General features: G+C 59.0%; 218 protein-coding genes and 10 pseudogenes. 125 read left to right on the forward strand and 103 right to left on the reverse strand.

From position 1 onward, the window contains the following. Positions 1–87 precede the first annotated feature (87 nt). The 4 genes from SPBM01_RS13200 to SPBM01_RS13215 form a co-directional block, all read right to left on the reverse strand. Positions 88–426, reverse strand: coding sequence for a c-type cytochrome (locus SPBM01_RS13200; protein WP_235955075.1), 339 nt, complete (start codon positions 424–426; stop codon positions 88–90). 114 nt (positions 427–540) lie between these two features. Continuing rightward, positions 541–1,062 (reverse strand): GNAT family N-acetyltransferase, encoded by a 522-nt coding sequence (locus SPBM01_RS13205; protein ID WP_169574000.1) that lies wholly within the window; start codon positions 1,060–1,062, stop codon positions 541–543. Further along, a complete protein-coding gene (locus tag SPBM01_RS13210; RefSeq protein WP_169574001.1) occupies positions 1,059–1,547 on the reverse strand; it encodes a response regulator in 489 nt (162 codons plus the stop codon). Before SPBM01_RS13210 ends, SPBM01_RS13205 begins: the two co-directional genes overlap by 4 nt. A gap of 25 nt (positions 1,548–1,572) precedes the next feature. Further along, entirely contained in the window at positions 1,573–2,511 is a 939-nt protein-coding gene (locus tag SPBM01_RS13215) for a lactate/malate family dehydrogenase (protein ID WP_235955076.1), read from the reverse strand. 483 nt (positions 2,512–2,994) lie between these two features. Here SPBM01_RS13215 and SPBM01_RS13220 point away from each other — a divergent pair, with 483 nt between their 5' ends. From SPBM01_RS13220 to SPBM01_RS13230, 3 genes are read left to right on the forward strand one after another with little or no spacing between them, the layout of a single operon-like run. Further along, complete coding sequence (locus tag SPBM01_RS13220; protein ID WP_188062239.1) at positions 2,995–4,065, forward strand: sensor histidine kinase; 1,071 nt, start codon at positions 2,995–2,997, stop codon at positions 4,063–4,065. Further along, positions 4,062–5,117 carry a L,D-transpeptidase gene (locus tag SPBM01_RS13225; protein ID WP_188062240.1) on the forward strand — a complete coding sequence of 352 codons (1,056 nt, stop codon included), beginning with the start codon at positions 4,062–4,064 and terminating at the stop codon, positions 5,115–5,117. The genes SPBM01_RS13220 and SPBM01_RS13225 overlap by 4 nt, the downstream gene beginning before the upstream one ends. After that, positions 5,114–6,460 (forward strand): APC family permease, encoded by a 1,347-nt coding sequence (locus SPBM01_RS13230; protein ID WP_262504159.1) that lies wholly within the window; start codon positions 5,114–5,116, stop codon positions 6,458–6,460. The genes SPBM01_RS13225 and SPBM01_RS13230 overlap by 4 nt, the downstream gene beginning before the upstream one ends. Positions 6,461–6,465: 5 nt before the next feature. On the opposite strand, the gene SPBM01_RS13235 is transcribed toward SPBM01_RS13230, so the two are convergent. Further along, entirely contained in the window at positions 6,466–6,744 is a 279-nt protein-coding gene (locus tag SPBM01_RS13235) for a DUF1971 domain-containing protein (protein ID WP_169574040.1), read from the reverse strand. 137 nt (positions 6,745–6,881) lie between these two features. On the opposite strand from SPBM01_RS13235, the gene SPBM01_RS13240 reads away from it, so the two are divergent. The 3 genes from SPBM01_RS13240 (at position 6,882) to SPBM01_RS13250 (ending at position 12,279) form a co-directional block, all read left to right on the forward strand. After that, positions 6,882–7,853, forward strand: a complete 972-nt coding sequence (locus tag SPBM01_RS13240; RefSeq protein ID WP_188062242.1) for a 1-phosphofructokinase family hexose kinase — start codon at positions 6,882–6,884, stop codon at positions 7,851–7,853. A gap of 923 nt (positions 7,854–8,776) precedes the next feature. Further along, positions 8,777–10,273: an ATPase domain-containing protein gene (locus SPBM01_RS13245; protein ID WP_188062243.1), complete on the forward strand. Its 1,497-nt coding sequence runs from the start codon at positions 8,777–8,779 to the stop codon at positions 10,271–10,273. Beyond that, on the forward strand, positions 10,270–12,279 hold the full coding sequence (locus SPBM01_RS13250; RefSeq protein ID WP_188062244.1) for an ATP-binding protein: 2,010 nt from the start codon (positions 10,270–10,272) through the stop codon (positions 12,277–12,279). Before SPBM01_RS13245 ends, SPBM01_RS13250 begins: the two co-directional genes overlap by 4 nt. 173 nt (positions 12,280–12,452) lie before the next feature. Here SPBM01_RS13250 and SPBM01_RS13255 read toward each other — a convergent pair whose 3' ends face one another. From SPBM01_RS13255 to SPBM01_RS13285, 7 genes are all read right to left on the reverse strand, one after another. After that, complete coding sequence (locus tag SPBM01_RS13255) at positions 12,453–14,117, reverse strand: FAD-dependent oxidoreductase (RefSeq protein WP_188062245.1); 1,665 nt, start codon at positions 14,115–14,117, stop codon at positions 12,453–12,455. Positions 14,118–14,177: 60 nt separating this feature from the next. Further along, positions 14,178–14,639 carry a c-type cytochrome domain-containing protein gene (locus SPBM01_RS13260; protein WP_188062246.1) on the reverse strand — a complete coding sequence of 154 codons (462 nt, stop codon included), beginning with the start codon at positions 14,637–14,639 and terminating at the stop codon, positions 14,178–14,180. A gap of 4 nt (positions 14,640–14,643) precedes the next feature. Next, the gene (locus tag SPBM01_RS13265) at positions 14,644–16,434 is read right to left on the reverse strand and encodes an FAD-dependent oxidoreductase (protein WP_262504160.1); all 1,791 of its coding nucleotides are present in this window, start codon (positions 16,432–16,434) and stop codon (positions 14,644–14,646) included. Between the two features lie 50 nt (positions 16,435–16,484). Further along, positions 16,485–18,746, reverse strand: a complete 2,262-nt coding sequence (locus SPBM01_RS13270) for a TonB-dependent receptor (protein WP_188062247.1) — start codon at positions 18,744–18,746, stop codon at positions 16,485–16,487. A 53-nt stretch (positions 18,747–18,799) separates the two neighbouring features. Continuing rightward, positions 18,800–19,873: an aromatic ring-hydroxylating dioxygenase subunit alpha gene (locus SPBM01_RS13275; RefSeq protein WP_262504161.1), complete on the reverse strand. Its 1,074-nt coding sequence runs from the start codon at positions 19,871–19,873 to the stop codon at positions 18,800–18,802. Positions 19,874–19,977: 104 nt separating this feature from the next. Next, positions 19,978–21,018 carry an SMP-30/gluconolactonase/LRE family protein gene (locus SPBM01_RS13280; protein ID WP_188062248.1) on the reverse strand — a complete coding sequence of 347 codons (1,041 nt, stop codon included), beginning with the start codon at positions 21,016–21,018 and terminating at the stop codon, positions 19,978–19,980. Beyond that, a complete protein-coding gene (locus tag SPBM01_RS13285; RefSeq protein WP_188062249.1) occupies positions 21,015–21,944 on the reverse strand; it encodes a 3-keto-5-aminohexanoate cleavage protein in 930 nt (309 codons plus the stop codon). The genes SPBM01_RS13280 and SPBM01_RS13285 overlap by 4 nt, the downstream gene beginning before the upstream one ends. Before the next feature lie 256 nt (positions 21,945–22,200). Between SPBM01_RS13285 and SPBM01_RS13290 the strand changes: the two genes are divergently transcribed. The 5 genes from SPBM01_RS13290 to SPBM01_RS13310 are packed head-to-tail and all read left to right on the forward strand — an operon-like array spanning position 22,201 to position 27,073. Continuing rightward, positions 22,201–23,184 carry a glyoxalase gene (locus tag SPBM01_RS13290; RefSeq protein WP_188062250.1) on the forward strand — a complete coding sequence of 328 codons (984 nt, stop codon included), beginning with the start codon at positions 22,201–22,203 and terminating at the stop codon, positions 23,182–23,184. Next, a complete protein-coding gene (locus SPBM01_RS13295; RefSeq protein WP_262504162.1) occupies positions 23,174–24,331 on the forward strand; it encodes an alpha/beta hydrolase family protein in 1,158 nt (385 codons plus the stop codon). The genes SPBM01_RS13290 and SPBM01_RS13295 overlap by 11 nt, the downstream gene beginning before the upstream one ends. A 44-nt stretch (positions 24,332–24,375) precedes the next feature. Continuing rightward, positions 24,376–25,185 carry an SDR family oxidoreductase gene (locus SPBM01_RS13300; RefSeq protein ID WP_188062251.1) on the forward strand — a complete coding sequence of 270 codons (810 nt, stop codon included), beginning with the start codon at positions 24,376–24,378 and terminating at the stop codon, positions 25,183–25,185. A 14-nt stretch (positions 25,186–25,199) separates the two neighbouring features. Then, positions 25,200–26,567: an aromatic ring-hydroxylating oxygenase subunit alpha gene (locus SPBM01_RS13305; protein ID WP_188062252.1), complete on the forward strand. Its 1,368-nt coding sequence runs from the start codon at positions 25,200–25,202 to the stop codon at positions 26,565–26,567. Next, positions 26,564–27,073: an aromatic-ring-hydroxylating dioxygenase subunit beta gene (locus SPBM01_RS13310; protein ID WP_188062253.1), complete on the forward strand. Its 510-nt coding sequence runs from the start codon at positions 26,564–26,566 to the stop codon at positions 27,071–27,073. The genes SPBM01_RS13305 and SPBM01_RS13310 overlap by 4 nt, the downstream gene beginning before the upstream one ends. Positions 27,074–27,094: 21 nt before the next feature. On the opposite strand, the gene SPBM01_RS13315 is transcribed toward SPBM01_RS13310, so the two are convergent. Then, positions 27,095–28,021 (reverse strand): LysR family transcriptional regulator, encoded by a 927-nt coding sequence (locus tag SPBM01_RS13315; protein WP_262504163.1) that lies wholly within the window; start codon positions 28,019–28,021, stop codon positions 27,095–27,097. 193 nt (positions 28,022–28,214) lie between these two features. Here SPBM01_RS13315 and SPBM01_RS13320 point away from each other — a divergent pair, with 193 nt between their 5' ends. After that, complete coding sequence (locus tag SPBM01_RS13320; RefSeq protein WP_188062254.1) at positions 28,215–29,099, forward strand: SDR family NAD(P)-dependent oxidoreductase; 885 nt, start codon at positions 28,215–28,217, stop codon at positions 29,097–29,099. 284 nt (positions 29,100–29,383) lie between these two features. On the opposite strand, the gene SPBM01_RS21905 is transcribed toward SPBM01_RS13320, so the two are convergent. The 3 genes from SPBM01_RS21905 to SPBM01_RS13335 form a co-directional block, all read right to left on the reverse strand. Continuing rightward, the gene (locus SPBM01_RS21905) at positions 29,384–30,475 is read right to left on the reverse strand and encodes a hypothetical protein (protein ID WP_262504164.1); all 1,092 of its coding nucleotides are present in this window, start codon (positions 30,473–30,475) and stop codon (positions 29,384–29,386) included. Between the two features lie 93 nt (positions 30,476–30,568). Further along, positions 30,569–31,207, reverse strand: a complete 639-nt coding sequence (locus tag SPBM01_RS13330) for an FMN-binding negative transcriptional regulator (RefSeq protein WP_188062255.1) — start codon at positions 31,205–31,207, stop codon at positions 30,569–30,571. A gap of 11 nt (positions 31,208–31,218) precedes the next feature. After that, on the reverse strand, positions 31,219–31,839 hold the full coding sequence (locus SPBM01_RS13335) for a LysE/ArgO family amino acid transporter (RefSeq protein WP_188062256.1): 621 nt from the start codon (positions 31,837–31,839) through the stop codon (positions 31,219–31,221). Between the two features lie 72 nt (positions 31,840–31,911). Between SPBM01_RS13335 and SPBM01_RS13340 the strand changes: the two genes are divergently transcribed. Further along, on the forward strand, positions 31,912–32,811 hold the full coding sequence (locus SPBM01_RS13340; protein ID WP_188065720.1) for a LysR family transcriptional regulator ArgP: 900 nt from the start codon (positions 31,912–31,914) through the stop codon (positions 32,809–32,811). A 65-nt stretch (positions 32,812–32,876) separates the two neighbouring features. On the opposite strand, the gene SPBM01_RS13345 is transcribed toward SPBM01_RS13340, so the two are convergent. After that, positions 32,877–33,701 carry a transglutaminase-like domain-containing protein gene (locus SPBM01_RS13345; RefSeq protein WP_188062257.1) on the reverse strand — a complete coding sequence of 275 codons (825 nt, stop codon included), beginning with the start codon at positions 33,699–33,701 and terminating at the stop codon, positions 32,877–32,879. Positions 33,702–34,218: 517 nt separating this feature from the next. On the opposite strand from SPBM01_RS13345, the gene SPBM01_RS13350 reads away from it, so the two are divergent. Continuing rightward, a complete protein-coding gene (locus SPBM01_RS13350; protein WP_188062258.1) occupies positions 34,219–35,064 on the forward strand; it encodes an IS5 family transposase in 846 nt (281 codons plus the stop codon). Between the two features lie 28 nt (positions 35,065–35,092). Here SPBM01_RS13350 and SPBM01_RS13355 read toward each other — a convergent pair whose 3' ends face one another. Then, positions 35,093–36,469 carry a transposase gene (locus SPBM01_RS13355; protein ID WP_188062259.1) on the reverse strand — a complete coding sequence of 459 codons (1,377 nt, stop codon included), beginning with the start codon at positions 36,467–36,469 and terminating at the stop codon, positions 35,093–35,095. Between the two features lie 105 nt (positions 36,470–36,574). On the opposite strand from SPBM01_RS13355, the gene SPBM01_RS21910 reads away from it, so the two are divergent. Genes SPBM01_RS21910 through SPBM01_RS13375 form a run of 3 tightly spaced genes read left to right on the forward strand, consistent with a single transcriptional unit; the run spans position 36,575 to position 40,925 of the window. Continuing rightward, positions 36,575–36,859, forward strand: coding sequence for a hypothetical protein (locus SPBM01_RS21910; RefSeq protein WP_188062313.1), 285 nt, complete (start codon positions 36,575–36,577; stop codon positions 36,857–36,859). Next, a complete protein-coding gene (locus SPBM01_RS22095; protein ID WP_410483059.1) occupies positions 36,828–40,598 on the forward strand; it encodes a PAS domain S-box protein in 3,771 nt (1,256 codons plus the stop codon). The genes SPBM01_RS21910 and SPBM01_RS22095 overlap by 32 nt, the downstream gene beginning before the upstream one ends. A gap of 21 nt (positions 40,599–40,619) precedes the next feature. After that, on the forward strand, positions 40,620–40,925 hold the full coding sequence (locus SPBM01_RS13375) for a hypothetical protein (RefSeq protein ID WP_188062260.1): 306 nt from the start codon (positions 40,620–40,622) through the stop codon (positions 40,923–40,925). Between the two features lie 55 nt (positions 40,926–40,980). Here SPBM01_RS13375 and SPBM01_RS13380 read toward each other — a convergent pair whose 3' ends face one another. The 9 genes from SPBM01_RS13380 to SPBM01_RS21920 form a co-directional block, all read right to left on the reverse strand. Then, complete coding sequence (locus SPBM01_RS13380) at positions 40,981–41,832, reverse strand: glycosyltransferase family 2 protein (protein WP_188062261.1); 852 nt, start codon at positions 41,830–41,832, stop codon at positions 40,981–40,983. Next, entirely contained in the window at positions 41,829–42,419 is a 591-nt protein-coding gene (locus tag SPBM01_RS13385; RefSeq protein WP_188062262.1) for an SAM-dependent methyltransferase, read from the reverse strand. The genes SPBM01_RS13380 and SPBM01_RS13385 overlap by 4 nt, the downstream gene beginning before the upstream one ends. Next, positions 42,416–43,096 carry a PIG-L deacetylase family protein gene (locus SPBM01_RS13390; RefSeq protein WP_188062263.1) on the reverse strand — a complete coding sequence of 227 codons (681 nt, stop codon included), beginning with the start codon at positions 43,094–43,096 and terminating at the stop codon, positions 42,416–42,418. Before SPBM01_RS13390 ends, SPBM01_RS13385 begins: the two co-directional genes overlap by 4 nt. Beyond that, a complete protein-coding gene (locus SPBM01_RS13395) occupies positions 43,090–44,205 on the reverse strand; it encodes an acyl-CoA dehydrogenase family protein (RefSeq protein WP_188062264.1) in 1,116 nt (371 codons plus the stop codon). The genes SPBM01_RS13390 and SPBM01_RS13395 overlap by 7 nt, the downstream gene beginning before the upstream one ends. After that, positions 44,202–45,245 carry a glycosyltransferase gene (locus SPBM01_RS13400; protein WP_188062265.1) on the reverse strand — a complete coding sequence of 348 codons (1,044 nt, stop codon included), beginning with the start codon at positions 45,243–45,245 and terminating at the stop codon, positions 44,202–44,204. Before SPBM01_RS13400 ends, SPBM01_RS13395 begins: the two co-directional genes overlap by 4 nt. After that, entirely contained in the window at positions 45,242–46,177 is a 936-nt protein-coding gene (locus tag SPBM01_RS13405; protein WP_188062266.1) for a glycosyltransferase, read from the reverse strand. The genes SPBM01_RS13400 and SPBM01_RS13405 overlap by 4 nt, the downstream gene beginning before the upstream one ends. Continuing rightward, entirely contained in the window at positions 46,170–47,324 is a 1,155-nt protein-coding gene (locus SPBM01_RS13410) for a glycosyltransferase (protein ID WP_188062267.1), read from the reverse strand. Before SPBM01_RS13410 ends, SPBM01_RS13405 begins: the two co-directional genes overlap by 8 nt. Before the next feature lie 76 nt (positions 47,325–47,400). Then, positions 47,401–49,578, reverse strand: coding sequence for a catalase (locus SPBM01_RS13415; protein ID WP_217672944.1), 2,178 nt, complete (start codon positions 49,576–49,578; stop codon positions 47,401–47,403). 220 nt (positions 49,579–49,798) lie between these two features. Further along, on the reverse strand, positions 49,799–50,047 hold the full coding sequence (locus SPBM01_RS21920) for a hypothetical protein (protein ID WP_262504466.1): 249 nt from the start codon (positions 50,045–50,047) through the stop codon (positions 49,799–49,801). Here SPBM01_RS21920 and SPBM01_RS13420 point away from each other — a divergent pair. Then, positions 49,928–50,587: a Crp/Fnr family transcriptional regulator gene (locus SPBM01_RS13420; RefSeq protein ID WP_262504442.1), complete on the forward strand. Its 660-nt coding sequence runs from the start codon at positions 49,928–49,930 to the stop codon at positions 50,585–50,587. The two genes, SPBM01_RS21920 and SPBM01_RS13420, sit on opposite strands and share 120 nt — an antisense overlap. Further along, complete coding sequence (locus tag SPBM01_RS13425; RefSeq protein ID WP_188062269.1) at positions 50,584–50,775, forward strand: hypothetical protein; 192 nt, start codon at positions 50,584–50,586, stop codon at positions 50,773–50,775. Before SPBM01_RS13420 ends, SPBM01_RS13425 begins: the two co-directional genes overlap by 4 nt. A 208-nt stretch (positions 50,776–50,983) precedes the next feature. On the opposite strand, the gene SPBM01_RS13430 is transcribed toward SPBM01_RS13425, so the two are convergent. Then, positions 50,984–51,478, reverse strand: coding sequence for a nucleoside deaminase (locus SPBM01_RS13430; protein WP_119750729.1), 495 nt, complete (start codon positions 51,476–51,478; stop codon positions 50,984–50,986). Positions 51,479–51,939: 461 nt separating this feature from the next. Between SPBM01_RS13430 and SPBM01_RS13435 the strand changes: the two genes are divergently transcribed. From SPBM01_RS13435 to SPBM01_RS21930, 3 genes are all read left to right on the forward strand, one after another. Next, positions 51,940–53,586 carry an FAD/NAD(P)-binding protein gene (locus tag SPBM01_RS13435; RefSeq protein WP_188062270.1) on the forward strand — a complete coding sequence of 549 codons (1,647 nt, stop codon included), beginning with the start codon at positions 51,940–51,942 and terminating at the stop codon, positions 53,584–53,586. After that, a complete protein-coding gene (locus SPBM01_RS21925) occupies positions 53,583–53,708 on the forward strand; it encodes a DUF1543 domain-containing protein (protein ID WP_262504165.1) in 126 nt (41 codons plus the stop codon). The genes SPBM01_RS13435 and SPBM01_RS21925 overlap by 4 nt, the downstream gene beginning before the upstream one ends. A gap of 206 nt (positions 53,709–53,914) precedes the next feature. Beyond that, positions 53,915–54,109, forward strand: coding sequence for a hypothetical protein (locus tag SPBM01_RS21930; protein WP_262504166.1), 195 nt, complete (start codon positions 53,915–53,917; stop codon positions 54,107–54,109). Positions 54,110–54,141: 32 nt separating this feature from the next. On the opposite strand, the gene SPBM01_RS13445 is transcribed toward SPBM01_RS21930, so the two are convergent. Continuing rightward, positions 54,142–54,321 carry a hypothetical protein gene (locus SPBM01_RS13445; RefSeq protein ID WP_188062271.1) on the reverse strand — a complete coding sequence of 60 codons (180 nt, stop codon included), beginning with the start codon at positions 54,319–54,321 and terminating at the stop codon, positions 54,142–54,144. Between the two features lie 248 nt (positions 54,322–54,569). On the opposite strand from SPBM01_RS13445, the gene SPBM01_RS13450 reads away from it, so the two are divergent. The 4 genes from SPBM01_RS13450 to SPBM01_RS13465 all read left to right on the forward strand — a co-directional run bounded on the left by SPBM01_RS13450 (position 54,570) and on the right by SPBM01_RS13465 (position 61,761). After that, positions 54,570–57,404, forward strand: coding sequence for a PAS domain S-box protein (locus tag SPBM01_RS13450; RefSeq protein ID WP_316724042.1), 2,835 nt, complete (start codon positions 54,570–54,572; stop codon positions 57,402–57,404). Positions 57,405–57,517: 113 nt separating this feature from the next. Beyond that, positions 57,518–57,730, forward strand: a complete 213-nt coding sequence (locus tag SPBM01_RS13455; RefSeq protein WP_188062272.1) for a hypothetical protein — start codon at positions 57,518–57,520, stop codon at positions 57,728–57,730. An 88-nt stretch (positions 57,731–57,818) separates the two neighbouring features. Beyond that, the gene (locus tag SPBM01_RS13460) at positions 57,819–60,917 is read left to right on the forward strand and encodes a DEAD/DEAH box helicase (protein WP_188062273.1); all 3,099 of its coding nucleotides are present in this window, start codon (positions 57,819–57,821) and stop codon (positions 60,915–60,917) included. 73 nt (positions 60,918–60,990) lie between these two features. Beyond that, positions 60,991–61,761: an SDR family oxidoreductase gene (locus SPBM01_RS13465; RefSeq protein WP_188062274.1), complete on the forward strand. Its 771-nt coding sequence runs from the start codon at positions 60,991–60,993 to the stop codon at positions 61,759–61,761. A 7-nt stretch (positions 61,762–61,768) separates the two neighbouring features. Here the strand turns inward: SPBM01_RS13465 and SPBM01_RS13470 are convergent, their stop codons facing one another. From SPBM01_RS13470 to SPBM01_RS13485, 4 genes are read right to left on the reverse strand one after another with little or no spacing between them, the layout of a single operon-like run. Next, positions 61,769–62,638, reverse strand: a complete 870-nt coding sequence (locus SPBM01_RS13470; RefSeq protein ID WP_188062275.1) for an inositol monophosphatase family protein — start codon at positions 62,636–62,638, stop codon at positions 61,769–61,771. Beyond that, the gene (locus SPBM01_RS13475) at positions 62,619–63,509 is read right to left on the reverse strand and encodes a diacylglycerol/lipid kinase family protein (RefSeq protein WP_188062276.1); all 891 of its coding nucleotides are present in this window, start codon (positions 63,507–63,509) and stop codon (positions 62,619–62,621) included. Before SPBM01_RS13475 ends, SPBM01_RS13470 begins: the two co-directional genes overlap by 20 nt. A gap of 46 nt (positions 63,510–63,555) precedes the next feature. Beyond that, a complete protein-coding gene (locus tag SPBM01_RS13480) occupies positions 63,556–63,846 on the reverse strand; it encodes a hypothetical protein (protein ID WP_188062277.1) in 291 nt (96 codons plus the stop codon). A 13-nt stretch (positions 63,847–63,859) separates the two neighbouring features. Beyond that, a complete protein-coding gene (locus SPBM01_RS13485; RefSeq protein WP_188062278.1) occupies positions 63,860–64,075 on the reverse strand; it encodes a hypothetical protein in 216 nt (71 codons plus the stop codon). A gap of 162 nt (positions 64,076–64,237) precedes the next feature. Here SPBM01_RS13485 and SPBM01_RS13490 point away from each other — a divergent pair, with 162 nt between their 5' ends. The 5 genes from SPBM01_RS13490 (at position 64,238) to SPBM01_RS22160 (ending at position 67,520) form a co-directional block, all read left to right on the forward strand. Continuing rightward, positions 64,238–64,465, forward strand: coding sequence for a DUF3072 domain-containing protein (locus tag SPBM01_RS13490; RefSeq protein WP_188062279.1), 228 nt, complete (start codon positions 64,238–64,240; stop codon positions 64,463–64,465). Positions 64,466–64,717: 252 nt separating this feature from the next. Next, entirely contained in the window at positions 64,718–65,293 is a 576-nt protein-coding gene (locus SPBM01_RS13495; protein WP_188062280.1) for an SRPBCC family protein, read from the forward strand. Continuing rightward, complete coding sequence (locus SPBM01_RS13500) at positions 65,293–66,483, forward strand: zinc-dependent alcohol dehydrogenase (RefSeq protein ID WP_188062281.1); 1,191 nt, start codon at positions 65,293–65,295, stop codon at positions 66,481–66,483. The genes SPBM01_RS13495 and SPBM01_RS13500 overlap by 1 nt, the downstream gene beginning before the upstream one ends. Before the next feature lie 11 nt (positions 66,484–66,494). Continuing rightward, complete coding sequence (locus tag SPBM01_RS13505) at positions 66,495–67,280, forward strand: SDR family NAD(P)-dependent oxidoreductase (protein ID WP_188062282.1); 786 nt, start codon at positions 66,495–66,497, stop codon at positions 67,278–67,280. Between the two features lie 45 nt (positions 67,281–67,325). After that, positions 67,326–67,520, forward strand: coding sequence for a hypothetical protein (locus SPBM01_RS22160; protein ID WP_410482999.1), 195 nt, complete (start codon positions 67,326–67,328; stop codon positions 67,518–67,520). Between the two features lie 350 nt (positions 67,521–67,870). Here SPBM01_RS22160 and SPBM01_RS13515 read toward each other — a convergent pair whose 3' ends face one another. From SPBM01_RS13515 to SPBM01_RS13535, 5 genes are all read right to left on the reverse strand, one after another. Continuing rightward, a complete protein-coding gene (locus SPBM01_RS13515) occupies positions 67,871–68,236 on the reverse strand; it encodes a MarR family transcriptional regulator (protein WP_188062283.1) in 366 nt (121 codons plus the stop codon). Positions 68,237–68,392: 156 nt separating this feature from the next. Then, positions 68,393–69,055 (reverse strand): RadC family protein, encoded by a 663-nt coding sequence (locus SPBM01_RS13520; RefSeq protein ID WP_188062284.1) that lies wholly within the window; start codon positions 69,053–69,055, stop codon positions 68,393–68,395. Next, complete coding sequence (locus SPBM01_RS13525) at positions 68,965–69,411, reverse strand: hypothetical protein (RefSeq protein WP_262504167.1); 447 nt, start codon at positions 69,409–69,411, stop codon at positions 68,965–68,967. Before SPBM01_RS13525 ends, SPBM01_RS13520 begins: the two co-directional genes overlap by 91 nt. Positions 69,412–69,455: 44 nt before the next feature. Continuing rightward, positions 69,456–69,791 (reverse strand): hypothetical protein, encoded by a 336-nt coding sequence (locus tag SPBM01_RS13530; RefSeq protein ID WP_188062286.1) that lies wholly within the window; start codon positions 69,789–69,791, stop codon positions 69,456–69,458. A gap of 54 nt (positions 69,792–69,845) precedes the next feature. Further along, positions 69,846–70,427, reverse strand: a complete 582-nt coding sequence (locus tag SPBM01_RS13535) for a helix-turn-helix domain-containing protein (protein ID WP_188062287.1) — start codon at positions 70,425–70,427, stop codon at positions 69,846–69,848. A gap of 271 nt (positions 70,428–70,698) precedes the next feature. Here SPBM01_RS13535 and SPBM01_RS13540 point away from each other — a divergent pair, with 271 nt between their 5' ends. The 5 genes from SPBM01_RS13540 to SPBM01_RS13560 all read left to right on the forward strand — a co-directional run bounded on the left by SPBM01_RS13540 (position 70,699) and on the right by SPBM01_RS13560 (position 78,821). Further along, the gene (locus SPBM01_RS13540; RefSeq protein ID WP_086486041.1) at positions 70,699–71,076 is read left to right on the forward strand and encodes a sigma factor-like helix-turn-helix DNA-binding protein; all 378 of its coding nucleotides are present in this window, start codon (positions 70,699–70,701) and stop codon (positions 71,074–71,076) included. Positions 71,077–71,080: 4 nt separating this feature from the next. Then, positions 71,081–72,031: a toprim domain-containing protein gene (locus tag SPBM01_RS13545; protein ID WP_086486396.1), complete on the forward strand. Its 951-nt coding sequence runs from the start codon at positions 71,081–71,083 to the stop codon at positions 72,029–72,031. Next, positions 72,028–74,088: a ParB/RepB/Spo0J family partition protein gene (locus tag SPBM01_RS13550; protein ID WP_188062288.1), complete on the forward strand. Its 2,061-nt coding sequence runs from the start codon at positions 72,028–72,030 to the stop codon at positions 74,086–74,088. Before SPBM01_RS13545 ends, SPBM01_RS13550 begins: the two co-directional genes overlap by 4 nt. A gap of 123 nt (positions 74,089–74,211) precedes the next feature. Continuing rightward, complete coding sequence (locus SPBM01_RS13555; RefSeq protein ID WP_188062289.1) at positions 74,212–78,528, forward strand: strawberry notch-like NTP hydrolase domain-containing protein; 4,317 nt, start codon at positions 74,212–74,214, stop codon at positions 78,526–78,528. A 56-nt stretch (positions 78,529–78,584) separates the two neighbouring features. Then, positions 78,585–78,821, forward strand: a complete 237-nt coding sequence (locus tag SPBM01_RS13560) for a hypothetical protein (protein ID WP_188062290.1) — start codon at positions 78,585–78,587, stop codon at positions 78,819–78,821. Between the two features lie 109 nt (positions 78,822–78,930). On the opposite strand, the gene SPBM01_RS13565 is transcribed toward SPBM01_RS13560, so the two are convergent. Continuing rightward, the gene (locus SPBM01_RS13565; RefSeq protein ID WP_086486037.1) at positions 78,931–79,902 is read right to left on the reverse strand and encodes a MucR family transcriptional regulator; all 972 of its coding nucleotides are present in this window, start codon (positions 79,900–79,902) and stop codon (positions 78,931–78,933) included. Positions 79,903–80,113: 211 nt separating this feature from the next. Between SPBM01_RS13565 and SPBM01_RS13570 the strand changes: the two genes are divergently transcribed. The 5 genes from SPBM01_RS13570 (at position 80,114) to SPBM01_RS13590 (ending at position 84,474) form a co-directional block, all read left to right on the forward strand. Then, on the forward strand, positions 80,114–80,509 hold the full coding sequence (locus SPBM01_RS13570; RefSeq protein WP_188062291.1) for a hypothetical protein: 396 nt from the start codon (positions 80,114–80,116) through the stop codon (positions 80,507–80,509). A 186-nt stretch (positions 80,510–80,695) separates the two neighbouring features. Next, positions 80,696–81,892 carry a DUF932 domain-containing protein gene (locus SPBM01_RS13575; protein WP_086486036.1) on the forward strand — a complete coding sequence of 399 codons (1,197 nt, stop codon included), beginning with the start codon at positions 80,696–80,698 and terminating at the stop codon, positions 81,890–81,892. 101 nt (positions 81,893–81,993) lie between these two features. Next, a complete protein-coding gene (locus SPBM01_RS13580; protein ID WP_086486035.1) occupies positions 81,994–82,206 on the forward strand; it encodes a hypothetical protein in 213 nt (70 codons plus the stop codon). Positions 82,207–82,275: 69 nt separating this feature from the next. Continuing rightward, positions 82,276–82,680 carry a hypothetical protein gene (locus SPBM01_RS13585; RefSeq protein WP_140159609.1) on the forward strand — a complete coding sequence of 135 codons (405 nt, stop codon included), beginning with the start codon at positions 82,276–82,278 and terminating at the stop codon, positions 82,678–82,680. A gap of 213 nt (positions 82,681–82,893) precedes the next feature. Beyond that, positions 82,894–84,474, forward strand: a complete 1,581-nt coding sequence (locus tag SPBM01_RS13590) for an ATP-binding protein (protein ID WP_188062292.1) — start codon at positions 82,894–82,896, stop codon at positions 84,472–84,474. Positions 84,475–84,479: 5 nt separating this feature from the next. Here the strand turns inward: SPBM01_RS13590 and SPBM01_RS13595 are convergent, their stop codons facing one another. Continuing rightward, positions 84,480–84,677 (reverse strand): hypothetical protein, encoded by a 198-nt coding sequence (locus tag SPBM01_RS13595; RefSeq protein WP_176342138.1) that lies wholly within the window; start codon positions 84,675–84,677, stop codon positions 84,480–84,482. A 266-nt stretch (positions 84,678–84,943) separates the two neighbouring features. On the opposite strand from SPBM01_RS13595, the gene SPBM01_RS21935 reads away from it, so the two are divergent. Both SPBM01_RS21935 and SPBM01_RS13605 read left to right on the forward strand, forming a co-directional pair. Continuing rightward, the gene (locus tag SPBM01_RS21935; RefSeq protein WP_262504169.1) at positions 84,944–85,213 is read left to right on the forward strand and encodes a hypothetical protein; all 270 of its coding nucleotides are present in this window, start codon (positions 84,944–84,946) and stop codon (positions 85,211–85,213) included. A 24-nt stretch (positions 85,214–85,237) separates the two neighbouring features. Beyond that, the gene (locus tag SPBM01_RS13605) at positions 85,238–85,444 is read left to right on the forward strand and encodes a hypothetical protein (protein ID WP_188062293.1); all 207 of its coding nucleotides are present in this window, start codon (positions 85,238–85,240) and stop codon (positions 85,442–85,444) included. Positions 85,445–85,461: 17 nt separating this feature from the next. Here SPBM01_RS13605 and SPBM01_RS13610 read toward each other — a convergent pair whose 3' ends face one another. Further along, positions 85,462–86,895 (reverse strand): DUF6880 family protein, encoded by a 1,434-nt coding sequence (locus tag SPBM01_RS13610; RefSeq protein ID WP_188062294.1) that lies wholly within the window; start codon positions 86,893–86,895, stop codon positions 85,462–85,464. Between the two features lie 350 nt (positions 86,896–87,245). Here SPBM01_RS13610 and SPBM01_RS13615 point away from each other — a divergent pair, with 350 nt between their 5' ends. The 6 genes from SPBM01_RS13615 (at position 87,246) to SPBM01_RS13640 (ending at position 91,538) form a co-directional block, all read left to right on the forward strand. Continuing rightward, a complete protein-coding gene (locus SPBM01_RS13615) occupies positions 87,246–87,749 on the forward strand; it encodes a DUF736 domain-containing protein (protein ID WP_188062295.1) in 504 nt (167 codons plus the stop codon). Positions 87,750–87,825: 76 nt separating this feature from the next. Further along, on the forward strand, positions 87,826–88,839 hold the full coding sequence (locus tag SPBM01_RS13620) for a DUF2493 domain-containing protein (RefSeq protein WP_188062296.1): 1,014 nt from the start codon (positions 87,826–87,828) through the stop codon (positions 88,837–88,839). 64 nt (positions 88,840–88,903) lie between these two features. Further along, entirely contained in the window at positions 88,904–89,134 is a 231-nt protein-coding gene (locus SPBM01_RS13625) for a DUF6117 family protein (protein WP_188062297.1), read from the forward strand. A gap of 158 nt (positions 89,135–89,292) precedes the next feature. Next, on the forward strand, positions 89,293–89,781 hold the full coding sequence (locus SPBM01_RS13630) for a DUF6878 family protein (protein WP_188062298.1): 489 nt from the start codon (positions 89,293–89,295) through the stop codon (positions 89,779–89,781). Between the two features lie 11 nt (positions 89,782–89,792). Further along, positions 89,793–90,167 carry a DUF6915 family protein gene (locus SPBM01_RS13635; RefSeq protein ID WP_043150414.1) on the forward strand — a complete coding sequence of 125 codons (375 nt, stop codon included), beginning with the start codon at positions 89,793–89,795 and terminating at the stop codon, positions 90,165–90,167. A 372-nt stretch (positions 90,168–90,539) separates the two neighbouring features. Further along, on the forward strand, positions 90,540–91,538 hold the full coding sequence (locus SPBM01_RS13640) for a DUF2493 domain-containing protein (protein WP_188062299.1): 999 nt from the start codon (positions 90,540–90,542) through the stop codon (positions 91,536–91,538). 79 nt (positions 91,539–91,617) lie between these two features. Here the strand turns inward: SPBM01_RS13640 and SPBM01_RS21940 are convergent, their stop codons facing one another. Further along, positions 91,618–91,989, reverse strand: coding sequence for a hypothetical protein (locus SPBM01_RS21940; RefSeq protein WP_235209620.1), 372 nt, complete (start codon positions 91,987–91,989; stop codon positions 91,618–91,620). 488 nt (positions 91,990–92,477) lie between these two features. Here SPBM01_RS21940 and SPBM01_RS13650 point away from each other — a divergent pair, with 488 nt between their 5' ends. The 7 genes from SPBM01_RS13650 to SPBM01_RS13680 all read left to right on the forward strand — a co-directional run bounded on the left by SPBM01_RS13650 (position 92,478) and on the right by SPBM01_RS13680 (position 101,424). Further along, complete coding sequence (locus SPBM01_RS13650) at positions 92,478–92,780, forward strand: hypothetical protein (RefSeq protein WP_188062300.1); 303 nt, start codon at positions 92,478–92,480, stop codon at positions 92,778–92,780. After that, on the forward strand, positions 92,777–94,810 hold the full coding sequence (locus tag SPBM01_RS13655) for a type IV secretion system DNA-binding domain-containing protein (RefSeq protein ID WP_188062301.1): 2,034 nt from the start codon (positions 92,777–92,779) through the stop codon (positions 94,808–94,810). Before SPBM01_RS13650 ends, SPBM01_RS13655 begins: the two co-directional genes overlap by 4 nt. Beyond that, positions 94,807–97,770, forward strand: coding sequence for a MobF family relaxase (gene mobF, locus SPBM01_RS13660; RefSeq protein ID WP_188062302.1), 2,964 nt, complete (start codon positions 94,807–94,809; stop codon positions 97,768–97,770). Before SPBM01_RS13655 ends, mobF begins: the two co-directional genes overlap by 4 nt. After that, the gene (locus tag SPBM01_RS13665) at positions 97,760–98,371 is read left to right on the forward strand and encodes a lytic transglycosylase domain-containing protein (protein WP_223177699.1); all 612 of its coding nucleotides are present in this window, start codon (positions 97,760–97,762) and stop codon (positions 98,369–98,371) included. Before mobF ends, SPBM01_RS13665 begins: the two co-directional genes overlap by 11 nt. A gap of 61 nt (positions 98,372–98,432) precedes the next feature. Then, on the forward strand, positions 98,433–99,665 hold the full coding sequence (locus tag SPBM01_RS13670; protein ID WP_096064038.1) for a tyrosine-type recombinase/integrase: 1,233 nt from the start codon (positions 98,433–98,435) through the stop codon (positions 99,663–99,665). 272 nt (positions 99,666–99,937) lie between these two features. Beyond that, a complete protein-coding gene (locus SPBM01_RS13675; protein ID WP_096064036.1) occupies positions 99,938–100,375 on the forward strand; it encodes a pseudoazurin in 438 nt (145 codons plus the stop codon). 227 nt (positions 100,376–100,602) lie between these two features. After that, positions 100,603–101,424 carry an IS5 family transposase gene (locus tag SPBM01_RS13680; RefSeq protein WP_188065724.1) on the forward strand — a complete coding sequence of 274 codons (822 nt, stop codon included), beginning with the start codon at positions 100,603–100,605 and terminating at the stop codon, positions 101,422–101,424. A gap of 108 nt (positions 101,425–101,532) precedes the next feature. Here the strand turns inward: SPBM01_RS13680 and SPBM01_RS22165 are convergent, their stop codons facing one another. After that, entirely contained in the window at positions 101,533–101,805 is a 273-nt protein-coding gene (locus SPBM01_RS22165; RefSeq protein ID WP_096064035.1) for an IclR family transcriptional regulator C-terminal domain-containing protein, read from the reverse strand. Positions 101,806–102,164: 359 nt separating this feature from the next. Here SPBM01_RS22165 and SPBM01_RS13690 point away from each other — a divergent pair. Next, positions 102,165–102,569, forward strand: a pseudogene (locus tag SPBM01_RS13690) (IS21 family transposase); the annotation flags it as partial. 27 nt (positions 102,570–102,596) lie between these two features. Here the strand turns inward: SPBM01_RS13690 and SPBM01_RS13695 are convergent. Then, positions 102,597–103,750, reverse strand: a protein-coding gene (locus tag SPBM01_RS13695; protein ID WP_119750804.1) for an IS3 family transposase whose coding sequence is annotated in 2 segments (ribosomal slippage) — positions 102,597–103,492 and positions 103,492–103,750 — 1,155 coding nt in all. Because the reading frame shifts where the segments join, the coding sequence is not laid out codon by codon here. Positions 103,751–104,091: 341 nt separating this feature from the next. Here SPBM01_RS13695 and SPBM01_RS13705 point away from each other — a divergent pair. Next, a complete protein-coding gene (locus SPBM01_RS13705; protein WP_262504170.1) occupies positions 104,092–104,937 on the forward strand; it encodes an IclR family transcriptional regulator in 846 nt (281 codons plus the stop codon). A gap of 258 nt (positions 104,938–105,195) precedes the next feature. Here SPBM01_RS13705 and SPBM01_RS13710 read toward each other — a convergent pair whose 3' ends face one another. From SPBM01_RS13710 to bphC, 15 genes are all read right to left on the reverse strand, one after another. Further along, positions 105,196–106,536 (reverse strand): IS1380 family transposase, encoded by a 1,341-nt coding sequence (locus SPBM01_RS13710; RefSeq protein ID WP_043155119.1) that lies wholly within the window; start codon positions 106,534–106,536, stop codon positions 105,196–105,198. A gap of 439 nt (positions 106,537–106,975) precedes the next feature. Then, positions 106,976–107,341 carry a c-type cytochrome gene (locus tag SPBM01_RS13715; RefSeq protein ID WP_088189955.1) on the reverse strand — a complete coding sequence of 122 codons (366 nt, stop codon included), beginning with the start codon at positions 107,339–107,341 and terminating at the stop codon, positions 106,976–106,978. A gap of 32 nt (positions 107,342–107,373) precedes the next feature. Then, the gene (locus SPBM01_RS13720) at positions 107,374–108,840 is read right to left on the reverse strand and encodes an FAD-dependent oxidoreductase (RefSeq protein WP_169575270.1); all 1,467 of its coding nucleotides are present in this window, start codon (positions 108,838–108,840) and stop codon (positions 107,374–107,376) included. Between the two features lie 10 nt (positions 108,841–108,850). Continuing rightward, on the reverse strand, positions 108,851–109,084 hold the full coding sequence (locus SPBM01_RS22100; protein ID WP_096064129.1) for a non-oxidative hydroxyarylic acid decarboxylases subunit D: 234 nt from the start codon (positions 109,082–109,084) through the stop codon (positions 108,851–108,853). Continuing rightward, positions 109,081–110,535, reverse strand: a complete 1,455-nt coding sequence (locus SPBM01_RS13725) for a non-oxidative hydroxyarylic acid decarboxylases subunit C (protein WP_169575271.1) — start codon at positions 110,533–110,535, stop codon at positions 109,081–109,083. Before SPBM01_RS13725 ends, SPBM01_RS22100 begins: the two co-directional genes overlap by 4 nt. A gap of 24 nt (positions 110,536–110,559) precedes the next feature. Further along, positions 110,560–112,005, reverse strand: a complete 1,446-nt coding sequence (locus SPBM01_RS13730) for an aldehyde dehydrogenase family protein (protein WP_043154269.1) — start codon at positions 112,003–112,005, stop codon at positions 110,560–110,562. A gap of 43 nt (positions 112,006–112,048) precedes the next feature. Further along, positions 112,049–113,608: an FAD-binding oxidoreductase gene (locus tag SPBM01_RS13735; RefSeq protein WP_169575272.1), complete on the reverse strand. Its 1,560-nt coding sequence runs from the start codon at positions 113,606–113,608 to the stop codon at positions 112,049–112,051. After that, positions 113,605–114,177 carry a hypothetical protein gene (locus tag SPBM01_RS13740; RefSeq protein ID WP_235955264.1) on the reverse strand — a complete coding sequence of 191 codons (573 nt, stop codon included), beginning with the start codon at positions 114,175–114,177 and terminating at the stop codon, positions 113,605–113,607. The genes SPBM01_RS13735 and SPBM01_RS13740 overlap by 4 nt, the downstream gene beginning before the upstream one ends. Further along, on the reverse strand, positions 114,174–114,782 hold the full coding sequence (locus SPBM01_RS13745; RefSeq protein WP_206378059.1) for a UbiX family flavin prenyltransferase: 609 nt from the start codon (positions 114,780–114,782) through the stop codon (positions 114,174–114,176). Before SPBM01_RS13745 ends, SPBM01_RS13740 begins: the two co-directional genes overlap by 4 nt. A gap of 146 nt (positions 114,783–114,928) precedes the next feature. Continuing rightward, complete coding sequence (locus SPBM01_RS13750) at positions 114,929–117,373, reverse strand: TonB-dependent receptor (protein WP_235955265.1); 2,445 nt, start codon at positions 117,371–117,373, stop codon at positions 114,929–114,931. 352 nt (positions 117,374–117,725) lie between these two features. Beyond that, a complete protein-coding gene (locus SPBM01_RS13755) occupies positions 117,726–118,313 on the reverse strand; it encodes a 2-hydroxychromene-2-carboxylate isomerase (protein ID WP_169575275.1) in 588 nt (195 codons plus the stop codon). Continuing rightward, positions 118,310–119,572, reverse strand: coding sequence for an aromatic ring-hydroxylating dioxygenase subunit alpha (locus SPBM01_RS13760; RefSeq protein WP_043152416.1), 1,263 nt, complete (start codon positions 119,570–119,572; stop codon positions 118,310–118,312). The genes SPBM01_RS13755 and SPBM01_RS13760 overlap by 4 nt, the downstream gene beginning before the upstream one ends. A 21-nt stretch (positions 119,573–119,593) precedes the next feature. Beyond that, positions 119,594–120,082: an aromatic-ring-hydroxylating dioxygenase subunit beta gene (locus SPBM01_RS13765; RefSeq protein ID WP_169575276.1), complete on the reverse strand. Its 489-nt coding sequence runs from the start codon at positions 120,080–120,082 to the stop codon at positions 119,594–119,596. Position 120,083: 1 nt separating this feature from the next. Next, a complete protein-coding gene (locus tag SPBM01_RS13770; RefSeq protein ID WP_169575277.1) occupies positions 120,084–120,410 on the reverse strand; it encodes a non-heme iron oxygenase ferredoxin subunit in 327 nt (108 codons plus the stop codon). Between the two features lie 53 nt (positions 120,411–120,463). Beyond that, positions 120,464–121,363, reverse strand: a complete 900-nt coding sequence (gene bphC, locus SPBM01_RS13775) for a biphenyl-2,3-diol 1,2-dioxygenase (protein WP_043152420.1) — start codon at positions 121,361–121,363, stop codon at positions 120,464–120,466. Between the two features lie 301 nt (positions 121,364–121,664). Here bphC and SPBM01_RS13780 point away from each other — a divergent pair, with 301 nt between their 5' ends. The 18 genes from SPBM01_RS13780 (at position 121,665) to hcaB (ending at position 137,347) form a co-directional block, all read left to right on the forward strand. Then, on the forward strand, positions 121,665–123,077 hold the full coding sequence (locus tag SPBM01_RS13780) for an SRPBCC family protein (protein WP_043152422.1): 1,413 nt from the start codon (positions 121,665–121,667) through the stop codon (positions 123,075–123,077). After that, on the forward strand, positions 123,074–123,568 hold the full coding sequence (locus SPBM01_RS13785) for an aromatic-ring-hydroxylating dioxygenase subunit beta (RefSeq protein WP_051520062.1): 495 nt from the start codon (positions 123,074–123,076) through the stop codon (positions 123,566–123,568). The genes SPBM01_RS13780 and SPBM01_RS13785 overlap by 4 nt, the downstream gene beginning before the upstream one ends. Continuing rightward, positions 123,552–124,574 (forward strand): PdxA family protein, encoded by a 1,023-nt coding sequence (locus SPBM01_RS13790; protein ID WP_169575278.1) that lies wholly within the window; start codon positions 123,552–123,554, stop codon positions 124,572–124,574. The genes SPBM01_RS13785 and SPBM01_RS13790 overlap by 17 nt, the downstream gene beginning before the upstream one ends. Continuing rightward, entirely contained in the window at positions 124,571–125,851 is a 1,281-nt protein-coding gene (locus tag SPBM01_RS13795; RefSeq protein WP_096063923.1) for an aromatic ring-hydroxylating dioxygenase subunit alpha, read from the forward strand. The genes SPBM01_RS13790 and SPBM01_RS13795 overlap by 4 nt, the downstream gene beginning before the upstream one ends. Then, positions 125,848–126,327: an aromatic-ring-hydroxylating dioxygenase subunit beta gene (locus SPBM01_RS13800; protein WP_169575279.1), complete on the forward strand. Its 480-nt coding sequence runs from the start codon at positions 125,848–125,850 to the stop codon at positions 126,325–126,327. The genes SPBM01_RS13795 and SPBM01_RS13800 overlap by 4 nt, the downstream gene beginning before the upstream one ends. Before the next feature lie 42 nt (positions 126,328–126,369). Beyond that, on the forward strand, positions 126,370–126,975 hold the full coding sequence (gene gstA, locus SPBM01_RS13805) for a glutathione transferase GstA (RefSeq protein WP_043152427.1): 606 nt from the start codon (positions 126,370–126,372) through the stop codon (positions 126,973–126,975). 178 nt (positions 126,976–127,153) lie between these two features. Then, a complete protein-coding gene (locus SPBM01_RS13810) occupies positions 127,154–128,005 on the forward strand; it encodes an alpha/beta fold hydrolase (RefSeq protein ID WP_169575280.1) in 852 nt (283 codons plus the stop codon). Between the two features lie 20 nt (positions 128,006–128,025). Further along, entirely contained in the window at positions 128,026–128,949 is a 924-nt protein-coding gene (locus tag SPBM01_RS13815; protein WP_043152429.1) for a catechol 2,3-dioxygenase, read from the forward strand. A 2-nt stretch (positions 128,950–128,951) separates the two neighbouring features. Beyond that, positions 128,952–129,383 carry a GlcG/HbpS family heme-binding protein gene (locus SPBM01_RS13820; protein ID WP_043152430.1) on the forward strand — a complete coding sequence of 144 codons (432 nt, stop codon included), beginning with the start codon at positions 128,952–128,954 and terminating at the stop codon, positions 129,381–129,383. 39 nt (positions 129,384–129,422) lie between these two features. Then, positions 129,423–130,907, forward strand: coding sequence for a 2-hydroxymuconic semialdehyde dehydrogenase (locus SPBM01_RS13825; RefSeq protein ID WP_096063922.1), 1,485 nt, complete (start codon positions 129,423–129,425; stop codon positions 130,905–130,907). Positions 130,908–130,911: 4 nt separating this feature from the next. Next, entirely contained in the window at positions 130,912–131,724 is an 813-nt protein-coding gene (locus SPBM01_RS13830) for a fumarylacetoacetate hydrolase family protein (RefSeq protein WP_169575281.1), read from the forward strand. A 22-nt stretch (positions 131,725–131,746) separates the two neighbouring features. Next, the gene (locus tag SPBM01_RS13835) at positions 131,747–132,685 is read left to right on the forward strand and encodes an acetaldehyde dehydrogenase (acetylating) (protein WP_169575285.1); all 939 of its coding nucleotides are present in this window, start codon (positions 131,747–131,749) and stop codon (positions 132,683–132,685) included. Next, positions 132,682–133,713: a 4-hydroxy-2-oxovalerate aldolase gene (gene dmpG / locus SPBM01_RS13840; RefSeq protein ID WP_169575282.1), complete on the forward strand. Its 1,032-nt coding sequence runs from the start codon at positions 132,682–132,684 to the stop codon at positions 133,711–133,713. Before SPBM01_RS13835 ends, dmpG begins: the two co-directional genes overlap by 4 nt. 9 nt (positions 133,714–133,722) lie before the next feature. Then, positions 133,723–134,493: a 2-keto-4-pentenoate hydratase gene (locus tag SPBM01_RS13845; RefSeq protein ID WP_043152431.1), complete on the forward strand. Its 771-nt coding sequence runs from the start codon at positions 133,723–133,725 to the stop codon at positions 134,491–134,493. Next, positions 134,494–134,706, forward strand: a complete 213-nt coding sequence (locus SPBM01_RS13850) for a 2-hydroxymuconate tautomerase (protein WP_043152433.1) — start codon at positions 134,494–134,496, stop codon at positions 134,704–134,706. A 1-nt stretch (position 134,707) separates the two neighbouring features. Continuing rightward, positions 134,708–134,989, forward strand: a complete 282-nt coding sequence (locus SPBM01_RS13855; protein ID WP_141249587.1) for a 2Fe-2S iron-sulfur cluster-binding protein — start codon at positions 134,708–134,710, stop codon at positions 134,987–134,989. Positions 134,990–135,007: 18 nt separating this feature from the next. Next, on the forward strand, positions 135,008–136,507 hold the full coding sequence (locus SPBM01_RS13860; protein ID WP_043152435.1) for an aldehyde dehydrogenase family protein: 1,500 nt from the start codon (positions 135,008–135,010) through the stop codon (positions 136,505–136,507). 39 nt (positions 136,508–136,546) lie between these two features. Continuing rightward, a complete protein-coding gene (gene hcaB, locus SPBM01_RS13865; protein ID WP_043152437.1) occupies positions 136,547–137,347 on the forward strand; it encodes a 3-(cis-5,6-dihydroxycyclohexa-1,3-dien-1-yl)propanoate dehydrogenase in 801 nt (266 codons plus the stop codon). 429 nt (positions 137,348–137,776) lie between these two features. On the opposite strand, the gene SPBM01_RS13870 is transcribed toward hcaB, so the two are convergent. From SPBM01_RS13870 to SPBM01_RS13900, 7 genes and pseudogenes are all read right to left on the reverse strand, one after another. Further along, positions 137,777–137,992, reverse strand: coding sequence for a transposase (locus SPBM01_RS13870; RefSeq protein WP_410483000.1), 216 nt, complete (start codon positions 137,990–137,992; stop codon positions 137,777–137,779). A gap of 79 nt (positions 137,993–138,071) precedes the next feature. Next, positions 138,072–138,251 (reverse strand): annotated as a pseudogene (locus SPBM01_RS21945) (transposase); the annotation flags it as partial. A gap of 197 nt (positions 138,252–138,448) precedes the next feature. Then, positions 138,449–139,189 carry an IS21-like element helper ATPase IstB gene (gene istB / locus SPBM01_RS13880; protein WP_119749909.1) on the reverse strand — a complete coding sequence of 247 codons (741 nt, stop codon included), beginning with the start codon at positions 139,187–139,189 and terminating at the stop codon, positions 138,449–138,451. 15 nt (positions 139,190–139,204) lie between these two features. Next, positions 139,205–140,758, reverse strand: coding sequence for an IS21 family transposase (gene istA, locus SPBM01_RS13885; protein ID WP_096064130.1), 1,554 nt, complete (start codon positions 140,756–140,758; stop codon positions 139,205–139,207). Positions 140,759–141,102: 344 nt separating this feature from the next. Beyond that, positions 141,103–141,654, reverse strand: a pseudogene (locus SPBM01_RS13890) (IS630 family transposase); the annotation flags it as partial. 327 nt (positions 141,655–141,981) lie between these two features. Next, positions 141,982–143,181, reverse strand: a complete 1,200-nt coding sequence (locus SPBM01_RS13895) for an IS256 family transposase (RefSeq protein WP_188062306.1) — start codon at positions 143,179–143,181, stop codon at positions 141,982–141,984. Positions 143,182–143,410: 229 nt separating this feature from the next. Then, positions 143,411–144,553: an IS110 family transposase gene (locus SPBM01_RS13900; RefSeq protein ID WP_043155352.1), complete on the reverse strand. Its 1,143-nt coding sequence runs from the start codon at positions 144,551–144,553 to the stop codon at positions 143,411–143,413. Between the two features lie 116 nt (positions 144,554–144,669). Here SPBM01_RS13900 and SPBM01_RS22170 point away from each other — a divergent pair. From SPBM01_RS22170 to SPBM01_RS13915, 3 genes and pseudogenes are all read left to right on the forward strand, one after another. Further along, a pseudogene (locus tag SPBM01_RS22170) lies at positions 144,670–144,942 on the forward strand (DUF4158 domain-containing protein); the annotation flags it as partial. 1,093 nt (positions 144,943–146,035) lie between these two features. Beyond that, positions 146,036–146,275 carry a Tn3 family transposase gene (locus SPBM01_RS22175; RefSeq protein WP_410483060.1) on the forward strand — a complete coding sequence of 80 codons (240 nt, stop codon included), beginning with the start codon at positions 146,036–146,038 and terminating at the stop codon, positions 146,273–146,275. Between the two features lie 328 nt (positions 146,276–146,603). Further along, positions 146,604–147,833 (forward strand): NAD(P)/FAD-dependent oxidoreductase, encoded by a 1,230-nt coding sequence (locus tag SPBM01_RS13915; protein ID WP_019054263.1) that lies wholly within the window; start codon positions 146,604–146,606, stop codon positions 147,831–147,833. Between the two features lie 20 nt (positions 147,834–147,853). Here SPBM01_RS13915 and SPBM01_RS13920 read toward each other — a convergent pair whose 3' ends face one another. Continuing rightward, positions 147,854–148,033 (reverse strand): SDR family oxidoreductase, encoded by a 180-nt coding sequence (locus SPBM01_RS13920; RefSeq protein WP_026149929.1) that lies wholly within the window; start codon positions 148,031–148,033, stop codon positions 147,854–147,856. A 297-nt stretch (positions 148,034–148,330) separates the two neighbouring features. On the opposite strand from SPBM01_RS13920, the pseudogene SPBM01_RS21950 reads away from it, so the two are divergent. Continuing rightward, a pseudogene (locus tag SPBM01_RS21950) lies at positions 148,331–148,480 on the forward strand (IS630 family transposase); the annotation flags it as partial. On the opposite strand, the gene SPBM01_RS13925 reads toward SPBM01_RS21950, so the two are convergent. Further along, the gene (locus SPBM01_RS13925) at positions 148,453–149,043 is read right to left on the reverse strand and encodes an SDR family NAD(P)-dependent oxidoreductase (protein ID WP_081764269.1); all 591 of its coding nucleotides are present in this window, start codon (positions 149,041–149,043) and stop codon (positions 148,453–148,455) included. The pseudogene SPBM01_RS21950 and the gene SPBM01_RS13925 overlap by 28 nt on opposite strands. Positions 149,044–149,223: 180 nt before the next feature. On the opposite strand from SPBM01_RS13925, the gene SPBM01_RS13930 reads away from it, so the two are divergent. Both SPBM01_RS13930 and SPBM01_RS13935 read left to right on the forward strand, forming a co-directional pair. After that, on the forward strand, positions 149,224–150,195 hold the full coding sequence (locus SPBM01_RS13930) for a dihydrodipicolinate synthase family protein (RefSeq protein ID WP_019054261.1): 972 nt from the start codon (positions 149,224–149,226) through the stop codon (positions 150,193–150,195). Positions 150,196–150,316: 121 nt separating this feature from the next. Beyond that, the gene (locus SPBM01_RS13935) at positions 150,317–151,357 is read left to right on the forward strand and encodes an IS110 family transposase (RefSeq protein WP_169575492.1); all 1,041 of its coding nucleotides are present in this window, start codon (positions 150,317–150,319) and stop codon (positions 151,355–151,357) included. Positions 151,358–152,331: 974 nt separating this feature from the next. Here the strand turns inward: SPBM01_RS13935 and SPBM01_RS13940 are convergent. After that, a pseudogene (locus tag SPBM01_RS13940) lies at positions 152,332–152,619 on the reverse strand (integrase core domain-containing protein); the annotation flags it as partial. Between the two features lie 274 nt (positions 152,620–152,893). Beyond that, a complete protein-coding gene (locus tag SPBM01_RS13945) occupies positions 152,894–154,093 on the reverse strand; it encodes an IS110 family transposase (protein WP_223177702.1) in 1,200 nt (399 codons plus the stop codon). On the opposite strand from SPBM01_RS13945, the gene istA (SPBM01_RS13950) reads away from it, so the two are divergent. The 3 genes from istA (SPBM01_RS13950) (at position 154,085) to SPBM01_RS13960 (ending at position 158,189) form a co-directional block, all read left to right on the forward strand. After that, positions 154,085–155,548, forward strand: coding sequence for an IS21 family transposase (gene istA, locus SPBM01_RS13950; protein ID WP_188062307.1), 1,464 nt, complete (start codon positions 154,085–154,087; stop codon positions 155,546–155,548). The two genes, SPBM01_RS13945 and istA (SPBM01_RS13950), sit on opposite strands and share 9 nt — an antisense overlap. Continuing rightward, complete coding sequence (gene istB / locus SPBM01_RS13955; RefSeq protein WP_188062308.1) at positions 155,548–156,357, forward strand: IS21-like element helper ATPase IstB; 810 nt, start codon at positions 155,548–155,550, stop codon at positions 156,355–156,357. Before istA (SPBM01_RS13950) ends, istB (SPBM01_RS13955) begins: the two co-directional genes overlap by 1 nt. A 491-nt stretch (positions 156,358–156,848) precedes the next feature. Next, positions 156,849–158,189, forward strand: a complete 1,341-nt coding sequence (locus tag SPBM01_RS13960; RefSeq protein ID WP_043155119.1) for an IS1380 family transposase — start codon at positions 156,849–156,851, stop codon at positions 158,187–158,189. 228 nt (positions 158,190–158,417) lie between these two features. On the opposite strand, the pseudogene SPBM01_RS13965 reads toward SPBM01_RS13960, so the two are convergent. Next, positions 158,418–159,268, reverse strand: a pseudogene (locus SPBM01_RS13965) (IS3 family transposase); the annotation flags it as partial. A gap of 340 nt (positions 159,269–159,608) precedes the next feature. On the opposite strand from SPBM01_RS13965, the gene SPBM01_RS13970 reads away from it, so the two are divergent. The 6 genes from SPBM01_RS13970 to SPBM01_RS13995 all read left to right on the forward strand — a co-directional run bounded on the left by SPBM01_RS13970 (position 159,609) and on the right by SPBM01_RS13995 (position 166,644). Beyond that, entirely contained in the window at positions 159,609–160,973 is a 1,365-nt protein-coding gene (locus SPBM01_RS13970) for an aromatic ring-hydroxylating oxygenase subunit alpha (protein WP_169575524.1), read from the forward strand. Between the two features lie 40 nt (positions 160,974–161,013). Further along, positions 161,014–161,538, forward strand: coding sequence for an aromatic-ring-hydroxylating dioxygenase subunit beta (locus SPBM01_RS13975; protein ID WP_169575525.1), 525 nt, complete (start codon positions 161,014–161,016; stop codon positions 161,536–161,538). A 35-nt stretch (positions 161,539–161,573) separates the two neighbouring features. Next, positions 161,574–162,671: an NAD(P)-dependent alcohol dehydrogenase gene (locus tag SPBM01_RS13980; RefSeq protein WP_169575526.1), complete on the forward strand. Its 1,098-nt coding sequence runs from the start codon at positions 161,574–161,576 to the stop codon at positions 162,669–162,671. A gap of 306 nt (positions 162,672–162,977) precedes the next feature. Beyond that, entirely contained in the window at positions 162,978–164,396 is a 1,419-nt protein-coding gene (locus SPBM01_RS13985) for an MFS transporter (protein WP_223177703.1), read from the forward strand. A gap of 334 nt (positions 164,397–164,730) precedes the next feature. Beyond that, complete coding sequence (locus SPBM01_RS13990; protein ID WP_043154275.1) at positions 164,731–166,053, forward strand: LLM class flavin-dependent oxidoreductase; 1,323 nt, start codon at positions 164,731–164,733, stop codon at positions 166,051–166,053. A gap of 60 nt (positions 166,054–166,113) precedes the next feature. Beyond that, positions 166,114–166,644: a TIGR02444 family protein gene (locus SPBM01_RS13995; RefSeq protein WP_169575528.1), complete on the forward strand. Its 531-nt coding sequence runs from the start codon at positions 166,114–166,116 to the stop codon at positions 166,642–166,644. Here the strand turns inward: SPBM01_RS13995 and SPBM01_RS14000 are convergent. Then, the gene (locus tag SPBM01_RS14000) at positions 166,628–166,849 is read right to left on the reverse strand and encodes a c-type cytochrome (protein ID WP_235955307.1); all 222 of its coding nucleotides are present in this window, start codon (positions 166,847–166,849) and stop codon (positions 166,628–166,630) included. The two genes, SPBM01_RS13995 and SPBM01_RS14000, sit on opposite strands and share 17 nt — an antisense overlap. A 111-nt stretch (positions 166,850–166,960) precedes the next feature. Here SPBM01_RS14000 and SPBM01_RS14005 point away from each other — a divergent pair. Both SPBM01_RS14005 and SPBM01_RS14010 read left to right on the forward strand, forming a co-directional pair. Next, positions 166,961–168,114, forward strand: a protein-coding gene (locus tag SPBM01_RS14005) for an IS3 family transposase (RefSeq protein WP_119750804.1) whose coding sequence is annotated in 2 segments (ribosomal slippage) — positions 166,961–167,219 and positions 167,219–168,114 — 1,155 coding nt in all. Because the reading frame shifts where the segments join, the coding sequence is not laid out codon by codon here. Next, positions 168,111–168,440: a hypothetical protein gene (locus SPBM01_RS14010; protein WP_235955317.1), complete on the forward strand. Its 330-nt coding sequence runs from the start codon at positions 168,111–168,113 to the stop codon at positions 168,438–168,440. Before SPBM01_RS14005 ends, SPBM01_RS14010 begins: the two co-directional genes overlap by 4 nt. A 71-nt stretch (positions 168,441–168,511) precedes the next feature. Here the strand turns inward: SPBM01_RS14010 and SPBM01_RS14015 are convergent, their stop codons facing one another. The 7 genes from SPBM01_RS14015 to SPBM01_RS14045 all read right to left on the reverse strand — a co-directional run bounded on the left by SPBM01_RS14015 (position 168,512) and on the right by SPBM01_RS14045 (position 175,441). Then, complete coding sequence (locus SPBM01_RS14015) at positions 168,512–169,465, reverse strand: 2Fe-2S iron-sulfur cluster binding domain-containing protein (protein ID WP_262504171.1); 954 nt, start codon at positions 169,463–169,465, stop codon at positions 168,512–168,514. A gap of 212 nt (positions 169,466–169,677) precedes the next feature. Then, positions 169,678–170,388: a fatty acid desaturase gene (locus tag SPBM01_RS14020; protein ID WP_262504172.1), complete on the reverse strand. Its 711-nt coding sequence runs from the start codon at positions 170,386–170,388 to the stop codon at positions 169,678–169,680. 86 nt (positions 170,389–170,474) lie between these two features. Continuing rightward, positions 170,475–171,815 carry an IS1380 family transposase gene (locus SPBM01_RS14025; RefSeq protein ID WP_043155119.1) on the reverse strand — a complete coding sequence of 447 codons (1,341 nt, stop codon included), beginning with the start codon at positions 171,813–171,815 and terminating at the stop codon, positions 170,475–170,477. 69 nt (positions 171,816–171,884) lie between these two features. Beyond that, entirely contained in the window at positions 171,885–172,565 is a 681-nt protein-coding gene (locus SPBM01_RS14030; protein WP_262504173.1) for a hypothetical protein, read from the reverse strand. Next, positions 172,528–173,079 (reverse strand): 3-phenylpropionate/cinnamic acid dioxygenase subunit beta, encoded by a 552-nt coding sequence (locus SPBM01_RS14035; RefSeq protein ID WP_169575573.1) that lies wholly within the window; start codon positions 173,077–173,079, stop codon positions 172,528–172,530. The genes SPBM01_RS14030 and SPBM01_RS14035 overlap by 38 nt, the downstream gene beginning before the upstream one ends. 14 nt (positions 173,080–173,093) lie before the next feature. After that, positions 173,094–173,999, reverse strand: a complete 906-nt coding sequence (locus tag SPBM01_RS14040) for an RHO alpha subunit C-terminal catalytic domain-containing protein (protein ID WP_262504174.1) — start codon at positions 173,997–173,999, stop codon at positions 173,094–173,096. 65 nt (positions 174,000–174,064) lie between these two features. After that, a complete protein-coding gene (locus SPBM01_RS14045; protein ID WP_169575582.1) occupies positions 174,065–175,441 on the reverse strand; it encodes a transposase in 1,377 nt (458 codons plus the stop codon). Positions 175,442–175,546: 105 nt separating this feature from the next. On the opposite strand from SPBM01_RS14045, the gene SPBM01_RS14050 reads away from it, so the two are divergent. Beyond that, positions 175,547–175,831, forward strand: coding sequence for a hypothetical protein (locus tag SPBM01_RS14050; RefSeq protein ID WP_119750773.1), 285 nt, complete (start codon positions 175,547–175,549; stop codon positions 175,829–175,831). Between the two features lie 55 nt (positions 175,832–175,886). On the opposite strand, the gene SPBM01_RS14055 is transcribed toward SPBM01_RS14050, so the two are convergent. The 4 genes from SPBM01_RS14055 to SPBM01_RS14070 all read right to left on the reverse strand — a co-directional run bounded on the left by SPBM01_RS14055 (position 175,887) and on the right by SPBM01_RS14070 (position 179,117). Then, positions 175,887–176,708, reverse strand: a complete 822-nt coding sequence (locus tag SPBM01_RS14055) for an IS5 family transposase (RefSeq protein ID WP_188065724.1) — start codon at positions 176,706–176,708, stop codon at positions 175,887–175,889. An 81-nt stretch (positions 176,709–176,789) separates the two neighbouring features. Next, the gene (locus SPBM01_RS14060; protein ID WP_408021808.1) at positions 176,790–177,224 is read right to left on the reverse strand and encodes an aromatic ring-hydroxylating oxygenase subunit alpha; all 435 of its coding nucleotides are present in this window, start codon (positions 177,222–177,224) and stop codon (positions 176,790–176,792) included. Between the two features lie 26 nt (positions 177,225–177,250). Then, a complete protein-coding gene (locus tag SPBM01_RS14065) occupies positions 177,251–177,778 on the reverse strand; it encodes an aromatic-ring-hydroxylating dioxygenase subunit beta (protein WP_088189920.1) in 528 nt (175 codons plus the stop codon). Beyond that, entirely contained in the window at positions 177,771–179,117 is a 1,347-nt protein-coding gene (locus SPBM01_RS14070) for an aromatic ring-hydroxylating oxygenase subunit alpha (protein WP_088189919.1), read from the reverse strand. Before SPBM01_RS14070 ends, SPBM01_RS14065 begins: the two co-directional genes overlap by 8 nt. Positions 179,118–179,337: 220 nt before the next feature. Between SPBM01_RS14070 and SPBM01_RS14075 the strand changes: the two genes are divergently transcribed. Next, positions 179,338–179,925 (forward strand): XylR N-terminal domain-containing protein, encoded by a 588-nt coding sequence (locus SPBM01_RS14075; protein WP_235955315.1) that lies wholly within the window; start codon positions 179,338–179,340, stop codon positions 179,923–179,925. Positions 179,926–179,969: 44 nt separating this feature from the next. Here the strand turns inward: SPBM01_RS14075 and SPBM01_RS14080 are convergent, their stop codons facing one another. Continuing rightward, a complete protein-coding gene (locus tag SPBM01_RS14080) occupies positions 179,970–181,169 on the reverse strand; it encodes an IS256 family transposase (protein ID WP_188062306.1) in 1,200 nt (399 codons plus the stop codon). 96 nt (positions 181,170–181,265) lie between these two features. Here SPBM01_RS14080 and SPBM01_RS14085 point away from each other — a divergent pair, with 96 nt between their 5' ends. Both SPBM01_RS14085 and SPBM01_RS14090 read left to right on the forward strand, forming a co-directional pair. Further along, positions 181,266–182,414, forward strand: a complete 1,149-nt coding sequence (locus SPBM01_RS14085; protein WP_169575434.1) for a sigma-54 interaction domain-containing protein — start codon at positions 181,266–181,268, stop codon at positions 182,412–182,414. Between the two features lie 105 nt (positions 182,415–182,519). After that, positions 182,520–183,746, forward strand: coding sequence for an NAD(P)/FAD-dependent oxidoreductase (locus tag SPBM01_RS14090; protein WP_088189917.1), 1,227 nt, complete (start codon positions 182,520–182,522; stop codon positions 183,744–183,746). Positions 183,747–183,772: 26 nt separating this feature from the next. Here SPBM01_RS14090 and SPBM01_RS14095 read toward each other — a convergent pair whose 3' ends face one another. Continuing rightward, positions 183,773–184,558 carry a 1,6-dihydroxycyclohexa-2,4-diene-1-carboxylate dehydrogenase gene (locus SPBM01_RS14095; protein ID WP_088189970.1) on the reverse strand — a complete coding sequence of 262 codons (786 nt, stop codon included), beginning with the start codon at positions 184,556–184,558 and terminating at the stop codon, positions 183,773–183,775. 168 nt (positions 184,559–184,726) lie between these two features. Here SPBM01_RS14095 and SPBM01_RS14100 point away from each other — a divergent pair, with 168 nt between their 5' ends. The 16 genes from SPBM01_RS14100 (at position 184,727) to SPBM01_RS14175 (ending at position 201,785) form a co-directional block, all read left to right on the forward strand. Further along, entirely contained in the window at positions 184,727–185,713 is a 987-nt protein-coding gene (locus tag SPBM01_RS14100) for a dihydrodipicolinate synthase family protein (RefSeq protein ID WP_119748729.1), read from the forward strand. A 27-nt stretch (positions 185,714–185,740) separates the two neighbouring features. After that, the gene (locus tag SPBM01_RS14105; RefSeq protein ID WP_096063727.1) at positions 185,741–186,916 is read left to right on the forward strand and encodes an aromatic ring-hydroxylating oxygenase subunit alpha; all 1,176 of its coding nucleotides are present in this window, start codon (positions 185,741–185,743) and stop codon (positions 186,914–186,916) included. Further along, positions 186,913–187,410, forward strand: a complete 498-nt coding sequence (locus SPBM01_RS14110; protein WP_088189915.1) for an aromatic-ring-hydroxylating dioxygenase subunit beta — start codon at positions 186,913–186,915, stop codon at positions 187,408–187,410. Before SPBM01_RS14105 ends, SPBM01_RS14110 begins: the two co-directional genes overlap by 4 nt. Before the next feature lie 165 nt (positions 187,411–187,575). Further along, positions 187,576–188,499 carry a fatty acid desaturase gene (locus SPBM01_RS14115; RefSeq protein WP_088189914.1) on the forward strand — a complete coding sequence of 308 codons (924 nt, stop codon included), beginning with the start codon at positions 187,576–187,578 and terminating at the stop codon, positions 188,497–188,499. Positions 188,500–188,630: 131 nt separating this feature from the next. Next, positions 188,631–189,536 (forward strand): SDR family NAD(P)-dependent oxidoreductase, encoded by a 906-nt coding sequence (locus tag SPBM01_RS14120; RefSeq protein ID WP_088189913.1) that lies wholly within the window; start codon positions 188,631–188,633, stop codon positions 189,534–189,536. Position 189,537: 1 nt separating this feature from the next. After that, positions 189,538–190,383: a MaoC family dehydratase gene (locus tag SPBM01_RS14125; RefSeq protein WP_088189912.1), complete on the forward strand. Its 846-nt coding sequence runs from the start codon at positions 189,538–189,540 to the stop codon at positions 190,381–190,383. Continuing rightward, the gene (locus tag SPBM01_RS14130; protein WP_169575435.1) at positions 190,380–191,849 is read left to right on the forward strand and encodes a hydroxymethylglutaryl-CoA synthase family protein; all 1,470 of its coding nucleotides are present in this window, start codon (positions 190,380–190,382) and stop codon (positions 191,847–191,849) included. The genes SPBM01_RS14125 and SPBM01_RS14130 overlap by 4 nt, the downstream gene beginning before the upstream one ends. Positions 191,850–191,853: 4 nt before the next feature. Beyond that, a complete protein-coding gene (locus SPBM01_RS14135) occupies positions 191,854–193,059 on the forward strand; it encodes an acetyl-CoA acetyltransferase (protein WP_088189910.1) in 1,206 nt (401 codons plus the stop codon). A gap of 52 nt (positions 193,060–193,111) precedes the next feature. Continuing rightward, positions 193,112–194,329: a CoA transferase gene (locus SPBM01_RS14140; protein ID WP_169575436.1), complete on the forward strand. Its 1,218-nt coding sequence runs from the start codon at positions 193,112–193,114 to the stop codon at positions 194,327–194,329. A gap of 1 nt (position 194,330) precedes the next feature. Further along, positions 194,331–195,998 (forward strand): acyl-CoA dehydrogenase family protein, encoded by a 1,668-nt coding sequence (locus SPBM01_RS14145; protein ID WP_169575437.1) that lies wholly within the window; start codon positions 194,331–194,333, stop codon positions 195,996–195,998. Further along, on the forward strand, positions 195,995–197,146 hold the full coding sequence (locus tag SPBM01_RS14150; RefSeq protein WP_096063720.1) for an acyl-CoA dehydrogenase family protein: 1,152 nt from the start codon (positions 195,995–195,997) through the stop codon (positions 197,144–197,146). Before SPBM01_RS14145 ends, SPBM01_RS14150 begins: the two co-directional genes overlap by 4 nt. 16 nt (positions 197,147–197,162) lie before the next feature. Next, the gene (locus tag SPBM01_RS14155) at positions 197,163–198,005 is read left to right on the forward strand and encodes a MaoC family dehydratase N-terminal domain-containing protein (protein WP_096063719.1); all 843 of its coding nucleotides are present in this window, start codon (positions 197,163–197,165) and stop codon (positions 198,003–198,005) included. 28 nt (positions 198,006–198,033) lie between these two features. Beyond that, positions 198,034–199,182: an acyl-CoA dehydrogenase family protein gene (locus SPBM01_RS14160; protein WP_096063729.1), complete on the forward strand. Its 1,149-nt coding sequence runs from the start codon at positions 198,034–198,036 to the stop codon at positions 199,180–199,182. Positions 199,183–199,294: 112 nt separating this feature from the next. Beyond that, positions 199,295–200,122, forward strand: a complete 828-nt coding sequence (locus tag SPBM01_RS14165; RefSeq protein ID WP_088189905.1) for an HpcH/HpaI aldolase/citrate lyase family protein — start codon at positions 199,295–199,297, stop codon at positions 200,120–200,122. Next, positions 200,119–200,721 (forward strand): 2-keto-4-pentenoate hydratase, encoded by a 603-nt coding sequence (locus SPBM01_RS14170; RefSeq protein WP_096063718.1) that lies wholly within the window; start codon positions 200,119–200,121, stop codon positions 200,719–200,721. Before SPBM01_RS14165 ends, SPBM01_RS14170 begins: the two co-directional genes overlap by 4 nt. After that, complete coding sequence (locus tag SPBM01_RS14175; protein ID WP_096063717.1) at positions 200,721–201,785, forward strand: SDR family oxidoreductase; 1,065 nt, start codon at positions 200,721–200,723, stop codon at positions 201,783–201,785. The genes SPBM01_RS14170 and SPBM01_RS14175 overlap by 1 nt, the downstream gene beginning before the upstream one ends. A 219-nt stretch (positions 201,786–202,004) precedes the next feature. Here SPBM01_RS14175 and SPBM01_RS14180 read toward each other — a convergent pair whose 3' ends face one another. Then, the gene (locus SPBM01_RS14180; RefSeq protein WP_206378075.1) at positions 202,005–202,583 is read right to left on the reverse strand and encodes a transposase; all 579 of its coding nucleotides are present in this window, start codon (positions 202,581–202,583) and stop codon (positions 202,005–202,007) included. A gap of 261 nt (positions 202,584–202,844) precedes the next feature. On the opposite strand from SPBM01_RS14180, the gene SPBM01_RS14185 reads away from it, so the two are divergent. Then, positions 202,845–203,174 carry a transposase gene (locus SPBM01_RS14185; RefSeq protein ID WP_169575438.1) on the forward strand — a complete coding sequence of 110 codons (330 nt, stop codon included), beginning with the start codon at positions 202,845–202,847 and terminating at the stop codon, positions 203,172–203,174. A 214-nt stretch (positions 203,175–203,388) separates the two neighbouring features. Here SPBM01_RS14185 and istB (SPBM01_RS14190) read toward each other — a convergent pair whose 3' ends face one another. Beyond that, positions 203,389–204,129, reverse strand: a complete 741-nt coding sequence (gene istB / locus SPBM01_RS14190) for an IS21-like element helper ATPase IstB (RefSeq protein WP_119749909.1) — start codon at positions 204,127–204,129, stop codon at positions 203,389–203,391. Between the two features lie 15 nt (positions 204,130–204,144). Next, entirely contained in the window at positions 204,145–205,698 is a 1,554-nt protein-coding gene (gene istA / locus SPBM01_RS14195) for an IS21 family transposase (RefSeq protein ID WP_096064130.1), read from the reverse strand. A 179-nt stretch (positions 205,699–205,877) separates the two neighbouring features. Here istA (SPBM01_RS14195) and tnpB point away from each other — a divergent pair, with 179 nt between their 5' ends. After that, positions 205,878–206,150: an IS66 family insertion sequence element accessory protein TnpB gene (gene tnpB / locus SPBM01_RS14200; protein ID WP_169575401.1), complete on the forward strand. Its 273-nt coding sequence runs from the start codon at positions 205,878–205,880 to the stop codon at positions 206,148–206,150. A 59-nt stretch (positions 206,151–206,209) separates the two neighbouring features. Then, the gene (locus SPBM01_RS14205; protein ID WP_169575400.1) at positions 206,210–206,380 is read left to right on the forward strand and encodes a hypothetical protein; all 171 of its coding nucleotides are present in this window, start codon (positions 206,210–206,212) and stop codon (positions 206,378–206,380) included. On the opposite strand, the pseudogene SPBM01_RS14210 reads toward SPBM01_RS14205, so the two are convergent. Further along, positions 206,340–206,787 (reverse strand): annotated as a pseudogene (locus SPBM01_RS14210) (IS110 family transposase); the annotation flags it as partial. The gene SPBM01_RS14205 and the pseudogene SPBM01_RS14210 overlap by 41 nt on opposite strands. A gap of 72 nt (positions 206,788–206,859) precedes the next feature. Between SPBM01_RS14210 and SPBM01_RS21955 the strand changes: the two are divergent. After that, positions 206,860–207,009, forward strand: a pseudogene (locus SPBM01_RS21955) (IS630 family transposase); the annotation flags it as partial. Between the two features lie 89 nt (positions 207,010–207,098). Beyond that, positions 207,099–207,344 carry a hypothetical protein gene (locus SPBM01_RS14215; protein WP_235955276.1) on the forward strand — a complete coding sequence of 82 codons (246 nt, stop codon included), beginning with the start codon at positions 207,099–207,101 and terminating at the stop codon, positions 207,342–207,344. Between the two features lie 368 nt (positions 207,345–207,712). Here the strand turns inward: SPBM01_RS14215 and SPBM01_RS14220 are convergent, their stop codons facing one another. The 4 genes from SPBM01_RS14220 to SPBM01_RS14235 form a co-directional block, all read right to left on the reverse strand. Next, positions 207,713–208,558: a fumarylacetoacetate hydrolase family protein gene (locus tag SPBM01_RS14220; protein WP_119748733.1), complete on the reverse strand. Its 846-nt coding sequence runs from the start codon at positions 208,556–208,558 to the stop codon at positions 207,713–207,715. Positions 208,559–208,697: 139 nt separating this feature from the next. After that, positions 208,698–209,135, reverse strand: a complete 438-nt coding sequence (locus tag SPBM01_RS14225) for an EamA family transporter (protein ID WP_188062311.1) — start codon at positions 209,133–209,135, stop codon at positions 208,698–208,700. Between the two features lie 66 nt (positions 209,136–209,201). Beyond that, positions 209,202–209,615, reverse strand: a complete 414-nt coding sequence (locus SPBM01_RS14230; RefSeq protein ID WP_223177704.1) for an EamA family transporter — start codon at positions 209,613–209,615, stop codon at positions 209,202–209,204. A gap of 434 nt (positions 209,616–210,049) precedes the next feature. Continuing rightward, positions 210,050–212,263 (reverse strand): TonB-dependent receptor, encoded by a 2,214-nt coding sequence (locus SPBM01_RS14235; RefSeq protein ID WP_262504175.1) that lies wholly within the window; start codon positions 212,261–212,263, stop codon positions 210,050–210,052. Between the two features lie 349 nt (positions 212,264–212,612). Here SPBM01_RS14235 and SPBM01_RS14240 point away from each other — a divergent pair, with 349 nt between their 5' ends. Together SPBM01_RS14240 and SPBM01_RS14245 are read left to right on the forward strand one after the other, a co-directional pair. Continuing rightward, positions 212,613–213,212, forward strand: a complete 600-nt coding sequence (locus SPBM01_RS14240) for a transposase (RefSeq protein WP_169575404.1) — start codon at positions 212,613–212,615, stop codon at positions 213,210–213,212. After that, the gene (locus SPBM01_RS14245; RefSeq protein WP_169575405.1) at positions 213,202–213,552 is read left to right on the forward strand and encodes a hypothetical protein; all 351 of its coding nucleotides are present in this window, start codon (positions 213,202–213,204) and stop codon (positions 213,550–213,552) included. Before SPBM01_RS14240 ends, SPBM01_RS14245 begins: the two co-directional genes overlap by 11 nt. 198 nt (positions 213,553–213,750) lie before the next feature. On the opposite strand, the gene SPBM01_RS14250 is transcribed toward SPBM01_RS14245, so the two are convergent. The 3 genes from SPBM01_RS14250 to hpaH are packed head-to-tail and all read right to left on the reverse strand — an operon-like array spanning position 213,751 to position 216,536. After that, positions 213,751–214,920, reverse strand: coding sequence for a CaiB/BaiF CoA transferase family protein (locus tag SPBM01_RS14250; protein WP_088190072.1), 1,170 nt, complete (start codon positions 214,918–214,920; stop codon positions 213,751–213,753). Continuing rightward, positions 214,917–215,711, reverse strand: coding sequence for an HpcH/HpaI aldolase family protein (locus tag SPBM01_RS14255; RefSeq protein ID WP_088190073.1), 795 nt, complete (start codon positions 215,709–215,711; stop codon positions 214,917–214,919). Before SPBM01_RS14255 ends, SPBM01_RS14250 begins: the two co-directional genes overlap by 4 nt. A gap of 9 nt (positions 215,712–215,720) precedes the next feature. Further along, positions 215,721–216,536 (reverse strand): 2-oxo-hept-4-ene-1,7-dioate hydratase, encoded by an 816-nt coding sequence (gene hpaH / locus SPBM01_RS14260; protein ID WP_088190081.1) that lies wholly within the window; start codon positions 216,534–216,536, stop codon positions 215,721–215,723. A 149-nt stretch (positions 216,537–216,685) separates the two neighbouring features. On the opposite strand from hpaH, the gene SPBM01_RS14265 reads away from it, so the two are divergent. Then, positions 216,686–217,549 (forward strand): alpha/beta fold hydrolase, encoded by an 864-nt coding sequence (locus SPBM01_RS14265; protein WP_235955277.1) that lies wholly within the window; start codon positions 216,686–216,688, stop codon positions 217,547–217,549. Positions 217,550–217,633: 84 nt separating this feature from the next. Next, positions 217,634–218,179: a TIGR02444 family protein gene (locus tag SPBM01_RS14270; protein ID WP_096063892.1), complete on the forward strand. Its 546-nt coding sequence runs from the start codon at positions 217,634–217,636 to the stop codon at positions 218,177–218,179. 113 nt (positions 218,180–218,292) lie between these two features. On the opposite strand, the gene SPBM01_RS14275 is transcribed toward SPBM01_RS14270, so the two are convergent. The 3 genes from SPBM01_RS14275 to SPBM01_RS14285 form a co-directional block, all read right to left on the reverse strand. Further along, a complete protein-coding gene (locus SPBM01_RS14275; protein ID WP_169575406.1) occupies positions 218,293–218,775 on the reverse strand; it encodes a YybH family protein in 483 nt (160 codons plus the stop codon). A gap of 137 nt (positions 218,776–218,912) precedes the next feature. Then, complete coding sequence (locus tag SPBM01_RS14280) at positions 218,913–219,200, reverse strand: DUF1330 domain-containing protein (RefSeq protein WP_169575407.1); 288 nt, start codon at positions 219,198–219,200, stop codon at positions 218,913–218,915. 202 nt (positions 219,201–219,402) lie between these two features. After that, positions 219,403–220,728 carry an LLM class flavin-dependent oxidoreductase gene (locus tag SPBM01_RS14285; protein ID WP_169575408.1) on the reverse strand — a complete coding sequence of 442 codons (1,326 nt, stop codon included), beginning with the start codon at positions 220,726–220,728 and terminating at the stop codon, positions 219,403–219,405. A 257-nt stretch (positions 220,729–220,985) separates the two neighbouring features. Between SPBM01_RS14285 and SPBM01_RS14290 the strand changes: the two genes are divergently transcribed. Both SPBM01_RS14290 and SPBM01_RS14295 read left to right on the forward strand, forming a co-directional pair. After that, positions 220,986–221,930, forward strand: coding sequence for a DMT family transporter (locus SPBM01_RS14290; RefSeq protein WP_088190076.1), 945 nt, complete (start codon positions 220,986–220,988; stop codon positions 221,928–221,930). 22 nt (positions 221,931–221,952) lie between these two features. Continuing rightward, complete coding sequence (locus SPBM01_RS14295; protein ID WP_088190077.1) at positions 221,953–223,842, forward strand: AMP-binding protein; 1,890 nt, start codon at positions 221,953–221,955, stop codon at positions 223,840–223,842. Positions 223,843–223,940: 98 nt separating this feature from the next. On the opposite strand, the gene SPBM01_RS14300 is transcribed toward SPBM01_RS14295, so the two are convergent. Beyond that, entirely contained in the window at positions 223,941–225,143 is a 1,203-nt protein-coding gene (locus SPBM01_RS14300; RefSeq protein ID WP_088190078.1) for an acyl-CoA dehydrogenase, read from the reverse strand. Between the two features lie 272 nt (positions 225,144–225,415). Here SPBM01_RS14300 and SPBM01_RS22180 point away from each other — a divergent pair. Beyond that, positions 225,416–225,715: pseudogene (locus SPBM01_RS22180) on the forward strand (acyl-CoA thioesterase domain-containing protein); the annotation flags it as partial. Positions 225,716–225,729: 14 nt separating this feature from the next. Here SPBM01_RS22180 and SPBM01_RS22185 read toward each other — a convergent pair. The 3 genes from SPBM01_RS22185 to SPBM01_RS14315 form a co-directional block, all read right to left on the reverse strand. Further along, entirely contained in the window at positions 225,730–226,347 is a 618-nt protein-coding gene (locus SPBM01_RS22185; RefSeq protein WP_328804751.1) for a hypothetical protein, read from the reverse strand. Between the two features lie 159 nt (positions 226,348–226,506). After that, positions 226,507–227,379 (reverse strand): alpha/beta fold hydrolase, encoded by an 873-nt coding sequence (locus tag SPBM01_RS14310; RefSeq protein ID WP_088189883.1) that lies wholly within the window; start codon positions 227,377–227,379, stop codon positions 226,507–226,509. Positions 227,380–227,594: 215 nt separating this feature from the next. Further along, positions 227,595–228,536, reverse strand: coding sequence for an MlaD family protein (locus tag SPBM01_RS14315; RefSeq protein WP_169575410.1), 942 nt, complete (start codon positions 228,534–228,536; stop codon positions 227,595–227,597). Positions 228,537–228,565 lie beyond the last annotated feature (29 nt).

Consider the following 228,565-nt stretch of genomic DNA (forward strand, 5'->3'; position numbering starts at 1 on the left):
AAGCGAACGCGGCTGGGCTGGCAAAACGGATAATTGATCTCTTATACCGCGGCTTCCGGGGTTGGCATGAAAGGGCGGATTAGACCGTTATTCCATCGGCGAAAAACATGCGGCCATTGCAGCCTTGTCGGACGAAGGCTTGGCGCAGGGATTGAGATCCTCCAGATAGCCGACGATTTCGGTTATTTCCTGAGGTGTGAGTTTGAATCGGGGCATATTGCGATGCCCCACCTGTAAGCCCTTCAAGAATGATTCCCGCAGGGCATCGACAGGATAGCGGCGATATAAGGAACGAAATGTCGGCGCGTCGGGGTTGGTGCTGACGCCATCCGGTCCTGTTGCGTGGCAGCCTGAGCATTGCTGGTCGACAAGCTGACGACCTCCATGGGCAGGGGCCGCACCTGCCCAAGCGAGCACCCCGCTCATGAGGCCCAGGCATTGGGTTCGAAATCTCATTCGATGGTGTCCTTGCATGCTATGTCGGTGAGTTTTTGCTGGGCTAGCGGTCCCCGCGGCCGCCGGTCGAACCGCGTCTGCCTATCATCGGCGCCCAAGTGTGCGGCTGACCAACATCAGCGTGGAATCGCCGGGATACTCAGTGGCGATAAAGCCTTGGTCGCATTCGACCTCGATAGCGGCATGGTTGTCCCGACTCTCGATTGCTTCCAGCGTCCGCAACCCGATTGTCTCAGCGTAGCGCGCAATATGGGCCAACAACGCCCAGCCTATGCCTTGGCCCTTATAATCGGCGCGGATTGCAATCGCCACCTCGCCCTGCTCCAAGTCGGCGCCGTAAGCCAGCATTGCAGTCGCAACCATCCGGGACTGGTCCTGTGTGAACACAAGAAAGCTGTCGCTATTGGGTAGTGGGCATTCAAGCATCGTAATCTGCGCCTGGCTCACTTCCCTGATCCCGCTGAGAAATCGAAACCTAAGATCCACGGGGGTGACGTGGGCAAAGAAAGCCTTGATCGTCGGGCCATCACCGACGTGTGCGCGCCGGACATGAAAATGGGCGCCGGATCGGGTCGTGATCGGTGAGACATTTTCCGATTGCGTCATATCGTTTCCTCCGAGATTTGGCGGCTGCCCGTCTTCAGCGAGATGGCGCTGTCCAGCGCCACCGGCTTGGATGTTCGGCGGACGACAGGGGGAATGGCAGCGCGTACTCTGGCTGCGACCGAGGACAGCGCATCGATAAGCTGCGCTGGCCTAAATGGCTTGATCACCAGTTCGCTCATGGGCACGCCATAAGCCATCCATTCAGCCGCGGTCGACGAACTGGTATAGACGATCGGCATAGTGGATGCGTGCAGCCGAGCGCGGCGACCGATATTCCAGCCCGTCGAGCCGCGGCCGAGGCGCACATCTGTGACGACGCAATCAATATGCCCGTCGTCCGTCGCGATGCAGTTGAGGGCTTCCACGCCGTTATTTGCCAGCAGGATGTCAAAGCCTGCATGCTTGAGCATCTCGGCAACCGGTGTCCGCACGGACTTTTCATCCTCTACGTAGAGTAGGAGCTGATGTTTGGGATCGACCGCCATGGAACATTGCCTTTCGAGCGTCGGGTTACTCAGATGTCGTACGGCTTCTCGCTTCGTCGCGGAGCCAGGCTACTTCGTTCGATTGCGGCAGCCCGGCCTCCCGGACCTGAGCCTCCACCACGCCCTGGATCGTTAACGAGGACGATCGGAACGCTGCAGCCTCGTCAGCGTTGAGGAGCGGCGCTAGAACCTGCTCCACACCGTTTGCGCCAATGATGCAGGGCATGCTGATCGCAATTTCGTCAGCACCAGCGATTCCGTGCATGAGGGTCGAAATCGGTAAAACCGCGCGCTCGTTGCGGATTATTGCCTCGCAAATCCGAACGATGGCTGTCGCAATGCCGAAGGAGGTATACCCCTTGCCAGACACGATCGAATAGGCCGATTCACGCACAGCTTTCGCGACAGCGACGGTGTCAAGTATCGGGCGATCGGTCTGAAACTCCTGCAAGGGAATCCCGCCGATACGGACCGCAGAAAAAATCGCCACTTCGCTATCGCCATGCTCGCCCAGCACAACGGCATCCACAGCGGACGCTGCGACATTGAAGTGTGCGGCAAGCATTTGCCGCAGCCGGTTTGAATCGAGCAGCGTGCCGGTCCCGAGGACCTGGCTGGCGGGGAGGCTGCCAGAGTTGAACGCTATGGCTGTCATCACATCGACGGGGTTGGCCGCGATCAGTAAAATGCCATCAAACCCAGCAGCGTCGAGAGCATTGACACAGTCCCTCACGATTTGCGCGCTACGCGCAGCCACGGACAGACGGTTTTCAGCGCCATGGGTCGCCGCGCCTGCGGTGATGACGGCCACCTTCGCGCTCGCAGCGTCGTCATATGTGCCGGCCCAGATACGCGACGGTCTTGCCAAGGCGTTGGCATCCGACAAATCTGCGGCTTCGGCAGACGCCAATGCATGGTTGTCGTCGATGAGCACGATCTCGGGAAAGATGCCCCGGAGCATCATTGCGTAGGCAGCCGTTGCCCCGACATGCCCCGCACCGATTATTACTATCCGGTCCGTCGATTCCCTTAGCGTCATTGGCCGGCACCCGGTGGAACTGCCCGCCATGTCGTTCCGGGCGGCTTGACCATCGCGCAGCCGCACGTGCGGCATCTGCCAACGAACAGTCCGGCTTCCCAGTGCGTGCCCCGCGGATCGACCGAATGACGGCCGACCAATGTGTGGAGGCTCATAGCGGCATTCTGAATCTGGTCATGGCATTGCTCCGCCTTCAGGCGAGAGCGCTACCGTCCCTCGGTCACAGGATGCCTGCATCAGATCGGGTGATGCGCCATATATACCATGGCAAGGTCGGATGACCTAACGACACCTCCAATGAATTAGGCGGACCGCTCAATCAGGTGTAGAAGGATGTCACCACCGGTCCTCCTGGCTCGTCGGTGGCTGAGAGTCTCACGCTCCCGCCCGACGGAGCGAAAATCTCACATGAAACAGTTCGAGAACCTCGAAGACGCCCAGACCCTCGCCCTCGCGATCGTGGATACGATCCCAGAGCCGTTCCTCGTGCTGGACGACAGCTTCTCGGTCATGGCGGCAAGCCGGTCCTTTTATGAATGTTTCAAAGTCGACGCAGCCCAAACTCGCGGGCGATCCCTATTCGCTCTTGGCGACGGACAATGGGACATTCCGGCGCTGCGCCATTTGATAGCAACGATCATTCCGGGACAGCCTGCGATGGAAGGCTTCGAGGTCGAGCACGACTTCCCAGCAATCGGGCGCAAGGTCATGCTGCTGAACGCTCGGACTGTGACCTATGCAGGCAAGGACACCGCCAATATCCTGCTGGCGTTTCAGGATGTGACCCTCCGGCGCCAGATCGAGCAAGAGAAGGCTGCGCTCAATGCGCAGACCGAACATCTCCTCGCCCAGCAGCGCATCTTGTTCCAGGAAATGCAGCATCGGGTCGCCAACAGTCTGCAGATCATCGCCAGCATTCTCACGCTCAAGGCGGGATCCGTGACTTCCGAGGAGACGCGCCATCATCTGGAGGATGCCCGCGAGCGGGTCATGTCTGTGGCCGCAGTGCAGACGCACCTCAATGCATCCGAAGGTATCGACCGCATCGAAGTGGGTGCCTATTTGGTGAAACTCGGCAGCGGCCTTTCGGCATCCATGATTGGTGAGGGAAGACCGATTGTGCTCGATGTCGTCACAGACGAAAGCATCATTGCCTCGGCCGATGCCATCAGCCTGGGGTTGATCGTCACAGAGCTCGTCATCAATGCGATCAAATATGCCTTTCCGACTCCCCGACCCGACGCCCGCATTTTAGTTCAGTATGAAGTGCAAGGCAGTGACTGGTCACTGACGGTTTCGGATAATGGCGTAGGCAAGACCAGTGATGTGCCGCCAAGCAAAGGCGGCCTGGGCACTGCCATCGTCAAGGCCCTCGCAAAGCAGCTCGACGCTCGGATAAGCAGCACATCGACCCCTGCTGGGCTATCGGTCGCGATCACCCGCGCGACGTTTGTTGCACGCCTTCCGCAAGCGGCATGATCGCGCTGGCAGGTCGTCTTCCCAGCAATCATGCATACTTTGCAGCAGGCGTCGGCCACTACCGCCGCAAAGCTATAATATGGGCGCTCGGAGCATTCCTCATCAGCTCGGCCTATGCCGCAGCGAACGCTCAGGCGCCTATCCCCGTTGACGGACCGATTGAGCATCTAAAGGCCGGAGAATATATCTGGGCGCCCGAGATTGCGCCGGATGGACCGGTCACCATCATCGTCAGCCTCCAAACCCAGCGCGCCTACGCTTACCGGAACGGGGTGCCGATTGGCGTATCGACCGTGTCGACGGGCAAAGCAGGCTACGACACGCCAACCGGAATATTCACGATCCTGCAGAAGGAGGTCGATCACAAATCGAACCTCTATGCCAACGCTCCCATGCCGTTCATGCAGCGCCTGACCTGGACGGGCATAGCGATGCACGCGGGCAACCTGCCCGGCTATCCTGCCTCCCACGGCTGCGTCAGGTTGCCACTCGCGTTTGCCAAGCTGCTGTTTGAGGTCACCAAGCTAGGTCTCACCGTGGTCATCACCAATGATCCGCTGGCACCGGAGGTGGTCGGGACCCCGCCAATTCTCACGCCGCCGGGCGCAGAGCAAACTCCTGCACGAACGGCCTACCGCTGGCAGCCCGAGCGTTCCCCCACCGGGCCGCTATCGATCGTAGTTAGTGGCCGCGATCGCCGCATCGTCGTAATGCGGCGCGGCGTCGAGATTGGCTCGAGTGGCATTGACATAGACGGGGCGGTTGTCACGACTGAAGCCTTCACCTTCGCAGGCCTCGATGGGACACGCCTTCGCTGGCTGCGCCTTCCTTTGCCCGGGCAGGCCAATGAGACGAGCGAAATGACTGTTTCCGAGAGGGCGCGGGGGCATATGCCCGAAGCCTTTCGGCTCCTTCTTGCCGGGGCACTCGTTCCCGGTTCCACTTTGCTTGTAACACGCGAGTCCCTTCGCAGTGGGGGCACTGGCAAGGAGCTCACGCTGTTCACAGCTGAGGGCTCTGGCACCGGGACTACTAGCGATCCCAAGAAGTGACTGAGCTTAGGCGTACCATCGGTGGCGGACAGCTTCTGCTCTATGGTTTAGGCTCCATGCTGGGCACAGGCATCTATGGTCTCATCGGCAAGGCGGCCGGGACCATGGGTAGCGCCGTGTGGATGGCATTCCTCGTCGCCATGGTCGCCGCTCTGCTTACCGGCATCAGCTATGCGTCGATTGCATCGCGCTACCCCAAAGCCGGGGGTGCTGCTTATGCGACGCAGCGCGCATACGGTGCGCCATGGCTGAGCTACCTGGTCGGACTGACCGTCCTTAGTTCTGGCCTCGCCTCAATCGCGACCCAGGCCAAGGTCGTGGCAGAGAACTTGAATACGCTCGTCGGGTTCGACTTCGGGTTCACCGTTTTATCCAGCCCGACAGAGATAGTGCTGATCGGCGTCGTGTTCCTCCTGCTTTTAGACGGGATCGTGTTTCGGGGCATCACGACATCGGTCTGGGTGAACACAGCTTTCACGGTGGTTTCCGCACTCGGGTTGTTGCTTGTCATCGCGGTGGGCGCCCGTTTCTGGGGCCAGGCCGATCTTTTCGAAGTCCCTAAAATACCTGGGAATGCTCATGGCGATCTCACGCTCGGGCTGCTCCTACAGGGATCGATCCTGACGTTCTTCTCATTCCTTGGGTTCGAAGACATGCTCAACGTCGCGGAAGAGGTAGAGCGTCCCGAGCGCAACATGCCGATCGGCATCATTGGCGCGATGCTCACCGCATCGGTGATATACATGGCTGTCGCGATCACAGCGGTCTCCGTCGTGCCGTGGGCTGAACTTGCCAGCGCGCCGGGCCCGCTAAAACTCGTTGTTGAACGAGCCGCTCCTTGGTTTCCAGCAGTTGGATTCACCGTCATCACGATTGCGGCCGTTTCGAACACGGCCCTGGTGAACTACGTGATGGGCTCGCGGCTGCTCTACGGAATGGCTCAGCAGGGACTGATCCCGGCCGTTCTGGGCACGGTCCATATCACGCGCCGCACGCCGCACATCGCCATCGGGGCGCTGCTGGTCGTCGTTGTCGCGATGCAGTTCGTTGGGGACATAGCTCAGTTGGCAAGCGCCACGGTGCTGCTGCTGCTAGTCGTGTTCGCGTTGGTCAACGCTGCGCTGATCGTCCTCAAGCTGAGGGAAGGCGATATCCCTGGCTGCTTCAATGCGCCAATCGTCGTTCCGGTGCTAGGCGTCCTGATCTGCCTCGCGATGATAGCAGCGCGGATAGTGCAGGCCGACTGGTATGGGCCAGCACTGACCCTCGCTCTCCTGGTCGCGATCATGGTCCTCTATTTCGTCACGGCGAAGGCCAAGACGCCAAGCGCGGCGACGACATGAAGATATCATCCCCCGAGACGAGGCAGGTGATCGAAGAAGTCGACCTGCATTTCCATCGGGCCCACAGGTTCAACGAAGTGAGTCTGTTCGGGCAGAATGACCGCTGGCGCGCCAGGCGTGACCAGGATTTCGCTGGCCGGCTCCAAAATGGTGAGCTTGAGGGTTCCGCGAAGAACGCGGATGAGGCCCCACGTCCCCGCCTTGGTGCGGTGGTCGCGTCGCAGGGCCTTCGGCAAGGTCACTTCATCGAAGATCGGCGTGGACCGGTAAGGCTCATCAAGCATGTGCATGTCCTTCGTCACCGCCAGCAAGAAGCAGTAGCGAAACACCCGTTAGCAATCAGCAGGCTCGGTCAAGCTCCAAGGTACTCGGCCCAGTCCGCCCAACGCTACAGGCAGCGCCAGAACGGCAAAGGATCGATATGAAAAACATTGCCACCCTGACGATGAATCCCACGATCGACGTGGCCTACGAAGTGGATCAAATGGTCCATACTCACAAGATGCGCACGGTCGCGGAGCATTATTGCCCCGGCGGCGGGGGTATAAACGTTGCGCGTGTCTTCGTACGTTTGGGCGGTAATGCACGGTGCATCTACTTGGCCGGCGGTGCGACCGGTGACGCATTCGACGGCTTGGTGGATCTGCACCAGCTGGTCCACTCCCGCATTAGGATTACAGGGCATACGCGCATCGCAACGTCCGCTCTCGAGCTTGAAACCGCGAAAGAATACAGGTTCACACCGCAGGGTCCCACGGTCAGCGAAGCCGAATGGCGGGCTTGCCTGGATCTGATGGACGATGTGAACTGCGACATCATGGTTGCGAGCGGATCGTTACCGAGAGGCGTGCCGGCAAACTTCTACGCGCTTGTAGCAGCACGGCTGCGACGCCGCGGCATCGGAATGGTGCTCGACACGTCAGGCCCGGCATTGCGTGCGGGCCTCGCTGAAGCAGGCGGAGTCCTACTCGTTAAGCCAAGTCAGGGCGAGCTTGCCCAACTGGCTGGCCGAGAGCTTCTTTCGACAGAGGCGATCGCGGAAGAGGCGATGGCCATCGTGGCGCGCGGAGAGGCGGATCTCGTCGCGGTGACGCTCGGCCATCAAGGTGCGGTGCTGGCACGACGAGAGGGAACGCTTTACCTGCCGGCCCTCGACATCCAGGCAAGGAGCGCGGTGGGCGCAGGCGACAGTTTCCTTGCCGCCATGGTTTATGGATTAGCTTGCGACTGGGAGCCTGAACAAGCGTTCCGGCATGGCATCGCTGGAGGAGGCGCCTCTGTGTTAAACCCCGGGACGGGACTAGCCCAGCCAGCAGATATCTCTCGCCTCATGGCGCTTGTGCCAGTGGCTGACCCAGCGGGTCGAGTACCTTGGCCGGGAAGGGTGTTTTAGCATGAGCGCCGGGTCGTTGGGTACGGCCCGTTCCCTGTTCACTCGACTACGAGTTGTCGTTCTCACCTATCGGCCATTTCGGCAATCAACTCGGGATACCGATCTCAAACAAAGTTTCCTCGCGAACGTCGCGGTTTACAGGAGAGGCGGTGATCGCCGCTTCCTCGACGAAGCCATTACGGCCGGCGGCAAAGACGGCCGCTTCACGCTGGTCTATCGGTCTATCTGGAACCTGCCCTTGCGATACTGTCGGCGTTCGTCAATGACGTGCCCGTCAGCGCGGTCATTGCACGACCACCCGCTGCCGCAAGCTGCCCGTCGACGACCTCACGAGCTCGCGCTTCAGGAGTTGTGTTCACGAGTGACTTATCGCCACAGTCGCTAAGCCGAACAAGGCTCGTCTGTCCGCTCCTAGAAATGCCAAGATTTGCCGCCCGAGTTTGATACGTCTTGCCGATCATCGGCTTCGCGCAGCCCGGTCGGCAGCTTCCGTCAAGGATTGAAAATTCACCTTCTTATATAAACGACCGGTTCTGGTCGGCATCTGTTGAAAAAGCGGAACGTCTGCTGCTGGGGATCAAAAATCGGGCGCTGAGCGTCCGACAAGGGTCGAAGGTCACGGCTATGTAAATTAGACAGTCCCGGAACCGTCTGCCGCCCCGCGCAGAAGATTGTGACCTGCATTCCTCATATTGGCGACAAATCCAGTGTCATTTCGCTTTCGCGTTCCGCCGCAGAGACTGAGCACTACTGCGCCCAATTTGCCAGCGGGGCCGACGGTCGTTAGCGGCCGCGTCGTTCTCTTGCGCTTGGCCGATGCAGCGAAAGCGTTCCAGAAACGTATATAGCCCGGCAAGATGATCGATTTACGGCGGAGGTGCGAGCTGCATGGGGCGGTCCGCATAGGAGGGCACGAGAATAGCATGGTGGAACGTTCGACTGATTTGGCGCTGACTGGAGTAGGCGGCCTAGACGATATATTGGCAGGAGGCCTCACCCGTGGCCGTGTTTTCCTCCTCGAAGGCAGCCCTGGCACGGGCAAGACAACGATTTCCATGCAGTTTTTGATGGAGGGTGCCGCAAGGGGGGAGCGGTCGCTTCACATCACCCTGTCTGAAACCGAAGATGAAATGCGCGAGGGCGCCCAGTCACATGGCTGGGATCTCAAAGGCGTCGAGGTCTTTGAGCTTGTTCCGCCTGAAAGCCTTCTGGATGAGCAGCAGCAGCAGAGCCTGCTCTACTCATCAGACCTTGAGCTCGGCGAGACGACCCGCCGTATTTTCGAAGTGTTCGACCGGGTCAAGCCCGACCGCGTCGTGCTTGACAGCCTATCGGAAATTCGCCTGCTCGCCCAAAGTTCGCTTCGCTACCGTCGCCAGATACTCGCGCTCAAGCACTTCTTTTCGACGCAGAACGCAACGGTGCTGATGCTGGACGACCTGACGGCCGATGTGGCCGACAAGACCGTTCACAGTGTCGCCCATGGGGTCATTCGACTTGAGGAGCTCGCTCCGGATTATGGGCCAGAGCGGCGTAGACTCCGTGTAATCAAATACCGCGGGCGTCGCTTTCGTGGCGGCTTTCATGATTTCCTCATCGACACCGGCGGCGTGCGGGTTTTTCCGCGGCTGATTTCCGCTGAGCATAAGACCAGTTTCTCGCGCGACGTCGTCAAAAGCGAGTCTGCCGAACTGGACGCTTTGTTGGGTGGCGGTGTGGAACGTGGTTCCAGTGTCTTGGTTCTGGGGCCTGCTGGTACGGGGAAATCCCTGTTGGCTCTGACATTCGTTACAGCCGCAATCGCACGCGGTGAACGGGCAGCGATGTTCGTCTTCGACGAAGAAATCACGTTGTTGTTCGATCGGGCAATGACGCTCGGCATCGATATGCAGGCAATGGTCGATGCAGGTGACCTGCTGATAGAGCAGGTCGACGCAGCCGAATTGTCGCCGGGCGAATTTTCGCAGCGTGTCAGAACCTGCGTCGAGACGCATGGTGCCCGCACGGTCGTCGTGGATAGTTTGAATGGGTATCAGGCGGCGATGCCGGAAGAGAATTCGCTTATCCTGCATATGCATGAAATGCTGCAGTATCTTAATCGCAAGGGGGCAACCACCTTCCTGACGGTGGCCCAGCACGGCCTTGTGGGCGATATGCGGTCGCCGGTCGATGTCACCTATCTGGCGGACACGGTAATCCTGCTGCGCTATTTTGAAGCGCTGGGGAGGGTGCGGCGAGCCATCTCTATTATCAAGAAGCGCACAGGCGCCCATGAAGATACCATTCGTGAATATCGTATCGGCAGCTACGGCATCAGGCTTGGTGATCCGCTGACAGACTTTCAGGGCGTATTGCGCGGTGTGCCAACGTTTGTCGGTGACAAAGCCAACTCCCCGCTGCTCGAAGACGAACGCGGGTGATCCCCTTTCTCTCGGAACGGGCCGTGATACTCGCACCCAACGGGCGGGATGCCGTGATCGCATCTTCTCTGCTGCAAGACGCGGGAATCAGGTCAGTGGCAACCAGCTCCCTTGGCGAATTGATCGCAGAACTCCAAGTTGGGGCAGGGTTTGCGCTCTTGACCGAGGAGGGATTGCGCTCGGCCAATCTTGCGCCTTTGGCGCAATGGCTGGACGAGCAGCAGGAGTGGTCAGATTTTCCCTTTGTTCTGTTGACGCAGAAAGGGGGCGGCATCGAGAGGAATCCTGCCGCGAAGCGGCTATTGGACGTTCTTGGAAACGTTACGTTTCTCGAACGCCCCTTTCATCCGACCACCCTTGTCAGTCTTGCAGAATCCGCCTTGCGCGGGCGCAGGCGGCAATATGAGGCACGGTCGCGCCTTGAGGAGCTACACCGCGGAGCCGCAAAATATCGTTCGCTGTTCGAATCGATTGATGCGGGCTTCTGCATCATCAACATGGTTTTCGATTCTGCAGACAGGCCAATCAATTACATTTTCATCGAGGCAAATCCCGCGTTCGTTCGCCAAACTGGGCTGGAAGACGCTGTCGGAAAGTCCATGCAACAGCTGGTTCCGGCACACGAACAGCACTGGTTCGACATATATGGCAATGTGGCCAAAACAGGAGACCATGTTCGATTCGAGGAGCATGCCGAGGCCTTGGGCGACATCTGGTACGAGGTTTATGCTTTTCGCGTTGGCGACCCTTCGGCTGCGCAAGTGGCGGTATTGTTCAACGACATTTCGGAACGGCGGAAGATGGAAGACGCTCTCCGGGAGAGCCAGGATAGGCTCCGGCGCTTGAACGAGACGCTCGAGGAACGCGTAGATGAGCGGACGCGCTCACTCGAAATTGCACAGGAGGCTCTTCGTCAATCGCAGAAACTTGAAGCCATGGGGCAACTGACAGGCGGTGTTGCTCATGATTTCAATAATCTGCTCACCCCGATCGTTGGCAGTCTCGATCTGCTGAGGCGCAAAGGGGTCGGGACCGACCGTGAGCAGCGGCTGATCGACGGTGCGATCAAATCCGCTGATCGGGCACGAACGCTTGTTCAGCGCCTGCTGGCGTTTGCGCGGCGCCAACCATTGCAGGCGACCGCCATCGACGTGGACAAACTTGTCAGGGGGATGCGCGATCTCATCACCAGCACATGCGGGCCGCGCATTCAGGTGATCCTGAACATTGCCGAGGATCTGATGCCGGCGAATGCGGATGCCAATCAAATCGAGATGGCTCTCCTCAATCTGGCGGTGAACGCGCGTGACGCGATGGAAGAAGGAGGCACGCTCACCGTCAGCGCAAGCACGTGTGCAGTTGGTCCCGATAACCCTGTAGGGTTGATAAGACGCACTTATGTACGGTTGAGCGTCACCGATACCGGTTTTGGCATGGATCAGGAGACTATCTCTAAGGCCATTGAGCCGTTTTTCACCACCAAAGGGGTGGGGCAGGGGACTGGCCTTGGCCTGTCGATGGTGCATGGACTTGCCGCCCAGTTGGGAGGAGGCCTCGAAATCGACAGCGAGATCGGCCGGGGGACTGCAGTCCACCTCTGGCTCCCTGTAACTGATGCCTTACCCGGGAAGGCGCCTGCTGCCGACATAGAGATGTCTCAACAGGACCGGGGTGTGGTTTTGGTCGTTGATGACGAGGATCTCGTCCGGGCAAGTACAGCGCATATGTTGGTGGAACTAGGCTACTCGGTCCTTGAGGCGTGTTCTGGGGAGGAGGCGATCCGATTGCTCGACGGTCCTCAGGCTATCGATCTTCTGGTCACGGATCATATGATGCCGGGTATAAGTGGCACCGATCTTGCCGCGTACCTGCGTCGAACGAGGACGGACGTTCCAGTGCTGGTCATTTCCGGCTACGCAGAGGCAAACGGCATCGCGCCGGATTTGCCCAGGCTAGCCAAGCCATTCAAGCAGAGTGATCTCGCCAATAGTCTTGCACGGCTCTGAAAGCCCAGGAACTAGCGCGGCATTGCAGACTGTCTGCTCCTGAGAACGCGAATTTGTCCGCTGAGAGTCCGGTAAGGGTCGATATCAGTAGGCGGCGGCTAGGATTTAATTGCCATTTACAGTCGCCGCATCAAACGACCGATTATGCCAGAAGCGCCATAGCCCGGACGTCATCAATTAGCGGCATCCATGGCAGCAATGTAGGCGAATGTCATGCTGGGACCTATGCTCGCCCCGCCCCCTGGATAGGCGCCACGAAAGAGAGAATTCGCATCAATCCCGACAGCATAGAGACCTGCAACGGGACGGGCCTCTGCATCCAACACACGGGCAGAGGAATCGGTTTCCAGGCCATTTACCGTGCAAAACTCGCCCAGCCGGACTTCTACGGCATAGAACGGACCCGGCTCCACCGGACCTACAGCAGGATTGGGGTAGTGCATGGAATCACCTTGTTCGACAGTATAGGCGTCTTCCCCCTTGTGAAAATCGGGATCCTGTCCGATCCGCGCGAAGATATTGAAGCGATCAATGGTTTCGGCAAATATGGTTGCGTTGATGCCGAGCTGGTCAGCCAAGGCAGCTATTGTGGGTGCCGTCTTTAAATATCCGTTGCGGATATAATTTTTGTACGGTAGCGGCGCGGGTTTTACATAACCCAAGCCATAGGTCCGCAATGCGTCGTGGCAGCAGATTATCCACGCTGAACGCATGTTCCTACGGATCATCACATTGCCCAAGGCCTGATAGGATGTGCCTTCGTTGACGAAACGTCGTCCAGTCGGGTCGATCATCAGGAAGCCCGGAAACGCCCGGTCGCGGAAGATATGCGGATGGTGGAGGGGATTGCCGCGCCGATCTTCCATGGTTGACAGCGCAGCCCAAATTCCGTTGGCGACATTGTTCGGGACGATTTGTCCGCCCACTTGTTCGCCTGCCATAAGGCCGTCACCAACATTTGTGTCAGGCTGGAGAGTGTAGCCTGGAACGGTAAGCGGCAGGAATGTATGGCGCATCGCTTCATTGCCGCCGTAGCCGCCGCTCGCCAATATCACTCCACGCCGAGCGAGAACCAGTCGTTCCTTGCCATTCTGGCACAGGATCACGCCCCGTACAGCGCGCCCTTCAATGTGCAGTCTCTGCATCGGCGCTGATTGCCAAAGGGTCACACCCTTTTTTCGTGCCGTAAATAGTAGCGCGCCGATCAACGCATTCCCCCCGACGAGCCGGGTTGGACGACCGTGACGCAGCAGGTCACGGATGTAGCGCCCCACCTTTCGCGCGGTATACAAGAAAGCTGCACGATTTCGAAGCGCCGTCCCGAAATGCGCGACGTCGGCATAGGCGACTTGCATACCGCCAAAGATGGTCAGACTGGGAAGTCCGGGGCTGATCCGCGCCAAATCCTTGCCAAGGCGCCGACCGTCGAATTCGGCTGCGCCGATGCTGCGCCCTCGCGCGGCGCCCTTGCGGTTCGGCTCGTAATCCAGGCTATGCCAGTTGTCGAAGCGTAGGGCGCTGTGCGTCTCCATCATGCTGACCATGTCCGGGCCATGTTTCAGAAAAGCGCCGATCTTTGCTTCGTCATAAAAACTGCCCATCAGGTCGCGGAGATAGTCGTCAGCCTGTTCCGGGCTGTCGGGCAGACCGGCGGCGGCCATATGCGGGTTGTTCGGTATCCAGGCAACCGCGCCCGACCGCGCCGTGGTGCCGCCGAACGTCTCCGCCTTCTCGATCACAAGAACGGACAGGCCGCGATGCGCCGCCACGACTGCGGCGGTGAGGCCGGCCGCGCCAGAGCCGACCACCACCAGATCGAACGTCGATTCCTCATCCATTATCGTGTCCTTGACTATGAAGCTATGGGAACGGGGAAACGTGCCAGTCTCTCGCTATCGTTAGTCCGGCCGGGCGCCAGCTTTCACCCAGCGGCGCAGTCTGGCGATCGACTCTGCATCCAGCGCGCCCGTCAGAGGCATCCGCTCTCCCGATCCGCCGGCCTGGACATGCGTGCCTTCCACCTTGCGGATGAGGTAGCTCTGCTCTGGCTGGCCCGGCGCGATATAGGGAAGGATGCTTTCCCCGCTCTTCACCGCCACTATGGCTGCATAAGCTGACCCATTTTCCAGATTCAGGTTGCCCGAAGCTCCTTGCGCCTGATGGCACGCCACACAATTGGCGTCGAAAATCGGCTGAATATCCCTACTGAAATCCGGACCTTCCGATACGCTCTGCGGCTTCTCCGCCTCTTTGTCAGCGACCTGCTTCCCGACGTCCGAGCAGCCACAGATCAATGCCATCGAGAGGCAGGCCAAAGTCCATCCACGCTGCCAGGCATTTGGCCATCGCTTATTTTTCATTGCATCATCCTCGCGCAGCCGCGGGTAATTTTACGCCAGCGTCATCCTTCACCCGCTCCTGGGCCGCGTTCATTCCCGCCAGATAGCCATAGGTCATCGCCAGGCCGAGCGTGCATCCGCCGCCCCAATAGCTTCGGCCAGCCGGTGACGAAATGCAGTTGCCCGCGCCGTACAGACCTGGGATCGGAACGTCCGACGTATCCACTATCTGCGCCTTGGGATTGATGACAGGACCGCCGTTGGTGTCGAGCACGCCCGACCCCAGGATGATGGCGTAATAGGGGCCTTGCGCCTGAAGCGGATACATGGTGGCGTTGGGCGTCCCACCGCTTGTCCACGACGTGCCTTCGCGCGGGATCGACGTGTAGCTGAGCCAGTCCCTGTCCCATTGGAAGGCACCGCGGCGGAACTGCGGATCGGTGCCGGCCTGCGCATATTCGTTAAACGCAGCGATCGTCTTGGCCATGTTCGCCGAAAAGCCACCGTCGAGGCGGACCTCACCCCAGCGGTCGGCATGACGGTCCAGGCGGGCCTGGACCGCGACGGCCAGAGCGGGCAGGCTGTCGGCCTGGATGACGTAGGAGGCTTGCGCGCCTGCGACTGGCAGAGGGAAATTGTTCGCGAACAAATCGGCGACGCGCCGGTCGTAGATCATAAACAGGAACTGGTTTGGATATTCCTCCCGATTGGCATCCCATGTGAAATGCACTTTCGCCCGGTCGTGATAATTATGCTTTTCATTGACCACGCGCTCGCCATATTTATTGACGATGACCATGCTGTCGCCGGGTGGCTGCCAGATGCCCTTGGGAACACTGGGCAGATCGAGCGTATGCTCCATCACCACCTGCATCCGCCAAGCATTGTTGAGGTTGCCGAGCTTCGCATCGACGGCCTGCGCCATCGTGATGAAATCGCCTTCGCTGGTGGGAACCGCGCACGTCCCGTAGATCGGGGCCGGCTGGAAATTGCGCATCATCTCCTTGTTATGCGCAAAGCCGCCGGTGGCGAAAATCACCGCCTTGCGCGCCCTTAGCCTTACGATCGCCTTATTAGGCGTGGCCAATTCCAGGCCGATCACTTCGCCGTTTCCATTGCGCAATATCGCCTGTGCGGGGTGCTTGAGCAGAAACATGACCTTGCGCTCATCCAGCCAGGCCTTGAGCTGCCGCACCAGTTCGACGCCCAGGCCATAACTGCCATCGGGCTTTTGCGTCATAATCTGACGGCCAAGAGGAACCTTATTCTCTGGCCCCTCATAATAGTCAGGCAGTTGCAGGATCTGCGTAGTCTTGAGCGCGTCGATGCTTTCCATGAACTCGAACGCCTTGGACGCATTATCGTAAAATGCCTCCATCAGCCGATATTCCGGCTCCGCTATGCCAAAGAAGGGCGCTCCGCTACGATAGAGGTGCGGCCGGGCACAGCGGGCCATGTAGCGCAGGGCGTCATCACGGTCGTCCACCTTGCCCTTGGCGCGCAGGAAGCGGTTGTTGGGAACCCACATGCCGCCTTCCGACTTGGTCGATGTTCCGCCATAGGTGGGGCCTTTCTCCACCATGATCACCGACGCGCCCTGGTTCACGGCCGCAACGGCTGCCGACAGCGCAGCCGCCCCCGTCCCGACAATCAATATGTCGGTCTCCTGCGCCCATTCGACAGCATTTCCCGCCGGGCGCGACATGGTCGCGCCCGCAGCAAAGCCCAGCCCTCCGCCAACCGCAGCACCGGCAGCCGTCGAGAAGAATTGCCGACGCGATGAAACAGGTCGGGCAGATGTCGGATGGTTTGCCATGTCGATCCTCAACAGATTTGGCCGCGATGCTTTACCGTTCGAGTCTTGGCTCAGTAATCGAAAGCTATCGTCAGTCCGTAAGTACGCGGCGGCTTGACGAAACCGATGACCGGCGAGCCAAGCAGGGTCGTTGCGACCTGCCCGGATGCGCGGATAGTTTCATTGCCGATATTGCGGATGAAGCCCGTCAGTCGCAGTCCGCCGTCGGTGCGGTAGGTGACGAAGGCGTTCTGGGTGCTGAACGCGGGCTGTGACACATGATTGAGGTTGAAGGGCGAGAAATAGATCCGGTCAGACCAGTTGCTTTCGCCCCGAATTGTCAGCGAACCGCCGGGCACGTCGATGCTATATTGGGCCGAAAGGTCGATCGTATATTTTGGTGCCTGCGGCAGGCTGTTCCCTGAAAGGTCGAAGGCGGGGACGCCATTTTCGTCCAGTGTCGTGCCGTCCCCGGCTGGTCGCGCCTGATCCGCCGTCACATAATCCTTGAAACGTGTATGCAGCCAACTGGCGTTGAGCGTGAGGATGAAGTCGCGCACAGGCTCCAGCGTGAACTCTCCCTCCACACCGTAAATTTCGGCAGCCGCAGCGTTTTCCAAGACCAGCAATTGCCCCTGAACCTTGCCCACCTGAAGATCGGAATAGTCATAATAGAAGCCGGACAGGTTCGCGCGGAGATGGCCGTCGAGCAGAGTCGATTTCAGGCCTATTTCATAGGCGTCGACTTTTTCGGGTTCGAGTGCGGGACCGGTCGAACCCAGGTTGAACGTCCCCGCCTTGAAGCCCTTGGAGTAGGAGGCATAGATCATGAAGTCGCGCGCGATGTCGAAATCGACGCCGATCTTGGGTGTGAAGGATTTGAAGGTCTTGCTGTCCCGGTTGGCCGGAAAGCGGGGACCTGCGGCGGGATCGTACAGATCATCGAAATTGAAGTCGAATTGGTCGGCGACTTTCTTCTTTTCCCAGCTATAGCGCGCGCCCAGCGTCAGGCGCAGGGCATCGGTGATCGAGTAGCTGTCCTGCGCGAAGACGGCGGCGGCGGCGGTCTTGAGGCGTCCGCCAGAGTAGAAACCCTGGACGAACAGGTCCGGGCCGCCCACGGTACGCAGATTGAGCGGCCCCTGGATGAAGCCGTCGATCGTTTCGTGCATATAGAAGGCGCCGACGACCAGCTTGTTGCGGTCGGTGTCTAGATTGAGTTGCAGTTCCTGCGTATATTCGTCCGACGTCTCGCCGAAGGTGATCGGGAAAAGGTCGAGGCCCAGCGGATTGAGGTCCGAGTTCACGAGGAACGTGCTGCTGCGATAGGCGGTGAGCGAACGCAGCGAGAGCGTGTCGCTCAGCTCATAGGAAATATCAGCGCGCGCACCCCAGAATTCGGCTCTGTTGGACGGCTCACGGACACTGGCCACGTTGCGTGGGCCAGGATCGAACCCGCCGAGCAGCAGGCCGGTCGGCGTGACCGGATCGCCCGACGCGGTGAAACCGGCCGGACCGAAATAATGATAGATGTTCGACCTGTCCTTCTGGTGATAATAATCGGCCCCCAGCAGGATCGTCAGCCGCTCGGTCGGCTCGAACAGCAACTGTCCGCGGATTGCCTGCGAATGTTTGTTATCGACGTCTGCGCCCGTCAGACGATTTTCGCCGTAACCGGAATGGCTCTGGATCTGGCCCGCCAGCCGTATCGCGACCTTGTCGCTCAGGCCCGTCGAATAATGGGCTTCCGCGTTGATGGCGTCATAATTACCGTAGGTCAGGCTGACGCCCGCCTTGGTGGTGAAAGTGGGGCGGTTGGTGATGATGTTGACGCTGCCGCCAGTGGCGTTGCGGCCATAGAGCGTCCCTTGCGGTCCGCGCAACACCTCGACCCGTTCGACATCGTAGAAGGAGGCGAGGGCGGCCGCCGAGCGGGAGAAGAACACGCCGTCCTGATTGAAGGCGACACTGCTTTCCGCGCCGGTCGAAATATTGTCGACGCCGATCCCGCGCAGGGTCAGCCGGGCCTGTCCCACCTGTTCGGAGACGTTAAGGCCGGGGACGGTGGAGGCGATCGCAGTCAGGTCCGTCGAACCGCGCTGGGCCAACGCCGCGCCGCTGATGGCGGATACGGCGATGGGAATGTCCTGCACGGATTCCGCGCGCTTCTGGGCGGTCACGACGATGTCGGCGATGCCTGTCGTTTCGGGTGCAGTGGCCGCCGCGCCTTCGACACTCTGTTGCGCGGCCGCTTGGGCAAACGCCGGTGTTGTAGAAAGCGCGATGGCCGCTACGCTCGACAGAGCCGCGCTGCGTAAGTATCGATAAGTCATATGTCCTCCCGATTGTCGTATTTTCGTTGTTTTTGAGCCGCTGATGCTGTTGTTCAGCCCGCCACCTTGACCTCTTCCCGACACAGCCTAGCTATTTTGCGCCGCACCCTGATCGCGGCGGCATCGCTCGACAGGATGGCTGGCCGCATGTCCCAGAAATCCCGGCCGGCCATCCTGTCCTGCACTGCCTCGATCATCGGATTGTCTTCTTCGAGGAAGATGCGGTTCTGCAATTCCCCGATAATGCGCGGCTGCCAGGCGTCCATATCCGCGTAGGAGCCGGAACTGCCGAAGAAATAATGGGTGGTTCGTTCCGTCTCGGGCGTGAAGATGTGGAAGGCATAGCCGCCCTCATCCTGCACCGCCGGTTCGCCCGGCAGCACCGCGCCGAAATCGAGGATCATCGCCGAGGGCGCATGCCATTCGACATTGTTCCACTGGTCGCACAGCTGGCCCTCCAGCGGTCCGAAGGGGCAGATCGTGCCGGGCATCCACAATTCGGCGCGGATCGCGCCATCCTGTTCGCGCACGTGTATGTCGCCCGCCCGCATGCTTTCGTTGCCGAGCGAGCCGTCGTGCAGATAGTGGACATGGGTCAGGTCCATGATGTTGTCGGTTTCGAGCAACCAGTTGCCCTGGACGTGCAGATAATTGCCGATATTCTCGTGGCCGCCGGGCATGGGTATCCGCGATAGGGGTGGGATCAGGTCGGGATTGACCTGTTCCCTGTCGCCCAGCCAGATCCAGATTCCCCGATGCCGCTCGACCACGGGATGGGATTGAACGCAGGTACCGGGCGGAAAGCTGCTGTAGGCAGACGCATTGCCCAGGCACATGCCGGCCGCATCGAAACGCAGGCCATGATAGCCGCATTGGACGACACCGTCCTGCACCCGGCCCCTGGAGAGGGGAGCGAACCGGTGCGGACACATGTCGTCCAATGCTGCAGGCGCGCCATCCGCGTCGCGAAAGAGGACCACCGGCCGATCGAGCAGGGTGCGCGCCAGCAGCCGATCGCGTGCCAGGTCATCGGCCCAGCAGGCCATGTACCAAGCATTGCGCGGATAGCTGCAATGGTGAACCCGTGTCGACAATGCCTTCTCCTCTGCATGTCTGGAAGACGTCATTTCATCGCGCCTTCCTTGACCTGAACCTTATTGCGCCGCACCTGATGCATCCAATTGTCCTTGCTGATGGCAAGCATAAGAGCAGGATATTGGCGGCGCGTTTCCTACCAATGCGCCGTCGGCAGCCCGGCGACCGGCGATGTGAAGGCGGGGATGCTGGTCCCTCGCAGCGAGCCCAGGCAGGCGGTGCGCAGGTCCGGCCCGGCAAAGGTCACGCTGGCGAGCCAAGGGGCGATCGCCCCGCCGCAGGCCGCCAGGGTGTCGAACGAAACCGGCGCGCCACTTGCAAATTCCGCCTCGAACCGGTCGGTTGCCTGACTGTTGCCGAATGCGGCGAGTTCCAGGCAGTTGCCATCGGGCGTGATCGCGACCAGCCGGTCAGCGAAGATCATCGTCGCCCATAAATTGCCATAGGCGTCGAAGCAGATACCGTCGATCACGCCGCGACCGAGCGAGGAAGGTCCGTAGACCTCACGATCGCTGAGCGAGCCATCCGCGCCAACGCGCAGGCGGGTGACGCACTTGCCGGTAGTTTCAGCGACGTAGAGCCATTCTTCTGCCGCATCGAGGCGGACTTCGTTGGTGAAGGCGAAGCCATCCGCGACCACGCGGATGCCGCTGTCGTCCACCAGCGCGATATAGCCATCGCGGATCGTGGGGGTAATCGCATCAGTCCATGGATTGACCATGGTGGAAACGGTGAGCCACAATCGCCCCTTGCTGTCGCGCAGAACGAAATTGACCTTTCCCATCGGCTTGCCGTCGATCCGGTCGTGCAGCACGCGGGTCGCGCCGGTGTCTCGGTCCATGATTTCCAGCCGGTCGGTGCCGAAATTGGAGATCAGGATCATGTTGTCCGGCCCGAAGGCGATGCCGTTGGGGAGCGTGCCGGACACCAGGCTCTGCTCCGCATCACCCGACAGGTCGAAATGGGCGTCGGCGCTCTGACATATCAGTGTCTGCGTGCCATCCGGCGTGATCCGCATCACGCCCCCGCGCGCGTCGGCTGACCATAGGGTGCCGTCGCGCTGCGCCAATATACATTCCGGGCGTTGCAGGTCATGGCCGATCATGCGCAGCATATGATCCTCTACGCGGAAGCCGACCAGTGGGTTGGGACCGCGCCCCTGCCGGATCAGGGTCATGCCGCGATCCTCGTTTCCGATGCACCCTTGAGCTGTAACAGCTCACGGGCATCCTGCGGCGTCGCGACGTCGATAGACAGGCCGTGCAGGACCGCAATGATGCGTTCGACCTGCTCTGCATTGGATTTGGCCAGGCGGCCAGGTTCGCCCCAAAGCGAATCTTCCAGGCCCACGCGCACATTGCCGCCCATCGCGGCCGACATGGTCGCGATGGGCATCTGGTGCCGCCCAGCGCCTAGCACCGACCAGACATAGTCGTCGCCGAACAGACGATCCGCCGTGCGGCGCATCATGGCGACGTCTTCGGGATGGACGCCGATGCCGCCCCGGATGCCGAATACCGACTGGATGAAGAAGGGCGGCTTCAGCAATCCGCGATCGGCGAAATGGGCGGCTGAGTAGAGATGGCCGACATCATAGCATTCGACCTCGAACCGCGTACCCTGTGCCGAACAGCGTTCCAGGATATAGGCGATGTCGCGGAACGTGTTGCGGAAAATATAGTCGTCGCTGCCGCGCACATAGGGCTCTTCCCACGCATGTTCGAAGCAGGTGAAGCGTTGCAGCATTTCGTAGAAGGCGAAGTTCATCGACCCCATGTTGAGCGAGGCGATCTCCGGCTGGAACGTCAGGGCTGGCGCCAGCCGCTCCTCCAGCGTCAGGATCGGTGAACCGCCGGTGGTGATGTTGATGATCGCGTCGCAGCGGTCCGCAATCACCGGCAGGAAACGGCTGTAGATATCCGGGTCTTGCGTGGGCCGTCCGCTTTCGAGATCGCGGGCATGGAGGTGAACGATAGTGGCGCCGGCGCGGGCCGCCTCTATCGCGGAGGTCGCGATCTCCTCCGGCGTCACCGGCAGATGCGGCGACATGGACGGCGTATGTATTCCACCCGTCACCGCACATGTCACGATCACCTTGCGCATCCATCGTCCCTTCAGTCATTCTGTTTGACGGCAAAGTTTCCAGATCGTGGATGATACGGGAAATCACTTTGCCCGATGCAACGGATAAGCCCGCCTGATCGGTTCGCGAATGTCGATAGGCAGCGATTATGCCACGCATACCGACAAATGATTTTTGCCCATGGTCAGGCCGTATTACCTCCGGCTTTCAACAAGGCATGGCCGTGGAAACGGACAGCCCCAGCAGGCCCGCAAAGGGCGCGGGAGGGATCGAGACATGGCAATCATCGGGATTAGGCGGCTGCGTTATTCTGTATCGGACACAGAGGTTGCGCGGCGCTTTTTCGCTGATTTCGGCTTGCGTTCGACGGGCGGCGACGCGCCGGGCCGGTTCAGGCTTGCCAACGGATCGGAAATCGACATCCTGCCTGCCGGTGACCCTGCGCTTGCATCTTCGCAGATCGTCGGTGACGGTGTTCATGAGGTCTGCTGGGGTGTCGACAATGAGGCATCGCTCGGCGCACTGGCCGACAATCTGGGCCGCGACCATGCGCTTGAAACGGTCGAAGGCGGGTTTCGCACGTTGTTGTTCGGCGTGCCCTTCTCATTCGTCGGCTGGACGCCCAGCAGTTTCGCCAATGCGCCCGATCCGGTAAATGCGCCCGGCGTGGTGCGCAGGCTTAATACGCACCGCAAATGGCGCCGCCGTGCGCGGCCCAAGGTGATCAATCATGTCGTGTTCCGCCTGCCAGATTATATCGAAGCGGGGAAATTCATGCGCGCGCGGCTCGGCTTCCGGTTGAGCGATGTGCAGACTGGTTTTGGTCATTATCTGCGCGCAGGCGGCAGCAACAATCATCATAATTTGCTCTTCCTCAACGCCAACGCGCATTTCCCGGGCTGCGACGGCCAGTTGCGTTTTGATCATGTCAATTTCGGTGTCGAGGATATCGACGAACTGATGATCGGCGCCAACTTTATGTTGCGACGCGGCTGGCAGCCGTCCGATATTGGACTGGGCCGGCACCGGATCGATTCTGCGCTCTTCTATTACCTGCCTTGTCCGGCAGGCGGGGAGGCAGAATATGGCACCGACGCCGACTATGTCGACGATGCTTGGGTGCCGCGCGAATTCGACGTGCCCCTCTTTGCCTATAGTCACTTCACCCACAATGTTCCGCCTTTCCTGCAGACGGAGCCGGAATGGAGCTTCAAATATCTGACCGAGGCGCAGATCGCCGAAGGGAGCGATGATGTTTGAGCCTTTCCCGACCAACTATGTCTGGAATCTGTCGATCAATCTTGCGCTGGAGATGGGCGGAGCGATCGGAGAGATCGATATCGCCAACCGCGCGACCGCTCGGGCCGCCGAAACAGGAGACAATGGCGTCGATGCCTTTTTCGACACATGGCTCGCCATGGCGGCACGGGTCAATGCTATGGCGGACGATGACCATAGGGCCGGGCATGGCGAGAGTGCGGCAGCCAAATATCGGCGCGCCTGCGCCTATCTCATAACGGCTGAACGGATGCAGGCGAACGACTATCCGCCGCGCCAACAGGCCTATGCCGCCATGTTGCGGGCCTTTGCACGCCATGCCGAATGTAGCGGTGAGCCATGCGAGATGGTCGATATTCCCTATGCCGAAAGCCATTATCCCGCGCTTTTCTGTTCGGCGGCGACGCAGGATAATCCCGCGCCGCCCTGCATGGTCTTCTGCAACGGCCTCGACAGCGTGAAAGAGATGGTGTTCTTGGTCGGCCTGCCCGCGGCGTTGCGCGCGCGCGGCATTTCCTGCCTCATCGTCGATCAACCCGGCGTGGGCGGTGCGCTGCGGCTAAACAGGCTACCCGCGATCGTGGAAACGGAGATCTGGGCGGGCAAGGCTGTCAATTGGTTGGAGGCGCGCGGGGATGTCGCGCCCGACCGGATCGGGATGATGGGCTGGTCGCTGGGCGGCTATTATGCGCCACGCGCCGCCGCCTTCGAAAAGCGGTTCAAATTGTGCGTCGCATGGGGCGCCAATCATGAATGGGGTCAGGTCCAGCAACGGCGGCTTCGCAACGAGGGCGAAAATCCGGTGCCGCATTATTGGGCGCATGTCATGTGGGTGTGGGGCCAGGACAATCTGGACGATTTCATGGCCCTGTCGGACCATATCAGCCTGACCGGCGCGGTCGAGCATATCGATGTGCCCTTCCTGGTCGTGCATGGCGAGAATGATCGGCAGATACCGGTCGAATATGCCTATCGCTCACACGAACAGGCGGTGCGCAGCCCGCGCGCCGACCTCAAGATATTCACCGCTCAGGAAGGTGGGATCGAACATTGCAGCGCCGATAATATGGAGCCGGTCCGCAGCTATATCGCGGACTGGGTGCAAGACAGATTTGCCGAAATGATCTGATCGCGCGACAGTCGCGTGGAAATTATAATAGGAGTAGGGAAACAATGACCGATCTAACAGGCGCCGTCGTTGCGCTGACCGGCAGCGGTTCTGGCCTCGGCCTCGGCCTTGCGCAATATTTCCGGACTTTGGGGGCGAAGTTGGCCCTGCTCGATATCTCGCCTGAAAAAGTCGTGGCGCTCCAGCACGCCTTTGGCGACGACACGCTCGTCATGCGGGGCGACGTGCGCGATATCGACGCGCTTCAGGCCTTTCGTGACGCAGCCGTCGCCAAATTTGGCGGGATCGACTGCCTCGTCGGGGCGCAAGGCATCTTCGATGGCAATCGTCCGATCTCGGAATTGCCGGTCGAGAAAATTCCCGCTGCCTTCAACGAAGTGATGCATATCAACGTGCTGGGCTATATCCTGTCGGCCGTGGTGTTCCGCGAGGAATTGGCAAAACGCAACGGTTCGATCACGCTGACCGCCTCCTCCAACGCCTCCTACTGCGCCGACGGGGGCGGGCTGCTCTACACCGCGTCCAAACATTCGGTGCTGGGCGTCGTGCGCCAGTTGGCGTTCGAATTCGCGCCGGACATTCGGGTCAACGCCGTCTCGCCCTGCGGCATCGCTGATTCAGACCTGCGCGGCCCCGGCGCGCTCGGTCTTGAAGGCGAGAGCCAGCAGGACATTCCTAAGGACAGTTTCATGGCGATGATCCGCAAGGTGACACTGCTCGATCATCTGCCGACCGGCGCGGAATATGGGCCGGCCTATGCGCTTTTGGCTGACCCCAGGCAGCGCATCCTGACGGGCGAGATCATCATGGCCGACCAGGGCCTTGCCAATCGTCCCATCATTTCTGTCCGCTGAGGAAGAACGCAATCATGGTCATGAACACAGCGCAATCACGCCCCGGCCCCGGAGAGCGGCTGGACGACATTCTCAACAGTACCCGCGCCGAACTGGACAAGGGTCTGGTGCCGGTCAACATCTTCGCCAACGCCGATATTTTCGACGCGGAGATGGAACGCATCTTCGCCAAAAGTTGGGTGTTCCTGGGATTCGAGTCCGAAATCCCCGACAAGGGCGACTTCATGCAGCGCAAGATGGGGCGCGACAGCGTGATCGTAACCCGCGACGCCAAGAATGAAATTCACGTCCTGGCCAATTTCTGTCGCCATCGCGGGACGAAGCTGTGTCAGACCGATGTCGGCAACCAGAGCCATTTCCGATGCCCCTATCATGGCTGGGTGTTCAAAAATAATGGCGACTGGATCGGCGCGCCCGACAAGAGCAAGGCCTATAAGGGGCTCGACCCCAAAGAGTGGGGATTGCTTAAGGCGCCGCATGTCGAGAGTTTTCTCGGCATGATCTTCGCCTCGCTCGATCCCGATGCGCCCCCGCTCATGGACTATCTCGGCGGTGCAGCCTGGTTCATGCGCGGGTTGATGGACCTGCATCCGGGCGGCATGAGTCCGATGGGGCCGCCCGACCGTTACAAGGTGCGCGGCGACTGGAAGACGGGTTCGGAGAATTTCGGTGGCGATGGCTATCATGTCGCAGTGGCGCACGGGTCGGTCCAGACGATCCAGCTCGCGCAGGGATTTGACGTATTGAATAATTTCTCGACACATTATGTCATACCGGGCGGGCACAGCTTCCTTGGTCATGATTTTGACGGCATGTTTGGTCCCGATGGCCATGTCTGGTATTATCCGCCCGATATCCAACAGCATTTCGACCTGGATCGCCTCGACCCGCTGCTTCAGGATGTGGTGAAGAAAAACCCGCCGATCGTCGGGACGGTCTTTCCGAATTTGAGTTTCCTGCGCTTCTTCGGCCCGCCTTCGCCCGGCACGCCGCCTGCGGTCTATACCTCCTGGCGGCAATGGCAGCCTTCTGGACCGGGCGAGATGGAGCTATGGTCTTGGCAGCTAAAATGGAATTTCATGGACGAACAGCAGGCCGCCGACAGCTATGCCGCAGGTCAGTTCGGCTTCAGTTCGGCTGGCATATTTGAACAGGACGATACGGTCGTCTGGGAAGGCGCGCCGGAAGCGGCGCGCAGCGTGTGGGCGCGCAAGGAAAATACCGTTTTCAACATGCAGATGGGTATGGAGGGGATGGGCCAGCAGACGCTCGACGAGAGTTGGGACGGGCCGGGCGAAGCCTGGCGTCCGGGTCCAGGCGAACCCAGCCAGCGCGCCTTCTACCAGCATTGGCTGAGCCAGATGGCGGAGACTGGCCAATGAGCGCCATCACGCCTGCCGTGGAATTTGCGGTTCGCCAGTTCCTGGGTCGCGAGGCGATGCTGCTCGACAATGGCCGGCTGGAAGACTGGGTCGGCCTGCTGGACGAGGTGATACTCTATGAAATTCCCTTGCGCATCAGCGCACGCAAGCGGGAGGACGAGTTCCCCAAAGGCGCCTTTCGCATGCATGAGGATATGGCGATGATCCGCAAGCGACTGGAACGGATGGGCACGAACGAGAATTGGGCGGAAGACCCCGCTTCGCGCACCGTGCGGACGGTCGGCTCGATCTTCGTGGAGGAGGATGAGGGGGACGACATCTATCGCGTCCACAGCGCGCTTACCCTTTACCGCCAGCGTGCTCTGGACCGAGCCTATGAATGGATACCCGCGCGAAGGATCGATCGCATCCGGGTCGAGGCCAGTGGAGAATGTCGCCTGGTACGACGCACAATCATCCTGGCCGAAACGATCCTCCAGACCCCGAACCTGGCCGTGTTTCTGTAATGCTGGCCGTGGCGCGGCTGGTTAGCCCAGCTCCGCCGCGGCCTCCTTCATTACCGCGCGCAGCCAGATATGGCCGGGATCGTCATCGCTGCGATTATGCCAGATGAGCGTTTCCTTGAGAGTGCCAAGGTTCATGGGCGGCCGCAGGACGCGGACCTTCTGCGTGTCGGCCAACTGCTCGGCCAATTTGCTCTGCACCGTAGCGATCAGTTCGGTGCCGGGCAGCATCTGGAGCAATCCAGCAAAGGTAGGCACGTGCAGCAATTCCTTGATCACGATGCCGCGCCGTTCGATTTCCGCCTCTTCGACCGTCCGCACATTAGCGCCGAAAAAGGCGAGGGCGTGCGGATAGGATAGGTAATCGTCCTTCGTCATGCTTTCGCCGATCGGATGATCGCGCGCGACGACGCACACGAAAGTGTCTGCGAACAGATCGGCGGTCAAAAGGTCGACATCGCGTCCCTCGCGGCCGAAAAGGCTGCGGTCGCCATGGGTGATCACCAAGTCGATATCGCCCCCCTCCAGTCTTGAGAAACTGGGTCCGAACACATTCTCGATCATCAGCCTGAGTTGCGGCGCACGGGCAGCCAAGATGCGCACGACCTTCGGCAGATAGATATGGACGCAATAGTCCGACATCGCCACGCGGAAAGTCCGCTCCGATGTTGCCGGATCGAAGATCGCCTGCGTTTCCAGCGCTGCGTTGATATGCAGCAGGGCAGTGCGGACCGGTTCGATGAGCGCGCGCGCCTTGGGCGTCAGTTCCATTTCGCGCCCGACCCGCAGGAGCAGCGGGTCGTCGAAATGCTGGCGCAACCGTTGCAGCGAACCGCTGAGCGCCGGCTGGGTTACGCACAGACGATCGGCTGCCCGCGTGACGCTGCGCTCCGACAGGAGCGTATCCAGCGCCAGCAGCAGATTGAAATCGAAACGGTTGAGATTAGCCATTATGCTTCAAGTCCATCCTCTCGCCTGATCATTGTCGATGCAACTACGGCGCTTCTGCATCCCTGATGGCAAATCCGGCAGGCTTTTGCGCATCTTTTGAACTTATGCCCGGCATAGGGCGAAGCAATTTCCGCATCCGCTTTTGCGTGAGTAAGCCCCTCTAGGCAATGACGTAGCAGGATTGGGGGCAGGAATGATCGACCTTTCGGGCATGACCGCGATCGTGACCGGTGCAGGCGGGGGGCTTGGCCGCGCGCACGCGCTGGCGCTGGCGGCGGATGGCGCAAGGGTGGTGGTGAATGACCTTGGCGACGGCGCTCGCGCGGTGGCCCAAGAGATCGCCGCAAATGGCGGTGAAGCGATGGAGGATAGGACCAACATCACCGATTTTGCTGCTGTTCAGGCGATGGTCGGGGAGGTGGAACATCATTGGGGGGCGGTGGACATTCTGGTCAACAATGCCGGCATCCTGCGCGACCGCAGCTTTGCCAAGATGGACATGGAGGATTTCCGCGCGGTGATCGAGGTTCACCTCATGGGATCGGTCCACTGCGCCAAGGCGGTCTGGGACGGTATGCGCGCGCGTCGGTATGGACGGATCATCTTCACCACCTCGTCGTCGGGCCTGTTCGGCAATTTCGGGCAGGCCAATTATGCTGCCGCAAAAATGGCGCTGGTGGGCCTGATGCAGACGCTTCGCCTGGAAGGCGAGAAATATGGCATCCGCGTTAATTGCCTCTCCCCGTCAGCGGCAACGCGCATGACCGATGGGTTATATGGGGCAGATGAGTTACGGCAGCTCGATCCTGCACTGGTCGCGCCTGCCATTGTAGCTCTCTCCGCGTACGAAGCGCCCAATGGGGCGATCTTGTGCGCTGGCGCGGGCAGCTTCGAGATTGCGAAGATGTTGTTGACGCAGGGGCTGGTGGTGAACGAACCGGATGCCGCTGCCACGATACTGAAATGTTGGCCCGACATCGATGATGGCCTGGACGCATTCGTGCCGCTTCATGGGCCTGACCAGTTCAGTTATGAGATAGCAAGGGCAAGCGCTCAGCTGGCTTCGCTCCCAAACTAAGCGGCTGTGTCAGTGTGATCTGCTAATCCCACATCACAGGATGTAGGCATCGGCGCCGGACCTTCGACCCATGTGTTGATTGTGTCGGCCGAAAAAATCGACGGCGAAAACTCCTCCAGACGCCCTCCGCAAAAGGCTGCTATGCAGATAAGCGGACGTTTTCGTTCATTTCAGGAAATGGCCCGACGTGGTCGACGCCTGCCTGGATAGCAGACCTTCCGCACCTGGGGATCAAGATCTGATCTATGAGTGTCTCATAAGGGTCGGCCTATGCCTGCCGATCTCTAACGGCGCATGGCAAGTGCAGCCATGCCGGTCGCTTCGTCTGTCATGAAAAGATAGGCGTCCGTGCCAGGTTTGCGGTCCTTGTTGATTGACCGGGCTGCTACAGCGCCGTCTTTGCCTTGATGAGCGGCCAGCCAAGCCTGGGCCCGTTTGAGCGCCACCGCGCTGGCCGGTCCTCCTACTTCTCGCAGAATTACCGCGACTATCGCGGTGGCATATCCGTCGCTCTCTTGCGGCATGATGGAGCCGTCGACCCTCTGCCAAGTCGACAGGCTTGGCAAATTCCATCCTCCGTTTACTTGTTGGCAGGCGACCAGTTCCGAAACGATCCTGCTTCGCTGATCCGTGGCTAATACGCCGCCTAGCTGGCTATCAGCCCACAGGATGAGTGCGCGGGAATAAAGCGAGCCGCCCGTACCTGTTCGCAGATAAGCGCGCAGTGCATCGACCTGCGGAGCAACCGCCGGATCGGCAGCATACCCGTCGGGCGCACGCGCGACAGCCAGCGCGGCTAATGTCGCACCCCAATAGGTTGCAGTCGGAGATTCGAAGGGTTCCAGCCGGAAATTGAGCCAGGTAAAGCCCCCCTTCTGATCGCCCGCCTTCATCTGCACGCCCCACATATTGGCGAAGGCCTGTCGCGTGTCGGGTCCAAGATGGCCGCGTTCCTGATCCCGCGTCGCCAGTATCAGCGCGTTAAGAACGGCTTCGACGCCGCGAGACTCCGCCGACTTGGGTACGCCGCGTGTCTGGTCGGGATAGAAAGGCTCTACCTCACCCCAAAGATAGACACGCTTCACCACATCATCGAACATCGCCATCTCATCGATGCTTCGCTGTTGCTTGCCTGACTGGCTGCGGAGCGAGGGCATGGCAAGGACATGGGGCAAGGACGTGTGGCAGGATACACAGCGCGTGCCATGGTCCCGCTCAGCCTTGGGCCATTGACGCCACCAGGTTAGACGATTGTCCAGATAGGCTGCTGCTGCGGTGCCATTCCAGGCCGACTTCTTTGTTGGCACGGCGTCTCCACGCGCGACCATTACCACGGCGAGTAAAACGGCGGAAGAAATGAGCGGCCAGCGTGTCATGCAGGATTCCCGACGATGAGAGAAAAATGATAGCGAAGAGGTGCATTGGCACCATGGGTCATTCGACGTAATTCGCCTGAAAGGGTGAGGATTTCATCCCTTGCTGTCGGCCAGGCTGTGCATGATCAAAGCCATCGGCAAGAGCGGGTTCTGGGCCATCAATCCGTCAATCACGCCAGCTTTGTTCGAGGCCGGATGGTTTTGGCTGGCCTTCCACTTACCCTCCATCCGGTCGATCGAGATTTCGATGCCGGTGATGCCTTTAAGCTGGCCCTCAATATAGGCTGCTGGCGCATCAGTGACGGACCACGGCTCGGGTCGATATTGCTCCTGCTGCCCGGTCAGAGCATCGATCTGCATCCTGAGCCAGTCGGGATCGTCAATGATGACGGGCCGCCCTCTTGCCTGCACCATGACATAATTCCAGGTCGGAACGACTTTGCCATGCAGCCGCTTGGTGGGATACCAGGACGGCGAGACATAGGCTTGCGGTCCCTGAAAGATCACCAGCGCTTCAGTGCCCACACGAAGGTCCGCAAGCTGCGAATTTGCTTTCGCCAGATGTGCCTTCAGCACCCCTCTTTCGCCAGCGTCGGAATGCAGCGTGAAAGGAATGAGGTCGGCGCTGATGCCGCAAGCTCCCGATGTCACGAGCATGGCGAGCGGATAGGCAACGATCGCCTGATGCAGGATTTCGATGCGATCTTCGCGGAAGGCGGAAGGCCGATACATGGCGCGACCCGTCAACCGAAGGTGCGCATCAGCAAGGATGTCGCAAGCGAAAGCATGATGATCCCCACGATAGCATCCAGCACGCGCCAGGCCATGGGACGGGCGAACAGCGGCACAAGCAAGCGGGCACCGTAGCCCAGCGCGGCGAACCATGTGAAACTGGCTGAAACGGCCCCTGCGACAAAGATCGGTCGCAGGGCAGCGGGCTGAGCCGACCCTGCCGCGCCCATCAGCAAGACCGTATCAAGATAGACGTGCGGATTAAGAAAGGTGAAGCCAGCTGTCGCGGCAATCGCCCCGCCAAGGCTTATGCTGCCGTTTGAAGCTACTGCCATAGTCTCCGGTGCGGCCATGCGTCGCAATGCTTTCAAGCCGTACCAGCCCAAAAAGGCCGCTCCGCCGATTGTTAAAAAGAGCGTCAATTGCGGGGCAGCTGCCAGAAAGGCACCGACGCCTGCAACGCCCGCCACTATCAGCAGAGCGTCTGCGCTGCCGCAGAAAAGGACGACTGGCCCAACATGCTCGCGCTTGAGCCCCCGTCGGAGCACAAACAGGTTCTGGGCCCCGATAGCCATGATCAATGCCGCAGACAGCAGGAAGCCGGAGAGAAAGGGAGCGAACATGTTGGTCATTCTCTCCATATCCCGCATTACCGAAGCTTAGCATAACTTGTTATTCTAATCCTGATGAAGCAATACTTCATCATGTTGGACTATCCCTCCCTTGCGGCTGTCGCCGCCGTCGTGCGCGAAGGCAGCTTCGAAAAAGCCGCCGCTCTGCTCAAGATCACCCCCTCGGCGGTTTCACAGCGGGTCAGGGGATTTGAAGAGCGGTTGGGGATCGCCCTCGTCGTTCGTGGGCAACCTTGTACGGCGACAGAGCAGGGCCGGGAGCTATGCGCGCATTTCGACAAAGTGCGTCTGCTTGAAGCAGATCTTCCGATGAGTTTTGCCAACGGAATACAGGATAGCTCCAGCCCATCTCTGAGCATTGCAGTCAATGCCGACAGCCTTGCGACATGGTTTCCATATGCCATGGCGGACTTTGCCCGAACGACCGGGATGCTGGTGGAATTGACGCTTGAGGATGAAGGGCACACGGCCGATCGTCTGCGGACCGGAGAAGTGCTTGCTGTCGTCACATCCGACCCGGAACCCGTCGCCGGATGCAGGACGATTGCAGTGGGATCGCTCAGCTATGTCGCTTGTGCCAGCCCGGATTTTGTCGCTCGATATTTCCCGACCGGGATTGACGGGGACAGTCTTAACATAGCGCCAGTCATGCGCTTCAACAGGAAAGACCAGCTTCAGGGAAGGTGGGCTAAAGCCGCCTTCGGCACGGACCTGAATGCACCAACGCACTGGATTCCATCGACGCAGGGATTTCTCGACCTCGCCTGCGCCGGTCTTGGTTGGGGCCTTCAACCGAAGACATTGGCAAAACCGCACATCAATGCAGCTACTCTGGTTGAATTGGTGCCGGGAGACACAATGGACGTCCCACTATTCTGGACGGTATCCCGTCTCCACGCCCAAGCCCTTCAGGCCATGACTGATGCTGTGAAAAATGTAGCCAGGCAGCACCTTCAACCCGTGCCAATGTGAAGAAGCCGACTGACTGGAATCAGGAACGAAAAATTCGGTCATAAATGTCTCAGAAGGGTCGATGTTCAGCTTTTCAAATGTCCGAGCCGGTCCTCATCAGTGTAGATGTCGAAACGGGTAAGGATTGCCGTACCAAAGCTGGTGGTGAGGGCGGCGTCGGTCGCGTCCCGGCCCCTTGCCATCAATATGCGCCCCCGCCGCGGTCGGATATGGCGCGCGTCGAACACATACCAATGTCCGCCGATATAGGCCTCGAACCAGGCGGAAAAGTCCATATCGCCCACCAGCGCGGGCAGGTCCATGTCACCCATATAGCCAGTGCAATAGCGCGCGGGCACGTTCATGCAGCGGCAAAGCGTAATGGCCAGATGGGCATAGTCGCGGCAAACGCCCTCCCGCTGCTGATAGGCGTCCCAGGCGGACTTGCCGGGATGCGCCTTGCCATAGTCGAAGCTAATCCATTCATGGACGAAAGAGACGATGTCCTGGACCAGGCTCCACCCCTTGGGCTTTCCACCAAAGAGCGACCAGGCAATCTCGCTCAGCCGATCGGTTTCACAATAGCGGCTGGCGAGCAGGTAGAGCAGAACATCATCCGGCAACTGCTCAATGGGCAGCTGCTGTGCGTCTGCTGCCACGATATCCGGTGTGAAGGGGTCTTCGATCACGAAGCCGCAGGAGATTGTCGTGCTTCCTGCTGGCAGTGTCAGCCGGGAGCAGATATTCCCGAATATGTCGATATAATCGTAAAGCGGAATATCGGGGTCGGTCATGATTCGCTGTGCTGTACGCAAGTCACGGTTGCGGGTGGGATGCACGCTCAGCGCCGCCAGCATTGGCGTGGGCTGGTGCGTCATGAAACTGATATTGTAGCCGGCGCGAATGAGCATGGAAAAGCCTCGAAATAGCGACCGCTGTTTATTCTACGGTCTCAATAATATACCGGCACCTTGCGTTTGACTGTCGACACACTCAACGACCTAAGCGGAATGTCCGCACTTGGCGAAGGAAATCTCGCCTATCAACTTGGGCGAAGGGTCGATTTACGCGCACTGCTATCTGCCGCAGGATTTCAGGCCGGGCAGCACGCTTTCCATTCAGCAGCAACAGCGCCCAGCGCTGCATCGACCGGTCATGTAAAAGCCCCATCTCGCCGCCTAATTACGTGCCAGCGGCACTGATTCAGGGTGCCGCCAAATCCGATCGCTGCTAAAGCAGGATGATGCCCCAGAACGATGCGCCGCGGCCTGCGCCAGAACCGTCACTCCATTCTTCACTCTGGTCAGAAGCCGATCGCCTCGCGGCGCTCGAAGGCTATGCGATTTTAGAGGCTGACCGAAAAAGAAGTTGGGTGATATCAGCGAGATGTGATTCAGTCGGAGTTGCGAAACGACGACGGAGTGACACATGTGGACCGACACCACCCGGCGGCAGTATGCCAGAGCCGAACTGCTTTTGCCAAGTGATCTGACTGACGCGGAATGGGCGATTTTGGAACCGCTGCTCCCACCGCGTTCGAAGCTCGGTCGTCCGCCAGTTTGGGATTACCGGCAGATTGTCGAGGCGATCCTTTATCTGCTTCGGGGCGGCCTGCCGTGGCGGATGCTGCCGCCAGGGCTATTTCCGCCCATGACCACTGTACAGCATTATTTCTACCGATGGAGCGCAATGGGTGTGTGGAAATCGATCAACCACGCCCTGCTGCTAATGGCACGTGAAGCGATGGGTCGGGAAGCTTCTCCCAGCGCGGGTGTCATCGATAGCCAAAGTGTGAAAACGACAGAAAGTGGCGGCCCACGGGGCTTTGACGCGGGCAAGAAGATCAAGGGTCGCAAACGGCACATCGTCACAGACACGCAGGGCCTGCTGGTCGGTGCCATCGTTCACACCGCCGATATCCAGGATCGCGACGGTGCGCCTGACGTCCTTGCCAGCATCCGCCAAACCTTCCCGTGGTTGCGTCACGTCTTCGCCGATGGGGGATATGCCGGGGACAAACTGCGCACCGCGCTCACCAAAATCGGCACATGGACCTTGGACATAATTAAGCGCTCCGACGCCGCCAAGGGCTTCAAGCTTCTGCCACGCCGCTGGGTAGTCGAGCGGACAATCGCATGGCTGAACCGCAACCGCCGCCTCGCCAAGGACTTTGAGCGAACCATCGAAAGCGCCACCACCTGGCTTTTCATCGCATCCGTCAACCAAATCACCCGCAGAATCGCACGCGACTGTAATCAAAACGCTTCTTTATGAGTCAGCCTCTTAGCTCGACTTTGTACGATCAGGTAGCGAAGCATAGTGCCTGAGCCATGCGTTTTAGGCGGGTTGTGGGAATATAGTGCGGTTCTGGGTGCGGCGGGGAGTGTTGATTAATGTCTCCGACCCAGAGTTGGAGGCGGACGGCTCCGATGGCGTCACTGAATGTCAGGCTGGTTTTTCGATACCACGCGGCGGAATAAGGGGTGCTTTTAGTGGTCAACAGATCGCAGGCCCATAGCGATATAAGGCTGTAGAGACCCAGCAGCGCCGGCGTGGTTCGCGCTATGGCTTTGTCGGTCCACTGGCGCTGTGTCTCGACACCCAAGTGCGCGCGGGTTTCGGCAAAGGTGACCTCGATCTGCCATCGGCGGACGTAGAGGGCGATTATCTCGGCGGGCTCGAGGGTGATGTCGGTACTGAAGAAGGCCTGCGGGCCGCGCTTTCCTTCAGGATCGCGAACCAGGACCCATCGGACCGGCAAGACCGGAGTGCCGGGCCTGTACCATAAGGCGATGTCAGATGTGATCTCGAGCATCTTGCCGTTGAGATGGCCATACCAGGCAGAGACGAGAATGCTGGTCCAGCGTGTCGCCGGGTTGGCGAGCAGGGTCTTGAGTTTTGGTAATGCTCGCCCTTTCTGCGCCGGTCGCCCCATCGTGCGTGCCGTTCGCCCCGCAGGCTGCGCAAACAAGTTGGCGTCGAGCCGCAGTCGGCTGATGAGTGTGGCCCGGCGGACGATCGCATGTGCCAGTTCGTGGACAGCAAAGCTGCTGTCGCCAATGAAGATGATCCGCCGACCCGGCAGCCAGCGAGACAGCTGCAGCGCGCCCTGCCGGGCCCAGTCCGTCAGCAATTTATGACGACAGCCGCGTTGACGGTTCGATCGTTCCGAAGGAGCGAGCAACGTCAAGACTGGCAGTGCCTTGATCAGGCGGGTCCATGACACCGGGGTGAGCACCATGAAGCTGAGCCAGCGCAGTCCGCTGGCTTTGACGAAATGGCCGTGACTGGAGCGGACCGGGTCGCGGTAGATACCCCGTGCGGTGATCCGGCGCCCCCATCGCCGTTCAATGGTGTCGTCCATACCGATGACCACAGGACCATCGGGCACGAGCCGTTCGACCACAATGCCCAGTAAACGCCTGGCAACGGCACGCGAACTCCAGCGGGCGCGGTTGAGGATCTGGTGATAGGTTGCAAAGTTGGCAGCATCGGCTCGGCCGGTCACACGCAGGCAAGACGTAACGGTCCGTTTGCCCGTGGCCAGCAGGCCGCCCATCACAAGAACAAGTACATGCTCCCAACTGGGAGCCGTAAAGCAGGGACGCCATGCCTGCAGCCATTGGCGCAGAATCTGGGGGACGGGATCGCCGATAACGGCCTTGTTCTGGTCCAGCATTCCATGCTTCGAATCCTGACTGAAGCACGTTGCAACGCTTAGGCTGTTGCCATGCGGCGAGGTGACTCGAATATGCTGTGACCCGACGGCAGCTATGGATGCACCATGAAAGACGAGGAAATCATTCTGCGCATCGAGACGTTCGACGCGGCCAACGGCGGCGGCGTCGGATGGTATGAGGACAAGGGCGCTTACCATCTCTATCTGCTGGAAACCGAGGCACCGATCGCCCGCCTCAAGCCTGTCGGCACGCGCGACGAAATCAGGCTCGGCTACTGGTCACACCGGCGAAAATGGGAAGATATCGACGATATGGGCGGATGCGTCTTGCCCCTCGATCAAGCCCTCGACCACATCGCTGAAAACAGCATCTTCTGGACCTGGACCTGACCAAAAACGTACAAAGCCGAGCTTAGATACGCCGCTCGAACAGGAATTCAATGACCTGGTGAAACTGGCGGCCGAGACGTTCGGCGCGCCGATAGCTGTCGTCAATCTGGTGGCGAGCGACCGCCAATGGTTCAAGGCCGAAACCGGTATCGGCGTGCGCGAGCTTCCGCTCGACGTTTCCATCTGCGCTCATGCGATCGGGCAGAATGATTTCCTCGTCGTGCCCGATACGCGCGAAGATGACCGCTTCGCCCGCAACCCACTGGTGACGCCGGACGACGGGCTGCGTTTCTATGCCGGCGCTCTGTTGCGCAGCCCCGCGGGCCTTCCGATCGGAACCGTCTGCGTTCTTGATCGCAAGCCGCGGCCGCAAGGCATAACGCCGCATCAGCGGCTTGTGCTGGAGGTGCTTGCGCGCCAGGTCATGACCCAGCTTGAATTGCGGCGTGCTTTGGTGGAGCAGGCACGCCGCGCCGGCGAGCTGGCGATCGTGGCAGCCCAGAAGGAAGATACGCAAGCGGCGCTAAGGGCCATCGAAGAGCGGTACAGGCTGGCGGGCCGGGCCACGAACGATGCGGTGTGGGACTGGGACTTTGCCACCAACAAGGTCGTCTGGAACGGCGCATTGGAGGAAAGCTACGGCTATGCGCCGGGCGAGATCGATCCGACCGGTGACTGGTGGATAGCGCATATCCATGCAGACGATCGTGACAGAATTCATGCGGGCATCCATGCCGCGATCGATGGGGAAGCCGAAAGCTGGACGGACGAATATAGGTTCAAGCGCGGCGATGGTCGCTATGCCAATATCCTCGACCGCGGACATATTATCCGAGATGGGGATGGCCGCGCAACGCGGATGATCGGTGCCATGCTCGACATGACGGAGCGGCAGGAAAGTCGCGCGGCACTTGCCGTCAGCGAGGAGCGGCTACGCCTTGCAACCGATGCGGCGGAGGTGAGCTTCTGGGACGTCGACGTCGTCCATGACCGTCTTGTCTGGCCGTCGATCGTCAAGGCCATGTTCGGCATTTCGCCGGAGACGCCGATATCGATGGCGGATTTCTATCTTGGTCTGCATCCTGATGATCGGGAAGCAACGAGCGCGGCGTTCGCGGCCGCCTGCGACCCGCATCAGCGTGCGCTCTACGACGTCGAATATCGCACTGTGGGCAAAGAGGATGGTCTTGTCCGCTGGATCGCGGCCAAGGGACGCGCCGTGTTCGATGCTGGCTGCTGCGTCCGGGCTGTGGGGACCGCGATCGACATCACAGAGCGCAAGCGCGCGCGGGAAGCCCTTCGCGCCAGTGAGGAGCGGTTACGGTTCACGCGAGAACTGGACGACGCGCTTCAGGTGACGAGCGACGCGCCGGGCGCCATGTTGGCCGCGGCCGAACTGCTCACGCGTTGGCTGGGGGCATCGCGCTGCGCCTATGCAGACGTCGATTCCGACAGCAATCATTTCATCATAAGGGATGATTTCGTCGCACCCGGCATTGCCAGCTCGGTCGGCGCCTACAGCCTCGACCTGTTCGGGTCGCGCGCCGTCGCCGATATGCGCGGCGGACGAACCCTGGTTGTGCGCGACGTAGCGGGCGAACTGTCTCCTGCCGACGGGAAGGACATGTTCCAGTCCATCGGTATCGACGCAATCATCTGCTGTCCGCTCGTCAGGGAGGGGCGCCTGCTGGCCATGATGGCAGTTCACCAGGATCGACCGCGCAATTGGCGCCAACCAGAGGTCGACCTGGTTGAAACGGTCGTCGAGCGATGCTGGGCGCATATCCAGCGGGTCGGCGCCGAGGCGCGGCTGCGGGAGAGCGAAGAACGCTACCGCACCCTGTTCGAAGCGGTGGACGTTGGCTTTTGCGTCGCAGAGATGAAGTTCGAGAACGGGCGAGCGGTCGATTATCGGTTTGTCGAAGGCAATCCGGCGTTCCAGCGCCAGACAGGCCTGTTTGGCGCAGTCGGCCACTGGGCCAAGGCGCTTGTGCCGGACCTCGAGCAACACTGGTATGACCGCTATGGCGCGGTCGCGACTACCGGGGAGGCGATACGGTTCGAAAGTGGATCGGAAGCGATGGGCCGCTGGTTCGATGTCCATGCCTTTCCCACCGGCAACCTAGGACAGAACAGGGTGGCGATCCTGTTTAACGACATCAGCGCGCGCAAGGCGGCCGAAGACAAGCTGCGCGACCTTAACGAAACGCTTGAAGGACAGGTCGCCGAGCGCACGGAGGTCGTCCGTCGCTATCACGACATCGTCGAGGCCAGCGCTTTTCCGATCTGTGCATTCGACACGGAATTCCGGCTCATAGCCTTCAACAAGGCCCATAATGACGAGTTCCGCAGGGTCAACGGTTTCGACACGAAGCTGGGAGACATCTTCCCGGACCAGTTCATTCTCGAACAGCGTGCAAAGATGCGGGTGCAGATGGCGCGTGCCCTGACAGGCGAGCGTTTCACCCTGGTAGAGGCCTTCGGTCGCCCGGAATATGGCCAACCCGCCTGGGAAATCACTTATACGCCGCTGCATGACGAACATGGCCAGATCATTGGCGCTTTCCATCTTGCGCTCGACATCTCCGACCGGCTGCTCGCTCAGGAGGAACTGGCCTTGGCGCAGGAGGCTTTGCGACAAAGTCAGAAGATGGAAGCAATGGGCAGCCTGACGGGTGGCGTGGCGCATGACTTCAACAATCTTCTGACCCCTATCGTCGGAAGTCTCGACATGCTCCAGCGCAAGGGGCTGGGCAATGAGCGGGAACAGCGTTTGATCGCCGGGGCGCTCCAGTCTGCTGAGCGGGCCGCTACTCTGGTGCAGCGCCTGTTGGCCTTTGCACGTCGTCAGCCCCTGCAAGCGCGGGCGATCGATGTCGGTGCGCTGGTGGATGGCATGGCAGATCTTATTGCGAGTACGTCGGGGCCGCAAACCCGCGTCGTGGTGGATATTGCGGCAAATCTGCCTGCGGCGATGGCCGACCAGAATCAACTGGAAATGGCGCTCCTGAATTTAAGCGTCAACGCACGCGACGCTATGCCGGAGGGAGGGCGGCTCAGCATTACCGCGCGACTGGCCGATGTGAAAGAGCGACACCGTACCGGCGCAAAGCCGGGTCGTTATATCCGGCTCGCGGTCTCGGATACAGGGACCGGCATGGATGCACAGACACTGCAACGCGCCGTCGAGCCGTTCTTCTCGACCAAGGGTATCGGAAAGGGAACTGGCCTCGGACTGTCCATGGCTCATGGGCTGGCGGCTCAGCTCGGCGGTGCATTGACGATAGAAAGCAAACCAGGTCTGGGCACCAGCGTTGCGCTATACCTGCCGACGACCCAGGAAGATGCCCTTATGCAACTCAGGATAGAGGAGGCGACACTCGGCTCCACGCCTGGCCTCGCTCTGGTCGTGGATGATGAGGATGTCGTGCGCGCCAGCACCGCAGACATGCTTGCGGAACTGGGTTACGACATCGTGGAGGCGGGATCTGCTGAGGAAGCGCTCAGGCTGCTTGATGAAGGACTTATCCCCGACCTTCTGATTACGGACCATCTGATGCCTGGGCAAAATGGGACCGAGCTTGCGCGCGACATGATCCGCCGCGTTCCAGGAATCCGCACTTTGATTGTGTCAGGCTATGCTGAAGTAGAGGGCATCGCGCCAGTTCTACCGCGGCTGGTAAAGCCCTTCCGTTTGGCGGACCTTCTTGCCAGGTTGAACGAGATTGCGAAGGTGTGATCAAATTGCAAAGGGAGATCAATGCGCGGCATTTCGCGGATTGCCTTTGCGGGAGGGCATGTGACATTTGCGACCGTCAACTTCGCAATCACAAATCGAGTTAAGATGACAATGATGCGGGCAAATCCGATTCTCTTTTCTATCATGTCTTGTGGTAAATGCTGGCGCGGCGGCCTGATCGGTGCGGTGATTCCATACATCGTAGGAAACTCCAACCTCAGATTCCCCGCCAAGCGCTTTTGTTGGAGCACCGCGGCACCCGATGTGTCCCTGCTGCGGGACACGTTCCTGCAAACAACGGTTGCGCGATCTGCCTTGAATCGGTGACTACAATCGATGGGAGGTTGAACCGGGCTAGCCGAAACGATGCTGCCGCTTTCTGTCAGGGCGCGACGGGCGGCGACATTCGTGCACGCCTAATTTCGAGGTCGCTTGGTTGGCGAAGCAAATGAATCATGTCCCCGCAGCGTACTATAAACCCGGCTCCCTCGAAGGCGTTGAGCCATCCTTCCATCGGCCATATATTCCATCGTGCTCGAAAGAGGCTGGCATTGCGGACGATGTCGTTCAGATACTGGAGCGGAGGGTCGAAAACGTCGTGATATTGATGAAAGGCACCAGCGCCGCCCATGAATAACAGGGGCAAGCCAGCCGCCCGCGCGCGGAAGCCGAAGTCGGTATCTTCACCGCCATAGCCGGTAAAAGCTTCGTCAAACCCGCCCAGATCAAAAAATCTCTGGCGATGTAGACCAAAAGCCAACGACCAGAACAGACCGGCATTATCCTCTCGTCGCACGCCGTTTGTAGGAAATTCTCGAACCGGATGCCCTTGCGCGCGCGGCAGGAGATCGGCTTCCTCCCATTTACCTCGGGCATCGTCAGGGCCAAGATAGCGTATGTCGGCACAGATCAGCGCATCATGGTCGGTGAGGCATTGCGCGATTGCCCCGGTCAGTGCGCGCATCGGGATGCAGTCGACGTCGAGGAACAACAACATGTCCCCGCTGGCCGCGCGTGCGGCTGAGTTCCGGGCTGCCGCGAGTGGCAGTCCGGGACCATCGAGACGCAGGATCTGAATCGGAAATGGCGCTTGTTCGGCATTGATCGGCGGTGTGCTGTCCATGTCGACGATGATGAGCTCGTCGGGCCAATGCGTGCTGCGTCGCAGACCTTCGATCAATTGTGCCAGATGGGTCGACCGATCCTTGACTATGGTGAGGACACTCAGAGTCATGCGTGCGCACGCCACAGATCGAGGCGATAGTGAGGCATGCGCTCTGTGGTGATGACAGTGATTGCAAGGGCGAGAGCGGCCTGCAATTTTATTACCGCATCATCGCCGCTCTGGGGATAGTCGGTTTCGCCGGTCCAATGGACGAGCAAGATATCGCCGCCGGGCGCTATATGGGTCGCGATCCACTGGGCGGCGCGGCTGATATCGTGGGCATCCCAATAATAGGCGACTTCGGACAGGATGATAAGGTCGAAGGCGCTGCCTATGGGTGCTCGTCCGGGAAAAATCATCCGGCCGAAGGAAACATGGTCCAATGCGGCACAGCGCTCGCGCGCTGCTTTTAACGCAGTTTCGCTGACGTCGATCGCCAGCAATGCGTGGCATTGGGTTGCCAGCGACTGTGTCAGGACACCTTTTGCGCATCCAATCTCGAAACCCAATTCGTAGGTTCGTCCCGCCAGCGCGCCGATGCTATGGGCATATTTGTCCCGCTCATAGGCGCTGCTTTCCAGGTCCCAGGGATCGTCGGTCCCGCGATACATTGTCTCGAAATAATCGTGACCCAGGCTGGTCTTGTACCGCTTCATTTGGTTCTCCGCAGGTAGAGGATATCGCTGGCGGGCATGGCACGATGTGAGGCGGGCAGTCGGAAGCCGGGACCGTGGGACGCGCTAAGCTGGCTGCGGTGCGCGGCCAGGGCGTAACGGCGTTGTCCGCGCAACATGGGCGCGGTGTGCAGCATCCGATGGGTGCGGGGATCAGGGGCTTTCGACCAGACGACATATTCGGCGACGACCAGCCTGCCGTTGGCCCGTTGCCCCACTGCATAGGCCAGCTGCGCGGCGGCCTGATGGTCGCAATGGGGTTCGTGGCTGGCGGTAACGGCAAGGACATCGACCTGCCAGCGACGGCAAAGGGCGCTCAGCCGTCGGGTAGCCCGGTCGAAAGCCGGATGCCCCGGCGGAGCGGGAGCAGCATCCTTCCAGGCAAGATGCAGCGGTAGCTGGCTGCGGCTACCGGTCAGGCGGTGCAAGGCGGCGGCGGCTTCGCGCTTGCGGCTGCTGACCAGTTTCCCCGACCGGCCTTGCGCGGCCTCATGCGAGCCCGACCCGTCGGTGAGATAGACAAGACCCGCCAGTCGCCCCGCCTTCGCCGTCTGCGCGATGAGCGCGCCAACCCCCAGCGTTTCGTCATCGGGATGCGGCGCAAGGACCAGCCACCGCAGCGTTCGCCAGGGCTTTGCCGACAAAGAAAGGCCTACCACAATGCGTCCTCCACGCCCCAGGCATCATGGTCGAGCCAGGCGAGTGCAGCCTGATCGCGGGCATAGTCGGGTCCGCCCTGCCGCAGATACAGGCTGAGGTCGCGAATGATCTTGTCGATCCGTTCGCCGTCAATCGCACTGCGCGTGCCGGTGATGCGGGCGGCCAGTTCCATAACGTCCAAACCCGCACGCTCCACTACGCCGCGCGTCATGCGGGCGAAGGCGGGGCCATCGCCATCGTCACGTGCTGCCCTGAGCGCACATTCGCGGACCCAGAGATAGGCGGTGCGGGTCGCGGCAACCGCATCGGCGAATTTCGCGCGTTGCAGCGGATCGGCGCGCGCCGCCTCAGACATGGCGAGCCGGATTTCGGTCAACAGCGCCTCGATCCCGCCCAGTTGCACAGCGGTAAAGCGCCAGGCACCCGTGGTGAAGCGGGGTTCGCGATCATAATCGCCGGGCTGGCCAAGCAGGTGGGACGGATCGACCGCCATGCCCGTCAGATCATAGAGGCCACTGCCGGTCGCCCGCATGCCCCTGACGCGCCATTGCGACAGGTCGGTCCTGGCGGGATCATCGGCCCGTACGACGACCAGTCGCCGTTCGCCCTCTTCGGGCTGCGCGGTGATGACGGCATAGGTAAGGCTGCCAGCGCCGGTCGCGAAAGACTTGCGGCCATCCAGTGCCGATTGGCGTAGCTGTACGCCCGGTTGCGGTTCGGTGGCCCACACGCCGTAAAAGGCACCCTGAGCGAGATTTTGCCCCAGATCGGCCTTTTGCGCGGGAGAGCCAAACCAGTCGAACAGCGCGAGCGCGTTGACATGGCCTTCATAGAGCCGCCCGACGCTCAGGTCCGCGCGACCAATGATCCGCAGGACGGTCATCAGGCACTGGTTCCGGGCGACGGCATCGTCAAAGGCCTCGCCGCCGCATTCGAGCGGGGCGAAGGTGCGATGGAGATCCGCAGCGACGAGCGCTTTCATGCTTTCCACCGGAAAGATCGGCGCGGCATCATAGCGGCTGCCGAGCGCGACAAGGGTGGAGGTGATCGCCCCGGCGCGCACGATCGGGGTGTCGATGCTGGAACGGGGATGGCGGGACAGGGTCATGCTACAGGTTCCAGTTCATCGACCGCAGCGGCAGCCATTGTCGCGAGCCAGGTTGCTGCTGCATCAACCCCATGGGAATGGTGCAGGCGTTTGCGGGCGTGAGGCGGCAATGCCTTTGCCTGACGGATCAAAGATGGCCATTGGTCGGGGGACGGCCATGTTTCGAGCATGATCGCAGCGCCCAGCGCGTGCAGGGCGCGCGCCGTTGCCCGTTGCTCACCATAAGGACGGTCCTCCGGGATGCAAAGGAAAGGACGATCGGCGGCGAGGACTGCGTTCACCAACCCGTCACCGGCCGCGCCGATGATCAACCCGGCGGAGGCGATTTCACACGCCGGATCGTCTACCCATCCGGCCAGAGCGAGATTGGCGGGTTGATCGGTCGGCGCAGTTGCGGGGCCGATGACGCGCCAGTGCATATCCGGGCAGGCGCGTGCGGCCTGTGCGATCGCTGCGCCATCGCCGGGCGGGCCGCCCCGACCGATCACTATGAGAATATGGTCGTCCTGCCGGGGATGCTCCTGAGCAGCGGCAGTAATGCCGGGCAGATAACGTGTCTTGTCCCTGATCCACGCAGGCGTCGATGGCATCTCCAACTCATGGTGAAACGGTGCGACCAACGCCGTAGCACCGCGAAAAGCGTCGAGATGCGCCGCGTCGCTGCGTTCGCCGTTGAGCCGCACATAGACGGTGCGGACCGATGCCAGGCGCGCCAGCATCGCAACTTCGACCGAGACATCAACGACCATCAGCGCAGGGCGCTCCGTTGCGATCCATTGTGCGATCCGCGCCACGCGCGACCGCACGCCTTCATGGCCAATGGGCGCATAGTGCAGGGCGGCGGGGCGTGAGGCCGTGTCGTCCATCCCGTCGAAGCGACCGGAAACGGGTCGGTCATCGGCAAGGTCAATTCCTGCCGCGCCCAACCCTGTACCCAGCAGGACGATCGGCCAGTCGATGGCGGTGGCAATTGCCTCCGCCCGCGCGCGATGACCAGCGCCATGATGATGGACATAATAGCCGAGCGGACGGCGGGTCATGGCTGGAGTTCCAGCATCATGTCGTGCGGCATCGGAGGCAGTAACGGTTCCTGACGGGCGATCAAAGCAGCGCCATCGGGCCGCGCACGCAATTGCTTGCGCCAGTGCGCTCGCTCTCTCCAGTGGGTGAAGGCAGGTGCCATGGGCGAGATGTCATTTTCGGCGCTTTCGAACAGCGTGTGCATCGCAACTGCCATGCCGCCTTCCGCGCGTCCCTCAAGACGCGGCGAGACGCGAGTGTTAACCGTGACGGGGTGAACAAGGCGCGCGCCGCGGGCAAGCGCCGCCAATACAAGTGCGCGGTCCTCTCCGCTCGCTATGGCCGGAACGCCGCCGCAGGCCAGATAAAGCTCTGCCCGGATGGCGAGCGATGCGCCGGTATGATCGCCGTGGCGGGGCGCGGGATCCCAGGGCAGAGGATCGATCGCATCCTCAATGGCACGGACGGCGGCCCAATATTCGTCCCATGCCGTGCGCAGCCGATGCACGGGCGGTGGCAGAGGTTCATCGCTATCGATGTCGATCCGGCCGCCAACCATGTCGGCACCACGCGAAAAGGCAGTCGCGATATTATGCAACCAGTCTCTGGGTGGGCGGCTATCGGCGTCCGTACTGACAAGGGCAGCGTTGTCCAGCGCGGGCAGAATGCCAAGGCCTGTGTCCATCGCGATCCGCCGGGCTGATCCGGCGTGCGCCTGTTCCGGCGCGAAAGTGCGTTCGACTATGTGGACGTCGAGCCGTCCGGCATGACGATGACAGGCAGCGTCGGCAACGGCGCGGCTATCATCAGTGCTGTTGTTGATGGCGATCGCAACTGGAAGCGCACCGGGCCAGTCCTGCATCGCCAGCGCATCCAGCAATATCGGCAACCGCGCTGCCTCGTTCCGCGCCGGGACGCAGACGCACAGGGTCATGGCGATGGTGTCAGCCATGGGAAGCCGATCTCTGGTCTAGCGACGCATGGGACGGGAGTGTCGAGGGAATCAAATGGATTGACGCCGTACGGTCGGGACGGGAAGGTGCCGCAGCCCTGTCGATCTGCCGCAGATAAAGCGCTTCATAATTATCGACCATGCGTTCGGCATCGCACATTTGTTCGGCCCTGGTGCGGCACGCGCTGCGGTTGAGCTTCAGGGCCGACAGCGCAGCGCTGGCGAGCGAGGAAACGTCGTCCGGGGTCGCAAGCACCCCGCATGTTGCATCCAATATTTCAGGAATCGCGCCGCGTGCAAAGGCCGCGACTGGGACGCCGCAGGCGAGCGCTTCTGCAACGACAAGGCCATAAGGTTCATCCCACATAGGGGTGCAGAGGAAGGCCCGCGCACCACCCACAAGCCGGGAGAGTTGCTCGTGCGCGAGATGCCCGACGTGGATAATATCCTCGCCCAGCGCGGGCGCGATCTGTGTCCGATAATAATCCTCGTCAAGTTTTGGCCCCGCAATCCTGAGCGGAAGGCCGACCAGCCGGGCTGCCTGAATTGCCAGATGTAATCCCTTTTCCGGGACGATACGGCCGTACCAGACCAGATAGGGATCTGCAGCGGGCTCGGGATGGAACGCAAATTTTTGCAGGTCGATGCCGTTCCATATCACCGCGTCGCTATGGGTGACATGATTCCACAAAGCGGCAACCGAGCGGGACACGGCCGCGAAACTATGGTTGCGCGCCACACAAAGGCGGATACCGCTCTCCAGCCAGCAGAAGGGCGGCGTATGCAGCGTAGTGACCATCGGCATGGGCAGGCTGTCGGCCATCGCGACGGGCAAATAATGCAGCGAATTATTATGGATGATGTCGAAATTGCGATGGCGCAGGTCGTTCATCAGACTGAGATAGGCGTGATGCTCACGAAAGAAGGGCACGTCGCTCGCTTCTGTCGTACCCACCGTCTGGATCGCGGTTTCTGTACAGATCGCTTCCAGGCCGATCCCCGGTTCCGATCGGGAAGAGGCGAACAACGTGACCGCATGGCCACGATCCCGCAGCGATCGCGCCAGCAAATGCGTGTGCATTTCCAGCCCGCCGGCAAAGGGTTCGGCAATCGGATGTTTGAGATGGGCGATGATGCCGATCCGCATTGAGTATGATCCTGTCATGCGCGTGACTGGGGATGGGGCTAGACCATCCCTATAGATTGAGATTGAAACCCCGCGATCAGGCGACGGGCTGGGCGTCCAGATCGACCGCCAATTCGCGCGGCCAATGGCGCAATGCCCGGCAGGCAGTCAGGAAAGCGCCGGCATCCTTAGCTGTGGCCAGCGGCAGGCAGGCCTCGTCCAAATCATCGGCTATCCCCGCTTTTTCAAACAGCGCCTGGGCTTCAGCGGTTAGGCCGATATATTTGCAATGCGCAAAGGCATCGGTGACGAAATCCTTGGCGGCCGCGTCGATTGCCAGCAAAGCAGCGCCCTCCTCAGACGCCACCACGGCAACGGCGTCGAACAGGACAGAGGGACCGCCGTCAATCTTCTGTTTGGCCGCAACCGTTGTGCCATCCGACAGGGTTACGCCGCCAATCTTGGGAGCGACGACCTCGTAAACCGCGCCTTCCTTGTCGACCGCTTTAACCAGCGCGTTGAAGATCGCGGCTTCGGCACCGTCGGTCAGCAGGATGCCAAGTTTGCGCCCCTTGAAACTGTCCGGTCCGTTCTTGAGGATGCTGAGCGCATCGGACGGCGGCAGGTCCATCATCGTCGGGCGCGCTGCCTGCGCCGGTTCAGGCAAGGCAAGGCCAAGTCCTTCGGCTACAGTCTGTGCCAGCGTAGCGTCGATATTGAGCAAGTGAGAGACCGTCCGCGAACGGATATCGGGGCGTTCGACCTTGCTCAGTTCAAAGACGATGGCATCGCCGATATGCTTCTGCTCGGTCGCCGTCTGGCTGTTGAAGAACTGCCGCGCCTGGCTGTAATGATCGGCGAAACTTTCCGAGCGAACCCGTTGCTTGGGACCGTCAGCCTCCTGCGCGTAACTGGTGAAACCGCGCACCGGGTCTTCGCGCGGGCCACCTTGTTCGGCACCCCAACTATTGGGTTCATAATTGGCGCGACCCTTAGGATTGCGCATCGCCATATGCCCGTCCTGCTGGAAATGGGCCATCGGACATTTGGGTGCATTGATCGGCAAATGGGTGAAGTTGGTGCTGCCCAGGCGCTTGATCTGGGTATCGAGATAGGAAAAATTGCGGCCCTGAAGCAATGGATCGTTGCTAAAGTCTATGCCCGGCGGGACATTCTGGGTCATGAAGGCGACCTGTTCTGTCTCGGCAAAGAAATTGTCGACGACCCGGTCCAGTACCAGCCGCCCGACGATGCAGACCGGCACCAGTTCCTCCGGGATCAGCTTGGTCGCGTCTAGCACGTCGAAGTCGAAGCTGTCGGCGAACGCATCGTCGAACAGCTGGACCCCCAGCTCCCATTCCGGGAAGTCCTCGGCGTTAATGGCGTCCCACAGGTCGCGACGATGGAAATCGGGATCGGCACCGTTGATCTTGACCGCCTCGTTCCACATGACCGACTGCAGGCCCTGTTTGGGCTTCCAGTGGAATTTAACGAAGGTCGATTTGCCGTCGGCATTGACGAGACGGAAGGTGTGGACGCCGAAGCCTTCCATCGTGCGCAGCGAGCGTGGGATGGCGCGGTCCGACATCGTCCACATGACCATATGGAAGCTTTCGGGCGTCAGGCTGATAAAATCCCAAAAATTATCATGTGCGGTCTGCGCCTGCGGGAAGTCGCGGTCAGGCTCCGGCTTGGCGGCATGGATCAGGTCGGGGAATTTGATCGCGTCCTGAATGAAGAATACCGGGATGTTGTTGCCAACGATATCCCAATTGCCCTCCTGCGTATAAAGCTTCACGGCAAAGCCACGCACGTCGCGGGCGAGATCGGCCGACCCCTTGGACCCGGCAACAGTCGAGAAGCGCACGAAGGCAGGCACGCGCTCACCGACCCGCTGGAGCACATCCGCACGCGTGACGTCGCTCAGGGATTCCGTCAGTTCGAAATAGCCGTGCGCACCGTAGCCGCGGGCATGGACGACGCGCTCAGGGATGCGTTCATGGTCGAAATGGAACATTTTTTCGCGGAAGTGGGCGTCCTCCAGCAAGGTGGGGCCACGCGCGCCCTGCTTCAGGCTGTTTTGATCATCAGCGACCGGGATGCCATGTGCCGTCGTCAAGATTGCCACATCCCCTCCTGCAACCTGATGCGTTTCGCCACCTTCTGCCTGCGGTTCGGCAAAGCTGTTCGAAATAGTTTCGGCGGGCGCAGTTGGGGGAGCCTTTTTGGCCGTCTCGCCGGAGACTTTATCGACGGTGGAGGGAGACTTGGCCATGGGGCATCCTCATGCACGAGAGACGTGCCGGACGCAGGTCCAGCACATTGGGAGTGATGATCGAAAAAAATGCGAATTCCCGATCATCACTGGGAACCCGCGACATTTGTGAGGAGATAACCCGCCGCTCTTCAGCAAGTTGCGCGGACCGGTCCAAAACTAATGTGCATCATAGCGATTTATTTCTGGCGGCTGGATACCGCGTCGCCACGGACCGTTGCTATAGTTCAAAGCCAAGTCTTTTCACTATGAAGGGCCGATATTGTTTACGGACAAATTTCTTAGGGATCGTCGCGGCGTCGAACTGGATGTTCAGGAACGCGCTGTCCTGGAAAAAGCCATTTTCGAGATACGAACGATAGATGCGCGCAAGACTGTCGTACAGGCTGGCGAAACATTGTCCGTGAGCATGTTGCTGCTGGAAGGCTTCATGTGCCGCTATCTGGACGATCGGGAAGGGATGCGCCAACTCGTCGCCGTGCAAGTGCCAGGGGATTTTCTGGACTTGCACGCCTACCCGCTCAAAATATTGGATCATGATGTCGCCAGCCTGACAGCAGCCACAATTGCGGTCATTCCGCACAAGGCGCTGGACGAGATTAATGCGGCAATGCCCGAACTCACACGCAAGCTGTGGTTCTCTACGCTCCTCGACGCGGCGATGCATCGGGCGTGGCTATTCCGCCTGGGGCGGCTGGATGCGGTCGGGCGCGTGGCGCATTTTCTGTCCGAAACCAATGTCCGGCTGGTTTCAGCCGGCCTCAGCGATGGAACGCGTTTTGCCCTGGGAATAACGCAGGCGGATATTTCGGAAATCTGCGGTATAACGAGTGTCCACGCCAATCGCGTGCTGCGGCAATTACGGGAAGAGCGGTTGTGCATCTTTCGCTCCTCGCTAGTGGAAATTCTCGACGTCGAGGGTCTGGCCCGCAGGGGCCAGTTCAATCCTGCCTATCTCTACATCGAAAATAAATCCGGTCGCCCGGACATCGAAAGGCCAACATCATGATACCCCCAGAAGATTCCGGTGTTCAATCGCTGCCCGGTAAGGCGAGCGTGGAAGAAGGGCTTGTCCTGCTGGATGGGCCGGATGGTGTAGCCGTCACCATGACAGCGTATGCCGCATCAGAAACTGGCAAAAGTCTACTCGAAGCGGCTCGACTGATTGAAGAAAAATCGGATAATGAAAAATTGTAAACAGATCTTCGTACCATAATTTTAATATTACATGTGTTAAGCCAAATTTCGAAAACAATTCTCTATAATATACCGTGCAGCATTTGGTTTCTCGAAATGGCAGACCTCCCGCTGCTAAGTTGCAAAATCGCCGATACACGTCGTTCTAGGATGTCCCGCTCTACCCCAAATTATACGTTTTCATGCAATCATGCCAAGTTGCTGCTGCCTATATGTTACCTTGCATTTCGATCGGCACGTCATCGTCCGGCTTGAAGTATAGAGCCGCGCATTGTTTCTTTAGGCAGCCTCCCTCTAACACCAAATCCTCGCGCCAAGCATCCTTGATGAAATCCATCGTATCGAGATGACGATCTTCGAAATACATACGGTGTACATCGTCCCGCCCCGCGCCGTAGACAATGCGCCCGACCTTTGCCCAGACAGATGCCATCGTGCACATCCCACACGGCTGTAGGGTAGAATAGAGAGTGGCCCCCCTCAGATCCATGTCGCCGTGCACTTTGCCGGCTTTCCTGAATGCCATCATCTCCGCGTGTGCAGTAGCGTCACATAGCTCCTCTGTTTGGTTGATTGCTCGTGCGAGAATTTTTCCATCCAGCACAATAATGGCTGCAATCGGCGTATCCTGGGGAGATTTGCCTTTGCTCATTGCCAGCTTGATAGCCTGCTCCATCCATGCCTTGTCCGTCTCATGAGTCATAATATTTGCGGTCCATCGTCTGCTGATCGATATTGACGATCTTGAATGGCGACAGTTCCATAAAGCAACGGTTAGCGGTGACGGACTTTGTCATTCACAATGAAAAAAGCGACTGTCGGCTATCTGGAAAGCGAATTTCTACCGTAAATGGCTGTAATGGGTCGGTTTTGCCACGCGCCGGACGCTGCGTAGTGGCTAGGTCGCCATTCATCGGTGCTGCTGCGTACGACAACTCTCGACAAAAATAGATGTCAAAAAGCCTTGGAGATTGAGCGCTGACAAGGAAATCGCGAAAAGGCTCATTCTTCGTCGGCCTCAAGGTCTGGCGGTGTTCTCGATTTGCAGTGGCCAACGGTATCTTAAAGGTGTGTAGGACAACTACGTCACCGGCGGCGAGATGACTTTTTGATGTGCCGTGCTCTGAGATGGCACCACCCCAGCATCTACGCGTTCATAGCCGAATGACCGCATCCATTGCCTTTGTCGGCGCCGGACCGACCACCCTCTATACGCTCACGGCGTTTGTTGAGCATGCAGCCCGCCCCGCGAGGATCACCATCTTCGAGCAGCAGGCGCGCGCCGGTCTCGGAACGCCCTATCGACCAGGGTGGAACGATCCCGCCATGCTCTCGAACATTGCGAGCGTTGAAATACCGCCGTTGTGCGAGACGCTTCTTGCCTGGCTCAACCGTCCAAGCCGCAAGCGGCTCATAAGTTTGGGAATCGATCCCAGGGATGTTGATGACCGCGCTTTCTACCCGCGCGTTGCACTGGGGCGATACTTCCTCGACCAGTTCGACATGCCCGTGGACGAGGCGCGTGCCAAAGGGTTCATCGTCGATATTCGAACCGGCCACCGCGTTCCGGACATGTCTGTCCAGGGCAACTGCGTTCAGCTGGATATTGAAGGGGAGGGCGAGGACATAGCCGACAATCGTTTCGACTTCGTCGTCATGGCGACGGGCCATCAGTGGCCGGAGGAACCCGAGGCGCGGCCTGGCTATTTTCTCAGCCCGTGGCCAGCCTCCGCGCTCAAACGGCTCAACGCCGTCAATGTTGGCATTCGCGGGAGCTCTCTGACGGCGATCGACGCAGTCGTCGCTCTGGCCACCGCGCATGGCGCATTCATCGAAGGTACGGATGGCAGTGTTGAATATCGGATTGGGGCGGGATCGGAAGGACTTGCGTTGACGATGATGTCGCGCAAGGGGCTGCTGCCTGAAGCTGATTTCCACCATCCGATACCCTATGAGCCGCTAGCCTTTTGTGCGCATGAGGCGATCGGAACGCTGATCGAGGCTCAGCCAAAGGATCTTCTGGAGCAGGCCTATGCGCTCTTCAAGAAGGAACTGGCGCACACCGATCCTGCATATGCCGATCATGTCAGGTTGGCCGATCTGGCTTTGGAAGATTTCGCGGAGCGCTTCTTCGCCGACCGCGCGGACGCTGATCCGTTTGAATGGGCCGCCACGAATCTGCGGGAGGCGCAAGCCGATTTCGACCAAGAAATCACCGTGCCCTGGCGCTACGCGATCCTGCGGATGCACGAGGTGCTGGCACTGATTATCCCGCATCTTGACGAAGGCGCGCTGGAATCGTTCGGCAAGCATTTAAAGCCTGCCTTCGTCGACGAATATGCGAGCGTTCCCCATCTCTTCATCCAGCGGCTCCTCGCTCTTCATCGAGCCGGCCACCTTGATGTGATCGCCCTTGGAAAGGATTATCGCGTCGAAACGCACGGCGCAGAACCCGGCGTCAATGTCGTCATCAACGGCAAGCGGCGCCACTATAATGAGTTCATCGATGCAACGGGCCAACGCCCGCTCGAAGCCGACGATTTCCCATTCCCTACGCTTCTTGAACCAGGCATCGTTATGGACGCACAAGATGCAGACGAAGGCGCGACCAAAGGTATCTCGGTGCATGAGGCTTTCCACCCGGCATCGCCCGATCCGCGTGCGCGCCGATTATATTGTCTGAGCCTTCCCTTCATCCTGGGACGTCATCCATTTGTACAAGGGATCACCAGTTCGCATGAGATGGGCGGCATTGTGGGTCAGGACCTCGCGCGCATGATCGCAGTATCCATGCAGGCTGACGCGGCATGAAGCTGTTTGCGGTCTACATTGGAGGTGAGCATCCTGCGGCTCACATAGAAGTTCATGATGTCCGCTTCATCGTGGCGCGCTCCCTTAAAGCGACGCATGATGCGCTTCGCCGTCAGTGGTGAGGCGCGCCCGGCACGCTACATATCGACTGCTGGCAGAGATCGACCATGCGGACGGTTATGACGTTCAGCTGCAGCCGGAGCCATATAAGGGGCGCGAACGACTGTTTTTCGTAGATCTGGGTGGTTACGATCCGGCTGACTTCGCCGAACAGCATCGCAACATGTTCGTTGTCACTGAGAATGTGACCTAGGCCAAGGCACGCGCGATGGCTACCCTCCCTGCGTGGAAGGAAGGCCATCGCGACGATCTATACGAGGCTGAGAAGGCGATTGCTCTCCATGAGGTCATTGGCGAAAAACTTCACATCCACTTTGGTAGCCACCGAAACGGCGCGACCACCGAAATTTGCCTGCCGTTACACTCCGCTAAAGTAAGGGAAAACGAAAACGCCGCCCTGTGAAAGGCGGCGTATCGTTCGGCAGAAATCAAATATTACTTTGCGTCGGTGCCTGGCTCAGAAGTCTTTGGCGCCTTGCCATCTTCCACGCGTCCTTCATTGCGCAGATCGCGCCCTTCTTGTGCTTTCTTCTGGCTTTCGACGGACTTGCCGTGCTCGAACGCCTCTTCCTTGACGTAGCCGGCTGCTTCTTTTGCTTTTCCTTCGATGCTCATCAGTCTCTCCTATTTGACACTGCATTTATAACGAGCCGAGTTAGTCAGTGTTCCCTTGATTGGTTGAAACGTGACACGCAAGAATTTTAGATTAAATTTTCGCCGATGATCTGGAGAAAGATCGCTGCTTGGGGCAAGCCTGGCCTTACCGCCCTGTGTCACAGCGCGAACGCCGCGACGGAACCGAGGACGATTAAAAACATTACGGCTTCGCCGTAATGCTGACCAAGCGGTTGTAAGGGGGGGATGTGACAAACGACTGGCCTGACGTGTTCCCTGGCGATTCCCAGATGAGTGCAATCATGCGAGCGCATGATTGGAAGGCATCGAACTTAGGTCCGCCTGATCGATGGCCCGAAGAACTCAAGGCGTCGCTACGGCTCATGCTCCTGTCTCGGTTTGAGATGTGGCTTGGTTGGGGAGAAGACCTCAACTTCTTCTACAATGACGCCTATATTCCTACTTTGGGCTTCAAACATCCCACAGCGCTGGGTCGGCCCATGTCGCAGGTATGGAAGGAGGTCTTTGAGGACGTCAAGGATCGCATCGTCTCGGTCATGCGAGATGGCGTTGCGACCTGGGACGAACAGTTGCTTCTGCTCCTTGAGCGTAACGGCTATCCCGAAGAGACGTATCACACATTCTCTTACAGTCCTCTGATGGGTCGCGGGGGTGCTGTCGAAGGCCTGATGTGCGTCGTTCGCGAGGAGACGGACAGGGTCATCAGTGAACGGCGCATCAAGCAATTGAATGATCTGGCCGCCGCGTTGCTCCGATCGAAAAGTCGGTCTGACGTGATCGAAGCAGTGCGAGGCCATTTTGGCAGCGAGAGCCGGGACTTTCCGTTCGCGAACCTACAGCTGTTCGACTTGCCTGAAAGCCTTGATCCCGGCACTGGAGACGCTGCGGATTGGCCAGTTGCTGCGATTCAAAGAGGCGAAAAACAGGCCGTGGAAGCGCTGGGTGGCGCTTTTTCGAAGTTGCCGACCGGACCGTGGGAGATACCGCCGCGCGATGCGTTGATCGTAGCTATCGAGCAGCCTGGCGAAGCGCAAGCCGTCGGTGCACTTGTTCTGGGATTGAATCCCTACCGCCTGCTCGACGAAGCAACTCGTGATTTCGCCAACCTTATTGCCGCGCAGATTGCGGGGGCGCTTGCCACCATCGATGCCGTGTCTGCCCAGCGACGGGACCGCGATCGGCTGTGGTCGCTTAGTCAGGACCTGATGCTGGTTTGCGACTTTGATGGCGTCATTCGCTTGGTGAACCCATCTGCGACCCGCCTTCTGGGGTGGCGAGAGGATGAGATGGTTGGACAGGTCCTGGCCGATTTCGTCCATCCCGACGATTTATCTGCCACAGCCAAGGAAGTTGAAAAGCTGGCTCAGGGCGTTACGACCCTTTTGTTCGAGAACCGCTATCGCTGCCAGGACGGCAGCTATCGATTGCTCGATTGGAACGCTGTGCCAGACGCGGGCCGCATCCACGCCGTGGCGCGCGATATAACCCGAGAGCGCCAACTCGCCCGCGACCGAAAGCGGATTTGGGCGCTCTCTCCGATCGTCAAGGTGGTGGCGACGACCCAAGGCATTATCAATGCCGTCAATCCATCCTGGACGAAGACGCTGGGGTGGAGCGAAGCCGATACGGTCGGCCGCAATATTTTGGAGTTTGTAGCGCAGGAGCAAGAAGCCGCGCAGCAGCGGTTGGCGAAACTCTCCGAATCCAACGCTGCTGTCGTCGAGTCACAAAGCGTCTTTCGCGCAAAGGATGGCAGCCACCGACGCTTCGCCTGGACCACCGTTCCAGAGGCCGGGATGCTCTATCTGTTCGGCCGCGATATCACCGCGGAGACCGAAGCGGCCGATGCCCTTATCGCCACAGAGGAGGCTTTGCGCCAAAGCCAGAAGATGGAGGCGGTGGGGCAGTTAACCGGTGGCATCGCGCATGATTTCAACAATCTGCTGGCCGGGGTTCTCGGCAACCTGGAATTGCTGGAACTGCGTATTTCCCAGGGTCGTATGGAGGCTATCGGTCGCCATCTCGAAACCGCGCAGGGCGCGGCAAAGCGGGCTGCCGCGTTGACGCAGCGACTGCTTGCCTTTTCCCGGCGACAGACATTGGATCCCACAGCCGTCAATATAAACCGGCTAGTTTCTGGCTTGGAAGACCTCATACGCCGTACCGTCGGGCCCTCCATAGAGATCGAAGTGGTTGGATCGGGCGGGTTGTGGATGACGTTGGTCGATCGCTACCAGCTTGAAAATGCGCTTTTGAACCTTTGCATCAATGCGCGAGACGCGATGCCGGATGGCGGACGCTTGACAATCGAAACAGCCAATAAGTGGCTAGACAACCGCATGGCGCGCGAACGCGAGCTACCCCCTGGTCAATATGTGTCGCTATGCGTGAGTGACACCGGAACGGGCATGACGCCCGACGTGATCGCCCGCGCTTTTGATCCGTTCTTCACGACCAAGCCGCTGGGCGAAGGCACGGGCCTTGGCCTCTCGATGATCTATGGCTTTGTGCGGCAATCGGGCGGGCAGGTACGGATTTATTCGGAGGTCGGCGGAGGCACGACCATGTGCCTCTACATTCCAAGGCATATGGGACCGGTAACTGAGATCGAACAGGAGTTGCGGCCGACGCAGCTTGATGCTGGGGGGCACGGGGAGACCGTGCTGGTCATCGATGACGAGGCTTCCGTTCGCTCGCTCATCGTCGATGTCCTTGCCGACGGGGGATATCACGTCATTGAAGCTGCGGATGGTCCCAGCGGCCTAAAGGTGCTTCAGTCTGATCTGCGCATCGACCTTCTCATCACGGATGTGGGCTTGCCCGGCGGAATGAATGGCCGTCAGGTCGCAGACGCCGGCCGAGTTGGACGTCCCAAACTCAAGATTTTGTTCATCACTGGTTATGCGGAGAATGCCATCATCGGCAACGGATTGCTGGAGCATGATATGCACGTGATCACCAAACCCTTCGGAATCGAGGCCATCGTCAGCAAGGTTCGTGAGATGATCGATGAAGGTGACAAACTAGGCAACCGATCAGCGACCGGCCAATCTGATCCTTAAGCGGCCGCCTTAGCGCGCGTCTTCCGGTTTTTCATTTTGAACCGGACTTTTTGCCGTTGGTGGAACCCAAGACATCGTCACGCCGTTAGCTGCCCACCTGTAGGAGAGCCACGGTGGAAGAAAAGAGAAAGGGCCAGGAACCGGAAGCGGATCAACGGCCAGCAGCGACGGGCGGCCTCTATGAGCAGGCCGCGCCGACATCCAACGATCCCCCATCCAAGAAAGAACGGACGATGATCGCGACCGCGCGTGCGCGCGCAGATCGCGACCGGGCGGAATTGCGCGCGACAGGCCATGGCGATCATCAGGGCGAAGAAGGCTTTTGAGCTGTTTTACTGTCAGGCCTGACCAGGTCGATTTTCGCGTCCTGGTGGGCAAATGAGCGTTTCCCAAGGGATTGGTGAGACCGCACTCATGCTGCTTGACGCCCTGGGCGCTGGCGATCTGCTCTATCTGGCCGATGACGAGCAGGACGCCGAAGCGGTGGCCAGCGCGCTCACGTTCCTTGCGCCTGAGCATCATGTCGTCTTCCTGCCGTCGAGCGACATCTTGCCCGGCGACAGCGCGCCTGCGTCGCCCTCGAACATCGGGAAACGGGTCGCTGCCCTGCGGCACCTTCGACGGCTGGCGGCGGGATCCAAGCGCCGTCCTCTTGCCACTATCACGAGCGGTGAAGGGGCTGCGCGGCTTTATGCAGACCCCGCCGCCTTCGACGCCGCGCCGCCCAGCCTGCGCGTTGGCGAACCGATCGATCCGACCAATTTCGCCGCTGACATGGAGAGGCTTGGTTATGTCGCCGACGATCGTGTCGATGAACCAGGCGAGGTGGCGGTCCGCGGGGAGGTCATCGACATTTTTCCGGCCGATGCCGGGCTGCCGGCCCGGATCGATGTCGCCGATGGGCGCGTCATCGGTATCCGCCGCTATGATCCGATCACGCAGCGCACGCAGGCGCCGTGCAAGTTGCTGGAGATCGGCCGGGCTGCCGAACCGGAGCCTGAGCGGAAAGTTACCATCCTCGCCCATCTGCGGCCGGGGCGGCTTTATGTTTCGGCAAAGGCCGAGCAGCGTCGCGCGCGTTTCATTCGCCTGGCCACTGACGCCGCCGGCAATTCGGGTTCGGCGATCGATGCCGCATCCCAGTCACTATGGGCGAAGGATCTTGCAGCCTGGCGTTCAGGCGATCCGGCGGATTTCGCCATATCGCCCATTCCCCGCTTTGCGGAGCAGCGCTCACCCCTATCGGCACTGAAGCGCTTTGCGGCACCGCATGTGCAGGAGGGGAAGCGCGCGCTCCTGGTTGGCAGGGAGAGGGATGTCCGTTTCCTCCGGCCCAAGATCGCCAAGACGTTCAAGGCTAAGGTCGAGGCCATCGACGCGATTGCGGCCGTCGATACGCTTGCGCCGGGCGCGATAGCTGCGCTGATTGCGCCGATCGATCGGGGGGCTGTTGGCACGAAGCTCGTGATGATTGCGGCCGCCGATCTTCTGGGTAGCCGGGCGTTGATTGGCGCGACGCAGGGCAGCGTTGCCGCCGGGCTTGCCCAGGCGGGCGGCGACATTCGTGCAGGCGATCTCGTCGTGCATGAGGATCATGGCGTCGCGCGCGTGCTGGGCCTTGTGTCGGCTCCCGGCGATGGCGACGCAGAACTGATCGCGCTTGAATATGCCAATGATGCCCGGCGGCTCGTTCCCTGCCAGGAGGCGGGCCTGTTATGGCGTTATGGCGCCGATGGCGATGCGGTGCGGCTTGACAAGCTGGACGGATCGACCTGGGAAAAGCGGCGCGGGGCGATTGACGAGGCGGTGGCGCAGAGCGCCCGCGACCTCCTTCGATTGGCGCAGGAGAGGGCCGATGTCAAAGCCGCGATCATCGAACCCGATAGCGCGGCTTATGAACGATTTGTCGCCAGCTTCCCTTTCAACGAAACGGCGGATCAGGCGCGGGCGATCCAGGCGGTAAGGGACGACCTGGCCAGCGGACGGCCGATGGATCGCCTGGTGATCGGCGATGTGGGCTATGGCAAGACGGAGGTCGCCCTGCGTGCCGCCGCGCTTGCCGCCCTTGCAGGCTATCAAGTCATTTTGGCCGCGCCCACGACGGTTCTCGTTAGGCAACATATCGAGATGTTCCAGCGCCGCTTTGCCGATACGGGCGTGGTCGTCGCTGGCCTGTCGCGCCTTTCGAGTGCGGCGGAGAAGAAAGCGGCGAAGGCCGGGCTGGCCGACGGGTCAATCGGCATCGTCATCGGCACGGCTGCGGTGATGGCGAAGGATGTACGCTATGCCCAATTGGGGCTTGTCATCATCGACGAAGAACAGCGCTTCGGCGCGGCCGATAAGGCAAGGCTGCGGGGACGTACCGACCTTCACCTGCTGGCGATGAGCGCGACACCGATCCCCAGGACGTTGCACCGCGCGATGATCGGGCTGCAACAGCTGTCGGTGATCGCAACGCCGCCCGCCCGTCGCCAGCCGATCCGGACGAGCCTTGCCAGCCCCGACGATGCGATGATCAGGACGGCGCTTTTGCGTGAGCGGTCGCGCGGCGGACAAAGCTTTGTCGTCGTGCCCCGTATCGAGGATCTCGCGCCTCTGGCCGAACGGCTGGCGCGGATCGTACCGGACCTCGCGCTGATCGAAGCGCATGGCAAGATGCCGGTGGTCGCCATCGACGACGCCATGGTCCGCTTTGGCGGTGGCGAAGGCGATGTTCTGCTCGCGACCAATATCATCGAGGCAGGACTGGACGTGCCGCGCGCCAACACGATGATCGTCTGGCGCGCCGACCGCTTTGGCCTCGCTCAGCTTCATCAGTTGCGCGGGCGGGTGGGCCGCGGCAATCGCCGGGGTCAGGTCATTCTGCTGACCGAAGCGGGAGAGATTGCCGAACGCACCATGAAGCGGCTGCGCACGCTGGCGACCTACGACCGGCTGGGTGCGGGCTTCGCGATCAGCGCCGCCGATCTTGATCAACGGGGCGCTGGCGATCCGCTGGCCGATACGCAGGCCGGTCATATGAAGCTGATCGGCATCGACCTCTATCAACATCTGTTCGAAGCAGCGTTGAAAGAGGCGCGGGGGGAGGACGCCGGACTGTGGACGCCTGAACTCAATCTGGGCAGCGCGGGCGGCTTGCCATCGGACTGGATACCCGACGCCGACATCCGCCTGGGCCTCTATGTCAGGCTTTGGCGGCTTGTTGATGAGACTGGGCTCAGCGCTTTGGAGGAGGAACTGGCGGATAGGTTCGGTCCGCTGCCTCCCGCTGCCGAACGTCTGATCGATGCCAATAGGATTGCTATTCTCGCGCGGGCGGCCGGGATTGCACGCGTCGATGCAGGCCCGGCCGCGATGGCGCTGACGCCGCGCGAAACGGGTCGCGACATGAGCAAATGTGCAGGGCTGTTCGAAAAAGACGGCCGTTGGCTTTTGAAGGCGCAGACCGATGAGGCTGATCAGCTCGCAAGGGTGATTGACCTGCTCGAAAGCATTGGCGCATTGCGGAACTAACGCTCCGGCATTGAGTCGATCAGCCTGACCCGCAGCACTAGCATTGTCGGGCCATCGAGAAAGCGGAAGCCATATGAAGATAGCGCTCGTCACAGGCGGTGCTCAGGGCATCGGCAAAGGCATTACACAGGCCCTGTTGACGCAGAGCTGGAAAGTAGCGGTGTTGGACCAGGATGCCGAAGCGGTCCGCGACCTTTCCGACGAGATGCCGACCAACAAGCTTATGGCGATCCGGGCCGACGTCACCAGCGAGCGCGACGTGGAAATGGCGTTCGATAAGATTGCAGCCTGGAATAAGGCGACGGAAGAGGTCGAGGGCATCGATCTGCTCGTATCCAATGCAGGTCTTGCCGATCCGGTCAGCGGTCCGATCGAAAAACTGGAGCTTAAGAAATGGCAGGCGTGGCAGGACAGCCATGTGACCGGCGCTTTTCTGATGGTGCGCGCCGCTGTGCCGATCCTGCGCCAGCGTAAAGGGGCGATCGTCATCATGGCGTCGATCCGCGCGATCCAGTCGGAACCCGATACGGAGGCCTATGCTGCGGCCAAGGGTGCGCTCTGCGCCCTGACCCATGCGCTGGCGATCAGCCTTGGCCCCGACATCCGCGTCAACGCCATTTTGCGCGGCTGGATAGAAACCCGCCCCTGGGCCAAAGCACAGGTGCGCGAAGCGGTCGAGCATCGCCCGATCGATCGGGAACAGCATCCGGTAGGCCGGGTCAGCGAACCGTCCGACATTGCGGCTACCGTCCTGTTTCTGGCGTCCGAAGGTGCGGGCTTCATCACGGGCCAGCAAATCACCGTCGATGGCGGCATGACCCGAAAAATGATCGACGCGCATTGACGGATCGCTATATCCGGCCGCTTCGATCTTGTGCGTCAACGCGCTGGATGTCGGTCATGCGCGCGGCATCCTCAGGCGTCCCAAGGATCAATGGACGACGCCATTGCTCCATCTGCGCCACTTGTTCGCCAAAGCTGGCGAATGGCGACCAATTTCCATCTTCCTTCTGAAACACCGAAGCGCCAGATGCGTGCGCAAGGGCTATTCCCCCGGCAACATCCCAGATGTTGGGTGTCGCGAACCTGGCGACTTGTAGAAGGCCTGCCGCCACGAACGCACATTCGATTGCGGCCGATCCTGTCTTGCGCCCATCCCACGGCCCGATACCAGACTGACCATGCGGATCACCCGCGAGCCGTTTGCGAACGGCAGGGTTGGGCATGCGTGAGACTTGTTCGCCCTCAAAACGCAAACCCTCGGCGCCGCCGCTATGATAGACACCAGGCGTAAGCAAATGGCTTGTGCTGCACCATAATGCGCCGACGACGGGAACACCGCGGTAGAGCACGCCCACGGATGACGCGAATAGCGGGAAGCCGTTGATGAAGTTGCTTGTCCCATCGATCGGATCAACCGCCCAGACAAAATCGCTGCCCAGTCCCGCCTGGACAGCCATTTCTTCGCCGATGATGCCATGCTCGGGGAAATGATCTGCCAGATGGCTGCGGATGATCGCTTCGACCCGGCTGTCGACTTCGCTTACCGGATCGCGCATCAAGGCAATGGCGTTATCATCCCCCTTATATTGCACGGCCATTAGGCTGCCCAGCGCAGCCAGGATTTCCCGGCCGCCGATCGTGGCCAGTTCCACCGCAACAGCTTCCATGCGGGCAAGTAAATCCGGTGTTGGCATCGGCTCAGCAACTGTCATCGTCATGTCCCGTCATACTGCCAGGCACCAATATCGTCACCGGCTCGTCATCCAGCCGTATTTCGACCGTCCATGCGTCGTCAGGCATGTCGATGGGGCGATCGTCGATCCGGGGGCACAGCCCGCTGGCCTGAAGCGTGACGACGCAACCTGTTTCCAGGCGGGCCGGTGGCGGGCCGGAGAAATGTTCGGCCCATCCCACCATGGCGTCACGATCGGCCTCGCCAACGAGCAGGATGTCGAGCAGCTTATCCTGTGTGTCCGCCCTTGGCGCGAACGGGAGCCGTGGGCCGATCGCGCCGATGTTGAGAATTTCTACAAGCAGCCATGGCCCGTCGAAACGGCGTCCATCGATATCAACGACGCACGCGATCGGCTTGGCCGTGCGCAACGTCTCCCGAAATGCTGCGCGGCCGTTTTCGCGCTTCTCCTCCGGGGTGTCGGGCGATTCATCGACAAGTTCGATAGATTGATTGAGCGCGCCAAGACCTACCGCTTCCAGAAAGCCTTTCCGCCCGAAGAGCCCGGTGACGCTGCCTACGGTCAGCCTCTTTTCGCGCGCATTGTAGAGACCACCAATGACGGCTTCGACCGATTGACGAATGCCCAGCGCCCTTGCGACATTATTGGACCCGCCCATCGGCAGGATCGCAATCGGTACAGACCGGTCGGGCATCTCGATGGCGACCGAAGCTACGGTTCCATCACCGCCGGCGGCAATCGCCATTTCCATGCCACTCATTCCGGATCGAATATCGTCCCGGCCATGTTCACAGTAGCGGATGGCGAAGCCGGCCTCTTCCAATTGACCGATGAGCGACCGGATCGGCTCGGGCTTTGTTCCCGCATTGGGGCTATGGACCAGTAGCGCCTTCACCCGAAATATCTGCCATTCAACCTAGATCGCGTCGCCAAAATACCAATCATAGTTGCGCCCCAAATTCTTCCAAAGCGGCCGTAACGACTTCGACCTTCGCGTCATCCTGCAAATCGATCGAAACCATGATGCCGCCAGCAAGAGGAACATCATCCCTTTCGTCCTGATCGAACGTCTCGCTATCTGCGCCTCCAATCCGATTGCCTGCGCTGTTGTCCGGTCCGGATGCAGTCACGAAAATATCGGTTCGCTCAATGCCAATTTCCTGGACCAGTCGTTCCACGGCCATGTCCGCCTGGTCCCGTCTATCGAATGTGCCTGTCAATGTGGTGCTCATGGTGATCCTTTCATCAAGGCTTGGAATCGGCCCGATCAGTCTCTGGATAATCTTCCGGTTTCACGGTGCCGACAGAGGGGCGGTCCTCGACATCCTCCTGCGACTTGCCGCCGCGTGTTCGTGGATCGGGATCATCGCCATTGGGTCGGACATCGCCTGCAGGCCCGCGTCGTGGCAACCCGTCCGATCGGCCCTTTTCAGGGTCGAAACCATTTTCGTTTCCAGGCATGTTCTTGATCCTTCCGCAACGCAGTGGCCGGAAGCGATGCCCGGCCTTGGTATGAAGCGCTGATCGGGCGATCGGTTGCATTCTGGCTCCCCCCTTTATTGTAGGAACCACAAGCCGCATGGACCGTTATCGGTGGAACATATCAAGAACAATGAGGCTGTCATGACCGACCGTTTCCATAATCCCAAACTCGATGAGCACCCGGCTTCGAACGCTGAGAAAGATCCAGCAGATTGGGTGTCGGGCAACGAACCCATCACCGGCGCGCAGGCGTCCTATCTAGCGACCTTATGCGAAGAAGCGGGTGTGGAACTGCCAACCGGAGATCTGACGAAAGCAGATGCATCGCGTCAGATCGATGAGATGAAAGCGAAGCTTGGGCGCGCCTGACGGACTTGTGGTTCGAACCATTTGTGATGGTTCATGCCGGAAATCGCACCACATGATCTAATTTTGATGGAAGGGGCCGGGCCTGCCACAGCGTCACGTCCAATCCACCCAAACTAATGTCGATCAGACAGATTTTCCAACAGACAATTGGACCCATCCGACATTCAGGCGTTGTCCGCTCATACCGAGACGCAGCCTCCGAACGATCGGACTGCTCCACGTGGACATCATAAGAATGGCTGGAGAATGCCCATGACGATGGCGACAGACGATGCCCCACCGACGACATCGAAATTGAAAGAAGAACGCGCAAACGGAATCGCGGCCGTGACCCAATCAAAGGGTGATGATCTGATCGGGCGCTCGGTCACGATCAACCGTCCTCGCGACGAACTCTTCGCCTATTGGCGCGATTTTTCCAATCTGCCCTCGTTCATGGATAATGTCGAACGGATCGATATATTGTCGGACACGACATCGCATTGGGTGGTGAAGGCGCCGGCTGGACGCACCGTGGAATGGGACGCGACCATCACGGAGGAGAAGGCTGGCGAATGGATCGCCTGGACCTCTGCCGAAGGCGCCGATGTCCCCAATAGCGGCCGCATCGAATTTCGCGATGCGGGCGCGCGTGGCACCATCGTCACGGCGACCATCGCGTATGATCCGCCCGCAGGCGTGGTGGGCAAGGTGATCGCCAAGCTCTTCCAGCGCGAACCCGCCATCCAGGCGCGACGCGATCTGCGCCGTTTCAAGCAATTGATGGAAACGGGCGAGGTTGCGACCGCAGCTTGGACCCAAAAGCAACGTGACGAGGAGAAAGTCTGATGCGCGCGCTGACATGGCACGGCAAGCATGACGTCCGCGTCGATACCGTGGAAGATCCCGAAATCCTCAACCCGCGCGATGCGATCATCAGGATCACGTCGACGGCGATCTGCGGGTCCGACCTGCATCTTTACGACGGTTATATCCCGACCATGCAGGCGGGCGACATACTTGGCCATGAATTCATGGGCGAAGTGGTCGAAACCGGTCCCAAATCCACATTGTTAAAGGGGCAGCGGGTCGTGGTGCCCTTCACCATCGCCTGCGGCAGTTGCTATCATTGCGGCAAGCATCAATATTCCGCCTGCGACAATGGCAATCCGGCCGACAATCAGGACATCGGCCAGGAAATGTACGGTCAGCCCATGTCGGGCCTGTTCGGTTACAGCCATCTGACCGGCGGCTATGCAGGCGGTCAGGCGGAATATGTCCGCGTACCATTTAGCGATGTGGGGCCGATCGTGGTGCCTGACGGGCTGGATGATGATGAGGTTCTGTTCCTGTCGGACATCCTGCCCACCGGATGGCAGGCGGCGGAGAATGCGGACATCGAACCGGGCGATACGGTGGCGGTATGGGGCTGCGGTCCGGTCGGGCTGTTCGCGGTCCAGTCCGCTTTCCTGATGGGCGCGCACCGCGTCATCGCAATCGACCATTTTCCGCATCGCCTTGAACTGGCCAAAAAATTCGGGGCCGAGACGATCAACTTCGAGGAATCGAAGACTTACGAAGCGTTGATGGAGATGACCGGCGGCATCGGGCCTGATGCGGTGATCGACGCGGTGGGCCTTGAAGCCCATGGCTTCTTTGTCGACAATGTGGTCGATCAGATCAAGGCGTCGCTATTCCTTGGGACCGATCGCACCCATTCGATCCGGCAAGCGATCCATGCCTGTCGCAAGGGCGGGCGGGTGTCGATGCCAGCCGTCTATGGCGGTTTCGTGGACAAGTTTCCGTTGGGCGCCTTCATGGAGAAGGGGCTGACCCTCAAGACCGGCCAGACGAGCGTACAACATTATATGCCCGCTCTGCTCAATGCGATTCTGGAGGGCAAGATCGATACGACCTTCCTGATATCGCATCGCATGGGCCTGGAAGATGCGCCCAAGGGCTACAAGATGTTCCACGACAATCAGAATGAAGTGACCAAGATCGTGCTGAAGCCCGGTCTTCCCGTCGCTGCGCAATAGGAGAGACGTATATGGCCAATAAATTCGCGATTGTCACCGGCGCCTCCACCGGCATTGGCTTCGAACTCGCCTCCATCGCCGCGGAAAATGGGTATGACTTGTTGGTCGTGGCTGACGAACCGTTGATTGATGCCGCCGCGCAGGAATTCAAGGGGCATGGCGTCGAGGTTATTGCGGTCGAGGCCGATCTGTCGACATTGCAAGGCGTGGACACGCTCCTCGCCGCGGCCGATGGCCGGCAGGTCGATCTGCTATGCGCCAATGCCGGGCGCGGCCTGGGTCACGCTTTTCTCGACCAGGATGTGAGCGATTGGCGGCGGGTGGTAGACACGAACATCACCGGCACGCTGTATCTGCTCCAGCACATCCTGAAGGCGATGGTTGCACGTGACGAGGGTAAAGTCCTGATCACAGGATCAATCGCAGGCTTCATCCCGGGCAGCTTCCAGGCTGTCTACAATGGCAGTAAGGCGTTCGTGGACAGCTTTGCCGATGCGATCCGGAACGAAATCAAGGATAGCAAGGGCGTGACTGTCACGACATTGATGCCAGGGCCTGTCGAGACGAAATTTTTCTACCGTGCAGACATGCTCGACACCAGTGTCGGCGCTTCGGAGAGCAAAAGCGATGCCGACGTTGCGCGCGACGGCTGGAATGCTCTGATGAAGGGCGAGGCGCATATCGTGTCGGGATGGAAGAACAAGCTGCAGGCAGCCGTTGCGCATGTTACGCCGGCTGCTGTCCTGGCAGAACAACATCGTAAGATGGCGGAGCCCGGATCTGCACAGGAAAAATAGCTTGAAGGCGTCATCTCGAAGCGCGTTGACGCGCGCTATATAGGGGTGCGATCGGGTTCCTGGGTCAAGATCAAATGTATCCGCCGCCAGGAGTTCGTCATCGTCGGCTGGACCCCTTCGGACAAGCAGCGGGGCTTTCGCGCCCTGCTGCTTGGCGTCCATGAGAAAGACAAGCTGCGTTATGCAGGGAAGGTCGGTACTGGCTTTTCCGGTGACGTGATCGAGCGGTTGATGGACTGATGGCGCCGCTCGAACAGAAGGCTGCGACCCTCAAAGCGCCCCGCGCCGCGGTACGCGGTGCAACAGGACGGCCTGTAGTTGACGATGGCTTTCGTGGATGACCATCGGTTCATAACTCTTGCATTGGTAAAAGAGCGCTCATTTGCGTCAATCAGAGATGCGGTAGCATAGTCAAACGCCGGCCAGTCGGAGCTTTGCCAATTCCAGAGCATGAACGATTGCATCCCGTTCTACCGGTCACGATATTGCTATAAAATGATCTATAGAAATTCACTCTATCGATCATTCCGTGGCTACCCCTCGTCAATGATCGCCCAGCTAATGGTTTAAGGGCGTTGCACTTATGATTTCTAGCCCTCCCATAATACGATAATCCGATCGAGCAGATGGTCGACGATGGCAAGGCCTTGGGCCGTCATCGAAATCGCGACGCGTCGCCCATCAGGACGAGGAATGTCCCGCGTCACCAACCCCCGTTTTTCCATCTCGGCGATCTTGCGGTGGGCGGTCGATTGCGGAATGTCGGAGGCGGCCGTATACAGGGAGAAGAGATAGACCTCCCGCTTCTCATATTGCGCCAGGTAAAGATCGAGCAGCATGTCCCAGACAGGGCTCGGGCATAGACGATAGCCAATAGCCTCACCAATCGTCCGCCGCATGGCCACCAGCCTGCGGCACATATCGATACGTCTGTCGGGGGGATATATCTGCGTCATGTCATGTCTCCTTTTTTGGATACTGACCCTTCGCTCCTCTCTTCGGCCCATGGACGTGCGGGCCATGTTTGACAGCCACATTGATCATTGTGGCTCGCCTGAAGTGGTTGCCGCCTTTCTGGCTACGCCTGCTGTGCGGCGCGGCGGGGCGTGGGGCTAAAGATACCCCGCCTGGCGGAAGCTCACATGTCCGGCACGGGCGATGACCAAATGATCATGGACCGCGACATCCAGGCAGCGTGCGGCATCGACAATCTTTCTGGTGAAAGCCCGGTCAGCCCGTGAAGGCTGAGGTTGGCCCGATGGATGGTTATGAATGAGAAAAATTGCGGTCGCGCCTATCTCGACGCATCGCTTCATGATTTCACGTGGATAGGCGTGGACATGAGAGATGGTGCCGGTCGCCAGCACCTCATCTGCCAATATCTCATTGACGGCGTTGAGGAAAAGCACCCGCAACTGTTCGACCGGCGCGAATGCCATGGTGGCGCGCAGATAGTCCAGCAGTGCCTGTTCGTTCGAGAGTATCGATTTACCGGCGAGTTTTCCGCGCAGAATATGCTGGATCGACCTTTGCAGGCACTCAAATGTCCGCTCGACACATGGCGCGCCATCCAGAAGGCGCATACGGTCCTGGCGCCGCGCAGAGAGGGTTGCCGCAAAAGAACCGAACCTGTCGACCAGCCGCTGCGCCAGTTCGGGCGCGCGCGCCGGACAGGTGAGCGCGATCAGCTCTTCCAGGGCCTGTCGACACCGCGCTGTTTTATCCGGCTGCGATGTCGAAAGGTCGCGCTGATGAGCATGGTTTGTGCCACCCAACTCCACACCGCCAGCGCATCGACATAGGCACGCGGTACAATCGCCGGCATTAGGATCCGCATCAGATGCACGGCTACCTCTGCGCCTAGCATCGCCGCGACCCAGAGCGGCCAGAACCGTGTGCTTTGTAGAGAAAGCCATATAAACACACTCAATAAGGCAAAATCGACCAGGAGAATGGCGATCTCGATATGATGGAACCGGTCGCCGAACGGATCGACAAGCCCTACGGACAGACAGGCAGCGCCCAGCAGGGCTGCAGCGCCGATCCTTTCGGGCGTGCCGCCCCGCGATGCGGCATAGAGGGTGCTGACAATGAGCAGGGTCAGGAACGCGATTTGCCGGGTCATGACCATGATTGAACCCAGATGACCGCATTGCGTCAATCGTCTCGTGCGCGTCAAACGACGCGCAGATGGGCAGGCTGATCATGCGAGACAACTTTGAAAAGGTCGCCATAGGCGGTTTCGCCCAGGCCAACATCATCGCTGGCCCGTTTGAGATGGGCGTGGGTTATGACCATCTGCTCGCGTGTCTGCGCAATCAGCATGACAGCAGCGGCAGATGTCGCGATAGCCTCCTGGCCGATCGCGGCCGCAAAACGGGCATCAAGACGGGCCAGAGGTAGCGAGGCGTTGAGTTCGGCAATCCGGGCAGCAGCAATATCGAGCGCAGCTTCGGCAGCAAACAGCCGCTCGGCAACCGATTTGGCGATGGTCTGTCGTTTAATACGCATAGAATCTCCTTCCCGCAAAAGCGGGTGAACAGGGAAAACATAAAAATGTTGGTTTTATTGGCGAGCCAGGGCGTCTAGCGCCGAGAGCAGTGAAGCGGCCGATCCAGCCATCACAAGAGCAAGCGTCGCCATGATCGCAAGAGCGATCAACGTCATGTTCGAAGTCAGGTCATTGTCGGGCCTCCCGCTTGTGCGGAACGGCAGAAAATTGCCCATAAGGGGAAAGCGCACCAAACCATGGTAGCCCTCCTGCTGCGTGGCCAATAAATCGGCATCGGCAATATCTGCGTCCACTTGATCGTCAGTGGAATCAGATTGGCCAGACGCAGCCGGGAATGGCAGAACCAAAGATTGGGCGCCTATTTTTTGGGCCCCCGAAGACGTCTCGGTGCGATCCGCTTCATAGGCAGCCACGAGGCGTGCCGCCTGCTGCCGACCAATGCCGCCCAGCTTCCCGCGCGCTTCATATATATGCTTGTCAACACGGCCGGAACTATTGCCCAGTCGCGTAGCAATTTCCTTGCTGGAATAGCCCTGCGCCACCAGGACAAGGCATTGTCGTTGCCGACCCGTAAGGCTGGCAAGCCTTGTCCTGAATACCGCAATGTCGGGCGGAACGGGTGGTTTGTTCATCATCGCGCACTGTCTCCAGCCTTGCGACGCATCGGGGCAGATCGGTCGCGCCTGATATCTCCTCTGCGGCCCCGCTCACAATGTCATGAAATTGCAACGCAAACGCAACCATTGGGCCGAGCAATTGAGACGAATTGAAGAAAATTTGCATAGCGATGTCGCGACTGACCTAGTGCGGGATGCCGCCATCCAGACCTCCGGGCATAGAGGGGAGGGGATGGACAGGGGATGATCGTGGCCGGTTTCGGCCAGAACGTCCCAACGGATATCCACCATGAACGCACTTATCGTCCGCCTCGCGCGCCATATATTCGCCTGCCTGCGTTGTCGCAGTGATGAGGCTCTCATAGGCACTATATTTGTCTGGCTCGATGACCAGGAACAAGCGGATCGGCATGATCTTCTAACCAAGCAGCGGTCGCAGGACCGATCCGCATGGCCTCGCGAGCAATCTGCTTTGCCTTCCGACAAAACCGATATGACCGCACGCTGCGCTGAACATATGCCAACCCTGACCCGGCTCTTTCTCTTGCTGCGCGTACGTTATGCCATGGAGATTGACGACATTGCGCGAACCTTCGAGATCCGCCCCCGCCGGGTTCGTCGCCATTTACGGCGAGCCGTAGCGATCGTTGCGCGCAACAGGCTTTGACGAAATGACGGTTCCCATCGACCGGCTTGTCATGGAAGCGCGCGCAAAGCTGCTGGTCAACCGTCTGGGCGGCCGCTGGGCCTCGTCTGGCGGTCTGTGCCTTTGTCCGGCCCATGACGATCATGATCCCAGCCTTTCTGTCCGACTGGGCAAGACAGCTCTGCTCTTCAAATGCTTTGCAGGCTGCCATGCCAGCGATGTCCTGCGCGCAATCGCACGGATCGACCATCAGGCGCTGGCAGCTTGTCATGAGCCAGATCATTCGACGCGCGATTTCCAATCCGGTTTCCGGCGCCAGGCGAGGGACATCTGGCGTGCGAGCCGACCGATCGCTGACACGCTGGCGCAGGCCTATCTGCAGTCGCGGTCCATCACCAATCTGGGAGAATGGCTGCGTTTTCATCCGCGAACGCCCTTGCGAACCGACACGGGGCTTGAGTTTCGCCCTGCCATGATTGCTGCCGTGCGCGACAGAGAAGAAATTGTCGCCATCCACCGGACATTCCTTGATCCTCGCTATTCCCGTCTCGCTACCGAGGTACAACCGGCCCGTCGTTTGCTGGGCCGACCCGGCCATGGTGCCGTCATGCTGGCTCCAGTTACCAATATTCTTGGCCTTGCCGAGGGCATCGAGACGGCCCTGTCGGCCATGTCCTTTCTCGACATTCCGGTCTGGGCCACGCTCGGCAGCGAGCGCTTGCACAGCATTGCCATTCCCGCGTCGGTTAAGCGGCTAATTATCCTGCCCGACAACGATCGTGCGGGCAAAATCGCCGCAATGCGTGCGCTGGCGGCGTATCGCGGCGCCGGCAGGCCAGTCAGGCATATCTGGCCGCCATCAGGCTATAATGACTGGAACGATGTCCAGCAGGCAAGGGAGGGAGGGGGATTGGATGATGTGGCGCAGGAAGACCCGATGGTCGGGTCTTTGGCGCCTGGAGATCTAAGTCGATGAACCAGCTTCCCATTCTCGTTGCCGCGGCGAACCTCAGCAAGTCGCCATCCAATGTCCGCAAGTCCAGCGATGCTGTCGCCGACGCCCAGCTTGAGGCCAATATCGCCGCCAAGGGCGTAAGGCAGAATCTGATCGGCGTGCCGGTCGCGCGCAAGAAAGGCCATTATCGTATCGCCGCGGGCGGACGGCGCCTCGATGCGGTGCATCGTCTCATCGAAAAGGGCGTCTTTGCGCCAGACTATCAGGTGCCTGTACTGGTCCTGCGCGACGCGAAAGATGCGATCGCCACCAGCCTTGAGGAAAATTTCTTCAAACTCAGCATGAACCCTGCCGACACCTGCCGGGCTTTCCAGGATATTGTCGAAACCGAAGGCAAGACTCCGGCCGAGATCGCCAAACGCTTTGGCCTGTCCGAGCGCTTCGTGCTGGGACGGCTGCGCCTCGCGGATCTGACGCCCTGCATTTTTGATGCCCTGCGCGACGGTGAGATCAGCCTCGAGATCGCCACGGCTTATGCCAGCAGTCCCGATACCGTCCGGCAGGCGCAGATATTCGAAACTCTGGGGCAGAGCTATTACCGCAATAATTTAAACGAGATCCGGCGCCAGCTTGCCCAAGGCAGCTATAGTGGCAATGACCCTAAAGCCCTGCTTGTCGGCCGCGAGGCCTATGTGGCCGCCGGTGGCCGGATCGACAGCGACCTGTTCACCGACGATGCGAGCGAGATGTGGATCGATGGCGACCTGCTCGATCAACTGGCGACCGACAGGCTGGCGCAGGCGGCGCAAGCGATCCGGGAACGGGAAGGCTTTGGCGATGTCCGCATCGTGCCGACCACCCATATTGCCTATAGCGCAACCTGGGATCTCAAGCCCCTTGAGGGCGAACAGCCACCGCTGACGCCAGAGCAGGAACAGCGGCTTGCTGATATCGAAGTGGAACTGGAAGCGTTCGAGAACCCGGTTGAAACCGACGAGACCGAGGAGGAGGTCGAAGCGCGCTATGATCGGCTGAATGCTGAATATGAGGCAATCCGGCAACGGGCACCGATTCTGACCGAGGAGCAAAAGGCGTCCGCACTGGCCTATGTGGTGATCGGTTCCGACGGTCAGCCGCGCGTCCACGAACAGCTTTATCATGTTCCGGCTGAACAGGCCGACGATGCGCAGGATTCGACCGGTGATGATGAAGGCGATGCGGATGCGGATTGCGCGCCAGCACAGGTGGCGCCGGCCCAGCCAAAGATCAGCCAGCGCCTTGCCGATGAGCTCGCTGAAATGAAGGCTGAACTTCTGCGCGTCCATATCGCCAGCGATCCGCGGTTCGCGCTCGATCTCGCCACCTTCTTCATGGCTGACGCGGCAACGCGCACCTATGGCAGCGCGGAACGGGCCACCGACCTGCGCGCCAATGCCCCCGCATCGCCGCTTCATGGCTATGAGAGCGATACGCCTGCCGCCGGACAGTGGCTCAAGCTGGAAAAAGATCTTGATCGATGCTGGATCAATCATGCCGATGTGCGGACACGCTATGACGCCTTTTGCGCTTTGAGCCATGAGGCACGGGCTGCCTGGTTCAGCTGGGCAATTGCCCGGACGGTCCAGGCGGTGCCTGCCGGGCGGACCGGCAGCGTGTTTCTCGACCATCTGGGGGTCAAGTTCGGGATCGATGTTACCGCCTGGTGGCGACCGACCGCGCGCAACTATTTCGACCGGGTCAGCAAGGCGATGATCCTCCAGGCGTTCGAAACGGTCGGCGGCCTGGAACTGAGTTCCCGCTACGCGGCGTCGAAGAAGCATGATCTTGCGCTCTCGGCCGAGCGACTGTTCAGCGGCGATCTCATCGTCGAGGCAGAGGTCAAGGAACGCGCGCTGCAATGGTTGCCGGACGCCATGCGCTTTGTGCCGGTTGGTGAAGCTGAAGCCAGTCTCACCGGAGATGGCGATGCCGATTGTGGCGTCGGGCGGGTCAGTGTCGATGGAGATGCTGCGGCGGAAGCGCTTGCTGAGGCGCCTGACGAAGATTCTGGAGAGGACCGCGTCGCGCAGGCGGCCTGAGCCCGGGGTATAATGCTGGGGACCATGATGTGTCGTCATGGTCCCTTTTTCTGTCCGCCGTCCTGGGAGGGAAGGGGAGCGGACGAGGTGTGGACCGATCGGGTCCGAGCCCTGGAGATTTTTATGACTCTTCCTTTGTTCGCTACGCAGCAGCCTGATCCCGTCGCAACGCGTTCATGCGCGCAACGCCTATTCGATGTCGCGACAATACTCGCCGGCAGTCTGACGCAATCGCAGATACCGACCCGACATGCCCTACGAAAGCTGATGACAGCAAGCTTTGGCGCGAGCGATGCACAAGGCGCATGGTCGATGCGCCAGGCCTATGACGCGCTTGAAATCGCCCTGATACTGTTCCTGCGGCGGGGGAATAGTGGCATCGCCAGATCCGGAGATCCGACTGCCTGTTACGCCGCTTTGCGCCGTCTTGAAACCAGCCTGCCCACGCACAGCTATCGCAGCGAACAGCAGATCGAGATGCAGCAGTTCAGCACGCCGCTGACCCTCGCCTGGCTGGCGGTTCAGGCAGCACGCCTTGGGCCAGAGGATCATATTCTCGAACCATCGGCAGGCACGGGAATGTTGCTCGGACCCATTCCGCCTGGACGCTGCACCTTCACGCTCAATGAACGCGATCCCGACCGCGCGGCGCTGCTCACGCTTGCCATCGGGCAGGCTGTCACCTGCCATGACGCGGAATATATCCATGACCTGTTGCCCCTGGGCGATGATCCTTCTGTGGTCCTGATCAATCCGCCCTTCGGTCGCAGCGAGGGACGCGGCAATGACCGGCAGGCCGGGGCGCGGCATTTGCGCTCGGCCTTGCTACGACTGCGCCAGCACGGTCGCTGTGTCGCCATCATGCCACCTGGCTTTGCTGCTGATGGCAGCGGCGCAAAAGCCTATGCGACGATCGCGCAATTGATCCCTCCTCGCGTTGAAATCACCATCCTGGGCAGCCCCTTTGCCAAACATGGCACCGGTATCGCTGTACGACTGCTGTTATTCGACAAGGGATGGCATGGTCAGGGACAAAGTCATGTCGCCGATAATCTGGACGCAGCGCTTGATCTCGTCCTGGCACTGCCTGACCGGCTCGATCCACCTGCCTTGTTGCCACCCCCGCCGTTGCCAAAGCCACCAAGTCCTGCCGTCGCGTTCCATCTCCCTCGCCCAAAGGCAAAGGATGAGGCGGCATCGCTGTTTCGCACTTTGTCCGCCACGCCGCTCGCCGCGCCGGCGCGTATAGCAGCAAACAATGCCAATGCTGTTCCGCTTTCCTACGCCGTTCGCGACACGCCTCTGCCGGTAGGCGAGCCTGTTGGCATCTATGCGCCCTGGCGGCTTGCGCGGATTGCGATCGAAGGTGCGACACCTCATCCCGACAATCTGGTGGAATCCCTGGCCATGGGATCAGTATTGCCGCCCGTACCGCGCTGGCAGCCATTATTACAACCAAGGGCGCTCGCTGCCCTGTCCGAGGCGCAACTGGAAACCATCATCCATGCAGGCGAAGCCTTTTCACGCGATCTGCCCGGTACGTTCACGCCCAATGCAGCAGGGGATCAACTCCATGAAGATCCTGCAGGGCGCGCCTATCGGACGGGCTATTTCATTGGCGATGGCACAGGCGTTGGCAAGGGCCGGGAAGGGGCGGGCCTGATCCTTGACCAGTGGAACAGGGGTAATCGCCGTGCCATCTGGATTTCGCGCAGTGCTGCCCTGCTCGAAGACGCCCGAAGGGACTGGAGCGCCCTTGGCGGCCTGCCGATCGATATCCAGCCGCTCGATGCGTTCCCGCTCGGTGAGCCGATCGCCATGACGTCTGGCATTCTCTTCCTCACCTATGCAACGCTGCGCTCGGTCCGTCAGGACAACATCTCACGCCTGCAGCAGATATTGGGCTGGACCGATGCTGAATTTGAGGGCGTCATCCTGTTTGATGAATCCCACGCGATGGGCAACGCTGCGGGCACGCAAGGCGATTTTGGAACGGCGAAGGGGTCAGAGCAAGGCCTGGCGGGCGTTCGCCTCCAAAATGCCCTGCCCCGCGCGCGGATAGCCTATGTGTCCGCGACGGGTGCCACCAAGCCTGAAAACCTCAGCTATGCCTCGCGCCTTGGCCTGTGGGGGCCGGGCACAGGCTTTACCGACCGCAGTGCTTTCATGGCGGCGATGGACGGGGGCGGGATCGCCGCGATGGAGATCGTGGCGCGGGATCTCAAGGCCACCGGCCTCTACACCGCGCGGGCGCTGAGCTTTGCCGGAGTAGAATATGATCCGCTCGAACATCGATTGAGCCCTGACCAGATCGCCATCTATGATGCCTTCGCGGATGGGTGGGCGGTGATCCATGCCAATCTGCACCAGATATTGGGCACTTCCGGCGTCGTCGATGCCATGTCGGGTCAGACGCTGAACGGCCAGGCCAAAGGCGCGGCGCTCAGTCGATTTGAAAGTGCCAAGCAGCGCTTCTTCTCGCAATTGTTGATTGCGATGAAGGTGCCGAGCCTGATCAAGTCCATAGAGGCAGAGATAGCCGTCGGCCATGTTGCTGTCGTGCAACTCGTCACGACAGCCGAGGCGATATTGGAACGCCGTCTTGCCGATTTATGTGCGGAAGATCGTGCCAGCTTAAATCTTGACCTGTCGCCGCTTCAAATCCTGATTGATTATCTCACATCGGCCTTTCCCACCCGGCAGATGCGGGTGTACCGCGCCAGCGACGGCGAACTACGCTCTGAACCGATGATCGATGCCGACGGGCAGCCCGTCCATTGCCAGGAAGCGCTCGATGCGCGCGACACGATGATCGAGGATCTGTGCGCGCTCCCTCCCATCCCTGCTGCCCTGGACGCGCTCATCGCGCATTTTGGTGCGGACAAGGTCGCCGAGGTTACCGGGCGCTCACGCCGGATCGTCGTTGATAGCAGCGGGCGGCAGCAGGTCGAGCGGCGCGGCACACATGCCAATATCAGCGAAACACGAGCGTTTATGGAAGGGGTCAAGCCCATATTGATATTCAGCGACGCCGGATCCACCGGGCGCTCCTACCATGCCGATCTTGCCAGCAAAAGCGCAGACAAACGCCGCATCCATTTCCTGCTCGAACCAGGTTGGCGTGCCGACGTCGCGATCCAGGGGCTTGGACGCACCCATCGTACCAACCAGGCCTGCCCCCCGGTGTTCCGGCCTGTGACCACTAACTGCAAGGGCGAACGCCGCTTCATCAGCACGATTGCGCGAAGGCTGGATGGCCTTGGAGCCCTAACTCGCGGACAACGGCAGACGGGCGGCCAAAATATGTTCGATCCGGCCGACAATCTTGAAAGCGACTATGCGCGTGAAGCGCTTGGGCAATGGTATCGGCTGCTTTTCGCAGGCAAGCTTTCCAGCGTGACGATGGGCGACTTCGTCACACTGACTGGTCTCAAGCTCGTCGATGAGGGCGGTAACCTGCTTGAAACCCTCCCGCCCATCCAGCGCTGGCTCAATCGCATCCTGGCGCTGCGGATCACGATCCAGAATGCGATCTTTGAGGAATATATGGGTCTTATCCAGGCGAGGGTGGACGCAGCACGCGCGGCGGGCACGCTGGACCTTGGAGTCGAGACTATTCGCGCCGAGCGGATCGAGACCTTGTTTGAGCAGATTTTGCGCACAGATCCGGTGACCGGCGCGCAGACCCGTCTGTTGCGCCTCGAGCTTCACATCCGGCCCCGCGTTACCACATGGCACATCCTGAACCAGCGGTATCAGGGCATCGATGACATGGCTTGGTTGCGCAACAGCCGCTCCGGGCGCGTCGCCTTGCAATTGCCCTCCTGGTCGATCACCGATGAAGAAGGGCGACCCATTCTCATGTGCCAGCTTGTCCGGCCCACTGGATCGACGCGGATCGACCGGGCATCGCTCGCGCATAGTCACTGGGCCTGCATCGATGCCCAGACATTCAAGGCTTTCTGGGACGAGGAGGTAGCCGCCGCGGAGGGACGGCTCGACCTCGAGACCATCTGGGTCGCGACGGGCCTTCTTCTGCCTGTTTGGAACAGGCTACCACAGGACGATGTGCGCGTGTGGCGTATCGATAATGGCGCGGGCACATCCATCTTAGGCCGGATCATTCGTCCGGGCGCGGTCGAAAAACTGCAGGCAGCCTTTGGACTGGAACAGGGCATAAGGCTCGGTGCCAGAGACCTGCTTACTGCCGTAAAAGCTGGGGACGAAGTCGCCATACCGGGTCTTGGTAAAGCGCGTCTTGCCTATGTTCTCGTCAACAGTGCCCGTCGCCTTGAAATCCGTGACTATGATGCTGATGACCGCGCCTGGCTGAAAGCGCGCGGTGTGTTCAGCGAGATCATCCAGTATCGCACGCGGCTTTTCGTTCCCGTCGACAGGGCTGTCGAAATACTCGACGCGATCATCGCGGAGCGACGCTGAGACGGCCACGTGTGACATGGCAATACCCAAACCCGCTCATCTGACAGGGGAAACTTATGTTCAATCCGTTTCAGCGTACATGCGCCGACGCCTATTGCGAGGGTGACTTCGCCCATGTCGAAGATATCGAGCAGGTTCGCGCAGTAAGCGATACGCTCTTCACATTTCTGATGATTGAGTTGGGCACCCCCGAGGATTGCGACACGCGCGAAGAAGCACTGCGCAGAATGGCGATGGCGATTGGAAACATCCAGGATGTTGCCGCTGCGATTGAAAAGATGCAGACAGCCTGAATATCTGGACTTGTAGGTAGCAATCCTATGGTCAGACATTGGCCGCCGAAGCTTATGGAACCCAAGCACCCCGGCGGCTGTCCTGCTTATCTCGATGTCTCGGACTAGGTCAGCTTTCCGCCATTTCCGGCGCGGGCTGCGCGTCGGGCGTTTTGATACCGAGGGTCTTTCGAGGGGATTTTACGGCCTTTGCAGAGCGAGCTTTGGGTGCGGGTTGCACTGGCGTCTTTTTCGCGGTGACGCTCGATTGACGTTTCGCTTTCGCAGGCTTCGAGGCTTTGACGGTGTCAACAGGTGGGGCGATCGCATCACTAGATGTCGCCGATATGCTGACTTTGGAAGGCGTTTTTCGCGCAGGCTTGGCGACAGGCTGGTCTCCTGCTGCCTTCACCTTGCGCGATGCCTTGGGTGGTAAAATGTCGGCAGATGTCGTTATGACTGGATCTTTTGGAGCGTCGGTTGCGGACATCTTCTCATCGGCGGTTGATGCTATGAGCGCAGATACAGCCTTGCTTGTGGGCCTGGCCCGGCTTGTTGCGACCGTCGTTTTAGGCGTCTTTACCTTCCGCTCCTTGCCCGTCACAGGCGCAGACGCTTGTTCGGTAGAGACATCGGCGGCGGTCGTCTCGCTCGTCGCCGGCGACGCTTTAGCAGCGCTCGCTGAGGCGGCTTTTGCTGCAGTTCCACGCTGTCCAAGGCCGAGCCTTTGCGCCACTTCCCGGCGCTGCGCGGAATAGCCCGGTGCAACCATGGGATAGGTTGAAGCAAGACCATAGCGCTCACGATATTGCGCGGGCGTCAGGCCATGCGAGGCCAGATGCCGTTTGAGCGTTTTATAAGGCCGGCCGTCGATGAGGCTGATGAGATGCTCGCGGGAGGCGAGACTTTTGCGAACACTGACTGCAGGCGTGTATTCCGGTACGGGCTCTGCCTCCGCTGCCGATGTTTGCGCCACCAGCGCTGCGCGAGTCGACTGGATCAACCCTGCCAGATCTGCGCTTGGCACCATATTATTGGTGACATAGGCGCTGAGCAACTGAACGGTCAGAACCGTGTAGTCGGGCTGGTCGGCATCGGTCATGGGAATATCCTGTCCAAGGCATGGTAAGAATGTCGGCGCTGCAGGAGCCGCAGCTCAAAAACAGGACTTTAGCCATCCGGGCCGTGATTTGTCAAAGGGGAGGGGGAGCCATGTCTGTGCAGGCAAACAGATTGGGCAGGTAAACCGGTACAGGAGCATATGGACAGTGGCGGACATATATATTCAGGGGAGTTTTGCGTTCATATGTCATGTGGAAGAGGCCGAAACATTGGACCAAGCCTGGTACGCCGTAATGTCGTTGCGCGATGACGTCGAGCCAGACACGCCCTCCGCCGCACTCACTACATTGTTTCCCCCTCTTGATGAAGACGATCCATGGTCAGGCCTGCTCAGCATCTTCGACGATCGCGATTTCCCCGACTTTGGTGCTGATCTCCAGATCGACGTCGACCGCGATAATCGGGACATGCGAATAGTGGTGATTTGCGGGATGACGGATTTTCAGCCTGCGCCGATCGAAAAGCTGATCCAGCGCTCCTGCGCCCAAAGCCTGGCACAGGCACCGATCGGTTTTGAATGGGCGGAAGTCTGTTCCAGACCGCGCGTCGGACATTTTCGCGGCGGGTGGTGCGCCCATCTTTTCTGATCGCCTCGAATTTGAAAGCACGCATCACGCCTTGTCGGCCGCCCTGAGCGGTGACGTGATCTGAACGGTGACACGCTGTTTGTGGGACACAAGTCCGTGGCCCCACATGCGGAGGGGAGGGGGGAAGGGATTTGCGAGGATCAGTGGCGCTGCCCTGGCTTCATGACCCTATGAGGAGAGCCTCCCATGTCCAGTCTTGCAATACCTGTCGACAGTGCGCCGGTAACAGGGGCCTATCGCGTCGATATTTCCCGCGGCCATAATGTCAGCCGTGTCTCGTCAGAATGGTTTTCGCGTCCCGATGACGAGAAATTCCTGTCGCTGACAGACCTTTACGACAATGTCCGCACAAGGGCCGCGCGAGCGACGACACGGATCGTCGAAAGCCGATCGCTCCGGGTTGAAGCGCGTGCCGATAATCCGGAACGCCTGACCCTGTTCTTGCCAGGCGAGGATATGCCTATCGCGCCCACCAACTGGTCCTTTGGCCAGCTCTCCAGCCTGGTCGGTGCACCCGCTTCCTATCTGCGCTCACTGCCCGCAGCGCTTGCTGGCATCAATCTCCAGCATGGCCTGCTCTCCCATCGCGGCGAACAGGTGAAGCTGCTTCAGACGCACAATGGCCGCGCTGAATTGCGCGCGGTCACAGGTCCTGATTATGGACGCATCTGGGATCATGAGCTGGTCGCCGCAGTCATGAAGATCGCGGGCGACGGCGTGGGCGATACGCGCTGGAAAGTGCCCGGCGTCCTCGACTGGTCTTCGATGCACTATAACCCCTTTGTCGATGTAACCCGCGATACCACGACGCTCTATGCATCCGATCGCGATGTCTTCCTCTTCCTTGTGGATGATACCCACCCGATTGAGGCCGGACGTCTTGCCAATGGCGATCCGGACCTGTTCTTCCGCGGTTTTTACTGCTGGAATTCGGAAGTCGGGTCAAAGACGCTGGGCATTGCCACTTTCTACCTGCGCGCCGTCTGCATGAATCGCAATCTATGGGGTGTGGAGAATTTCGAGGAAATCTCGATCCGCCACTCCAAGTTTGCCGCCAATCGCTTCGCCCATGAAGCCGCGCCTGCACTTGAAAACTTCGCTGATTCCTCCGCCAGCGGCTTCATCCAGGGCATCCGCGCCGCGCGCGAGCGCATCGTTGCCCGCAGCGACGAAGATCGCCAGACATTCCTGCGAGGTCAGGGTTTTTCCAAAGCCGAAACCGGCAAGATCATCGCCACCGTGCTGGCCGAAGAAGGTCATCCGCCTGCCAGCATTTTCGACTTTGTCCAGGGCATCACCGCCCATGCCCGGTCCAAATCCAACCAGGACAGCCGTCTCGACGTTGAGGCGAAGGGACGCCGCTTACTCGAACGGGCGCATTAAACCCGGCTGATCCCGGCACCGCGTCGCCCAATCCCCCATTCCCCCACCAGTGACGGTCGTTGGAAGGCGATCGTCACGCTCGCCCTTGAAAGGACGCCATCATGCGGACCTCGTCCCAGCATTCGCTCCAAAGCTTTCGCGTCGATATCCACTTCTTCAGCGGATCTGACCTTTATGCCTGTGAAACATACCAGATCGATGCACCCGATTGGTATCGCGCCGAGCAGCAGGCGCTGCAATTGTCGGGCGAGAGCGCTTACGACAATAGTCGAGTGCCGGATCTTCGGCGCACGGCGACATCATCGCTGGCCTGACCGTGCGTCTACCGCGCCATGTCGCCGCGCAGACACATCTCCTACACCATATATTTCAGGAGTTTTCCTATGCCTTCCTCTGCAATGCGCGGCCTTGCCTCGCTACTGGCGGGATCGTCCATGCCCGCACGCACCCATCCTGAATTGCGCAGCCGACCTGCAGAACAGTCGCCTACGCCCGCAATTGGCGTGATCGGCAAATATCAGCTGCTTTCCACCGCGCATCTCTCAATGAACACGGCGCTGTTGCTTGACAGCTGGTGCAATGGCCACGCCCATGAAGCGCCAACCATCGTGGCGCGCAACGCTCATGGCTGGTTTCTGTCGACCCGCTCTATGTCAGCCGATTGCGAGCGCGCCCTGCCTGCCGATCTGATGGCGGCCATCCTCTTTGCGCGGCGGCGCGGCATCGATCTGCTGCATTTCGACTGCGATGGTCCAACGCTGCCGCAATTGCTCGTGCATGACTGGTGAACATGAAGCACGCGGCGGCAAATCGCTTTGCGTGGATCGGCCTGGCAGCGGCGCATTTGCGATCGGAGGGGAGGGGGACTTTGACAAGGGGCGGAAAATGACCGCCTGTCCAAGGAGACACATATCATGGCTTTACCTCTCAGGATCACCCCACAGGTGGGCGCGTCCCTCATCACGCGCGTCACGCGCCTGTTCAATGGCACGATCCACGATGTGCTGAACGAACTTCTGCAAAACAGCCGCCGCGCTGGCGCCAGCGCTGTAACCCTGGATCTTGAAGGCTCTGATGGTGCCCCCATCCTTGTCGTGAGTGATGACGGTTCGGGCATCGATGACCCGGTTGCGCTGCTGACTCTTGGCTATTCTGGCTGGAATGATGCGGTTGCCCACCGCGAAGATCCGGCCGGCATGGGCATGTTCAGTCTTGCAGGACGTCAAGTTGAAGTACGATCCTGGTCGTGCGGCGCGGGCAGGGGCTGGATGGTCGAGATCCCCGAACAGGGCTGGCAGAGCCCAGAGCCGCTCGCGATCCAGCCCTGCGCCATAACCGGCGGTACGCAGTTGCGCATCGCTTTGCCGGACGCATGGACCAAGAATTTGTTGGCCGCCGCCCGCAACGCCGCCCGCTATTTTCCGCTGCCGGTGACATTGTCAGGCACGCCTCTGCCACGGGAGGATTTCCTCGCCGAGGCTGTGCGGGTCGAAAACTGGCAGGGCTGCCGCATCGGCATTTTCAGCTGGCGCGGCTACCAGCCGATCGACATGGCCCGCATCAATTTTCATGGGCTTACCGTGCCTTGCGATTTGCCGTTCGTGTCGGAGGTGGGCAAAATCGACAAATGGTGCGTGAAGGTCGACATTATCGACGCGCCCGATCTGCAACTGGTCCTGCCTGCGCGCAAGGAAATGATCCGCAATGCAGGGCTCGACGCGCTCAAGATCGCGGCAGAAGCCGCTATTTATCGGATGATCTGCGACAATGGCGACCATCGACTGGGCTTTACGGAATGGACGCGCGCCAGGGCATTGGGCATCATGCTGCCGCATGCAGCGCCCTGGCTTCCATGCTGGGCACCAATGACCGCCGACAGCATGGGGTGCGATCAGGGCGAACCCATATCGTCTCCTGATATGCTGGTCGTGCCCGCAATGGAGATAGATCTTCAGCAAGGCGCTGCGCCGATATTGGATGCGCCGGAAAAGCTCGGCATGCGCACGGTACGGATCGCGCCGGAATTTTCCGGCTATGACTGGTATGACAGGCTGCCCCGCCTGCAGACTCTTGCCTTTGTGATCGAACAAAATGGCCTCGAACATATCTATGAGGCCGACACCGAACTGGATCCGTCCTGCACATCGGGACGGGCCGACGCAATCACGCTCGAACTGGGGATCGCCGATTGCGCATTGCCTGGTGCGACGCTTACGAAGCGATGCTTCCCGCTTGAACTACTGGTGTGTCGCAATGAAGGCTATGATCTCGATGATGCGATCATCCTTATTGGAGGCAACGCCGTCGTTTCACCCGATGATCTGGCCTGGCAAATGGAACAGAGCCTTTTTAGGGCATCGGATGACAGCGATTGCGACAGTTGGGAAACCCAACAGGATAATTTTCAACGAAGCGCGCGTAACAACGCTTATGCGTTGCTGCTGAGCGAGGAGGAGGCTCTGCTGCGGCAAATCCGCGACAGGCTTACCGATAAAGTGCAATGGCTGATACCGCCGGACCGCACTCTCACGGTTACAGCGACCCGTACGGGCGTCGAACTGACATTGGAACCGGCGCCATGACGCCTTTAGACCATCCAAAAAGTCCTGCTCTGGGGGAGGCCTGATATGCGACGATCCGCGATGTTCACCCTGTCCACTATGCATATTCCGCTCGCCGAGCGACAGAAGATCGAAATGCTGATCAGCGCGGCGACGATGGCCGATTGCATGTCGCGCATGATGATCTGGTCATCGAACCCCATCTCTACGGCTTCTTCGTTCATTGTGGCATCGCCGCCTGGCAGGCCGCCGATCCGCCGGACATCTCGCCTCAACTTTGGGCGCTTCTTTCGGCAGCCGATGCGAGCGGAGCATCCTGGCTGCTGTTCGACCGGGATGAACCTCCATCCTCTTGCTGGCCGATATTCGATGTCGGATGATCGCGCATACTCGTCCCCGCCATAAGCTGGCGAGTCTGCATTTTTGACAAGCCCGGGCCATGCGGGATTATATCAATAATGATATTGGACGTCGTCGAAGGAGTTTTATCATGCCTGACCGTTCCAGCTTGGAAACGCGCCTGCCAGAAGGGCAAGCTTTCATAGGGCATACGCGTCTCGACATATTGCGCGCTGAACTAGATCTTGGCGCGACCAGCGGGCCTGGCATTCCCGCAGAACAGGCCTTTGCAAAGGCAAGGGCGCGCGTTGCCGATGTTGCTGCCGAACATGATGTGCCTGGCTGTTCCTGGCGTGCGGGGAACCGACCGGCCGATAGCATGAAAGACCAAAGTGATTTTGGTGGAAAGCCATCGGCATAAAAAGCCCCTGATGGAGACGTCCCAATGTCCAACGCCGATCCTGCGGCATCGCTGTCGCCGCGCCGCCAGCGACTGTCCTCGTTCGAAAATTCTTACGCCGTCGCCTTGCAACGCCAGCGGCAGACCGGCGTCAGCCAGTTCATCCTTCGCACGGCGAACCCTCTGCAGCCCTTTCGCACGACCAGTCGTGCGCCCAGATTGCAGGAATATATTGTCGCGCTGGTCGCTTGAACAGAAATGGTCTGCGTTCAGCCCTCCCAGAAACCCCGTTTGCGTCCATGCTGCGCCTGGAGCGAGGCCACATATGTTTCATGGTTGGGATGGTCGCCATAATCGTCGATCCTGCGGGCAAGATGCGCGCAGCTTTCCAGATGGCGGGCGGCATGCGGATACCGTTTGACCCGCGCCCGTTCCAGCGCGAAATCGACCATCGCGCGAAGCGCCAATGTGGCCGCCAGCGGATGGCGGCTTTCCAGTGCTTCGGCAGCATGGTTGAGCAGTTCATACGGATCGCCATCCAGCTCGTCAGCGCGCGCCAGCACCATAGCTGCCGCGCCCTCGATATCAGGCCAGGCGAGCAGGAAATGCAGGGCATGGGATAAGGACGGGAAAGCGCGGACATGGGCCAGCGCCTTCTTCTCCGCGTCGAGATCGTCAAAATCGGGCAGGCGTTTGAGATAGGCCCGCAGATATTGCGCGTCGAGCGCCTTGGCGAACCTATCCCATCGTTCGGTCTGCGCCTCGTCGGTGCGGCCCAGGGAATCGAGGATAGCGATCCGCACCCGGTCCCAATCCGGCCAGTGGCCACCTTTCTGCCGTACGGCCTGCGCGTGCTCGATAGCCGCCATCGCCTCGTCCGTCCGGCCCGCGTCGCCCAAGCGCTCGGCTATCGCCGCGGCGATGGCGGGATTGTCGCGCTGTTCGACGGGATATTGGGCTATGAAAGCATCCACATCACCCAGCGCATCGGCAATGTCCAGCAGCGCAGTCTGGACCGTGCGGGCGTGACGCCGGATCTCCATATCATCCTCGTAGAGGACGCCGCCTGACCCATAGCCGATGACCTGCCGCTCGGCCTGCGCCTGGCGTTTCGGAGGGTTTGTCGCCATCGCCTCGAACCTGGTCTTGAGCAAGCGGAGGCCGCCTTCCGCCAGAACAGGCGCCATCAGGAAGATGAGTCGGTCAAACTGGCCATAGCCATTGTCGCAGACGCTATCGAATACCCTGTCCGCTAGCCGGGCGGTTGGCATTTTCGCTGCCGCGGCCAAGGGCGCAAGATCGGGTAACGCAGTGGCGAATATCGTGCCGATCTGGCCGCTGCTATCATCACAGCGATCGAACACCGGCCTTGCCAGGGCAACCAGCTTCCAGAGCAGATCCAACGCCGTCGCCGGATCATGGGGGGCAACATGATCCATGATCGCTCTCCGTTGCGTCTCTATGTCCGCTGCCAGCAGCTTGACCTTGTGCCAGTCGACAAAGGCTTTCGCCTTGGCGATGGTCGCAAGCCGCTTGCCGATCTCGCCGGCAACATCCCCGCTGCCACGCACGCTGGCCAGCTCCAGCCGCAACCGCCGCTTGGCCTGCGCGTCCCCCGTCACAAGCTCCAGCAGCAACTGCGCCAGGCGCTGGGCACCAAGCGCTTCAAGGTTGGTCTGATTGAGGGTTTTGGATGTGGCCATGCGCCATTTCTGTCGTCCCGGAACGATGGGCGTCAAGAGTGGAATGATATCGGAACTGGGAACGGGCGGCTGCCCGCGCGGTGCGCGGGCACCGGGCTGGCGGGCTTGCGCCCCAAGCCCCGCTGCGCGGGTCTTGGCCCTGACGGGCGCACATCCCTGCCGCGTGGGGAGGGGGTTTGACCAAAAAGAAGGCGCGGTGGGGCGTGGGGCCTTGGGGGCATAAGGCGGAAAGGCAGCGGGTCGCCGCTACCAGTGGCGCAGGGGGCGAGGGCAGGATCAGAGGAGAGGAGGATCTGAAAAGATTGTCGCCGGAAATGGGTTTCGAGCGATTATCTGGAAAGGTTAAGTCAATGAACATCGGAGAAGTTCGTATCGTCAATGGTCGTCTGGAAGGCCGTGTCGCCACCCGCACCATCGATCTCCCCCGCATCGGCCTGCGCAAGGTCGACAGCCAGAACCCCCGTGCGCCGGTCTATGAAATCCTCGCGCTCAACGTCGCACGGCGCTGGGTGCAGGTCGGTGCGTTGTGGGAAGCGGTGGCCAAAAAGTCGGGCGAAATATTCCTCGCCGGCAATATCGATGATCCCAGCCTGCCCGAACCGCTGCCGGTGGCCTTTTTCCCGACCGACAATGGCGGCTATTCGATCGCCTGGCGGCGTGACACGCTGCGTTCGGACTTTGGCGGGACTGGCTTTGGCGCCGCCAATTATGACCGGATGGGTGGCGGTGACGCTGGCTATGATCGGGCAGAGGATAGCGGCTTTGGCGGTAGCACCGCTGACATGGACGGATCGCTGGCCGGTACCGACGCGGGGTTCGACAGGCAAGCCGACTTTGAACGGCTGAACGGCTGATCATCCGCACTGTGGCCGGGGAAGCATTCGCTTCTCCGGCCATTTTTTTGTCATGCCATCACCCAGGAGACAATCCATGTCCCAGGATAATGCCCGCAGCGTCGACAGCTTTGCTGATCTTAAAACACTCTATGCCGCCATCACCGCCAGTCCCGACTTTCAGCGGGCCTTTGGCGATCCGATTCCGCTCAGCATCATTGAGCCGGGCGAAAGCCCAGGCGAACATGACATGCCCGAACCGCTTGCCGCGCAGGCCGAATGCGGGGCCGTCATTGCCACCATCTTCGACCTGTTTTCTGGTACCCGGCTCGAACCGCTGGCCGCCGAGATCGCCTGGGGGTTCGTCAACAGCTTCCATTTCGTGGCGTCCAGACTAGAGCGGCGCGAGGACGCGCTGGTCGATGAACTACGCGACATGCTGCGGCGGCCCGATCTTTCCGAAGTCTTCAACAGCGAGCTGGAAGAACGGCAGTTGCTGTGCCAGTCGACCACCGAACAGCGCGAAGCGATCGAATGTATGCGCGACTATGCCGCCCATATGTATAGCGCCCAGTCGGGCTGGCCCTGGTCGCCCTCCCGGGGGACGCGGGCGTCGCCTGCATCCAGCGCCACCCAGATCGCAGTGCAGGATTTCATGCGCGCCCGCGATCTGGCTGCGCGTGAGCGTTATCTGCCCAAAGGCCCGATTGTGGTCGCCTCCGGCCATGCCGACTGGCATGACTGGCAACCGATATGGGACCGGCTCGATCTGGTTCGCAAGCGGGTGCCGCACATGACGCTGGTGACGACCGCGCAGCGCAAGGGGTTCGACGCGATAGTCGCGGCCTGGGCGGGTGACCGCGGCGTGCCGCTGGTCGCCTACACTCTGGCGGGGTCCGGTCGCAAAGCCCCGTTCCTGCGCAACCGCAAGATGGTGGAACTGAAACCCGTCGAAGCGGTGCTGGGCGAAGGATCGGGCATTCAGGCCAATCTCTACCAGGCGCTGCGCAAGGCGGGCATTCCGATCCATGCCTTCCGCAAGGCGGATCAGGCCCCGGCTGAGGCCGTGGGCAGGCCTGGCGCTATGCGCCGGCGCAGCGCCGCTGCCTGATCGTCCAATCTACTAAACCGGGGACGGCGCATGAGCGACCGTCCCCTTTTTTGGGGAGGCCAGTATGGCGATACCAGATTATCATAGTCGCAATTTTCAAATGCTGCTGCGGGCAGCGGAAGACGGCAATCTTGCGCTGATGGAATGTACCGATTCCGTCACGGGCGAACCAAAATATGTTCTGTGCGCGGTTGGACGGGATGGAGAGGCTTATATCATGACGCCTTTCGGGCATCTGTGTGAAGGCGATCCCTACCTCGCCTATGTGCCACCGGGAAATCCTGAAACATTCTGATCGCAGATCTGCGCGCGTGGCGGGCAGGCGTCTAAGGCGAGTGTTGGGGCATTGCTCTCAAGTGCGCGACTGCAAGCTTGCGGCCCCAGGATAGGAGCGGAGGAGGGGGGATGTGGCGCGATGACAGGATCATCGCGTAGCTGTGAAGGAGCCTGCGCATGGAAGAAGGATCAGAACGGGGCGATGCGTCTGTGTCGCCTGTAGAGGTAGACGACATCATGGCCAGATGGGCGCGTCGGGAGGCGCAGGAGGCGCAGCTTCTGCCGGTGAACAAGACCAATATTTTCGCAATATTGGCGGCTGCTGGCATGGCCATGGTGCTGATCCGTTTCGATGGATCGGGCGATAGCGGCCAGATCGAAGAGATGGAAGCGCGCGATGCACAGGGCATCAGCCTTCCGATAACCGATACGCCGGTGAACATGCTGGTCCTGCCTTGGGGCGAGCATATCCCCAAATCCGAAACGGTCCCGCTGGGCCAGGCCCTGGAAAATGTCACTTATCATTTACTGGGTTCAGCCCATCCGGGCTGGGAAAATGGAGACGGGGCCTTTGGTGAATTTACCTTCGATGTTGCCGCAGGAACGATCCGGCTCGACCATTATGACCGCTATACCGCCACGGAAGAATTTACCCACCATTTCTAAAGGAGCGGATCATGGGACATTGCTATCATCATGCGCTTTCGAGCGTACGCAAATGGGGCGGCGAGGCCGAAGATTTCCTGCCTCTTCACCAATGGTTCGACGAGCCGTCCAAACTCATCATCGCTGACTATCGGCACCGAAGCCTGCGCCATCATGCCGAAGGCATTTTCATGGCGGAGCATTTTTTCGGACCAACGATCACCCTTTCAACCGGCCGCATTGTTCCCGTGCGCCTGATCGCCGAACAGCATGTCATCGAGGATCTGGGATTTATTCCTTCCTTTGCCGATTGGGTTCGCGCCATCAAGCCCGAACCATGGATGGGACGAGCGCAGCCTATCCATAGCCTGGTCGATCCCTTTGCTATCACCGCGGCGGCGGCCTGAACTTTGGCATATTTAGGCGCGATGCCCCGGCAGTGTTTATGTTCAAACGGGGTTTGCTGATGGCGTAATATCGCCAGGTCATCCCAGGATCCATTCCCGAATCAGGGGCATCGAGCCCCAGATTCGGGAGCCTCCTCTCTTCTCTCAACTCTTTTTAGTGTGGCACGGGGTCAGCACCGGCCTCAAGGACGGCGGGGCCCCACCATTTTTTCCGGCGGGTCTGACCTGTGTCTGTAGATCCAGCCTGAGTGGCCGCCAGAAAAAATCGTGACCCCCACCGCCGCTGCGCGGTCGGGCTACGCCCGATCCTTGACCCCGGTGCTCGGAGCCCGTGCCGAAGAGAAAATCTCAAACTGTAAAGAGGAGGTTTTCATGACAAGGATTTTCCGTACCATCCGTTCTTTCCCCGAAATTGCCGACCTGCTGGCGCTCGAAACAGGGCAGGTGTCCGACCGCTTCAGCCAGGCTTTTACCGAGACGATCGACGGTTTCCGCATGGGGCATGTAGAAGAGGAGAGCGATGCCGGGATGCCCGATCCCTGGCAGGTGCAGCAGGCGACCGAACTGATGATCTGTACCCTGTTTGACGTCCTGCGAGACACAAGGCTTGAAAGCATGGCTGGGCGGATCGCCTGGGGGATCGTGCACAGCTTCCACAAGGTTGCAGGACAGCTCGATGGCGAGGCGGACAAGGCAGCGCTCAAGGTCCGGGATCTGATCCGCGATGCCGACGGCAGCGAGGTGCTGATGGCGCAGCTGGAGGAAGCGCAAACCATCTGCCAGTCCCTCGACCAAGCGCGCGATGCGGTGGCTTGCATGCGCGACCATGCCGCAGGAAGTTATCATAACGAAACCGGGCGACCCTGGTCTTCACCGCGGGGATCGCTGGTGTCGAGCAAGCGCACAGCCTCGGTGGTTGCCGCCCAGGACTTCCTGGCCGCTCGCAGGGAGAAAAAGGCCGCAAGCCATTCCCCAAAGGGACCGATCGTCATATTCTCCGGTGGGCAAGCCTGGGAGGATCATGACCAGATCACTACGACCCTTGATGCGATACGTGAGCGCATTCCGACAATGGTGCTGGCGACGAGCGCGCAGGACAAGGGATGCGATGCGATCGCGGCATCCTGGGCGGCACGCAGCGGTACACCACTCATTGCGTTCACCCTCAACCGCAAGCTGGGACAAAGGGCCGGGTTCGCCCGCAATGAGCAACTCCTGTCACTGCAGCCGGTCGAGGCGGTGGTGTGCGAAGGCTCAGGGCTTCAGTCCCATCTGGCACGATTGGTCCGCGCAAAAGGCGTGCCCGCGCACTTCTTCCGGCTTGCAGATCAGCGGAGCGGCTCAGCAGGGCAGCGTCACAGCGCGGCCTGACGGGAAGGGGTGAGGAGGATCGGTTCGGGTTTGTCGGACCGGTCCTCCTGTTTTTTACCGTCGGGATATGTCGCCCCGCTCAGGGACCCGCAAGGGGTCCGTCGCGGAGCGATGCGGTGTCGCCCTTTGAGCGACCCCGGCCTCCTGCGCGCGGCTCCGCCGTGCTCGTCGCAGGGACGCCCTGCGGGCGCGGGTCGGGTTGTTGGTTATGTGCGATTGTGGCGGGCGGCAGGGCCTTGAGCGTAGCGACAGAAGCTGTGCCACCAGCGCGAATCGCGTGGGTGAGAATGTCGCGCAATTCGCGTTCGGTCAAAAATTCGATCGGCAGTTCGGAGACGATAGCGGCATATTTGCCGCGCAATGCGCGGCGGGTCTGGCCGATCTCCTGCGCAACTTTCCTCTGTCGCGCTTCAAGGTCAGCGAGGCGTTCGCGTTCGGTCATTCTGGGCATGGCATCTTCCTTTCAGATGGCCTGCCCGCCACCTGTTTCTTATCGATGGAGTGCATCATGATCGCAATGGAAATGTTGCAGCTGGGGTGCGTTTGCCTGTGGCGCGATGTGCCGCAGAAAAGAACAAAAACCCCTGCGGGGAGCCCCGCGCCTTCCGGCACGAGGCAGCGCAGTGGCAAGCGCGCTGCGAAGGAAGGACGCACGGCACGAGGCCGTTTTGTAATGCACCGTACGCACGGGTGCTGCGAACGCGAATCGCCCTAATTTCCGTAGCTTATATCTGTCACACCGGTCGGACAGTTTGTCACTGATCGTCATACCGGTATGACGCCTGATCAGTCGATCTACGCTAAGTCTTTGATCGCCCATGTCATCATTTGTCCGACATGGCAGACATCGAACATACCTCGATAGCATTGAGATAAGACGACGAATCTGCTATAACAGCTACGCTTCACTACCCGTCGGCGCAGAAACAGGATCTGCGCATGGCCAGAATAACTATCCGTCTCGATGACACTCTGTTCGACCGACTGGTCGATCAGGCTCATAGCAGTGGCAGCACCCCGTCTGCCTATCTGCGTGATATTCTGCACCGCTTTGAAGGGGACGATCCATCGGGCTATCATGCCCGTCTGGATGAGCTGCACGCGACTGCTATTCAAACCCTTGCGATTCTCGCCAAGTCAATCGGCGCGCGCACACCTGACATATTGGCAGCAGGACTGGCTGATGCCCGACGCCTGCTAAAGGAAAGGGGGCTGCTCGATCCTGAGCAGGATCGGCCATGAGCATTTTCCGGCATGATACATTGGGGTCCTGGACGCGTGGCGGACAGGCGATCGTCCACAATGTCCGCATGACCACGCAGGTCTTCTACCAGACCTTTTTTGCCAGTGTCATCATCTGGATTGGCGGCATCATCTGGTATGCGCTGGAGAAGTCATCCGACTATGAACGCTTCGTTCTGATGAAGCTCGGCCAGGCAATGGTGATGGGCGATACCGTCCCTGGCAACGTCACGCCCATATTGTTCAAGACACCCGCTGGCCGCGAATATTGGACGACGCCCAGAGATATACTGGACTCCGGCATTGCCCATAAGACGCTTGCCGCTTTCGAAACCTATCTCCTGCACGGGGCGGCGCTTTCGGGTCTATTTGCCCTCGCTATGCTGTTCTGGGCTTGGTTCTATTTTACCCGCATGGGCAGGGGGCTCGGGTCGAACCAGTTCCTGCGCGGCGCGCGCTTTGGAACCGTGCGGCAGATACGCCGGGCGTTGCGCTGGCAGAAGCGCGGCAGCCTGGCCATCGGCGGCGTTCCCGTGCCTCACGCATTCGAGCCAGAGCATATCCTCATCTGCGGCGCGCCTGGCACAGGCAAGACCAACCTCATCATCAAGATGCTCGACGGGGTACGCAAGAAGAAGCGCCGGGCTATCGTATATGACACTGCGGGTACGTTTGTGGAGAAATTCTACCGGCCAGGCACCGACATCCTCCTCAACCCGCTCGATGCCCGTGCTGATGCCTGGGCCCCCTGGGTCGATGTGCCGCGCGACTATCATTATGACCAGATTGCGGAATCGACCATCCCCGACAAGACCGGCGATCCCTTCTGGGCGAAAGCGGCGCGCGGCACGCTGGTCGCCGTCATGCGCAAGCTGGCGCGGCAGGAACGGACCCTGGTTTCCATCCTGCTGGACACCCTGCTTCGGTCCAAGCTCAAGGATCTGGCCGCTTTCGCAGCTGGAACCGATGCGTCGGCCTTTATTTCCACCGAAGGGGAACGAACCTCAGCGGGCATCCAGGCGGAACTCGCTTCGGTTATGCGCAGCTTCTCCTATCTGGATGATACAGATGATGGCCTGTCGATCCGCGATTGGGTCGCCAATGAAAAGGATGATAGCTGGCTGTTCATTACCGTAAAGGCTGACCAGTTGCCCTCGCTTCGTCCGCTGATAACGGTCTGGCTGGACATCGCGATCAGCGCCATCATGAGCCTGGAGCCGGACCAGGATCGGCGTCTTTACTGTGTGATCGACGAACTGCCATCACTCCAGAAACTGCCCTCGCTCTCCGACTTTCTGGCGCGCGCCCGCAAATATGGTGGATGTGGTATATTGGGGTTTCAAAGCTATCCGCAGCTTGAAGCCACCTATGGTATCCAGGATGCAGCCGCCATCACCGGCTATTGCTCGACCTGGGTAGCGCTGCGCGCCAATGACACCCCGACCGCCAAACATGTCAGCGAAAATCTGGGACAGGTTGAACAGGTCGAAGCCAATGAGGGCATGTCCTACGGCGTCAACGATATGCGCGATGGGGTAAACCTGTCGCGCATGCAAGTGACCCGGCCGCTGGTCATGCATACCGAGGTTACCAATCTTCCCAATCTCGTCGGCTATCTGCGTTTTGGTCGCAGTCTTCCGGTGGTGCGCTTTATCGACAGCTATAATAAGTTGCCCTCAATTGCTGTCGCGTTTGCAGAGCGGATCGCCCCGCCTGTCCGGCTGTCACCGCAGCTGGATGGGGAAGGGGCACTGACAAAAACTGCACCGAAACGAGGGGCTAGGCCGACCCGTCGCAAGGCGTCATCGGGACCCCATGCGACTGCACAAGTTCCGTCCGAACAGGAAAATCTTGGGGGAAACGGCGTAGATACGCCAGCGCCAAAAGCCGTGATAGCGAGCGTCAGTGATGGTGAAAGCCACGCACCGCCTGTACCGCCGCCGCTCGAGCTTTTTGGTAAGCCCGCGGGCTTCCGCCTTTCCCAACATGCGCGCCATGATGGTGCTCGCAACAGGGCGACGCCGGCATGATCCATCCTCGTCGCTTGAAGGGCACACCGACCAATCTCACCCGCTATTATATGGTGGGTGATTATTACACCAAAGGCGCCGACGAACATTCGCAATGGGGTGGCGCCATCGCTGCGGAGCTTGGACTGAACGGTAAGGTCGATCCCTCGACATTCCAGGCTTTGCTCGATGGGAAGGTCGATGAGCAGCAGCTGGGTCGCCGCCGTGGTGAAGGCAAGATCCAGCATCATCCAGGATGGGACTTTGCAGTGAATGCCCCCAAATCGGTGTCGATCATGGCGCTCGTTGCTGGTGACGAACGGGTCATTGCCGCGCATGAAAAAGCGGTGAGCGTGGCGCTATCCTATTTGGAGGAGCATGCGACGCTGCGTCACCGGGTCGATGGCAACATCACTCATGAAACCACCGGGCGTCTGATCTATGCCCGGTTTACCGAACATGCCTCGCGCGAACTAGACCCCCACCTCCATACCCATGTCGTGATCATGAACATGACCAATCGGGGGGACGGAACGCCCATGTCCAGCCTAGAAACCCGGGCGATGTTTTCAGAACAGATGGTTGCAGGGCAGGTTTATCGCAACGATCTGGCCCATCGGCTCAAAGAACTTGGCTATGAAATCGACTATGATCCGCGCAAGGGACTGTTCGAGATTGGTGACGTACCCAAAGAACTCATCAAACATATGTCCCAGCGCGCGGAGCAGATCCAGGCGCATGCGAGAGAAAATGGGCTGGCGGGCCAGGCGGCCCGACGCATGTCCTTCTACCAGACGCGCGGTCCCAAGGAAAAACTTGCCCTGGACGCGCTGCACGGCCGTTGGTCAGCACGCCTGGGTGTCCACCAAGATGCTATCGAAGGCGTACAGGAGGCGGCCGAGCAGAAGGGGGAGCGCCGCCTTGGTATCGAACCCGCCACCGCTGCGCGCGCCATGCTCTTTGGCCTGCGCCAGGCGGAGGGGCGCGAGGCGGTCAATAATCTGGGCAAGCTGTTGCGTATCGGCCTTGCCTCTCATGTCGGCGAAGTACGGTTGGAAGATATCCGCCCCCTCGCGCGGGCGCATGAAGCCAGCGCAAGGCTGCTTGAAACCCGCCACCCAACTGGCGACGAAATTCATACGCGCGGGCGCACTTCGCGTCGAACCGCGCGGCTTGAACTGGCGCTCTCGAATCAACTCGCGCTCGCCCTCAATGATGCAAAGCCAATCGCAACCGGCGAGAAACTTCAAAATCTGGCTGACGAAAATGGTCTCAACGTCGAGCAGGCTGCGGCGTTGGTGATGATCGGCACGACGGTTGACCGCGTGGTCGGCGTCCATGGCGTTGCGGGCGCGGGCAAATCGACGCTAGTCAGGGTATTGAACGCAGGCGCCGGGCCTGAAACGACCCTGCTCGCGCTGGCGCCCACCTCCTCGGCCGCCGCCAATCTGGGTTACAGTGCGGGAATAGAATCGCGGACCGTGGCCAGCCTGATCGCGGGTGGTGGCCGCAATGTCGATAACCGCCATGTCCTGATCCTTGACGAGGCTGGGCAGCTTGGCAACCGCCAGGCGATGCGGGTGCTGGAGATCAGTCGCAAGACCGGCGCGCGCCTGATCCTGCTCGGCGATAATATGCAGACCGGTGCGATCGAGCAGGGTAAGGCTTTCTGGCTCATGCAGCGCCTGGGGCTGCCCAAAGCAGAACTGACCGCATCGGTTCGGCAGGAAACACGCCCTATGAAGGTCGCAGTGACGCAGGCCCGGCTTGAGAATTATGGGGCTTCGCTGGCATCGCTCGACAAGGTGGTAAGTGGCGATACCGCCGAAAAGCTGGCACATGCGCTTGTAGGCGAGTGGACGCGCCTTGGTGCAAAGAGCCGCGCCAAGACCAACATATTGGTGCTGGAAAATGCGACCCGTCTTATCCTCAACGGCAAAATCCGCGAAGCTTTGAAGGCCGAAGAAGCGCTCGCCGGGCAAGATACCAGTTTTTCCGTTCTGACGCCTTCCGGGATGACGGATCAGGAAAAGCGCTTGCCCCGCTTCTACAGGCGCGGGCAGATCGTGCTTTTCTCGCGCGACAATATTGGTCTTGGTGTCGCCCAGGACAGGGAATATCGGGTTGCTGGGATTACCAAGGACGGGAAAGGCCGACAGCGGGTCCGCCTTTCCGATGAAAACGACCGCACGATACTGTGGGATCCACGCCTGGGTCGGACGTCAAGGGTCAATATCTTCAATGAGGAGCATCGTGATCTGGCCAAAGGCGATCGGATCCAGTGGCGTCTGGTCGATCATGCGCTCGGTATCCGAAATGCTGACCGGGGGACCGTAGAGAAGCTCACAGGTCGAACCGCGACGATTTTATGGGATCGTGACGGCAGACTTCAGGAAATTGACCTTACACGTCATAAGAACTGGGACCATGGCTATGCGGAAACAGTCTATTCCGCACAGTCAAAAACCTATGACCGTGTCTATGTGCTCGCGCCGGTAGGTTCGTCGCTGGTCACTGGTAAGAATTATTACACGGCCATCACCCGCGCGCGATTTGGAGTGAAGCTTTGGACTGAGAGTGCGGATCGCCTGATCGAAAAGCTTGAACGCAATTCTGGCACCAAGACCTCTGCGCTCGAAGCGCTCGGTCGGCTCGACAAGGACAGCGTCAAGGGCAGGGGGGTCAGACATGGGCAACGCTGGGAAGACCTGCGGGTGCTACAGCAGGCGGATCGAGAAGCGCGCAGGATGCGGATATTTGATGAGCGAGAGCGGCGATCACAGTCGCCGCCTGATAGTCTGGCGGCGGGTCTTGCTAGCCGCGCGCAGTCGGTTGCGCAAATGCTCGATGGGTGGCTGACGTCATTGCTTGGCAAGTCCGACGATCAACATCGGCAGAGTATCGATCAAGCAGCATCACGACAATCTGATGTCAATACGCCACCCCAATCGCGTGATCATCGAGGTGGTCATGACCGTTAAATTGGCAATCAGCGCTTGCCGTATTGGGGTCGCGTTGCTCGTAATGTTGATGCTGACGCAAACTGCGCCCGCACAAGCCAAATCAATACTCTCTGCTTCGCACGAAACGAAGATTGGACAATGTATTCGGCAGGCAGCGGCGGGACACGAATGGCTCGAAAGGACGCTGTGGGGCCTGCGCGATCAGGAAGGTGGGTGGATTGGTGCCGAGATTTTGAACACAGACGGCAGCTATGATTTGGGACCGATGCAGGTCAATAGTTGGTGGGTGGGACGGATTTCCAAAGTCCTCCGCCATAGCGGGTCGGATGTACGGCATTGGTTGATCCACGATGCCTGTTTCAATGTACGGGCCGCACGTTGGATATTTTTATCTGGGCTCGCTGTGACGGGTGATTATTGGCAGGCTGTTGGCGCCTACCATAGTCCGACAAAGTGGCGTCAGCAGCGCTATGGGACGAATGTCGCGGGAAAATTGATTAAAAGATTTGGTTCAGATTTATTCGAAAGAGAATATGCCAAGTTGCAAGTAAATCGGAAAGCGAACTGCCATAATAATTTGAAAATCGGACAAAATAACTCTAATATGGACACTCGATAATTGCACTTATCACATATCCATATTTGACGGCTCTTTGTAAGGTGGGCTACAGATCATGCCGATGGATCACCCCGCGCACCCCGACAACAATGCCCTTTTTGCAGGTGAAACGGCGCCAGCGCAGATGGCACCGGCCGATGATCTCTGCTGGGCGGTAGTGAAGATGCACGCGGTCGAGCGCATCGTCGTCAACGAACCGCTGATCGCCGCGTACCAGGCGGCATCCTCGCCGCACAGCATCCGCGCGCTAAAGTCCGACCTGGAGGCGTTCGACCTCTGGTGCAGGCGCCACAATCGCGTCGCGCTACCGGCGACGCCCGAAACCGTCGCGGATTATCTCGACGCGCGCGCCGAGAAAGGGAGCAAGCCCGCGTCGCTCGGACGCTACAAGGCGTCGATCGCCAAGATCCACCTGCTGCTCGATCTCAAGGATCCGACACTGGCCTCGTTGGTGAAGTTGCGCCTGCAGGCAATCCGACGCCGGCTCGGCACTGCGCAGAAGCAGGCGCGGCCGCTGCGGTTCAAGGGGCCGGTCAGCAACGTCGAGCGTGACGAACCCCGCGGTCTGAATGTCCGGGCGCTATTGGAAAGCTGCGCGGAGGATTTGCCGGGCCTTCGCGATCGGGCGCTTCTCTCTGCCGGTTATGACACGGGGCTGCGCGCCTCCGAGTTGGTGGCGATCGAGGTCGAGCACATCATTGAGGCGATCGATCCGGACGCCCGGCTGCTCAGCATTCCGCGCAGCAAGGGCGACCAGGAGGGGGAGGGGGCGACCTCTTATCTCAGCCCCCGGACTGTTCGGGCGATCGCGGCCTGGCTGGAGGCGGCTGGGATCGAGGCGGGGGCGGTGTTTCGGCGTGTGAACGTGCGACGCTACAAGGCCAAGGCAGCGGTGCGGGGCCGGTCGATCGACAGCATTTCTGGGCGCGAGAGCTGGGATCTGCGCAAGACGCTGCCCAAGAAAGCGGTGCCAGCGCGGGTCGAATATGATGTGGGGGAGGGGGCGCTGCATCCGGCGTCGGTCGGGCCGATCTATCGCGCGATGATCCAACGGGCATTCGACGCTGGCGCGTTGTCAGACCTGACGATGGACGATTTGGCAAAGTTGCTTAAAGGGATCAGCGCGCATTCGACGCGGGTCGGGCTCAACCAGGACCTGTTCACGAGCGGTGAGGATCTCGCCGGTATCATGGATGCTTTGCGCTGGAAGTCGCCGCGAATGCCGCTCGCGTACAATCGCAATTTGGCGGCTGAATCCGGGGCGGCCGGTCGCCTGTTGCGCGTTCTCGAATGATCTTGGCCGATCAATGTGCACGTCGTCGTCGTGCTCGAAATGCGGCGACTTTTTTTGAACGCCATTGAATGAACGCTCAAATGACCGCATAACATGGCCCTAACATGGTATGTTCGGTCATAATAGTGGACTTTGCAAGATGTATGAGTTTTCGGCGGCGAAAGAAGATCGTGGAGAGTCTTGTCATAACTACCCAATTATCCGTCTTAGATAGACTAAAATCAACCATATCTTTGATTTCATCGGAATTGGCATCTTAGAAAGGAAATACTATGTTTCGTTTTTTATTTACAGCTGTAACCGTGTTCTTCTGTATTCCCGCAACTGTTTGTGCAAAAGACATTATTATCGAAATGAAAAATAATGGCATAGATGGCGTTATGGTGTTTGAGCCCTCCTATATCAAGGCACGGCCTGGCGACCGGATTATTTTCAAGCCTACTGATAAAGGGCACAATGCAGAGACCATTCCAGCATTCTATCCAAAGGGTGCAACGCCATTAAGGGGCGCGATTAACAAGGAAATCGTGTTCACTACCAAACTCCAAGGCCTTTATGGCATCAGATGCCTGCCCCACTTTGGAATGGGCATGATTGCATTAATACAGATTGGGTCGGTTAAGTCGGCGGATGTAGATGCCGCTAAGGCTGTCGAATTGCCGCCTCTTGCTAAAAAGAGGATGATTGCGGCAATTGCAAGGATCAGGTAGGCGTTCAGCGCGCAGAACAATTCGATGTCCGGCCATCGTTAGCGATCAGCCAAGAACCCCTCCCGGTGGTCATTGTGTCGCAGCTGAAACTTTAAATAATGCTAGCGGCGCTTCCGCAAATGTCTCAGTGTCTGATCCGAAATTAAGTTGAGTGGTATCAGCAGGTTGGCTTGACGGCCTGGCCTGTCGTTGATTCAGGGGTTTTGCGAAACTACCAAGGATCAACGATGTGGACCGATACCACTCGCGCACTTCATGCGCGACGCGGACTGAATTTGCCAAGTGATTTGACGGATGCCGAGTGGTCGGTGCTCGAACCGCTGTTGCCACCGGCATCGCATGTGGGGCGACCGCGTAAATGGCCGATGCGACGGATTGTCGAGGCGATACTGTTCCTGCTGCGTGGAGGCTTGCCATGGCGGATGCTGCCTCCATGCTTTCCGCCGGTCTCGACGGTGCGGCGCTGGTTTTACCTCTGGCGCGACACCGGCCTGTGGCTGACGATCAACCATGTTTTGCTTATGGCATGCCGCGAGATGACGGGCCGGGAAGCATCGCCATCGGCAGGTGTGATCGACAGCCAGAGCGTCAAAACCACGGAAAGCGGCGGTCCTTGTGGCTATGACGCTGGCAAGAAGGTCAAGGGTCGCAAACGCCATATCTTGACCGACACCGAGGGAAATCTGGTGCATGCCGTGATCCACACGGCTGACATTCAGGACCGTGACGGCGCGCCGATGGTGCTGCGCGAAATCATCCGGCGCTTTCCGTGGTTGCGCCATCTCTTTGCTGATGGCGGCTATGCTGGCGACAAACTCAGGCAAGCTCTGCGACGAATGGGGAAATGGACCGTCGAAATCATCAAGCGGTCGGACACCGCCAAAGGCTTCGAAGTGCTGCCACGCAGATGGGTTGTCGAACGCACACTGGCTTGGCTGAACCGAAACCGCCGCCTCGCCAAGGATTTTGAGCACACCATCGCATCGGCAACCGCGTGGCTGTTCATAGCTTCCATCCAGCTATTCGCCCGTCGCATCGCAAGGCTATGAAATCTCATCGGATAATTATGAATCAGGCACTCAGGTGAAAATAGCAATGAATTTTTGAGATAGAAATTTGCCATTGGTGGGGTAGTAGTGCGTAATAGCCGAATCTGATTATCGACTATCGAGAAAAAGCTTATCCTCAATCTGGAGCCGCGCTTGTAGTAAGAAGGGAATTCGTTCCAGGAGCGCGGTTAGTGTTGGCAGGGGATCTATGATACTGACCGAGATCGCAGCATGAGCCTTCCCTATCCGATCGACAATCGGAACAGCTAAGCACATTAGGTGGGGCGATGTTTCCTCGATTTCGGCCGCCCAGCCCCGCTCACGAGCTTGAGCTAGTTGTTCCCTAATATCTCGTGGTTCTATAATTGTAGCGGCTCGCAATGATGATCGCCCGGAACTGCAATAGAGGGGTCTTTCCCGCTCGGATTATATGAGACGCTGGCGATCGGCGGGCGCACGTTCGGTGACACGCAAATCCCATTGGGTGCGACGGACGCGAGATGTTCAACGGTCGGTGCGAGATCGTGGAATCGTCAGCGAGACGCCGCCACGGCAAACTATGGTGCGTGTTTCGCAAATTCCCGGACACGGATTTCGGTAATTCGCGGACAGTGATTTCAGTAAATACGGGACAGCGATTCCGCTAATTCCGGGACAGTGGTTTCGGGCGGGAATGAGGTTCGTTTTTCGGGCGCGCCGGAGTGGCATTGAGTCCTTTCATCAAGGTGATGGGAGGGAAGATGCCAAGACGGAAGCAAGCGAGACGAACGAACGTGAAGGACATGCGATCGATTCTGCGCCTGACCTATGATCAGGGGCTATCAGTACGGACAGTGTCGGAGCGATTGAAGCTCAGCAAGACGACAGTATCGACCTATGTCCTGCGTGCACGCGAAGTGGGCCTTTCCAGCTGGCCACTGCCACCGGGATATGACGATGATGCGGCTCTTGAGCAGCTTCTCTTTCGCCGTGTCGGGCGGCCTCCGCAGGATCTGAGCGAGCCGGACTGGCCGGTGGTTGCGCGCGAGATCAAGCGCAAGGGTGTGACGCTGACGCTGCTTTGGCAAGAATATCGCGCCGGGCATCCCAATGGCTATGGCTATACCTGGTTCTGCGATCGCTTTGCGGCCTTCCAGAAGTGCACCCTGACCTGCCCCCCGTCAGTCCCTCGATCATAACGAGAGTCTTGCGGTTAAATACGATGGCCCCTGCGCCTGCACAAGCGCGTCGGGCGTGATGCTCTCGTCCTGCTCGAACGCCCGACGCGCTTGTGCAGGCGTTCGATTTCCCAACGACGAGTGGGGCCGGACATTGTTGTAATCATAGCGCCAGATGGCCAGCTTCCGGCGGGCATCGGCCAGGCTGTCGAACAACTCCTCGTTGAGCAGTTCATCGCGCAGCGATCCGTTGAAGGACTCGATGAACCCGTTCTGCTGGGGCTTGCCCGGATCGATGTAATGCCACTCGACCTTGTTCTTGCCAGCCCATTCCAGGATCGCCCGACTGGTGAACTCGGTGCCGTTATCGCTGACAATGCAAGCCGGTTTGCCATAGAGCCGCACCAGCGTATCAAGTTCACGCGCCACTCGGGCACCCGAGATGCTGGTATCGCCGACCAGGCACAGGTTCTCCCGGCAGCAATCGTCATTGATGGCCAATATCCGGAATTTGCGCGACGCACCGAAGGTGTCCGACACAAAGTCCATCGACCAGCGTGCGCCCGGGATCAACGGCACGGGCATGGGGGTGCGACTACCACGCGCCCGTTTCCGACCGCGACGGCGACGAACCGACAGACCTTCCTCCCTGTAAATCCGATAGAGCTTCTTGTGATTCATGATCAGCCCCTGGCGTTCGAGCATGACGCCGATCCGGCGATAGCCAAAGCGGCGGCGCTTGCCCGCGACCTCACGCATGGCAACACGGATGGCACCATGGTCTGGCGGGCGTTCGCGCCGGACCGTCTTGGGATCGACACCAATCAGCACGCAGGCCCGGCGCTGGGAGATCTGAAAACCTCCCAGCACTTTGAGCACAGCATCACGCCGCTGGCTTGGCGTCGTCAGGCTTTTCCCAGCAGGTCCTTCAGGATGACGTTGTCGAGCATACTGTCCGCCAGCAAGCGTTTCAGCTTGCCGTTCTCGTCCTCAAGCTGACGCAGTCGGCGGGCATCGGACACCTCCATGCCGCCATACTTGCCCTTCAACTTGTAAAACGTCGCCGTGCTCAGCCCGTGCTTCCGGCAAATCTCGACCGTCGGCAGCCCGGCCTCCTGTTCCTTGATCATCCCGATAATCTGCGCTTCGGTAAAACGGCTCTTCCTCATACGTCTGCTCCTCTGTCGGCAGACTCTACATTAGAATGAGGGAACTCTCGGGGGGCAGGTCAAGCGCAATTCAGATAACATCCGTTGCGACAAACTCATAATGGAAACTACAGCCTGTCGCCTGAATGGTCGCGAAGCGGCGCAACCCGCACTAAAGACCAAAACCGATGGCTTTTCGGTCTTCTACACCCACCCGCGCACAGGTCTCATAAGACTGGTCTTTCAACTCGTTGACCAAGCGGGGACCGAGCGGATGAGTATGCGTGTTGCTTCACCCGCGATCATGCGCAATAATACGGCCCTGCTGTAATTCCAGCTTGGGTATGCTGGAGCCATGTCAGATGATGTTCAGATCGCTACATAACTCAAATCGGATTATCATGGACCACCAAAAAAAAGTAATAGATTCGACTGAAGATAAATTCGAAGACAATGATAGTCCGAGAAAGTCGATTCAATCGGTTGAAATTGGAGTAAGAGTCCTCCTGGCTTTGATGAAGAAGGGGGAGGGGGCGTATCTCCGAGAAGTCGCTGAGAATTCCGGCCTATCTCGTAGCCAAGCTCATCGTTATTTGCTGTCTTTTGTCAATACCGAAGTGGTCGAGCAGGACCAAAAGAGCGGACGATATTCGCTAGGGAGCTTCGCAGTACGTCTGGGCTTGGCGGCGATGGCCCGACTGGACACCGTACGGATAGCTAACATGCATTTGGAGAATGTGCTGGCAGAATTGAAGGCCACGGGCTTGCTCTGCGTTTGGGGCGACTACGGTCCGACGGTCATTCGGTGGGTCGATGGAGGAATGCCGCTGTCTACATCGCTGCACACGGGGTCAGTCCTTCCGTTGCAGACGTCATCGACCGGCATCCTCTTCTTGGCGTATTGTCCCCGAGCACAGACTTGGGAACGGGTCAAACTGGAACGGGCGGAAGGCATTATTGTTGATGACCTCAGGCTTGAGGCCCTGATTGACGAGGCGAGGCAACTTGGTTTCGCGCGTACTTTCGGAACTTTCGTGCCGGGACTATCAGCCGTGTCAGCGCCGATCCTAGACTCGCAAAATCGCTTGGTTGCGACGGTAAGTGTCCTAGCCCGCTCTCAACATAAAGCGGTTTTCAGCGAGGCCAAGATGGCAAAATTTATCGAGGCAGCGCAAGGCGCAAGCAGGGCGCTCGGCTGGCAGGGCTAGCCCGGTCGCAGAAGGGTAATCTGAGATTCCTGTTGAGATGAGGCAACGGCATGGTCATGAGGAGCAAATCAGGTGAGGCAATGCGCAGTTCACCTACTAGCCCGTATAATTCATCGCGTTGTTGATCGGGCGTCAGGATTTCGGTTTTTGGTTGGAGGCAGGCGCGGTGCATCACTCCCGGGGATGAGCCGAAGGTCGGGTATGTTGAGGCTTGCGGGTTGAAGGGACGGGTTTGGTTTTTGGGGCCAGGCCCGTTGTTCAGGTAACGAGGCGAGGGATACGATCGAGGGCGACCCGGACGATCTGCTGGTTGGGACAGGCGGTGGGCCATTGGACGCGGATCAAGGTCTTCATTTCGACGACACGGGCAGCGATCTTGATGAGGTGCAGGCGCAAGGTATCGAACTGGACAGTGCGCCATATTGAGCGTTTCGGCATGGCGGTGCGCAGACCCCACATAAGCCAGTAGGCACCGGCATGAAGGAACAGCCGCAACTGGTTGGCCGTGGCCTTTGTGCAGGATGTACGGTCTGCGGCGAGATGGGTTTTCCACGACTTGATGTGATTTTCCGCCTGCCCCCGCCGGCAATAGACCTGCTCGTAGAGCCAGCGGGGCGAGCCCTTTTTGAGATTGGTGACGACGAAGCGGGTGTCGGCCCCCTGATCGCCGACTTCGACGCGGGCGATGATCCGCTCGACGCGGCTCCAGCTTTTAGCGCCGTCGTGGAATGCCTTGAAGCGGCGCACCTTGCCATCGTCGGTTGCGGCCTCGAAGCGCGCTTTGGTGCTGGTTTCGAGATCGGTGACATGGCGGCGCAATGTCGAGGTCGGCGCGACGCCCAGGATGAAGTCGTGTCCGCCCGCCCGGCACCAGTCGATGACCTCGGGACAGCAATAATGACTGTCGCCGCGCAGCATGATCTGCGTTCTTGGCCAGTTGGCGCGGATTGCACGCATCAGGCGGCGCAGGAAAGCCCTGATTTCCTTGCCGCCGGGTCGTTTGGCCGGGCGTAGCACGGCAGTGATGAAGCGGCCCTCGCCATCGAACACGACGATGGGTTGGAAGCCATATTCGTCATGATGGGCATTGAATAATCGCAACTGCTGGCCGCCATGCACGGCATCGAATGTGTCATCAATGTCGAGGACAATACGCTTGGGCACGGTGCGGAAGGAATCGCAATACAGATCAACCATCGCCCGGCCCATGCCCAGCAACGCACGCGTATCAGGCAGGTTCTCCAGTCGCGAGATCGTCGGCTGCGAACATAGCGCGCGATCCGAAGGTGCCAGATCAAGGGCCAGCTTGAACATCGGGTCGACGCGCAGACTGGAGGCGTCATTGCCATCCTCGTAACCCGCCGCAATCATCATCAGCCGGAAGCGGATAATGTCGGTAAGGCTGTGGGTGATCAGATCCGGCGCGCGGGGATCTTTGATGCAGGCCGCCATGCGATCCGCAACGCCAAGGCGCTGCTCCACCTCGCGCAACAGCAAAATCCCGCCGTCTGACGATAGCAGACCGCCGTCAAATCTGACGTCCAACCGCTTGCCCGAAACAGGTGACAGACCAGGTAGCGGCAGCGTAGGATCGTCCATGGCGGGTGTAGCTTTCTTGAAATGACGTTGATCGGATTAGACAACCAAATCATACGTTAAATCAGATGCTTACGCTACATCCGCCAACCCCCGATGAATTATACGGGCTAGTGCTAACTGTAATGCTTGGTTCGTTAAATCCGATAAATCCCGAGACTTAACTTTTATGTTCCATATCACGTGCTCTCTCGCACAATTTTTGCTCCGAGCGACGCTAGGCGCGCCTCCAACCGAGCGAGGAGCGATGCACGCACCGGCTTTCCAGCTATCAGCTTACGCCACGTATTGTAACTTATGCCGAACTGCGCGTTGAGCGCCTCATCGGTGAGATGGGTTACCATCGCTTGCATCTGCCGCACCAGATGAGGATCGACAGCTCTGCACCCGTTGGAGCTACCGACTTTGGGAAAACTATGGTCCTGCATAGAATCTCTCTCTCTTACGGCTCTTTCGTTGTCTGAATCGCAGTGGCTGGTTTTGAGGGCTTTCCGCGCATGATGTGAGCATAAATTTCATCAATTTCCGCTTCGCTTAATTCCGTTGGACGAAATGGCGGCATCTCGATTAATCCCTGCCGCACAACCGCGCGCAAATATTCAAGCTCAAGATCTTTCCGACCGATCAGTGCTGGCACTGGTCGCCCTGCTTGCTGAAGTAACATGGTTGCCGGGTGTCCTGGGCCAGGATCGTGGCATCCGGCGCACATCAACGCATAGTTTTCCGCGCCGTCAGCCTTCTGATCTTTCGCTTCGGCGATGCAGCCGCTCAGCGTAACTAGAAGCGACATGGCAAAGACTATTTTCATTATGCCTCCAACTCGATTGATCGCCCTCCAAATCAGGCGGATGCAAATAGCCCCGTGGGGTCGAGAGCCTTCTTAACCTTATCGTGCAGTATCGATAGTCCACCCTCAGCGAACGTCTTGTCGACGGTTGCACGCAGACCCGGTTCGGTGAACGCTTGACCAAACCCGGCGGTCGCCTGCATCGCAATTAAAGCTTCGGCACATTGGCGACTGCGCTCAACACTATTTTTGTCCCCGCCAGCGGAAGGTAGAAACTGGCGGTGATTGGCGGACCGCCAGATGGCAACAGTTTCGCTGAGGAGGTCGAAACCGTGTTGCGCGCAGGCGTCACGTGAAAGCGCGTAGAGCCGCATCACTTCTTCCCCATCGACCGGGCTCACCGGATTCACTGTGAGCGCTTGGCCGCCGCTCCATCCCGCGACCTGCGTGGGTGGGCTTGCCACAGCACCGGTCATCGTGCCCATCCTCCATGACCAAAGCCTGGGATCGACACCCTCTCCGTTTGCAATGACTTTCGCTCCAGGAACTGAACCAAAGGCACTCTTTACGCTATCCCACAGAAGCGAAACGTTGTCCGGCAAACCGTAAAGCGCGCCATAGAGGTTCCAGTATCCTAGCCCCATCAACTGGCCGGCCGCCTTGACGGCACTTGCCGCCATGGGACCCTGACCGGCAAAGTCGCGACGCTTTCTGCCGAGCAAAGCGGCTTCATGCAAGGCATTACCTACGGCTACGCCATTGGCGACGACCATGTTGAGCTTGAGCGGTCCGAGCACGTCAAACATCGGCGCTAGCCCTTCCTCGTCGGAGACAGTGACCATGAATGTCTTGGACGCTGGCGGTACTGGCATCAACCAGGTCCCAACCTTGGTCGGCACGGCAAAATCAGATTGCGTGAACAGTCCGTCAATCCAAGGGCCGTAGCCGAACTTGAACAGCTGCCAGCAGGTGCTCTTGGGCATGGCACCCATGCCGGTGCGAACGATCTTGCCATCGGCAAGCATGACCTCAAGTCCGCACTGCATCAGGAAATGATCAGAATAGGGCGTGTACCCTGCGCTACGGCTAACGAAGCTGGCAGCCACGCTCGCGTCGGGATTGCCGGTAAAATCGATCCACAGCTTAATTCCCTTGCCTTTGATATAGGCGTCAAGCTCGCGAAAGGTGACGCCGGGTTCGACCAGGCAATACGCCAGTGACTCATTCACCTCGAGGACTCGGTTCATGCGCTGCAAATCAAGCACTATGACCTGATCCAGGCCAACTTTTTCAAGTCCGTGCGCACCATTACAGACGGGCTGCAGCACAGCACCGGCCTTTTTTGCTGTGGCAAGTGCCGCCGTCAGCTGTCCCACATCGCTAGGCATCACGACACCGATTGGAGTCGCAAGCGCTGTAGCGTAACGAGACAGTATTTTTGCAGATCGTTCTACCGCTGCGGTACCCAAGACGGCTTCGAGCGCTGCAAGCGCAGCCTTCTGGCGGGCTTGATCTGTCATCGTGTCTTCCTCACTTGCCAACTTGCTGAAGAATCTTGGGATAGCGATCTAGATTTGCCGCATCGACAGCGAAGTCCGCCGAACGCGCACCAACCCCAATGGTGCTAGCGGGCTCGCTGTCGCGCCATGAGAAACAGCATGTAATACAGCGAAAGATCGTCCAAACGACGGTGTCGTCCTGCCACCCTTGATAGTCTACTATCGCGTTAGCTCTCGAACAGCGTGGACACAGCATATCGCTCATTTTGCAACTCCTTGCTGAAGTAACCGGATTGCCTTGCTCAACGCGTCAATGTCCGGGCCAGTCGGTGGACTAACGAGATGTGCCTCGCCGATGGGATCGGGCCGCAGGTAGCTTGTCGCGTCAATGATCAGCCGGTGGCCCTTGCCAGGCACGACCGCAGACGGGTCGATCGGCACGGCAGGCATGTTGGGAAGCACGATTATATCGTCGGCGCGGGTACGCGTCGACAGCGCCCACATGACTTGGTTAAGGTCGAAAGGATCAACATCGGCATCAACCATGATCAGGTTCTTGAGATACATAACGCCGTGCGGCGTGCTCAGCGCACGCAGAGCAACGGTCTTGGCGAAGCCCGCCATCCGGTTTTTGACCGAGATGATCCCGGTCAAACCGTGTTGGTAGAGCGCGTTGACGGCAGTGACTTCGGGAAAGTCCTTGCGCAACTGGGCATATATAGGCGCGGAGGTGTGCAACCCGATCAGCGTGTCGTGCTCGGTCCAGCCACGGCCGATGTAGATATTCTCGAAGATCGGGTCTCGACGATGTGAGACAGCCGTGACTTTGAAGATTGGCACCTTCCGGACGCCGCTATAGGAGCCAGGGAATTCGCCGAATGGTCCTTCCAAGACTCGTTCGCCCAATTGCATTTCAGCTTCTATAACGATTTCGCTGTCCGCGAGAATATCGACACCGTTTCCCGACTTGGTCAGTCTGATCGGCGCACCCATCATCGCGGATGCGTAGGAGTATTCGGATTCATCATAACCTATGGGAGTGGCTGCGAAGACGGCAAGCCCAGGATGATTACCGAGCATTACCGCAATTTTGAGCGGCAGACCGGTACGTTCAGCGGCCATGATCTGCCGACCCATGTCGTGCGAGGGAATGGTCATTAGGCTGAAGCAATCCGGGCCTTGCAGCTGCAGCCGGTAGATTCCGACATTCTGCTTGCCGAAATTATCGGGATCTTCCGGATCGCGCGATGCGATCGAAGCCTTGCCCATGAAGAAGCCGCCGTCATATTCGTTGATGCGATAAACCGGGAGGATATCGTAGAGATTGATTCCGCTTTCGACCCGGCACTCGTGGACCGGAGCCTGCCCTTCGGGAACGTAACTGATCTGAGCATCGGCATCGCCCCAACGACCGGCGATCTCGAAGAACAGCTCGCGGATTGTCGTGCCCTTGGGTCGCCCCAGCAGCAACGCGATATTGTCCCACGAACCGTGGACGCCCACCACTGTCCGCTTGCCGGGATAGCCGGCGATGTTGTCGAACAAGATTGCGGGTGCACCATTGGCATCGCGCGAGGCCGCGACCGCGATATTGCGCAGGTCGGGTTCCGGAAGCACCCGTTCGCTCCAGGTGATCGCCTGGCCTTCGCCTTCAAGGAGTTCAAGAAAGTCCCGCAACGAGGAAATGCCGCGCGCTTTATTGGCCAAGTCGTTCATATTCGGTTCCTTACGCGGGCGGCATTAGTGACCACTGGGATTAGCCGTGGCGGACTGGATCGTAACCCATTTCCACTCCGTCATGATCTCGAGGTCGGCCTCGGTGCCCTCGCGTCCGAAGCCGGAAGACTTGGTCCCCCCGAACGGTACGTGCGGCTCGTCATAGAGGGTCGGAGCGTTGATGTGGACCATGCCGCTTTCGGCCTCGTGAGCAAAGCGCAAGGCCTTGTCGAGATCACGGGTGAAGATCGAGGCGGATAGGCCGTATTCGGTATCGTTCGCCAGTTCGATCGCCTCGTCGAGCGTGTCGAATGGATAGAGCGAGGTGACCGGCCCGAAGGTTTCTTCGTAGCAGACGGTCATGTCGGCAGTAACGCCGCGCAGCACCGTGGCGGAGCAGCAGTTGCCAGTCCACTCCGCACCGGCCAGCACTTCGGCCCCTTTTGCGCGGGCATCATCGACGTGGCTGCGCACCCGATCGCGTTGGCGTTCGGAGATGATTGGGCCAAGCATGGTGGTGGGTTCGCGCAGGTCGCCCATCTTGGCTTTGGAAGCTGCGGCGGCGAAGGCCTTCGCAAAATCATCAAACATGGAGCGTTCGACATAGATGCGCGACGCGCCCATGCAGACTTGGCCCTGGAACATGAAAATGCTGAACAGTGCCGCTCCAACCGCTTTTTCCAGGTCGGCATCGGCGCAGACGATCAGCGGGCTCTTGCCGCCGAGCTCAAGCGTATATTTCTTGAGGTTCCTCGCTGCGATCCCGGCAATGTGCTTGCCGACGCGCGAGGAGCCGGTGAAAGTGATCGCAGCGATATTGGCATGCCCGGTTAGTGCATCGCCGATTTCGGCACCATTGCCGTAGACGATGTTGAACAGGCCATCAGGAACGCCGGCCTCACGCCACAGATCTGCGAGCAGGTCAGCCAGGCGCGGCGCGGCTTCCGATGGGAGCAGAACGAAGCCGTTGCCGGTCGCAAGCGCCATGGCGGACTGCTTGATACCCTTGATCAGCGGAACATTGAACGGCGTTATGCCGGCAACGACACCCACCGGCTGACGCAGGCTCATGCTGAAGCGGCCCGGTGTGTCCGAAGGAATGGTTTCGCCGCGGACCCGGCGCGGAACCCCGGCGGCAGCACGAAGGAAACCGATGGCAAAGCGGGTCTCAAAGCCTGCTTTGGCAACCGGCGAGCCGACCTCATCGATCAGCACTTCCTGGAACTTGGCGACGTCTCGTTCCATGATTTCCGCCGCCTTGAACATCCAGCCCTCACGGACTGCGGCAGGGAGGTCGCGGTGCATGCGGAAGGCTGCCACGCCGGCCTCGACCGCGCGGTTGACGTCGTCGGCGGTGCCTGCGGCGGCCCTTGCGTAGACACTGTCATCGATCGGATTTAGATCGTCGAAATAGACGCCACTGCCTGGCGCTACCCGGGCTCCGCCTATCCAGTGGTCGAGATTCTTCATCGTACTACGATCCTTGATTCAGGTGGACATGCCGCCGTTTCGATCACGATGTCGTGCGCATCGACTTGGGCCAGATGCCCTGCTTGCCGGGTGAGAGAATGCCGTTGGGGTCCATCACGTCCTTGATGCGTTGGTGAAGGTCCCACAGTGCGCCATCGTTGTGCTTATAGGTCTTGGCGATCTGGTCCATGAAGGCGAGGTGGGTGCGGTACTCGCCAAAACCACTCTCTGCCGCTTCGGCGACCAGCACGCCAAAAAGGTCGTAGGCACCTTTGCGCATAGCCTCGTCGGCCCGGTCGTACATGATCATCAGAATGTGATGCATGTCGCGCCAGCCGACCAGGAATTCACCGATATAGTCGAAGCCATGGTCGTGGCAGCGGCTCTTGATCAGGTTGTACTGGGCAAGTGCTTCCGAACCGTTCGGTGCCAAGAGCGGAGAGAAATTGACGTGTCCACCGCCGCCGATCCAGTTCATGATGCTGAATTCGGTCATGTTCGGTTCACCGCGCATCAGGCGTACGCGATAGTCCCAGGCGGGATCATTCTCACGATCGAGGTACAGCTTCGCTCCGGGAATGCTCATCAGGGCATCCTCGACGATCTTCCAGTTGTTCTCGATAATAGGCGGCGGGCCGTAGAGTGCGCCGTAATAGTTCCACATCCCCAGTTTGTGGTCCGAGGCGATCTGTTTGCGGATCGACTGCGGCAGCGGGCCCTTGCCGTCGAAGTAATGGCGACGTGTGGTCTTGGCCGAGACTTCCCACAGAAGATCGACCGCCACGGCGGCGTTCGGGATGATCTGGTTGACCTTCAGCGGCCGGGTGATCTCGAAGATCGCCTCGAGATCTTCCTCGCGCTCGTAGGTTATCATGAACGGCTTGTAGCCGGGAGGTTCAGGCATCAGCCAGATGCCCATTTTCGTAACAACGCCGAAATTCGACTGGGTAAACATGCCGTCGAACTGCGGACCGGCGGCGTGCTTGGTCACCTGCCAGTGTTTCGACCCCGCGAGTGCGCCCTGGCCGGTCCGTATTACTTCGCCGTCGGCCAGCACCACCTCCATGCCGCACTGCATGGTGAAATGGTCGCCATAAGGGGTGTAGCCTGCGCCATGTTCCAGCGCATTGCCCATCACACCGCCCCATGCTGGCGCTGCGGGATCGATCCAGAGCTTGCTGCCGATCGCGCGCAAATGGCGGTAAAGCTGCATGTACGAAACGCCTGGTTCGACAAGGGCATAACCGTATTTCTCGTTGACTTCGATAATCCGGTTCATCCGACGCAGGTCAAGCATCACATAGCCGGACTTGCGCGGGGCAGGGCCGCCATAAGCGAAGTTGCGCCCGGTGCCGATTGTCCAAATGGGTATCTTATAGGCGTTGGCGATCTTCAGGATCTTCTTAATCTGTTCGACGCCTTCAGGAGCAACAGCCGCTGAAGGCAGAAACTCACCGTCGGCGAGGGGTGAATAAGCGTCCCTGTAGCTCGACAGCGGTTGTTCATCGACGTACACACGGTCCTTGCCGACGACTCCTGCGAACTCGTCGAGCGCATTGGAGAAATCGGAGGCGGCAACTCCTTGGGGAACAATGCTGCTCACGATTGATATCCTTCAAATTCATGAACCCATGACACCAGCATACCAGGGCTGCTGACAACTAACGCGCAGGCCCCGGAAGTGCAGGCGTTTGGGAATTGACGTGATCTGCTACCAATGGCGCTCTGCAACTGGTGAGCAATTGCCACCGGCCAAGCGTGTGTCGTGTTCTCAATCAGGCGTACGCTTCCTTCGGTGCGATGACCCCATCTGCCGCCCGCATAGTGATGCTGCCAGAACTGCCGCGCATGCGCGCCGCGTTCGCCCAGCAGCTGCCCTGCGATCATCGCGACGGGATCAGATGTCATTCCGATAACCGTCCCCGTCGTTGCTTCAAGTTCGTGCAGTAAGCCATTGAGCGATTGGTCGATGCGGATCACTTCACCTGCAAAGCCGCTGTCGATCAGAGCGGAAGCGAACTGGCGGCTTTCAGGCACGCCACTTTCCTCAACCACGGTGACAGTGCGGCTCCGGCCCGGTTCAAACCGCGCAAGTGTATCCAGCCCAACGGCAGCGGTGCCGAGCGCTCCGGCTCCCAAAACATCCCTACGCCTTAGATACCAAGTCATCATGCCTGCCTTTCGATTTTCTTGACTGGCAATGCCGGATCGGGGTTTTCGCCAGTCAATCCCTGCCAACGATTCTCCAGGTTGCGATGAAGTCCGAATTGATCAAGCACCCGCATGCAGCTGTGATCGATAATTTCGTCGATTTCGAGTGGGCGATTGTAAAACGCTGGTACGGGGGGGAAGATCACCGCGCCCATTTCTGTGCACGCAGTCATGTTGCGAAGGTGTGCCAGATTAAGCGGCGTTTCTCTCGTCATCAGCACCAGTTTGCGCCGTTCCTTAAGCATGACGTCCGCCGCGCGTGTAATCAGATTGTCGGACAGGCCATTGGCGACTGCAGCCAATGTCCGCATTGAGCATGGCGCGATCACCATGCCTTCGCACAGGAACGAACCGCTCGCGATGCTCGCCCCTACATTGCGGCTGCTGTGCACGACGTTTGCAGCATCCTCGAATTGCTGCCGCCCATCGACAAGCTCTTCGCGGATGTTGAGCAAGGCGGCCTGCGACATGACCAAATGCGTTTCCCAGCCAGCTTGATCTTTCAGCATTGTCAACAGACGCAACCCGTAGATCGCACCGGTTGCTCCGGTTATGGCAACGACCATCCGTTTCACGAGCGCACAGCGCCAACAAAGGTTGGTTCTAAAACTTCAACGAATGGACAAGATACACTTGTCAACAATCTGTCACCCTTCCGCTTCGTCTGAGACAAAAGGGGGCGGCAAGTTAAGCCGCCCCCCGATCCTAAGTTTTAGAATTCATAACCGACCCTGAGGAACCATTCCCGTGGGCGGGAAAAGTTGGCAGTTGCCAGACCAGCCACATCAAGATCGACAAAGCCACCTTGGATGTACCGCTTATCAGTCAGATTGGTAACGCCTCCGGTGATCGTGAAATGATCTCCAGGGAGGGTGTATGAAGCGTTCGCACCGAACACGCTGTAAGCGGGTTGGAAAAGTTGCGGGTTGTTGATAGCGTCCTTGAAAGTTGAACTCTGATGATACCAATCACCACGGAGTACCAGCTTGCCGTTTTCATTGTCGAGCACAGTCGCATTCGCTGCAACGGTTCCTGTCCATTCAGGCACCATAGCGAACTTGGAGTCGATGTTCACAGGAAACGCGCTCGCAAGCACCGAGCGATAGCCAGCGTCCAGATAGCCCAGGCCGTAGTCAATCCGCAACCAATCGGTCGGGGCAGCCTGTCCCTCGATTTCAAAGCCTCTGATCCGTCCGACACCACCGTTGCGTGCCTTGGGTGCAATGCCCTCGCTGACGACGATCTGGATGTCGGTATAATCAGACTGGAACACCGCCATGTTCAACCGCAGGCGGCGATCGAACAACTCGGTCTTGAGGCCGACCTCGTAGGTTTCGACGAATTCGGGCGTGAAGGAGGGGGTTACCAGTTCGCCCGGGAAGATACGCTGGGTGAAACCGCCGTTCTTGAATCCCTTCGAATAAGAGACATAGCCCATGACATCATCACTGAACTCGTAGTTTGCCGACACTGCCGGGGTCCACTCCTTGGCCTTGGCGGCAACTTCGACAGCGGGGACAACGTGGTTGCCGCCCGGATTGGTTGCCGAGGGAACGCAGGTTGGATCGGGGAACCCATCAGGCCCGAGCACTGGCGCAGCCTGTCCGGTGATACAGCGAGCAAACTGGATGAACACACCATCTGGATATGGGCCAGGCAAACCGGCCGTCCGATCGACGGTGATGACTTGCACAGACGGATCGAAGCGCTTTGTTTCGTCAGTGTAGCGAATGCCCGGGGTGATCGAAAGCCGGTCCGTAACCTCAAATGTCGCCTGAGCGAAGGCGGCGTAACTGTCATTGTCGATCCCGCCGCCGCTAAAGAAATCGGCGAAGCCAAACTGCAGCAGCTCGTCGCCGAACCCCTTCTCCTTAAGGTAATACGCGCCGAGAGTAAATTTCAACCGGTCGTCCAGCACACTTCCGTTCAGTTGAAGTTCCTGGGAGGCCTGCCACAGGTCGAGCTTGTTGGTATTCTGGAGTACCACGTGTGGCGTTGCGTCAAAGTCTGACTCAATGATTGAATTTTGTTCGCGATAGGCGCTGATCGATTTCAGGGTCAGATTCCCTAAATTATACTCCAGCGTGAGGTTTGTACCCCAAAGGTCGAAATCGGACTGGTTGTTGCTGCCAGCCCATGTCGTGTCGATGTCACCGGTAACCCAGCGAGAGGAGACACAGTTGGGATTATCAAGGGGTGCCAGTTCGCCGGGCGCACCGCACTGACCGGCCCCGCCGCCGAGCTTGTTGTATCCAAAATTCGCACTTGGGAAAGCGAACGTACCGTTGGGAGTGGTGACGAACTGCAACAGATCGGGGGAATCCCGGTTTTCGATAAGAGTATTTGAGGCGGTCCCTTCGCGACGAATGTTAACGTCGCCTGCCAAGGTCGCTGTGAAAACATCACTTGGTTCCCACTTGAAGGCTACGCGTCCTGAGAAACTGTCCTTGTCGCCCTGCCGGTCACCGTCAACCAGCCGCAACTGGTAGCCGTCGCGCGTTTCATAGGATGCGACCGCTCGCATGGCGAGCGTGTCGCTGATGGGAATATTAATGATCCCCTTGATGTCCGCCCGATTGAACCGACCGGTAGCGGCCTCGAGCTTGAGCTCAAACTCGTTGGAAGGCTCGCGGCTGTTGACGACGATCGCGCCGCCAATGGTGTTCTTGCCGAAGAGCGTTCCCTGGGGCCCACGAAGGATCTGTACACTTTGGATGTCGGCCATTTCCAAGAGACCGCCAACCGACCGCGCCACATAGACACCATCAACATAGATGCCCACGCCAGGGTCTACCGTGATATTGAAGTCAGTTTGCCCCACACCACGGATGAAAGCGGTGAGTGACGCGCTTGATCCGGAGATATTCGCAACTGGCTGGATAGCGACGTTCGGCGCGTAGGATGCAACCTGCGCGACGTTGGATATCTGCCGACCTTCAATCATGTCACCGCTCATCGCAGTAATTGCGATTGGGGTGTCTTGCGCATTTTCTTCACGTTTGCGTGCGGTCACCACAATTTCATCGAGACCTCCGCTGCTCTGTTCGACGGCTGCTTGGACATTTGCCGCATCTTGCGCCCAAGCGGGGGCGGATGACACGACCATAGCTAAACCGCTGCCAGCCAAAAGAAATATTCTGTGCCTATTCTGGTTCATTTCCATCTCCCTAAATACTTGTTTTAATTAAATCATTGGAACGAATAAGATTATAAGAGGAATTGGGATCAAAAGCTTCTTTTTTAGAGCGGTCATGCTAACTGGGGGCTTCCTATCGACCACACTACGCTGCCAAAAGCGGGGCTACGAGTTTCTTAAAATTGTAAAGGAAAGCTTCCTTCATTGCACCCAACACCCTCTCTCTGAAAGCAGCCTTTACGACGCTAAATACGTGCGACTTTGCATCGAGCGCGGCCAAACGCCATGCTGTCGAGAGCGACGATGGTTTTTGGACCCACACCTCGGAAGCTCCCATCCATATTAATCTTTTATAAACTTCATACTTTGAATTTTAATCAAGAAGATAACTTTCAAGAAAATCGAGGCGATCGTTGCCCCAGAATATCTGATCATCGACAAACATCATCGGCGCGCCGAATACGCCTCGCTGGTAGGCTTGCGTACGGGCCTTGCGGTATTCGCCCCGGCCCACGGGTGAAGCGACGAATTCGCACAATGCATCTGCGTCCAATCCAACGTCTTCGGCACAGCCGCGCAACTCATTCCGATCGCGCGGATCAATCCCGATCCCCCAGATTCGGTGGAACGCGGCACTAACAAATGCTTCCGCCCGGCCTTGGCTGCGGGCATAAAGCGCTGCACAGTTCCAATCCGAACAGGCGAAGCTCGCGGGAAACGTCAAAGGTACCCCGTACTTGACCGCCCAGCGCTCCAAATCGGCCATCAGGACCTTTATCTTGGGAACAACTTCGCGGTTGGACGGGCCATAGTTTCCGGCAGCAATCTTCGCCTCCGGAATGTCGATCGGCCAATATTCGATCAGGCAGCCGGTCCTGCGGGCCAAATCAGGCAGTTTCGCCTGCGCGAGGTAGCTGAACGGACTGATGAAATCGAAATAGAAATCGATCTTTTTGGTCATGACGCGGCTCCGTAACCCACTAGCTTTTCGTAGTTTTCCCAGAATCCAACGATTGAGCCCTCGGTGACCAGGTGATCTGCATCGTCCGCACGGCCTCCGCCCATGGCGATGTAAGATTCTGCTTCCATTTCGCCAATGACGGCCCTTTGGACGATTTCGACAGCTTCACCATCTTCCATGGAGATCAGCCCGGCCGGACCGATCAGGTTGGTTTGCTTTTGCCGGATAGCCTGCATCTCGGCATCATCATCAGCGTAGCCGAAATGGGTCCAGACAAGCTCGAAGCCGTCGGTGCCCTTGGTTAGTATCTGCCGCACCGCCAGGGTGTTCTGAATCTGCTGGAGCACCAGATTGGGGAACACTGCGAGGATAACGAGGGTTATGCCATCATCGAATTCCTGCCGACCTTTAAGGAGCGACATGTCCTGCAGCTTGAAATCGGTGTTAAAGGTGCGAGAATCCCCATAGGCCTGCTTATCCGCGGCATCGTCGTTGCTGGCAGCGATCGAGTAAAGCAGCGAATGACGCTTGTTCGCGTCCATCACGCTTTTGCCCGTCTGTGTCGATCGGTATAATCCGAATGTGTTGTGGAACAGGTGGAGTAGGCTTGCGTGATATGGGTCGCGCGTGTTTTCGGCGTAGAGCTTCCAGTTGCCATGCACATGCTGGCGCTGGTCGCCCAGCACCTTGATTGGCTTGCACATGATGCGCTCGATGTGCTCGATCACGATCGGCCCCAAAAAGTCACGCAGCGGTTCAACGGTTTCAGAGAAACTGGCGAAAACCAGACCGCCAATGCTTTCCGCACGGAGCTTTCTCAGGCCGTGTTGCTTCATGTCGAAGTCACCGGGCATGCCGCCCTGACCCTTGAGGCCACGCCGGAATGGGACTCCGATCAGATTGCCTTCCAGATCATAGGCCCACTGATGGTATACGCATTCCAGATTTGGGCGGTTGCCGCGCACTTCGCGGCAAACCAGTGCACCGCGGTGCGCGCAACGATTGACCACGGCATGCACTTTACCGTCACTGGCACGGGTCACTATGACCGGAGTCTCGCCCACGAAGGTTGATTTGAAGTCTCCCGGTTCGGGCACTTCCGCTTCCAGGGCAACGAAAGACCATGTTTCACCCTGGAAGATATTCTCTTGCTCTCGCCGATAATATTCCGGATCGGTGAATACGCGATACGGTACACGGCACCCGGCAACGTCCGATGCATCCGAATCTTGACTACCCTTAAGCACTGTTTCTGGCATAAGTAAAATCTCACAATCGGCTTATATTGGACGTACCATCATTGTATCTATGACATTCGTGTCAAATACAGCGACTTTCGATGTAAAGAGCGGTTTCTCTCCGCTACAGTCGATTTCATCGATATATTTGCCGGAATTGTATATTTCCGTACGACCGTCCGCTCGAGTCATGAATACGGTGTAATTTGTTTGAGCCGTGATCTTTAATTCGTGTTCTGACACGATGCGAGTAGGCCCAAGAATATGACGATAGCTGTGCACCGGAAAGATATTTGCTTTGCGCAAGGATACGATGCGGTCGACCAGCATGCCTTTGCTATCGCAGAATATCGCCGAGACGGTCAGATTGCGGTCATGGTTCTCGCGCGCGATAACCTTGTAAATGCAGTCGTCCGCGAACAGCTCTGGCCATTCCTCAAGTCGATCATCATCTATCCACTCGGCATGGATGGCGTTGATTTCGGTTGCAAGATACTGCAAGCGAAGGCGCTCGGAAATGTTCGGATGCATCTCAGGCCACTCCTTCCAGTTGATCGATGCAGACCCACCCGTCTTCGATCCTGACGGGGTAAGTCTTGATCGCAACCTGGCAAGGAAAGGCCTTCGCCGCCCCAGTGGCGATATCGAACGATCCACCATGAAATGGGCATTCGATGATGCCGCCATCTTGGTACCCATCAGTCAGCATTGCGTTTCCATGGGTGCACATGTTGTTGGTCACGAAGATATCACCATCGACGTTGTAGACAGCCAGCGCGGGCAGTTGCTCCAGAAACACTCCGACCGGTTCGCCATCCTTGACGTCAGCAACCGGGCAAAGACGTACCTTACTTGTCATCGTGCTTCGTAATCCTTTGATGTATTTGATATAGCAGCCAGTCTGGAGGCGGCTTACTGGAGAGGAACATCCATGCCGTACCCCTGGGCCTCATTGCCGTGACCGAAAATGTCGCGGGTGTAGAATTCCTGCTGGGCAGGCGCCTTACGAGCACCCCAACCAAATTCCCACAGCCAGCCAGAAGGGTTGGCGCAGTAGAAGGTGAGGGCCAAATCGTTGGCATGCTTGCCGAGCTGAAGCGCGACATCAATCTGACGCTCGCGCACGATGTCGTGGGCGAGCCCGAGGTCGTCCAGTTCGGTATATTCAAACATCAGATGGTTAATGCGCTTTTCCATCGGGCCGAGGCCGAAGGCGACCGAGTGCTGCCGTTCATTGCAATGCATGAAGTACGGCATGGCCACCATGCCGTTGGGCAGATGCAACTGGTATTCAACCGATCCGCGCAGCCCCAACAGGCGGTAAAACGCGGCTGCGGCTTCGACATCGTCTTGGCGCAGGATGCAGTGACCGATCCCCTCCGACCCGGTGACGAATTTGCCGAACATGGGGCGTCCGGGATGGAAAGGCTTGTGGGCATCCACTTGCGGGCCGTAGAAGATTTCGGTGGGGTTTCCACCGGGATCGGTCAACTTGGCCAGGCCGAGCACGCGGCGCTCGCGGGCTTCGGCATCGCTCGCCACAGTCACTGCTATCCCGGCGTTGGTCAGCTTTTCAACCATTGCCTCGAACTCGGTCGGATCACCAAGCCGCCAGCCCATGTAGGCGAGATCGTCAGTGTCGCCTTTGATAAGTGCTATGCGATGATGCCACAGATCCATCCGGAGATAGATGCGATCACTCTCACCTTCGTCGACGACTTCCATTCCGGCAACCTCTGCTGCGTAGGCTCGCCACGCATCGAGATCTGTCACTGACATGCCGAGATATCCAAGTTCGCTGACCGATGACATTGACTGCTCTCCCAAAATTGCCGCCTTTTTTGGCGCTGTGTCCAGCATGCTCGACGACGCTAAACATGCGGCTTCGGCACCTAATCTGGAAAATCTATTAGGCGAATGTTTCGCTGGGTGCAATACGTTGCACTGAATAATTTTTAGCGGTAGGATAGCGGCCTGGCATTGGCTGGTTGATTCGCCGACAGGTGATTGGCGAACTGGTAACTGTTCAGCGACCGGCATTTGCAATGGCGCCGGGGCCAAGTGATCGCAGAAGCGACGTCGGGTCAAAAGGACGATGCGGGAGAGACAGGTAATGAACGCGAAAGAACGATTGGTTGGGCGTATCGCCAACCTGCAGGTCCTGCGGGGACGGCTCCAATCCTGGTTGGCCAAGGATGAAACGCGCGGCGTCTATAAAGTAGATCGTGCAGCTTTTACCGACCCCGAGATTTTCGAGCTTGAGCTTAAGTATGTCTTCGAACGCAACTGGGTGTTCGTTTCGCATGAAAGTCAGGTCGCTAAGCCCAACGATTTTATCACAACCAAAATTGGCAGAGTGCCTGTCATTATAACCCGTGATAAGACGGGGGTGCTTCGCGGAATGGTGAATGCTTGCGCGCATCGGGGCGCGCGCGTCTGCCGTGAAAAGGCCGGAAATAAAAAGAATTTCATGTGCCCGTTCCATGGATGGACCTATTCATCGGCAGGCGATTTGCTTGATGTGACGGAAGAGGCGGCTGGTGGCTACGCGCCTGGATTCGACAAGGCTGATCTTGGTCTGCCGCAAATTGCGCGCCTTGAAAGCTATCGCGGCTTCATCTTCGCCAGCCTTTCCGACGACGTCTTGCCGCTTGAGGATTATCTTGCAGGGTCGAAAAAGTTCATCGATCTGCTGGTCGATCAATCCAAGACCGGAGAGCTTGAGGTAATCCCTGGCGCGACCCGATATCGTTATCGGGGCAACTGGAAGTTGCAGGTTGAAAACGGTCTGGACGGATACCACGTCAGCACTGTGCATGCGAACTACTTCATGACCGTTCAAAGGCGTGTGCTGGGCGTATCTAAGAACGATACGAAAGCTATCGATTTGGCCAATTACAATCGACAGGATGGTGGGTCATTCTCTTTCGAGAATGGTCATGCAGTCCTGTGGATGGACTACGCCAACTTCATTGACCGGCCGAACTTTGAAATTCTTGACTGGCTGACTGCCAATCACGGAGAGGAGAAGTCGTTGTGGATGAACAAGCGGATCCGCAATCTCCAACTTTTCCCCAATGTGTTCTTGATGGACCAGAGCAGTAGCCAGATCAGAATCATTCACCCGATTTCGGTCGATGAAACGGAAGTCACGACCTATTGCATCGCGCCTGTTGGTGAGAGTGCTGAGGCCCGGGCCTTGCGGCTTCGGCAGTATGAAGACTTCTTCAACGCCAGCGGCATGGCGACGCCCGATGACCTGACCGAGTTCAACAACTGCCAGGCCGGTTTCGCTGCCGGTGAAGGCCGGATGAACGACATGTCGCGTGGCGCCACAAGGTGGGAGAAGGACGCTGGACATTTTGGTGCAGGCTTGGGTGTGGACGCCGTCCTCAGCAGTCCCTCCGTGGCTGACGAAGGCCTTTATGTCGCGATCCATGATGAGTGGGTGAACCGTATGAATTCGGCGATCGATCGCGAAGGCGCTGAACTGATGGCGTTTGGGGACAAGGAGCCGGTTTTGTGAATGACGTCGATGCAAAATGGCTGTCGGTGTTGCGCTTCCTTGGGCGAGAAGCCCAGGCGCTGGACGAGAAGGACTGGGATTCCTGGTTGTCGCTCTACGACGAGGAGGCTGAATATTGGGTGCCTGCCTGGGATGATAGTGAACGCCTGACCGCCGATCCGAAGCGTGAAATCTCGCTGATCTATTATCATAACCGGGGCGGGCTGGAAGATCGGGTGTTTCGCATCCGGACCGGTCGGTCTTCATCCAGTACGCCTGCTCCACGGACGCAGCATATGTTCACGCTGCTGTCGGTCGAGGATACCGCTGCTGGTTTGCAGGTGCGAACCTCATGGACCGTCACTTCGGTGCTTGAGGGAGATGTCACCGTTTACAGCGGATCCGCGCACTACGACCTTGCGCCAGCAGGAAATTCCTTTGTGATCAAACGCAAGAAGACGATCGTGATCAACGACGTCGCAAGGACGATGCTCGATGTCTACAGTATCTGACCGGCCAATGGGTTCGCTTGGCGCACGGCCGGTCGTTGGAACGCTGATCGGCGACCCTGCCGGGATCGGTCCGCAGGTTGCGGTCAAGGCGCTTGCGAGCGGGCAGGTTCACGAGGTGTCGGTCCCGGTTCTGGTCGGGTCGTCTGCCGCCGTCGAACGGGCCATCGACATGACTGGGGTCAAAGCGCGCGTGCGTGCCATGAAGTCGCTCGAGACGCCCAGTGACGATCCGGGCGTGATTGACGTGATCGACACGGGTGCCTTGCTTGCCGGGGTTCTGCCGCTGGGCGAAGACACTGAGGCGGCGGGGCACGCGACGGCGCAATGGCTTGATGAGCTTGATGCGCTGGCGCGAGACGGATCCTTTGCGGCGACGATCATGGGACCGATCAGTAGCGGTTCGCTGAAGATGGCCGGCAAGCTGGACAAGGTTATCAGCCCCACGCCCGGCGAAAGCTATCTCGTTTTGCTGACCGGCCCCTTGCGGGTTGCGCATCTGACTGATCATATGTCCTTGCGTCAGGTGATCGATGTCATTTCCGCTGATCTGGTGGCCAAGGCCATCGGTCAGGTGAATGATGCCATGCGGTCCTGGGGAATTGCCAAGCCGCGTATTGCGGTTGCCGGGCTCAATCCGCACGCCATGGGCGATGAGGAGCGGCTGGCCATCGCACCGGGTGTCGAGCGGGCCAAGGCCATGGGGATTGCCGTCGAAGGACCGGTCGCGCCGGATTCAGTCTTTCGCCAGTGCATCGAGGGCCGTTACGACATGGTTCTCGCGATGTTCCACGATCAGGGCCATATTGCGGTCAAGACCTGGGGATTTTCGGGCAACTGCGTAATCATAATGGGGCCGCCCTATCTCCACATGTCGGTCGCCCATGGCACCGCCTACGACATTGTCGGTTCAGGCAAGGCGGACGCGGCGATGATGCTCAGCGCGATGCGCACCTGTGGGCGGCTCGCATCTGGGCAGGGATTTGAACGTGAAGGAGAGATGGAATGAACACTCAAGCACGGGTTGAGGCCCAGCGATCAATCCCCACGGCGATCGACTATAAGGTCTATCACGACCCCGAAATCTTCGCTGCGGAACAGAGCAACGTCTTCAAAGGGCGCACCTGGTGTTACCTTGGACTAGAAGCCGAAATTGCCAATGCAGGCGATTTTCGGACGAGCCATGTCGGTGAAACACCAGTGGTCCTGGTGCGCGGTCAGGACGGCAAGATTTTCGCCTGGGTCAACCGCTGCGCACACAAGGGGGCAACCGTGTGCCGCTCGCTGCGCGGTAACCAGGCCGATGGCGCTTTCGTCTGCGTCTATCACCAGTGGGCTTACGATTCCGAAGGAACGCTGGTTGGCGTGCCGTTCCGGCGCGGCATGAAGGGCGTCGGCGGCTATGACAAGGATTTCGATCCGGCCAATCACTCGCTCGAGAAGCTGCGGGTTGAGAGCTACAAGGGCATGGTTTTCGGCACGTTTTCGTCCGAGATAGAGCCGCTCGAAGATTTTCTAGGCCCCGTGATGCGCAAATATATCGACCGGGTTTTTCATCGCCCGATCAAGGTTTTGGGCTACGCGCGTCAGTATATGTCTGGCAACTGGAAGCTCTATTCCGAAAACAGCCGTGATAGCTATCACGGAGCCTTGCTACATCTTTTCTACCCGACCTTCGGCATTTACCGCCAAAGCCAGGACAGCGCGGGGGAACTTACCGAGCAGGGCTTCCATAACGTCTTTACCGTGTCCAAGCCCAAGGGCGACATCGATTACACGTCGTTCGGCGACGAAGCCAATCGGGAGATGCAAGGAGCTACGAAATTGCAGGATGAAAGACTGTTGCAATTCCGGCCCGAAATTGACGACGATGTGGGGCTGCACATCCAGTCGCTGTTCCCCAACGTGGTGTTGCAGCAAATCCAGAACACGCTGGCGACCCGTCAGATCGTGACGCTTGGCCCTGACAAGACAGAGCTGGTCTGGACTTACTTTGGCTATGCCGACGATGATGAGGAAACAACGCGGCACCGCCTGCGCAACCTGAATCTTGTTGGGCCCTCCGGGCTGATATCGATGGAGGACGGCGAAGCGGTCGAGCTTTGCCAGCAGGGTACCATCGGGGCGGAAGGCAAGTTTAATTTCATCGAAATGGGTGGCGACGATGTGCGCGAATATTACGCGCCGATGGGCATGGATGAGAACGCCGTGCGTGGATTCTGGAAAGGGTATCTGGAATTGATGGGTGATGCCTTGTCGGCCTCGACAGTGGGGGTGCCAGCATGACAATCGCCGATCCCGTTCTGCAAGGTCTGATCGATTCCCTGAACGCCGCTTACGGCCTATGCCTCGATGACGGGCGCCTTGAAGATTGGCCCGAGTTCTTTGTTGAAGATTGCCTCTACCAGGTGATCGCTCGCGAGAATGTCGACAATGGCCTGCCTGCCGCAGTGATGTATTGTGATAGCAAGGGGATGCTGGTTGATCGCGTGGTGGCCCTGCGCCATGCCAACGTGTTCCCCGAACATTTCAGTCGTCATCTAATCTCTCGGGCGGTGGTGACCGGGAGCGACGGGAACACGGTGACGGCGGAGGCCAGCTATGCTGTGCTGCAAACCCGCAATGACGGTGAAACGCGCATCTATAATGCCGGGAAGTATATCGACAGGTTGCTGGTCAAGGATGGCGCGGCAAGGTTGATTAGCCGGACGTGCGTCTACGACACCCATCGGATCGCGACCCTGCTGGCGACCCCGATCTGACGGCCGTAATTTTTACCGACAAAAGACAAGAGGAGAAACACAATGCAGTTGTTCATCAGTCCGGGCGCCTGTTCGCTTGCACCGCATATTGCCCTGCGCGAAGCCGGCGCGGATTTCGAGGCGGTCAAGGTCGATCTCTCAACCCGCAAAACCGAAGCAGGCGACGATTTTCTGGCCGTTAATCCATCCGGGAAGGTACCGGCGCTGACCCTGGACAACGGTCAGAGCCTGACCGAGAACCCAGCAATTCTGCTCTATATCGCCGATCAAAATCCCGGAGTCGGCTTGGCGCCAGCCGAGGGCAGCATTGAGCGCTATCAGCTGTTGAGCCGCCTCAGCTTTCTCGGCTCGGAATTCCACAAGGCCTTTGTGCCCCTGTTCACTCCCGGAACGTCCGATGAGGTCAAGGCGGCGGCCGCGGTGTTGGTCAAGAATCACCTGGCAGCGCTCGACAAGGAGCTGGACGGACGCGATCACTACGTCGGAGATTCGTTCAGCGTCGCCGATATCTACCTATTCGTGATGCTTGGATGGCCCGGACATGTGGGCATCGATATGTCTGCATATCCCGCGCTCGGCACTTATGCCGGCAAGATCGCGCAGCGTCCCGCTGTGGGTGCAGCGCTAAAGGCCGAAGGCCTAGCATGAGGTAGCTCGCGCACCGCTCGCAGGTATACGGCGAGTATAATGCATTCGCTAATTGCCAACGCGTTCTGTTTTGTGCAATAAATCTGAAAATGATTCTAGCGCCCGCCTATAATGTTTTCCGTCAAGACGACGGGAGGCGCTTAGGCTTGAAGGCGGTAAAGGCGCGATCGGGAGAGATATGGTCACCGCAACGAAAGAAGATCCACGCCCCGAGATTGGCAAGTCGCTGGTAGTCGATGGCAGTGTTACCAACTACCATGATGTGGGCGAAGGGCCGCCAGTCGTGCTTATCCATGGATCGGGACCAGGTGTCACGGCATGGGCTAACTGGCGGCTCAATATGCCAGCTCTTGCAAAACAGTTCCGGGTGATTGCGCCGGACATGTACGGATTTGGTTATTCCGATTCCAAGGGCCGTATCGAAGACAAGCAGATCTGGGTCGACCAGATTGCCGCCCTGCTTGACGGGCTTGGCATCGACAAGGTGTCAATGGTGGGCAATTCGTTCGGTGGCGGCATTGCGCTGGCTTTCACGATCGCGCATCCTCATCGAGTCGAGCGGGCGGTCCTTATGGGACCGGCCGGTCTTGAGTTCCCGATCACGCCAGCGCTCGATGAGGTCTGGGGCTATGTTCCCTCGGTCGAGGCCATGCGCTCGTCGCTCGAATATCTTGCCTGGGATCACAGCAGGCTGACCGACGATCTGATCAAGTCGCGATACGAAGCAAGTATGCGTCCTGGTGCACAGGAACCGTATCATGCGACCTTTGGCGGCGCGGACCGTCAAGCCAATATCGCGATGCTGGCAAGCCGCGAAGAAGACATTGCGGCGCTGCAACACGAAATGCTGGTGCTGCATGGCCGGTTCGATGAGGTTATTCCACTGGAGTCGAGCGTGCGCTTGGCAACGCTGCTGCCTCGTGCTGACTTGAACGTGTTCGGCGAATGCGGGCACTGGGTCCAGATTGAGCGCATGGTCAGCTTTAACCGAGTTGTGTCTGAATTTTTCAGCAACGGCCTCAAGGGCTGACGCATGCAAGGAGAACTGAAATGGCTTTGACCGGTGTAATTCGCCCTGGATATGTGCAACTGCGGGTCCTCGATCTCGATGAGGCTATTGTTCATTATCGTGACCGGATTGGTCTCAATCTCGTCAGCGTCGAGGATGGGCGTGCCTTCTTCCAGGCGTTCGACGAATTCGACCGCCACAGCATTATCCTGCGCGAAGCCGATACCGCTGGGCTTGACCGCATGGCGTTCAAGGTCGCGAAAGACTCCGATCTTGATCATTTTGCCGAACGCCTGCTCGATGCGGGAGTGAACGTCGATGTCATTCCCGCTGGCGAAGATCCGGGTGTCGGACGCAAAATCCGCTTCAACGCGCCGACCGCGCATGTGTTTGACCTATACGCAGAAATGGAGCTGTCCGAAACCGGGCCGGCGGTCCGCAATCCTGATGTCTGGATAGCCGAACCGCGTGGCATGCGGGCAACCCGCTTTGATCACTGCGCGCTCAACGGCGTGGACATCTCGGCGAGCGCCAAGATCTTCGTGGAAGTTCTCGACTTCTCAGTAACCGAGGAACTGGTCGACGAAAGTACCGGGGCACGTCTCGGTATCTTCCTTTCATGCAGCAACAAGGCCCATGATGTCGCTTTTCTGGGTTATCCGGAAGATGGCCGGATCCACCACACTTCGTTCAACCTCGAATCCTGGAACGATGTTGGGCACGCGGCTGACATTATCAGTCGCTACGATATTTCGCTCGACATCGGCCCGACGCGCCACGGGATCACTCGCGGCCAGACGATCTATTTCTTCGATCCGTCGGGCAACCGCAACGAGACGTTCAGCGGCGGCTATATCTATTACCCCGACAACCCGCGCCGTATGTGGCAGGCAGAAAACGCGGGTAAGGCGATCTTCTATTACGAGAAGGCGCTGAACGAACGCTTCATGACGGTAAACACCTGATCATGGACGGTTTGGTGACAATCCGGACAATCGGACACGGCTTGGCCGCACAAGCGGTTTCGGCCGCCGTCGCCAAGGGCGAGGAAGCCGGTTACCCGGTCGTTGCCGCCATCATCGGTGGAGGAGGCGAACTGGCGGCTCTGCTGCGCGCGAGCGGTACACCCTTTCCCTCGTCACAAATTGCCCAGGACAAGGCCTATACCGCCGCCAGCTTTCGGGTTGCGACGCCTGACGTGTACAAGATGGTTTCGGGCAATCCGGCGCTGAGCGACGGGATAACCGTTCAGCCGGGGATCGTGATGTTTGGCGGGGGACTTCCCATCGTTATCGATGGCGAATTCGTCGGTGCAATCGGCGTCTCTGGTGGATCTGAAGAACTCGACATTGCCTGCGCCAACGCTGGCCTCTCCGCAATCGGCGCAGAGCAGCAGTGAGCGGCCAGTGCAATAATACATTGGGACGATAGAAATCAAATGACTACCAATTCGCCTCGACCTGTAGCCGACCACATACTCAATTTCATTGGGGGTTCCTATCGCAAGGGCAGCCAAGGAAAGACCTTTGACAACGTCAATCCGGCAACGGGCCAAACAATCGGCACGGTTTATGAGGCAAGCGAAGCCGATGTCGCCGATGCAGTGGCGGCCGCTAAAGCGGCTCTTGATGGTCCTTGGGGCAAGATGACGACTGCCGAGAGGGTTAAGTTGATCGTCGCGGTGGCCGCCGAAATCGAGCGCCGTGCGGATGATTTTCTCGATGCCGAAGTGGCCGATACGGGCAAGCCCCGTCACGTGGCTTCGCACATCGACATTCCTCGCGGCGCGGCGAATTTCCGCATGTTCGCGGACGTTATCGCGACGATGCCAGGTGAATCCTTCACCACGCCGACGCCCGATGGTGGGCAGGCGATCAATTATGCCGTGCGCAAGGCCAAGGGCGTGATCGCGGTGATCTGCCCGTGGAACTTCCCGTTGCTGCTGATGACCTGGAAGGTCGGACCGGCGCTAGCCTGCGGAAACACAGTGGTGGTCAAGCCTTCGGAGGAAACCCCCCGAACAGCAGCGCTACTAGGCGAAGTCATGAACGCGGTGGGGATGCCCCAAGGCGTCTACAACGTCGTCCATGGTTTCGGCGGCGGCTCGGCAGGCGAGTTTCTGACCTCCAACAAGGATGTCGATGCGATCACTTTTACCGGCGAGACCGGAACCGGGCAGGCGATCATGCAAAAGGCTGCAGTCGGGGTCCGCGACGTTTCTTTCGAGCTCGGCGGCAAGAATGCGGCGATCGTCTTCGCCGACGCTGATCTCGACAAGGCGATTGAGGGCCTGTCACGCTCGGTCTTCCTCAACACCGGGCAGGTCTGTCTCGGCACAGAGAGGGTCTATGTCGAGCGGCCGCTGTTCGATGAGTTTGTCCGGCGGATGACGCTGGCGGCGCAGGCATTCAAGCCCGGTTCCATGGGCGATCCGGCCTACCTTGGGCCGTTGAGCAGCGCAGAGCACCGCGATAAGGTGCTAGGCTATTACGCGAAAGCGGTCGAAGAAGGGGCGACGGTTGTCACCGGCGGCGGCGTTCCGAAAGTCGAAGGCGATCAGGCGGGCGGCTTCTACGTGGAGCCGACGCTGTGGACCGGACTTGCGCACGATGCCACGGTGATCCGCGAGGAAATCTTCGGTCCGTGCTGCGGGGTAATCCCGTTCGACTCCGAAGACGAGGTTATCGCGCTGGCCAACGACACCGACTACGGATTGTGCGCGACCGTGTGGACCGAAAACGTTTCGCGCGCGCACCGGGTGGCAGCGGCGATGCAGGTCGGTGTGTGCTGGGTCAATTGCTGGTTCCTGCGCGATCTGCGCACGGCGTTTGGCGGGTCTGGCCATTCCGGGATCGGCCGGGAGGGTGGTGTCCACAGCCTCGAATTCTACACCGAAACCGCAAACATTTGCGTGAAGCTCTGAGATTATGACCATGGAAACCACGATAGACCCTCGGGTCATTCAACAAGCCGCCGAAATGCTGCGTGGAGCTGCGACAAGCGGAACACCCGTGGCGCCGGTTCGCGATCTCATTTCGGCGGGCGGGGTTGATGCTGCCTATGCCGTGCAGGAGGTCAATACCCGGCACTATGTCGACAGCGGACGAAGACTGGTAGGCCGCAAGATCGGCCTCACTTCGCTTGCGGTCCAGCGGCAGCTTGGCGTCGACCAGCCCGATTACGGCATGCTGTTTGCCGATATGGACGTGCCCGAAGGCATACCGATCTCGCTCAATCAGGTGATCCAGCCCAAGGTCGAAGCCGAGATCGCGATTGTCATCGGTCGCGACCTGCCGCATCCCGATCTGACGACCGCAGAAATGATCCGCGCGGTTGAATATGTCGTGCCGGCCATCGAGATCGTCGACAGCCGGGTGGCCAATTGGGACATCCGCATCTGGGACACCGTGGCCGATAACGCCTCGAGCGGGCTGTTCGTGCTGGGCGCGGTTCCGCGCAAGCTCGATGGGCTCGATCTGCGTGAATGCGGCATGGTGATGGAGATCAAGGGCGAACCCATTTCGGTCGGCGCTGGTATCGCCTGCCTGGGCAGCCCGATCACCGCAGCATTGTGGCTGGCACGGGTCATGGCGCGGGTCGGTCGGCCGATGCTTGAAGGCGACGTGATCCTGTCTGGTGCGCTCGGTCCGATGGCCGGGGTAAACCGCGGCGATGTCGTCGAGGCGAGAATCAATGGAGTTGGAACAGTTCGCGCAGAATTCGCCGCGGACGGCAACTGAGGATTGGATGAAAGGCAAGCGTATGCCCAAGATGAAATGTGCGATCATCGGCTCAGGCAATATTGGTACTGACCTGATGATCAAGATGCTCAAGGGTTCGGATGTGCTCGAACTCGCTGCGGTGGTCGGCATCGACCCAGCATCGGAGGGGCTGGCGATGGCCCGCGAGCGCGGTGTGACGACCACCCATGAGGGGATGGACGGGCTGCGTAAGCTGCCGGTTTATCCGGAGATCGGAATCGTCTTCGATGCAACCTCGGCTTACGCCCACAAGGAGCATGATGCCGCGCTGCAGCAGGACGGGAAGCTGGTCGTCGACCTGACGCCGGCTGCTTTGGGGCCGTTTTTCGTGCCCCCGGTAGGAAATGTGCTCGACAGCAGCGTCCGCAACGTGAACATGGTCACCTGCGGAGGCCAGGCTACCATCCCGATCGTAGCCGCCGTCGCGCGCGTTACTCCGGTCCATTACGCTGAGATTGTCGCATCGGTTTCATCGCGCTCGGCGGGACCGGGAACACGCGCCAATATCGACGAATTCACCCGGACCACGGCCAAGGCGATCGAGATCGTCGGCGGTGCGGGCCGCGGGCGTGCGATCATCATCCTCAATCCGGCAGAGCCGCCGATGATCATGCGCGACACGATCTTCACGCTGACCGATCAGGTCGATGAGGACCTTATCCGCCAGTCGGTTCTGGACATGGTGGAGACCGTTCAGTCCTACGTCCCCGGCTATCGCCTCAAGCAGGAAGTGCAGTTCGAACGGTTCGGCTCGAACCGGCCCCTCAAGATTCCTGGCTATGGCGAGTTCGACGGTCTCAAGACCAGTGTTTTCCTCGAGGTAGAGGGGGCGGGCGATTACCTGCCAAAATATTCCGGCAACCTCGACATTATGACCGCTGCGGCCAAGGCGGCCGGCGAGCGGCTTGCAATGCAGAACCTAGAAGAGGTGGCAGCATGACCTTCAACCCTGAAACCGACAAGCTTTACATCCAGGACGTCACGCTGCGTGACGGGATGCACGCCATCCTCCACATGTACGGCACCGACAGTGTCCGCACGATCGCCAAGGCCCTGGACGATGCCGGTGTCGACGCCATTGAAGTGTCGCACGGCGATGGTCTCAACGGCACGTCATTCAATTATGGCTTTGGCTCCCACACCGACTGGGAATGGATCGAGGCGGCAGCCGACGTGATCAAACGGGCGGTGCTGACCACGCTGCTGGTGCCTGGCATCGGCACTGTCGAAGAGCTTCGTCGCGCTTACGCATTGGGTGTTCGCTCGGTACGAGTCGCAACCCATTGCACCGAAGCAGACGTTGCCAAGCAGCATATCGGTATCGCCCGCGATCTTGGTATGGATGTATCGGGCTTTTTGATGATGAGCCACATGATCGACGCCGAGGCGCTGGCCCAGCAGGCCTTGCTGATGGAAAGCTATGGCGCACACTGCGTCTATGTCACCGACAGCGGCGGGGCGCTCGACATGGACGGTGTGCGCGATCGGCTGCGGGCTTACGAACGCGTTCTCAAGCCAGAAACCCAGCGCGGCATGCATGCTCACCACAATTTGTCGCTCGGAGTCGCGAATTCGATCGTTGCCGCTCAGGAAGGCGCCGTACGGATCGATGCCAGCCTTGCAGGCATGGGGGCAGGGGCGGGCAACGCCCCGCTCGAAGTGTTCGTTGCTGCGGCCGACCGAAAGGGCTGGAAGCATGGATGCGACGTGATGGCACTAATGGACGCAGCGGAAGATCTGGTCCGTCCACTTCAGGATCGCCCGGTGCGGGTCGACCGCGAGACGCTGAGCCTGGGTTATGCCGGTGTCTATTCAAGCTTCCTTCGTCACGCGGAAAAGGCGGCCGAACAATACGGCCTCGACACCCGCGAAATTCTGATCGAGCTGGGTAAGCGGCGTATGGTTGGCGGGCAGGAAGACATGATTGTCGATGTTGCGCTCGATCTCGTTTCTGTGCGGGCAGCATAGGCGATGGCAATGAACAAGATTGAACGTTACGCGGAAATTCTGGACAGCGCGGCGCTTCATGCGCGCGCAACGCCCCAACTCACGGATACCGAACCCGATCTGAGTGTGGCAGATGCCTATCTGGTGCAGAAGCTGTCGGTCGATCGTCGCCTCAGCCGCGGTGAACGCCGAATCGGAGTCAAGATGGGTCTGACGAGCCGGGCCAAGATGCTGCAGGTCGGGGTCGACGAGGTGGCATGGGGCCGCCTGACCGACGCGATGCTGATCGAGGAAGGCGCGTCGATGTCTCGCGCACGTTTCGTTCACCCACGGGTTGAACCGGAAGTGGCCTTCCTTATGAAGGCACCGCTTTCCGGAAAGGTCACAGCGATGGAGGCGCTGGCGGCGGTCGAAGCGATTGCTCCGGCAATGGAAATCATTGATAGCCGGTACGAGAACTTCAAGTTCGCTTTGTCCGATGTTATTGCCGACAACACCTCGTCCTCTGGCCTTGTGATCGGACAATGGAACGATCCGGCCAAGGATTTCTCGAACCTCGGGGTTATTCTCGAAATCGACGGCCATGTGATCGAGGTCGGTTCGACTGCAGCTATTCTCGGCCATCCCTTGCGGTCGTTGGTCGCCGCAGCGCGACTTGTCGCTGAAGGCGGAGAAGAAATCTCAGCAGGCGACATCGTGATGGCAGGTGGCATCACCGCCGCTCCCAATCTCGCGCCCGGTCAAACCGTCCGCACGAGTATCCAGGGGCTTGGTGCCGTAATGTTTCAGGTGGAGGCGTGAATGCCAATCATCGAGGTCAACATGCTCGAGGGTAGATCGACGGACGACAAAGAACGGCTGATCCAAGCCCTGACCGATGCTGCCATCACTTCGATTGGGGCGCCGCGTGAATCAGTTCGCATTATCTTGCGCGAGATGCCGAGCGGCCACTTCGCGGTCGGCGGACAGTCCTTTGCGGCGAAAGCGGCTGCAAAGGCAGCTGAGAAGGTATAGCGTGACAACCGGGCTGCACCGGATCCGGATCGTCGGCGGCGGAGAGTTCAGCTGCGGTGAGGACGAGCGGATCTTGCTTGCCATGGAGCGATGCGGATCGAGCGATATCGGCGTTGGTTGCCGTGGCGGCGGGTGCGGAATTTGCAGGGTCAGGGTGGTCGGCGGAGATTACACGACCGGTAAGATGAGCGTGGCGAAGATTTCGGAGACCGAGCGTGCGGCGGGCTTTGCCCTAGCCTGCAGAGTGTTTCCGGTGAGCGACCTTTTGATCGAAGTTGGATGAATTCTAAGGAGAGATGCAATGGCTACACAGTTGAAAAGTGGTACTAACGAGTACGGAATTAAGAGTGAATACGGTCACTTTATCGGCGGCGAGTGGATTTCCAGTGATAGCGGAAAGACGATCGACCTGATTAACCCTGCCACCGGGGCGGTGCTGACCAAAATCCAGGCTGGCAATGCCAAGGATATCCAGCGCGCAGTGGCCGCCGCGAAGGCTGCTTTCCCGAAGTGGGCGGATAGTTCGGCCGCCGAACGCCAGGAAATTTTGATCGAGGTCGCGCGCCGACTCAAGGCACGGCATCAGCATTACGCGACGCTCGAAACGTTGAACAACGGCAAACCGATCCGCGAATCGATGCATTTCGACATGCCCCAGGCAATCGGCCAGTTCGAATTGTTCGCGGGCGCTGCGTACGGCCTCCATGGCCAGACCATGGATTATCCCGATGCCGTCGGCATCGTTCATCGCGAGCCGTTGGGGGTCTGCGCGCAGATTATCCCGTGGAACGTTCCGATGCTGATGATGGCCTGCAAGATCGCGCCCGCGCTCGCTTCGGGTAACACGGTTGTGCTTAAACCCGCCGAGACGGTCTGCCTTTCGGTGATCGAATTCTTCGTGGAAATGGCCGATCTTCTGCCCCCCGGCGTGATCAACGTGGTCACCGGCTATGGTGCCGACGTCGGAGAGGCGCTTGTGACTCATGAGGACGTCCGCAAGGTCGCCTTCACCGGTTCGGTGGGGACAGCCCGTCGGATCATGCAGTATGCATCCACCAATATCATCCCGCAGACGCTGGAACTGGGCGGCAAGTCCGCGCACATCGTCTGCGCCGATGCCGATATCGATGCCGCGGTCGAAAGCGCCACGATGTCGACCGTGCTCAACAAGGGCGAGGTTTGCCTGGCCGGATCGCGACTGTTCCTGCACGAGTCGATCCAGGATGAATTCCTCGCCAAGTTCAAGGTCGCACTCGAAGGCATTCGCCAGGGCGACCCGCTCGACTTCGCCACACAGCTCGGCGCGCAGGCGTCCCAGATGCAGATGGACAAGGTCGTAAGCTACCTCGAACTGGCGACGGAAGAAGGCGCCAACGTTCTGACCGGCGGCAGCCGCAACGACAAGCTTGCCGATGGGAACTTCATCAGGCCGACGGTCTTTACCAACGTCAACAACTCGATGCGTATTGCGCGTGAAGAGATCTTCGGCCCCGTTACCAGCGTGATTAGCTGGAAGGACGAAGACGACATGATGAAGGTGGCGAACGATACCAATTACGGCCTAGCCGGTGGTATCTGGACCCGCGACATTGCGCGCGCGCACCGCATGGCACGCAAGCTCGAAACCGGCACGGTGTGGATCAACCGCTACTACAATCTGAAGGCCAACATGCCACTCGGCGGCTACAAGCAGAGCGGGTTCGGTCGTGAGTTCAGCCATGAAGTGCTCAACCACTACACCCAGACCAAGTCGGTCGTGGTGAACTTGCAAGAAGGTCGCACCGGGATGTTCGATCATTAATCCCAGACTGATCGATAACCGGAGGCGGAGGAGAGAAAATTGTCTAACAGGCTTGATGGACAGGTGGCGCTACTTACCGGTGGCGCCACCGGGATCGGGGCGGCGGTGGTCGCGCGTTATATTGAGGAGGGCGCCAAGGTTGGCGTCCTGGTCAAGGACGATGAGCAGGTAGAACTCGTACGTTCGCGGCATGGGGACAGCGTGGTGGCCGTGGCGGGAGACGTGCGTTCCTATGCAGACAATGCCCGCGCCGTGGCGGAAACCGTGGCGGCTTTCGGCAAGCTCGATGTATTTGTCGGGAACGTTGGGATCTGGGATTTTATGGTCCCGCTCGAACAGCAGGATCCCGAGCAACTCGGCAAGGTCTTCGACGAAATCTTCGACGTCAACCTGAAGGGTTATTTTCTTGGTGCCCGCGCCGCCATCCCCGAACTCAGGAAGGTTAAGGGAAGCATCATTTTCACGGCCTCGACCTCGAGTTATTATACCGGAGGCGGCGGCACGCTATACGTCGCCTCTAAGCACGCAGTACTCGGGCTGATCAAGCAACTGGCCTGGGAACTGGCACCCGAAATCCGGGTTAACGGCGTTGCACCGGGAGGGACCCGGACCCCACTCAGCGGTACTCAGACGGGTGGCTTTGCAGAAATGAAGATGGAACAGATGCCCGGGCTTGACGAAATGATTTCCAGCATGACCCCGCTCGGGCGGATAGCCGAACCAGCCGACCATGCTGGTCTTTACGCGCTTTTGGCTTCGCGCCGGGACTCTTCGTACATGACTGGCACTGTGCTGCTCAGTGATGGCGGTAGCGGAATCGGCAATCGTCCTGATGGTTGAGTACTCTGCACTCAGCCAGGGTCATTAAAAGGCCCATTGACGTCATAGGTTGAAAAGCGGCAAACTCGTAGAACGGATCCGGAACGGACTGCGCGATTGACTGTTGCTTTCCGCTGTTCGAATGATGTGAGCAGGCGGGCCGGAAACGACAATGTCGGTGTTAATATCTGGGGGCGACGAGGATCTCGCCGGACGTCAAGGAGACCAGTGAGCAGTAAGATCGCGCCAATGAGCATCGCCAGGCGAACGCGTGGCGATTTAACCCCTCGCATTCATGACGGTGCCGTATTTGGTCGCGTTTGGCACCCGACGGCACTGTCGGCTTGATCAAGGCGAGCGTGTCGGCTGCGCCTGTTGCATCGCTGGTGGTCGAGAGGCTTGCAAGGTTGATGGACGGGGTTGAGGCTTTCGGCGGCGCGGCCGCGTCGGCTATGCCGGAGTGGGCCTGAGCGCGAGGGCGATAGACCGGAAGAGGGCGGCGTCGGGGCAGGCGGATGCGAACGCAACCCGGATGCGTGAGGCATTCTTGATGACGCGGGCGGCGACCTGGAGCAGCCGCACGCGCAGCGTCGTGAACTCGGCGGTGGCCAGAGTGGTGGTATTGGGCGCGGTGGCCTTGGGGATTTCCTGCGGGATGCGCCACATCAGCCAGAACGCGGCGGTGTTGTCAATGGCACTGTAATTTTCCCCGGAACGGGACTCTCCCGCAATTTTGGTGCAGGTGTCATGCCATGATACGCGCCCGGAGTAGGTCGAGGCCAGCCCGGCCGTACATGGAACGCTTGATCAGCTTGAGCTTGTTGATCTTGCCTTCGACCGGTCCAGTGCTCCACGGTAAAATCAATGCGGCGCGCACCGCATCGATATCGCGCCGGAGGCCGCGCGCGAACGAAGCGATGGCGCTTCCAAGTGCCTGGGCGAGCCATGGCTCGAACTCTACGGCTTCGCGTCCGATCAGTATGGTGCGTATTTCGTAAAAACGGGACATTCGTTTCGCTAAATCGCGGACAGCGGTTTCGCTAATTCCGGGACAGCTGGAGGTGTGTTTTCCGTTTGCCTTGTTGAAGTCGGGTTGGCTGATCGCGCGGCTTTGCTTTGAGGTCAAGCCTGAGGTGGTTTTTGCTTGCGCATGCTGTCCCCTTCGAGGGTGATGCGGTGGGCATTGTGGATGATCCGGTCGAGTATGGCATCGGCGATGGTGGGTTCGCCGATCATGTCGTGCCAGGCGGTCACAGGGAGCTGGGCGGTGATCAGCGTGGATTTTCGCCGATAGCGTTCCTCGAAGATTTCGAGCAGATCGAGCCGCTGCTGATCGCTCAGCGAGTGGGTGCCCCAGTCATCGAGGATAAGCAGTTCGACCCGCGCCAGCCTGTCTGCCAGACGCGGGAAGCTGCCGTCGAGGCGTGCAAGAGCGAGCGCGTCGAACAGGCGCGGCATGCGCATATAGAGAACCGGATGATCGAGCCGGGCAGCTTGCCGCCCAAAGGCGCAACCCAACCATGTTTTTCCGGTTCCGGTCTGGCCGGTAATGATGAGATTCTCATGAGCCTTGAGCCACGCCCCTTGCGCGAGCGACAGGATAGCGCGGCGGTCCATCCCGCGGTGCGCGGTAAAGTCGATGTCCTCGATACAGGCATCGGCAAAGCGCAACCGCGCGGACCTGAGCTTGTTGCCTAGACGCCGGTCCGCACGGACCGCCATTTCGCGGTCGAGCATCAACCCGAGCCATTCCTCGCGGGCAAGATCCTCGCCGCTGCCTTGTGCGGTCATCTCGCGCCACGCGGCGGACATTCCGGCGAGGCCAAGCGCATGCATCTGATCAAGGGTGGGATTGTTCAACATGGGAGTTTCCTTTCTTCATTGATAATAGCCCCGGCCACGGATGTTCGTGTGCGCAGGCGTGGGTCGTGCCGGCTCGGTCGCCGGCCTGATCCGGTCGAGCCCGGATTTGAGGATCGCGGCGACCGAAGAGTAGGAGACCGCGTTGATGATCAGCGCGCGTTCGCATGATGCTTCCACCCGGTCCCGCTCGTAGCGCCGGGCCAGCGACAGAACGCCCATCGCCGAACGATAGCCCTGTTCAGGATGAGGCCGGTCGCGCATCAGCCGTTCGACCAGGATCGCCGCGTTGACGCCGATCTGGTCGGCTTTGCCGATCAGGCTGGCTGGCGTCATGTTGGCATAACGCTGATGGGCCTTGGGCATATGCTCGCTCACCGTCACATGGCCCCGGCGCTGGGACCGCCGGACATGGCTCGCCACCCGCTGGTGATCGTGGAACAACTCGACCACCCTGTGGGTGAGCCGGACATCGACCTGCCGCCCGATCAGCCGGTGCGGGACCGAGTAGAAGGTCTTGTCGACCTCGACATGATAATCGGGATGGACCTTGGCCCTTTTCCACTCGGCATATTCGAACCGCGCTGCCGGGAGCGGCGCAAGGGCGCTCCGCTCGATCTCTTCGAACAGCGCGCGGCGCGATCGCCCCACATGGCGCATCGGTCGATCATTCAGATCCTCGAGCAACACGGCGATCGCCGCATTCAGGTCCGCAAGGGTGAAGAAGCGCCGGTTGCGCAGTCGCGCAAGGATCCAGCGCTCGACGATCAACACGGCCCCTTCGACCTTGCCCTTGTCGCGTGGACGACGACTGCGGGTCGGCAAGATTGTCGTGTCGTAATGATCCGCCATCGCTGCAAAGGTCTGGTTGAGCGTCGGCTCGAACCACAGCGCCTTCGCCACCCCGGCTTTCAGATTGTCGCAGACAATGGCGCGGGCTACCCCGCCGAAGTAACCCAGCGCTTGAACCTGGCCTTCGATCCAGTCGGGGAGCTTCTGACTCAGGCTGGCCATCACGAACGTCAGCGACGAAGCCCCCAGAACCGCCACGAAGATCTGCGCCTGGTGTATTTCCCCGGTCGATGGATCGATCAGCGGCACTGTATGACCTGCATAATCGGTCTGCATCACAGCACCCGCCTCATGCCGATTACGGAAGCTTGCATGGGTGCACTTCTGGAAGGCCGCAAAGCGATCGCAGAACCAGGTATAGCCATAGCCATTGGGATGCCCGGCGCGATATTCTTGCCAAAGCAGCGTCAGCGTCACACCCTTGCGCTTGATCTCGCGCGCAACCACCGGCCAGTCCGGCTCGCTCAGATCCTGCGGAGGCCGCCCGACACGGCGAAAGAGAAGCTGCTCAAGAGCCGCATCATCGTCATATCCCGGTGGCAGTGGCCAGCTGGAAAGGCCCACTTCGCGTGCACGCAGGACATAGGTCGATACTGTCGTCTTGCTGAGCTTCAATCGCTCCGACACTGTCCGTACTGATAGCCCCTGATCATAGGTCAGGCGCAGAATCGATCGCATGTCCTTCACGTTCGTTCGTCTCGCTTGCTTCCGTCTTGGCATCTTCCCTCCCATCACCTTGATGAAAGGACTCAATGCCACTCCGGCGCGCCCGAAAAACGAACCTCATTCCCGCCCGAAACCACTGTCCCGGAATTAGCGGAATCGCTGTCCCGTATTTACTGAAATCACTGTCCGCGAATTACCGAAATCCGTGTCCGGGAATTTGCGAAACACGCAAGTATGGCGTAGAAACGCCGCGCGAGGTCGGCAGATTCCGCGATTATGGGCGAGGCGGCGCGGACGGCATCGACGAACCGCGCATCGTCCCGGCAGAGTGTATCGCTGAACGGGGTGAGGAGCCTGTCGCAGCTTGCTGCGCCATGTGTAATACCAACCTGCATTGATCACGACCCACGTGCCCATTTGCGGCGTCCAATTGTCATGATGCGCCAGGGCTGATCGATCAGCCTGTTCCAGGCTTCGCAGCAAAGGTCTACGATGTTGTCGTGGGACGTGAAGATGCGGTTGGATAGCCAGTTATCGCGCATGAACTGCTAGATATTTTCGACCGGGTTGAGTTCAGGACATTTTGGCGGCAGCGGAACGATGCTGATATTATCGGGTACTTCCAGCTTCCCGGTCATGTGCCATCCGGCCTGATCCATCAGCAGCACGCCGTGGGCACCTGGTTCGACAGCGAGCGATATCTCCGCCAAGTGCAGCGACATGGTCTGGGTATTACAGAAGGGCAGGACCAAGCCAGCGCCCTTGCCAAGCTCAGGGCAGATAGCGCCGAAGATGTAGGCTGATTTGGTCCTCTGATCCTTGGGCGCTGAAGGCCGGGTGCCGCGCCTGGCCCAGCGACGGGTGATCTTGTTTTTCTGGCCGATACGGGCCTCGTCCTGGAACCATACCTCTATGGGCGTGTCGCCCGGTAGGGCGGCTTTGATCTTTGCCAGCTCGGCTGAAAAGCCCCCTCACATGATGTTTCTCCGGTCAATGGGGTGACAAAGCATTTTAGCAGTCCGTCCAATTGCCAATGATATCCAGCTGAGCCGAGTTACGAGTACCGGCGAACACGCCTCGCCTGTACAACCTCACATCCGGTCGCCGTTCGAGACGGCAGCACCATAATCCCGCGTTCGGGGCAGGGCTCAGGAGAACGGGACCATTCTTTTGAGACGGCTGTTGCGGCCAGGGGGGCTTACGGTCCGGATCGTGTCCCACAGCGTGGTGTAGGTTCGCTGGGATAGCCACAGCGACTTCCGGCTAAGCCGGATTGATCATGCTGCCATGGCAGGCAACGTGATGATGGGATTATCGCTTAAACCTGAGACGCTCTCAAGTGTCATGTAACGGCAGCGTTGGACGGCCCATTCGTCGTTCTGTTCCAGAAGGATAGCGCCGACGAGACGGGTAATCGCCTCTTCGTTGGGGAAGATGCCGACGACATCAGTACGCCGTTTGATCTCGCCATTGAGGCGCTCGATTGGATTGTTGCTATGCAGCTTGGTACGGTGCTGGGCGGGGAACGTCATATAGGCCAGCACATCTTCCTCGGCATTGTCCATGAGAGCAGCCAGCTTGGGTACGGTGGAACGTAGTTGATCGGCGACACTGCGCCACTGGGCCTTTGCGGCTTCGGGCGTTTCCTGTGCGAAGGCGGTGGCGATGAATGCTGATACGACCCGGCGACCGCTCTTGCCGGCATGGGCCAGCGCATTGCGCATAAAATGAACCCGGCATCGCTGCCAGGTGGCGCTGAACACTTTGGCGACGGAAGCTTTTATGCCTTCGTGGGAATCGGAGATCACCAGCTTCACGCCGCGCAGACCCCGACGGGCAAGACTGCGTAGAAATTCGGTCCAGAAGACCTCAGCTTCGGAATGACCGATAGTCATGCCGAGCACTTCGCGCCGGCCATCGCTGTTAACGCCGACGGCAATGATCACCGCGACAGAGACAATGCGACCGGCTCGCCGCACTTTGATGTAGGTCGCGTCCATCCAGAGATAGGGCCAGTCGCCTTCGATCGGACGATCGAGAAAGGCCTTCACCCGCTCGTCGATCTCCACGCACAGTCGGCTGACCTGGCTCTTTGAGATCCCACTCATGCCCATGGCTTTGACCAGATCGTCCACAGAGCGGGTCGAGATCCCCTGGATATAAGCTTCCTGGATGACGGCCGTCAGTGCCTTCTCTGCCATACGGCGGGGCTCCAGAAACCCTGGAAAATATGTTCCCTTGCGCAGCTTGGGGATCCGCAGCTCGACCGTGCCTGCCCGCGTCTCCCAGTCCCGATCCCGATAGCCGTTGCGCTGCGCGAGGCGCTCGGGATCCTTGTCGCCATAGGCCGCGCCCGTAAGGTCGCCCACTTCCAGCTCCATCAGCCGCTGCGCGGCAAAGCCGATCATATCGCGCAGAAAATCGCCGTCGGCTGTCTTCCCAACCAGGGCGTGCAGGTCCATCTTGTCATTGGTCATCGGTGGTCTCCGTAAGTTGAGTCTCGCAACCCAAACTTATCCGAAGTTCGCCGGTGACCACCCGCGAAACTGACCGGCCGCTACAGCGCTTGTTCGATGAGCGCGCGTCCGGTCAGCTTCGCTACCCTCAAAACCTACACCACGCGCCGGGACACGACCACGGTCCGTTCGCCTGGATCCATTGGGGCTGATCAGTGCCCCGGGGATTGGGTCACATGAAGTATGTTGATCAGGCCTTCGTCATGACGGCGCCCTCGATCACGACACCGCTCATGGCGTACTTCCAGAAGGCCACGAGCAGCTTGCGTGCCAGTGCGATGATGGCGACCTTCTTGCCGCGTCCGCCGTTGCGGCTGACGCGTTCCTGGAACCAGCGGGACAAAGCCGAGTCCGGCTGATAGCGCAGCCACAGCCATGCGGCTTGAACCATCGTCGTGCGCAAGCGTGGATTGCCAGACTTCGAGACGCCCTGCTCGCGATCGATCGAGCCGCTGCGCCATGGCGAGGGAGCAAGGCCGGCATAAGCTGCGATCTGGCGCCGGTTGTCGAAATGCCGGAACAGCCCTTCGCTGGCGAGGACATTCGCAAACTCTGGGCCTATGCCCTTGAGCATTGCGAGCATCGCCTGTGGCGAAGTCTCGGCCATGTCGTCACGCTCGGCCTCAACGCATTTGATCTGTTCGCAGAGCAACTCGAGACGGTCGAGCTCACGATTGAGCTGCGCCTTGAGATGCAAGGGCAAGGGTTTGCCGTCGACCGTCCGCAGTTCTTCCAGGCGTTCACGCCGATCCCGTCGGTTCGGCTCATAACCCCGAATGCCGACACTGAAGAGCAGGCCTTTGATCCGGTTCGTGTGAAGCGTGCGTTCCTTGACCAGCGTCTTGCGTTCTCGTCCGATCCGCCGACGGTCCTCTTCCTCGACTGTTGGCACACGAACCATCGAGCACACCCTCGGCTCACCGCGCATCCAGGCCATCAGGGTACGAACCAGCGTCTCGCCGTCGATCCTGTCGGTCTTTGCCCGCCGGTGCCGGCGCGAGACCGCAATCGAAGCGGCGTCGACTACATGGCTGGTGACCCAATCCTCCGACGCCAGGGCGCGATGAATCCAAAAGCCATCGAGCCCCGCTTCCTGAATAGCGATCACCGGGTAGCGCTGGCCCTCGCGGGCTTCTGCCTTGTCGCGCAAGGCATCCAAACATGCGAGCAGCGCTGGCATATCGCCGCCTGGCACGGAGTGACGGGACATCTTCTCGGTGCTCGGCGACAGCGAGGTCACCAGCCAGGTCGATTTCGACAGTTCCAGCGAAACGAAAATTGCGCCAAGATCAACTCGGATGGCGGCAAGCTGCGAGATGGGGTCTGCTGACATGGCAAATCCTTTCAGAGTGGTTGGTAGCAAACCGACTCTGAGCTCCCTCAGACCGCTATCCAACTCTCATCATGGGATCTTTTTGAAGGCCTCCATCGCATATTCGTTCTGGGCGTATGACGGGACGCTTTGGTCGCGATGCCGGCGAGTTTCCGGATACCGTGGTTACGTATCTTGCCGAGCAGATCGGAGCATCGCCTGCAGTGCTTGAGGGCTATGACTGGCTCGGCCGATCGGGGCGACGGCATCGTGCCGATATTCTCGACCATTTGGGATTTCGCCGGGCGCGCCGACAAGACATGCAGGCAGCTGCTGCGTGGACTGGCTCCGAGCTTTGCCAGTTGGGCTTGCCCGCTTCCGGGATGATGGACCGTCTTCTTGGCTGGTTCGTCGCGCACCGGATTGCGGCGCCTGAGGAAGAAGCGTTGACGGCGCTGATCACCACGGCCCGTCGCGGGTTCGAGGATCAGGTGCTGGAGAAGATTGCCTCGTTTGTATCGTCCGAGCACGGGGAACGGCTTGATGCTTCGCTCGCCGATGAGGACGGCGTCACAGGTTTTTCGGGACTGAAAGCGGATCCCGGGCAGCCCAATATTGACAACATACTGATAGCGGCACGCAGGCTTGCCTTTGTGAAGCAGCATGTGTTGCCCTTGGAGGCTTTGCCGGATTTGGGAGATCCCATTGCGCGGATTCTGCGCCGCAGAGCGATCAACGAGACCGTCTGGACGATGCGCCGGCACCCTGATGGCCGACGCTACGCGCTGTTCGGGCTTTTCCTGGCGCACCGGGAACGCGAACTCACAGACGGGCTGATCGACCTGCTGATCGAAATTGTCCACACGATCGGCAGCCGGGCTCGCAACCGGGTGCTCAAGGCGTTCGTGACCGAAGTCGAGCGGGTTCACGGCAAAGAGGGACTGCTGGTCCGGATTGCCGAGGCGGCCTGTCTTCAGCCCGAAGGCATGGTGTGCGATGTCGTGTTTCCGGCAGCGGGCGGCGCCGATGTGCTGGCGGCGATCGTGCGAGAGCATAAGGCGTCGGACGGTTTCGAGCGGCGCGTTCACCGGGTGCTGCGCGTCTCGTATCTGCGTCATTATCGGCGCATGCTTCCGGCGGTATTGGGTGTGTTGGAATTCCGTTCGAATAACCTGGTGCATCGCCTGGTGCTCGATGCGGTCGACTGGCTGCGCCGGACGAGTGGCAGCCGGCGCGTCCTCCGGCCTGAGGACGGCGTGCCGCTGGACGGTGTCGTGCCCCCCAAATGGCGCGACCTGGTCGTGGAAAAGGACGACGACGGGCGTCCGCGGATCAACCGCATCAACTATGAGATCTGCGTACTGACCGCGTTACGCGAGCGTCTGCGCTGCAAGGAAATCTTGGTGGTGGGCGCGGGCCGCTACCGTAATCCTGACGACGATTTGCCACGGGATTTCGAAACACGCCGCGCAGACTGTTATCTTCTTCGGCAAGGGCGGTGAGATCGCCACCAACCGCCGGGAGGATCAGGAGTTGTCAGTGCTGGCGCTCCATTTGCTGCAGAATTGCCTGGTCTATGTGAACACGCGGATGCTGCAGCGGGTCCTGGATGCACCGAGCACTGCCACGAAGATATGGGCATCACGGATCTCGCCAGTCAGCCGGTCGACCACGATCCCGATCTTTCCCCGGCATAATCGACGAACAGCTTCTCCCCAGGTGTATGGTTCTGCCGCAGGATAGCTGTGTGGTCGGCGCGGAGCCGAGTCAGAAGAGTCGTTTCGGATTGACCAGCAAGTCGGCTTGCTTCGCCAGAACGGCGAAACACTCTCGACGATAGAAGATGCGATCGTTCGTGGTTCAGTTGAAGCTGTCGGCGGTAACGTTGCACAAGCGGTCAGAGAATTGGGGCTGACGCATCTGCAATTCGCTTTCAGGGTTGCGAAGATGCGTCGTCACAGCTAGCCTTGCTTTTGATTTTGTTGCAATGACTTGCATAATATGCAAAGAGACTTGCTTCTGTGCATAAAGGGCAGGGGGAGAGTGAAGCCGTGAAACTGGGAGATATCGGGTGCGTTCGGTAGCGATTGTAGGCGCCAATCTAGCGGGTGGGCGAGCGGCGGAAGCGCTGCGGCAAGTAGGGTTCGACGGTCGGATCACTCTGATCGGTGAAGAGCCCTGGAGGCCCTATGAGCGCCCGCCGCTGTCCAAGGAGTTCCTGTGGAATCCAGCCGAAATGTCGGACAACTTTTTCCTGCAGGATGAAAACTGGTACTCCGACAACCGGATCGACATGCTGCTCAGCACCCGTGCCGAAGCGATTGATTTGAATGCGGGCGGCGTGCGCCTCTCGGGTGGCCAATTGGTCGCTGCCGACAAGGTTCTGCTGGCGACTGGAGGGCACGCCCGCAAGCTCAATCTGGCCGGAGCCGATTGCGTCAACGTACATTATCTGCGCACCCGGGACGATGCCGCCAGGATGGCCCTCGACCTTCGTCAAGGCGCACGGGTGGTGATCGTTGGCATGGGCGTGATCGGAGCCGAAGTGGCTGCTAGCGCGATCAAGCTTGGCTGCGAAGTAACTGCGGTAGAACCGTTGGCGGGTCCGATGGAACGGGCACTGGGCAAACGTTTCGGTCAGTGGCTGGGCGAGGAGCACCGCAAGCGCGGGGTCAAGACCCATTTCAACCGGGGCGTAACGGGTTTCAAGTTCGCGGACGGCCGCGTATCCGCAGTCGAGATCGACGACGGCACCGTCATCCCTTGTGATGCCGTCGTCGTTGGGGTGGGGATCATTCCTGCCACCTCGCTCGCGGTCGATGCCGGGTTGACTGTAAACAATGGGATCGTCGTCGACCGTCGATGCCAGACCAGCAATAAGGCGATATTTGCCGCCGGTGACGTCGCCGAGCAGGACGGTTTTTTTGGCGGTCGCTTCCGGCAGGAAACCTATCAGAACGCTTCCGACCAGGCCCAAGCGGCGGCCTCGGCGATGCTTGGTCACGAAGTCGATTACTGCAAGCCCATGTGGTACTGGAGCGACCAGTTCGATTTGAACATCCAGTTCTGCGGGCAAATTCCGGCACAGGCCGAGGTCGTCCTTCGCGGCGATATCGAAAGCAACGCTTTCGTCGCTTTGTTTTTGTCCGGCAATACAATTGATGGCCTGCTGACTGTCAACCGCGCGCCCGATATGGGCATTGGCAAGCGGTTGGTCGAACGGAGGACGAAGGCGAGCGCCGACCGGCTTGCGGATGCAGACGTGTCTCTGCGCGAATTGCTTATGCAGTCTGCTCGATAGCGCGTCGGCGGCGGGGGGCCTTATCCGATCCCGCCGCCCGCGACGAAGAGTGTCTGCCCGGTGAGGTAGGAGGCCTCCTGAGAGGCGAAAAAACAAATTGCAGCGGCCAGTTCATCGGGTTCGCCGAAGCGGAGCATAGGGGTGTCGCGCAAGGTCTGCTCCATCACTCCTGCAAAACCCGCCTTGAACGCATCGCTCATGGGTTCGGGATCGCGTGGGGTGACCCGTCACAGGTTCATTTAGTGCCTCAGAGCCGGAACACCGTTGCACGATGGGCAGCCAAGCGGCGCGACGATGCACAGGCACTAGAACCGCAGAGGCAGCGGTCAGCCTGGAAGGCCCCATCGCGGCAGCGCTGCGCGTGGTACATGGGCCAGGCTCCCGATCAGATCGGTGCCGAACATACGCTGTTCCTCGACCATCCCAGCGCATCTGGCTCGTCGACTTCCAAAACAGCTCAACAGGAATCTGCACTGGAGAGTTATCATGAACACACGATCGAGATGGTCTTCGCCAAGCTCAAGCATCTGCTGCGAAAGGCCGGTGAGCGCACACGGGAAGGGTTATGGAACCGGGTCGGCTCCCTCCTCGACGACTTCCCGCCACACCAATGCAAAAACTACTTGCGACATCCCGGATACGCTACCGTCAGATCACAAACCGCTAATTCGGACACCGCTGGTTTCCAGTTCAGCGACAAAGCGGCGGTCAAAGCAGCGACTCCGTCCTTGGCGGCGGGATAGGGAGTCTTGTTCACGCCGCGCGTGGCCACTGAACCGATATTTACGACTGAACCGCGCCCGGCCGCGAGCATGTACGGCAACACCGCATGGCGGCACCAAAGTGTCGGCCACACCGAGCGGTTGATTTCGGCACAAATCTCGTCGGGGGTAGAATCCCAATAGGGCTTAGCCCAGATCGTACCACAGACATTGTGGACCGCCACGTCGATTTGGCCGAATTGATCTGCAACCGTCCGGTACAGTTCGGTCGCTCCCTCGCATTTCTCGAGGTCGAAGATGGCGGCATGAACATCGCAGCCATTGTCCCGCAGGCGATCGACCGTAGCCTGCGTAGCGTCAGCCGCTCGGTCGGCAATGATCACGATGGCGCCTTCCTCAGCCATACGCCTGGCTGGGGCTAGCCCGATGCCTTGAGCGCCAGCGGTCACAACCGCGATCTGGTTGTCGAACGGCTTGGCAGAAGTCATGATGTTGCTCCTCCTTTATTCACATTCCTGCAACGAAACGCAAGGCTGGGAGGTTGCCTTTCCTATATTCATGATCTATATCGAGAACGGAAATGCGTTGCGCAATGTCAAATGATTAGGCGCTGCAGCGGCGATCACCGGACCGGATTTGAGGAGAGAAACGAAGTGGCCCGTACACTCATGAAACCAGACGACGTCAAAGGTGCCTGGGCGATTATTCCCACTCCGGCGAAGGATGATGCCTCGGATTGGCGCGCGACAAAGACAGTTGACCTCGATGAGACAGCGCGTGTGGTTAATGGCCTGATCGATGCAGGGATCAACGGAATTCTCAGTATGGGGACGCTTGGCGAAGCGGCGACCATGACCCACGACGAAAAGCTCGATTTCATAAAGGCGCTGGTCGATGCAGCAGCCGGCCGAGTGCCGATTTTCGTTGGCACCACCTGCCTCAACACGCGCGACACTATCGCGTTGACACGTCAAGCGCTTGATATTGGTGCCGATGGCACGATGCTGGGAGTTCCGATGTGGTGCGCGCCAAGCGTTGATGTTGCGGTGCAGTTCTACAAGGATTTAGCTGAAGCCGTGCCTGAGATGAACATTGCCATCTATGCCAATCCCGAAGCCTTCAAGTTCGATTTTCCACGCTCGTTCTGGGCTCAGGTGGCGGAGATTCCCCAAGTCGTCACGGCGAAATACATTGGCGTCGCTCACTTGCTGCCGGACCTTGCAGCCATTCGGGGACGGATCAAGCTGCTGCCGATCGACTTCGACTACTACGGCGCAGCTCGTATGGACGAATCGATCGACGCCTTTTGGTCGAGCGGTGCCGTGTGTGACCCGCTGGTGACCACGACATTGCGCGACCTTGTGTCGCAAGCGCGCGCTACCGGTGATTGGAGCGCGGCGCGGGCATTTATGGGCCGACTCGGCCCAACGGCAGCGCCGCTGTTCCCAAACGGCAGCTTCAAGGAATTCTCGACCTACAACATCGCGCTCGAAAAGGCGCGCATGAACGCAGGCGGCTGGATGAACGCCGGTCCGGTCCGCCCGCCCTACCATCTTTGCCCCGAACCCTACCTCGAGGGCGCGCGCCTTTCGGGCAGAATGTGGGCCGAACTTGGCAAGGCGCTCGCAGCCGAAAAATGAGATAAGCGCGAAAATTGGGAGAAAGCGAGTGACGGACTGAGGTGTTGGGTTGGACGGCTCCCAACGGCATCGCGATGTGCCAGAGTGAGTTTGTTAGAGGACTCATTCGAGGGAGCCGACCATGGAACAGATTACCCACATAGGCATGGACACGTCAAAGAACGTTTTTCAGCTGCATGGCGTTGATGCGGCAGACAGGCCGATCCTGCGCAAGAGGCTGACGCGACGGAAAATGGTCGAGTTCTTCGAGGAGTTGCCGCCGACCGTTGTCGCCATTGAGGCTTGTGGCAGCGCGCATTACTGGGCGCGTGTTCTTGGTTCTTTTGGCCACGAGGTAAAGTTGATCGCGCCGCAACTGGTGAAACCATACGTCAAGCGCGGCAAGAACGATGCAGCGGATGCTGAAGCCCTGCGCGAGGCAATGAGCCGCCCGACGATGCGGTTCGTGCCGACGAAGAGTGCCGACCAGCAGGCGGCGCTCATGCTTGTGGGCATGCGCACCAGGCTCATCAAGAAACGCACCCAGCTTGCCAACGCGATCCGAGGCTTCGCTGCGGAATTCGGGATCACCGCAGCAACGGGCATGTGCCGGATCGAACACCTGCTCGATCGCATCGCGGCTGACGAACGACTTCCCGAACTTGCGCGCGAACTGTTCGCGCTTCACGGTCAGGAATACGCGCAGCTTCTGCACGAGATCGAGCGGGTCGAGGCCAAGCTTATGGAATGGCATCGCAACGACGAATGCAGCCAGCGGCTCGCAAATATCCCCGGGATCGGTCCGATCGGCGCATCCCTGCTGATGATGAAAGCTCCTGACCCGCGCATGTTCAAGTCCGGGCGAGACTTTGCGGCCTGGATCGGCTTGACCCCTAAAGATCACTCGACTGCCGGCAAAGTCAGGCTCGGAGGCATCACGCGAGCTGGCGATGAACTCTTACGGAGCACGTTGGTGGTCGGAGCCACCGCCGTCGTCCAGCATGTCCGTCGCAGCGGCGGCAGGAATGCCTCGCCTTGGCTGCTGGGATTGCTAGAACGGAAAAAGCCGAAGCTCGTCGCAGTGGCGCTCGCCAACAAGATCGCGCGCATTGCTTGGAAACTGATGGTAAGCGGTGAGGGGTATCGAAGAGCAGATTTAGGCGCACCAACGGTTGCCGCGTGAGAGATCGGCCTGATACGATGAGCAAATTTGACGCTATCGTACTGAGCTGATGCCAGATCTTGCAAGAGAAGAGCAGATGGTGCGATCGATCGATCCAAGGTGCGATCGATCGATCCAAGGCGTGTGGCATTCCTTCGGGACCAATGGCTGTTCGAAGCCGCTGAGGTGTTAGGAACTCACGCTGCGGAAACCATCTTGGCCAGCGACCATGTGCGGTTGCACCCAAAGGCCGGACATATGGACGCAAGCGATCCGATCAAATTTTTCCGCTCAGCCCTTCCAAGAGGGAGCCGTCCACATATGGTGCCGCCTTCTTGGATAGTTTGGCGGCGAAGTTAAGCTAATCCCGGGTGTGATTATGCCGCCAGTTTGGTCACCAGATCATGGGGGGGCATGCCCCCCCCCCATGATCTGGAGCGACGATCCGCCTATAGGCCTCGGCCGGGGTTCGCCCTGCCAGTCCGAGTGAGATCGCCGCGTGTTGTACAGCAAGGCGACGGAACGCCCACGATACCGATATCCGCGAAGTTCTTTATCCTTGGCACTCTTGGTCGGGGCGCCATGTTCACATTCATGAGGTCATAGGACGGGCGAGCGGGGAAGTTCTCCGCTGCAGTTCGGCAGGATCGGCGTCGGAGCGCTGGCTTGAGATTCCGGTGTGGATGTTCGACCGTTTGACCTGCTCGACCTTGCACATCTGCGTTGCACCTTACGTCGATATCGCTGCGCTGAGTGATTTGGCGAGGTTGCTGCACGCGGCGCTGCCCATTTCGGGCGCAGCATCGGGATCTCACGACTCGCATCGGGGAGATATAGAGGTGGCCGGGTTTGTCTGAACAGGGATCGGCAACGGTTAAGTGGATCGTCTGCCGGGTTCCTTGCCTTGCCAATATGGGGCGTCATGCAGGGAGGGCGTAGCCCTACTGGAGTGACGCCCCATATTGGTTGCCAACTTAGCTTCGCTGGCCTTTGGCTCATGCTGCCATCATTACCGGCAGGTTGTCAAAATACGCCTGATCCGGCGTCCTGGCGGCGAGGCTCGAATGTGGCCTCCTTCCATTGTAGAAGCTCAGATAACGACCGATCGACTCGCGGGCTTCGCTGACCCCGCCGTAGGCGCGGAGGTAAACCTCCTCATATTTCACCGAGCGCCACAGGCGCTCGACCATCACATTGTCGCGCCAGGCGCCCCGGCCATCCATGCTGATGGCGATTTCCTCGCGCAGCAGCACGCTGGTGAAGGCGTGGCTGGTGAACTGGCTTCTGTGGTTGCCGCCCGTGGTGCAAGAAGTTTTGATCCGATGCGCGTGTGATCGAGTGCGGTCTTCTGTCAGGCCTTCCTATGCGGCATTTTCAGAAGCCGCAGGCCAGTATGGTGATCTGCGGATCAGGTCCAAATCTACTTCCCGAGCTTTATTGCCCTTAGCCGATTACTGGTTTTCCTAATCCAGATCTGTTCGATCATTTTGCCCATTCGGGTCGTCGCCTTCTCACACCCCCTTCATCCGACGTCAGATAGATTATGCAGCGTGTCGATCATGCTGCTGCCACCTGCGCCGAATCTCGATAATCCTCATTCTTTGTCAGCAGAGCCCATATCGTCCGCGCCATCCTGTTGGCCAGCGCGATCGCGACAAGCATCCTTGGCTTTCGCGCCGCGATGCGTGCTAGCCACGAGCCTTCCGGGATCGATTTCCGGCCGAGCCAATTCAGGCGGGACATTGCTCCAATAATCAGAAGTCTGCGGATATCGCTCTGCCCCGCCTTTGATACCCGACCGAGCCGTTCTTTACCGCCTGAGGAAAATTGGCGTGGGACGAGGCCAAGCCAGGCGGCAAAGTCGCGGCCGCAGCGGAAGCACTCCATCGATGGAGCAAAGGCTTCAACGGCTAAGGCGGTCAATGGACCAATTCCGGGTATCGTCTGCAAGCGCCGTGCAATATCTGCTTTAGCTGCGAGAGCCTTGATCTTCGCCGTCCGGGCATCAATGCGAACCGTCTTCTCCGCAATCTGCTTCATCAGATCATCGCACTCGTTGCGCATCAGTTCGGGCAGGTCGCTGTTTGGTTCATCCAGGATGCCTTTGATTTTGCCGAGCTGGTGAAGTCCCTGCGGAACGACATGGCCAAATTCGTAGAGGCACGCCCGAAGAGCGTTCACCAGCTCCGTGCGCTGGTGGACCAGCCGCTCTCGAGCGCGAAACAGGATGGTACGGCTTTGCTGTTCCGTAGACTTAGGCTCGACGAAACGCATTTCTGGCCGCTGTGCAGCGATCACTATGGCTTCGGCATCCACCGCGTCGTTCTTCTGCCGCTTGACGAACGGCTTCACGTAATGCGGAGCGATCAACTTCACGTCGTGTCCGCGCCTGCTCATCTCGCGCGCCCAGTAATGCGCGCTGCCGCACGCTTCCATGACAACAATGGCGGGAGGCTGCTTGGCCATGAAATCAGCGAAACCCTGCCGCGACTGCGCGGCGACAACTACGATGGCCGGTTGAGCGGCGACTATGATGGCCGGTAGGATCGGTTGTCTGGTCTGATCGTAGGGAGGGGCGCAGCCCCGACCGGAGAGCGGACCAGACAACCGGTGGCGATCTTTTTCCCTTTCTTTCGGGGGGCAGATCGGGGCTGTGGCGGGCGGTGGTATCGGAACACTCATCGAACAACGAGCGATGGGTTTGCGATGCCGGGCCACCACATTTCCGATCAGCAGGTATTTCTCTTCATGACCCATCGTCGCCAACACACCCAGGCCGTCGCGGCTGCCAAGGCCGGTATCAGCGAACGCAGCGCACGCCGGATCGAGAACGATCCGCAGCTTCCGTCCCAGAAGAAGAAGGAGCGCCACTGGCGCACCCGCGCCGATCCGCTCGAGCCATTCTGGCCACGTATAGAGGAGTTGCTCCAGATCGACGGTATCATTGCCGTCACGGTCTTCGAGACGCTCCAGGACGAGTTCGGCGAGGATGCTGTTCCCGATGCGATACGACGAACACTGGAACGCCGGATCGCCCGCTGGCGGGCACTGCACGGCGGCGAGAAGGAGATCTTCTTCCCGCAGCATCATGAGCCCGGTCGGCAGGGCCTGTCGGATTTCACGGTATGCGACAGTCTCAAGGTCACTGTTGCCGGCGAGACCCTGGCCTATCGCCTCTACCACTTCCGCTTGGCGGCGAGTGGCTGGGAGCATGCGGCTGTCGTGCTGGGCGGGGAGAGCTTTGCCGCCCTTTCGGAGCACCTGCAGGATGCGTTGTGGAAGCTGGGCGGTGCGCCGGCCGAACACCGCAGCGATTCCCTGTCAGCCGCCTACAAAAACCTCGACGCCGATGCGCAGCGGGATTTCACCCGAAGCTATGACGATCTGTGTCGTCATTACGGCATGTTTGCTACCCGCAACAACCGCGGCGAGGCGCACGAGAACGGATCGATCGAAGGTCCCCATGCCCATCTCAAGCGACGGCTCGATCAGGCCTTACGCCGGCGGGGCAGCCGCGATTTCGTCAGCATCGAGGCCTGGCGCGAGTTCGTTGAGGCGCAGGTCGCCAGACAGAACCGGCGGCATGCTGCGCGCATCGATGCAGAACGCAGGGTACTCAAGGCGCTGCCCGCAAGGCGAACCACCGATTTCGCCATGGTCACCGTCGATGTCACCCGCAACGGCACCGTCGCCATCGATCGGGTTACCTATTCGGTGCCTTCCCGCCTCGTCGGACGGCGCCTCAACGCGCATCTCTTTGACGATCGCATCGAGCTCTTCCTCGGTCCAGACAGGGTAATGTCCACGCCGCGTGTGCGGATCAGTCATCCCCACCGGGGGCATAGCATCGATTTCCGGCACATGATCGGTAACCTGCGCCGCAAGCCCGGTGCACTGCGCAACCTCGTCTACCGCGAAGCCCTCTTCCCCGATCACGCCTACCGGCGGGCCTGGCAAGCCTTCGATGCCCAACTCGATGGACGGCAGGCCTGCCGCGATGCCGTCGCGCTGCTCGATATCGCCGCCAGGGGCGACTGTGTCGACGTGCTGGCCCGGCGGATCGATGAGGCTCTCGACAGCGGGCGCTTGCCCGATGTCGATGCGCTCAGGGACGAGTTCCTGCCAACCGCAAGATCGCAGCGCGATGTCGCTATCCCGCCACCCGATCTGCACAGCTACAACAGCCTGATCGCCAGCGGGGAGGTGCACTGATGACCCGCACCAAGGATCAGGCCGCCGCCGTACTGCCTACCCTGATGAAGGCCTTGCGCCTGCCGAGCATCAACCGCAACTGGAAGCGCCTCACCGACACCGCCGATCGCGATGGCTGGCCGGCCGCCAACCTGCTGGCCTCGCTTCTCGAGATCGAGATGGCTGATCGCTCCTCCCGGCGCATCCAGCGCCATCGCGACCAGTCCGGCTTGCCCGCAGGCAAGACCTTCGCCACCTTCGATTTCGACGCCGCCCCCGGCATCCGCAAACCGCACCTCTTGTCCCTCGCCGCCGGTGACGACTGGATCGAGAACGGCGGCAACCTGCTGCTGTTCGGCCAGAGCGGGACCGGCAAGACGCACGCAGTTGCCGCCATTGGCCATGCCCTCATCGACACGGGGCGGCGCGTCCTGTTCTGCTCCACCACCGACATGGTCCAGAAGCTCCAGTCCGCGCGCCGCGACCTCAGCCTGCCCGCCATGCTCGACAAGCTCGACAAGTTCGATCTCATCGTGCTCGACGATCTGTCCTACGTCCGCAAGGACCAGGTCGAGACCAGCGCCTTGTTCGAGCTCATCGCCCACCGCTACGAACGCCACTCGCTCGCCATTACCGCCAACCAGCCATTTTCGGCATGGGACAACGTCTTCCCTGATCCCGCCATGACTGTCGCCGCGATCGACCGCCTCGTGCACCACTCGACCATCATCGAGATGAACGGCGAAAGCTACCGCAAGCGTTCCGCCGTCGCCCGCATCAACGCCGGCGATTACGACCCGCCCAATGGCGCCCCGGACCGGCCATCATAATTGTCGCTGGCTTCGCGCTCGGGAGCACCCTTGCTGAGGCAACGGGTAATTGTCGCCAGCGCCAATTACATGCCAACCATCCCATGCGCTTCAAACCCTCGCTTCCGGCCAGCGCCAGCGACAATTACCCAGCGTCGTAATTGTCGCTCGACGGTTGCTCCTCGCAACAGCAAATGGTAGCCAGAATTCACCAACCGGCGCGGCCACCTATCGGCCATCAAAATTGACGCCGACCGGACACCGTAATCGTCGCGCTACACGCGACAGTTTCTTTCGAAACTTCGGCTGCCCCGTCATCGATGCACCGTGCAGCTGAAAAACAGATTTTGCCAAATCCACGCCGATCATCGTATCCTTTGTCACGGTTGCCGTCCTTTCCGCTAACCCGTATAATTCATCGGGGGTTGGCGGATGTAGCGTAAGCATCTGATTTAACGTATGATTTGGTTGTCTAATCCGATCAACGTCATTTCAAGAAAGCTACACCCGCCATGGACGATCCTACGCTGCCGCTACCTGGTCTGTCACCTGTTTCGGGCAAGCGGTTGGACGTCAGATTTGACGGCGGTCTGCTATCGTCAGACGGCGGGATTTTGCTGTTGCGCGAGGTGGAGCAGCGCCTTGGCGTTGCGGATCGCATGGCGGCCTGCATCAAAGATCCCCGCGCGCCGGATCTGATCACCCACAGCCTTACCGACATTATCCGCTTCCGGCTGATGATGATTGCGGCGGGTTACGAGGATGGCAATGACGCCTCCAGTCTGCGCGTCGACCCGATGTTCAAGCTGGCCCTTGATCTGGCACCTTCGGATCGCGCGCTATGTTCGCAGCCGACGATCTCGCGACTGGAGAACCTGCCTGATACGCGTGCGTTGCTGGGCATGGGCCGGGCGATGGTTGATCTGTATTGCGATTCCTTCCGCACCGTGCCCAAGCGTATTGTCCTCGACATTGATGACACATTCGATGCCGTGCATGGCGGCCAGCAGTTGCGATTATTCAATGCCCATCATGACGAATATGGCTTCCAACCCATCGTCGTGTTCGATGGCGAGGGCCGCTTCATCACTGCCGTGCTACGCCCGGCCAAACGACCCGGCGGCAAGGAAATCAGGGCTTTCCTGCGCCGCCTGATGCGTGCAATCCGCGCCAACTGGCCAAGAACGCAGATCATGCTGCGCGGCGACAGTCATTATTGCTGTCCCGAGGTCATCGACTGGTGCCGGGCGGGCGGACACGACTTCATCCTGGGCGTCGCGCCGACCTCGACATTGCGCCGCCATGTCACCGATCTCGAAACCAGCACCAAAGCGCGCTTCGAGGCCGCAACCGACGATGGCAAGGTGCGCCGCTTCAAGGCATTCCACGACGGCGCTAAAAGCTGGAGCCGCGTCGAGCGGATCATCGCCCGCGTCGAAGTCGGCGATCAGGGGGCCGACACCCGCTTCGTCGTCACCAATCTCAAAAAGGGCTCGCCCCGCTGGCTCTACGAGCAGGTCTATTGCCGGCGGGGGCAGGCGGAAAATCACATCAAGTCGTGGAAAACCCATCTCGCCGCAGACCGTACATCCTGCACAAAGGCCACGGCCAACCAGTTGCGGCTGTTCCTTCATGCCGGTGCCTACTGGCTTATGTGGGGTCTGCGCACCGCCATGCCGAAACGCTCAATATGGCGCACTGTCCAGTTCGATACCTTGCGCCTGCACCTCATCAAGATCGCTGCCCGTGTCGTCGAAATGAAGACCTTGATCCGCGTCCAATGGCCCACCGCCTGTCCCAACCAGCAGATCGTCCGGGTCGCCCTCGATCGTATCCCTCGCCTCGTTACCTGAACAACGGGCCTGGCCCCAAAAACCAAACCCGTCCCTTCAACCCGCAAGCCTCAACATACCCGACCTTCGGCTCATCCCCGGGAGTGATGCACCGCGCCTGCCTCCAACCAAAAACCGAAATCCTGACGCCCGATCAACAACGCGATGAATTATACGGGCTAAGTGGTCTCAACACCCTAACCTGGCACATTGCGATGCCGTCTGGGGAGGGCGGCAACCACCCCATCTGCCCTGATCGGTGTTGAATATCTCCGGTTTCCCGAAGCGCGTCAACGCTTCCTCCAGCGCTTCGACGCAGAAGTCGGCCTCCATCGTGATCGACACCCGCCAAGCCAGGACTTTGCGGCTGAACCAGTCGACGATGGCCACGAGATAGACGAACCCCCTCGCCATCGGGATGTAGCTGATGTCCGTTGCCCAGACCTGATTGGGCCGCACGATCGGCAGTTTACGCAACAAGTAAGGGTAGATCTTGTGCCCAGGGGTCGGCTTCGATGTGTTCGGGCGACGGTAGATTGCCTCGATCGCCATCTTCTTCATCAGCGTGGCGACATGCTGGCGGCCGATCTCGATGCCTTCCTGCCGCAGAAGATCACGCAGCATCCGACTACCCGCGAACGGAAATTCCAGGTGCAACTCGTCGATCCGCCGCATGATGGCGAGATCGGCAGGCGGCACCGGTCTGGGCAGATAATAAATGCTGCCCCGGCTGATCCCCAGCTCCCGGGCTTGCCGCGCCAACGGCAGTGCGTGCGAACGGTCGATCATCGTTTTGCGCTCGGCAACAGTCCCGCCTCCCCGAGCGCCCCTGACAAAAAATCGTTCACCAGCGTCAGTTCACCGATCTTGGCGTGCAGCGTCTTTACGTCGATCACCGGCGCCGCAGCCTCGCTCCGCGTCTCGCTGCCAAATACACCGGCAGCCCCTTCCAGAAGCTGCCCGCGCCATTGCGTGATCTGGTTCGGATGCACGTCAAACTGCTGCGCCAGCTCCGCCAGCGTCTTCTCGCCCTTCACGGCGGCCAATGCCACCTTCGCTTTGAATGCCGGGCTGTGATTCCGGCGTGGTCGTTTGCTCATCTCTACTCCTGTCACGCGGCCATCCTGGCCGCCGTCAGGCAGAAAATCCACTTATCCCGATGTGCAGTTTTGCCAGGCCACCTCTCTTTCAGAGAGACATCGATTCCGGCATAATACTCCATGGCTGTTCCTCTCATGATGTTTGGGGCCGATCACTCGGACCCTGTTTCCAACACCATCATTCTGAGGGACAGCCACCCAACTTGGCTACTCTTGAAACGCCGGCCCATTACGGCATCTAGGGTTGCGCAATGGCAATTTTTTGCATATAGTGCATCGCATTGCCTATCGTTTCAGAGCTTGCCCGATTCAAGCCATAGACAGCAGTACGGAGAGAATTATGCTTGGAATCCCCAACCTTGTCGACAATGTCGCATCTAATCAGTCGCGCGAGATTTTCTGGGATAAAGACGTATACAACCTTGAGTTGGAGCGTATTTTTGCTCGCTCGTGGCTGTTTCTGGGGCACGAGTCGCTCCTTCCCAAGCCCGGCGATTTCATCACCACCTATATGGCTGAAGACAAGGTCATCCTGTCGCATCAGCAAGATGGCTCGTTCCGGGCGTTCATCAATTCGTGTACGCACCGGGGCAACCAGATTTGCCATGCCGATAGCGGCAATGCCAAGGCGTTCGTCTGCAACTACCACGGCTGGGTTTACGGTCAGGACGGCAGTCTGGTTGATGTCCCGCTCGAAACGCGGTGCTATCATGGCCAGCTCGACAAGGCGAAGCTGGGTGCCAAGCACATTCGGGTAGAGACGTACAAAGGCTTCATTTTCGGCTGCGGCGATGCCGACGCGCCAAGTCTGGAGGAATATCTGGGCGAGTTCCGTTGGTACCTCGATACGATCTGGGAAGGTGCCGGTGGCGGGCTGGAGCTACTGGGCCCGCCGATGAAGAGCATTCTGGCCTGCAATTGGAAGGTGCCGGCAGAGAATTTCGTAGGCGATGGCTACCATGTCGGCTGGACCCACGCCGGCGCCTTGATGCAGGTCGGCGGCGAACTTGCGGGACTGGCGGGTAACCGCGCAGACATGCCCTTCGAAAAACTCGGCTTTCAGTTCACGACCCGGCACGGGCATGGCTTCGGAGTGATCAACAACGCCGCCCCGGCGATCCACGTCAAGCGCGATGGCTGGGCAAAATACCTTGCCGACACCCGCGCTGAAGTTGGCCGAAAGTTCGGACCGGAGCGTGAAGAACTTTATGTTGGCCACTGGAACTGCTCGCTCTTCCCGAGCTGCTCGTTTCTTTACGGAACCAATACGTTCAAGGTCTGGCATCCGCGTGGCCCGCACGAGATTGAAGTGTGGACCTACACGATGGTGCCGCGTGACGCCGACGCGGAAACGAAGAGCATGATCCAGCGCGAAGCCACCCGGAGTTTCGGCACTGCCGGAACGCTGGAAAGCGACGATGGCGAGAACATGTCGTCGTCCACCTTTGTCAACCGCGGAACCATCACCCGTAACGGTCGGATCAGCTCAAGCATGGGTGTCGGCTTCGAAGGTCCACATCCGGTTTTTCCGGGGATTGTTGGATCCAGCTTCATCGGCGAAACATCCCATCGCGGCTTCTATCGATTCTGGAAGGAAATGCTGGATGCGCCCGATTGGAAAGCGGTGAAGGCAAACGACGACACCTGGGATTCGATGTTCACCAATCGTAATTACTGGAACGACAAAGTCGACGCAGCCGAGTAATCCACAAACTTTTTCAAACGTATCGAATGCCGGAGAGTTTATGTCGGGGAAACAGACCTTAGCGGGATTGGATGTCCAATCCGCGATCGAAATGCATTATCGTAGCGAAGTCCGGATGCTGCAGAACGGGCAATACCGAGAATGGTTAGCGGACATGGTCGCCGAAGACATCCATTACTGGATGCCGATTTATGAACAACGCCTGATCCGCGACCGTCGCCCCGACCCGACACCCGACGATGCTGCAATTTATAATGACGATTATGGCGAGCTCAAGCAACGCGTAGAGCGGCTTTATACCGGCACCGTATGGATGGAGGATCCGCCGTCCAAGATCCGGTACATGGTCGGCAACGTCGAAGCTTTCGATGCAGGCGATGGAGAGTTCGAAGTTTATTCAAACGTGGTCGTCTATCGCAACCGCCGCCAACTTGAAGTGACCGTTCATACGCTGGGGCGTGAGGATAAGCTGCGCCGGGTTGGTGATGGCTTCCAGGTGTTCCGGCGCAAGCTGCTGATCGATGCGCGAGTGACGCAAGACAAGAACCTGTACTTTTTCTGCTAGGAACGCGCCAAAGAGCGCAAAAGGGGAGACTGAATATGCAAGCTTCTGCTGCGATCATTGAAAGCCAGGGCGGGAAATTTATCCTTGATACGGTCGATATTGAAGATCCCCGCGATGGGGAAGTGCTTGTCAAGATCGCTGCAGCCGGGATGTGCCACACCGATCTGAGCGTTCGCGACCAGTACATGCCAACGCCACTTCCTGCCGTGCTGGGGCATGAAGGAGCGGGCGTAGTCGAAAAGGTCGGGCGCGGTGTCACCGCAGTCAAGCCGGGCGACAAAGTCGTGCTGTCATTCAGCTATTGTGGAACCTGCCCGTCTTGCATGAAGGGACACCAGGCCTATTGCCCGAGCCTTTTCCCGCTCAATTTCTTGGGCCGGAGGCTGGACGGATCGACCCCGATCCGCCGCAACGGAGAAGAGGTGAATGCGTGCTTCTTCGGCCAGTCCTCATTCGCGACCTACTCGATCGCTAACGAAAGCAACTGCGTCAAAGTTTCCGACTCCTCGCCGATTGAGCTTCTCGGCCCGTTGGGCTGTGGAATTCAGACCGGCGCAGGCACCGTCTTCAATGCGCTGCAGCCTCCCCCAGGCTCGTCGATCGCGATCTTCGGCGTCGGCTCGGTTGGACTCAGCGCGGTGATGGCTGCGAAGTCTTCCGGCTGTCTCAAGATTATCGCAGTCGATCGCAATCCCACGCGTCTGAAGCTGGCCCGTGAGCTTGGTGCGACCGATATTATCGACGCAACGAACACCAATGCCCAGGAAACGATCATTGGCTTGACGGGCGGCGGCGCGGACTATGCGATCGATACCACCGCCATTCCGCAGGTTCTGCGAAGCGCGGTAGACAGTACCCATACCATGGGAGAAACCGCTGTGGTCGGTGGGGCAAGGCTCGGCACCGAATTTTCTCTCGACATGAACAACATGCTGTTCGGCCGCAAACTGCGCGGCGTGGTCGAAGGTTCCAGCACTCCGCAGGTCTTCATTCCGCAATTGATTGCGATGCGCGAAGCCGGCCTGTTCCCGTTCGAACGGCTCTGCTCGTTCTACGACTTCGACCAGATCAATCAGGCTGTCGAGGATACGGAAATTTCCGGTAACGCAATCAAGGCCATTCTCAAGATGTAATGCGGCACTGCGCCCTCTATGCGGTCGATCGCGGCAACAGAGTGCGGCGCAAGTCTCCACCGATTAGGGGCCGATCAACCTGCAGGGCCACAAAATGGGAGCGAACGGACAGGAGCATCGCCTGCCGTTCGCTCTTGGTGCTCTAAGCGGCAACCCGCACGTCAGTGACCAGGTTTGGGTTTATTATTCTGAAGTCGAATAGAGACTGGCGTACCGCTTGCCTCGCACTTGGCGGATGACGCTAAGGACCGTCATAATGTTTGGGAAGTACAAAAAGATGGGCCAAAAGCCCCAAGTTGCGGCGTCATGAGCTCGATCGATGGAGCGCCCCAAGTCGGGACGTCAACTATTGCGGACGGATCCCAACCGACAACCGGGCTTCCAGTTTCTCGTCGGTTCTGGGCGGCACTCTCGATGTGGAGTGCCATATTTCTTACCATTATGGACGTATCAATTGCTAACGTAGCGCTGCCTTTCATCTCGAAAGGTTTGGCCCTAACTGCGGCAAAATCGGTATGGGCAGTCAACGCCTATCAGATCGCCATAGTGATGGCCCTTTTGCCGATGGCAAAGGCCGCTGAAATCCTTGGCTACAAGAAAGTCTATCTGGGCGGCCTCTTGCTTTTCATGCTTGCAGCCGTTGGCAGTATCAACGCAAGCAGTTTGGCAGTTCTCGCGTCGTCGCGCTTTGTGCAAGGTATCGGTGCCGCGGCAGTAATGGTGGCCAGCGGGGCATTGGTTCGGACAATCTACCCTCCCGCATTGGTCCCGCGCGGCATAGGATACAATACCATCGCCGTTTCGATTGCTTCGGCCGCCGGACCGGCGGTCGGTGCGCTCGTCCTTTCGATTGCGGGATGGCACGCCATTTTTGCAGTGGGGCTTCCGTTCGGCTTGCTCGCGCTTGCACTCGGATTCTGGGCAATCCCTTCGACCGGGTCGCAGAAGAAGCCATTCGATTATCGTTCGGCCTTGTTGTGCTGTGCGGGCTTCGCGGCAATATTCCTCTTCCTCAATGATCTGGCCCAAGATTCCGTTTCTCGGTGGACATTGCTTTCAATCGGCGTCGCGATTCCGGCCATATGGTTCCTCGGTAAACGCACAACAGCCAACCAGGACTCGATGGTACCGCTCGATTTGCTGAAGCTGGACTCACTGCGCGCAGCTTATGCTATGTCTGCAACAGCCTATGCTGTCATGATGCTGATCACATTGTCATTCCCCTTCATTCTGCAACAACGGTTTCACTTCAAACCTGAGACTATCGGCCTTTTCATGGTGCCACTGCCGCTCGGCATCGTGATTGCAGCGTTCGTTTCCGGGCGTCTGGTCAGTCGCTATCCATCAGCCTGGCTGTGCGCTTCGGGGTTGATCGTCCTAACCGGTGGCGCAATTTGGCTGTCATTGCTGCAACCGGGCGTTTCGGCTTTGCTGATCGTCGCAGCGGCAGCGATTTGCGGCATCGGCTTCGGCATTTTCCAGGTTCCCAACAACCATAGCATGATCGCTATTGCTCCACACGCCCGCGCTGGAGCGGCTTCGGCAATGCTCTCGTTGTCACGGCTGATCGGTCAAACGCTAGGGGCCATCGTGGCCGCATTGCTGTTTCGCAGATTTGGCGCACAGAGTGATGCGCCAATCATAGCTGCGGCCTTGATTGCACTGGCAGTGGCAAGCGCAACCCTGCTACGTAAAGATCTAAGCAGGTCAGCTATGGTTGAGTGACCCCTGCGCGCGTGGGTCGTAGTCGGTGCAAGTGGTCGTTTAAAGGCGGCCCCGTCAAGGATGATTATGGACGCTATTGGAACTGGAATTGGGTCGTGCGGCTGAGCGGAACAGGAAAGTGTCGTAAGGGTCGATATTTCTTTTCAAAAGTCCCATTCGGAATTAGGTTGGCGTAGCGGCCTGAGACCGCCGTTGGCGACGGCGTCGGGCACGGAGAAGTCGTAGCGCCCGAGGAAATTGATGTGACGCCAGGATATCGGCGAAAGTCGGGCGATATCGGCGGGCAACGCTAACGCCGGGTTTCGTATTTGGGAAGCCATAGGAGCGAAATTTGATGTCTCGTCAGCGCCAACTTCACCTCGGTGCGTTCATGCGACCGGTCAGTATCCACACCGGTGCCTGGCGCTATCCCGGAGCGATCCACGACGCCAATTTCAATTTCCATGCGATCAGGCAATTTGCGCGCAAACTGGAGGAGGGAAAGTTCGATGCCTTCTTCATGGCCGATCATCTCGGCGTGCTGAACATGTCGGTCGATGCTCTGCGGCGCAGCCACACCGTCACGTCGTTCGAACCCCTTACTCTGCTGTCAGCTCTGGCGGGCGCTACCGAACGGATCGGCCTGGTTGCGACTGCATCGACCACCTTTGAAGAACCCTTTCATGTAGCGCGTCGGTTTGCTTCGCTTGATCATCTCAGCGGCGGGCGGGCTGGTTGGAACGTCGTGACCACTGCAAACCCTGACAATGCCAAGAATTTCGGTTACGAAGTGCAGCCGGAACATGACGGCCGCTATCTGCGCGCCCGCGAATTCTACGATGTGGTGACCGGCCTGTGGGACAGTTTTGCAGAGGATGCTTTCGTCTGCGATGCCGAGAGCGGAATATATTTCGATCCTCAACGGATGCACGTACTCGATCACAAGGGACCGCATTTTTCAGTTCGCGGCCCGCTCAACATTGCTCGCCCGGTCCAGGGATGGCCGGTCATTTTTCAGGCCGGCGCCTCGGAAGCGGGGCGTCAGCTGGCCGCCGAAACGGCTGAGGTTGTCTTCGCTGCAGAATCGAATCTCGATGGTGGCAAGCGCTTCTATGCCGATGTGAAAGGGCGAATGGCGCAAGTCGGGCGGCATCCCGATCATCTGAAAATTCTGCCCGCAGCATTCGTCGTCGTTGGCGAAACGCTCGAGCAGGCCCAGGCCAAGCGTGCCCATCTCGACAGTCTGGTCCATTATGAAAGCGGCATTCAATCGCTCTGTGGCCTGCTTGGGTTCGACGTGTCGGGCTTTGATCCCGATGGCTTGCTCCCGGAAATCCCTGAAACCAACGCTAGCAAAACTGCGCGGGAAAAAATTATCGAGGATGCCCGGGCGCATAATCTGACGATTCGCCAGCTCGCCGCAAGGGCCGGCAGCTATGCGGGGCTCGCCTTTATCGGCACGCCGTCGTCGATCGCCGACGAAATGGAAATTTGGCTGGAGGAGCGTGGGTCAGACGGGTTCGTCGTCATGTTCCCCTATCTTCCGGAAGGACTGAACGACTTTGTCGATATGGTCGTGCCCGAATTGCAGTGCAGGGGCATTTTCCGAGAGGAATACGAAGGTACGACATTGCGCCACCATTTCGGACTACCACGGCCTGAAAATCGCTTCTTCTAATTCCGCTTGTCCGCCAGCGGATAGGCAGCGTAGGATGAAGGTTGATCACGGCAATGAGAAATGACAAGCAAGGACGCAGCTGACGAATTCTGGCAATTTTCGCTGGAAGTCTATGCAAGACAGCAAGTTGCTGACCTGTGCTTGGTTCTGCAGGACGAGCATGGTTTCGACGTCAACATTTTGTTGTTATGTCTATGGCTGGCGCAAGGCGAGGGCAGGGCTCTCAGCCAATTCGAGATCGGCGACCTGCTAGGTGGTGTTGCTGCATTGAACGAAAACATGGTCTGGCTGGTGCGCGATGCGCGGCGGTGGGCCAAGTCGTGGCTTAAGCAGGCACCGGACCTGCAAGCGGTAGCTGCGAGAGACAAGCTTTACACCAGCTTGAAGGCGAGCGAACTTCAGATGGAGCGCCAGATCCAGATCGAACTGGTCCGATGTCTTGTCTATGATGGCCAGCAGCAGGGCCAATCACTGGACTTGTCCGCACAATCCGCCGCGCGATTGAGCCTGGAGGCTTATCGCGCGGCAATTGCGGCTCCGGAGGGTACTGCCGCGCTGCTGACGCGGTTGGCCCTCAAGACCCTTTCTTAACCGGCTTCGCCGGTGTCGTCACGGGCGGTTTTGCACTCATGATATGAGCGTAAATCTCATCGATCTCTGCGTCGCTCAGCTCAGTTGGCCGGAATGGCGGCATCTCGATTAGCCCCTGACGCACGATCGCGCGCAAATATTCCAACTCAAGATCGTCTCTGCCGATCAGCGATGCCACCGGTCGTCCCGCTTGTTCAAGCAGCATCGTTCCAGGGTGACCCGGGCCGGGATCATGGCATCCCGCGCACATCAAATGACCTGCCCCCCGAGAGTTCCCTCATTCTAATGTAGAGTCTGCCGACAGAGGAGCAGACGTATGAGGAAGAGCCGTTTTACCGAAGCGCAGATTATCGGGATGATCAAGGAACAGGAGGCCGGGCTGCCGACGGTCGAGATTTGCCGGAAGCACGGGCTGAGCACGGCGACGTTTTACAAGTTGAAGGGCAAGTATGGCGGCATGGAGGTGTCCGATGCCCGCCGACTGCGTCAGCTTGAGGACGAGAACGGCAAGCTGAAACGCTTGCTGGCGGACAGTATGCTCGACAACGTCATCCTGAAGGACCTGCTGGGAAAAGCCTGACGACGCCAAGCCAGCGGCGTGATGCTGTGCTCAAAGTGCTGGGAGGTTTTCAGATCTCCCAGCGCCGGGCCTGCGTGCTGATTGGTGTCGATCCCAAGACGGTCCGGCGCGAACGCCCGCCAGACCATGGTGCCATCCGTGTTGCCATGCGTGAGGTCGCGGGCAAGCGCCGCCGCTTTGGCTATCGCCGGATCGGCGTCATGCTCGAACGCCAGGGGCTGATCATGAATCACAAGAAGCTCTATCGGATTTACAGGGAGGAAGGTCTGTCGGTTCGTCGCCGTCGCGGTCGGAAACGGGCGCGTGGTAGTCGCACCCCCATGCCCGTGCCGTTGATCCCGGGCGCACGCTGGTCGATGGACTTTGTGTCGGACACCTTCGGTGCGTCGCGCAAATTCCGGATATTGGCCATCAATGACGATTGCTGCCGGGAGAACCTGTGCCTGGTCGGCGATACCAGCATCTCGGGTGCCCGAGTGGCGCGTGAACTTGATACGCTGGTGCGGCTCTATGGCAAACCGGCTTGCATTGTCAGCGATAACGGCACCGAGTTCACCAGTCGGGCGATCCTGGAATGGGCTGGCAAGAACAAGGTCGAGTGGCATTACATCGATCCGGGCAAGCCCCAGCAGAACGGGTTCATCGAGTCCTTCAACGGATCGCTGCGCGATGAACTGCTCAACGAGGAGTTGTTCGACAGCCTGGCCGATGCCCGCCGGAAGCTGGCCATCTGGCGCTATGATTACAACAATGTCCGGCCCCACTCGTCGTTGGGAAATCGAACGCCTGCACAAGCGCGTCGGGCGTTCGAGCAGGACGAGAGCATCACGCCCGACGCGCTTGTGCAGGCGCAGGGGCCATCGTATTTAACCGCAAGACTCTCGTTATGATCGAGGGACTGACGGGGGGCAGGTCAGCCCCAACGGTATCTCCCCCTCAACTCGTGGAATTCGGCGGCAATCTGACGAGAGATCGTGCGGAACGAATGATGGCGCATGCCGAAGCTGGAGGGCTTGCGATTTATGGGATTGGCCAGCTGAGCTACCATCGGGCGCCGGTCGATAAGACGGTGGTTTATCCAATCGACGCTTTTTATGCCCACGGTCAATATACGTCCGTTATTGCTACTATGAACCGTGTTGCCGTACTGCTCGATAACACTCAAAAAGTGGATGTCCAGGAATTGGCTGGAAAGATGATCCGGGTCGATAACTGATTTGTTTCGATGTCACCCTCTGCCATAGCCGCGATCGACAGGGGGCTTGAGAGCGGTCCCTACCATGTCGGCTAACGTACGTCGCTGCGGTCCACGAAACGGTCTGCGGAGATCGCATCGGGAGCTAACCCGGCCTCGAGTAATTCTGCTTCCGCGAGGTCAACCATGGCGGGCGGTCCGCAAAGATAGGCCTCATACCGCATCTCAATTGGCAGTTCAGCAATCTGCTGGGTCACCGGACCTCTGGCGCCCTGCCAAGGGCTATCGGCCGCCTCGTCAGAAAGCACCGGGATGAAATCGAATGGCCCCCTCCAGGTGGCCTTGAGTCTCCCGATTTCATCAAGACAATAAAGGTTGGTCCGGGTTCTTGCGCCATAAAGAAGCGTTACCGGCCGCGTCGCCCCCAGCGCAAGTGCTTCCTGTAATATGGAGATGATAGGCGCAAGGCCGCTGCCGCCTGCAATGCACAGAATGGGCGCTGCGCTTTGCTTCAGTTGGAACGCGCCATAGGGTGCTCTCAACGTCAAAGAAGCCCCGACCCGATCATCTGCGAACAGCCAGTCCGTGAACGCGCCGCCCGGGACATGGCGGACGTGGAATTGCAAGTTCCGGGTCGAGCCTGCTATGGGAGCGAAAGCGAACGAATAGCTTCGTAGACCATCCACACCCGGCGCACCAATATCTGCATACTGACCAGGGACGAAGGAAAGCGGCCGGTCCAGCTCGACCGTAAGATTGATAATGTCAGGGCAAAGCCGAGGAACTGACACGATTGTTGCGCGATAGTCGTCCACGGTTTGCTGGACCGTCAGTGGCGCGTCGAGTGCAATCGTCAAGTCTGACCGGGGTATCGCTTGACAGGCTAGCCTGTATCCAGCGAGCAACTCATCACGTTCCAGAGCCAGCGCCGAAGGACTGAGCTCCCTTATTTTGCCGTCAAGAAGCTTGAACTTGCACGTGCCGCAGGACCCGACTTTACAATCATGAGGCATCGCCAAGCCCTCTGTAAGCATGGCTTCGAGCAACGTCTTGTCTCGAGCGACCAGCAGTGTCCGGCTTCCGAGGCAAAGATTACCTTGTTGGGTGGGGGCTTCTTCAAGAAGGAAAACATAAAGCGGATCTACTATGTTGAGTGAGGGCGGTGCGGTGAAGACAAGGGAGCGTCATCCCATAAGGATGACGCTCAGTTCACATAGAGACAATCAAACGCGTACGTCTCCATGCGGGGTGGACTGTTTCATGCAGTGGCGAGCCACTGCGGCCAGCCGGCCTGCGCATTCGCGGCATCTGCCAACTTGCGCTCGCCGGGCGATGCGAACCTTGTATCCCAGTCTTTCAGACGCGGCTGGGCTATGAACCGGTGCCAGATCGGAGGGACAAGTCCGCAGAGGAAACACAGGAACAATGACGGCATCTGCGGCGCGTCGCACTCGGGTTGGAGTTCGTAGAACGGTGTGTGGCCATCGAGGTGGTGGTTGATGTGGTTTGTAATCTCCACCCCGATCGGACGGGAGATCATGCCCAGATGGTTCCAGGCATGATGCTTGGCGATGGGTTCGCCTTCAATCCGGATCAGCCCGTAGTGCTGGAAGTAATTGAAGCCTTCGATCAACATTTTGGCGAGAAAAATGGCGACAGCAGTGGCGATACCAGCAACAGGCCCCGCGAGTAAGGTTGCCCCGCCAACAATTGTGCCAAGCAGGATTGGGAGTAGCCACATCGCGTTGCGCCAGCTCCACGTCGAATAGCCCATGCGTGAGAGCATTTCGCCCTGTTTTTCCCAAGTATCACGATAAGAACCCCACGTCGCCGAAAGGACGAAGCTGTAGATCGTCTGCCCTCGGGGCGGCGTGTCGCTATCCTTCTGCGTGTCTAGCCCGTATAATTCATCGCGTTGTTGATCGGGCGTCAGGATTTCGGTTTTTGGTTGGAGGCAGGCGCGGTGCATCACTCCCGGGGATGAGCCGAAGGTCGGGTATGTTGAGGCTTGCGGGTTGAAGGGACGGGTTTGGTTTTTGGGGCCAGGCCCGTTGTTCAGGTAACGAGGCGAGGGATACGATCGAGGGCGACCCGGACGATCTGCTGGTTGGGACAGGCGGTGGGCCATTGGACGCGGATCAAGGTCTTCATTTCGACGACACGGGCAGCGATCTTGATGAGGTGCAGGCGCAAGGTATCGAACTGGACAGTGCGCCATATTGAGCGTTTCGGCATGGCGGTGCGCAGACCCCACATAAGCCAGTAGGCACCGGCATGAAGGAACAGCCGCAACTGGTTGGCCGTGGCCTTTGTGCAGGATGTACGGTCTGCGGCGAGATGGGTTTTCCACGACTTGATGTGATTTTCCGCCTGCCCCCGCCGGCAATAGACCTGCTCGTAGAGCCAGCGGGGCGAGCCCTTTTTGAGATTGGTGACGACGAAGCGGGTGTCGGCCCCCTGATCGCCGACTTCGACGCGGGCGATGATCCGCTCGACGCGGCTCCAGCTTTTAGCGCCGTCGTGGAATGCCTTGAAGCGGCGCACCTTGCCATCGTCGGTTGCGGCCTCGAAGCGCGCTTTGGTGCTGGTTTCGAGATCGGTGACATGGCGGCGCAATGTCGAGGTCGGCGCGACGCCCAGGATGAAGTCGTGTCCGCCCGCCCGGCACCAGTCGATGACCTCGGGACAGCAATAATGACTGTCGCCGCGCAGCATGATCTGCGTTCTTGGCCAGTTGGCGCGGATTGCACGCATCAGGCGGCGCAGGAAAGCCCTGATTTCCTTGCCGCCGGGTCGTTTGGCCGGGCGTAGCACGGCAGTGATGAAGCGGCCCTCGCCATCGAACACGACGATGGGTTGGAAGCCATATTCGTCATGATGGGCATTGAATAATCGCAACTGCTGGCCGCCATGCACGGCATCGAATGTGTCATCAATGTCGAGGACAATACGCTTGGGCACGGTGCGGAAGGAATCGCAATACAGATCAACCATCGCCCGGCCCATGCCCAGCAACGCACGCGTATCAGGCAGGTTCTCCAGTCGCGAGATCGTCGGCTGCGAACATAGCGCGCGATCCGAAGGTGCCAGATCAAGGGCCAGCTTGAACATCGGGTCGACGCGCAGACTGGAGGCGTCATTGCCATCCTCGTAACCCGCCGCAATCATCATCAGCCGGAAGCGGATAATGTCGGTAAGGCTGTGGGTGATCAGATCCGGCGCGCGGGGATCTTTGATGCAGGCCGCCATGCGATCCGCAACGCCAAGGCGCTGCTCCACCTCGCGCAACAGCAAAATCCCGCCGTCTGACGATAGCAGACCGCCGTCAAATCTGACGTCCAACCGCTTGCCCGAAACAGGTGACAGACCAGGTAGCGGCAGCGTAGGATCGTCCATGGCGGGTGTAGCTTTCTTGAAATGACGTTGATCGGATTAGACAACCAAATCATACGTTAAATCAGATGCTTACGCTACATCCGCCAACCCCCGATGAATTATACGGGCTAGGTGGACGTGATGGGTGACGATATGCGCGATATCGCGATTGGGGTCGCCGTAAAAGGCGCTAAGCCCCTTGGCGAGAGCGCGCGGGAACCAGTGCCGACGGTGCATGAGTTCGTGCGCCACGGGCAAGGTGGGAACCGAGGATAGCCAGGCAAGGCTGGCGATCGACCCAGCCAATTGCCAGGATGAACTCGGTGCCCCCCAAATTAGGTTGGAGCCTGATTCAACAGAGTAGGCAAAAGCGAGATAGAGCGCAATCATCAGCGGAAAATGCAAGTAGATAGCGAAATCCGCAGCGGCCGATATGCCGCGCACGCGCATCTTGCGATCACTAGGCAAGGCGATGTCCAGCAGCATGAGCACAGGGAATGTACCAATGCCGAGCCACACAAATGGCCCGCCAAGGACAAATCCGGCGATGGCCGCGAGTGTAACCATAGGCACCAGATAATATCGCAGTGCGTCCATTTCATCTCTCCATCCGAAAGACAGCAAACAATTCAGACCAAAGGAATGAATCGGGCGGTCAGAAATCATCCCGTCATCATCAATTTTGTTAACGGCGACCAGCACAGCTTGCTTAATACCGTAAGCTATAGGCTGATTAGAGAAAGATGTTAAGATTTTTACTGATGAGAACATTATGCTTTAGAATGATACGACGCATCACTAACTGAAAACTATTTTCTACTTCACGCCAGATATCGATACGGTTGCCGATCAGCGAGTCTTCCTCGCGTTCATTACGATTGCGATATGCATAGAAGTTGGAGAAAACCTGGTACTCGCCGGGTATTGCGGTCAGTTCTACCTCAACGTTTGTAATGATGTGAGTATAACGCGTGGCGGGATCCTCGGACCAGGCAGTACCTGTTTCCAATCGAGAGAGACGTTTCTTAATTTCGGTAAGATTATCATTATAATAGGCCATCCTGGTCAAGTCCTTGACCTGGTCTGTTTTGTCACGGCGATAGCGAGTCTCGATGCCAGGCATATGGTAAAGCAAATCGTCGGCCAGCAGCTTGACCCAATCGACGTAATTTTCTTCGTCGAGCATCCGCGCTTCGCGGTATAGCGTCTGTGTCAAACTATGCGTCTGTTCAACGGAGGCGCTCTGTCCAGTGGTTGGACGTTCCAATGTAGCATTCTGTATCATTGCAGTGATCCTTTTCAGAGCGCGAACAGGCCGGGGAGATTGCGTGTCTCGCCAACGCCGGAAAGGCGAGGTTCCGGCCGTTGGGGCATCGTGTCCAGCTTGTCGGCCTCCATCATATCGAGCCACCGCTGGTAAAAGCCCCGCTGGTTGGCATCGTTATATTGCCCGCGGTAAACGATACCCGGAAGCGTATCATGGTCGATCTGGCGTGAAATACCGCAACGGTAGTGCAGGCGTTCGTGACGCGTGATTACACCACGGTTTACGGTGGTGCAGTTGCTCCAGTTCTCACCATCATCCATCTCGAACGTGCCTCCCGGGCCAAAGGTTTGCATGACCCCCTTTGTGATTTCATCCTTGATATCATCAGGCATCGTCTTGTTGACGATCACCCAAGTCTTAAGCTCGAATTCCATAGGGCCTTTGGGCTGCCACTGCCGGAAGGTCGAAATACCTGGCAGGAACGATACGTTGGGGAAGATCGAGGCAGAAGCGACCGATCCGAAGATCTTTGAGCGCATTTCACCAAGCCGTTGGGCCATCTTCGGGCGAATTCTCTCATAATATTCGAGAACTTTCGGTCGGCCCAGCAGGAACAGGTCGCCCACACCTTCGGTGCCAAACTCCCACCCATGGCCATTGACGCTGGCATGGTAGGAATTTTCCATATCGATCGGCGGAAAGGGCTCGCCGTTGTTCATCGAGCGGCAGCCTGAATCATGCGTCCATCCAGCATGGTAGGCGTCGCCGATGAAATTTTCGACGCCAAACTTCCAGTTGGCGTTCATCACTGACTTGATGCAGCCGCCGATCAGTTCGGTGCCGCCGTCCTCGTTGTCGAGCAGCATGTCCAGATACCAGCGGAAGTCGCCCAGCCAAGCATCTAGGCTAGGACCGTCCTCGGCGAACGTCGCAAACACCAACCCCTTATAGCTGCCAACCCTGGCAACCTGCTTCAGCCCGTTCTTAGCTCGACTTTGTACGATTAGGTGGCGAAGCATAGTGCTTGAGCCATACGTACGAGGCGGGTTGTCGGAATATAGTGCGGTTCTCGGTGCGGCGGGGATTGTTGATTAATGTCGCCGACCCAGAGCTGGAGGCGGACGGCGCCGATGGCGTCACTGAAGGTCAGGCTGGTTTTTCGATACCAGGCGGCGGAATAAGGGTTGCTTTTATTGGTTAGCAGATCGCCGGCCCATAGCGATATAAGAGAGTAGAGACCCAACAGCGCCGGAGTGGTTCGCGCTATGGCTTTGTTGGTCCACTGGCGCTGTGTCTCGACACCCAGGTGAGCGCGGGTTTCGGCAAATGTGACCTCGATCTGCCACCGCCGGACGTAGAGGGCGATGATGTCGGCGGGCTCGAGGGTGATGTCGGTACTGAAGAAGGCTTGCGGCTCGCGCTTTCCGTCAGGGTCGCGAACCAGGACCCAGCGAACCGGCAAGACCGGGGTGCCCGGCCTGTACCATAAGGCGATGTCGGATGTGATCTCGAGCGTCTTGCCGTTGACATGGCCATACCAGGCAGAGACGAGGACGCTTGTCCAGCGCGTCGCCGGATTGGCGAGCAGGGTCTTGAGCTTGGGCAGTGCTGGCCCTTTCTGTGCCGGCCGTCCCATCGTGCGTGATGTTCGCCTCGCAGGCGGCGCAAACAGGCTGGCATCCAGCCGCAGCCGGCTGATGAGCGTTGCCCGAGGCGTAATGGCATGGGCCAGTTCGTGGACGGCAAAGCTGCTGTCGCCGATGAAGACGATCCGACGACCTGGCAGCCAGCGAGACAGCTGCAGCGCGCCCTGGCGGGCCCAGTCCGTCAGCAGTTTGTGACGACAGCCGCGTTGACGGTTGGATCGTTCTGAAGGGGCAAGCAACGTCAGGATCGGCAGCGCCTTGATCAAGTTGGTCCACGACACCGGGGTGAGCACCATAAAGCTGAGCCAGCGCAGTCCGCTGGCTTTGACGAAATGGCCGTGACTGGAGCGGACCGGGTCTCGGTATATACCCCGGGCAGTGATCCTGCGCCCCCATCGCCGCTCAATGGTGTCGTCCATGCCAATGACAACGGGACCATCTGGCACGAGCCGTTCGACCACAATGCCGAGCAGTCGCCTGGCAACCGCACGGGAGCTCCAACGGGCGCGGTTGAGGACCTGGTGATAGGTGGCAAAGTTGGCAGCATGGGATCGGCCGGTCACACGCAGGCAGGACGTAACGGTCCGTTTGCCCGTGGCCAGCAGGCCGCCCATCACAAGAACAAGTACATGCTCCCAACTGGGGGCAGTGAAGCAGGGGCGCCATACCTGCATCCATTGGCGCAGGATCTGGGGGACGGCATCGCCGATAACGGCCTTGTTCTGGTCCAACATCCCATGCTTCGAATCCTAACTGAAGCACGTTGCAACGCTTGGGCTGTTGCCATGCGGCAAGTTGAATCGGATACGCTGTGACCTGAAGGCAGCTATGGATGCTCCATGAAAGACGACGAAATCATTCTACGCATCGAAACGTTTGACGCAGCCAACGGCGGTGGCGTGGGCTGGTACGAGGACAAAGGCGCTTACCATCTCTATCTGCTGGAAACCGACGCGCCGATCGCCCGCCTCAAGCCTGTCGGCACGCGCGACGAAGTCAGGCTCGGCTACTGGTCACACCGGCGAAAATGGGAAGATATTGACGATATGGGCGGATGCGTCTTGCCACTCGATCAGGCCCTCGACCACATCGCTGAAAACAGCATCTTCTGGACTTGGACCTGACCAAAAACGTACAAAGTCGAGCTTAGTGCCTGATTCATAATTATCCGATGAGATTTCATAGCCTTGCGATGCGACGGGCGAATAGCTGGATGGAAGCTATGAACAGCCACGCGGTTGCCGATGCGATGGTGTGCTCAAAATCCTTGGCGAGGCGGCGGTTTCGGTTCAGCCAAGCCAGTGTGCGTTCGACAACCCATCTGCGTGGCAGCACTTCGAAGCCTTTGGCGGTGTCCGACCGCTTGATGATTTCGACGGTCCATTTCCCCATTCGTCGCAGAGCTTGCCTGAGTTTGTCGCCAGCATAGCCGCCATCAGCAAAGAGATGGCGCAACCACGGAAAGCGCCGGATGATTTCGCGCAGCACCATCGGCGCGCCGTCACGGTCCTGAATGTCAGCCGTGTGGATCACGGCATGCACCAGATTTCCCTCGGTGTCGGTCAAGATATGGCGTTTGCGACCCTTGACCTTCTTGCCAGCGTCATAGCCACAAGGACCGCCGCTTTCCGTGGTTTTGACGCTCTGGCTGTCGATCACACCTGCCGATGGCGATGCTTCCCGGCCCGTCATCTCGCGGCATGCCATAAGCAAAACATGGTTGATCGTCAGCCACAGGCCGGTGTCGCGCCAGAGGTAAAACCAGCGCCGCACCGTCGAGACCGGCGGAAAGCATGGAGGCAGCATCCGCCATGGCAAGCCTCCACGCAGCAGGAACAGTATCGCCTCGACAATCCGTCGCATCGGCCATTTACGCGGTCGCCCCACATGCGATGCCGGTGGCAACAGCGGTTCGAGCACCGACCACTCGGCATCCGTCAAATCACTTGGCAAATTCAGTCCGCGTCGCGCATGAAGTGCGCGAGTGGTATCGGTCCACATCGTTGATCCTTGGTAGTTTCGCAAAACCCCTGAATCAACGACAGGCCAGGCCGTCAAGCCAACCTGCTGATACCACTCAACTTAATTTCGGATCAGACACTTACGGCGATCAATATCGTTGTCGTCGTAACAATATTCCTCATGCATGCCTTTCAGATCGCCAGCAGTATCGAACGCCCAGCCGTGATAATTGCACACAAAGCGGCGGGTGTTACCTGCATCGGCGAAGCAAACTTTGTTGCCGCGATGGGGACAGGAATTCAAGAACACCCTGATCGAACCGTCGGGCTGTCGCGCGACGATTACGCCATCCTCACCCATGTGGGTTGTCAGGAAATCGCCAGCCTTAGGCAACTGACTCTCATGGGCAACGAACAGCCAGGACCGTGCGAAGATACGATAGAGCTCTTCTTCATAGATATCCGCATCACTGAAGATCCTGCGATCGAGCCAGCCTTCCTTGAGATTCATGTAACGCGAAAACTCCGGCTCACGACCGATCCGCTCAATGCGCATGTCATTCTCCTCTCAATGATTACATGTTAGAAAAATACGTTGATGTTGCTGTCGGGCAGTACCGCGTGATCAAGTGCTATTTCGCGCGCCGCCAATTTCCAGCCATCGGCATGCATACGCCAACGATCGGAGCGCCCGGCAGTAAGAACCCTTGTCAGGCCGTCGATGCGGTTGCGATGGATGACGATCACCGAGTGCACGATAGCCTCGTTTTCGGCATCCGCGCGCTCGACCTCAACATTTGAAACGACGCGGCGCACAAAATTTGGCGGATCCTCAGCCCATACAAATCCGGAGCGCAGGCGATCGATCCTCAGCTTGAGCCGCGCAAGATTCTCGTTGAAAACGACGCCGACGCCAACCGCCGCGGGCGGCGAACGATCCGCCCGGAACCGCCGTCTCTTGAGCTCCATGCGATAAGTCACATCGTTGCACATGAATTCCAACCAATCCTCGAAGCGCTCCGCGTCGAGCAGACGCGCTTCGTGGTACAGGCGCTGAGTCAGGCCGGTGACACTCTCCGTGGACATCGGAGCGACGCCCGACTCAAGCATTGATTGTCTCCTCGGCGACCACTGAATTGATGTTGTAGGTGGGAACACCGGCCCAGTTGTCAGCCTGCATATGTTCCTGCCAACGGCGGTAGAAATAACGCTGGTTGTGCTCGCTCACCAATCCGGCGGCGATGTCGCCGGGGAAACCTTCGCGCGGCCCTGAACGGTTTAGCGCCATGTTGGTGAACACGTCCATTTGCGCTGTGCGCCATCCACGGGACTGTTCGGTGCAGGCAGCAAGATTATCGCCATCGTCGTTGTCGAAGAGGCCGGCCAGGCCGAAGGTCAGGCACTGATTGTCCAGGATCGCCGCCTGTATCTCGGCGGGCATGTCGTTTTCGACCATAGCCCAGGTCCACTGCTCGATTTGGCCCGGACCCTTGGGATGATAGACCCGGAACCAGTTGAGGCCCGGCAGGAACTGCAGGTTGGGAAAGATCGTGATATTGATCTGCGAACCCCAGAGCTGCTCGCCGCGCACCTTGCCCAGCCGTTCGATCACCTGTGGACGATTGAATTCAAGATAGTCCAGCATTGGCTTTGGTTTGGGGTAGAAGGCATAGCCCGAAACCCCGTCGAGGGAGGTCAGGGCCATGTGGCCGTTCAACCCGGCAACGGAAAGCCCGCCGTCGAGATCCGTGCTCGAATTGCCGACGCTAAGACCGGCAAGATCCAGAGACTGCACCGCCCTCATCGCCCCGGCGTGCGCCCAGCCGAGATGATAGCCGTCGCCACAGACATTCTCTACTGGCAGCTTCCAATTACTGGCGAGCACCATCTTCTGGGTTTCACCGACGAGTGACGTTCCACCCGGCATTGCATCGAGCCAGACGTCGAGGAAGAATTTTGCATCGCCAAGATAGTCTTCGAGTGAAGGCGGATCGGCATCGAAACAGCCAAAGACGAGGCCTTTATACTCAGCAACGTGGGCCACGGGAACAAGGCCCAGCCTGCTGCGGTCCAACTCACCGAAATAAGCTTCTTTCTCCAGCGGTACAGCGCTGAGCGAGCCGTCCGGTGCGAACGACCAGCCATGATAATTGCAGGTAAACGCCTTCGCGTTTCCTCGGTCGGAGCGGCAGATCCTGTTGCCGCGATGCGTGCAGCTGTTCAGGAAGGCCTTGATCGTTCCGTCCTTCTGGCGAATGACGATGACATCGTCCTCGCCCATAAAGGTACGGAAATAGTCGCCAGCCTCAGGAATCTGGCTAGTATGCACGAGGAACAGCCAGCACCGCCCGAAGATGCGTTCGAGCTCCTGCCGGTAAAGTTCCTCGCTCGAATATATCGCCCGCGATTGACGGCCCGTTGCCGTATCGACCAGTCCGGAAACATCCATTCTGTCTTCCCTCTCCCAATGTCCGCCGTCAGATTCTCGCGGTCAGCGCGCTCCGACGCCTGTTCCAAGTGTTGTCAGCATGAACCGTGCCAAATCATGGAACAGCGTATTTCCAGGAAGATTGCGCAGATGGGGTATCGCAGCCACCCGAAATATCGACATATTTGTCGAATGCTGGGACTTCTATGGCAGCCAGTGGCCATATATGTTATGACGAGCCATGAAGCATCTCCCCACATATGCCGATTTGACAAGCCGACTGCGGTTCTCGCCCGAACAGGGCCGCATCTGGCGTGACAGCGAACGTTGCGTTTTGCTCAGTAACTCGGCGCTGACCATGTTGCGGAACGCGATGGTCGTCCAGTTGGGTCTCGCCAGCGCGCGGCAGCTATTTTGGGAGTTAGGTTTCGCGGAAGGCGCGCGGTGTGCCGTGGAGGCAAAAAATCTTCGGCCCAACCGTGATTTTCTCGAAGCCTTTTCAGTGGGTCCGCAGGCTCATGCGTTGACCGGGTTCGGCTGGACCGAAATCGAAACTTTGGACAGCGACCTTGCAAGCGGCCATTTCGAAGGGCGTTTCCTGGTCCACGATTCGATCGAGGCGGGAATCCACCTTGCTACCGAAGGGATCAGCGCCGATCCGGTGTGCTGGTTGCAGACCGGTTTCGCCAGCGGGTTTGCCAGTACATTTGCTGGACAGTCGATAATCATGCGCGAAATCGAGTGTCAGGGGATGGGTGATCCGGTCTGCGTGCTCCATGCTAAACCAGAATCCGAATGGTCCGGGATCGTGTCCCACAGCGTGGTGTAGGTTCGCTGGGATAGCCACAGCGACTTCCGGCTAAGCCGGATTGATCATGCTGCCATGGCAGGCAACGTGATGATGGGATTATCGCTTAAACCTGAGACGCTCTCAAGTGTCATGTAACGGCAGCGTTGGACGGCCCATTCGTCGTTCTGTTCCAGAAGGATAGCGCCGACGAGACGGGTAATCGCCTCTTCGTTGGGGAAGATGCCGACGACATCAGTACGCCGTTTGATCTCGCCATTGAGGCGCTCGATTGGATTGTTGCTATGCAGCTTGGTACGGTGCTGGGCGGGGAACGTCATATAGGCCAGCACATCTTCCTCGGCATTGTCCATGAGAGCAGCCAGCTTGGGTACGGTGGAACGTAGTTGATCGGCGACACTGCGCCACTGGGCCTTTGCGGCTTCGGGCGTTTCCTGTGCGAAGGCGGTGGCGATGAATGCTGATACGACCCGGCGACCGCTCTTGCCGGCATGGGCCAGCGCATTGCGCATAAAATGAACCCGGCATCGCTGCCAGGTGGCGCTGAACACTTTGGCGACGGAAGCTTTTATGCCTTCGTGGGAATCGGAGATCACCAGCTTCACGCCGCGCAGACCCCGACGGGCAAGACTGCGTAGAAATTCGGTCCAGAAGACCTCAGCTTCGGAATGACCGATAGTCATGCCGAGCACTTCGCGCCGGCCATCGCTGTTAACGCCGACGGCAATGATCACCGCGACAGAGACAATGCGACCGGCTCGCCGCACTTTGATGTAGGTCGCGTCCATCCAGAGATAGGGCCAGTCGCCTTCGATCGGACGATCGAGAAAGGCCTTCACCCGCTCGTCGATCTCCACGCACAGTCGGCTGACCTGGCTCTTTGAGATCCCACTCATGCCCATGGCTTTGACCAGATCGTCCACAGAGCGGGTCGAGATCCCCTGGATATAAGCTTCCTGGATGACGGCCGTCAGTGCCTTCTCTGCCATACGGCGGGGCTCCAGAAACCCTGGAAAATATGTTCCCTTGCGCAGCTTGGGGATCCGCAGCTCGACCGTGCCTGCCCGCGTCTCCCAGTCCCGATCCCGATAGCCGTTGCGCTGCGCGAGGCGCTCGGGATCCTTGTCGCCATAGGCCGCGCCCGTAAGGTCGCCCACTTCCAGCTCCATCAGCCGCTGCGCGGCAAAGCCGATCATATCGCGCAGAAAATCGCCGTCGGCTGTCTTCCCAACCAGGGCGTGCAGGTCCATCTTGTCATTGGTCATCGGTGGTCTCCGTAAGTTGAGTCTCGCAACCCAAACTTATCCGAAGTTCGCCGGTGACCACCCGCGAAACTGACCGGCCGCTACAGCGCTTGTTCGATGAGCGCGCGTCCGGTCAGCTTCGCTACCCTCAAAACCTACACCACGCGCCGGGACACGACCTGGTCCGGCCTGGAGGATACGGAAAGGGCCGTGGTTCCGCTCGTGTCGGCTGGAGGTCAATGCCCAGAAACTGACTTTGTCGCCGGCGTATCTGCGGGCTTTCACGCAGTACGTAATCTAATCGAGCGGGCGGCGGGAACCGACGCCAGTCTGCTGTTCCTGGGGGAAACCGGCGTCGGCAAGGAGGTGTTTGCCAAGATGGCCCACCAACTTAGCCTTCGTCGAGATGCGCCTTTTGTCGCTCTGAATTGTGCTGCGATTCCTGAAGGTTTGATCGAAGCGGAACTATTTGGCGTGGCCAAGGGGGCTTTTACAGGAGCCGTGGCCAACCGGCTGGGGCGCTTCGAACTCGCCAACGGCGGCACGCTGTTTCTTGACGAGATTTCGATGCTCTCGCCATTGGCCCAAAGCAAAGTTTTGCGGGCAGTTCAGGAGGGCGAATTCGAACGGGTAGGAGACACCAAGACAATCCATGTGAATGTCCGCCTTATCGCCGCGTCGAATATTGATCTAGAGGCTGCTATGGCTGCGGGTGCCTTCCGGCCCGATCTGTATTTCCGCCTTTCTACGCTTCCGATACGTGTTCCGCCCTTGCGGGAGCGCAGGGAAGATATTCCGCGTCTGATGGAACATTTCCGGGCCAAATATGCCAGGCGCCACAGGCGTGCGGTTCAAGGTTTCACAGCGCGCTCGATTAACGCGCTGCTGATGCATGATTATCCGGGAAATGTGAGGGAATTGGAGAGAATGGTAGAGCGCGCCGTTCTCCTTGCCGACGAAGCTGGTGCTATTGACTTGGGGCATATTTTCATCGGGTCTGATCGGCTGCACGTCAAAAGCGGACTTGCTTTGAACGAGAAGGGCCACCTCGTCGGAGCGGATGCGCAGCAGGAAGAGACACTATCGATCGAGCAGCTTGCTGGCTTGATGCGTCAAAAGGGTGAAACGCTTGCGTCGATAGAACGTGTCATCGTACAGGCTGCAGTTGAAGCCACTGGTGGCAACGTTGCTCAAGCGGCCAGAGATTTGGGGCTGACACGTCGGCAACTTGCCTTCAAGCTCGAGAAAATGCACCGACCCGACTGATGCTGCTGTTGACGCTTCTTAACCAATTGTATAATGTGCAATGGTAGATACATATTAGAATAGATTTTAGGGTATGGATGTGTCCATCGAACTGGGAGGTAATAATTGCGATCGGTAGCGATAGTAGGTGCCAATCTCGCTGGTGGGCGAGCGGCAGAGGCGCTGCGGCAGGCTGGATTCGACGGTCGGATATCGCTGATCGGTGAGGAGCCTTTGAGGCCCTACGAACGGCCGCCTTTATCAAAGGAGTTCCTTTGGAATACTTCCCAAGCTCCAGCCAATTTTTTCCTGCAGGATGAAGAATGGTACGCCCAGAACAGGATCGATCTGCTGCTTAATACACGGGTCGAATCACTGGATTTGACCGGGGGCGGAGTGCGCCTGGCGGGCGGGCAGATGGTCATCGCTGACAAGGTACTGCTAGCGACCGGTGGACACGCCCGCAAGCTCAACTTAGCAGGCGCTGAATGCTCCAACGTGCATTATCTGCGCACTTGTGAAGACGCCGCCAGAATGGCCGTCGATCTTCGGCCGGGGGCGCGGGTCGTCATCGTGGGGATGGGCGTGATTGGCGCTGAAGTGGCCGCTAGTGCGATCAAGCTGGGCTGTGATGTGACCGTAGTTGAGCCGTTGGCGGCGCCGATGGAGCGGGCGCTTGGCAAGCGGTTCGGGCAGTGGCTCGGCAATGAGCACCGCAAGCGAGGCGTCAAAACTCATTTCAACCGAGGCGTAACGGGATTCAAATTCGCGAACGAGCGTGTCTCCGCTGTCGAGATAGACGACGGCACTCTCATCCCCTGCGATGCTGTCGTTGTCGGAGTGGGGATCATTCCCGCAACGTCTCTTGCGATTGACGCAGGTTTGACAGTGAACAACGGGATCGTTGTCGATCGTCGATGCCAGACCAGTAATCCGGCGGTATTTGCCGCAGGTGATGTGGCCGAGCAGGATGGTTTTTTTGGCGGACGCTTCCGGCAGGAAACATATCAGAACGCGGTCGACCAAGCTCAGGCTGCAGCCTTGGCTATGCTGGGCCATGAGGTCGCTTACTGTAAGCCGATGTGGTATTGGAGCGATCAGTTCGATTTGAACATTCAGTTTTCGGGACAAATTCCGGTGCAGGCAGAAATCGTCGTTCGCGGGGATATCGAAAGCAACGCTTTCGTTGCTTTCTTCCTGTCAGACAAAATCATTGACGGCGTCCTCACCGTCAACAGGGCCGCTGATATGGGGATAGGCAAGCGACTTGTCGAACGTCGGTTGAGCGCCGGCGCGGATCGGCTAGGCGATACAGGCGTGTCTTTACGCGAATTGCTCCAGCAGGCAGCTTAGCCATTTTTTGGCTAAGCTGAGGGTTCTTATCCGATCCCTCCGCCTGCAACGAATAGAGTCTGCCCGGTGATATAGGACGCTTCCTCAGAGGCGAAAAAGCAAATTGCTGCGGCGAGTTCCTCGGGTTCGCCGAACCGGGCCATTGGGGTGTCGCGCACGGTCTGCTCCATGACCTTTACAAAGCCTGATTTCACAGCATCGGTCATCGGAACAGGATCGCGTGGCGTTACACGCGTCACATTGACACCGCCCGGCGCAACGCAGTTGATGCGAACTCCGCTCGTTTCCAGTTCAAGCGATAAAGCGGCAGTCAATGCAGCGACCCCACCCTTGGCCGCAGCATAAGGCACCCGGTTTACGCCGCGCGTGGCGACAGAACCGATGTTGACAATGGAACCGCGCCCGGCTGCCAACATAAAGGGTAAAACGGCGTGGCAGGACCAAAGAGTCGGCCACAATGACCGGTTTATTTCAGCTATGATCTCGTCTGATGTATAGTCCCAGTAGGGTTTGGCCCAAATAGTACCGCCAACGTTGTGAACCGCCACATCGATTCTTCCGAAGCGATCGGCAACCAGCCGGTACAGTTCGACGGCCCCCTCGCAAGTCTCTAGGTCGAAGTTGGCGGCGTGGACATTCGCGCCACTGGTCTGCAGCCGTTCGACCGCAGCCCGCGTAGCCTCAACGGCGCGGTCGGCGATGATTACGATCGCACCCTCTTCCGCCATGCGTGTGGCGGTGGCTAGCCCGATCCCCTGCGCTCCACCCGTCACGACTGCGACTTGTTTATCGAACCGTCTTGTCGAAGTCATAATTAGGGCGTCCATCCTTAGCGAGCTCACGCAACGAACCGAAAAGCCGTATCGCGCTGCCCTTGTTTATCCTCTCGCCTTGTGTCATGCAAGGCAAAGCATTACACAATGAATAACGTCCAGCAGCTCGGCTGCATCATCGGACCAAATGTTAGGAGAGCCACGAAGATGACCCATAGACTTATGACCCCTAGTGAGGTGACAGGTGCGTGGGCGATTATTCCCACTCCGGCGAAGGATAATGCGTCGGATTGGAGAGCGACGAATACCGTAGATCTCGATGAAACTGCTCGCGTTGTAAATGGCCTGGTAGAGGCGGGTATAAACGGGATACTCAGCATGGGGACGCTTGGCGAAGCGGCGACTATGACTCACGGGGAAAAGCTCGATTTCATAAAGGCGCTGGTTGATGCCGCAGCCGGTCGAGTGCCAATATTTGTCGGCACAACCTGTCTCAATACCCGCGATACCGTAACATTGACCCGGCAAGCACTAGAGCTCGGTGCGGATGGTACAATGCTTGGAGTTCCTATGTGGTGCGCGCCAAGTCTTGAGGTTGCAGTCCAGTTCTACAAGGATGTCGCTGAAGCCGTACCAGAGATGAACATAGCGATCTATGCCAATCCCGAAGCCTTCAAATTCGAATTTTCGCGCTCCTTCTGGGGTCAGGTGGCTGATATTCCTCAGGTCGTAACAGCGAAATATATCGGTGTCGGCAATCTACTGGCAGACCTTGCAACGATCCGGGGCCGCATAAAGCTATTGCCGATCGACTTCGACTACTATGCTGCGGCCCGCATGGACGATTCGATCGACGCATTCTGGTCGAGTGGTGCTGTATGTTGCCCGTTGGTAACCACTACCTTGCGCGATGTAGTGTTGAACGCGCGCTCGACCGGTAACTGGAAGGAGGCACGTGCCTTTCAGGCGCTGCTCGGTCCTACCGCAGCGCCGCTGTTTCCTAATGGGAGTTTCAAAGACTTCTCAACGTACAACATCGCGCTTGAAAAGGCTCGGATGAATGCAGGTGGGTGGATGAAAGCTGGTCCGGTGCGCCCGCCCTATCATCTATGTCCCGAACCGTTCCTGGAAGGTGCCCGTAAATCGGGCATTATGTGGGCGGATCTCGGCAGAGCGCTCGAAGCCGAGAAATAAGATAAGCGTGATAACTGGGAGAGAGCGATGACCGAAATGAAGTTGTCCTGGCCAAAAAACTACAATGAAGTTCCAAAAGAGGCTTTTGTCCGAGAGGACATATACGCGGAAGAGGTCAAGCGTATCTTCCACGGTACTGAATGGCATCCGGTCGCTCATGAAAGTGAATTGCCTAACGCAGGTGATTTCAAGACATACCGATTGTCGGGTGTGCCACTGCTTATCGGGCGCGACGTCGAGGGCGTGGTGCGGGTGTTTTATAACGCGTGCTCGCACCGCGGCAATCAACTCGAAACGGCGGTCATGGGCAACAAGACCGAATTTGAATGCCCCTATCACCGTTGGCTGTTCGATTCGAAAGGCGATCTGGTCGGCTGTCCGAACCCTCGGGAATTTCTTCCCGGCTTCAACAAAGCAGACTATCCGCTTGCCCAGCCGCGGTTTGACATTTTTTTCGGCCTTGTTTTCGTCACGCTCTCATCAGAAACCGAGCCGCTATTGGCATATCTTGGAGATTCGCAGAATACGTTGCGCGAACTGCTAGCAGGCGATGGGCGTCTCAAACTGCTCGGCTACCAGAAAGTGCGCTATGATACGAACTGGAAGTCGTACACCGACAATGATGGCTATCATGCCCCATTGCTTCATCAGGCGTTCAAGATGCTTAACTGGCAAGGCGGCAACGGTCGCCAGTTTACAGCAACAAAACGCGGCCACATTTGTTTCGAATCTGCGCTTTCTGTGGCAACCGGGCCCACCGTGCTGAAAGACAAATCGCTGATCGAATTCAAAGGGCAGGATCCGGCGGTCGGCTCACGGATCGTTTCTCTCTTTCCCACTTTTGTTTCGACGAAGCATCTTGATGTCATTAATTTGCGTTTTGCGACACCAATCGATGCTGAGACGGTCGAGGTCCACTATGCCTATTTCGCGCATCAGGATGACGACGAGGACATGGTTCGGCACAGACTGCGGCAAAGTTCAAACCTGCTGGGGCCATGCGGCCTGATCAGCATGGAAGATGCCTCGATTTTCCATCGCATCCATATCGGAAATCATACGCCCGGCTCTGCCATCTTCCAAAAGGGAGTGCATGACCCTTTGAAGCTGGAATCGGAGTTCCTTCAAAACGACGAGAGCGGTAATCTGCCGCGCTGGGAATATTATCGGTCGGTCATGGGTTTCGAGAGGGCGACGGCATGATAGAGACAGATATGTCGCTTGAAGCGGCGCTCAATGCCGTTCTGCTAGCGGATGCTGACGCGCTTGATAGCAAAGATATGCAGAGATGGCTTGATAATTACGCGGACGAGGAGAATGCGTCGTATTTCTGCCGTTCGGCGGAAAATTCAGAGCACGGACTTGCCCTTGGCTTTATGTACGACGACTGCCGGGCGAGGCTCGAGGATCGCGTCACTTTCGTAAATGACATTTGGGTCGGCACATTTCAGGACTATCGTACACGTCATTTCGTGCAATTGACCAGCTATCATCGAGCCGATACAGCCACTTTGGAAATGCGGTCCAACTTTTCCGTGTTCATGACGCCTAAAGACAGTGGCATCACCCAGGTGCTTGCCGCAGGCCAATATCTTGACAGCGTGCGGCAACAAAAGAATGGCGGGCTGAAGCTATTGTCGCGGCGGGCTGAGCTCGATACCTCTGTGCTTCCACGATATTTGGTCTATCCGATATGACGATCCGGTGATAGGTGTTGCATATTATGCAACACCTGCTATAGCTAAAGCTGTTGAACGACAGCCAAAATTGGGACGCGCGGACCGTAATTGGCCAATTGGCAGACGGGGTGCTAAACTTGATTGGCTGCCCCCATCAACAAGTAAGAATTCGGGAGACGTGGCATGGTTGCGAGTGCTTTTCCAAAAAGCCAGCAAGAATATTTTGAGCAACTTCGCCAACCTCCAGTGCTGGCGCTGCCAACCGCCTTGTTGTTTGTCGCCTCGATGGGCGGTATCGGCTGCGTCTGGTATCTCTCCTTGACGGGGAAGATGCCCATTTGGCTTGGCACCATTGCCAACGGCTTGATCACTTACCTACTTTTCAGCGTAATACACGACGCAGCGCATTATTCTCTCTCGAGAGTAAAATGGCTGAATGAGTCGATTGGGGCGATCGGGCTCTTCTTCTTGTTCCCCTATGCGCCGATGGTGCTATTACGCTGGGTACACAACAAGCATCACAGTTACGCCAATGGTCCACTCGACCCCGATCGCTTCGAGCATGAATCACCTTGGTGGCAGGTGCCCTTCCGTTGGACGTTTTTTGATGGTGCGTACATCCACTACTTCCTGAAACGAGGCCAGAGCGTTCGCAAGAGACACGGGAAAGAACTCGTCCTGTTCTATAGCGGTTTGCTCTCCTTGTTCGTAGGTGCGATCTATTTTGGATTTGGTTTTGAACTGTTCATGCTATGGTTCCTGCCCTCGCGCATAACGTTATTCCTGATTGCTGTGGTTTTCGTGATTCTGCCGCACTATCCGGCTATGGTCGCGCAGGACGAGCAGCCCTACATGGCGACAACGATGCGCTATGGATGGGAATGGCTGCTGACGCCATTGCTGGTCTATCAGAATTACCACTTGATCCATCATCTCTATCCGGAAATTCCTTTCTACCGGATGCACAGGGCCTATTTCGTTAAATATGACGAGATCAACCGTCAGGACATCAGCAGGCAGACAGCATTCGGGCTCAAGCCAGAAAACATCGCATCTCATCTAGCCTATCGTCAATCTAGAGACTCGACAATCCAACCGGCGGAATGATGGCGGTCGGCATCCGTGGCTCGGTGACGGAGTGGTCATGGCGCTGGCTTTGAACCGCGTTTGGCTAGCATGAGGATTCAGCCGAGCTTGAGGGAGAGCCACGGCAATACAGGGAGATGCGAAGGGTGGGAATGCTTGAGGATAAGGTCGTTGCTGTGACTGGCGCGGGAGGAGGGATTGGTCGTGAGATCGCGTTGCTTTGCGCTCGCGAAGGCGCCTGCGTTGTAGTCAATGATTTTGGAACTTCCTCTTCGGGCGAAGGCAAGGATGCGGGTCCCGCATCACAAGTGGTTGCCGAGATCGAGGCGGCGGGCGGCAAGGCGTGCGCTAATCTCGCCAGTGTCACTGATTCGTCTGGCGCGGCTTCGATTATCGAGGATGCGGTCAACACCTTTGGACGCATCGACGCCGTGGTGAACAACGCCGGTATCCTTCGCGACCGCATTTTTCACCGAATGAATGAGGCCGAATGGCGCGCCGTGATAGACGTTCATCTGCATGGTAGCTTCCTCGTGTCGCAAGCTGCTGCGCCGCACTTCAAGGAGCAGGGCTCCGGGGCATTCATCCATTTCACGTCAACGTCAGGATTGATCGGCAATTTTGGTCAAGCGAATTACTCCGCCGCGAAGCTGGGCATTGTGGGCTTATCAAACTCGATTGCGCTCGACATGCAGCGCTTTGGCATACGCTCAAACTGCATCGCGCCCTTTGCCTGGAGCCGAATGATAGGCACGATCCAGGCCGAGACCGAGGACGACAAGCGTCGCGTCGAGCGAATGAAGTCGATGTCGGCGGCAAAGATCGCGCCGTTTGCCGCATTCCTCGCCAGCGACGCATCGAAAGATGTGAGCGGTCAGATATTTGCGGTTAGAAAGAACGAGATTTTCCTTTTCAGCGTGCCGCGTCCGCTCCGCTCTGTACACCGCTCCGACGGCTGGACCGTCGAGACGATCGCGAGCGAATTGCTGCCTGCGCTTAAGCCCAGCTTCCACCCGCTGCAGAGATCGACAGATATTTTCAGCTGGGATCCTATCTGAGGTGGCGCTCGACCCGGATCGACTGCTACAGCTACCGCCTCAGGAAACCCGGCACAGCTTCACCAAACGTGACACGATCTTATACGCTTTGGGTGTGGGTGCTGATGATTTGCGCTTCGTGTACGAGAAGGGGTTGCAGGCCCTGCCGTCAATGGCAGTGGTACTCGCCTATCCCGGCTTCTTCTGGCAGGATCCTGCTTACGGCATTTCATGGCAGAAGATCCTTCATGGTGAGACCTCGGTTGAACTGTTTGCGACACTTCCCACAGAAGGCGATCTTTTGGGCCGTACATGCATTGATGCCATTTTCGATAAGGGCGTGGACAAGGGCGCGATCATACTTACCTCGCGTCGTATCGAGAATTCTACCGGTATACACCTCGCGACGGTGCGCAATACTCTGCTCCTGCGCGGCGACGGCGGTTTTGGCGGCCAGGCCGATGGCGCTCCTCGCCCCCGTCCGCTCCCGGACGATCGCGCACCTGACCATGTCGTGAAGCTGCCCACCGATGAGAAACAGGCGCTGATCTACAGGCTGTCAGGCGATTATAATCCGCTGCACGCCGATTTGGACGTGGCGCGCGCAGCAGGGTTCCCGCGTCCAATCCTACATGGCCTGTGTACATACGGCATTGCGGGCCGCGCTGTTCTGTCGGCTCTATGCGGTAACGATCCAACGCTGCTTAAGCGGATGGATGTACGCTTCTCGAGCCCAGTCTTTCCGGGGGAGACGATCAGGGTAGAAATTTGGCGTGAGGATGGCGACCGCGCCGCCTTCCGAGCGACTGCTGAGGAGCGCAGTGTGGTCGTTCTCAACAACGGTTATGCGGAGATGGCACCATCATGAACGCCAATTCCGGAATCCTTTCCTATGGTGCCTACATACCTCGCTTGCGGCTGCAACGTTCGGCGATATTCGCGGCCAACGCTTGGTTTGCGGCCGGCCTCAAAGGCCTCGCGATGGGCGAGCGTGCGATTGCCAACTGGGATGAGGACAGCGTCACGATGGCAGTCGAGGCGGCGCGCGATTGCCTCACCGGGTTTGACCGCGGCACAGTCACAGCGCTGTCGCTCGCCTCGACCACCCACCCCTTTGCCGATCGGCTAAACAGCGGCATAGTCAAAGAAGCGCTGACTTTGTCGGACAGCATCTCAGCGCTGGACGTCGCGGGAAGCCAGCGTGCTGGCACATCGTCGCTTATTCAGGCGCTGAACGCCGGAGTAAACGGGGGAACGCAGCTTTGCGTCGCGTCCGAGTTGCGCAAGGCGCGTCCCGCATCAGAAGGGGAACTGGTCCAGGGCGACGCTGCCGCCGCGATACTCGTTGGCACTGGCGATCCGATTGCGCGCTTTATCGGGTCACACAGTGTGACGCTCGACTTCGTCGACCATTTCCGAGCATCGGGAGCCGACTTCGATTATACGTGGGAAAGCCGCTGGATCCGCGACGAGGGCTACTCCATGCTCCTCGGCGATGCGCTCGCCGCTGCGATCGAAACTCTTGTCGTTGATCCGGCGAAGATCGACCGCCTCCTGATCCCCATCACCGTGCGTGGCGTGCCCGAAGGCCTTGCAAAAAAGCTTGGCGTGCCCGCCGCCGCCGTTGCCGATACCCTTGCGCCGAACGTCGGCGACAGTGGAGTTGCCCATCCGCTGCTGATGCTGGCGGCGGCGCTGGAACAGGCAAGGCCCGGCGAGACGATCATGCTGGTCGGCTTCGGCCAGGGTTGCGACGTGCTGCTGTTCGAGACGACCGAAGCCATCGCTAACCTGCCGAGGCGTGACGGCTTTTCCGGCGCGCTTGCGCGCGGCAAGGCGGATGAGAATTACCTGCGCTTCCTGTTCCACCGCGGCCTGCTCGATCTCGACCGTGGCATGCGTGCCGAGGCCGACCAAAAGCAGCCCGGCACAACCTTGTTCCGCAACCGCAAGACAGTGCTTGGTCTGGTCGGCGGGCGCTGCACCAAGACCGGGACCGTCCAGTTCCCGCGCTCGGAAATCAGCGTCAATCCGAACGACCGTGCCATTGGCACGCAGGAAGATTATCCGCTCGCCGAAAAGCAGGCGCGGATCGTCACCTACACCGCCGACAGCTTGACCTATTCGCCTGCCCCGCCGCAATATTATGGCATGATCGATTTCGAGGGCGGCGGGCGGATGTTTACCGAATTCGCCGATGTCGATGCCGAGAGCATCGAGGTCGGCTTGGCGATGAAGATGATGTTCCGCATCAAGGCGGTCGACGAGAAACGCGATTTCATCAAGTATTTCTGGAAAGCCGTGCCGGTGCAGCAACCGGCAGCGGGGGAGTGATCCGATGGCTAAAGGCATCAAGGACAAGGTCGCAATCCTCGGCATGGGGTGCGCGAAGTTTGGCGAACGCTGGGACAAGGACGCCGAGCAGCTCGCCGTCGAGGCCTTTCAGGAAGCCATCGCCGACGCGGGCATCGACACCTCGCAGATCGACGCTGCATGGCTGAGCGTGGCGTTCGACGCGGTCAATATCGGCCCGTCCGGCATCCCGCTCGCCACCGCGCTGCGCCTGCCCAATATCGGCGTCACCAAGGTGGAGAATTATTGCGCCAGCGGCACCGAGGCGTTTCGCGGCGCCGTCTATGCCGTCGCATCGGGTGCCGCCGACATTGCGCTCGCGGTCGGGGTCGAGAAGCTCAAGGATACCGGCTATGGCGGGCTGCCGGTGCGCACGCGCGGGTCGACCTTCGACATGATCGGCGTCACTGGCTCTGCACCCGGCAATTTCGCCCAGCTCGCTGCGGCCTATCGCAACGCGCATGGGGTGTCGAAGGACGACCTCAAGCTGGCGATGGCACATGTTTCGGTAAAGAGCCACGCCAATGGTGCGAAAAACCCTAAAGCACACTTGCGCAAGTTGATCGACATTGACACAGTCATGAACGCGCCGATGATTGCCGATCCGCTGGGGCTTTTCGATTGTTGCGGTGTTTCCGACGGCGCGGCCTGCGCGATCGTCACGACACCCGAGATCGCCCGTACGCTGGGCAAGCGGGACCTGGTAACAGTCAAGGCGCTACAAATCGTCACCTCCAACGGGTGGGAGAGCCAGGGCACGGTCTGGAACGGAAGCTATTTCCACACCACGCGTACCGCCGCCGTCAAGGCTTATGACGAGGCCGGTGTCACCAACCCGAGAGACGAAATCAGCCTAATCGAGGTTCACGACTGCTTCTCGATCACCGAATTAGTAACGATGGAAGACCTTTACATCAGTCCCGAAGGCGAGGGTTGGAAGGACGTGCTCAACGGCTTCTTCGATGCCGACGGCAAGGTGCCTTGCCAAATTGACGGCGGACTCAAATGCTTTGGCCATCCGATCGGCGCGTCGGGACTGCGCATGATCTACGAGAATTATCTGCAATTGCTCGGGCGCGCGGGCGAACGCCAGCGCAGCACACCGCCAAGGCTCGCCCTGTCGCACAACCTTGGCGGTATGCCCAACCAGAATGTCAGTGCGGTCGCCATCGTGGGCCTTCCGGATGCGTAGTTACCAGGCCGGAACTGCGGCACGCCCGCGCGCTACGCCGGGCTGATCGGCGATGTACCGGCTGCTTGACAGGATGCGCGTGGTCGAGGCGTCATCGTTCGTCGCCTCTCCCACTTGCGGCATGTATCTGGCGCAAATGGGGGCCGAGGTGATCCGCTTTGATCAGATTGGCGGTGGGCCCGATTTCAGGCGCTGGCCGCGCGCGAAGAACGGAGCCAGTCTCTATTGGGAATCGCTCAACAAGGGCAAGAAGTCGATTGCGATCAATCTCGCAAGTGCTGAAGGCCGCGCACTTGCGATCACCTTGATTACCGCGCCAGGGCCAACGGGCGGACTGTTCGTCACGAACTATCCTGTCGAAGGGTTTCTGTCGCATGAACGCCTTTCTGCATTGCGGCCGGACCTCGTCACGCTGCGGATCATGGGCCGCGCCGATGGCGGTCCCGCGCTAGACCACACCGTCAATTGCGCGGTCGGCTTTCCCCAGATCACCGGACCGTCCGGCCTTGGCGATGCGGTGGTCAATCATGTGCTGCCCGCCTGGGATTTGCTGACCGGTGCCTATTCCGCTTTTGCTTTCCTTGCTGCCGAACGCCATCGACGCGATACCGGCGCTGGCCAGGAAGTGCGCGTCCCCTTGGCGGATATGGCGATCGCCAGTGTCGCCAACCTTGGTATGCTTGCCGAAGTGCTCGACAGCGATGCGAACCGGCCACGGCTCGGCAACCAGATATTTGGTGCGTTCGGGCGCGATTTTACAACCACCGACGGCCACCGGCTGATGCTGATGGCGCTTACTGTGCGCCAATGGCAAGGTCTCGTTGAGGCGCTCGGCATTGCCCAAGGGGTCGCACAGATCGAGGCCGGGCAGGGCGTTTCGTTCGCACGCGATGAAGGTATCCGCTTCGAGCATCGCGATAAGCTGGTGCCGTTGGTCGAGGAGGCGGTCGCCAAGCGCACACTCGCCGATCTTGCCTGCGCGTTCGAACCGCTCGGGGTTTGCTGGAGTCCCTACCAGAGTATGCGGGAAGCTGCCGATGATCCCGATCTGGTCCGTGCCAATCCGATCTTTACCGAGGTCGAGCAGCCAAGCGGTGCACGTTACCCGATACCCGGCGCGCCGGCCACAATCCCAAAAGCCGAACGGCTGCCACCGGCCCGGGCGCCGCGGCTCGGCGAGCATACCGATGAGATTCTCGCCAACGTGCTTGGCCTAAGCTCCGGCGAGGTCGGCAAGCTGCACGACAGCGGCATCGTGGCCGCGGGTTGAGATGGGCTGTTCGGCTTATCCGTCGCTCGAGGCTCTGGTCGACCAGACGGCAGCGGCGCTTGACGCAGCGCGCAGCTTCGCCGCCGACGTTCGTAGCCGGCTCCTGGGCAATGTCGGTGAGGGCGCCGCAGTCAATCCCGCGCTGCTCGATCACCATCAGCATGATGCCCATGGCTATGCCTGGATTGAAACGACGATCGCCGCGCTCAAAGCGCTGATGGGCTGGGCGGTGGCGGCGCAGGAGCGTGGCGATTTCGGCGAAATCGATGCGCTGATCCTGCGCCTCGCCTTCGCCGACTATCTCAGCCAGCTTGCAGGGGGACTCGCCATCGGCCCCAACGAATATTTTCGGCCCGGGCGAATGGGGCTCGAGGCGTCGGCACGCCGGATGGTGGATGATCCTGCAGTCTGCGCGCTGATCGCGTGCGCGGACGCGCAAAGCCGCGCCAGCCTGATCGCGCTGGTGCGTGCCGGGGCCAGCGTGAACGAGGCGTCCGGCGACGCAGCGCTCGACGAAATCCGCGCTCAGTTTCGACGGTTCACCGCCGAGCGGATCACGCCGTTTGCACATCGCTGGCATCTCGACAACGCGCTGATACCGGACGCGCTGATCGCAGAGCTCGGCGCACTCGGGACGTTCGGCATATGCGTCGATCCCGAATATGGCGGGCTTGGGCTTGGCAAGCTGGAAATGTGCGTCGTGACTGAGGAACTGAGCCGCGGCTGGATCGGGGCTGGTTCGCTTGGCACGCGTAGCGAAATCGCCGCCGAGTTGATCGGGCTCGGCGGCAGCAAGGCTCAGAAGGCCCGCTGGCTGTCGGGCCTGGCAAGCGGCGAGATTCTGCCAACCGCGGTGTTCACAGAGCCCGGTGCCGGGTCCGACCTTGCCAGCCTGACCACGCGCGCGGTGGCGGCGCCCGACGGGAGCTGGCGCATCTCAGGCGCCAAGACCTGGATCACCCATGCCGCACGTACCGATCTGATGACCATGCTCGCACGCACCGGCGGCGAGGGCCATCGTGGGCTCAGCATGTTCCTGCTCGCCAAGCCGCGCGGTAGCGAGACCGACCCGTTCCCTGGTCCTGGTCTCGCCGGAAGCGAGATCGCGGTCCTGGGCTATCGTGGTATGCGCGAATATGAGCTGAGTTTCGATGGCTTCGAGGCATCCGCTGAGAGCCTGCTCGGGAACGTTGAGGGCGAAGGCTTTCGCCAACTCATGCGCACCTTTGAAGGCGCACGCATCCAAACTGCTGCGCGCGCGGTCGGCGTTGCCTGGCGTGCGTACGAGCTCGGGATCGATTACGCCCTTGCGCGCAACCAGTTCGGACGCCCGCTGGTCGACTTCCCGCGGGTTGCCGACAAGCTCGTTGCGATGCTTTTCGAGACGGTGGCTGCCCGCGAACTGGCCTATGCTGCGGCGCGCACCAAAGACGCCGGCGGACGCAGCGACGTAGAGGCAGGGATGGCGAAGCTGCTTGCCGCGCGGGTTGCCTGGACCAACGCCGACGCGAGCCTGCAGATCCACGGGGGCAACGGATATGCGCTGGAAACCGAGATCAGCCGCATCCTGTGCGACGCGCGCATCCTCTCTGTGTTCGAAGGCGCGGCCGAGATACAGGCGCACATTATCGCACGTGGTCTCCTCGAGCGCGGGACCGCAGAACGATGACCGAGGCGTATGAGGCGATCCGGGAAGAGGTTGCCAAGTTGTGCGCCGACTTCCCGGGCGAATATTGGCGCGCGAAGGACAAGGACCGCGCTTATCCGGGCGAGTTTGTCGAGGCGTTGAACAGCGCGGGTTATCTCGCCGCGCTGATCCCGGAGGAATATGGCGGTGCCGGGCTGCCGCTTTCGGCGGCCGCAGCGATCTTGGAGGAAATCCACCGCTCGGGTAGTAATGGGGGCGCCTGCCATGCGCAAATGTACATCATGGGCACGGTGCTCCGCCATGGATCGCAGGCGCAGAAGGCCGAGTATCTGCCCGGAATTGCCAGCGGCGCGCTGCGGCTCCAGGCATTCGCCGTGACCGAACCGTCAAGCGGCACCGACACCTTGTCTATCACGACTTTCGCGCAGCGCGACGGCAATCGCTACATTGTGAACGGGCAGAAAATATGGACGTCCCGCGCAGAGCATTCGGACTTGATGCTGCTGCTCGCTCGTACGACCCCCCGCGACCAGGTCGAAAAACGCACCGATGGCCTTTCGGCCTTCCTCGTCGATATGCGTGAAGCACACGGGAAGGGCATGTCGATTCGTCCTATCGACACCATGATGAACCATTCGACGACCGAAATCTTCTTCGACGATGTGGCCATCCCTGGCGCCAATCTGATCGGCGAGGAGGGCAAGGGCTTCCGATACATCTTGTCCGGGATGAATGCCGAGCGGATACTGATCGCTGCCGAATGCGTTGGCGATGCCAAATGGTTCATAGACAAGTCCGCCGCCTATGCCAGGGAAAGGTGCGTTTTCGGGCGGCCGATCGGACAGAATCAAGGCATTCAGTTCCCGATCGCCCGCGCCTATGCGCAGATGCGCGCCGCGGAGTTGATGGTTCACGACGCGCTGCGCCGCTACGAGGCGGGCGAGAACCCCGCAGCTGAAGCCAATATGGCGAAAATGCTCGCGGCCGAGGCAAGCTGGGCCGCGGCCGAGGCCTGTGTCCAAACGCATGGTGGCTTCGGCTTCGCCGCCGAATATGATATCGAGCGCAAGTTCCGCGAGAACCGCCTTTATCAGGTCGCGCCGATCTCGACGAATCTCATCCTATCCTATCTCGCCGAGCATGTCCTTGGCCTGCCAAGGGCCTATTGATGGCGAGGGTCGCACGATGAGCCAACGCTGGAACGATTGGCTCGGGAAGCCTTTGCGTACGCACGACATGGTTTCGCAACCGGCGGTGAACCGCTTCGCCGCGCTGCTCGACGTGCCGCAACCCATTGGCGCGGATGCGCCCCACGGCTTCCATTGGTGCCTGTGCTTGCCGGATGCGAACATGGCCGATATCGACAGTGACGGGCATCCCGTGCGGGGCGCGTTCCTCCCGCCGATCGCGCTCCCGCGACGGATGTGGGTGGCGAGTGATGTCAGTTTCCATACCCCGCTTCAGATCGGCGCGCAGATCGAACGTGTTTCGACGGTAATGTCGGTCGCTGAAAAGGACGGGAGCGCGGGCAGCCTTGCGTTCGTTGAGGTCGATCACGTCACCAGCGCGGGTGGAACCGTCGCGATCCGCGAGCGACAGACGATCGTCTATCGTGAAGCGGTGGGATCCGTCCAGGCGACGGCCAATACGGGGGGAGCACGGCCCGATCTATCAAACTGGACCTGGCACCGGCACATGGTCCCGAACGAGGTGCTGTTGTTCCGCTATTCGGCGTTAACCTTTAATAGCCACCGCATCCACTATGACCTTCCCTATGCGACGGCGGTTGAGGGCTATCCCGGCCTAGTGGTACAAGGGCCGCTGACGGCAAGCCTGCTGCTCGATTTGTGCGTGCGTGAACTCGGCTCGGACGTACTCACCAGCTTCGCCTTTCGTGCCCGCACGCCCGCTTTCGCGGGGCCTGAAATGCATCTTGTGGGGCGGCGGGACGGCGGTGAAATCAGTCTTGCCGCAATCGGACACGACGGCCGTACCATTATTTCTGCCTCTGCAACGATACGGTCGTGAATATCAAAAGATGAAAGGAAATGCCGCCATGGCACTCGATCTGGAGACACGAGATCAGTTGATCGGCACCATTCGCCGTTTTGTTAGCGAACGGCTGCGGCCGATCGAGGCAAAGGTCGCCGAGGCGGATGAGATCCCGAACGAGGTGATTGATGAAATGCGCCAGCTCGGCTTGTTCGGCCTGTCGATCCCGGAGGAATTCGGCGGGCTGGGGCTGTCCATGGAAGATGAAAGTCTCGTCGCGCTTGAGATCGGTCGTACCAGCCCGGCATTCCGCTCGGCCTTCGGCACCAATGTTGGCATCGGCAGCCAGGGCCTCGTGATGTTCGGCAATGATGAGCAGAAGCACCGCTGGCTTCCGGGAATCGCGAGCGGAGAGATCATCACCAGCTTCGCGCTGACCGAGCCTGAGGCCGGCAGCGATTCTGGCTCGGTCAGGACACGCGCGCGGCGCGAGGGTAACGAATATGTTCTCGACGGATCCAAGATCTATATCACGAATGCCGACAAGGCCGGTCTGTTCACGGTGATGGCGCGGACCAACCCGGATGAAAAGCGCGGGGCAGGCGTCACCGCTTTCCTTGTACCCAGTGAATTGCCGGGGTTGGGCGTCGGGCCGCCCGAGCGCAAGATGGGCCAGCAGGGTGCGCATATCTGCACGGTCAACTTCGACGGCGTGCGTGTCCCCGCGGCGAACCGCCTCGGCGAGGAGGGAAGCGGGTTCCGTGTGGCGATGCAGGTGCTCGACCGCGGCCGGCTGCACCTCTCGGCTTTGTGCGTCGGCGTGGCCGAGCGGCTGATCTCCGATTGCGTCGCCTTTGCCTCCGAACGGCGCCAGTTCGGCAAGCCTATCGCCGAGTTCCAGCTCGTCCAGGCGATGATCGCAGATTCCAAAACCGAGGCGCTGGCCGCGCGAGCGCTAATGCTTGAGACCGCGCGCAAGCTCGACGCCGGCGAGAGTATCACACTGGAGGCGGCCGCTTCAAAATTGTTTGCGTCTGAAATGGTCGGCAGGGTTGCCGATCGCGCGGTGCAGATCTTCGGCGGCGCCGGATATGTCGCCGGTCATGGTATCGAGCGCTTCTATCGCGACGTGCGCATCTTTCGTATATACGAGGGCACTTCTCAGATTCAGCAATTGGTGATCGCGCGCGAGACCCTGAAGCGCGGCGGTTGAGCTGGTCTTGCCCTGTCTTGAACAGGACCAGGCAGAGAAGGGTGCGGCGTATGTGGTGCAGTCGAGGTCCTACTTGGGGCATATGGACCGTGGACACGAAGGTATCTTGACCATGCGGAGCAGCATCACACTGCTTTTCGTGCCTGGCGACCGGCCCGAGCGTTATGCGAAGGCGGCCACCTCGGGCGCGGATGCTATTATCATCGACCTTGAGGATGCGGTTGCTCCCGCAAATAAGGTGCAAGCCCGTACAGCACTTTGCCACGTCGTCGCCTTGCCCGCTGACATGGATATTTTTGTGCGTGTAAACGCAGTCAATACCCCATGGCACGAAGAGGATCTGGCGGCGATCGCATCGCTTCCCCTGTCCGGGTTGATGCTCGCCAAGACCGAGTCCGCGCATGACGTCGAGCAGGCTTCCGAAGTGGCCGCGGGCCAGCCGGTCATCGCCTTGCTCGAAACGGCGCTTGGCTTGTCGAGGGCGCGAGAGATATCCGCCTCCGCCTGCGTGCGGCGCCTGGCGTTCGGCAGCATCGATTATTGCGCGGATATCGGCGCCGCGCATCGGCGCGAGCCGCTGCTGGCGGCGCGCAGCGAGATTGTACTCGCCTCGCGTCTGTCATCCTTGCTTTCGCCAATCGACGGCGTGTGCACGTCGCTGGGCGAAGAAGCGCTGCTGGAAGATCACGCGCGTTATGCCTTGGATCTTGGGTTCGGCGGCAAGCTCTGCATCCATCCCAGTCAGATTGCGCCGGTGCGAATCGGCTTCGCCCCCACACGGGAGGAGCTGGCTTGGGCGCAAAGGACACTGGCTACAGGTGAGGATGGCGCGACTTCCGTGGATGGAACCATGGTCGATGCCCCGGTCAGGGTCCGCGCCCGCCAAATCCTGCGGCGCGCCAATCGTGCGGGCACGGCTATTCAGGAAGAAGCATCATGAACAATTCAGAGGGTCTGTGGAAAGCGGACGCCGGCGAGAATCGTGGCGACCAGTCGCCTGCTGGTCTGACAGATGCTTGCTCGGCACAACTGTGGCGGGCGGAATGGGAGCGCCGCCGCATTGCGCCGCTTAGCTCCGCTCACCCCAGGCTGTCGGAGGACGACATCTATGCAATTGCCGCGCGCACCTTCCAGAGGCGCGACCGACAGAAGATCGGTTTCAAGCTGGGCTACACTAGCGCCGAGATGCGCGCGCAGATGGGCATTAACGACCCCAATTTCGGCGTGCTGACAAAGGATCTGCTCGTGTCCGAAAGAACGGGTCGGGTAGATAGCGAAAACCTGTTCCATCCCCTGATCGAGCCTGAAATCACACTGCGTGTGGGGCGCGACGTCCATGGCCCCGATCAGACGCGCGTTAGCATCAGCTATGCGGTGGTTTCCGCAATTGCGAGCCTCGAAATCGTGCATACCCGCTATCAGAGCTATTGCTTTTCCGCGGTCGACAATATCGCGGATAACAGCTCGAGCGCGCGGGTGGTGCTCGGCCGCCTCGATCATTCCGGTCGCTCGATGACCTGCGCCTGTGCGCCGTGCTAATGTCGTCGAAAGGCGCGACGATCGCTCATGGGATCGGCGCGAACGCGCTCGGGGATCCGCGCGCGGCGCTCGCCTGGCTCGCCAATTTCCTGGGGCAGCGCGGCGAATGTATTCCCGCCATGAGCATCATAATGACGGTCGGGCTCTCACGCGCCCACGCCGCCCAAGAAGGAGATACAGTCACTGGTGAGTTTACCCTGCTGACATTGTTTCGGCCATTTTCTGATGTGGCCGTCAATGCCGGTCGAAACCAAGAAGGGATCCTGTCGATGGATTTGAAGCTAAGCGGCAAAACTGTGGTGCTGACGGGTGCTAGCAAGGGCATCGGGCTAGCGGCGCTCCGGACTTTTGCCATGGAAGGTGCCCGGGTGATTGCCGCTGCGCGTGCAAGCCCGGCTTTGGAGGTGGAGGTCGCCGCGTTGCGCAAGGCAGGGCATGACGTAATTGCATGCCCCTGCGATATTACACGCGATGACGATGTGCAAAATCTGATCGAGACCGCGCAGCGTTATGCGGGGCGCATTGACGTGTTAGTCAATAATGCCGCTGGTAAACTACCCGCTGGCGACTTTATGGCGATCTCCAGCCAGGAATGGCTGGATGGTTGGAATGAGAAACTGCAATGCTACATCCGCACCGCCCAGGCGGTGTTCCCGCTCATGCGCGATCAGGGCGGCGGTCGCATCGTCAACGTCGTTGGTGCTGCTGCGCGAAACCCGAAAGCGTCTTACATGGCGGTCGGCGTCACAAACGCCGGATTGATCAACTTTACGAAGTCGCTGGCGGATCATGGCGCGCCGCATGGCATTCTTGTTGCCGGGGTAGCGCCTTCGGGGGTTATGACGGATCGCTGGCGACGCCTGATCGAAAAGCGCGCCGAAGGCGAAGGCAAGACGCCCAAAGCGCTACAGGCGGAAATGGACGCAACCTTCCCGCTCGGGCGAATGGCTGATCCTGAGGAAGTCGGCGATGTCATTTGCTTCGTGGCGTCGCCCCGGGCCTCATATATTTCTGGCAGCATCATCACGGTAGACGGAGCCTCGACGACTGGCGTATTCAATTAGAAGACCTGGGCACCTCCATCAACCCGTTGATCTGAGCGGACTTGAGCGTTCAGCGCAGGATTTGGCATGATTGGGGCCGCTTGGGTCTCCATTCTGATGGCTTTTGTTGGCATTGCCGTCTTTCAGGCGCAGCTATCCCGTCGCTACCCGTCGTTCATGGAAGATGAGTCGGTGCATGTTGTAGACGAGGGGGGCGTGGGTGATCTTGGCTTCGGCGCGCTAGATGCCGATGGTGCGGATGAACAGCCCCATCTGGTCTTTCTGCCGGGCGAACACATGTTCGACGCGGGCGCGGATTTTCGATTTGGCGGCGTTGGCTCTGGTGGTGCGTTCGGGCATCGGCTTGCCGCGTGGCTTCTTGCGATGGATTCGGCTGACCCGGCTCTGCCGCTTGAGCCATGCCTCGTTGGCTTGGCTCCGATAGGCCGTGTCGGCCCAGACATCGGAGGCGGTGTTGTCGCTGGTGACTACATCACGCAGCATTTGTCCGTCGAAGCGCGCTGCGTCGGTGACCTTGCCCTTGCGGATGAAGCCGAAGGTCCGGCAGATCGACACGCTGCTCTTGTAGCCGAAGCTCGGGATGGCGATGTCGATGCCCGGCTTGCCGTTCGCCAAGGGTTTGGCCTTTGCGAACTTGAGCGTCCAGCGTGCGTCGGTGTCCTTCTGCGCCGCCCTGACTGGCTCATCGGGCCAGATCTCGCAGGCCTTCTTGCCCGCCTTGATCGCATCCTTTTCAGGCGCCGTGTTGCGCTGCTTGGGCGCAGCCACCAGTGTGGCATCGACGATCTGCCCACCCACGGCGAGATAGCCGCGTTCCTTGAGCTGGAGACCCGCAAAAACCTGTAGCGTTTACGCGGTCATGGTGATTCACTGATCGGGAGCGATTATGGAGAGCCGTGGTGGATCCGAAGTCCCTGTTCAGTTTGAGCGACCATCTTGAAGCGTTGAGCAAGGAAGGCGGTACGCCTCCGGTGAGGGCCGCCTTGCGGTGATCGGCTGATATTTGGAGATGGCACCGGTGCAAGCACTGGTGTTTGCACCGGTACTAGAGACGGTGCGATGGGTCAGGTGACGATAATTTCGGGCGTTGAGCGGCGGCGGGTATGGTCTGACGACCAGAAGCGGACGCTGGTGATGGCGGTGTCGCAACCCGGCGCGAACGTGGCGGAGATCGCGAGGGAGGCGGATCTACGGCCGGGCCAGATCTATCGCTGGCGGCGACAGATGTTCGGTGATGCGAACGGTTTTGCCGCCGTTGCGGTGAAGCCTGATCCAGCGCCGCCGACGGGGCCAGCGGTTGTCGTGGAGCTGGGCAGCATCACGGTCCGCATAGCGGCGGATACGCCGCCGGATTTGGCTGCTGCCGTCCTGCGGTCGCTGCGGCGGTGATCCCGGTCCCCTCGGGTGTCAGGATATGGATCGCGACCGGGCATACCGATATGAGGAAGGGTATGCGATCCTTGGCTGCGTATTTCGTAAAAACGGGACATTCGTTTCGCTAAATCGCGGACAGCGGTTTCGCTAATTCCGGGACAGCTGGAGGTGTGTTTTCCGTTTGCCTTGTTGAAGTCGGGTTGGCTGATCGCGCGGCTTTGCTTTGAGGTCAAGCCTGAGGTGGTTTTTGCTTGCGCATGCTGTCCCCTTCGAGGGTGATGCGGTGGGCATTGTGGATGATCCGGTCGAGTATGGCATCGGCGATGGTGGGTTCGCCGATCATGTCGTGCCAGGCGGTCACAGGGAGCTGGGCGGTGATCAGCGTGGATTTTCGCCGATAGCGTTCCTCGAAGATTTCGAGCAGATCGAGCCGCTGCTGATCGCTCAGCGAGTGGGTGCCCCAGTCATCGAGGATAAGCAGTTCGACCCGCGCCAGCCTGTCTGCCAGACGCGGGAAGCTGCCGTCGAGGCGTGCAAGAGCGAGCGCGTCGAACAGGCGCGGCATGCGCATATAGAGAACCGGATGATCGAGCCGGGCAGCTTGCCGCCCAAAGGCGCAACCCAACCATGTTTTTCCGGTTCCGGTCTGGCCGGTAATGATGAGATTCTCATGAGCCTTGAGCCACGCCCCTTGCGCGAGCGACAGGATAGCGCGGCGGTCCATCCCGCGGTGCGCGGTAAAGTCGATGTCCTCGATACAGGCATCGGCAAAGCGCAACCGCGCGGACCTGAGCTTGTTGCCTAGACGCCGGTCCGCACGGACCGCCATTTCGCGGTCGAGCATCAACCCGAGCCATTCCTCGCGGGCAAGATCCTCGCCGCTGCCTTGTGCGGTCATCTCGCGCCACGCGGCGGACATTCCGGCGAGGCCAAGCGCATGCATCTGATCAAGGGTGGGATTGTTCAACATGGGAGTTTCCTTTCTTCATTGATAATAGCCCCGGCCACGGATGTTCGTGTGCGCAGGCGTGGGTCGTGCCGGCTCGGTCGCCGGCCTGATCCGGTCGAGCCCGGATTTGAGGATCGCGGCGACCGAAGAGTAGGAGACCGCGTTGATGATCAGCGCGCGTTCGCATGATGCTTCCACCCGGTCCCGCTCGTAGCGCCGGGCCAGCGACAGAACGCCCATCGCCGAACGATAGCCCTGTTCAGGATGAGGCCGGTCGCGCATCAGCCGTTCGACCAGGATCGCCGCGTTGACGCCGATCTGGTCGGCTTTGCCGATCAGGCTGGCTGGCGTCATGTTGGCATAACGCTGATGGGCCTTGGGCATATGCTCGCTCACCGTCACATGGCCCCGGCGCTGGGACCGCCGGACATGGCTCGCCACCCGCTGGTGATCGTGGAACAACTCGACCACCCTGTGGGTGAGCCGGACATCGACCTGCCGCCCGATCAGCCGGTGCGGGACCGAGTAGAAGGTCTTGTCGACCTCGACATGATAATCGGGATGGACCTTGGCCCTTTTCCACTCGGCATATTCGAACCGCGCTGCCGGGAGCGGCGCAAGGGCGCTCCGCTCGATCTCTTCGAACAGCGCGCGGCGCGATCGCCCCACATGGCGCATCGGTCGATCATTCAGATCCTCGAGCAACACGGCGATCGCCGCATTCAGGTCCGCAAGGGTGAAGAAGCGCCGGTTGCGCAGTCGCGCAAGGATCCAGCGCTCGACGATCAACACGGCCCCTTCGACCTTGCCCTTGTCGCGTGGACGACGACTGCGGGTCGGCAAGATTGTCGTGTCGTAATGATCCGCCATCGCTGCAAAGGTCTGGTTGAGCGTCGGCTCGAACCACAGCGCCTTCGCCACCCCGGCTTTCAGATTGTCGCAGACAATGGCGCGGGCTACCCCGCCGAAGTAACCCAGCGCTTGAACCTGGCCTTCGATCCAGTCGGGGAGCTTCTGACTCAGGCTGGCCATCACGAACGTCAGCGACGAAGCCCCCAGAACCGCCACGAAGATCTGCGCCTGGTGTATTTCCCCGGTCGATGGATCGATCAGCGGCACTGTATGACCTGCATAATCGGTCTGCATCACAGCACCCGCCTCATGCCGATTACGGAAGCTTGCATGGGTGCACTTCTGGAAGGCCGCAAAGCGATCGCAGAACCAGGTATAGCCATAGCCATTGGGATGCCCGGCGCGATATTCTTGCCAAAGCAGCGTCAGCGTCACACCCTTGCGCTTGATCTCGCGCGCAACCACCGGCCAGTCCGGCTCGCTCAGATCCTGCGGAGGCCGCCCGACACGGCGAAAGAGAAGCTGCTCAAGAGCCGCATCATCGTCATATCCCGGTGGCAGTGGCCAGCTGGAAAGGCCCACTTCGCGTGCACGCAGGACATAGGTCGATACTGTCGTCTTGCTGAGCTTCAATCGCTCCGACACTGTCCGTACTGATAGCCCCTGATCATAGGTCAGGCGCAGAATCGATCGCATGTCCTTCACGTTCGTTCGTCTCGCTTGCTTCCGTCTTGGCATCTTCCCTCCCATCACCTTGATGAAAGGACTCAATGCCACTCCGGCGCGCCCGAAAAACGAACCTCATTCCCGCCCGAAACCACTGTCCCGGAATTAGCGGAATCGCTGTCCCGTATTTACTGAAATCACTGTCCGCGAATTACCGAAATCCGTGTCCGGGAATTTGCGAAACACGCACCTTGGCCCTGCAGATACAGCAGAGCTTCAAGCGGGACCCCCATGCCGGTGATCTCTATGTCTTCCGAGGGCGCCGGGGCGATCTGTGCAAGATCCTGTGGCACGATGGCATTGGCATGTCGCTCTATGCCAAGATCCTGGAGCGCGGGAAGTATATCTGGCCGTCGGCTGTAGACGGGGTAATTGCCATCTCTGCCTCCCAGCTGGCTTGCATGCTTGAGGCGATCGACTGGCGTAACCCGCAAGCAACCTGGCGCCCGACACTGGCCGGATAATCGGTGTCGGGAGGCTAAAAAGCTAGAGATTCCGGTGCTTTTCTGCTATGCCTTTAGGCATGGGTGACGCGGCGCAAGCAGAGATCCAGAGCCTTCGCGAGCAGCTTGCCGCAGCCCAGGCGGTCGCCGCCGAGGTGGCCCGGATAAAAGCGATCAACGCCGATCTGGAAGCCCGCAATGCCCTTCTGGAACCCATCCATATTCTGTCAGATGCCCACGGATTGCATTAATGAGCTGGGTCCGCTGCCGCACCAGAAGGTCCCGAGCCCGAAAGACGAGACCTGCCGCCTGCTGCTCCTCGCTTTTCACGGCTACAAACCGCATGTTCGGTCTCTGAGCCGCCTCACAAATCGCCTCGGCATCGACCGCATCATTTTTATGACGCTTCACGAACGGCTTCACATACTGGCGGAATCAGCCGTACCTCATGGCCGATATGCGCCAGTTGGCGCGCCCAATGATGAGCTCCGCCGCAGGCTTCCAGCGCGACCACGCATCGGGGTTGAGCGGCGAAGAACGCAAGTAACTTGCCGCGGCTGATCCGTTTGCTGAAGAGCGCGTGCCCGCGCGCATCCGCACCGTGAGCGTGAAAAACATGCTTGGCGATATCCAACCCAATTGTGCTAACTTCCGACATGGACGCCTCCTCAAGTGGTGTTCAACACCTCCACTATGGCACATCGATGCCGCCGGGGGGCGTCCACCCCATCAGTTCATGCGCGATAAGTGGCTGTCCAACCGCATCTTCACATCCCACGACAACATCATCGACCTTTGCTGCGAAGCCTGGAACAGGCTGATTGATCAGCCATGGCGCATCATGGCAATCGGAAGCCGCAAATGGGCGCGTGGGTCATGATCACTGCAGGTTGGTATTAGCGTGCAGATACGTTACTTTCGTGTAGTCACCCCATCTTCCATCAGTCCGATGCCGCTATCCGCGGCCATGTGTTTGTCTCGTTCCTCGCTCTGACGCTGGCCAAGGAACTGACCCGCTTGTGTCAGGAAAAGGGCTTGCAGCCCGAATGGCAGCCGCTCCTCAACGATCTCGATCGCCTTCAGGAAGCCACCATCGAAAAGGACGGCAAGGTCATTACCACCCGCACCCACGTTTCGGGCCAGGTGGGGAATGTCTTCAAGGCAACCGGCATCGCGCTGCCGGCCAATATCAGCGAACTGCCGCCGCGAACCTGAGCCTCTGCAAGCTCAACCAAACTCAAAAATGTAGTGGTAATACTCGCGCCGGTGCGTGCATGTCATTGAACAAAAATGCCTTTTCCAAAAGCACTGTTCAAGTTGGGCATGACGCATCTCTGCCTCCTGTCAGACCCAATGAAGCAGATCAGGCGATCAAATGCGAGGGGTTTTTGGAGGTGCCCACCTGCGCACGGTTGGGGTAGACAGCGCTATTTCAATCGAAGTTCCCTAGAGGAGGGTTGGACGTGGCCCACGGTTCGATTGTTCAGGAGCAGGTTGGCTTTGCTGGGCGCACTAGGGGTTCCATCATCGCTGGACGAACTCGGAAAGCTGATCGACTGGGTAGGTGAAGCAGAAAGAAACGATCAGCCGTCGCTGACGATCGTATTTTCGATCACCCCAACGTCTGACACCTCAACGCGGACCACATCGCCCACTTTGAGCAGGCCATTAGTTGCCGCGCCTACACCCGATGGCGTGCCCGTCGATAGGATGTCACCGGGTTCTAGAGTCATTACCTGCGACAGATAAGCGATCTGATCGTAAATGTTGTAGATCATGTCGCCGGTCAGGGTAGACTGCCGCTCTTCACCATTGACCGTGAGGCGGAGCGTTAGTGCGTGTGGATCAAGGATTTCGTCGTCGGTTATGATCCACGGACCGATTGGGCCATGCGTGTCAAACGACTTACCGAGCGTGAAAGTGGGTGTGCGGTGTTGCCAGTCGCGTGCCGAGACATCATTGGCGACGGTGTAGCCAGCGATCACTGAACGTGCATCTTCTGGCAGCACATTGCGGCAACGCTTGCCGATCACTACAGCAAGCTCGGCCTCATAGTCCAACGCATTCGAAACAGCCGGATAAACGATCGGTGATGCTGGGCCAGTGATGCACGACACCTGCTTGTTAAACCACAGCTGGCTTGTTGGCACGGGTATACCAGCTGCGATCGCCTCTTGCGCATGCGCTTGATAGTTCATACCGATCGCCAGAAACTTCTGCGGATCGGTGATTGGGGCTTCGAGAATGACGCTCTCCAGCGGGAGCGCCGGTTCATCTGCCGCTTCAATTGAGCCGCGGATCTCGGGCAGATCGTTCAGCAACTGCCGCATTGAGCCATGCGGCGCTATCGCACTTAGATCGACAACATTGGTGCCCACGACTTTGCCCAACCTGGTAATTCCGTTCGCAGTGTACCGAACCAGTTTCATATTCATTCCTCCCATGAACTACTTTTTCGCTACTTTGATAGGGCACTTCAGAACAAGGTACAAAGTATATAATCTAGTTGAAGACCTAGGCACGGTTGGGGTAGACAGCGCTATTACAATCGACGTTCCCATAGCAATTTCAAAATCGGGATGCTCTTTGTTCACGCACAGCGTCCACAGCGAAGAAGATCAATCCGGACCAGATGGATCCGAACGTGAACAGGTGCAAAAGACCGAAAGGTTCATGGAATAAGAGGACGGCCTGCAGGAACTGGAGCGACGGGCCAATGTACTGGAATTGGCCTGCAAGCGAATATGGCATCTGTTTGGCTGCGACTGAGAAAAGCAGCAGCGGTACCGCCGTTACGAATCCAGTAAAAATCAATAGTACGTTGGTAGATGAGTCGCCGCCAAACACCGGTATCCCGTTTTGGGAACTTAGAAATAGCCACGCTATCGCTAGCGGTGCCATGAGAGATGTTTCGATCAGAAGGCCGCAAAGTGGATCCAAAGGAGCAACCTTTCGGATCAAGCCAGCGATGCTGAATGTAAATGCCAGAACCATCGCGATCCACAAGCTGTTGGGGCCTTTTCCAAAAGCAAGGGCGACTACACCCAAAGCAGCCAGGCCGACGGCAAATGTTTAAAGCCGCGTCAAGCGTTCGCCCAGCGCCACGACGCCAAGAACCACGGTTATCAAAGGGGTTATGAAAAAACCGAGACTGGTCTCGAGTATACGATCGTTCAGAACGGCCCAAATATACACGAGCCAGTTCACTCCAATGAGCGCCGCAGTCGCAGCAAACAACCCGACCAGACGCATATCAATCGTCCGGCGTAGCGAGGTCCATCGCCCGAGCAGGCTGACGATAATTGCTAAAAGAAAAACCGACCATAGGACACGATGTGCCATGATCTGGCTCGGCGGCACTGCCTGCAATTGCTTCATGTAAAACGGCATGGCTCCGTAGATCAGATAGGCCAAAGTTGCGTAAACAATACCGGATCGCAACCTTAGTTTCTGACCGGAAACCTCAGGATCTGCCGTCTTTCTCAAGGTAATACTCTTTCGATCAGAAATGCGGATTAACATGCTTGAACTAGTTCATCATCCCTATTAATTTTCCTCCGAAATGACGGGGGGATTACGTCGTCCGATCGACCGTGGTTCTATTGCTGTTGCTACGCATCCTTTAGCCCGACGGCACTTGACCTTCCTTCGCCTCGGCCTTTTCGCTTCCGAAAACAAGTTGAGGTAGCCTAAATTGCCCTATCTGCTAAACCCCTAAAACTGGTATCAGGGTTGGCCAAAGATCGCTGACAGATCGCGACATAATTACTCTTGCTCAAAGGAAGAGCGGGTGCTCTGATCGCCCGCTCTTCGTCACGGAGTCACTACGCTGTTAAAGCGCTCTCAAATCTTTTCACGATCGATGTTGCTCAACGCTAGGATCAACCGCGCCTGTCAAACATTCTCGTTATGTCGCAATGTCAGAATCGAACCTCGAACGAAGCACCTATTTTACGCGGTTGTTCGTAGAAACCGTCGGTACTGAAGGCACCCGGGCGAATAGTCTGGAAGACTTTTTCGTTAGTCAGATTGGTGACCCACAAGCTCGCCTTCCAGGCCTCGCTGTCGGGGGTCCAGAAAATCGAGGCGTTCGTAAGTGTGTAGGAGGGTTGAGAAAAAATGTTCAGGAAATCGTAATATACGCGCGAACTCCAAGAAAGATTTGCGCCTGCGCCGAATGTACCTCCACCCATCGCGGTTGTATAATCCGCTCCAAAGTTGCCCGACCACTTCGGCGCCCTGGTCATCACGTTGTCGGACGCATCGGCGGTAGCAACAATGTTTCCGCCGGTGGCCCGGGGAATAAAACCCTGCGCCGCTGTGAAGTCCTTATAACGGGCATGCGTGTAGGCTACAGCAGCACGAAGTTTGAGGCCGTCAAATGGCGAAATGAAGGTTTCCAGTTCTCCGCCATAAATCTCTGCGTTTGCGGCATTCTGTAGAATGTAAGCTGGGCTATTAGCTGCTCGGGCCTGCAGTTGCAGGTTCTTATAGTCGTAGTAGTAAGTTGCGAGGTTTATCCGTAGCCAGGGCAGCGGGTCAGTTTTCAAGCCCACTTCATAGGCAGTGATTTCTTCAGGAAGAACCGGAGTACTCAACGTCGCAGCCATGTTGTAGACGCCGCTCTTGAACGCCGTGCTGTGAGTCGCATAAACGTTCGTGCGTGATGTAATTTCGTACCGGGCACCGACCTTGTAGTTGAACTTATTAAAGGTTTTGCTGACATCATTTACGACCGTATTTCCGTTCAGAATTTGCGTAAAGCTGCGTTTTTCGGTTGTATAACGTCCGCCAAGCGTAACGAAAAGGCCCCCAGCAAGCTCGTAAGTTCCCTCGCCGAAACCAGCAAATGAGCGACCCGAGAGTTCGGGTTGAAGGTGCGGACCTACCAGGGGACTTGGTGGGGTTGTCGTCGAAAATGGGCTAAGATTAGAATGACCGCCGAACTGATAGAAATATCCGCCGACAAGCCATTGAAACGGGCCCGCGTTTGTAGAGCTCAGTTTGAGCTCAGAGCTTCCAGATTCTGTAGCGAATAAAGCAGGAAAGTTGCCAAAGTCGATATTCGAGGCATCAGAGTCTGTTTCTTGGTACCAGCGGAGATTGAGAAAACCACTAGTCGACTCAAGGTTAACGGTTCCCAGATCGACTGAGACATGTAACGCCGCAGTCCATCGGCGTAAGTCAAGTACTGGAACGCGGGTAAGCGAGGTCTCCCAAGGGCCGCGCGGCAGAATTACACCGGGAAATGCTCGACCTAAGGTGTTTCCATCGATCGGTTGTGGGGCATTTGTCGTGCTCTGCTGATCGAAAAACTCTCCGGTCAAAACCACCTTGACGTTGTCGGCTGGTTTTAGCAGAAGTTTGCTGCGGAGGTCGATGACACGCTGACCGCCCAGCGTTCCGCCGCGCACAAGGTCCTTGATATAACCATCGTTCTTACGGAAGAGCGAGGCGAAGTCGAGCGCCGCCGTTTCACTGATCGGTCCCGTAACATACATTCGCGCGTCGTAGTCTCCGGCATCATTGCGCATACGGCCCACTCGAACTGAGGCCTTGCCACGAAAATCAAAACTCGGGTCAGGCGTGATTACATTAATAAGACCGCCAGTTGCGTTGCGTCCAAAAGTTGTACCTTGCGGACCGCGCAAGACCTCGACGCGCTCGACTTCGACCAGATCAATCCAGTTCGCTGCCGATTCGGGCTGATAAACGCCGTCAACATATGTCGCGATATTTGGCTCGTCACCGATCGAGATGCCGGTCGAACCGACCCCGCGGATCACCGGCTGGAACACGCCCATGTTGCGGCTGCCGATGAATCCGGGAACCACTTGGGTCAATGTGCGAAGGGTCGAAACATCCGCTGCCGCCAAGCCGGCTCCAGTAATGGCGGTGACTGCGACCGGCACATCCTGAAGGCGCGCCTCCCGACGGGTGGCGGTAACTACGATGTCCCCGAACGCCGAAGCCGGTTCTTGTTGCTGCGTCGAGGCAAGCTGAGAGCCCGTAGTTGGAGCCTGACGCGTTTCCCCAGCAGCATCCTGTGCGATCGAAGCCGATGAGCAAAGCATTGCGCCCATGCAAGCACCTGAAAACAACACAAAACGACTCTGGTTATATTCCCGTTTCACGACATCTCTCCCCACTTTTTGACTGCAACTTATTTCAAGTGTCAGCTTACATGCATTCTATATTCGGCGAATAAGCGCAGCACGAATGCTTCCCGCCTCTGGTGCCGACTTCGAACCTTGACAACGGCCCTCTGCACCGGTTTGCTAGAAAACGCAATGTACATTATGCAAAGGAGATCGACTCTCCGCGATTTTCTCAGGTGGGTTAGGGCCTGAATCGACACAATCGACTGTGACGAAGGCACCGGCTGATTACGATGTGCAACTGAAGCTGGACCCCCGCAAAAACTCTGGCGGATTTGGGGCATTCGTGATTCATTGATTGGGTAGGCATCGGAAGTTATGATCCATGGACCCCGAGTCTCTTTTCAGCCTGCATGACCATCTTGAGATGCTGAGCCGTCATGACGATCCGCTTGATGTTCTGGAACGGACCGGGGACTTTGAGTATTTGCGGGTCTGGCTGGTCGATGGGCTGAGTTATGGCGATAGCAGCACGGGCGGTCGTCCGCCGTTTGACCCTGCCGCGATGTTCAAGATCCTGATTATGCAGCCTCAACATAATCTCTCCGATGCCCGGATGGAGTATATGATCCGGCCACCGGCTGAGCTGGATGCGGTTTCTGGGTTTTGCGCTCGGCGATCGCACCACCGACGCAACACCATCCGGCACTTTCGCAACCGGATGACGGAGACCGGAACGCTCAAGCGGGTGATGAAGGCCTTCGACTGGCAACTGCACAAGAAGGCCTACATCGGCATGTCGAGGCAGATCATCGATGCCAGCCTGGTGCCAGCACCCAAGCAGCGCAACACCGATGACGAGCGGCAGGCCATCAAGGATGGCGAGTCGGCGCAGGATATCTGGCCTGATAACCCGGCCAAGGCGGCACAAAAGGAACACAGATGCGCGCTGGACACTCAGGATCGGCGGGAAGGTGCGCTATAAGGATGGCAAGCCGCTGCCGATGTCGCCTTGCCGGTGTTCGGGTATAAAAGCCATATCAGCATCGACCGCCGGTATGGCTAGCCGATCGCATGCTGACCAGTCGCATCCACCGTCGCAAGCCCAAAGGAAAGTCCATGCCAAAGGCCACCGCCCGCGCAAATGCCGCAAGTCCGCGATCCGTGCCAGGATCGAGCATGTGTTCGCGCATCAGAAAAACCGGTTCGGGCTGTTCATCCGCACCATCGGAATCAAGCGGGCTGAGGCGAAACTGACATTGGCCAATCTGGCCTATAACTTCAACCGCCTGATCTCCCACGAACGACGCGCCGTCAAAGCATGAATCTGCCCTGAAACCCTGAAACGGCTATGTGAAATGTCCTATCCGGTGACCGAAAGCCGCCCGCGAGAGCGCCCAGCGCCGCGCTCATACCGTCATCACCGCAACGGCAGCATCAAAACGCCGGTTTTTGCGGGTGCCCAGCTAATCGCCTCGGGGCACCCATGCGACCTGCACTCGCCCCGCTCGACCTTATCCTATTTAGAAGTCGAATTTGACGTTCTCGGGAACGCCGGGGGCGGGATCGTCGGCAACCATCCTCACCCCATCGATTACGATAGGGCTGGCCACCCCGGGCTTTCCATCGTGTTCAATCGCCATGCCTCTCGCGATAACCTGCGGGTTCGCAAATACCTCGTCCAACTCATTGATCGGACCTGCAGGAATCCCTGCACCATCGAGCCGTTCGAAGAGATCGTCCCGGCTCCATTTCGCGGTGATCTCTTCGAGCGCTATGATCAAATCCACGCGGTTGCGGATCCTTTGTGGATTATTGCTGAACCGCTCATCTTCGTGCAGTGTCACGTTCAGTACACGACAAAGCGCAGCAAACTGGCCATCGTTCCCGACTGCGATGATCAGATCTCCATCACGGGTCGGGAACGCTTGATAGGGTACCAAATTAGCGTGGCCATTGCCTACCCGGCGTGGCACTACTCCCGAGGTCATCCAGTTGAGCGCCTGATTACCCATGACGCTGACTTGGGTATCTAGCAGCGCCATATCGATATGTGCGCCGACGTGCATTTCGCGACGCCGGTTCAGTGCTGCCAGAATTGCCACCGCGCTGTAGACCCCGGTGAAAAGATCGGCGGCAGCGATCCCGGCCTTCTGCGGCTCGCGCTCCGGTTCACCGGTCATCGACATGAGCCCGCCCATCGCTTGTGCGATATAGTCATATCCCGGGCGGGCAGCATATGGCCCGGTTTGCCCAAACCCGGTGATAGAACAAGTAATGAGATGTGGATTAAGCGCTGACAACGAGGGATGATCAAGTCCGTATTTCGCCAGCCCCCCGACCTTATAATTCTCGATCATGATATCGGCCCCTCCCGCAAGACGGCGGATGGCAGCCTGACCCTCGGGGATTGTGATATCAATCGCGATGGACCTTTTTCCCCGATTAGCCGAATGAAAATAAGCCGCACCAAGGTTATCGCCACCGTCGGACATTACAAAGGGTGGCCCCCAATGTCGGGTGTCGTCTCCGCTTCCAGGGCGCTCTATCTTGATCACTTCGGCGCCGAGATCTGCAAGCAGTTGCCCGCACCATGGCCCGGCAAGGATCCTGGCAAGCTCAAGCACCCTGATGCCGGCAAGCGGCTTTCCAGATGCTTCGCTTTGTGCGGAGCGCCAGTCACACTGCTTCATTTTGCACCAGCGACCGCTGTATCGATGCGGCAACGCCAGTCCCGCGCAAGGTCTCCTGCGGCCTTTGCCAAAGTGAAAGAGTCTATACCCACCGCTAGGAACCGGGCACCGCCTTCCAAATATTGCTGCACCAGACGCTCATCGCGCGACAGGATGCCGCAGGGAATGCCGGTGGCCCGAATTCGGTCGAGAGCCGCTCCGGTGGCCTGGGCGAGAGCTGAGGCGTTAGCGGGCCCGAGCAGGCCGAGCGAGGCAGCCAGATCAGCAGGGCCGATAAACAGTGCATCAATGCCATCGACTGCCGCAATGGCTTCGAGATTCTTGATCGCTTCGGCCGTCTCGATCTGGGCGATGATACACAGTTGCTCGTTCGCGTCTGCCACATAAGCGGGAAAGCGGCCCCAGCGTGCGGCACGCGCACCACCGATCCCGCGATCGCCGTCCGGCGGATAGCGCGAAGCCTTTACGATTGAAGCTGCTTGCGTTGCGTTATCAACCATCGGAACCATGATCGTCTGTGCACCTAGGTCCAGGATCTGGTGGATCGTCACCGGATCGTGGCCAGGAACGCGCACGATTGCTGAGCAGTCCGATACGGTGTCAACCGCGCGCAGTTGATGGGCAATCCCTGGCAGCGTCTGCGCGCCGTGCTCGGCATCGATCAGAACCCAATCGTAGCCAAGACCTGCGCAGATTTCCGCGATGTCGGGATTGGCGAGCGCGAGCCAGAAGCCCAGCTGCGGCAAGCCGTCACTGAGTTTATTCTTGAAGTGGTTTTGCGGTGTCAGCATCGCCCTGCCTCAGATAAACCGGAAGCCTATGGCACCCAACGGCCCGAAATCGGCGCTGAACACATCACCCGGGCGGGCTTCGACAGGGCGGGTGAACGAACCACCGAGCACCACTTCGCCCGCCTCGAGCGTCTGGCCCCATGGCGAGAGCCGGTTGGCTAGCCACGCCACGCCGATTGCCGGATTGTTGAGCACGCCCGCAGCAACCCCAGTCTCCTCGATCACACCGTTCCGGGTCAGCAGCGCACTGACCCAGCGCATGTCGATCTTGTCAGGTCGCATCGGCAACCCTCCCATGATAATCCCGGCGTTGGCGGCGTTGTCACTTATAGTGTCCTGCACTTTGCGACGCCCCCCGGTTTCGGGGTCAGTAGGAAAGGTGCGGCTGTCAATTACCTCCACTGCGGGAATAACATATTCGGTCGCCCGGAGTACGTCAAAGATGGTCGCGCGGGGCCCTTCGATCCTTCTGCCCAGCACGAAAGCAAGCTCGACCTCGACCTTGGGAGTGATAAACCGTTCACAAGGCACGTCGCTTCCTTGCTCAAACACCATATCATCGAGCAGTGTGCCGTAATCGGGTTCGGTAATTCCGGCAGCTTGCTGCATCGCTCGCGACGTCAAACCAATCTTGTGGCCGATGACCTTTCTCCCAGACGCGAGCTTAAGGTCTACCCATCGTTTGCTGATGCGATAGCCGTCGGCAATGGACATTTCCGGACAGCGCTGTGAGAACTGGCGGATCTGCTGACGCGACTGTTCGGCCTGATCGAGTTCAGCCGCAAAAACGCCGACTTCGGCTTCGCTGAGACCCGCCCCGACCATGCCGGGTCCGTCACTGCGGCGGTCCATAAATTGCTCCTCATCCCCGATCTGTATTGGCAAACGCATTGCACAGTTATAAACGCTAGTCTATAGCCCGGCGGCAGAACAGACCGTACTTGGCAGAACGACACTTGATTTGGAGGAGAGGCATGATGGCAGGCGATACGAGCGTGAGAGAAGAGAAAATAACCGGTCGCGGACTGACTTCTCACACCCTGCTTGCCGGCGACCGGAGCAAGCCTGCTATTCTTCTGCTGCATGGAGCAGGGCCGGGTGCCCATGCCGGTTCCAACTGGCTCCACCTCATGCCCGACTTGGCGGAGAATTTCTTCGTGATCGCGCCCGACCTAATTGGCTTTGGGCAGTCAGTTATACCTGAACCTTGGCCAGACAACGTAATGGCGTGGATCGGAACGCGAGTTGAACAGTGTTTCGGCTTGCTTGAAGCGCTTGGGATCGAAAAGGCCCACGTCGTCGGCAACTCGATGGGCGGTGCGCTCACCTTGCAGATGATGAGCGAAGAGCCCGACCGTATCGATCGTGTGGTCCTGATGGGGTCGATCGGCGCACCTGGCCCGCGGACTCCGGAACTAATCCGTCTGCTTTCCTTTTATTCCGATCCTCGGCCGTCCCGTTACCGCCAGCTGATGCACAGTTTCGCGCATGATGCCGACAAATTCGAAGGCATGGAGGAGATCGTCAGTAACAGGTACAAGATTGCCACCGATCCCGAGATTATGAAGACTGCGGTCAAAATGATCGATTCGATGAAGCAGGGAATGGAGGGGCTTAATATGCCGCCGTCGATGCTTTGCAAGATGCCGCATAAGGTTTTGATCTTCCACGGAAGGCAGGACCGCATCGTTCCGCTCGACACCAGCCTGTACCTTATAGAGCATCTGAAGCATGCCGAACTGTACGTACTCGACCGGTCGGGCCATTGGTCGCAGCTCGAGCGCTGGGACGTCATGCGCCCGATGATGGAAATACATTTCGGCGCGCGCACCTTCTGATGCTTCCGTTGTTCCGGCATCGGGTTGCCGGGCGGGCGTGATGCTCTGCATTCGTTTGTCTGGTTCGGCGTGGGGGTGACCAATATGGCCCAGACAGCGGCCTCGGCATTTTGGCAGTTCTCGCTGGATCTGTATGCTAGGCCGCACGTGTCCACGCTGTGCCTCGCGTTGCAGGATAAACATGGCTTCGATGTCAACCTGTTGCTGTTCTGCCTGTGGTCGGCTCAGGTTTCCAAAGTGGCGCTCGATAGTTCCGAGATCAGTGAGCTTCTTGACAGAATATCGCCGCTCAATGACAACCTTGTGCATCCCGTGCGAAGCGCCAGGCGATGGGTTCGCCTGTGCATCGCCGGATCGCCGGAGACCGATCCTGCCGTTGGACTGGTCAAGGTCTACGCGTCGCTGAAGGCGGTCGAACTGCAATCGGAACGCCAAGTCCAGTCAGCGCTGGCCGGTCTTTCGCGGCAAACTGCCAACCGGGATCGGACCACACAACAAAGCGCTGCATCGGCGAATTTATGCATTTACCGTCAGGTAATCGCGGCACCCGACGCAGCGGCCGTCCTGTTATCGCAATTGGTCTTTATGGCTTTCGCGCCACCTATCAAACCCGGCGTTTCGCTGACATGATACTGAGGGACAAGCTCGAAATTTTCATCGCTGGGTCAATCATCCTTGCCTTGATTTAGGCCGCATCTTTCCCGTCCACGCGGCTAATAAACGAACCTGGTGGCACAGTTACCTTAAACGGGTGCGTCAAACACCGCCTTACCGGTCGTGGGATCGAATGGCACCGAAAGATTGTGGTATACAATCAGCCATTTTCCGTTGACCTTGCGGTAACAGTCGACCTGCCGGAAAACCCAGTCCTGAACTTTGTTCATAGCGATATTGGTGAACACGACCCGCTGGGTACTGAAAGCATAGGCGATGTCATGATCTGTACTGATAGACATTTTAAGGATCGTAGCTCGCAGATCTTTAGTTCCCGCAAAGAGCGTGGTCGCCGCGGTGGCCACCGCTTTGCTGCCTCGGGCCTGGCCTGGAAAGAATGCATCCATCACAGCGTCAGGCGCGAAATCTTTCAAAAATTCCTCTGCGGTCTGCGCAGCAGCCATGTCTTGCTCGATCTTCAGAATCTTTGCCTCATCGGGATTTTCTGCAGCGTGAGCGGTGCTCGCAACTGCAAGCAGCAAAGGCAGGAACGCTGCTCGGATGGATTTCATCACGCATCTCCACATCTTGTTGCGGTCAAATGACTGGTGCAGTCTATTCTAAAATGCAGCAAGTATACAAGAATTGAGCGAACCTTCCGAACCGGTCGGCGGGCAGGCTCCGCCTCGCTTCTTGACCGGCACCAAGATCAGGTGCCCTCAACGATAAATGCCGCACTGGTAGAGGCAGAAAGCCTCATCGAAGCCAGTTTTTGATATTCGTCGGATCGGTACCAGCTCTGAGCCTCCTCAAGAAAAGCAAACCGGATAATCACTGCTCCCTTCGGAGGCGATCCTTCCAGAGTTTCGGCGACGACCGGGCCGGCCATGAACGAAACGCCCTGCGTCCCAAGCAGATACTGAGCCTGTTCCTTATATTGATTCATCAACTCCGGATTCGAAATTTCCCCGGTCACGATGACGACATAAGCTGCCATATTAGTATCTCCTTGCCTAAGCTTTCGGCCCATTGTCATGAATTCAGTCCGCAAAGATCGAAACCCATCGCTCGAGCACGGTAAGCTAACATGCTCGGGAAACTATCCGTCATCGGTTAAATTTAAACGGGATACAACGGTTAGGCGAAACTTCTCTATCATGGCTCCTGGTTGCCTATTACCAGATATGCATCTCCGGCATTCAGTCGAAAAAGCGGTTGCTTGGGCGGGGGAGGCCCAAATGGTCACGCAGCGTCGTGCCTTCATACTCGGTTCGAAAAAGGCCGCGCCGCTGAAGTTCCGGGATGACTTGATCCACGAAAAGGTCGAGCCCTTCAGGCAAAAAAGGAAACATGATATTGAAGCCGTCGGCCCCAGACTCGTACAGCCACTGCTCCATATCGTCGGCGATCGACGCCGGCGTGCCTACGAACGCGAGACCGGCATAACTCCCAGCGGTCGCCGCCAGTTGCCGAATGGTCAGAGTCTGTGTTCTGGCCATCTCCAGCAATCTGTCGCGAGCGGTCTTGCTGGCATTCGTTTCGGGAATTTCGGGCAACGGGCCATCGGGATCAAAGCCCGAAACGTCAAAGTTCAGCGCACCCGACAGCGAATGGATGCCGCTGTCATAATGGACCAGGCTGTCAAGATGCGCTCGCTTGGCTCGTGCTTCCTCGATCGTATCGCCCACCACGACAAAGGCGGCAGGTAGAATCTTGAGAAGGCCGGGATCGCGTCCGACTCTTCTCATCCTGTCCTTGACGTCTGCATAGAAGCGCTTGGCGCCTTCGAGCGTGTTTTCGGCCCCGAACACGGCTTCTGCCGTCTCGGCGGCGAGTTGGCGGCCCGGTTCGGAAGCACCTGCCTGCACAATTACGGGCCAGCCCTGCACGGGGCGCGCGATGTTGAGTGGGCCGCGCACCGAAAAATGCGCTCCCTTGTGGCGGAGCACATGGAGCCGATCCGGATCAAAATAGATGCCGCTTTCAGCGTCGCGGACAAATGCGTTGTCGGCGAAGCTATCCCAAAGTCCGGTAACGACATCGTAAAATTCGCGCGCACGGGCGTATCGCGCAGCATGATCGGGCTGGTCTTCATAGCCAAAATTCTTCCCATTGTCGGGATTGGCTGTCGTAACAACGTTCCATCCTGCGCGTCCGCCGCTTAAATGATCGAGCGACGCAAACCGCCGCGCGACATGGAATGGCTCCTCGAAGGTTGTCGACGCAGTAGCGACTAAGCCGATCCGTTCCGTCACCCCGGCAAGCGCCGAGAGCAAGGTAAAAGGCTCGTATGACGTGACGGTATGGCTACGTTTCAAGGCTTCAACCGGCATATTGAGAACGCCTAGGTGATCGGCCATGAAAAAAGCGTCAAATTTGCCCTCTTCAAGCTTCTGGGCGAAGCGCTTCAAGGCAGCAAAATTGAAATTGGCGTCATGTATCGCGCCGGGATAGCGCCATGCTCCTGTATGCATACTAACTGGGCGCATGAAAGCGCCGAGGTGAAGCTGTCGAGAGTGAGCCATGTTCAATTTCCTGTAACCCGCTGGTAGGTGCGCCGATGATCTGCGCGCTCGGCGTGACCGTCACAACGGTACAAATGATCGAGATGCTTCCAAGGCGACAGATCTTACGCCGTTTCCCTGATTTATGCGGTCCGGATCCAAACTGGGATCCGCACTTGGTTGACAGCGGCGTCCCAAAATCATATGGGAAACGCGATGCACAGTATGCAAAATAAAATGCAATTGCAAGATGCTATAGCTCAGCAAGGAGATAGGACATGAGTGCTTTTGCGCGATACGTCTCCTTTATCCGGTGCTCGGCGCCAGCAATGTGGAACTCCCCGACTTTGCTCCTTTGCGTCGCGTCCGTCTGCTGGGCTATGAACCCAATTATTGGGCGGGCGGTGCGCGACCTTGCGTCTCCTTTGTCACTCGCATTCTGGCGGTGGATGGTCGCTTTTTTGTGCGTGCTACCCTTCGCCTGGCGTCATCTCAAGGTTGACGTCCAAACGCTGCGTGCTTCCTGGCTCCTTGTCACGCTGCTCGGTTTTTTCGGTGTCGGGCTGTTTGCCTACATCGTCTACAGCGGCCTGCAATACACTACCGCTACAAACAACCTGCTGTTGCAATCGATCATGCCGATCATGATCCTTTTGATGCCGACGGTGCTGTTTGGGGAGCGGCTGCTACCCCTCCTCGCTTTAAGCGCTGCGATGTCGTTCGCGGGGATCATGTGGATCGTGACCAAGGGTCATCCCTTCAATCTAGTAGGGGGCATCTCGGTCAATCGCGGGGACTTGCTTTCCGTGGCAGGGGTATTTCTCTATTCGGCTTATGCCACCTTCCTTCGCAAGGTTCCGGCTGTACACCACCTCTCATTGCTAGCGGCGCTGTTCGCGATCGGCGCCGGCTCGCTGGCACTTCCCTACATCTCCACGCTGGCCAGAAATGGCCTGTCGATGCCGCCAATGAAACTGGCGGCGGCCATACTGTATGTCGGAGTTTTCCCTTCGCTCGTTGCTTACGCTCTTTTTAACCGTTCGGTGACGCTGATCGGATCCGTTCGTGCCGGGGCCTACATGAACCTCCCGCCAGTCTTGGGTGTGGGCCTTGCGATGCTGCTTCTTGGCGAAGGCATTGCATCCTATCATTTCATTGGTGCCCTTCTAATCATCGGCGCGATCGCCGTTTCACGCGGGTACCGCCCCAGAGCCAACGCGTGATCAGACCAAGAAAGTACTAGATATGACGGTCGGACGAGGCAATCTGGAGTATAGTGATATTTATCGTCGGGCCTCCGAAGACCCGGTGGGTTTTTGGGCGGAGGCCGCGCGCGCGATCGACTGGTTCGTTAAGCCCCGGCTTGTTTACGATGAACAGAAGGGTTGGTTTTCCGACGGGATCCTCAACACTTGTCATAATTGTCTAGACAGGCATGTCGACGCTGGTCGTGGCGATGCGGTAGCGCTGACCTATGACAGCCCAGTCACCGGCGCACTACGATCCTTCACCTATTCGCAACTTTTGTACGAAACCGGGCGGGTGGCAGCGATGCTAGCCGCGCTGGGTGTGACCAAGGGCGATCGCGTCGTCATCTTCATGCCGATGATACCTGAGACGGCATTCGCGATGCTGGCCTGCGCGCGTCTCGGGGCGATCCATTCCGTGGTGTTCGGCGGATTCGCCGCGCCGGAGTTGGCCAAGCGTATCGACGACGCCAAACCGAAGCTTATCCTGACCGCTTCGTGCGGGATAGAGGGCACACGGGCGATCGCCTACAAGCCACTGGTCGATGAGGCTGTTGCTCTTTCGTTGCAGGGTATCCAGCATGTCGTCCTTCTGCAGCGCGACCGGCTGGCTGCCGATCTTGATCATGCCCACGATATCGACTGGCAGGAATTGCGCAGCCGCACCGCCGGTGAACCTCAGCCTGCCTGCGCGCCGGTAGGCGCGACCGATCCGCTTTATATCCTCTACACGTCGGGGACGACAGGAACGCCTAAGGGTGTCGTAAGAGAAAACGGCGGCAACGCGGTGGCGCTCTCATGGTCCTTGGCAAATGTCTATGGAATTGGCCCGGGCGACGCCTTCTGGGCTGCATCCGACGTCGGCTGGGTCGTGGGCCACAGCTATATCGTCTATGGCCCGCTGTTGGTTGGCGGGACAGCCATCCTGTTCGAGGGAAAGCCGGTCGGAACGCCCGATGCCGGCACCTTTTGGCGGACGATCGTGCGCAACAAGGCAAAGGCTTTTTTCACCGCGCCCACTGCCATTCGGGCGATTCGCAAGGAAGACCCTGAAGCGAAATTCCTGAAGGACATCGGCACCGGTGATTGCCGTGTGATCTTCCTTGGCGGCGAACGTGCTGACCCCGCGACCATCGCCTGGCTCGAACGAGCAAGTGGATTGCCGGTCATTGATCACTGGTGGCAGACCGAATTGGGATGGCCGGCCATTGCATCGTGTTTTGCCATAGGCGACTTGCGTCGTAAACCGGGCAGCGCTGGACATGCGGTGCCCGGATATGAATTTGCTATCCTCGATGACTATGGCAGTCCAGTGGACGATGGCGAAAATGGCAATGTTGTTATTCGCGCGCCCCTTCCGCCTGGTGCCTTCCGTACATTGTGGAACAACCCGGCCGGATTTGCCAAAAACTTCGCCAGTTTCCCCGGCTTCTACGAAACCGGTGATTCCGGCTATCGCGACGACGCCGGCTTTCTCCACATCATGGGACGTACCGATGACGTCATCAATGTCGCGGGCCATCGCCTTTCTACCGGACAGATGGAGGAGATTGTGGCGCGACTCCCTGATGTTGCCGAGTGCGCGTTGGTCGGCGCGAAAGATCCTGTCAAAGGCATGGTTCCTGTTGCATTCGTAACCACGCGCAGAGGTTCGGCCGATGATGGGATAATTTCCAAGCTCGCGATCGACGCTGTTCGCGCCGAGTTGGGTGCCGTGGCGGCACTGAAAACCGTTTACGTTGTCGACCAATTGCCAAAGACGCGCTCTGGCAAGATTCTCCGGAACCTTTTGCGGAGGATCGTCGATCAGGAACCTTTCACTCTGCCGCCGACAATAGACGACGCCGATATACCCCAGGCCATCGCCTTGCGAGTGAATGGCGCCTGATCATTGTTTACGTGGCCGCGAACATCCCGGTCAAACCGGAAGAACCGATTTAACGCGGTGCCCCGCTCCGAGCTTGAACTCCACCCAGCGGCGAACCCTCAGAAAAAGGCCTGCAGACCCGTCTGAGCGCGTCCCAGAATCAGCGCATGGACATCATGCGTACCCTCATAGGTATTAACCGTCTCCAGGTTCATCATGTGGCGTATAACCTGATAATCCTCTGAAATACCGTTGCCGCCATGCATGTCGCGGGATTGGCGGGCGATGTCGAGCGCCTTCCCGCAATTGTTGCGCTTCAAGATAGAAATCATCTCGGGCTCCATCCGCCCCTCGTCGAAAAGGCGACCGACACGCAACGAGGCCTGCAGTCCCAGCGCAATTTCGGTCTGCATGTCGGCAAGCTTCTTCTGAAACAGCTGGGTCTGCGCGAGCGGCCGCCCAAATTGCTTGCGGTCCAGGCCATATTGGCGCGCGGCATGCCAGCAGAACTCAGCTGCGCCCAACACACCCCAGCTAATGCCATAACGAGCTCGGTTCAGGCAGCCAAACGGCCCGCCGAGGCCCTCGACATGCGGTAACAGCGCTTCCTCGCCGACCTCGACCTCGTTCATGATGACCTCCCCAGTAATAGAGGCGCGAAGCGACAGCTTGCCACCGATCTTGGGCGCCGACAGTCCTTTCGTTCCCTTCTCCAGGACGAAGCCGCGGATATTGCCACCGTGCGCATCGGACTTCGCCCAGATTACGAATACGTCAGCGATCGGCGCGTTGGATATCCAGGTCTTCGCACCGTTGATCCGGTAGCCGCCCTCGATCTTTGTCGCGCTGGTAGTCATGCCGCTGGGGTCAGATCCGGCTTGGGGCTCTGTCAACCCGAAGCAGCCTATCCATTCTCCCGACGCGAGTTTCGGCAGAAATCCGCGCTTCTGTTCTTCCGAGCCATAGGCAAAGATCGGGTGCATCACAAGCGACGATTGCACCGACATCATCGAGCGATACCCCGAGTCGACGCGCTCCACCTCGCGTGCAATTAACCCGTAGGCGACATAACCGACTCCTGCGCCGCCATACTCGGGCGGAACCGTGGGACCAAGCAGTCCAAGCTCCCCCATCTCGCTGAAAATCGCAAGGTCCGTCCGCTCCTCTCGGAACGCGTCAATGACACGCGGTTGTAGCCGCTCTTGCGCGTAGCTCCGCGCAGCATCACGGATCATGCGTTCGTCACTGGTGAGCTGGTCGTCAATAAGAAAGGGATCAATCCATTGAAAGCTCCCGTGTACTTGTAGCTCAGGTTCGCTCATTTCCGGACCTTTATTTTATTGCTCATTAGAATAGAAGCTTGGCCCGAAACTGCCCTATCGAAGCACTCCTCCAGAGACAATTCCAAATGCATTTGGTCGACCATATCAAAGTTTTTTTGAAAGCGGCATATGAATTATTTTTCGGCTTCAGTGGCACTGTTCCCATCAGGCTGAACAAACTGGCATTGTTGCGCTGATGGAGCCGATTGTCGAGCAGAGTGCTTTGACGATCAAATGTTTGACGCGACCCGACCGGTCGCTACAGCGCGACCATGTCTTTTTTTAAACGCCTTGATGCAAAGCGATTCCGCCCAACAGACCTTGTCAGTGGCGCCTGGAACGTCCGTGAGCAGCATGTAGCACCCGCATTAGGTTTGCTCGCTCATGCTATTGAACTTGACCATGCAGTTCGTCGTGACAGCATACTGACGATGGCTCGCGTTTCCTACGACATCCTCGGCACTCTGCCGATCGATGAATTCGAAATTGACGTGTCGGTGATCAGGCCAGGACGGACCATCGAGCTGGTCGAAGCGCGTCTAAGCCACGCCGCGCGAGCCATTGTGATCGCACGGGCGTGGCTTCTTCAAACGCCGGATACGTCCGCCATTTCTGGAACACCGGTGTTGGCTATCCCAACCCCCGAGACCTTAGCCTTGTGGAAGCCAGAGACATTGTGGCGGGGCGGATTTGTCCGATCTATCGAGGTTCGTCGGTCATTGCTCGGAGTAGGCCGCGCCTGGTCCCGAAAGTTCAGCGGAGCATGGCTGAAACTTGCCGACAGGTGGTGCTCAGCGAGCCAAATGCCCATCTGCTCAACGAACGGTTCATACTGATCGTAGCTGTATAAATGCCCGCCACCGTGAAGCGACAATGCTTTGGCGATAACCAGCGAAGTTACTCCGGAACCTAGTTCCACAACATTTTTCGGTTGTCGGACTTCAATCTCATCAACAATCCTGTGAAGAAGGTAAGTGTCTGCTTTCCAGCTGCCAAGATGAGGCAAGGCGTCCTGTTCAAGGTTTATACGCTCAAGAACAGCATTTTTTTCAGCTTTGTTTCCCCCATAAAGGCTTTTCAACAGCCAAGGCCATTGGATGAGCGCAAAGAATAGCTGGAACAGGGTCTCGCCCTTTGTGCGCGCGGTGCCTGTTTCCCGCGGCATCTTTTTGGCCAGCATGCCGGTCAGATTTTTGGTCGTCAACTTTCGTCACCTTCGTTATGGATAGCAGTCCAGTGAGCGAGGCAGCAGCCAGTTACCGAGTGTCATCTTAGGCAAACCCACCAATGTATGGCGCTCTACACAGCAAGTCGTCCGACCCTCGATGATCAGGAGCAAATCTCTTCTCCCATGCTCGTCCCTCTAGAAGCTGGACTGGCGCCCTAAAAAGCCGAGAATTGCGGCAGAAAAGGCGTCGTTTGCATCGCCTGCAACCATATGCGTGGCATCGATAATGTCGGTATATTCAGCATGCGGTGCCAGTTCGCGCAGATGTTCGACAGCGCCTTCCGAGACAAGATCACTGGATCCGCCCCTGATCAGATGCAGCGGTAGCGTCAAATTAGCGGCAGCCTTGTATAATATATTGACTTGCTGCTCCTGATGCGCGGTGTCGCAGCAATGTGCAGCCACCATATTGCGAATAAATGCTGGATCCCAGTGCCAGTAATAGCGGCCATCCTCTTTCTGCCGGAGATAGTGCCGTAGGCCATCGCCCGCTCTGCGCTTGCGACGATGTGGCATGTAGCGCGCAATGACTTGTGCAGCTTCTTCCGGAGACGAAAAGCCAGTCTCGACATGTTCTTGCATGAAGCTGACCACCCGCATCACGCCGCCCGGCTCGATACGCGGGGCTATATCTACAAGAGTGAGCGATGCGAAGCTGCCTGGGGCGAGGTCTCCTTCTGCTATCATTCCGGCAAGGCCGCCGAGGGAGGCGCCTACCAGAGCCGGTTTGCGATCCATTCCTGATGCTACCGCGACGAGATCGGCCGCAAAGTCGCGCACGTCATACGCACCTGCGCTCGACCAGTCGCTGTCGCCATGCCCACGCATGTCTATAGCGATAGCGCGAAACCCCGCCTCGACCAGATCTTGCACTACCCGCTTCCAGGCGCGGCGAGTCTGACCCGCCCCGTGGGCAAGCAAGACGGGCATCGCCCTGCATTCGCCCTTCACTTCAGCAGCCAGGCTGATACCAGCGGCTCCATCGATTTTGCAGTTCTTCCCGGTCATCCACCAGTCTCGATCCTGCAGGCCCGATTGAAGATAAACCCCTTAGTCCATTTTTGGCTCTGCCTTTGCGCCACTTCAGGACGTTGCATCCACTCACGCGCGAAGAATTGAGAGGGTCGTTCTATCGTCCTGAGTTCGTGCTTCACAGAAGCTGATTGCGCGCCTGTGCATGAAGACGAGGGTCGGTCTGTTCCTGAGCGGTCGATCGCGATCATCTATTTCCTTTCCCCAGTCGTGGGACGGTAGTCAGGTAGTTTGGGAGATCCCACGCCTTCCCGGTCAATCTTCTTGGCCGCATCGCCCACGCGTCGAACTGGTTCGCGAACGGCGCGGGCGGTTTCGGCGATTTGTTGCGCATCCCCTTCCAATTGCCTGATCCGGGGCCGTGCGTGCGAAATGGATAGGCCCAGAGACCGGGCTTTGCCTTCGGCATCATGCAAGGGCCGGCCGAGGCTGTCGTGAAGACCGCCCCGCGATGCCTCGAGCCTCAGGCGAAGCCTCTCCGCGTCGTCTCCCGCCCGAGCCATTACATTCCCTAGAGAATGGATCCTGTCTTCCTGCAGGGCCTCCCCCGCGATTTGACTGACATCGCTTTTCCAGTTCCGCGAGCGCAGCGCGAGTTGGCCAAGACGTTCCTCGATGGATCGCTGACCGGCAGGGTCCAGTTTCTTTGAGATGCTATCGGCACCTGACGATATCTTGGCGATCATCTCGCCTGGATTGAGGTCGCCGCTGAGGAGGCCGCCGGTCTTCACTGGTACAAGCGGGAATGGCTGTCCCGCTTGAACTGTAAGTGCTGGTTCACGCTTGTTGCTTCCCGCCAGGCTTATCTCTGCCGATCCATCGAAGAATGATTTATCGACCGACGCTGTCACGCCGCGATGGAGTAAGATGTCCTTGGTAAGGACGAACCGGACCACGACCGTATCCGGATTTGAAGGTTGGAGCCGGACCTGGGTTACTTTCCCAACGGGAACACCAAGAAGGTTGACGCCCGATCCGATTTGAACGCCGTCGACCGATTGTTTAAACTGCACCTCATACGTGGCCCCGTCAGCCTCACGTGACTGGATGAGCCACAGGGTGAACCCAATGACGGCGGTTATGAGCAGGCCGACAACAAGGCTCACCTTCAACCAGTTCGAACGCGTTTCCATGTGACCTAGAAATCCTGGAGCCGGTAGCG

It is taken from the genome of Sphingobium sp. KCTC 72723 (genome assembly GCF_014280435.1).
Lineage (GTDB): Bacteria > Pseudomonadota > Alphaproteobacteria > Sphingomonadales > Sphingomonadaceae > Sphingobium.

Coding starts and splice junctions, on each gene's coding strand:
- SPBM01_RS21905 (WP_262504164.1), bottom strand. CDS start 30,475: ATGACACGCTGGCCGCTCATTTCTTCCGCCGTTTTACTCGCCGTGGTA.
- SPBM01_RS13295 (WP_262504162.1), top strand. CDS start 23,174: ATGATGTTTGAGCCTTTCCCGACCAACTATGTCTGGAATCTGTCGATC.
- SPBM01_RS14020 (WP_262504172.1), bottom strand. CDS start 170,388: ATGCACCGCGCCTGCCTCCAACCAAAAACCGAAATCCTGACGCCCGAT.
- SPBM01_RS13515 (WP_188062283.1), bottom strand. CDS start 68,236: ATGACGCAGATATATCCCCCCGACAGACGTATCGATATGTGCCGCAGG.
- SPBM01_RS14110 (WP_088189915.1), top strand. CDS start 186,913: ATGATAGAGACAGATATGTCGCTTGAAGCGGCGCTCAATGCCGTTCTG.
- SPBM01_RS13335 (WP_188062256.1), bottom strand. CDS start 31,839: ATGACCAACATGTTCGCTCCCTTTCTCTCCGGCTTCCTGCTGTCTGCG.
- SPBM01_RS13385 (WP_188062262.1), bottom strand. CDS start 42,419: ATGAAGCGGTACAAGACCAGCCTGGGTCACGATTATTTCGAGACAATG.
- SPBM01_RS13595 (WP_176342138.1), bottom strand. CDS start 84,677: ATGAACGAAGAAGCCGTAGAGATGGGGTTCGATGACCAGATCATCATG.
- SPBM01_RS14165 (WP_088189905.1), top strand. CDS start 199,295: ATGCGGAGCAGCATCACACTGCTTTTCGTGCCTGGCGACCGGCCCGAG.
- SPBM01_RS13740 (WP_235955264.1), bottom strand. CDS start 114,177: ATGATGACTTGGTATCTAAGGCGTAGGGATGTTTTGGGAGCCGGAGCG.
- SPBM01_RS13770 (WP_169575277.1), bottom strand. CDS start 120,410: ATGACAAGTAAGGTACGTCTTTGCCCGGTTGCTGACGTCAAGGATGGC.
- SPBM01_RS13525 (WP_262504167.1), bottom strand. CDS start 69,411: ATGGTCATGACCCGGCAAATCGCGTTCCTGACCCTGCTCATTGTCAGC.
- SPBM01_RS14265 (WP_235955277.1), top strand. CDS start 216,686: ATGATGGCAGGCGATACGAGCGTGAGAGAAGAGAAAATAACCGGTCGC.
- SPBM01_RS13345 (WP_188062257.1), bottom strand. CDS start 33,701: ATGCTCATTCGCGCCGGCTACAATATCAGTTTCATGACGCACCAGCCC.
- SPBM01_RS13315 (WP_262504163.1), bottom strand. CDS start 28,021: ATGGCTAATCTCAACCGTTTCGATTTCAATCTGCTGCTGGCGCTGGAT.
- SPBM01_RS13810 (WP_169575280.1), top strand. CDS start 127,154: ATGGTCACCGCAACGAAAGAAGATCCACGCCCCGAGATTGGCAAGTCG.
- SPBM01_RS14115 (WP_088189914.1), top strand. CDS start 187,576: ATGGTTGCGAGTGCTTTTCCAAAAAGCCAGCAAGAATATTTTGAGCAA.
- SPBM01_RS13795 (WP_096063923.1), top strand. CDS start 124,571: ATGAACACTCAAGCACGGGTTGAGGCCCAGCGATCAATCCCCACGGCG.
- SPBM01_RS13430 (WP_119750729.1), bottom strand. CDS start 51,478: ATGACTCATGAGACGGACAAGGCATGGATGGAGCAGGCTATCAAGCTG.
- SPBM01_RS13750 (WP_235955265.1), bottom strand. CDS start 117,373: ATGAACCAGAATAGGCACAGAATATTTCTTTTGGCTGGCAGCGGTTTA.
- SPBM01_RS13755 (WP_169575275.1), bottom strand. CDS start 118,313: ATGACCAAAAAGATCGATTTCTATTTCGATTTCATCAGTCCGTTCAGC.
- SPBM01_RS14050 (WP_119750773.1), top strand. CDS start 175,547: ATGAAAGACGACGAAATCATTCTACGCATCGAAACGTTTGACGCAGCC.
- SPBM01_RS13630 (WP_188062298.1), top strand. CDS start 89,293: ATGGAAGAAGGATCAGAACGGGGCGATGCGTCTGTGTCGCCTGTAGAG.
- SPBM01_RS13900 (WP_043155352.1), bottom strand. CDS start 144,553: ATGTCAGCAGACCCCATCTCGCAGCTTGCCGCCATCCGAGTTGATCTT.
- SPBM01_RS14010 (WP_235955317.1), top strand. CDS start 168,111: ATGATCGAGGGACTGACGGGGGGCAGGTCAGCCCCAACGGTATCTCCC.
- SPBM01_RS13215 (WP_235955076.1), bottom strand. CDS start 2,511: ATGATGCTCCGGGGCATCTTTCCCGAGATCGTGCTCATCGACGACAAC.
- SPBM01_RS13340 (WP_188065720.1), top strand. CDS start 31,912: ATGTTGGACTATCCCTCCCTTGCGGCTGTCGCCGCCGTCGTGCGCGAA.
- SPBM01_RS13725 (WP_169575271.1), bottom strand. CDS start 110,535: ATGAACGACTTGGCCAATAAAGCGCGCGGCATTTCCTCGTTGCGGGAC.
- SPBM01_RS14000 (WP_235955307.1), bottom strand. CDS start 166,849: ATGCTGCTTGAACAAGCGGGACGACCGGTGGCATCGCTGATCGGCAGA.
- SPBM01_RS21935 (WP_262504169.1), top strand. CDS start 84,944: ATGCCTGACCGTTCCAGCTTGGAAACGCGCCTGCCAGAAGGGCAAGCT.
- SPBM01_RS13970 (WP_169575524.1), top strand. CDS start 159,609: ATGCTTGGAATCCCCAACCTTGTCGACAATGTCGCATCTAATCAGTCG.
- SPBM01_RS13530 (WP_188062286.1), bottom strand. CDS start 69,791: ATGCGTATTAAACGACAGACCATCGCCAAATCGGTTGCCGAGCGGCTG.
- SPBM01_RS13355 (WP_188062259.1), bottom strand. CDS start 36,469: ATGCTGGACCAGAACAAGGCCGTTATCGGCGATCCCGTCCCCCAGATT.
- SPBM01_RS14075 (WP_235955315.1), top strand. CDS start 179,338: ATGAAGCATCTCCCCACATATGCCGATTTGACAAGCCGACTGCGGTTC.
- SPBM01_RS13565 (WP_086486037.1), bottom strand. CDS start 79,902: ATGACCGATGCCGACCAGCCCGACTACACGGTTCTGACCGTTCAGTTG.
- SPBM01_RS13310 (WP_188062253.1), top strand. CDS start 26,564: ATGAGCGCCATCACGCCTGCCGTGGAATTTGCGGTTCGCCAGTTCCTG.
- SPBM01_RS13780 (WP_043152422.1), top strand. CDS start 121,665: ATGAACGCGAAAGAACGATTGGTTGGGCGTATCGCCAACCTGCAGGTC.
- SPBM01_RS13895 (WP_188062306.1), bottom strand. CDS start 143,181: ATGACCAATGACAAGATGGACCTGCACGCCCTGGTTGGGAAGACAGCC.
- SPBM01_RS13405 (WP_188062266.1), bottom strand. CDS start 46,177: ATGGCTGACACCATCGCCATGACCCTGTGCGTCTGCGTCCCGGCGCGG.
- SPBM01_RS13720 (WP_169575270.1), bottom strand. CDS start 108,840: ATGACAGATCAAGCCCGCCAGAAGGCTGCGCTTGCAGCGCTCGAAGCC.
- SPBM01_RS14220 (WP_119748733.1), bottom strand. CDS start 208,558: ATGAAACTGGTTCGGTACACTGCGAACGGAATTACCAGGTTGGGCAAA.
- dmpG (WP_169575282.1), top strand. CDS start 132,682: ATGACCTTCAACCCTGAAACCGACAAGCTTTACATCCAGGACGTCACG.
- mobF (WP_188062302.1), top strand. CDS start 94,807: ATGATCCATCCTCGTCGCTTGAAGGGCACACCGACCAATCTCACCCGC.
- SPBM01_RS13255 (WP_188062245.1), bottom strand. CDS start 14,117: ATGGATGAGGAATCGACGTTCGATCTGGTGGTGGTCGGCTCTGGCGCG.
- SPBM01_RS13845 (WP_043152431.1), top strand. CDS start 133,723: ATGAACAAGATTGAACGTTACGCGGAAATTCTGGACAGCGCGGCGCTT.
- SPBM01_RS13550 (WP_188062288.1), top strand. CDS start 72,028: ATGAACCAGCTTCCCATTCTCGTTGCCGCGGCGAACCTCAGCAAGTCG.
- SPBM01_RS13330 (WP_188062255.1), bottom strand. CDS start 31,207: ATGTATCGGCCTTCCGCCTTCCGCGAAGATCGCATCGAAATCCTGCAT.
- SPBM01_RS22100 (WP_096064129.1), bottom strand. CDS start 109,084: ATGAGCGATATGCTGTGTCCACGCTGTTCGAGAGCTAACGCGATAGTA.
- SPBM01_RS14030 (WP_262504173.1), bottom strand. CDS start 172,565: ATGTTCTCATCAGTAAAAATCTTAACATCTTTCTCTAATCAGCCTATA.
- SPBM01_RS13615 (WP_188062295.1), top strand. CDS start 87,246: ATGAACATCGGAGAAGTTCGTATCGTCAATGGTCGTCTGGAAGGCCGT.
- SPBM01_RS14055 (WP_188065724.1), bottom strand. CDS start 176,708: ATGTGGACCGATACCACTCGCGCACTTCATGCGCGACGCGGACTGAAT.
- SPBM01_RS13980 (WP_169575526.1), top strand. CDS start 161,574: ATGCAAGCTTCTGCTGCGATCATTGAAAGCCAGGGCGGGAAATTTATC.
- SPBM01_RS13425 (WP_188062269.1), top strand. CDS start 50,584: ATGATACCCCCAGAAGATTCCGGTGTTCAATCGCTGCCCGGTAAGGCG.
- SPBM01_RS13495 (WP_188062280.1), top strand. CDS start 64,718: ATGACGATGGCGACAGACGATGCCCCACCGACGACATCGAAATTGAAA.
- SPBM01_RS14100 (WP_119748729.1), top strand. CDS start 184,727: ATGACCCATAGACTTATGACCCCTAGTGAGGTGACAGGTGCGTGGGCG.
- SPBM01_RS13210 (WP_169574001.1), bottom strand. CDS start 1,547: ATGGCGGTCGATCCCAAACATCAGCTCCTACTCTACGTAGAGGATGAA.
- SPBM01_RS13395 (WP_188062264.1), bottom strand. CDS start 44,205: ATGACCCTGTCCCGCCATCCCCGTTCCAGCATCGACACCCCGATCGTG.
- SPBM01_RS13200 (WP_235955075.1), bottom strand. CDS start 426: ATGAGCGGGGTGCTCGCTTGGGCAGGTGCGGCCCCTGCCCATGGAGGT.
- SPBM01_RS14205 (WP_169575400.1), top strand. CDS start 206,210: ATGGGTGACGCGGCGCAAGCAGAGATCCAGAGCCTTCGCGAGCAGCTT.
- bphC (WP_043152420.1), bottom strand. CDS start 121,363: ATGTCATCGGTCAGCGAACTTGGATATCTCGGCATGTCAGTGACAGAT.
- SPBM01_RS13270 (WP_188062247.1), bottom strand. CDS start 18,746: ATGACTTATCGATACTTACGCAGCGCGGCTCTGTCGAGCGTAGCGGCC.
- SPBM01_RS14250 (WP_088190072.1), bottom strand. CDS start 214,920: ATGAAGCAGTGTGACTGGCGCTCCGCACAAAGCGAAGCATCTGGAAAG.
- SPBM01_RS13205 (WP_169574000.1), bottom strand. CDS start 1,062: ATGACGCAATCGGAAAATGTCTCACCGATCACGACCCGATCCGGCGCC.
- SPBM01_RS13445 (WP_188062271.1), bottom strand. CDS start 54,321: ATGAGCATCGAAGGAAAAGCAAAAGAAGCAGCCGGCTACGTCAAGGAA.
- SPBM01_RS13375 (WP_188062260.1), top strand. CDS start 40,620: ATGCGCGGCATTTCGCGGATTGCCTTTGCGGGAGGGCATGTGACATTT.
- SPBM01_RS13265 (WP_262504160.1), bottom strand. CDS start 16,434: ATGGCAAACCATCCGACATCTGCCCGACCTGTTTCATCGCGTCGGCAA.
- SPBM01_RS14065 (WP_088189920.1), bottom strand. CDS start 177,778: ATGCTTGAGTCGGGCGTCGCTCCGATGTCCACGGAGAGTGTCACCGGC.
- SPBM01_RS14080 (WP_188062306.1), bottom strand. CDS start 181,169: ATGACCAATGACAAGATGGACCTGCACGCCCTGGTTGGGAAGACAGCC.
- istA (WP_096064130.1), bottom strand. CDS start 205,698: ATGCCAAGACGGAAGCAAGCGAGACGAACGAACGTGAAGGACATGCGA.
- SPBM01_RS13460 (WP_188062273.1), top strand. CDS start 57,819: ATGCTGCTTGACGCCCTGGGCGCTGGCGATCTGCTCTATCTGGCCGAT.
- SPBM01_RS13705 (WP_262504170.1), top strand. CDS start 104,092: ATGATGTTCAGATCGCTACATAACTCAAATCGGATTATCATGGACCAC.
- SPBM01_RS13995 (WP_169575528.1), top strand. CDS start 166,114: ATGACAAGCAAGGACGCAGCTGACGAATTCTGGCAATTTTCGCTGGAA.
- SPBM01_RS13560 (WP_188062290.1), top strand. CDS start 78,585: ATGTTCAATCCGTTTCAGCGTACATGCGCCGACGCCTATTGCGAGGGT.
- SPBM01_RS13235 (WP_169574040.1), bottom strand. CDS start 6,744: ATGCTTGATGAGCCTTACCGGTCCACGCCGATCTTCGATGAAGTGACC.
- istB (WP_119749909.1), bottom strand. CDS start 204,129: ATGTTGAACAATCCCACCCTTGATCAGATGCATGCGCTTGGCCTCGCC.
- SPBM01_RS13975 (WP_169575525.1), top strand. CDS start 161,014: ATGTCGGGGAAACAGACCTTAGCGGGATTGGATGTCCAATCCGCGATC.
- SPBM01_RS21940 (WP_235209620.1), bottom strand. CDS start 91,989: ATGCCCAGAATGACCGAACGCGAACGCCTCGCTGACCTTGAAGCGCGA.
- SPBM01_RS14105 (WP_096063727.1), top strand. CDS start 185,741: ATGACCGAAATGAAGTTGTCCTGGCCAAAAAACTACAATGAAGTTCCA.
- SPBM01_RS13930 (WP_019054261.1), top strand. CDS start 149,224: ATGAAACCAGACGACGTCAAAGGTGCCTGGGCGATTATTCCCACTCCG.
- hpaH (WP_088190081.1), bottom strand. CDS start 216,536: ATGGTCGGGGCGGGTCTCAGCGAAGCCGAAGTCGGCGTTTTTGCGGCT.
- SPBM01_RS13580 (WP_086486035.1), top strand. CDS start 81,994: ATGCGGACCTCGTCCCAGCATTCGCTCCAAAGCTTTCGCGTCGATATC.
- SPBM01_RS13945 (WP_223177702.1), bottom strand. CDS start 154,093: ATGGGTCATGAAGAGAAATACCTGCTGATCGGAAATGTGGTGGCCCGG.
- SPBM01_RS14120 (WP_088189913.1), top strand. CDS start 188,631: ATGCTTGAGGATAAGGTCGTTGCTGTGACTGGCGCGGGAGGAGGGATT.
- SPBM01_RS13675 (WP_096064036.1), top strand. CDS start 99,938: ATGTTTCGTTTTTTATTTACAGCTGTAACCGTGTTCTTCTGTATTCCC.
- SPBM01_RS14150 (WP_096063720.1), top strand. CDS start 195,995: ATGACCGAGGCGTATGAGGCGATCCGGGAAGAGGTTGCCAAGTTGTGC.
- SPBM01_RS13830 (WP_169575281.1), top strand. CDS start 130,912: ATGACCATGGAAACCACGATAGACCCTCGGGTCATTCAACAAGCCGCC.
- SPBM01_RS21925 (WP_262504165.1), top strand. CDS start 53,583: ATGAAGCTGTTTGCGGTCTACATTGGAGGTGAGCATCCTGCGGCTCAC.
- istB (WP_188062308.1), top strand. CDS start 155,548: ATGACCCGCACCAAGGATCAGGCCGCCGCCGTACTGCCTACCCTGATG.
- SPBM01_RS14070 (WP_088189919.1), bottom strand. CDS start 179,117: ATGGATGTTTCCGGACTGGTCGATACGGCAACGGGCCGTCAATCGCGG.
- SPBM01_RS13670 (WP_096064038.1), top strand. CDS start 98,433: ATGGATCACCCCGCGCACCCCGACAACAATGCCCTTTTTGCAGGTGAA.
- SPBM01_RS13555 (WP_188062289.1), top strand. CDS start 74,212: ATGACTCTTCCTTTGTTCGCTACGCAGCAGCCTGATCCCGTCGCAACG.
- SPBM01_RS13835 (WP_169575285.1), top strand. CDS start 131,747: ATGCCCAAGATGAAATGTGCGATCATCGGCTCAGGCAATATTGGTACT.
- SPBM01_RS21930 (WP_262504166.1), top strand. CDS start 53,915: ATGGCTACCCTCCCTGCGTGGAAGGAAGGCCATCGCGACGATCTATAC.
- SPBM01_RS13625 (WP_188062297.1), top strand. CDS start 88,904: ATGGCGATACCAGATTATCATAGTCGCAATTTTCAAATGCTGCTGCGG.
- SPBM01_RS13650 (WP_188062300.1), top strand. CDS start 92,478: ATGGCCAGAATAACTATCCGTCTCGATGACACTCTGTTCGACCGACTG.
- SPBM01_RS13935 (WP_169575492.1), top strand. CDS start 150,317: ATGGAACAGATTACCCACATAGGCATGGACACGTCAAAGAACGTTTTT.
- SPBM01_RS14275 (WP_169575406.1), bottom strand. CDS start 218,775: ATGAAATCCATCCGAGCAGCGTTCCTGCCTTTGCTGCTTGCAGTTGCG.
- SPBM01_RS13665 (WP_223177699.1), top strand. CDS start 97,760: ATGACCGTTAAATTGGCAATCAGCGCTTGCCGTATTGGGGTCGCGTTG.
- SPBM01_RS14135 (WP_088189910.1), top strand. CDS start 191,854: ATGGCTAAAGGCATCAAGGACAAGGTCGCAATCCTCGGCATGGGGTGC.
- SPBM01_RS13470 (WP_188062275.1), bottom strand. CDS start 62,638: ATGACGATGACAGTTGCTGAGCCGATGCCAACACCGGATTTACTTGCC.
- SPBM01_RS13465 (WP_188062274.1), top strand. CDS start 60,991: ATGAAGATAGCGCTCGTCACAGGCGGTGCTCAGGGCATCGGCAAAGGC.
- SPBM01_RS13240 (WP_188062242.1), top strand. CDS start 6,882: ATGAAAAACATTGCCACCCTGACGATGAATCCCACGATCGACGTGGCC.
- SPBM01_RS13485 (WP_188062278.1), bottom strand. CDS start 64,075: ATGCCTGGAAACGAAAATGGTTTCGACCCTGAAAAGGGCCGATCGGAC.
- SPBM01_RS14085 (WP_169575434.1), top strand. CDS start 181,266: ATGAGCGCGCGTCCGGTCAGCTTCGCTACCCTCAAAACCTACACCACG.
- SPBM01_RS13730 (WP_043154269.1), bottom strand. CDS start 112,005: ATGAAGAATCTCGACCACTGGATAGGCGGAGCCCGGGTAGCGCCAGGC.
- SPBM01_RS14155 (WP_096063719.1), top strand. CDS start 197,163: ATGAGCCAACGCTGGAACGATTGGCTCGGGAAGCCTTTGCGTACGCAC.
- SPBM01_RS14095 (WP_088189970.1), bottom strand. CDS start 184,558: ATGACTTCGACAAGACGGTTCGATAAACAAGTCGCAGTCGTGACGGGT.
- SPBM01_RS13380 (WP_188062261.1), bottom strand. CDS start 41,832: ATGACTCTGAGTGTCCTCACCATAGTCAAGGATCGGTCGACCCATCTG.
- SPBM01_RS13410 (WP_188062267.1), bottom strand. CDS start 47,324: ATGCGGATCGGCATCATCGCCCATCTCAAACATCCGATTGCCGAACCC.
- istA (WP_096064130.1), bottom strand. CDS start 140,758: ATGCCAAGACGGAAGCAAGCGAGACGAACGAACGTGAAGGACATGCGA.
- SPBM01_RS13640 (WP_188062299.1), top strand. CDS start 90,540: ATGACAAGGATTTTCCGTACCATCCGTTCTTTCCCCGAAATTGCCGAC.
- istA (WP_188062307.1), top strand. CDS start 154,085: ATGACCCATCGTCGCCAACACACCCAGGCCGTCGCGGCTGCCAAGGCC.
- SPBM01_RS13990 (WP_043154275.1), top strand. CDS start 164,731: ATGTCTCGTCAGCGCCAACTTCACCTCGGTGCGTTCATGCGACCGGTC.
- SPBM01_RS13490 (WP_188062279.1), top strand. CDS start 64,238: ATGACCGACCGTTTCCATAATCCCAAACTCGATGAGCACCCGGCTTCG.
- SPBM01_RS13765 (WP_169575276.1), bottom strand. CDS start 120,082: ATGCATCCGAACATTTCCGAGCGCCTTCGCTTGCAGTATCTTGCAACC.
- SPBM01_RS13300 (WP_188062251.1), top strand. CDS start 24,376: ATGACCGATCTAACAGGCGCCGTCGTTGCGCTGACCGGCAGCGGTTCT.
- SPBM01_RS14280 (WP_169575407.1), bottom strand. CDS start 219,200: ATGGCAGCTTATGTCGTCATCGTGACCGGGGAAATTTCGAATCCGGAG.
- SPBM01_RS21910 (WP_188062313.1), top strand. CDS start 36,575: ATGAAAGACGAGGAAATCATTCTGCGCATCGAGACGTTCGACGCGGCC.
- SPBM01_RS13220 (WP_188062239.1), top strand. CDS start 2,995: ATGAAACAGTTCGAGAACCTCGAAGACGCCCAGACCCTCGCCCTCGCG.
- SPBM01_RS13870 (WP_410483000.1), bottom strand. CDS start 137,992: ATGTGGCGCATCCCGCAGGAAATCCCCAAGGCCACCGCGCCCAATACC.
- SPBM01_RS13815 (WP_043152429.1), top strand. CDS start 128,026: ATGGCTTTGACCGGTGTAATTCGCCCTGGATATGTGCAACTGCGGGTC.
- SPBM01_RS13960 (WP_043155119.1), top strand. CDS start 156,849: ATGGACGATCCTACGCTGCCGCTACCTGGTCTGTCACCTGTTTCGGGC.
- SPBM01_RS13760 (WP_043152416.1), bottom strand. CDS start 119,572: ATGCCAGAAACAGTGCTTAAGGGTAGTCAAGATTCGGATGCATCGGAC.
- SPBM01_RS14300 (WP_088190078.1), bottom strand. CDS start 225,143: ATGAGCGAACCTGAGCTACAAGTACACGGGAGCTTTCAATGGATTGAT.
- SPBM01_RS13280 (WP_188062248.1), bottom strand. CDS start 21,018: ATGACCCTGATCCGGCAGGGGCGCGGTCCCAACCCACTGGTCGGCTTC.
- SPBM01_RS14310 (WP_088189883.1), bottom strand. CDS start 227,379: ATGACCGGGAAGAACTGCAAAATCGATGGAGCCGCTGGTATCAGCCTG.
- SPBM01_RS13825 (WP_096063922.1), top strand. CDS start 129,423: ATGACTACCAATTCGCCTCGACCTGTAGCCGACCACATACTCAATTTC.
- SPBM01_RS14315 (WP_169575410.1), bottom strand. CDS start 228,536: ATGGAAACGCGTTCGAACTGGTTGAAGGTGAGCCTTGTTGTCGGCCTG.
- SPBM01_RS13920 (WP_026149929.1), bottom strand. CDS start 148,033: ATGAGCGATGCGTTCAAGGCGGGTTTTGCAGGAGTGATGGAGCAGACC.
- SPBM01_RS13605 (WP_188062293.1), top strand. CDS start 85,238: ATGTCCAACGCCGATCCTGCGGCATCGCTGTCGCCGCGCCGCCAGCGA.
- SPBM01_RS13320 (WP_188062254.1), top strand. CDS start 28,215: ATGATCGACCTTTCGGGCATGACCGCGATCGTGACCGGTGCAGGCGGG.
- SPBM01_RS13635 (WP_043150414.1), top strand. CDS start 89,793: ATGGGACATTGCTATCATCATGCGCTTTCGAGCGTACGCAAATGGGGC.
- SPBM01_RS13350 (WP_188062258.1), top strand. CDS start 34,219: ATGTGGACCGACACCACCCGGCGGCAGTATGCCAGAGCCGAACTGCTT.
- SPBM01_RS14160 (WP_096063729.1), top strand. CDS start 198,034: ATGGCACTCGATCTGGAGACACGAGATCAGTTGATCGGCACCATTCGC.
- SPBM01_RS14285 (WP_169575408.1), bottom strand. CDS start 220,728: ATGGCTCACTCTCGACAGCTTCACCTCGGCGCTTTCATGCGCCCAGTT.
- SPBM01_RS13985 (WP_223177703.1), top strand. CDS start 162,978: ATGAGCTCGATCGATGGAGCGCCCCAAGTCGGGACGTCAACTATTGCG.
- istB (WP_119749909.1), bottom strand. CDS start 139,189: ATGTTGAACAATCCCACCCTTGATCAGATGCATGCGCTTGGCCTCGCC.
- SPBM01_RS13415 (WP_217672944.1), bottom strand. CDS start 49,578: ATGGCCAAGTCTCCCTCCACCGTCGATAAAGTCTCCGGCGAGACGGCC.
- SPBM01_RS13575 (WP_086486036.1), top strand. CDS start 80,696: ATGTCCAGTCTTGCAATACCTGTCGACAGTGCGCCGGTAACAGGGGCC.
- SPBM01_RS13680 (WP_188065724.1), top strand. CDS start 100,603: ATGTGGACCGATACCACTCGCGCACTTCATGCGCGACGCGGACTGAAT.
- SPBM01_RS13435 (WP_188062270.1), top strand. CDS start 51,940: ATGACCGCATCCATTGCCTTTGTCGGCGCCGGACCGACCACCCTCTAT.
- SPBM01_RS14170 (WP_096063718.1), top strand. CDS start 200,119: ATGAACAATTCAGAGGGTCTGTGGAAAGCGGACGCCGGCGAGAATCGT.
- SPBM01_RS13820 (WP_043152430.1), top strand. CDS start 128,952: ATGGACGGTTTGGTGACAATCCGGACAATCGGACACGGCTTGGCCGCA.
- SPBM01_RS13285 (WP_188062249.1), bottom strand. CDS start 21,944: ATGCGCAAGGTGATCGTGACATGTGCGGTGACGGGTGGAATACATACG.
- SPBM01_RS14240 (WP_169575404.1), top strand. CDS start 212,613: ATGGACCCCGAGTCTCTTTTCAGCCTGCATGACCATCTTGAGATGCTG.
- SPBM01_RS13620 (WP_188062296.1), top strand. CDS start 87,826: ATGTCCCAGGATAATGCCCGCAGCGTCGACAGCTTTGCTGATCTTAAA.
- SPBM01_RS13290 (WP_188062250.1), top strand. CDS start 22,201: ATGGCAATCATCGGGATTAGGCGGCTGCGTTATTCTGTATCGGACACA.
- SPBM01_RS13245 (WP_188062243.1), top strand. CDS start 8,777: ATGGTGGAACGTTCGACTGATTTGGCGCTGACTGGAGTAGGCGGCCTA.
- SPBM01_RS13710 (WP_043155119.1), bottom strand. CDS start 106,536: ATGGACGATCCTACGCTGCCGCTACCTGGTCTGTCACCTGTTTCGGGC.
- SPBM01_RS13400 (WP_188062265.1), bottom strand. CDS start 45,245: ATGACCCGCCGTCCGCTCGGCTATTATGTCCATCATCATGGCGCTGGT.
- SPBM01_RS13305 (WP_188062252.1), top strand. CDS start 25,200: ATGGTCATGAACACAGCGCAATCACGCCCCGGCCCCGGAGAGCGGCTG.
- SPBM01_RS14025 (WP_043155119.1), bottom strand. CDS start 171,815: ATGGACGATCCTACGCTGCCGCTACCTGGTCTGTCACCTGTTTCGGGC.
- SPBM01_RS13540 (WP_086486041.1), top strand. CDS start 70,699: ATGAACGCACTTATCGTCCGCCTCGCGCGCCATATATTCGCCTGCCTG.
- SPBM01_RS14140 (WP_169575436.1), top strand. CDS start 193,112: ATGTACCGGCTGCTTGACAGGATGCGCGTGGTCGAGGCGTCATCGTTC.
- SPBM01_RS13655 (WP_188062301.1), top strand. CDS start 92,777: ATGAGCATTTTCCGGCATGATACATTGGGGTCCTGGACGCGTGGCGGA.
- SPBM01_RS13480 (WP_188062277.1), bottom strand. CDS start 63,846: ATGAGCACCACATTGACAGGCACATTCGATAGACGGGACCAGGCGGAC.
- SPBM01_RS13260 (WP_188062246.1), bottom strand. CDS start 14,639: ATGAAAAATAAGCGATGGCCAAATGCCTGGCAGCGTGGATGGACTTTG.
- SPBM01_RS14255 (WP_088190073.1), bottom strand. CDS start 215,711: ATGCTGACACCGCAAAACCACTTCAAGAATAAACTCAGTGACGGCTTG.
- SPBM01_RS13925 (WP_081764269.1), bottom strand. CDS start 149,043: ATGACTTCTGCCAAGCCGTTCGACAACCAGATCGCGGTTGTGACCGCT.
- SPBM01_RS14290 (WP_088190076.1), top strand. CDS start 220,986: ATGAGTGCTTTTGCGCGATACGTCTCCTTTATCCGGTGCTCGGCGCCA.
- SPBM01_RS13500 (WP_188062281.1), top strand. CDS start 65,293: ATGCGCGCGCTGACATGGCACGGCAAGCATGACGTCCGCGTCGATACC.
- SPBM01_RS14295 (WP_088190077.1), top strand. CDS start 221,953: ATGACGGTCGGACGAGGCAATCTGGAGTATAGTGATATTTATCGTCGG.
- gstA (WP_043152427.1), top strand. CDS start 126,370: ATGCAGTTGTTCATCAGTCCGGGCGCCTGTTCGCTTGCACCGCATATT.
- SPBM01_RS13225 (WP_188062240.1), top strand. CDS start 4,062: ATGATCGCGCTGGCAGGTCGTCTTCCCAGCAATCATGCATACTTTGCA.
- SPBM01_RS13800 (WP_169575279.1), top strand. CDS start 125,848: ATGACAATCGCCGATCCCGTTCTGCAAGGTCTGATCGATTCCCTGAAC.
- SPBM01_RS14185 (WP_169575438.1), top strand. CDS start 202,845: ATGGGTCAGGTGACGATAATTTCGGGCGTTGAGCGGCGGCGGGTATGG.
- SPBM01_RS14045 (WP_169575582.1), bottom strand. CDS start 175,441: ATGTTGGACCAGAACAAGGCCGTTATCGGCGATGCCGTCCCCCAGATC.
- SPBM01_RS13860 (WP_043152435.1), top strand. CDS start 135,008: ATGGCTACACAGTTGAAAAGTGGTACTAACGAGTACGGAATTAAGAGT.
- SPBM01_RS14060 (WP_408021808.1), bottom strand. CDS start 177,224: ATGCGCATTGAGCGGATCGGTCGTGAGCCGGAGTTTTCGCGTTACATG.
- SPBM01_RS13850 (WP_043152433.1), top strand. CDS start 134,494: ATGCCAATCATCGAGGTCAACATGCTCGAGGGTAGATCGACGGACGAC.
- SPBM01_RS14145 (WP_169575437.1), top strand. CDS start 194,331: ATGGGCTGTTCGGCTTATCCGTCGCTCGAGGCTCTGGTCGACCAGACG.
- SPBM01_RS13745 (WP_206378059.1), bottom strand. CDS start 114,782: ATGGTCGTTGCCATAACCGGAGCAACCGGTGCGATCTACGGGTTGCGT.
- SPBM01_RS14035 (WP_169575573.1), bottom strand. CDS start 173,079: ATGATACAGAATGCTACATTGGAACGTCCAACCACTGGACAGAGCGCC.
- SPBM01_RS13545 (WP_086486396.1), top strand. CDS start 71,081: ATGACGGTTCCCATCGACCGGCTTGTCATGGAAGCGCGCGCAAAGCTG.
- SPBM01_RS13790 (WP_169575278.1), top strand. CDS start 123,552: ATGTCTACAGTATCTGACCGGCCAATGGGTTCGCTTGGCGCACGGCCG.
- SPBM01_RS13505 (WP_188062282.1), top strand. CDS start 66,495: ATGGCCAATAAATTCGCGATTGTCACCGGCGCCTCCACCGGCATTGGC.
- SPBM01_RS13610 (WP_188062294.1), bottom strand. CDS start 86,895: ATGGCCACATCCAAAACCCTCAATCAGACCAACCTTGAAGCGCTTGGT.
- SPBM01_RS13535 (WP_188062287.1), bottom strand. CDS start 70,427: ATGATGAACAAACCACCCGTTCCGCCCGACATTGCGGTATTCAGGACA.
- SPBM01_RS14130 (WP_169575435.1), top strand. CDS start 190,380: ATGAACGCCAATTCCGGAATCCTTTCCTATGGTGCCTACATACCTCGC.
- SPBM01_RS13715 (WP_088189955.1), bottom strand. CDS start 107,341: ATGAAAATAGTCTTTGCCATGTCGCTTCTAGTTACGCTGAGCGGCTGC.
- SPBM01_RS13275 (WP_262504161.1), bottom strand. CDS start 19,873: ATGACGTCTTCCAGACATGCAGAGGAGAAGGCATTGTCGACACGGGTT.
- SPBM01_RS14270 (WP_096063892.1), top strand. CDS start 217,634: ATGGCCCAGACAGCGGCCTCGGCATTTTGGCAGTTCTCGCTGGATCTG.
- SPBM01_RS13585 (WP_140159609.1), top strand. CDS start 82,276: ATGCCTTCCTCTGCAATGCGCGGCCTTGCCTCGCTACTGGCGGGATCG.
- SPBM01_RS14175 (WP_096063717.1), top strand. CDS start 200,721: ATGTCGTCGAAAGGCGCGACGATCGCTCATGGGATCGGCGCGAACGCG.